209 protein-coding genes, 1 tRNA gene, 1 other RNA gene, 3 pseudogenes and 1 riboswitch are annotated in these 223,354 nt (G+C 70.9%); of the genes and pseudogenes, 113 read left to right on the plus strand and 101 right to left on the minus strand.

Annotated elements, in window-relative coordinates:
* Nucleotides 1-193 precede the first annotated feature (193 nt).
* Nucleotides 194-688 carry a hypothetical protein gene (locus tag ACGFNV_RS27235; protein WP_393625693.1) on the plus strand — a complete coding sequence of 165 codons (495 nt, stop codon included), beginning with the start codon at nucleotides 194-196 and terminating at the stop codon, nucleotides 686-688.
* A 15-nt stretch (nucleotides 689-703) separates the two neighbouring features.
* Here ACGFNV_RS27235 and ACGFNV_RS27240 read toward each other — a convergent pair whose 3' ends face one another.
* Nucleotides 704-1,144, minus strand: coding sequence for a VOC family protein (locus tag ACGFNV_RS27240; RefSeq protein ID WP_393625695.1), 441 nt, complete (start codon nucleotides 1,142-1,144; stop codon nucleotides 704-706).
* A 139-nt stretch (nucleotides 1,145-1,283) separates the two neighbouring features.
* Here ACGFNV_RS27240 and ACGFNV_RS27245 point away from each other — a divergent pair, with 139 nt between their 5' ends.
* Entirely contained in the window at nucleotides 1,284-4,280 is a 2,997-nt protein-coding gene (locus ACGFNV_RS27245; protein WP_393625697.1) for a bifunctional [glutamine synthetase] adenylyltransferase/[glutamine synthetase]-adenylyl-L-tyrosine phosphorylase, read from the plus strand.
* A 14-nt stretch (nucleotides 4,281-4,294) separates the two neighbouring features.
* Here the strand turns inward: ACGFNV_RS27245 and ACGFNV_RS27250 are convergent, their stop codons facing one another.
* The 9 genes and pseudogenes from ACGFNV_RS27250 to ACGFNV_RS27290 all read right to left on the minus strand — a co-directional run bounded on the left by ACGFNV_RS27250 (nucleotide 4,295) and on the right by ACGFNV_RS27290 (nucleotide 20,187).
* Nucleotides 4,295-4,543 (minus strand): hypothetical protein, encoded by a 249-nt coding sequence (locus ACGFNV_RS27250; protein WP_393625699.1) that lies wholly within the window; start codon nucleotides 4,541-4,543, stop codon nucleotides 4,295-4,297.
* Nucleotides 4,544-4,749: 206 nt separating this feature from the next.
* Complete coding sequence (locus ACGFNV_RS27255) at nucleotides 4,750-5,106, minus strand: hypothetical protein (protein WP_393625701.1); 357 nt, start codon at nucleotides 5,104-5,106, stop codon at nucleotides 4,750-4,752.
* A gap of 2 nt (nucleotides 5,107-5,108) precedes the next feature.
* The gene (locus ACGFNV_RS27260) at nucleotides 5,109-11,636 is read right to left on the minus strand and encodes an RHS repeat domain-containing protein (RefSeq protein ID WP_393625703.1); all 6,528 of its coding nucleotides are present in this window, start codon (nucleotides 11,634-11,636) and stop codon (nucleotides 5,109-5,111) included.
* A gap of 102 nt (nucleotides 11,637-11,738) precedes the next feature.
* Nucleotides 11,739-15,290 (minus strand): LamG-like jellyroll fold domain-containing protein, encoded by a 3,552-nt coding sequence (locus ACGFNV_RS27265; RefSeq protein WP_393626397.1) that lies wholly within the window; start codon nucleotides 15,288-15,290, stop codon nucleotides 11,739-11,741.
* A 659-nt stretch (nucleotides 15,291-15,949) separates the two neighbouring features.
* Nucleotides 15,950-16,036 (minus strand): annotated as a pseudogene (locus ACGFNV_RS27270) (glutamine synthetase); the annotation flags it as partial.
* A 229-nt stretch (nucleotides 16,037-16,265) separates the two neighbouring features.
* Nucleotides 16,266-16,997, minus strand: coding sequence for an ArsR/SmtB family transcription factor (locus ACGFNV_RS27275; protein WP_393625705.1), 732 nt, complete (start codon nucleotides 16,995-16,997; stop codon nucleotides 16,266-16,268).
* Nucleotides 16,998-17,069: 72 nt separating this feature from the next.
* Nucleotides 17,070-17,387 (minus strand): hypothetical protein, encoded by a 318-nt coding sequence (locus tag ACGFNV_RS27280; protein ID WP_393625707.1) that lies wholly within the window; start codon nucleotides 17,385-17,387, stop codon nucleotides 17,070-17,072.
* Nucleotides 17,388-18,532: 1,145 nt separating this feature from the next.
* Entirely contained in the window at nucleotides 18,533-19,285 is a 753-nt protein-coding gene (locus ACGFNV_RS27285; protein WP_393625709.1) for a hypothetical protein, read from the minus strand.
* A 56-nt stretch (nucleotides 19,286-19,341) separates the two neighbouring features.
* Nucleotides 19,342-20,187: a sigma factor-like helix-turn-helix DNA-binding protein gene (locus ACGFNV_RS27290; protein WP_393625711.1), complete on the minus strand. Its 846-nt coding sequence runs from the start codon at nucleotides 20,185-20,187 to the stop codon at nucleotides 19,342-19,344.
* Between the two features lie 687 nt (nucleotides 20,188-20,874).
* Between ACGFNV_RS27290 and ACGFNV_RS27295 the strand changes: the two genes are divergently transcribed.
* The 13 genes from ACGFNV_RS27295 (at nucleotide 20,875) to ACGFNV_RS27355 (ending at nucleotide 33,263) form a co-directional block, all read left to right on the plus strand.
* Nucleotides 20,875-21,132: a DUF6284 family protein gene (locus tag ACGFNV_RS27295; protein WP_393625713.1), complete on the plus strand. Its 258-nt coding sequence runs from the start codon at nucleotides 20,875-20,877 to the stop codon at nucleotides 21,130-21,132.
* The gene (locus ACGFNV_RS27300; protein WP_393625715.1) at nucleotides 21,129-21,659 is read left to right on the plus strand and encodes a hypothetical protein; all 531 of its coding nucleotides are present in this window, start codon (nucleotides 21,129-21,131) and stop codon (nucleotides 21,657-21,659) included. Before ACGFNV_RS27295 ends, ACGFNV_RS27300 begins: the two co-directional genes overlap by 4 nt.
* On the plus strand, nucleotides 21,656-22,663 hold the full coding sequence (locus tag ACGFNV_RS27305) for a DUF2637 domain-containing protein (protein ID WP_393625717.1): 1,008 nt from the start codon (nucleotides 21,656-21,658) through the stop codon (nucleotides 22,661-22,663). The genes ACGFNV_RS27300 and ACGFNV_RS27305 overlap by 4 nt, the downstream gene beginning before the upstream one ends.
* Entirely contained in the window at nucleotides 22,663-23,001 is a 339-nt protein-coding gene (locus tag ACGFNV_RS27310; protein ID WP_393625719.1) for an RRQRL motif-containing zinc-binding protein, read from the plus strand. The genes ACGFNV_RS27305 and ACGFNV_RS27310 overlap by 1 nt, the downstream gene beginning before the upstream one ends.
* Nucleotides 23,002-23,077: 76 nt before the next feature.
* Nucleotides 23,078-24,679, plus strand: a complete 1,602-nt coding sequence (locus ACGFNV_RS27315) for a hypothetical protein (protein WP_393625721.1) — start codon at nucleotides 23,078-23,080, stop codon at nucleotides 24,677-24,679.
* A gap of 1 nt (nucleotide 24,680) precedes the next feature.
* Entirely contained in the window at nucleotides 24,681-26,807 is a 2,127-nt protein-coding gene (locus ACGFNV_RS27320) for a hypothetical protein (RefSeq protein ID WP_393625723.1), read from the plus strand.
* A gap of 230 nt (nucleotides 26,808-27,037) precedes the next feature.
* Nucleotides 27,038-27,349, plus strand: a complete 312-nt coding sequence (locus ACGFNV_RS27325) for a hypothetical protein (protein WP_393625725.1) — start codon at nucleotides 27,038-27,040, stop codon at nucleotides 27,347-27,349.
* A gap of 73 nt (nucleotides 27,350-27,422) precedes the next feature.
* Nucleotides 27,423-28,544 carry a DNA cytosine methyltransferase gene (locus ACGFNV_RS27330; protein WP_393625727.1) on the plus strand — a complete coding sequence of 374 codons (1,122 nt, stop codon included), beginning with the start codon at nucleotides 27,423-27,425 and terminating at the stop codon, nucleotides 28,542-28,544.
* Nucleotides 28,541-29,464: a bifunctional DNA primase/polymerase gene (locus tag ACGFNV_RS27335; protein ID WP_393625729.1), complete on the plus strand. Its 924-nt coding sequence runs from the start codon at nucleotides 28,541-28,543 to the stop codon at nucleotides 29,462-29,464. Before ACGFNV_RS27330 ends, ACGFNV_RS27335 begins: the two co-directional genes overlap by 4 nt.
* Nucleotides 29,465-29,643: 179 nt before the next feature.
* Complete coding sequence (locus ACGFNV_RS27340) at nucleotides 29,644-29,817, plus strand: hypothetical protein (protein ID WP_393625731.1); 174 nt, start codon at nucleotides 29,644-29,646, stop codon at nucleotides 29,815-29,817.
* Nucleotides 29,814-31,358: a YfjI family protein gene (locus ACGFNV_RS27345; RefSeq protein WP_393625732.1), complete on the plus strand. Its 1,545-nt coding sequence runs from the start codon at nucleotides 29,814-29,816 to the stop codon at nucleotides 31,356-31,358. Before ACGFNV_RS27340 ends, ACGFNV_RS27345 begins: the two co-directional genes overlap by 4 nt.
* Nucleotides 31,359-31,671: 313 nt before the next feature.
* Nucleotides 31,672-31,917, plus strand: a complete 246-nt coding sequence (locus ACGFNV_RS27350; protein WP_393625734.1) for a helix-turn-helix domain-containing protein — start codon at nucleotides 31,672-31,674, stop codon at nucleotides 31,915-31,917.
* A gap of 77 nt (nucleotides 31,918-31,994) precedes the next feature.
* Complete coding sequence (locus tag ACGFNV_RS27355; RefSeq protein ID WP_393625736.1) at nucleotides 31,995-33,263, plus strand: tyrosine-type recombinase/integrase; 1,269 nt, start codon at nucleotides 31,995-31,997, stop codon at nucleotides 33,261-33,263.
* Between the two features lie 75 nt (nucleotides 33,264-33,338).
* On the opposite strand, the gene glnA is transcribed toward ACGFNV_RS27355, so the two are convergent.
* Complete coding sequence (glnA, locus tag ACGFNV_RS27360) at nucleotides 33,339-34,700, minus strand: type I glutamate--ammonia ligase (protein WP_393625738.1); 1,362 nt, start codon at nucleotides 34,698-34,700, stop codon at nucleotides 33,339-33,341.
* A 300-nt stretch (nucleotides 34,701-35,000) separates the two neighbouring features.
* Here glnA and ACGFNV_RS27365 point away from each other — a divergent pair, with 300 nt between their 5' ends.
* Nucleotides 35,001-36,182, plus strand: a complete 1,182-nt coding sequence (locus ACGFNV_RS27365) for a globin domain-containing protein (RefSeq protein WP_393625740.1) — start codon at nucleotides 35,001-35,003, stop codon at nucleotides 36,180-36,182.
* Nucleotides 36,183-36,198: 16 nt separating this feature from the next.
* Here ACGFNV_RS27365 and ACGFNV_RS27370 read toward each other — a convergent pair whose 3' ends face one another.
* Nucleotides 36,199-36,636, minus strand: coding sequence for an RrF2 family transcriptional regulator (locus ACGFNV_RS27370; protein WP_393625741.1), 438 nt, complete (start codon nucleotides 36,634-36,636; stop codon nucleotides 36,199-36,201).
* Nucleotides 36,637-36,780: 144 nt separating this feature from the next.
* Between ACGFNV_RS27370 and ACGFNV_RS27375 the strand changes: the two genes are divergently transcribed.
* From ACGFNV_RS27375 to ACGFNV_RS27385, 3 genes are all read left to right on the plus strand, one after another.
* The gene (locus ACGFNV_RS27375; protein WP_393625743.1) at nucleotides 36,781-37,449 is read left to right on the plus strand and encodes a DUF3105 domain-containing protein; all 669 of its coding nucleotides are present in this window, start codon (nucleotides 36,781-36,783) and stop codon (nucleotides 37,447-37,449) included.
* Nucleotides 37,446-38,063 (plus strand): DUF305 domain-containing protein, encoded by a 618-nt coding sequence (locus tag ACGFNV_RS27380; protein WP_393625745.1) that lies wholly within the window; start codon nucleotides 37,446-37,448, stop codon nucleotides 38,061-38,063. The genes ACGFNV_RS27375 and ACGFNV_RS27380 overlap by 4 nt, the downstream gene beginning before the upstream one ends.
* A gap of 146 nt (nucleotides 38,064-38,209) precedes the next feature.
* Complete coding sequence (locus tag ACGFNV_RS27385; protein WP_393625747.1) at nucleotides 38,210-40,156, plus strand: protease pro-enzyme activation domain-containing protein; 1,947 nt, start codon at nucleotides 38,210-38,212, stop codon at nucleotides 40,154-40,156.
* Nucleotides 40,157-40,247: 91 nt separating this feature from the next.
* Here ACGFNV_RS27385 and ACGFNV_RS27390 read toward each other — a convergent pair whose 3' ends face one another.
* Nucleotides 40,248-40,400, minus strand: a complete 153-nt coding sequence (locus ACGFNV_RS27390) for a hypothetical protein (protein WP_393625748.1) — start codon at nucleotides 40,398-40,400, stop codon at nucleotides 40,248-40,250.
* 183 nt (nucleotides 40,401-40,583) lie between these two features.
* Between ACGFNV_RS27390 and ACGFNV_RS27395 the strand changes: the two genes are divergently transcribed.
* On the plus strand, nucleotides 40,584-42,338 hold the full coding sequence (locus tag ACGFNV_RS27395; RefSeq protein WP_393625750.1) for an NAD+ synthase: 1,755 nt from the start codon (nucleotides 40,584-40,586) through the stop codon (nucleotides 42,336-42,338).
* A gap of 109 nt (nucleotides 42,339-42,447) precedes the next feature.
* On the opposite strand, the gene ACGFNV_RS27400 is transcribed toward ACGFNV_RS27395, so the two are convergent.
* The 4 genes from ACGFNV_RS27400 to ACGFNV_RS27415 form a co-directional block, all read right to left on the minus strand.
* Entirely contained in the window at nucleotides 42,448-43,668 is a 1,221-nt protein-coding gene (locus tag ACGFNV_RS27400) for an MFS transporter (protein WP_393625752.1), read from the minus strand.
* Between the two features lie 97 nt (nucleotides 43,669-43,765).
* Nucleotides 43,766-44,815, minus strand: a complete 1,050-nt coding sequence (locus ACGFNV_RS27405) for an endonuclease/exonuclease/phosphatase family protein (RefSeq protein ID WP_393625754.1) — start codon at nucleotides 44,813-44,815, stop codon at nucleotides 43,766-43,768.
* A 212-nt stretch (nucleotides 44,816-45,027) separates the two neighbouring features.
* Nucleotides 45,028-45,651 carry a TetR/AcrR family transcriptional regulator gene (locus ACGFNV_RS27410; protein ID WP_393625755.1) on the minus strand — a complete coding sequence of 208 codons (624 nt, stop codon included), beginning with the start codon at nucleotides 45,649-45,651 and terminating at the stop codon, nucleotides 45,028-45,030.
* Between the two features lie 53 nt (nucleotides 45,652-45,704).
* Nucleotides 45,705-47,294 (minus strand): MFS transporter, encoded by a 1,590-nt coding sequence (locus ACGFNV_RS27415; RefSeq protein WP_393625757.1) that lies wholly within the window; start codon nucleotides 47,292-47,294, stop codon nucleotides 45,705-45,707.
* Nucleotides 47,295-47,505: 211 nt separating this feature from the next.
* Between ACGFNV_RS27415 and panB the strand changes: the two genes are divergently transcribed.
* From panB to ACGFNV_RS27430, 3 genes are all read left to right on the plus strand, one after another.
* Nucleotides 47,506-48,372, plus strand: a complete 867-nt coding sequence (panB, locus tag ACGFNV_RS27420; protein ID WP_393625759.1) for a 3-methyl-2-oxobutanoate hydroxymethyltransferase — start codon at nucleotides 47,506-47,508, stop codon at nucleotides 48,370-48,372.
* Nucleotides 48,373-48,536: 164 nt separating this feature from the next.
* The gene (locus tag ACGFNV_RS27425; protein ID WP_393625761.1) at nucleotides 48,537-49,556 is read left to right on the plus strand and encodes an ATP-binding cassette domain-containing protein; all 1,020 of its coding nucleotides are present in this window, start codon (nucleotides 48,537-48,539) and stop codon (nucleotides 49,554-49,556) included.
* Entirely contained in the window at nucleotides 49,553-50,371 is an 819-nt protein-coding gene (locus ACGFNV_RS27430) for an ABC transporter permease (protein ID WP_393625763.1), read from the plus strand. The genes ACGFNV_RS27425 and ACGFNV_RS27430 overlap by 4 nt, the downstream gene beginning before the upstream one ends.
* A gap of 31 nt (nucleotides 50,372-50,402) precedes the next feature.
* Here the strand turns inward: ACGFNV_RS27430 and ACGFNV_RS27435 are convergent, their stop codons facing one another.
* Entirely contained in the window at nucleotides 50,403-53,750 is a 3,348-nt protein-coding gene (locus ACGFNV_RS27435) for a BTAD domain-containing putative transcriptional regulator (protein ID WP_393625765.1), read from the minus strand.
* A gap of 196 nt (nucleotides 53,751-53,946) precedes the next feature.
* On the opposite strand from ACGFNV_RS27435, the gene ACGFNV_RS27440 reads away from it, so the two are divergent.
* Nucleotides 53,947-54,747, plus strand: coding sequence for a site-2 protease family protein (locus ACGFNV_RS27440; protein WP_393625767.1), 801 nt, complete (start codon nucleotides 53,947-53,949; stop codon nucleotides 54,745-54,747).
* Here ACGFNV_RS27440 and ACGFNV_RS27445 read toward each other — a convergent pair.
* From ACGFNV_RS27445 to ACGFNV_RS27455, 3 genes are all read right to left on the minus strand, one after another.
* Entirely contained in the window at nucleotides 54,737-54,952 is a 216-nt protein-coding gene (locus ACGFNV_RS27445) for a hypothetical protein (RefSeq protein WP_393625769.1), read from the minus strand. The genes ACGFNV_RS27440 and ACGFNV_RS27445 overlap by 11 nt on opposite strands.
* Before the next feature lie 91 nt (nucleotides 54,953-55,043).
* Entirely contained in the window at nucleotides 55,044-55,769 is a 726-nt protein-coding gene (gene npdG / locus ACGFNV_RS27450) for an NADPH-dependent F420 reductase (RefSeq protein WP_393625770.1), read from the minus strand.
* A gap of 37 nt (nucleotides 55,770-55,806) precedes the next feature.
* A complete protein-coding gene (locus tag ACGFNV_RS27455) occupies nucleotides 55,807-56,919 on the minus strand; it encodes an exo-alpha-sialidase (RefSeq protein WP_393625772.1) in 1,113 nt (370 codons plus the stop codon).
* A 79-nt stretch (nucleotides 56,920-56,998) separates the two neighbouring features.
* Here ACGFNV_RS27455 and ACGFNV_RS27460 point away from each other — a divergent pair, with 79 nt between their 5' ends.
* Nucleotides 56,999-57,592, plus strand: coding sequence for a hypothetical protein (locus ACGFNV_RS27460; protein ID WP_393625774.1), 594 nt, complete (start codon nucleotides 56,999-57,001; stop codon nucleotides 57,590-57,592).
* A 252-nt stretch (nucleotides 57,593-57,844) separates the two neighbouring features.
* Here ACGFNV_RS27460 and ACGFNV_RS27465 read toward each other — a convergent pair whose 3' ends face one another.
* Entirely contained in the window at nucleotides 57,845-58,075 is a 231-nt protein-coding gene (locus ACGFNV_RS27465; RefSeq protein ID WP_393625776.1) for a hypothetical protein, read from the minus strand.
* A gap of 58 nt (nucleotides 58,076-58,133) precedes the next feature.
* Between ACGFNV_RS27465 and map the strand changes: the two genes are divergently transcribed.
* Complete coding sequence (gene map, locus ACGFNV_RS27470; RefSeq protein WP_133926758.1) at nucleotides 58,134-58,991, plus strand: type I methionyl aminopeptidase; 858 nt, start codon at nucleotides 58,134-58,136, stop codon at nucleotides 58,989-58,991.
* Nucleotides 58,992-59,003: 12 nt separating this feature from the next.
* Here map and ACGFNV_RS27475 read toward each other — a convergent pair whose 3' ends face one another.
* Nucleotides 59,004-59,648, minus strand: a complete 645-nt coding sequence (locus tag ACGFNV_RS27475) for a PhzF family phenazine biosynthesis protein (RefSeq protein ID WP_393625778.1) — start codon at nucleotides 59,646-59,648, stop codon at nucleotides 59,004-59,006.
* 222 nt (nucleotides 59,649-59,870) lie between these two features.
* Here ACGFNV_RS27475 and efeO point away from each other — a divergent pair, with 222 nt between their 5' ends.
* The 4 genes from efeO to ACGFNV_RS27495 are packed head-to-tail and all read left to right on the plus strand — an operon-like array spanning nucleotide 59,871 to nucleotide 64,128.
* Nucleotides 59,871-61,022, plus strand: a complete 1,152-nt coding sequence (efeO, locus tag ACGFNV_RS27480) for an iron uptake system protein EfeO (protein WP_393625780.1) — start codon at nucleotides 59,871-59,873, stop codon at nucleotides 61,020-61,022.
* A gap of 15 nt (nucleotides 61,023-61,037) precedes the next feature.
* Complete coding sequence (gene efeB / locus ACGFNV_RS27485) at nucleotides 61,038-62,291, plus strand: iron uptake transporter deferrochelatase/peroxidase subunit (protein ID WP_393625782.1); 1,254 nt, start codon at nucleotides 61,038-61,040, stop codon at nucleotides 62,289-62,291.
* A 3-nt stretch (nucleotides 62,292-62,294) separates the two neighbouring features.
* Entirely contained in the window at nucleotides 62,295-63,167 is an 873-nt protein-coding gene (gene efeU, locus ACGFNV_RS27490; protein WP_393625783.1) for an iron uptake transporter permease EfeU, read from the plus strand.
* Nucleotides 63,127-64,128, plus strand: coding sequence for a hypothetical protein (locus tag ACGFNV_RS27495; RefSeq protein ID WP_393625785.1), 1,002 nt, complete (start codon nucleotides 63,127-63,129; stop codon nucleotides 64,126-64,128). Before efeU ends, ACGFNV_RS27495 begins: the two co-directional genes overlap by 41 nt.
* A gap of 9 nt (nucleotides 64,129-64,137) precedes the next feature.
* On the opposite strand, the gene ACGFNV_RS27500 is transcribed toward ACGFNV_RS27495, so the two are convergent.
* Nucleotides 64,138-64,875, minus strand: a complete 738-nt coding sequence (locus ACGFNV_RS27500; RefSeq protein ID WP_393625787.1) for a bifunctional DNA primase/polymerase — start codon at nucleotides 64,873-64,875, stop codon at nucleotides 64,138-64,140.
* A 178-nt stretch (nucleotides 64,876-65,053) separates the two neighbouring features.
* Complete coding sequence (locus tag ACGFNV_RS27505) at nucleotides 65,054-65,680, minus strand: TetR/AcrR family transcriptional regulator (RefSeq protein WP_393625788.1); 627 nt, start codon at nucleotides 65,678-65,680, stop codon at nucleotides 65,054-65,056.
* 106 nt (nucleotides 65,681-65,786) lie between these two features.
* Between ACGFNV_RS27505 and ACGFNV_RS27510 the strand changes: the two genes are divergently transcribed.
* Complete coding sequence (locus ACGFNV_RS27510; RefSeq protein ID WP_393625790.1) at nucleotides 65,787-65,963, plus strand: DUF6243 family protein; 177 nt, start codon at nucleotides 65,787-65,789, stop codon at nucleotides 65,961-65,963.
* A gap of 9 nt (nucleotides 65,964-65,972) precedes the next feature.
* On the opposite strand, the gene ACGFNV_RS27515 is transcribed toward ACGFNV_RS27510, so the two are convergent.
* From ACGFNV_RS27515 to ACGFNV_RS27525, 3 genes are all read right to left on the minus strand, one after another.
* Complete coding sequence (locus tag ACGFNV_RS27515) at nucleotides 65,973-66,962, minus strand: small ribosomal subunit Rsm22 family protein (protein ID WP_393625792.1); 990 nt, start codon at nucleotides 66,960-66,962, stop codon at nucleotides 65,973-65,975.
* A gap of 108 nt (nucleotides 66,963-67,070) precedes the next feature.
* The gene (locus ACGFNV_RS27520) at nucleotides 67,071-68,249 is read right to left on the minus strand and encodes a serine hydrolase domain-containing protein (RefSeq protein ID WP_393625794.1); all 1,179 of its coding nucleotides are present in this window, start codon (nucleotides 68,247-68,249) and stop codon (nucleotides 67,071-67,073) included.
* Complete coding sequence (locus ACGFNV_RS27525) at nucleotides 68,201-69,595, minus strand: multidrug effflux MFS transporter (RefSeq protein ID WP_393625796.1); 1,395 nt, start codon at nucleotides 69,593-69,595, stop codon at nucleotides 68,201-68,203. Before ACGFNV_RS27525 ends, ACGFNV_RS27520 begins: the two co-directional genes overlap by 49 nt.
* Nucleotides 69,596-69,691: 96 nt before the next feature.
* Here ACGFNV_RS27525 and ACGFNV_RS27530 point away from each other — a divergent pair, with 96 nt between their 5' ends.
* Both ACGFNV_RS27530 and ACGFNV_RS27535 read left to right on the plus strand, forming a co-directional pair.
* Entirely contained in the window at nucleotides 69,692-70,714 is a 1,023-nt protein-coding gene (locus ACGFNV_RS27530) for a Gfo/Idh/MocA family protein (RefSeq protein WP_393625798.1), read from the plus strand.
* A gap of 36 nt (nucleotides 70,715-70,750) precedes the next feature.
* Nucleotides 70,751-71,524, plus strand: a complete 774-nt coding sequence (locus ACGFNV_RS27535) for an SDR family oxidoreductase (protein WP_393625799.1) — start codon at nucleotides 70,751-70,753, stop codon at nucleotides 71,522-71,524.
* A gap of 250 nt (nucleotides 71,525-71,774) precedes the next feature.
* Here ACGFNV_RS27535 and ACGFNV_RS27540 read toward each other — a convergent pair whose 3' ends face one another.
* Together ACGFNV_RS27540 and ACGFNV_RS27545 are read right to left on the minus strand one after the other, a co-directional pair.
* Entirely contained in the window at nucleotides 71,775-72,785 is a 1,011-nt protein-coding gene (locus ACGFNV_RS27540; protein WP_393625801.1) for an aldo/keto reductase, read from the minus strand.
* A 71-nt stretch (nucleotides 72,786-72,856) separates the two neighbouring features.
* Nucleotides 72,857-73,183, minus strand: a complete 327-nt coding sequence (locus tag ACGFNV_RS27545; protein ID WP_393625803.1) for a nuclear transport factor 2 family protein — start codon at nucleotides 73,181-73,183, stop codon at nucleotides 72,857-72,859.
* A 170-nt stretch (nucleotides 73,184-73,353) separates the two neighbouring features.
* On the opposite strand from ACGFNV_RS27545, the gene ACGFNV_RS27550 reads away from it, so the two are divergent.
* The gene (locus ACGFNV_RS27550) at nucleotides 73,354-73,908 is read left to right on the plus strand and encodes a DoxX family protein (protein ID WP_393625805.1); all 555 of its coding nucleotides are present in this window, start codon (nucleotides 73,354-73,356) and stop codon (nucleotides 73,906-73,908) included.
* A gap of 22 nt (nucleotides 73,909-73,930) precedes the next feature.
* Nucleotides 73,931-74,269, plus strand: coding sequence for a MazG-like family protein (locus ACGFNV_RS27555; RefSeq protein ID WP_393625807.1), 339 nt, complete (start codon nucleotides 73,931-73,933; stop codon nucleotides 74,267-74,269).
* A 14-nt stretch (nucleotides 74,270-74,283) separates the two neighbouring features.
* Here the strand turns inward: ACGFNV_RS27555 and ACGFNV_RS27560 are convergent, their stop codons facing one another.
* The 3 genes from ACGFNV_RS27560 to ACGFNV_RS27570 are packed head-to-tail and all read right to left on the minus strand — an operon-like array spanning nucleotide 74,284 to nucleotide 75,649.
* Nucleotides 74,284-74,619 (minus strand): antibiotic biosynthesis monooxygenase family protein, encoded by a 336-nt coding sequence (locus ACGFNV_RS27560; protein ID WP_393625809.1) that lies wholly within the window; start codon nucleotides 74,617-74,619, stop codon nucleotides 74,284-74,286.
* Nucleotides 74,616-74,825 carry a DUF397 domain-containing protein gene (locus ACGFNV_RS27565; RefSeq protein WP_393625811.1) on the minus strand — a complete coding sequence of 70 codons (210 nt, stop codon included), beginning with the start codon at nucleotides 74,823-74,825 and terminating at the stop codon, nucleotides 74,616-74,618. Before ACGFNV_RS27565 ends, ACGFNV_RS27560 begins: the two co-directional genes overlap by 4 nt.
* Nucleotides 74,807-75,649 (minus strand): helix-turn-helix domain-containing protein, encoded by an 843-nt coding sequence (locus tag ACGFNV_RS27570; protein WP_393625812.1) that lies wholly within the window; start codon nucleotides 75,647-75,649, stop codon nucleotides 74,807-74,809. The genes ACGFNV_RS27565 and ACGFNV_RS27570 overlap by 19 nt, the downstream gene beginning before the upstream one ends.
* A gap of 209 nt (nucleotides 75,650-75,858) precedes the next feature.
* On the opposite strand from ACGFNV_RS27570, the pseudogene ACGFNV_RS27575 reads away from it, so the two are divergent.
* The 5 genes and pseudogenes from ACGFNV_RS27575 to ACGFNV_RS27595 all read left to right on the plus strand — a co-directional run.
* A pseudogene (locus ACGFNV_RS27575) lies at nucleotides 75,859-76,083 on the plus strand (hypothetical protein); the annotation flags it as partial.
* Nucleotides 76,084-76,323: 240 nt separating this feature from the next.
* On the plus strand, nucleotides 76,324-78,216 hold the full coding sequence (locus ACGFNV_RS27580) for a DNA/RNA helicase domain-containing protein (RefSeq protein WP_393625814.1): 1,893 nt from the start codon (nucleotides 76,324-76,326) through the stop codon (nucleotides 78,214-78,216).
* Nucleotides 78,217-79,111: 895 nt separating this feature from the next.
* Nucleotides 79,112-79,561, plus strand: a complete 450-nt coding sequence (locus ACGFNV_RS27585) for a hypothetical protein (protein ID WP_393625816.1) — start codon at nucleotides 79,112-79,114, stop codon at nucleotides 79,559-79,561.
* The gene (locus ACGFNV_RS27590) at nucleotides 79,558-80,946 is read left to right on the plus strand and encodes a hypothetical protein (RefSeq protein ID WP_393625818.1); all 1,389 of its coding nucleotides are present in this window, start codon (nucleotides 79,558-79,560) and stop codon (nucleotides 80,944-80,946) included. Before ACGFNV_RS27585 ends, ACGFNV_RS27590 begins: the two co-directional genes overlap by 4 nt.
* Nucleotides 80,946-81,257 carry a hypothetical protein gene (locus ACGFNV_RS27595; RefSeq protein WP_393625820.1) on the plus strand — a complete coding sequence of 104 codons (312 nt, stop codon included), beginning with the start codon at nucleotides 80,946-80,948 and terminating at the stop codon, nucleotides 81,255-81,257. The genes ACGFNV_RS27590 and ACGFNV_RS27595 overlap by 1 nt, the downstream gene beginning before the upstream one ends.
* 189 nt (nucleotides 81,258-81,446) lie before the next feature.
* Here the strand turns inward: ACGFNV_RS27595 and ACGFNV_RS27600 are convergent, their stop codons facing one another.
* The 5 genes and pseudogenes from ACGFNV_RS27600 to ACGFNV_RS27620 all read right to left on the minus strand — a co-directional run bounded on the left by ACGFNV_RS27600 (nucleotide 81,447) and on the right by ACGFNV_RS27620 (nucleotide 84,793).
* A complete protein-coding gene (locus ACGFNV_RS27600; RefSeq protein WP_393625822.1) occupies nucleotides 81,447-81,722 on the minus strand; it encodes a hypothetical protein in 276 nt (91 codons plus the stop codon).
* A gap of 296 nt (nucleotides 81,723-82,018) precedes the next feature.
* Nucleotides 82,019-82,421, minus strand: an RNA gene (rnpB, locus tag ACGFNV_RS27605) — RNase P RNA component class A.
* Between the two features lie 115 nt (nucleotides 82,422-82,536).
* Nucleotides 82,537-83,319: pseudogene (locus ACGFNV_RS27610) on the minus strand (DMT family transporter); the annotation flags it as partial.
* 19 nt (nucleotides 83,320-83,338) lie between these two features.
* A complete protein-coding gene (locus ACGFNV_RS27615; protein ID WP_393625824.1) occupies nucleotides 83,339-84,184 on the minus strand; it encodes a helix-turn-helix domain-containing protein in 846 nt (281 codons plus the stop codon).
* A 27-nt stretch (nucleotides 84,185-84,211) separates the two neighbouring features.
* Nucleotides 84,212-84,793 (minus strand): Uma2 family endonuclease, encoded by a 582-nt coding sequence (locus ACGFNV_RS27620; protein WP_393625826.1) that lies wholly within the window; start codon nucleotides 84,791-84,793, stop codon nucleotides 84,212-84,214.
* 142 nt (nucleotides 84,794-84,935) lie between these two features.
* On the opposite strand from ACGFNV_RS27620, the gene ACGFNV_RS27625 reads away from it, so the two are divergent.
* A complete protein-coding gene (locus ACGFNV_RS27625; protein WP_393625828.1) occupies nucleotides 84,936-85,685 on the plus strand; it encodes a MerR family transcriptional regulator in 750 nt (249 codons plus the stop codon).
* On the plus strand, nucleotides 85,682-86,320 hold the full coding sequence (locus ACGFNV_RS27630; protein WP_393625830.1) for a hypothetical protein: 639 nt from the start codon (nucleotides 85,682-85,684) through the stop codon (nucleotides 86,318-86,320). Before ACGFNV_RS27625 ends, ACGFNV_RS27630 begins: the two co-directional genes overlap by 4 nt.
* Here the strand turns inward: ACGFNV_RS27630 and ACGFNV_RS27635 are convergent.
* Nucleotides 86,271-87,770, minus strand: coding sequence for an RNB domain-containing ribonuclease (locus ACGFNV_RS27635; protein ID WP_393625832.1), 1,500 nt, complete (start codon nucleotides 87,768-87,770; stop codon nucleotides 86,271-86,273). The two genes, ACGFNV_RS27630 and ACGFNV_RS27635, sit on opposite strands and share 50 nt — an antisense overlap.
* A gap of 75 nt (nucleotides 87,771-87,845) precedes the next feature.
* Here ACGFNV_RS27635 and yaaA point away from each other — a divergent pair, with 75 nt between their 5' ends.
* A complete protein-coding gene (gene yaaA, locus ACGFNV_RS27640) occupies nucleotides 87,846-88,628 on the plus strand; it encodes a peroxide stress protein YaaA (protein ID WP_393625834.1) in 783 nt (260 codons plus the stop codon).
* A gap of 75 nt (nucleotides 88,629-88,703) precedes the next feature.
* Nucleotides 88,704-89,369 (plus strand): bifunctional 4-hydroxy-2-oxoglutarate aldolase/2-dehydro-3-deoxy-phosphogluconate aldolase, encoded by a 666-nt coding sequence (eda, locus tag ACGFNV_RS27645; protein WP_393625836.1) that lies wholly within the window; start codon nucleotides 88,704-88,706, stop codon nucleotides 89,367-89,369.
* Nucleotide 89,370: 1 nt separating this feature from the next.
* Here eda and ACGFNV_RS27650 read toward each other — a convergent pair whose 3' ends face one another.
* From ACGFNV_RS27650 to ACGFNV_RS27660, 3 genes are read right to left on the minus strand one after another with little or no spacing between them, the layout of a single operon-like run.
* On the minus strand, nucleotides 89,371-90,615 hold the full coding sequence (locus tag ACGFNV_RS27650) for a bifunctional RNase H/acid phosphatase (RefSeq protein WP_393625837.1): 1,245 nt from the start codon (nucleotides 90,613-90,615) through the stop codon (nucleotides 89,371-89,373).
* 30 nt (nucleotides 90,616-90,645) lie between these two features.
* Nucleotides 90,646-91,389 carry a zinc ribbon domain-containing protein gene (locus tag ACGFNV_RS27655; RefSeq protein ID WP_393626399.1) on the minus strand — a complete coding sequence of 248 codons (744 nt, stop codon included), beginning with the start codon at nucleotides 91,387-91,389 and terminating at the stop codon, nucleotides 90,646-90,648.
* Nucleotides 91,386-92,252 carry a Nif3-like dinuclear metal center hexameric protein gene (locus ACGFNV_RS27660; RefSeq protein WP_393625839.1) on the minus strand — a complete coding sequence of 289 codons (867 nt, stop codon included), beginning with the start codon at nucleotides 92,250-92,252 and terminating at the stop codon, nucleotides 91,386-91,388. Before ACGFNV_RS27660 ends, ACGFNV_RS27655 begins: the two co-directional genes overlap by 4 nt.
* 199 nt (nucleotides 92,253-92,451) lie before the next feature.
* Between ACGFNV_RS27660 and ACGFNV_RS27665 the strand changes: the two genes are divergently transcribed.
* Both ACGFNV_RS27665 and ACGFNV_RS27670 read left to right on the plus strand, forming a co-directional pair.
* On the plus strand, nucleotides 92,452-93,714 hold the full coding sequence (locus ACGFNV_RS27665) for a hypothetical protein (RefSeq protein ID WP_393625841.1): 1,263 nt from the start codon (nucleotides 92,452-92,454) through the stop codon (nucleotides 93,712-93,714).
* Between the two features lie 96 nt (nucleotides 93,715-93,810).
* Complete coding sequence (locus ACGFNV_RS27670) at nucleotides 93,811-93,978, plus strand: hypothetical protein (RefSeq protein ID WP_393625843.1); 168 nt, start codon at nucleotides 93,811-93,813, stop codon at nucleotides 93,976-93,978.
* A 177-nt stretch (nucleotides 93,979-94,155) separates the two neighbouring features.
* On the opposite strand, the gene ACGFNV_RS27675 is transcribed toward ACGFNV_RS27670, so the two are convergent.
* The 3 genes from ACGFNV_RS27675 to ACGFNV_RS27685 form a co-directional block, all read right to left on the minus strand.
* Nucleotides 94,156-95,094: a 3-oxoacyl-ACP reductase gene (locus ACGFNV_RS27675; RefSeq protein WP_393625845.1), complete on the minus strand. Its 939-nt coding sequence runs from the start codon at nucleotides 95,092-95,094 to the stop codon at nucleotides 94,156-94,158.
* Between the two features lie 14 nt (nucleotides 95,095-95,108).
* A complete protein-coding gene (locus ACGFNV_RS27680) occupies nucleotides 95,109-96,185 on the minus strand; it encodes a Zn-dependent alcohol dehydrogenase (protein ID WP_393625847.1) in 1,077 nt (358 codons plus the stop codon).
* An 89-nt stretch (nucleotides 96,186-96,274) separates the two neighbouring features.
* On the minus strand, nucleotides 96,275-97,132 hold the full coding sequence (locus tag ACGFNV_RS27685) for a MaoC/PaaZ C-terminal domain-containing protein (protein WP_393625848.1): 858 nt from the start codon (nucleotides 97,130-97,132) through the stop codon (nucleotides 96,275-96,277).
* Nucleotides 97,133-97,427: 295 nt separating this feature from the next.
* Between ACGFNV_RS27685 and ACGFNV_RS27690 the strand changes: the two genes are divergently transcribed.
* Genes ACGFNV_RS27690 through ACGFNV_RS27705 form a run of 4 tightly spaced genes read left to right on the plus strand, consistent with a single transcriptional unit; the run spans nucleotide 97,428 to nucleotide 101,010 of the window.
* Nucleotides 97,428-98,345, plus strand: a complete 918-nt coding sequence (locus tag ACGFNV_RS27690) for an ATP-binding cassette domain-containing protein (protein WP_393625850.1) — start codon at nucleotides 97,428-97,430, stop codon at nucleotides 98,343-98,345.
* The gene (locus ACGFNV_RS27695; RefSeq protein WP_393625852.1) at nucleotides 98,342-99,058 is read left to right on the plus strand and encodes an ABC transporter permease; all 717 of its coding nucleotides are present in this window, start codon (nucleotides 98,342-98,344) and stop codon (nucleotides 99,056-99,058) included. Before ACGFNV_RS27690 ends, ACGFNV_RS27695 begins: the two co-directional genes overlap by 4 nt.
* Nucleotides 99,059-99,080: 22 nt before the next feature.
* Nucleotides 99,081-100,364 (plus strand): sensor histidine kinase, encoded by a 1,284-nt coding sequence (locus ACGFNV_RS27700; protein WP_393626401.1) that lies wholly within the window; start codon nucleotides 99,081-99,083, stop codon nucleotides 100,362-100,364.
* Nucleotides 100,365-100,377: 13 nt separating this feature from the next.
* A complete protein-coding gene (locus ACGFNV_RS27705) occupies nucleotides 100,378-101,010 on the plus strand; it encodes a response regulator (protein WP_393626403.1) in 633 nt (210 codons plus the stop codon).
* Nucleotides 101,011-101,111: 101 nt separating this feature from the next.
* Here the strand turns inward: ACGFNV_RS27705 and ACGFNV_RS27710 are convergent, their stop codons facing one another.
* Both ACGFNV_RS27710 and ACGFNV_RS27715 read right to left on the minus strand, forming a co-directional pair.
* Nucleotides 101,112-101,933: a hypothetical protein gene (locus ACGFNV_RS27710; RefSeq protein ID WP_393625854.1), complete on the minus strand. Its 822-nt coding sequence runs from the start codon at nucleotides 101,931-101,933 to the stop codon at nucleotides 101,112-101,114.
* On the minus strand, nucleotides 101,933-102,472 hold the full coding sequence (locus tag ACGFNV_RS27715) for a SigE family RNA polymerase sigma factor (RefSeq protein WP_393625856.1): 540 nt from the start codon (nucleotides 102,470-102,472) through the stop codon (nucleotides 101,933-101,935). The genes ACGFNV_RS27710 and ACGFNV_RS27715 overlap by 1 nt, the downstream gene beginning before the upstream one ends.
* Before the next feature lie 230 nt (nucleotides 102,473-102,702).
* On the opposite strand from ACGFNV_RS27715, the gene ACGFNV_RS27720 reads away from it, so the two are divergent.
* Both ACGFNV_RS27720 and ACGFNV_RS27725 read left to right on the plus strand, forming a co-directional pair.
* Nucleotides 102,703-104,445: an MFS transporter gene (locus ACGFNV_RS27720; RefSeq protein WP_393625857.1), complete on the plus strand. Its 1,743-nt coding sequence runs from the start codon at nucleotides 102,703-102,705 to the stop codon at nucleotides 104,443-104,445.
* A 107-nt stretch (nucleotides 104,446-104,552) separates the two neighbouring features.
* On the plus strand, nucleotides 104,553-105,203 hold the full coding sequence (locus tag ACGFNV_RS27725) for a class I SAM-dependent methyltransferase (protein ID WP_393625859.1): 651 nt from the start codon (nucleotides 104,553-104,555) through the stop codon (nucleotides 105,201-105,203).
* A gap of 23 nt (nucleotides 105,204-105,226) precedes the next feature.
* Here ACGFNV_RS27725 and ACGFNV_RS27730 read toward each other — a convergent pair whose 3' ends face one another.
* Complete coding sequence (locus ACGFNV_RS27730) at nucleotides 105,227-105,568, minus strand: hypothetical protein (RefSeq protein ID WP_393625861.1); 342 nt, start codon at nucleotides 105,566-105,568, stop codon at nucleotides 105,227-105,229.
* Nucleotides 105,569-105,692: 124 nt separating this feature from the next.
* Between ACGFNV_RS27730 and ACGFNV_RS27735 the strand changes: the two genes are divergently transcribed.
* The 3 genes from ACGFNV_RS27735 to ACGFNV_RS27745 all read left to right on the plus strand — a co-directional run bounded on the left by ACGFNV_RS27735 (nucleotide 105,693) and on the right by ACGFNV_RS27745 (nucleotide 108,700).
* A complete protein-coding gene (locus tag ACGFNV_RS27735) occupies nucleotides 105,693-106,595 on the plus strand; it encodes an N-acetylmuramoyl-L-alanine amidase (protein ID WP_393625863.1) in 903 nt (300 codons plus the stop codon).
* A gap of 158 nt (nucleotides 106,596-106,753) precedes the next feature.
* The gene (locus tag ACGFNV_RS27740) at nucleotides 106,754-107,584 is read left to right on the plus strand and encodes a hypothetical protein (protein ID WP_393625864.1); all 831 of its coding nucleotides are present in this window, start codon (nucleotides 106,754-106,756) and stop codon (nucleotides 107,582-107,584) included.
* Between the two features lie 105 nt (nucleotides 107,585-107,689).
* The gene (locus ACGFNV_RS27745; RefSeq protein WP_393625865.1) at nucleotides 107,690-108,700 is read left to right on the plus strand and encodes an LLM class F420-dependent oxidoreductase; all 1,011 of its coding nucleotides are present in this window, start codon (nucleotides 107,690-107,692) and stop codon (nucleotides 108,698-108,700) included.
* 5 nt (nucleotides 108,701-108,705) lie between these two features.
* Here ACGFNV_RS27745 and ACGFNV_RS27750 read toward each other — a convergent pair whose 3' ends face one another.
* From ACGFNV_RS27750 to ACGFNV_RS27760, 3 genes are read right to left on the minus strand one after another with little or no spacing between them, the layout of a single operon-like run.
* Nucleotides 108,706-109,485, minus strand: a complete 780-nt coding sequence (locus tag ACGFNV_RS27750) for a hypothetical protein (protein ID WP_393625867.1) — start codon at nucleotides 109,483-109,485, stop codon at nucleotides 108,706-108,708.
* Entirely contained in the window at nucleotides 109,472-111,058 is a 1,587-nt protein-coding gene (locus ACGFNV_RS27755; RefSeq protein ID WP_393625869.1) for a substrate-binding domain-containing protein, read from the minus strand. Before ACGFNV_RS27755 ends, ACGFNV_RS27750 begins: the two co-directional genes overlap by 14 nt.
* Entirely contained in the window at nucleotides 111,055-112,344 is a 1,290-nt protein-coding gene (locus tag ACGFNV_RS27760; RefSeq protein ID WP_393625871.1) for a hypothetical protein, read from the minus strand. Before ACGFNV_RS27760 ends, ACGFNV_RS27755 begins: the two co-directional genes overlap by 4 nt.
* A 137-nt stretch (nucleotides 112,345-112,481) precedes the next feature.
* Here ACGFNV_RS27760 and ACGFNV_RS27765 point away from each other — a divergent pair, with 137 nt between their 5' ends.
* Complete coding sequence (locus ACGFNV_RS27765; protein WP_079662668.1) at nucleotides 112,482-112,775, plus strand: hypothetical protein; 294 nt, start codon at nucleotides 112,482-112,484, stop codon at nucleotides 112,773-112,775.
* A gap of 3 nt (nucleotides 112,776-112,778) precedes the next feature.
* Here the strand turns inward: ACGFNV_RS27765 and ACGFNV_RS27770 are convergent, their stop codons facing one another.
* The 3 genes from ACGFNV_RS27770 to ACGFNV_RS27780 are packed head-to-tail and all read right to left on the minus strand — an operon-like array spanning nucleotide 112,779 to nucleotide 116,004.
* Nucleotides 112,779-113,849 carry a prenyltransferase gene (locus ACGFNV_RS27770; RefSeq protein WP_393625873.1) on the minus strand — a complete coding sequence of 357 codons (1,071 nt, stop codon included), beginning with the start codon at nucleotides 113,847-113,849 and terminating at the stop codon, nucleotides 112,779-112,781.
* Nucleotides 113,846-114,616: a class I SAM-dependent methyltransferase gene (locus ACGFNV_RS27775; RefSeq protein WP_393625875.1), complete on the minus strand. Its 771-nt coding sequence runs from the start codon at nucleotides 114,614-114,616 to the stop codon at nucleotides 113,846-113,848. Before ACGFNV_RS27775 ends, ACGFNV_RS27770 begins: the two co-directional genes overlap by 4 nt.
* Nucleotides 114,610-116,004, minus strand: a complete 1,395-nt coding sequence (locus ACGFNV_RS27780) for a glycosyltransferase family 4 protein (RefSeq protein WP_393625877.1) — start codon at nucleotides 116,002-116,004, stop codon at nucleotides 114,610-114,612. The genes ACGFNV_RS27775 and ACGFNV_RS27780 overlap by 7 nt, the downstream gene beginning before the upstream one ends.
* Before the next feature lie 209 nt (nucleotides 116,005-116,213).
* Here ACGFNV_RS27780 and ACGFNV_RS27785 point away from each other — a divergent pair, with 209 nt between their 5' ends.
* Nucleotides 116,214-116,876, plus strand: coding sequence for a TetR family transcriptional regulator (locus tag ACGFNV_RS27785; RefSeq protein ID WP_393625879.1), 663 nt, complete (start codon nucleotides 116,214-116,216; stop codon nucleotides 116,874-116,876).
* Here ACGFNV_RS27785 and ACGFNV_RS27790 read toward each other — a convergent pair.
* Nucleotides 116,873-117,043: a hypothetical protein gene (locus ACGFNV_RS27790; RefSeq protein ID WP_393625881.1), complete on the minus strand. Its 171-nt coding sequence runs from the start codon at nucleotides 117,041-117,043 to the stop codon at nucleotides 116,873-116,875. The two genes, ACGFNV_RS27785 and ACGFNV_RS27790, sit on opposite strands and share 4 nt — an antisense overlap.
* A 165-nt stretch (nucleotides 117,044-117,208) precedes the next feature.
* Here ACGFNV_RS27790 and ACGFNV_RS27795 point away from each other — a divergent pair, with 165 nt between their 5' ends.
* Nucleotides 117,209-120,841, plus strand: coding sequence for an NACHT domain-containing protein (locus ACGFNV_RS27795; RefSeq protein WP_393625882.1), 3,633 nt, complete (start codon nucleotides 117,209-117,211; stop codon nucleotides 120,839-120,841).
* A gap of 288 nt (nucleotides 120,842-121,129) precedes the next feature.
* Here ACGFNV_RS27795 and ACGFNV_RS27800 read toward each other — a convergent pair whose 3' ends face one another.
* The 4 genes from ACGFNV_RS27800 to ACGFNV_RS27815 form a co-directional block, all read right to left on the minus strand.
* A complete protein-coding gene (locus ACGFNV_RS27800; protein ID WP_393625884.1) occupies nucleotides 121,130-121,366 on the minus strand; it encodes a ferredoxin in 237 nt (78 codons plus the stop codon).
* 3 nt (nucleotides 121,367-121,369) lie between these two features.
* Nucleotides 121,370-122,863, minus strand: a complete 1,494-nt coding sequence (locus tag ACGFNV_RS27805) for an aldehyde dehydrogenase (RefSeq protein ID WP_393625886.1) — start codon at nucleotides 122,861-122,863, stop codon at nucleotides 121,370-121,372.
* Between the two features lie 68 nt (nucleotides 122,864-122,931).
* Nucleotides 122,932-123,324, minus strand: a complete 393-nt coding sequence (locus tag ACGFNV_RS27810) for a GntR family transcriptional regulator (protein ID WP_393625888.1) — start codon at nucleotides 123,322-123,324, stop codon at nucleotides 122,932-122,934.
* Entirely contained in the window at nucleotides 123,317-124,075 is a 759-nt protein-coding gene (locus ACGFNV_RS27815) for a hypothetical protein (protein WP_393625889.1), read from the minus strand. Before ACGFNV_RS27815 ends, ACGFNV_RS27810 begins: the two co-directional genes overlap by 8 nt.
* Nucleotides 124,076-124,270: 195 nt before the next feature.
* Here ACGFNV_RS27815 and ACGFNV_RS27820 point away from each other — a divergent pair, with 195 nt between their 5' ends.
* Entirely contained in the window at nucleotides 124,271-127,639 is a 3,369-nt protein-coding gene (locus tag ACGFNV_RS27820; protein WP_393625891.1) for a S8 family serine peptidase, read from the plus strand.
* 168 nt (nucleotides 127,640-127,807) lie between these two features.
* Nucleotides 127,808-128,860, plus strand: a complete 1,053-nt coding sequence (locus tag ACGFNV_RS27825; protein WP_393625893.1) for an MBL fold metallo-hydrolase — start codon at nucleotides 127,808-127,810, stop codon at nucleotides 128,858-128,860.
* A 91-nt stretch (nucleotides 128,861-128,951) separates the two neighbouring features.
* Here ACGFNV_RS27825 and ACGFNV_RS27830 read toward each other — a convergent pair whose 3' ends face one another.
* Nucleotides 128,952-129,599 carry a phosphotransferase gene (locus tag ACGFNV_RS27830; protein ID WP_393625895.1) on the minus strand — a complete coding sequence of 216 codons (648 nt, stop codon included), beginning with the start codon at nucleotides 129,597-129,599 and terminating at the stop codon, nucleotides 128,952-128,954.
* A gap of 70 nt (nucleotides 129,600-129,669) precedes the next feature.
* Nucleotides 129,670-129,743, plus strand: a riboswitch (cobalamin riboswitch).
* Between the two features lie 133 nt (nucleotides 129,744-129,876).
* On the opposite strand from ACGFNV_RS27830, the gene ACGFNV_RS27835 reads away from it, so the two are divergent.
* From ACGFNV_RS27835 to ACGFNV_RS27860, 6 genes are all read left to right on the plus strand, one after another.
* The gene (locus ACGFNV_RS27835; protein ID WP_393625897.1) at nucleotides 129,877-131,097 is read left to right on the plus strand and encodes a prenyltransferase/squalene oxidase repeat-containing protein; all 1,221 of its coding nucleotides are present in this window, start codon (nucleotides 129,877-129,879) and stop codon (nucleotides 131,095-131,097) included.
* Nucleotides 131,094-131,732 (plus strand): SCO2322 family protein, encoded by a 639-nt coding sequence (locus ACGFNV_RS27840; protein ID WP_393625899.1) that lies wholly within the window; start codon nucleotides 131,094-131,096, stop codon nucleotides 131,730-131,732. The genes ACGFNV_RS27835 and ACGFNV_RS27840 overlap by 4 nt, the downstream gene beginning before the upstream one ends.
* Before the next feature lie 52 nt (nucleotides 131,733-131,784).
* Nucleotides 131,785-132,933 (plus strand): CbiQ family ECF transporter T component, encoded by a 1,149-nt coding sequence (locus ACGFNV_RS27845; protein ID WP_393625900.1) that lies wholly within the window; start codon nucleotides 131,785-131,787, stop codon nucleotides 132,931-132,933.
* Entirely contained in the window at nucleotides 132,930-134,609 is a 1,680-nt protein-coding gene (locus ACGFNV_RS27850; protein WP_393625902.1) for an ABC transporter ATP-binding protein, read from the plus strand. The genes ACGFNV_RS27845 and ACGFNV_RS27850 overlap by 4 nt, the downstream gene beginning before the upstream one ends.
* Nucleotides 134,606-135,457 carry an ECF transporter S component gene (locus ACGFNV_RS27855; protein ID WP_393625904.1) on the plus strand — a complete coding sequence of 284 codons (852 nt, stop codon included), beginning with the start codon at nucleotides 134,606-134,608 and terminating at the stop codon, nucleotides 135,455-135,457. Before ACGFNV_RS27850 ends, ACGFNV_RS27855 begins: the two co-directional genes overlap by 4 nt.
* 274 nt (nucleotides 135,458-135,731) lie before the next feature.
* Complete coding sequence (locus tag ACGFNV_RS27860) at nucleotides 135,732-136,148, plus strand: transglycosylase SLT domain-containing protein (RefSeq protein WP_393625906.1); 417 nt, start codon at nucleotides 135,732-135,734, stop codon at nucleotides 136,146-136,148.
* A gap of 91 nt (nucleotides 136,149-136,239) precedes the next feature.
* Here the strand turns inward: ACGFNV_RS27860 and ACGFNV_RS27865 are convergent, their stop codons facing one another.
* The gene (locus ACGFNV_RS27865; protein ID WP_393625908.1) at nucleotides 136,240-137,472 is read right to left on the minus strand and encodes a cytochrome P450; all 1,233 of its coding nucleotides are present in this window, start codon (nucleotides 137,470-137,472) and stop codon (nucleotides 136,240-136,242) included.
* A gap of 221 nt (nucleotides 137,473-137,693) precedes the next feature.
* Between ACGFNV_RS27865 and ACGFNV_RS27870 the strand changes: the two genes are divergently transcribed.
* On the plus strand, nucleotides 137,694-138,863 hold the full coding sequence (locus ACGFNV_RS27870) for a steroid 3-ketoacyl-CoA thiolase (protein WP_393625910.1): 1,170 nt from the start codon (nucleotides 137,694-137,696) through the stop codon (nucleotides 138,861-138,863).
* On the opposite strand, the gene ACGFNV_RS27875 is transcribed toward ACGFNV_RS27870, so the two are convergent.
* Both ACGFNV_RS27875 and ACGFNV_RS27880 read right to left on the minus strand, forming a co-directional pair.
* Nucleotides 138,847-139,125, minus strand: a complete 279-nt coding sequence (locus ACGFNV_RS27875) for a DUF397 domain-containing protein (RefSeq protein ID WP_393625912.1) — start codon at nucleotides 139,123-139,125, stop codon at nucleotides 138,847-138,849. The two genes, ACGFNV_RS27870 and ACGFNV_RS27875, sit on opposite strands and share 17 nt — an antisense overlap.
* Nucleotides 139,085-139,933 carry a helix-turn-helix domain-containing protein gene (locus ACGFNV_RS27880; RefSeq protein ID WP_393625913.1) on the minus strand — a complete coding sequence of 283 codons (849 nt, stop codon included), beginning with the start codon at nucleotides 139,931-139,933 and terminating at the stop codon, nucleotides 139,085-139,087. The genes ACGFNV_RS27875 and ACGFNV_RS27880 overlap by 41 nt, the downstream gene beginning before the upstream one ends.
* A 150-nt stretch (nucleotides 139,934-140,083) precedes the next feature.
* On the opposite strand from ACGFNV_RS27880, the gene ACGFNV_RS27885 reads away from it, so the two are divergent.
* Entirely contained in the window at nucleotides 140,084-140,470 is a 387-nt protein-coding gene (locus ACGFNV_RS27885; RefSeq protein WP_393625915.1) for an ATP-binding protein, read from the plus strand.
* A 38-nt stretch (nucleotides 140,471-140,508) separates the two neighbouring features.
* Here the strand turns inward: ACGFNV_RS27885 and ACGFNV_RS27890 are convergent, their stop codons facing one another.
* Together ACGFNV_RS27890 and ACGFNV_RS27895 are read right to left on the minus strand one after the other, a co-directional pair.
* Nucleotides 140,509-141,432 (minus strand): RNA polymerase sigma-70 factor, encoded by a 924-nt coding sequence (locus ACGFNV_RS27890; RefSeq protein ID WP_393625917.1) that lies wholly within the window; start codon nucleotides 141,430-141,432, stop codon nucleotides 140,509-140,511.
* 142 nt (nucleotides 141,433-141,574) lie between these two features.
* Nucleotides 141,575-142,048 carry a carboxymuconolactone decarboxylase family protein gene (locus ACGFNV_RS27895; protein WP_393625919.1) on the minus strand — a complete coding sequence of 158 codons (474 nt, stop codon included), beginning with the start codon at nucleotides 142,046-142,048 and terminating at the stop codon, nucleotides 141,575-141,577.
* Between the two features lie 208 nt (nucleotides 142,049-142,256).
* On the opposite strand from ACGFNV_RS27895, the gene ACGFNV_RS27900 reads away from it, so the two are divergent.
* The 4 genes from ACGFNV_RS27900 (at nucleotide 142,257) to ACGFNV_RS27915 (ending at nucleotide 146,556) form a co-directional block, all read left to right on the plus strand.
* A complete protein-coding gene (locus ACGFNV_RS27900) occupies nucleotides 142,257-143,117 on the plus strand; it encodes an alpha/beta fold hydrolase (RefSeq protein ID WP_393625920.1) in 861 nt (286 codons plus the stop codon).
* Nucleotides 143,118-143,127: 10 nt separating this feature from the next.
* Nucleotides 143,128-144,318 (plus strand): MFS transporter, encoded by a 1,191-nt coding sequence (locus tag ACGFNV_RS27905; protein ID WP_393625922.1) that lies wholly within the window; start codon nucleotides 143,128-143,130, stop codon nucleotides 144,316-144,318.
* Between the two features lie 150 nt (nucleotides 144,319-144,468).
* Nucleotides 144,469-144,861: a hypothetical protein gene (locus ACGFNV_RS27910; protein WP_393625923.1), complete on the plus strand. Its 393-nt coding sequence runs from the start codon at nucleotides 144,469-144,471 to the stop codon at nucleotides 144,859-144,861.
* 75 nt (nucleotides 144,862-144,936) lie between these two features.
* On the plus strand, nucleotides 144,937-146,556 hold the full coding sequence (locus ACGFNV_RS27915) for a hypothetical protein (RefSeq protein ID WP_393625925.1): 1,620 nt from the start codon (nucleotides 144,937-144,939) through the stop codon (nucleotides 146,554-146,556).
* Here ACGFNV_RS27915 and ACGFNV_RS27920 read toward each other — a convergent pair.
* Complete coding sequence (locus ACGFNV_RS27920; protein ID WP_393625927.1) at nucleotides 146,510-148,558, minus strand: bifunctional glycosyltransferase 87/phosphatase PAP2 family protein; 2,049 nt, start codon at nucleotides 148,556-148,558, stop codon at nucleotides 146,510-146,512. The genes ACGFNV_RS27915 and ACGFNV_RS27920 overlap by 47 nt on opposite strands.
* A 277-nt stretch (nucleotides 148,559-148,835) precedes the next feature.
* Here ACGFNV_RS27920 and ACGFNV_RS27925 point away from each other — a divergent pair, with 277 nt between their 5' ends.
* Nucleotides 148,836-149,750, plus strand: a complete 915-nt coding sequence (locus ACGFNV_RS27925) for a DUF2330 domain-containing protein (protein ID WP_393625928.1) — start codon at nucleotides 148,836-148,838, stop codon at nucleotides 149,748-149,750.
* Nucleotides 149,751-149,871: 121 nt separating this feature from the next.
* Nucleotides 149,872-150,543 carry an O-methyltransferase gene (locus ACGFNV_RS27930; RefSeq protein ID WP_393625930.1) on the plus strand — a complete coding sequence of 224 codons (672 nt, stop codon included), beginning with the start codon at nucleotides 149,872-149,874 and terminating at the stop codon, nucleotides 150,541-150,543.
* Nucleotides 150,544-150,563: 20 nt separating this feature from the next.
* Here the strand turns inward: ACGFNV_RS27930 and ACGFNV_RS27935 are convergent, their stop codons facing one another.
* Entirely contained in the window at nucleotides 150,564-150,956 is a 393-nt protein-coding gene (locus ACGFNV_RS27935; RefSeq protein WP_133926671.1) for an FHA domain-containing protein, read from the minus strand.
* A gap of 124 nt (nucleotides 150,957-151,080) precedes the next feature.
* On the opposite strand from ACGFNV_RS27935, the gene ACGFNV_RS27940 reads away from it, so the two are divergent.
* Complete coding sequence (locus tag ACGFNV_RS27940) at nucleotides 151,081-151,533, plus strand: DUF1992 domain-containing protein (protein ID WP_393625932.1); 453 nt, start codon at nucleotides 151,081-151,083, stop codon at nucleotides 151,531-151,533.
* On the opposite strand, the gene ACGFNV_RS27945 is transcribed toward ACGFNV_RS27940, so the two are convergent.
* Both ACGFNV_RS27945 and ACGFNV_RS27950 read right to left on the minus strand, forming a co-directional pair.
* Nucleotides 151,522-152,178 (minus strand): hypothetical protein, encoded by a 657-nt coding sequence (locus ACGFNV_RS27945; protein ID WP_393625934.1) that lies wholly within the window; start codon nucleotides 152,176-152,178, stop codon nucleotides 151,522-151,524. The genes ACGFNV_RS27940 and ACGFNV_RS27945 overlap by 12 nt on opposite strands.
* 5 nt (nucleotides 152,179-152,183) lie before the next feature.
* Complete coding sequence (locus tag ACGFNV_RS27950; RefSeq protein WP_393625936.1) at nucleotides 152,184-152,855, minus strand: hypothetical protein; 672 nt, start codon at nucleotides 152,853-152,855, stop codon at nucleotides 152,184-152,186.
* Between the two features lie 187 nt (nucleotides 152,856-153,042).
* Between ACGFNV_RS27950 and ACGFNV_RS27955 the strand changes: the two genes are divergently transcribed.
* Both ACGFNV_RS27955 and ACGFNV_RS27960 read left to right on the plus strand, forming a co-directional pair.
* Nucleotides 153,043-153,684 carry a dihydrofolate reductase family protein gene (locus ACGFNV_RS27955; protein WP_393625938.1) on the plus strand — a complete coding sequence of 214 codons (642 nt, stop codon included), beginning with the start codon at nucleotides 153,043-153,045 and terminating at the stop codon, nucleotides 153,682-153,684.
* Between the two features lie 5 nt (nucleotides 153,685-153,689).
* A complete protein-coding gene (locus ACGFNV_RS27960; RefSeq protein ID WP_393625940.1) occupies nucleotides 153,690-154,229 on the plus strand; it encodes a GNAT family N-acetyltransferase in 540 nt (179 codons plus the stop codon).
* 512 nt (nucleotides 154,230-154,741) lie between these two features.
* On the opposite strand, the gene ACGFNV_RS27965 is transcribed toward ACGFNV_RS27960, so the two are convergent.
* Nucleotides 154,742-156,778, minus strand: a complete 2,037-nt coding sequence (locus tag ACGFNV_RS27965; RefSeq protein WP_393625942.1) for a DHA2 family efflux MFS transporter permease subunit — start codon at nucleotides 156,776-156,778, stop codon at nucleotides 154,742-154,744.
* 161 nt (nucleotides 156,779-156,939) lie between these two features.
* Here ACGFNV_RS27965 and ACGFNV_RS27970 point away from each other — a divergent pair, with 161 nt between their 5' ends.
* Nucleotides 156,940-158,046, plus strand: a complete 1,107-nt coding sequence (locus tag ACGFNV_RS27970) for a peptidoglycan-binding protein (protein WP_393625943.1) — start codon at nucleotides 156,940-156,942, stop codon at nucleotides 158,044-158,046.
* Between the two features lie 110 nt (nucleotides 158,047-158,156).
* Here the strand turns inward: ACGFNV_RS27970 and ACGFNV_RS27975 are convergent, their stop codons facing one another.
* Together ACGFNV_RS27975 and ACGFNV_RS27980 are read right to left on the minus strand one after the other, a co-directional pair.
* Entirely contained in the window at nucleotides 158,157-158,834 is a 678-nt protein-coding gene (locus ACGFNV_RS27975) for an HAD-IA family hydrolase (protein WP_393625945.1), read from the minus strand.
* A 238-nt stretch (nucleotides 158,835-159,072) separates the two neighbouring features.
* Nucleotides 159,073-159,651 carry a TMEM165/GDT1 family protein gene (locus ACGFNV_RS27980; protein ID WP_393625947.1) on the minus strand — a complete coding sequence of 193 codons (579 nt, stop codon included), beginning with the start codon at nucleotides 159,649-159,651 and terminating at the stop codon, nucleotides 159,073-159,075.
* 413 nt (nucleotides 159,652-160,064) lie between these two features.
* Here ACGFNV_RS27980 and ACGFNV_RS27985 point away from each other — a divergent pair, with 413 nt between their 5' ends.
* From ACGFNV_RS27985 to ACGFNV_RS28005, 5 genes are all read left to right on the plus strand, one after another.
* Complete coding sequence (locus tag ACGFNV_RS27985; protein ID WP_393625949.1) at nucleotides 160,065-160,709, plus strand: HNH endonuclease family protein; 645 nt, start codon at nucleotides 160,065-160,067, stop codon at nucleotides 160,707-160,709.
* A gap of 206 nt (nucleotides 160,710-160,915) precedes the next feature.
* Nucleotides 160,916-162,550 (plus strand): alkaline phosphatase D family protein, encoded by a 1,635-nt coding sequence (locus ACGFNV_RS27990; protein WP_393625951.1) that lies wholly within the window; start codon nucleotides 160,916-160,918, stop codon nucleotides 162,548-162,550.
* Nucleotides 162,551-162,639: 89 nt separating this feature from the next.
* Complete coding sequence (locus ACGFNV_RS27995) at nucleotides 162,640-164,550, plus strand: FAD/NAD(P)-binding protein (RefSeq protein ID WP_393625952.1); 1,911 nt, start codon at nucleotides 162,640-162,642, stop codon at nucleotides 164,548-164,550.
* A 97-nt stretch (nucleotides 164,551-164,647) separates the two neighbouring features.
* On the plus strand, nucleotides 164,648-165,103 hold the full coding sequence (locus ACGFNV_RS28000; protein ID WP_393625954.1) for a DoxX family protein: 456 nt from the start codon (nucleotides 164,648-164,650) through the stop codon (nucleotides 165,101-165,103).
* Nucleotides 165,104-165,320: 217 nt separating this feature from the next.
* A complete protein-coding gene (locus ACGFNV_RS28005; RefSeq protein ID WP_393625956.1) occupies nucleotides 165,321-165,926 on the plus strand; it encodes a DedA family protein in 606 nt (201 codons plus the stop codon).
* 33 nt (nucleotides 165,927-165,959) lie between these two features.
* On the opposite strand, the gene ACGFNV_RS28010 is transcribed toward ACGFNV_RS28005, so the two are convergent.
* Nucleotides 165,960-166,190: a DUF2277 domain-containing protein gene (locus tag ACGFNV_RS28010; RefSeq protein ID WP_393625958.1), complete on the minus strand. Its 231-nt coding sequence runs from the start codon at nucleotides 166,188-166,190 to the stop codon at nucleotides 165,960-165,962.
* 105 nt (nucleotides 166,191-166,295) lie between these two features.
* Between ACGFNV_RS28010 and ACGFNV_RS28015 the strand changes: the two genes are divergently transcribed.
* Together ACGFNV_RS28015 and ACGFNV_RS28020 are read left to right on the plus strand one after the other, a co-directional pair.
* Complete coding sequence (locus tag ACGFNV_RS28015) at nucleotides 166,296-167,198, plus strand: ketopantoate reductase family protein (RefSeq protein ID WP_393625959.1); 903 nt, start codon at nucleotides 166,296-166,298, stop codon at nucleotides 167,196-167,198.
* Between the two features lie 107 nt (nucleotides 167,199-167,305).
* Nucleotides 167,306-167,650, plus strand: coding sequence for a hypothetical protein (locus tag ACGFNV_RS28020; protein ID WP_393625960.1), 345 nt, complete (start codon nucleotides 167,306-167,308; stop codon nucleotides 167,648-167,650).
* On the opposite strand, the gene ACGFNV_RS28025 is transcribed toward ACGFNV_RS28020, so the two are convergent.
* From ACGFNV_RS28025 to ACGFNV_RS28035, 3 genes are all read right to left on the minus strand, one after another.
* Nucleotides 167,647-168,288: a DUF305 domain-containing protein gene (locus ACGFNV_RS28025; protein WP_393625962.1), complete on the minus strand. Its 642-nt coding sequence runs from the start codon at nucleotides 168,286-168,288 to the stop codon at nucleotides 167,647-167,649. The two genes, ACGFNV_RS28020 and ACGFNV_RS28025, sit on opposite strands and share 4 nt — an antisense overlap.
* A 79-nt stretch (nucleotides 168,289-168,367) precedes the next feature.
* Nucleotides 168,368-168,769: a DUF6153 family protein gene (locus ACGFNV_RS28030; RefSeq protein ID WP_393625964.1), complete on the minus strand. Its 402-nt coding sequence runs from the start codon at nucleotides 168,767-168,769 to the stop codon at nucleotides 168,368-168,370.
* A gap of 65 nt (nucleotides 168,770-168,834) precedes the next feature.
* A tRNA-Val gene (locus tag ACGFNV_RS28035) sits at nucleotides 168,835-168,909 on the minus strand.
* Between the two features lie 194 nt (nucleotides 168,910-169,103).
* Here ACGFNV_RS28035 and ACGFNV_RS28040 point away from each other — a divergent pair.
* The 3 genes from ACGFNV_RS28040 to ACGFNV_RS28050 all read left to right on the plus strand — a co-directional run bounded on the left by ACGFNV_RS28040 (nucleotide 169,104) and on the right by ACGFNV_RS28050 (nucleotide 172,068).
* Nucleotides 169,104-169,925, plus strand: a complete 822-nt coding sequence (locus tag ACGFNV_RS28040; protein ID WP_393625966.1) for a DUF4097 family beta strand repeat-containing protein — start codon at nucleotides 169,104-169,106, stop codon at nucleotides 169,923-169,925.
* 74 nt (nucleotides 169,926-169,999) lie between these two features.
* On the plus strand, nucleotides 170,000-171,373 hold the full coding sequence (locus ACGFNV_RS28045; protein WP_393625968.1) for a hypothetical protein: 1,374 nt from the start codon (nucleotides 170,000-170,002) through the stop codon (nucleotides 171,371-171,373).
* A 122-nt stretch (nucleotides 171,374-171,495) separates the two neighbouring features.
* On the plus strand, nucleotides 171,496-172,068 hold the full coding sequence (locus tag ACGFNV_RS28050; protein WP_393625969.1) for a DUF4383 domain-containing protein: 573 nt from the start codon (nucleotides 171,496-171,498) through the stop codon (nucleotides 172,066-172,068).
* On the opposite strand, the gene ACGFNV_RS28055 is transcribed toward ACGFNV_RS28050, so the two are convergent.
* The 3 genes from ACGFNV_RS28055 to ACGFNV_RS28065 form a co-directional block, all read right to left on the minus strand.
* Complete coding sequence (locus ACGFNV_RS28055) at nucleotides 172,056-173,228, minus strand: amidase domain-containing protein (protein WP_393625971.1); 1,173 nt, start codon at nucleotides 173,226-173,228, stop codon at nucleotides 172,056-172,058. The genes ACGFNV_RS28050 and ACGFNV_RS28055 overlap by 13 nt on opposite strands.
* 116 nt (nucleotides 173,229-173,344) lie before the next feature.
* A complete protein-coding gene (locus ACGFNV_RS28060) occupies nucleotides 173,345-174,634 on the minus strand; it encodes a hypothetical protein (protein ID WP_393625972.1) in 1,290 nt (429 codons plus the stop codon).
* A 51-nt stretch (nucleotides 174,635-174,685) separates the two neighbouring features.
* Nucleotides 174,686-176,854, minus strand: coding sequence for a transglycosylase domain-containing protein (locus tag ACGFNV_RS28065; RefSeq protein ID WP_393626405.1), 2,169 nt, complete (start codon nucleotides 176,852-176,854; stop codon nucleotides 174,686-174,688).
* 316 nt (nucleotides 176,855-177,170) lie between these two features.
* Between ACGFNV_RS28065 and ACGFNV_RS28070 the strand changes: the two genes are divergently transcribed.
* Nucleotides 177,171-177,401: a zinc ribbon domain-containing protein gene (locus ACGFNV_RS28070; RefSeq protein ID WP_133926648.1), complete on the plus strand. Its 231-nt coding sequence runs from the start codon at nucleotides 177,171-177,173 to the stop codon at nucleotides 177,399-177,401.
* A gap of 26 nt (nucleotides 177,402-177,427) precedes the next feature.
* On the opposite strand, the gene ACGFNV_RS28075 is transcribed toward ACGFNV_RS28070, so the two are convergent.
* Genes ACGFNV_RS28075 through ACGFNV_RS28085 form a run of 3 tightly spaced genes read right to left on the minus strand, consistent with a single transcriptional unit; the run spans nucleotide 177,428 to nucleotide 182,068 of the window.
* Nucleotides 177,428-178,240, minus strand: coding sequence for an HAD family hydrolase (locus tag ACGFNV_RS28075; protein ID WP_393625974.1), 813 nt, complete (start codon nucleotides 178,238-178,240; stop codon nucleotides 177,428-177,430).
* Nucleotides 178,240-180,849, minus strand: coding sequence for a phosphoribosyltransferase (locus ACGFNV_RS28080; RefSeq protein ID WP_393625976.1), 2,610 nt, complete (start codon nucleotides 180,847-180,849; stop codon nucleotides 178,240-178,242). The genes ACGFNV_RS28075 and ACGFNV_RS28080 overlap by 1 nt, the downstream gene beginning before the upstream one ends.
* A gap of 52 nt (nucleotides 180,850-180,901) precedes the next feature.
* Entirely contained in the window at nucleotides 180,902-182,068 is a 1,167-nt protein-coding gene (locus ACGFNV_RS28085; protein WP_393625978.1) for an HpcH/HpaI aldolase/citrate lyase family protein, read from the minus strand.
* 199 nt (nucleotides 182,069-182,267) lie between these two features.
* Between ACGFNV_RS28085 and ACGFNV_RS28090 the strand changes: the two genes are divergently transcribed.
* Complete coding sequence (locus ACGFNV_RS28090; protein ID WP_393625980.1) at nucleotides 182,268-183,047, plus strand: TerD family protein; 780 nt, start codon at nucleotides 182,268-182,270, stop codon at nucleotides 183,045-183,047.
* Between the two features lie 48 nt (nucleotides 183,048-183,095).
* On the opposite strand, the gene ACGFNV_RS28095 is transcribed toward ACGFNV_RS28090, so the two are convergent.
* From ACGFNV_RS28095 to ACGFNV_RS28120, 6 genes are all read right to left on the minus strand, one after another.
* Nucleotides 183,096-183,833 (minus strand): Tellurium resistance, encoded by a 738-nt coding sequence (locus tag ACGFNV_RS28095; protein ID WP_393626406.1) that lies wholly within the window; start codon nucleotides 183,831-183,833, stop codon nucleotides 183,096-183,098.
* Between the two features lie 106 nt (nucleotides 183,834-183,939).
* A complete protein-coding gene (locus ACGFNV_RS28100; RefSeq protein WP_393625982.1) occupies nucleotides 183,940-185,085 on the minus strand; it encodes a DUF475 domain-containing protein in 1,146 nt (381 codons plus the stop codon).
* 126 nt (nucleotides 185,086-185,211) lie between these two features.
* Nucleotides 185,212-185,787: a TerD family protein gene (locus tag ACGFNV_RS28105; RefSeq protein ID WP_133926642.1), complete on the minus strand. Its 576-nt coding sequence runs from the start codon at nucleotides 185,785-185,787 to the stop codon at nucleotides 185,212-185,214.
* A 99-nt stretch (nucleotides 185,788-185,886) separates the two neighbouring features.
* Nucleotides 185,887-186,462 (minus strand): calcium homeostasis/redox stress adaptation protein, encoded by a 576-nt coding sequence (locus ACGFNV_RS28110; protein ID WP_037669435.1) that lies wholly within the window; start codon nucleotides 186,460-186,462, stop codon nucleotides 185,887-185,889.
* 179 nt (nucleotides 186,463-186,641) lie between these two features.
* Nucleotides 186,642-187,100: a peroxiredoxin gene (locus ACGFNV_RS28115; RefSeq protein ID WP_133926641.1), complete on the minus strand. Its 459-nt coding sequence runs from the start codon at nucleotides 187,098-187,100 to the stop codon at nucleotides 186,642-186,644.
* Between the two features lie 128 nt (nucleotides 187,101-187,228).
* Nucleotides 187,229-187,666, minus strand: a complete 438-nt coding sequence (locus ACGFNV_RS28120; RefSeq protein WP_389429729.1) for a DUF3052 domain-containing protein — start codon at nucleotides 187,664-187,666, stop codon at nucleotides 187,229-187,231.
* 355 nt (nucleotides 187,667-188,021) lie between these two features.
* Between ACGFNV_RS28120 and aceE the strand changes: the two genes are divergently transcribed.
* Together aceE and ACGFNV_RS28130 are read left to right on the plus strand one after the other, a co-directional pair.
* Nucleotides 188,022-190,754 (plus strand): pyruvate dehydrogenase (acetyl-transferring), homodimeric type, encoded by a 2,733-nt coding sequence (aceE, locus tag ACGFNV_RS28125; RefSeq protein ID WP_393625985.1) that lies wholly within the window; start codon nucleotides 188,022-188,024, stop codon nucleotides 190,752-190,754.
* A 78-nt stretch (nucleotides 190,755-190,832) separates the two neighbouring features.
* Complete coding sequence (locus ACGFNV_RS28130; protein ID WP_393625986.1) at nucleotides 190,833-191,570, plus strand: potassium channel family protein; 738 nt, start codon at nucleotides 190,833-190,835, stop codon at nucleotides 191,568-191,570.
* A 452-nt stretch (nucleotides 191,571-192,022) separates the two neighbouring features.
* Here ACGFNV_RS28130 and ACGFNV_RS28135 read toward each other — a convergent pair whose 3' ends face one another.
* Nucleotides 192,023-193,639, minus strand: a complete 1,617-nt coding sequence (locus tag ACGFNV_RS28135; protein WP_393625988.1) for an MFS transporter — start codon at nucleotides 193,637-193,639, stop codon at nucleotides 192,023-192,025.
* A 66-nt stretch (nucleotides 193,640-193,705) separates the two neighbouring features.
* On the opposite strand from ACGFNV_RS28135, the gene ACGFNV_RS28140 reads away from it, so the two are divergent.
* From ACGFNV_RS28140 to ACGFNV_RS28150, 3 genes are all read left to right on the plus strand, one after another.
* Complete coding sequence (locus tag ACGFNV_RS28140) at nucleotides 193,706-194,332, plus strand: TetR/AcrR family transcriptional regulator (RefSeq protein ID WP_393625989.1); 627 nt, start codon at nucleotides 193,706-193,708, stop codon at nucleotides 194,330-194,332.
* 125 nt (nucleotides 194,333-194,457) lie between these two features.
* Nucleotides 194,458-195,675 carry an alpha/beta hydrolase gene (locus ACGFNV_RS28145; protein ID WP_393625990.1) on the plus strand — a complete coding sequence of 406 codons (1,218 nt, stop codon included), beginning with the start codon at nucleotides 194,458-194,460 and terminating at the stop codon, nucleotides 195,673-195,675.
* 57 nt (nucleotides 195,676-195,732) lie between these two features.
* On the plus strand, nucleotides 195,733-196,590 hold the full coding sequence (locus tag ACGFNV_RS28150) for a DUF4429 domain-containing protein (protein WP_393625991.1): 858 nt from the start codon (nucleotides 195,733-195,735) through the stop codon (nucleotides 196,588-196,590).
* Nucleotides 196,591-196,597: 7 nt separating this feature from the next.
* Here the strand turns inward: ACGFNV_RS28150 and ACGFNV_RS28155 are convergent, their stop codons facing one another.
* Together ACGFNV_RS28155 and ACGFNV_RS28160 are read right to left on the minus strand one after the other, a co-directional pair.
* The gene (locus tag ACGFNV_RS28155; protein ID WP_393625993.1) at nucleotides 196,598-197,614 is read right to left on the minus strand and encodes an aldo/keto reductase; all 1,017 of its coding nucleotides are present in this window, start codon (nucleotides 197,612-197,614) and stop codon (nucleotides 196,598-196,600) included.
* Nucleotides 197,611-198,096, minus strand: a complete 486-nt coding sequence (locus ACGFNV_RS28160) for a MerR family transcriptional regulator (protein WP_393625995.1) — start codon at nucleotides 198,094-198,096, stop codon at nucleotides 197,611-197,613. The genes ACGFNV_RS28155 and ACGFNV_RS28160 overlap by 4 nt, the downstream gene beginning before the upstream one ends.
* Before the next feature lie 96 nt (nucleotides 198,097-198,192).
* On the opposite strand from ACGFNV_RS28160, the gene ACGFNV_RS28165 reads away from it, so the two are divergent.
* Together ACGFNV_RS28165 and ACGFNV_RS28170 are read left to right on the plus strand one after the other, a co-directional pair.
* On the plus strand, nucleotides 198,193-198,663 hold the full coding sequence (locus ACGFNV_RS28165; RefSeq protein WP_393625997.1) for a GNAT family N-acetyltransferase: 471 nt from the start codon (nucleotides 198,193-198,195) through the stop codon (nucleotides 198,661-198,663).
* 19 nt (nucleotides 198,664-198,682) lie between these two features.
* Entirely contained in the window at nucleotides 198,683-199,504 is an 822-nt protein-coding gene (locus tag ACGFNV_RS28170; RefSeq protein WP_393625998.1) for a serine hydrolase domain-containing protein, read from the plus strand.
* Here the strand turns inward: ACGFNV_RS28170 and ACGFNV_RS28175 are convergent, their stop codons facing one another.
* The gene (locus ACGFNV_RS28175) at nucleotides 199,505-200,215 is read right to left on the minus strand and encodes a pirin family protein (RefSeq protein ID WP_393626000.1); all 711 of its coding nucleotides are present in this window, start codon (nucleotides 200,213-200,215) and stop codon (nucleotides 199,505-199,507) included.
* A 30-nt stretch (nucleotides 200,216-200,245) separates the two neighbouring features.
* Between ACGFNV_RS28175 and fasR the strand changes: the two genes are divergently transcribed.
* From fasR to ACGFNV_RS28205, 6 genes are all read left to right on the plus strand, one after another.
* Nucleotides 200,246-201,451, plus strand: a complete 1,206-nt coding sequence (gene fasR / locus ACGFNV_RS28180; protein ID WP_393626001.1) for a fatty acid biosynthesis transcriptional regulator FasR — start codon at nucleotides 200,246-200,248, stop codon at nucleotides 201,449-201,451.
* 89 nt (nucleotides 201,452-201,540) lie between these two features.
* Entirely contained in the window at nucleotides 201,541-202,452 is a 912-nt protein-coding gene (locus ACGFNV_RS28185) for an ACP S-malonyltransferase (protein ID WP_393626003.1), read from the plus strand.
* A gap of 17 nt (nucleotides 202,453-202,469) precedes the next feature.
* Nucleotides 202,470-203,537 (plus strand): ketoacyl-ACP synthase III, encoded by a 1,068-nt coding sequence (locus tag ACGFNV_RS28190; protein ID WP_393626004.1) that lies wholly within the window; start codon nucleotides 202,470-202,472, stop codon nucleotides 203,535-203,537.
* A gap of 103 nt (nucleotides 203,538-203,640) precedes the next feature.
* Nucleotides 203,641-203,889 (plus strand): acyl carrier protein, encoded by a 249-nt coding sequence (locus ACGFNV_RS28195; RefSeq protein WP_015660680.1) that lies wholly within the window; start codon nucleotides 203,641-203,643, stop codon nucleotides 203,887-203,889.
* Nucleotides 203,890-203,971: 82 nt separating this feature from the next.
* Complete coding sequence (fabF, locus tag ACGFNV_RS28200) at nucleotides 203,972-205,240, plus strand: beta-ketoacyl-ACP synthase II (RefSeq protein WP_393626007.1); 1,269 nt, start codon at nucleotides 203,972-203,974, stop codon at nucleotides 205,238-205,240.
* 85 nt (nucleotides 205,241-205,325) lie between these two features.
* Nucleotides 205,326-206,426 (plus strand): hypothetical protein, encoded by a 1,101-nt coding sequence (locus ACGFNV_RS28205; protein WP_393626009.1) that lies wholly within the window; start codon nucleotides 205,326-205,328, stop codon nucleotides 206,424-206,426.
* 214 nt (nucleotides 206,427-206,640) lie between these two features.
* Here the strand turns inward: ACGFNV_RS28205 and ACGFNV_RS28210 are convergent, their stop codons facing one another.
* Entirely contained in the window at nucleotides 206,641-207,135 is a 495-nt protein-coding gene (locus tag ACGFNV_RS28210; RefSeq protein WP_133926626.1) for a DUF3145 domain-containing protein, read from the minus strand.
* Between the two features lie 281 nt (nucleotides 207,136-207,416).
* Between ACGFNV_RS28210 and ACGFNV_RS28215 the strand changes: the two genes are divergently transcribed.
* Nucleotides 207,417-208,304: an SGNH/GDSL hydrolase family protein gene (locus ACGFNV_RS28215; RefSeq protein ID WP_393626011.1), complete on the plus strand. Its 888-nt coding sequence runs from the start codon at nucleotides 207,417-207,419 to the stop codon at nucleotides 208,302-208,304.
* Nucleotides 208,305-208,321: 17 nt separating this feature from the next.
* Nucleotides 208,322-209,293, plus strand: coding sequence for an aldose epimerase family protein (locus ACGFNV_RS28220; RefSeq protein WP_393626013.1), 972 nt, complete (start codon nucleotides 208,322-208,324; stop codon nucleotides 209,291-209,293).
* Between the two features lie 186 nt (nucleotides 209,294-209,479).
* Here ACGFNV_RS28220 and ACGFNV_RS28225 read toward each other — a convergent pair whose 3' ends face one another.
* A complete protein-coding gene (locus ACGFNV_RS28225; protein WP_393626015.1) occupies nucleotides 209,480-209,818 on the minus strand; it encodes a YrdB family protein in 339 nt (112 codons plus the stop codon).
* A gap of 11 nt (nucleotides 209,819-209,829) precedes the next feature.
* On the minus strand, nucleotides 209,830-210,219 hold the full coding sequence (locus ACGFNV_RS28230; protein WP_393626017.1) for a RidA family protein: 390 nt from the start codon (nucleotides 210,217-210,219) through the stop codon (nucleotides 209,830-209,832).
* Nucleotides 210,220-210,268: 49 nt separating this feature from the next.
* Here ACGFNV_RS28230 and ACGFNV_RS28235 point away from each other — a divergent pair, with 49 nt between their 5' ends.
* On the plus strand, nucleotides 210,269-211,231 hold the full coding sequence (locus tag ACGFNV_RS28235) for a LysR family transcriptional regulator (RefSeq protein WP_393626019.1): 963 nt from the start codon (nucleotides 210,269-210,271) through the stop codon (nucleotides 211,229-211,231).
* A 107-nt stretch (nucleotides 211,232-211,338) separates the two neighbouring features.
* Nucleotides 211,339-212,565 carry a pyroglutamyl peptidase gene (locus ACGFNV_RS28240; RefSeq protein WP_393626020.1) on the plus strand — a complete coding sequence of 409 codons (1,227 nt, stop codon included), beginning with the start codon at nucleotides 211,339-211,341 and terminating at the stop codon, nucleotides 212,563-212,565.
* Here ACGFNV_RS28240 and ACGFNV_RS28245 read toward each other — a convergent pair.
* Both ACGFNV_RS28245 and ACGFNV_RS28250 read right to left on the minus strand, forming a co-directional pair.
* A complete protein-coding gene (locus tag ACGFNV_RS28245; protein WP_393626022.1) occupies nucleotides 212,519-212,986 on the minus strand; it encodes a hypothetical protein in 468 nt (155 codons plus the stop codon). The two genes, ACGFNV_RS28240 and ACGFNV_RS28245, sit on opposite strands and share 47 nt — an antisense overlap.
* An 86-nt stretch (nucleotides 212,987-213,072) precedes the next feature.
* Complete coding sequence (locus tag ACGFNV_RS28250) at nucleotides 213,073-213,882, minus strand: EI24 domain-containing protein (RefSeq protein ID WP_393626024.1); 810 nt, start codon at nucleotides 213,880-213,882, stop codon at nucleotides 213,073-213,075.
* 171 nt (nucleotides 213,883-214,053) lie between these two features.
* On the opposite strand from ACGFNV_RS28250, the gene ACGFNV_RS28255 reads away from it, so the two are divergent.
* Nucleotides 214,054-215,208 carry a serine hydrolase domain-containing protein gene (locus ACGFNV_RS28255; RefSeq protein WP_393626025.1) on the plus strand — a complete coding sequence of 385 codons (1,155 nt, stop codon included), beginning with the start codon at nucleotides 214,054-214,056 and terminating at the stop codon, nucleotides 215,206-215,208.
* 63 nt (nucleotides 215,209-215,271) lie between these two features.
* On the opposite strand, the gene ACGFNV_RS28260 is transcribed toward ACGFNV_RS28255, so the two are convergent.
* Nucleotides 215,272-216,270, minus strand: coding sequence for an NADP-dependent oxidoreductase (locus tag ACGFNV_RS28260; RefSeq protein ID WP_393626027.1), 999 nt, complete (start codon nucleotides 216,268-216,270; stop codon nucleotides 215,272-215,274).
* A 101-nt stretch (nucleotides 216,271-216,371) separates the two neighbouring features.
* Here ACGFNV_RS28260 and ACGFNV_RS28265 point away from each other — a divergent pair, with 101 nt between their 5' ends.
* Complete coding sequence (locus ACGFNV_RS28265; RefSeq protein ID WP_393626029.1) at nucleotides 216,372-216,821, plus strand: MarR family winged helix-turn-helix transcriptional regulator; 450 nt, start codon at nucleotides 216,372-216,374, stop codon at nucleotides 216,819-216,821.
* 50 nt (nucleotides 216,822-216,871) lie between these two features.
* Here ACGFNV_RS28265 and ACGFNV_RS28270 read toward each other — a convergent pair whose 3' ends face one another.
* Together ACGFNV_RS28270 and ACGFNV_RS28275 are read right to left on the minus strand one after the other, a co-directional pair.
* Nucleotides 216,872-217,645: a GntR family transcriptional regulator gene (locus ACGFNV_RS28270; protein ID WP_393626031.1), complete on the minus strand. Its 774-nt coding sequence runs from the start codon at nucleotides 217,643-217,645 to the stop codon at nucleotides 216,872-216,874.
* A gap of 4 nt (nucleotides 217,646-217,649) precedes the next feature.
* Complete coding sequence (locus ACGFNV_RS28275; RefSeq protein WP_393626033.1) at nucleotides 217,650-218,192, minus strand: GntR family transcriptional regulator; 543 nt, start codon at nucleotides 218,190-218,192, stop codon at nucleotides 217,650-217,652.
* 166 nt (nucleotides 218,193-218,358) lie between these two features.
* Between ACGFNV_RS28275 and ACGFNV_RS28280 the strand changes: the two genes are divergently transcribed.
* Entirely contained in the window at nucleotides 218,359-218,787 is a 429-nt protein-coding gene (locus ACGFNV_RS28280; RefSeq protein WP_393626034.1) for an ATP-binding protein, read from the plus strand.
* Between the two features lie 55 nt (nucleotides 218,788-218,842).
* Here ACGFNV_RS28280 and ACGFNV_RS28285 read toward each other — a convergent pair whose 3' ends face one another.
* On the minus strand, nucleotides 218,843-219,661 hold the full coding sequence (locus ACGFNV_RS28285; RefSeq protein WP_393626036.1) for a hypothetical protein: 819 nt from the start codon (nucleotides 219,659-219,661) through the stop codon (nucleotides 218,843-218,845).
* 351 nt (nucleotides 219,662-220,012) lie between these two features.
* On the opposite strand from ACGFNV_RS28285, the gene ACGFNV_RS28290 reads away from it, so the two are divergent.
* The 3 genes from ACGFNV_RS28290 (at nucleotide 220,013) to ACGFNV_RS28300 (ending at nucleotide 223,250) form a co-directional block, all read left to right on the plus strand.
* On the plus strand, nucleotides 220,013-221,170 hold the full coding sequence (locus tag ACGFNV_RS28290; RefSeq protein WP_393626038.1) for a mandelate racemase/muconate lactonizing enzyme family protein: 1,158 nt from the start codon (nucleotides 220,013-220,015) through the stop codon (nucleotides 221,168-221,170).
* The gene (locus ACGFNV_RS28295) at nucleotides 221,167-222,171 is read left to right on the plus strand and encodes a zinc-binding dehydrogenase (RefSeq protein ID WP_393626040.1); all 1,005 of its coding nucleotides are present in this window, start codon (nucleotides 221,167-221,169) and stop codon (nucleotides 222,169-222,171) included. Before ACGFNV_RS28290 ends, ACGFNV_RS28295 begins: the two co-directional genes overlap by 4 nt.
* A 110-nt stretch (nucleotides 222,172-222,281) precedes the next feature.
* Nucleotides 222,282-223,250 (plus strand): hypothetical protein, encoded by a 969-nt coding sequence (locus ACGFNV_RS28300; protein ID WP_393626041.1) that lies wholly within the window; start codon nucleotides 222,282-222,284, stop codon nucleotides 223,248-223,250.
* The last annotated feature ends 104 nt before the right edge of the window (nucleotides 223,251-223,354 follow it).

Here is a 223,354-nt window from a genome sequence, read left to right on the forward strand (position 1 = left end):
CGTTGGGGGGGGGCGGGCCGGGGGGGGCGGCCCCCCCCCCGCCGTTTCGCGGGCCCCCCCCCCCCCCTGCCCCCCCCCCCGGGGGGGCCCCCCCCCCCCCGCGCCCCCCCCCCCCCCCACGGCCCCGCCCCACCCACCCACGCGCGACCAGTAGGGCATCATGACCCCATGACCACACCCCACCGAAAGGCCGATGCCGCGTAACCGGCCCGGCGAGCTGCGCGCGACGCAGCCGCTACTGAACCGTCCGTACGGGTGGGACACCCCCGCCCCGGACCGCATCCACGGCCTCTCGGCCCGCACAAGCCTCGCCGTCCACCGCTACGAGGCCCTTTCCCGCGACCACGACGTCTTCCCCGGCGTCACCGACCGCTCGTTGCGCCGCTACCGCGCCTTCCTGAGCCCGCCGGGAAACCGACCCCGCTACCCGTACCTGGAGGAATGCGGGTGCCGGGGCTGCTCGTTCGACGACGTCCGACACGCCCGCGACGCACTCGACACGGTCCTGCAAGAGCTGCCGCCCCGCGCCCGCGCGGAACTGGGCCGCCTGATCGCCTCCCTGGACGCCGTCTACCTCACCCGCACGCTCCCGGACCCCTTCGTCGACTCGCGCCGGGTATGGCGCCCAGAGGTCTGGTGGTACCGGCGCCTGGAGGGCTGCCGGTACGCCCAGACCGGAACGACGTAGACGCAGAGGCCGTGCTCACTCCCCCCGCCCGGCCAGCTCGGCCAGCACCTTGTACAACGGCTCCGTCGCCCGCTTCCGGTACTCCTGAATCGCCCACCCGTTCCCGTCGGGGTCCTTGAAGTACATGAACGTGGCCCCGTCCTGCGGAGCGAACTGCTGCGGCTCGCTGACCTCCAGCCCGCGCGCCGTCAGCTCCTCGTACGCCGCCTTCGCATCCGTCACGCACAGCTGCAGCCCGTGGTACGTCCCGGGCTGCGGCACGCCCGTGGGCACCTGAAGCCCATCAACCAGCGCGATCGAGCACCCCGAACCCGGCGGAGTCAGCTGCACGATCCGCACCCCCTCCATCACCTCACCGTCGAGATCGACGTGAAAGCCGACCTTGTCGCGGTAGAACTCCTTGGCCCGGTCCACATCGGACACGGGCAGCAGAACGACTTCGAGACTCATGTCCACGCCTGACTCCTCCCTCACACGTCCCTGGCACAGCGCTGCCCACAGGACTCCACAGAACCGGAAACCCGAACGGCGCGCCAGCGCAAGGACGCGGGTTACTCTCAAGCGCGTATGACCTTGATCCGACGGGAGGCCGGGCATGATGGCGCCTGGGCGCAGAAGCAGCACCTTCTCCAGGCTGCTGCGGCACGGTTTCACCGACCCGTCGGCCGCCGAGCGACTCCTGGAGAGCGGAGAACTCGCACCGGTCCGCAACGACCCGTTCCTCCTGGAGGCCCTGGGCGGCACCGCCGACCCCGACCTGGCGCTGCACGGTCTCGTACGCCTCCTGGAGGCGCAGTCGGACCCCACCGCCCACCGCGAACTGCTGGACACGCTGATAGCGGCCAAGCCGCTGCGTGACCGCCTGCTCGGCGTGCTGGGCGCCTCGGCCGCCCTCGCCGACCACCTGGCCCGCCACCCGCGCGACTGGCACGCCCTGGTCATGTACGAGCCGCGCGACCTCCACCCCGGGGTGGAGGAGTTCGAGCGGGGCCTGGCGGAGGCGTCCGACCCGGTGTCCCTGCGCGTGGCGTACCGCCGCTGCCTGCTGTCGATCGCGGCACGCGACGTGTGCGGCACGACCGATGTGGCCCAAACCGCCGCCGAACTCGCCGACCTCGCGACCGCGACGCTACGGGCGGCGCTGGGCCTCGCCCAGGCCGCCGCCCCCGAGGACGCGGCGCTGTGCCGGCTCGCGGTGATCGCGATGGGCAAGTGCGGCGGCCATGAGCTGAACTACGTCTCGGACGTCGACGTGATCTTCGTAGGGGAAGCGGTCGACGGCGCCGACGAGCAAAAGGCACTCCGCGCGGCCACCAAACTCGCCTCGCACATGATGCGGATCTGCTCGGAGACCACGATCGAGGGCTCGATCTGGCCGGTCGACGCCAATCTGCGCCCCGAGGGCCGCAACGGCCCTCTCGTCCGTACGCTCAGCAGTCACCTCGCCTACTACCAGCGCTGGGCCAAGACCTGGGAGTTCCAGGCGCTGCTGAAGGCCCGCCCGGTGGCCGGCGACCTCCACCTCGGAGCGGAGTACGTGGCCGCGGTGGAGCCACTGGTGTGGCAGGCGGCCGAGCGGGAGAACTTCGTCGCCGACGTGCAGAAGATGCGGCGCCGCGTGGTCGAGAACATCCCCGCCGCAGAGGTGGAGCGCGAGCTGAAACTCGGCCCCGGAGGCCTGCGGGACGTCGAGTTCGCCGTACAGCTCCTCCAGCTGGTGCACGGCCGCACCGACGCCTCCCTGCGCAGCGGCACGACGCTGGACGCGCTCCAGGCGCTGGCCGCGGGCGGCTACGTGGGCCGCGAGGACGCCGGCCGGCTCGACGAGGCGTACCGCTTCCTGCGCTCGATGGAGCACCGCATCCAGCTGTACCGGCTGCGCCGCACCCACCTCGTCCCCGAGGGCGAGGGCGACCTGCGCCGGATCGGCCGCTCGCTGAACCTGCGCACGGATCCGGTCAACGAGCTGACCCGCGAGTGGAAGCGGCACGCCGGTGTCGTACGACGCCTGCACGAGAAGCTCTTCTACCGGCCGCTGCTCGACGCGGTGGCCCAACTCGGCCCCGGCGAGGCGAGGCTGAGCCCCGAAGCGGCCCGGGAGCGGCTGGTCGCACTCGGGTACGCGGACCCGGCCGCCGCCCTGCGGCACCTGGAGGCGCTGGCCTCCGGGGTCTCCCGCAAGGCCGCGATCCAGCGGACCCTGCTCCCCGTTCTCCTGGGCTGGTTCGCGGACTCCGCCGACCCGGACGCGGGCCTGCTCAACTTCCGCAAGGTGTCGGACGCGCTGGGCAAGACACCGTGGTACCTGCGCCTGCTGCGCGACGAGGGCGCGGCCGCCGAGAACCTCGCCCGCGTACTGTCGGCGGGCCGTCTGGCACCCGATCTGCTGATGCGCGCGCCGGAGGCCGTGGCGCTGCTCGGGAACGGCAACGGCGGCGGGCTCGAACCCCGGGGTCTGGCCCACCTGGAGCAGGAGATCCTCGCGGCGGTGGGCCGCGCGGAGGGCGCCGCCCAGGGGGTCACGGCCGCGCGCGGTGTCCGCCGCCGCGAGCTGTTCCGTACGGCCGCCGCGGACATCGTCGGCTCCTACGGCACGGAGGCCCAGCCCGCCGAGGCCGACCAGGGCGCCCTGGTGGACCTGGTGGGCGGCGCGGTGTCGGACCTGACGGCGGCGACGCTCGCCGGAACGTTGCGCGCGGTGGTGCGGGAGGGCTGGGGCGAGGAGCTGCCCACCCGTTTCGCGATCATCGGCATGGGCCGCTTCGGGGGGCACGAGCTCGGCTACGGCTCCGACGCGGACGTCGTCTTCGTGCACGAGCCCCGCGACGGCGTCGAGGACCGGGAGGCCGCCGACGCCGCCAACAAGGTCGTCTCCGAGATGCGCCGCCTCCTCCAGATCCCGAGCGCGGATCCGCCCCTGCTGATCGACGCGGACCTGCGCCCCGAGGGCAAGTCGGGCCCGCTGGTACGCACCCTGAAGTCCTACGAGGCCTACTACCGCCGCTGGTCCCTCGTGTGGGAGTCCCAGGCGCTGCTCCGGGCCGAGTTCGTGGCCGGCGACGAGGAGCTGGGCCGGCGTTTCATGGACCTGATCGACCCCCTGCGCTACCCGACCCGGGGCCTGGAAGAAGAGTCCGTACGCGAGATCCGCCGTCTCAAGGCCCGTATGGAATCAGAACGCCTCCCCCGGGGCACGGACCCGAAGCTCCACACGAAGCTGGGCCCGGGCGGCCTCTCCGACGTGGAGTGGACCGTCCAGCTCCTCCAACTCCAGCACGCCTGGGACCTCCCGGACCTCCGCACCACCCGCACCCGCGAGGCCCTGTCCGCGGCACGGGCGGCCGGGCTCCTCGGCGCGGAGGACGCCGAGATCCTGGACGAGGCCTGGGTCCTGGCCACCCGCGTACGCAACGCGGTCATGCTGGTCCGGGGCCGGGCGGGCGACACCTTCCCCTCGGAGAGCCGGGAACTGGCAGCCGTCGGCCGCTACCTGGGCTACGGCCCGGGCCATGTCGGCGAGCTCCTGGACGCGTACCGGCGCACGGGCCGCCGGGCCCGGGGGGTCGTGGAGTCGCTGTTCTACGGGGGGTAGGTGACCAGCTCAGGTCACAGGGCCCCGGCTCGCCTCAGTTCGCCGAGGCGGTCGTCGACGTCGATGACCTCCCCGCGGGAGAGGGTCGGGGCGGTCCACTGACGGGCGGTGCCGTGGGCGATGAACTCCTCGGGAAGCCCGATCCCGTAGTGCTCCACGTAGTCGGCCGCGTCGAGCCGCCAGAAGAAGCGGCCGTCGCTCATGATGGCGGTGCCGCCGGAGCGGGAGAATTTGCTGCCCAGAACGTCCTCCGAGAATCCCATCAGGGCGATGATCGGAGTGCCGGAGCGAAGATATTCGGCGATCTTTTCCCGCTCCCCGTCGGGAATGGTTTTCCAGACGGTAGGCGCGACCTCTGTGCCCCTTGGCGCCGGTCGATCGCATGAAATTCTGTGCAGCTTCATCAGGATGATCAAGCGCCCGGTGCGGACACCCCTGGAGAAGGGGGCCGCACCGGGCGCGACAGGTACTACTGGGTGGCCTCGGCGTTCACATGAGTGATGCGCGTACCGGAAATGTCCAGGGCCTGGACAATCCGGTCGGCGGCCTCAAGGGAGAAGAGCCCCTCGGTCACGCTCAGGACGAAGCCGCCAACGGGAGCATGGTGTACCTGCCGCAACAGGATGAACGCCTCTCCCTCCACCGGAGAGAAGGCGAAGCAGAACCACTCCGCGAAGTCGTCCTCGGTGATCTCCGGCGCGCCCCAGCGCTCCTCGAGTGCCGCGGGCTCGACGCCGACTTGGACGAGCCATCTGATGTCGCCCGGGCTGACATCCTTCTCGGGGATCCGCCTCAGACTTGTCGGATTCAACTCCCGCAGATCCATACCTATCTCGCCTCCGTGATGATGATCGGAATGGATGCCCATTCGTCACCGTCCATGACGAAGGAGTTGACGCCGGCCTCCTTCCCAGCCTCCCACGCACCCTGTCCAGGAAGGCTGCGATCATAGGGCTTGGGCTTCACGGTGGTGTAGAACTCCACGCTTCCCGTCCTGGCATCCTTCGGGATCGGTCCACGCCACGCCTGAGCAGTGGCATTGCCTCCCTGCCTCGGGGCTCTGCCCCACAGCTCGCCCGACTCGACCATGGCACGAGAGACTGCAGCCGACTGAGTGTTCGGGTTGCCAAGCCGGTGGAACGGGCCGTACAGGGTCACCGGCTCGGACAGACTCTCGCCCGCAGTGAGCATCTTGACGTCGGCGCCGACGCCGGCACCGACACTCACGCCGGCGCGGGCGACTTGGGAATCTGCCGCCGAGAATCTTCCACCGAGAGCCAGCATGGGGGCCAGGGAGCCGTTGTCCCAAGCAGCCTGGTAGAGACTGGAGTCAGTATCCGCTCCCGCAGCCTCCGCCCAGTTGTCGTACGTCTCCGCCGTGTCGTCGGTGGCACTGCAGGAACCTGAGTCGAACCAGCAGAATGGATTGGCGAGGTCGCTCACCTTGTCAAGGCCGTAGGCTATGCCGGCCAAATGACCCGCGACGTTCGTCCTGAGGTTGCTGCCCTTCTTCACAGGGGCCGGATCTGGCCCCTTCTTGAACACAACGCTCGCTGAGACATGTCCTCCGTCGGTACGGACGGTGACGGTCATGCTGCCACTTCCCGTACCACCACCCGCCGTCTGGTACACGACACTGTGGCTGTAGGTCTGGGTGGAGTGGTACACCCAGGTCCCGTTCGGGCCCATCGTCATGTACGAGCGGTAGCTGCCGCCGTGACCGTCGCTGCACCCCTGCTCGCAGTCCGTGATCGGGCGTTCGCCGCTCGGGTCGGACTTGGTGACGGGCGTGTTGTTGGCGTAGGCGTAGCCGTTCAGCGACTCGTGGTCGTCGGGAGCGAGGACCGGGTCGACGGAAAGGAAGCGGCCGGCGGCGGGGTCGTACTCGCGGGCTGCGACGTGGGTCAGGCCGGTGTCGGCGTCGGCAGGCTTGCCGAGGAAGCCCTTGTCGTCGGGCCAGGCCGCCGGTGCCGTGCCGCGTGCCTCGCCGAAGGGCTTGGTGTAGCGGCGGGTGACAGCCTGGGTCGTGGCGTCCACCGTCATCGAGGCGGTGCCGTGGTGGTCGTCGACCGTCCAGGACAGGCCGGTCTCGGTACGGACCGCCGTGGCGTCACCGGCCGTGTAGTAGCGCTGGGCGGTGAACTTGTTCGCGGCCGTGTCGTAGTGCAGTTCCTGACCGGCCAAGTAGAGGACGCTCTTGGCTGGGCCGCGGCGGATCAGGAGGCCGCCGTTGGCGTCGTACAGGTAATCGGTGGTCTTGGTGCCGTCGGTGAGGCGGCTGAGTTCTCCTTCGATGTCCCAGACGAGGCTCTGCGCCGTGCCGGTGGGGCTGTAGCGCTTGGTGGTGTTGCCCTGCTCGTCGTACGTGTACGACTTGGCGGTTCCGCCGTTGACCGTGACCGAGGTCATGGTGTGGGGCTGGCCGGCGCCGGAGGCGTCGACGGCCGGGTAGCCGTAAGCAGTCGAGACGTCATCGGTCGTCGTGTGCTCGACCTGGGTGTCGCGCAGTCCGCCGGGCTTGTAGGTCCAGCTGGTCCAGTACGGGGCCGGGCCGCCGAGGGCGGTCGCCGAGCGGGCCGTGGCGCAGTCGTTGGACGACGGGGTCCAGGCCTCGGTCAGGCGGCGGTAGCCGTCGTAGGCGAAGCACTGGGTGTCCTTGGTACCCGCCTTGTCGCTGATCGACTTGACGTTGCCGGTGGCATCGTAGGCGTAGTCGACGTCGCTGGTGTAGCCGGCGTTGGTCTGGTCGACCGTGTGCGTGTTGGACAGGCGGCGGGTGCCGTCCTCGTAGCGGTTGAGGATCTGGAGCTGCTTGGCGTCCGTGGAGGTCCCGAGGCGGGTCTCCTCGATCTCGCCGTACGGCGAGTAGCCGATGTTCTGGACGTAGTCCGTCATGCCGTCGGTGCCGGTGAGCAGGCCGAGGCCGTTGTAGCTGTTGGCCACGGTCTCCGCGGGAAGACCGGCCACCGCGGGCATCGAAGTGGACTGAACCGTGCCGTCCTGGTTGTAGACGGTGGAGGTGGTGAAGGTCTGCGGTGCGCCGGCGACGACCAGGGGGTCGGTGGCGGCGATGACGGTTTTGGTGCCCTTGGGACGGTCCAGCGCGTCGTAGCCGGTGACGACCTGGGAGTAGATCTTGCCGGTGGTGCCGCCGACGTAGCGGATCGCAGCGGTCGGCTGTCCCTTGGCCAGCGAGTCGTAGGTGAACTTGGTCAGCTGGTGGGCGTTGTCCTGCACGCCGTCCCAGGTGCCGGTCTTCCGGCCGAGCTCGTCGTAGCCGGTGATCAGGGTGCGGGAGGCGTGGTCGTGGGTGGATGTGACCGTCAGTGGCTGGTCGGCGTCGTTGTAGGTGGTGTCGACCTTGCCCTTGTCCGGGTCCGTCGTGGTGATCACGCGCCCGCGCAGGTCATAGTCGTACGTCCAGACCGAGCCGTCCGGACCGGTCATCTTCTTGAGCTTGCCGGCGGGCGTGTACTCGAACAGGGTGCGGGTGTAGTCGGTGCCGGTCGGCACCGGTCCGGCGTACTCGCGGCGCTCGGTGACCAGGCCGCGGGCGTCGGTGAACTTGATCGTGCCGGTGCCCCCCTCGGCGGCGGTGACGGTGGTGCGGTCCGCCGTCGTGTCGGTCTTGGTGCGCCACTTCTCCTGGCCGTAGACGCGGAAGATCGAATCGGTGGCGCGGCCGGCGGCGTCGAAGACCGTCTCGGTGGAGGCGGGGACGGAGCCGGGGAAGGTGTTGGCCAGGGTGCCCGAGGGGGCGAGGTTGTCGTGGACTTGGCTGTTGGTGATGTACGCCAGACCGCGGTCGTCGTAGAGGGTCTCTGTGATCACCCGGCCGCCGTTGGGCGCGGGGACCTGCTTCTGGCGGGAGCGCAGCAGGCCGTCGAGGATGTCGTAGGAGCTGTTGTAGGTCTGTCCGTCGGCCTTGAGGGCGTCGGTGCGGACCCAGGTCTCCTTGTCGTTGTTGATGCTGTAGGCGTAGACGATGCTGGCCGCGTCGCCGAGTGTGCGGGAGCGGTCCGGCTTCCAGACCTGACGCAGGCGGCCGAGGGCGTCGAAGGCCGACTCGGTGACGTTGCCGTTGACGTCGGTGGTCTTGGTGGCGACGCCCCAGGCAGGGTCCACCACGGTGGTGGTGGAGTACAGCTTGGGGTTGGTGGTGGTCTTGGACGTGAGCGGGCCGTAGCCGGTGTCGTCCGGGACGTAGGTCGTGCTGGCCGTGCGGTTCAGGGCGTTGGTCGCGGTGAGCGGGCGGCCCAGCTTGTCGTAGGTGGAGCCGGAGACCTGCTGGTAGGTGGGCGCCTTGGTCACCGGGTCGTAGCTCGCGACCCGGTAGGAGGCGGTGCTGTCGCCCTTGGTGGGCGCCACGCCGACCGCCTGGCCGTCGTAGGCCGTGGTGACGTCGGAGACGACGTCGTCGGGAACCACCGGAGTGGTCGCACAAGCCACGGAGTACACCTCGACACGACTGACCTTGGCCACCAGCCAGGCCGAGCTGTTGCGGACGTACGTGGACCGCGCGCAGGTCTCGTCGCCGCTCTTCGCGGCGTCACCGCTGTCCTCGACGGTCATCGGCATGCCGTACGTGGTGTCGTACGTGGTCTTCTGCTTGACCGTGCGAGTGCCGGCAGAGGTCTTCGTGCGGGCGGCTGTCTCGCCGGCCTGGACGATCCACGCCTCTGTGGTGCCCCAGCCGTAGGTGTGGCTGCCGGTACGGTGCGACCAGGGGGTGTTGATGGTGCCGCTGTCCTCGGCCGTGCCGTTGTAGATGATCGTCTCGCGGACGAAACCGGCGTACTGGCGGGAGTCGTCGATCGCGGTGCCGGTGGAGTCGGTGACCTTCTCCACGCGGGGGGTGCCGTCGAGTTCCTTCTCGCCGTTCAGGCCGCGCATGTACAGCGTGGACTTCTTCGAGCGCGGGCCCTCGGAGTCCCCGGACGTCTCCACGACCGTGCCGTAGCCGCGCCACTGCGACCAGGTGCGGTTGGACACCTTGGTGATGCCCTCGTCGTCGGCGTAACCCCAGCCGGCGCCGCCCTGGTAGTCGTAGTACTTCTCGGCGGTGTCGCCGTGGCCGTAGGGGTCGTCCTGGAAGACCGAGGTGACGACGTACTTGTGGAACCAGTCGGTGACCGGAGTCGCCCCGGACTGGGACCACTTGACGGGGAAGCAGCGGCGGGTGTTCTTGTCGATGTTCGCCGGCATGCTCGAACCCCAGATGCAGTCGGGATCCGAGTAGTTGACGGTGACGGTCGAGCCGGTCTCCGTCTTGATGGTGCGCACGCGCCACTTGATGTAGCGCAGGGTGTCCGGGCCGCTGCCCTCGACGTGGTTGGGCATCTGGATGCCGCCGAAGACGATCGGCGGCATCTGGGCCGTGGTGCTGTTGGCCTTGCCGGTGTTCTGGATGGACTTCAGCCACAGGCTGGGCGAGGAGGCGTCACCGGTGTCGGGGAAGCTCTGGTCCAGGTGCCAGGTGTCGACGTCCCGCTGGGTGGTGCCGCTGCCCGTCCACACCGACGTCGTGATGTCGGTGAGGCGCTTGCGGGTGAAGAAGGCCGGGCCGATCTGCGTGGTGCACTTGGTGCTGGACGCGCAGATCATGTCGAACGGCACATCCGGCCAGTTGGCCTTGGTCGTCGAGGTCAGGCTCGAGCAGCCGCCGGAGACGACACACCGCTCGGCGTAGGTGAACCGCACCTGCTGGGCGGCCGGCTTGCTGTACAGCAGGTCGCTGCGCAGGCCGTAGTCGATGCGGTTGAGGTAGCCGCCACGGGTGTACGCGGTGCCGTTGACCGTGGTGTCGGCGTTCTTGGAGTAGTAGTTCGTCTCCTTGGTGTACCAGTACGTGGAGGCGTTGCCGTGGGTGTCCACGACGTAGTCCAGGTTCCAGCGCCACGCCTGGTAGCAGGAGGAGTCGGCGAAACCGGTCGACTTGTAGCAGGGCTCGCCGGAGTCGTCGCCGAAGACCGGGACCGTCCACACGGAGTTGGTGACCGGGTCGTCGTCGGAGGTGTCCGTGGTGCCCTTGTCGCTCCAGCCGGGCAGGCGGTGCTTGCCGAAGAAGTACTGGTTGCCGGAGGCGTCCGTGACCTTCCAGTACTCGGTGTTGTCGTCCCCGTTGCCGGTGGCCCCCGTCAGGTGCTCGACGCGGGTGCCGTCCTCGTTCTTCAGCTTCCAGCTGCCGCCGGACGCCTGCGAGAGCGCGGCCGTGTCGCACGCCGCCTTGTCCGCGCAGGTGTTGACCAGCTCGACGGCCTTGCCGTTGAGGACCAGCGTGGCGTTGGCGTACTTCCAGCACTGGTCGCCCTTGCCGGTCTGCCCGTCGTCCTTGCACGAGCCGTACTTGCGCTCGACGTAGGACTCGGTCATCGAGAAGCCTTCGCCGATCACCGAGGTCTGGTTGTTCTCCCCGGCCGTACGGCCGTCCACCGAGGCGGAGTTGTAGGAGATCGACAGGTTCGGTGACGAGCCGGCGGTCGCCGGTGGCACGCGCAGCGGGTAGTTCCAGGTGAAGTCACCCGTGCTGCCGCCCGCCTCCCAGGTCGAGGAAGGCGACAGCGAGGTGGCGCTGTAGTCGCTGCCGCCGCCGCTGCCCGACCCGTCCGCCGACGCCGCCAGCATCATCGGCGTACGGGTGGACACGGTGCCCGTCACGCTCTGCGTGGCGGCATCGTTGTCCGCGCCCGGCACCGGGGTCTGGGTACGGCACGCCTTCTTCTGCGGGGTGGTCAGCGCACACGCGGGAAGGGTGACCAGGCGCAGCCGGGGGCCGAAGTTGCCGCCGTAGACGTCCTTGAAGGACGCGTAGCTCAGCGAGACCCGGAGCTTGTCGGTGCCGCCGCCGGCCGGGGAGAGGCCGAGCAGGACACCGTTGACGCCGGCTTTCCGGGCGGCCGAGCGGGGCTGGACCGCGAGCGCGACCTTCCCGGCCGAGCGGGTGGCCTTCGCCGACTTCAGCTGCTGCTTGGCGGGCGCCTGGGCCAGCGTCACGCCCAGCCCGCCCACGGTGACGGACGCCTTGCCGGCCCCCGGTACCTCGGCGGTGGTCCGGCCGGCCGTCGGCCAGGCGGCCTTCTTCAGCCGCTCACGCGTCTGTGTGACAGCCGGGGCGGCTTTGTCTTTGGGGGCCTTGGACGTGCCCGGTTTGAGCACGCCCACCTTGTCGATCCTGGCGTCTGGCCGGTCCTCCAGCGGCTTGCGGGAGGCCGAGGCCTGGGCCTGAGCGGTGAAGTCGAAGCCCGAGGGCACGACGAGCTGCGGCAGCAGGGCGAGGGAGAGAACGAGTCCGCCTCGACCGAGCCAGCGGCGGACGACCGCCCCTGGCACGCGTCTGCGGAAGGGTGATGAAGACACGGTGATGTCCCGGTTGTCGGAAAGGGAAGAAACAGCAGGAAGAGAAGGCGACGGGGCGGGGGCGGGACGGGCAGTCGGCCCGTCCCGCGCCCGCCCCGCTTGTTACCGCTGCTCGGCGTTGCGCCGGTTGGCGATCGTGTCGGTGGAGGTGGCTCCGGCCCAGACGCGGATGCTGTCGATCGTGCCGGGGAAGTAGCGCGCGGCGGCGCCGTTGATCTTCGCCCGTCCGATCTCGAACGCCCCGCCGCCCTGCCAGGGAGCCGGGTACGACACGCCGTCCTCGTCGCCCATCAGCGCGCTGTCGACGTACAGCTTGAGCGCGCCGAGCTGGGAGGTGTCCACGGGGTCGGCGGCCGCCTGGGCGTCGTAGACGACGCTGAGCATGACCGGGACGCCCAGCTGGGCCGTGGTGAACGCGGTGGAGGCATTGGTGGTCCACACCGCGCCGGTGCCGTCCTTGTCGGGGCGGCCGAAGGTCCACCGGCCCTGGGTGCTGCCGGCCGGCTGCTCGTACCAGACGCCCCAGGAGGACTGGCTGGTGCCCGACTGGCCGAACACCTGCACCGCGTACGACTTGGTGGTGTCGGTGAACTTGGCCGGATCCAGGGTGACCCAGGCGGTCGCGGTGAAGGAGCCGGTGTCGTCGACGAACGGGCCGGCGGCCGTGGCGTAGGCGCTGGTGCCATTCAGGGTCATCGTCTGGCTGGTGGTGACCTCTTCGCCGATGTCCGGGTCGCCGGTGGTGACCGTGGTGAGCGCGGCCCCGTTCAGGGTGAGGTTGCGGGCGAAGCCGCTGGTGTCCTTCACGGTGGTGCCGGTGGCGTTGGCCGTGTCGGTGGCGTCCCACCGGGCGACGAGGGCCGGGACGGGATCACCGGCGGTGCCGTCGCTGAGGTCCTCGTCCTCCAGCCAGGCGTCGTGGGTGACCTCGGTGTCGGCGAGGGCACGCGACCAGACCTTCACCTCGTCGATGGTGCCGGCGAAGTTCTCCTTGCCGGAGCCGTCGTACCAGAGCCGCCCGATCTGGAGGTTGCCGGATGCCTTCCACGGGGTGGTGAACGCGACCGGGTCGCCCTGCGGGACGCCGTTGACGTAGAGCTGGACGGTCTGATTGGCCGCGTCGTAGACGCCCGCGAGGTGGGTCCAGGCGTTCAAGACCGGCGGCCGGGTGCCGATCGAGCGGGTGATGGCCGGGCTGACGACGTCCGTCTGGTGACGGTTGAAGATCCACGCCTTGTAGGTGCTGGAGTAGTACAGCTGGAACCCGGAGGCGTTGGTACCGGCCTGCGACAGCACGGTGTAGTTGACGTCGTTCTTCGTCAGCCGCGCCCAGGCGGAGACGGTGAAGGACTTCGTGGTGTCCAGGACCGCGCCGGTGGTGGACAGGTAGGCCGTGGTGCCGTTGAGCTTGGCCGCTCCGGTGCCGCTGCGGGACAGGGTGTCCCAGGTGGCGCCCGTGTTGGTCAGCGGGTGCTGGGTCGCGGTCGTCGCGTCGGCGAGGCTGCTGTCCAGGTGCCAGATGCCCGAGGGCAGTTCGGCGCCCTTGACCAGGAAGCTGTAGTAGCCGGTCAGCGAGCTGTGGCCGGCCGCGTCGTAGCCCCACACCTGGATGGTGTTCTCACCGGCCTGGTTCGGGGTGATCGACACGGTGGTGGCGGTGCCCGTGGGCACGTTGATCGGCGGCGAGAGCGCGCCGCTGTTCAGCTTCCACTTGTAGCTGACGACGTCGGACTGGATGCCGGCCGTGGTGGCGTTGGTGTCGGCCGGCGTGAAGGTGAACCTGCCCACGGTGCCCACACCGCCACCGGCGGGGTAGGTGTCGGCGGGCTTGTAGAGGCCGTCGTAGCTGGTGACGATCGGGGGCGGCGGGGAGTCGGTGTCCACGCGGAAGTAGCACCAGGACGACCAAGAGGAGTCCAGCACACCGGAGTCGCCGCGGTCGGTGACGTAGTACGCCTGTGTCTTCACGCGCATGCGGTAGTTGGTCTGCGCGGGCAGGGTACTGGTGCTGGCGTCACGGACGGCGTTGTCGGCGACCCAGGCGCTGCTCGGCGAGTTCGCCGTCCACACCCGGCTGGAGCCGTCGGCCTTCCACACCTCGAAGTCGGCGCGCAGCTGGGCCTGGCTGCCGTCCGCCGACTGCACGGTGCCGAGCATCTTCGGCGAGGTGTCGCTGGTGGCGAAGGGCAGCGTGGAGGCGTTGCAGGCGCGCCCGGTGGTGCCCTGCTGGACGCCGTACGAGGTCGGCTTGTCCGGGTAGGAGACGTACGTCACGGACAGCTTCGCGTCGTTGCGGAACCGCGCCCAGGCGCCCGCGTCCGACTCGTCGTGCGCGGTCAGCGAGAAGGTGATCTGCGGCGACTTGTTCGCGGCGTGCGTCGCGAGGGTCGGCGTCAGGTTCTCGTTGGTCTCACCGCCGGAGACGTTGTCGCTGAAACGCACCCAGTTCGCCGGCTGCGAGGGGTCGCACAGGGAGCCGCGCCCGTAGGACACGGACCGGTCGCCCATCAGGTCGTCGGCGGTGGGGCGGCTGGACCAGGTGGTGCTGTCGGAGATGCCCTTGTTGACGTGGCTCAGGTCGTACCAGTGCGCGTCACAGGAGAACGACCACACCATGTACACCTCGAACGTCGCGTCGAGGATCTTCTTGCCGTGGATCGACGACAGCGGGTACTCGAAGTACATGCGCTGGGTGTACGGGCTGTTGGAGCACAGATAGCCCGCGTAGTTGGAACAGCGGCCGACACCTTTGTCGCCGCTGAACTTCCAGTACTTCGTGCCGTTGGAGGCGAGCGCCGTCCAGTCGCCGAGGGCGATGCCCTTGGTCGGCGGGTCGATGTACAGCGGGAAGACGGTGTCCTCACCGTGCAGCAGCGCCGGGTCGGGGGTGATCTCCAGCGTCGTGCCGGTCACTTTCAGCGGCAGGTCGGCTTCCGCGTCGCCGCTGCCCGGCCCCTCGGTCGGGGTCGGCTCACCGGCGGCCGCGGGCAGCGGGACCGGCGTCGCGGGGGTGGTGGGCTCGGGGTCTGCCTGGGCGGGGCCGGCCGGGGCGGTACGGGCGAGTTGTGTGGTGACGCCCGCCGCGTCGGCGTCCGGGGTGTCACCTGCCGAGTCCCACATCCGGCCTGCCGGGCTCTCGAAGACCGGGGTGCCGTCGCCGTCGCGCGCGACGAAACCGCCGTCACTCGTCGGGGCGATGTCCAGACCGGTGCCGGAGACGGTCATCCTGATCGTCGCGAGCGCCGGGTTCTTCGCCGCCTGAGCGGTCTTGACCACGAGCACGGAGGTGTAGCCGGTGCTCAGGGCGGTCAGTCGCAGGTCGACGTCCGGGAGGACATCGGCGTAGGTGGCGGTGGCGCGGTCGAGGCGGGGCGCGGGGAGCGCGCTGGGCCAGCCGAGCTTCAGCTGATGCCCGTCGTCCTTCAGGGTGACCAGGCCGCTGCCGCTGCCGCCGCCCGAGAAGGTGACGTCCGTCGTGGTGTTCCTGGCCCGCAGGGAGCCGTCGGCGTCGCGTACGAGGGTGGTGTCGATGGGGGCCCAGCGGCCGTCGTCCTCCCGGGCGCGGACCGGGGCCGCGTTCATCTCCTGGGTGAAGGTGCCGTCCGGGTTGGCGAACAGCTGCTCGGACTCGGTGGTCTTCGCGGTCACCTCCACGCGCTCACCGGTCTTCGCGGCGAGGGTGGCGGCCTCCGACTCCGGAGTGTGATCGGCCGCCGCCGAGGTCCCTCCCTCGTCGGCGAACGCCGGGGTCGCCGCGACGGCGGTGGCCGGAACCGCACCCCCCAGGAGAGCGACGGCTATCGCGCCGCTCCCGATCGCCCGGCGCCAAACGCGCCGACGTCTGTGCGTCAACACACCCCACCCGTTTCTTTAGATTTTCCTTACAAGCTGTGGTGATCATGTGTTGGTCGAACGCGCCGGTCAATAGTGATGCGCATCACAAGCGGGACGTCAGTGTGAACAACACCCTTGCCCAGCACCGAAATCGGACGCGCGCCCTGCCGTGAACGAGGCCAACACGCGGGCGTTTCGCGCCAGTTCGCGCAGCCTCACCTGAGAGCCGGGTCAAAGGCAGCCCAGCGCCGCCTCGCAGAGGCTCGCGCGCCAAGGCGCCTGCTCGCACTCGACCTCGCCCGAGCCGCTGTGCCAGTCCTGGGGTCCAGAGCCATGTGCGTGTGCGGGTTCGACGCGTCCGTGCGCGTCCGCGCGCGTACGGGAGTGCCGCCCCGGAGAGCTCAAACGGCTCCGGGGCCGGCGGTCAACTACCACCAGCCCCGGAGTGCGTACGCGAAGGTAACCGCTCTGACCAGCGCCTACAGCACCGGCAGGCTCTTCCGCAGCTCGAACGCGGTGACCTCGCTGCGGTACTCCTCCCACTCCTGCTTCTTGTTGCGCAGGAAGTGGTGGGGGGCGGGAGCGACCCCGGGCGAGCGGCGTCACGGCAGCACTGGCTGTTGTCCCGGCGGGCGTTGATGGTCGTTCTTGGTCGCCCTGGGCCGAGCTTCGACGGCCCACAGACGGCCCGACGAGCTGCTCTGGGCTAGGGAACTGGGACCTCCCGTCGGCGGGCGACAGAGGGGCCGTCATAACTGAGCCCTCGGACAGTGTCCGGGGGCTCAGGGGCGCCTGTTACGGCTCCATACCCATGGAGATCAACCTGATCAGGTCCGTGTCAGCGATCTCGTAGTAGCGGTTGCGGCGGCGATCTGGGGCCGCCAGGGCTCCGGACTTTCGGAGTTCGGCGAGGGCCTTCTCGACGGTGGCCCTGCCGAGCCCGAGGGCTTCGGCCAGGTCGGATTGGGTGGGCCCGTCGATCACGTGCTTCGTCTTTTGCCCAACCACCGCACCGGTTTCCACGTCCCATACCGGCATAGAGCGCTCTTCGGCCAGATACTCCAGCAGGGTGGCCACCCTCGCCACCGGAGGGTCAGCGCGCACACCGTAGATGTCGTCCGCGATCTGCTGCTGCTTGAGGCTGAGCTGTAGCAGCACCGCGCCGATGCTGGCGTCCCGCTGGACGATTTCTCGCAGGAACGACTCCGGGACTGAGAACGCGCGAAAGCTCCCACGGCTGTAGATCTCGGGCATGTAGCTCCGCCCCGCGCCACGGAAGAAGAAGATCTTGCCCTTCCACAGCCGAGCGGATCCATGCGCGTTGGTTTGCACGCATCCCCATTGCACGAAGACGGCCCTAGCCCTCTTCATGCCGCCGGGGGCCAGCAGGGTCCGGTCGTGAGAGCCGGTGCGGGTGTGGATGCGGCACATGCTTGCGAGAGACTCCAACCCGAAGTCGGAGACTTCGTAGGGGCTGAAGAACCGCCCCACGGCCCGCCGGCCGGCGATGCTCCTCCTGTCGGCCACGGTAGACCCGTGGTGAACCGAGGCCGATGGGTCACTGGTCACCTCGGTGGGAAACTCCCCTGCCCCCATGGCCTACCGCCCTTCCACGGAGGAGGGGGCGGAGGCCCCGGGCCGGACAGAGCTGACAGCCGCCGCTCTGGGGTCGCCTGCGGTACTGTCCGGTGCCGTCGGCACCGGAGTCGCTGGCGCCTCGACCTTGGTGGTGTTGCCCGACTGCGGGTGCTCGACCAGTAGCCGCACGACGGGGGTGAGCGCTCCCACCAGCGCGGCCAGAGCACCGATCACGGCAACGACGCGCGCCGGCTTGCTCTTGAAGTGGTAGATGGCGTAGCACGCAGCAGCCAGGACGATCACGAAGATCAGAATGACCGCGACGTTCCCTTCGAACATCGACTTCCCCTATCGGGGTGAAGGCGGCAGGGCTCCGATCGTCGACCGAAGCCCTGCCGCAACCATTGGAAACGGGTATTTCTGCTGAGCACTGCCGGTAGAACACGGGTCTTGGCAAGAGACCCCTATCGGCTTAAACACGAATCGTACGGTACTCCCCAAGGGCTGCTCAAACTTCCGCACGTCCGGAGCCATAAGACTGCACGCCAGAAGTGAGTCCTTATCAAATTCGATCACACAAAGGCAGAATTCGATCGAAGATCATCATGCGATAACCTTGAACCCCGTCGCAGTGACGGTGTCTCCTGCCAGGGATGCAAGAAGCCCCGCCCCTGGAGGGGCGGGGCTCTTACGCGCCCGGTCCACCAAGGGAGCCACCCCTTGGGGAGACCAGGAGTGCTGATCTAGACCCGTTTCCAAAAGTCGAACCAGCGCGGTGAATAGGTAACCGCGACGACCCTCCGATTAATCCCTCCCTGTAGGGGTTAGGCCCTGAGCGACGGGGGAAATCCCTCGCTGTAGGGGTTACAGGGCCTTTTAGAGCCCCTTTTTGTCGGCGGGTTAGGAGATTTCCCCTCCACGTAGGGGATACGTCTCCGCGGGACACAGGCAAGGAAGCCCTGGCGCTCCCTCTGCCAGCACCGCGCGCGAACGAGCGGCCCGGCGCTGCCTCCCGCTCTCGCGCATCACGGTCACGTCGACGTCGAGCTTGTCGCGCTTCCTCGCTATGGAGACGGCATGCTTGTCCTGTCGGCTGGCATCGGCGCCGGCCTTCTCGTCGACGAGCGCGGCTCGACAGGAGAAGTGGTACACCACACCTGCTCGGGGATGCCGACTACTTCCCAGGCACCGGTGCGTTCGTTGTACATGCGCCGTATACCCAAGTACTGGTATGTGAGCGCGCGAACGCGGGCCTTAAGGCAGGCGTCCAAGGCCGACGCGTCACGCAGTCCTGCCCACTGGCGATCGACCGCCAAGCCCGTCCTCGCACAGCGCCATGTGGGCGACGGTGACATGCAGGTGCGGGTCGCCGAGTTCCCTGCCCGTATCGGGCGGGCGCTCGGGTGCTCGACACGACCGTTCGCACTGTGGGGCAATGTGCGCGCGACCTGGCGCAACGCACGGCCCGTACCATGGCCCCACGTTCACCATCGGCAGTAGGCCACTGCCGCATCATCTCCGGACTTGTAGCGCGGCCACCGAATTCCCGTTGGGTCCGTGGCCTCGACCTTCCGCACGGCCTCAATCAGCTCACGCGGCCCTCCGACCTGAAGCGTGGCAAACACCTCAGACCAGGTCGCCATGCCGTACTCCGTCACCAGCCTCGATACGCCGTCCGACATGACGGCTGCGGAGTGGACGCCTTCCATTGCTGTCGTGCCGGTCACGGCATGCTGTGCGGCTTCCGGGCTGGACGAGGCCACCCAGTAACCCTCTGTCGTGTTGCGCACCTGCCGCTGCGCAAGCACGAGGCGTTGCAGAGCCTCCCTGTGCCCTTGGGTGTGCGTCTCGTGACGCTCGACCTCTGCGCGCAGGTCCGGCAGGATTTCGTCCACGCGATTGTCCGTGATCACGGTGTGGCCTTCGGGCCCGTCGAGAACGATGGGCGAGTCAGCCAGGACGAGGTAGTCAAGAACCCCGTGTCGATGCCGGAGGATCGCAACCGTCGCCGATGGAGTCCCGGGGTCACCGAGGTCGCATTCGGGGTGCGTTGCCGCCACGCGTTCGAGAGCACCAGCCAGACCCTCCGAGAGGGGCCGATCAAGATCCGCCAAAGCGGCGACGAGGTGCCCGCCTAGGTGGGCGACGTACCACGGGACGCCATGGCGGCATCCCGTGGTCAGCCCTGCTGTACTGAGCCCATCCAGCACCACAGCGAGCGTGGGAGTGCCGGCCACCCAATCTTCGTTTGGGTGGACTCCGCCGGCTTGTGTTTCAACACAGACGCGCATGATCAGCTCTCGTGTCGGTACAGCGGGGTGACGCGACGACTCTCCAGCACTTCCAGCGTCTCAGGGTCGTAGCGGCACGAGATCAGCGTCGAGAAGCGCCGCGTACGAACCTCTCGGTACAGCTCTGCCAAGTTGTGCTCCAGGTAATGCACGACTCCGTTGGCGCCGATGGCGTGGATACCAGCGATGTACAGGAACGTCCCGCGACCGTCCAGACGCGGGAGCCGTCCGAGGTAACCGAAGTCGCCGGCTGATCCGTCCTCGTCCATCGGAGACCGGTACTTCTCGCCGGTCCTCTGGTCCAGCAGGTGCCAGGCACGGTCTTTCTCAAACCGCAGGTTGTCGTCCCCCTCCAGCACCTGGGCGACGATGGGCGACAAGCGGGGGCCGCAGATGACCACGTGATTGTCTCGGTTGAGGTTGACGATGCCGGTAGGCGGGATCACCTCGTACTGCGCCTCAAGCTTCATGCCCCCGAGAAGCTTGCGCAGGTGCTCGAAGTTGTCGAGGTCTTCCCGGACCACGACCGCACTCGGGTTCTGGTCGGGTCCCTTGCCTGCCTCGGGCTTGCCACCCAGCGAGACAGTGACCAGGTCCGCACCGAAGAACGCCCGCTCCGGTGGCGGCCCAGCAGACGCCAGTTGCCCGACTCGCCCGCGACTCACCCCCAGTTTCGAGGCGATCTCGGCTTGCGTCATGCCTGACGCCTGCGCCTCTTCGATGGCCTCGCGGCGAATGCGGGACAGCTCCAGCACCCACCCCTGATAGGTCGCCATCAGGTCAATCGCGGCTTTGGCTCGCTCGACCGGGACCGCAATCTCAGCGACCCGCTTCATGTCGTCGTGCACAGTTCTCCAATCTCCGCCTAGGGGGGCTAACGAACTGTATCGCGAGAGGGGGTTGCGCGCAGTCTTCCGTTTGCCTACGGTACCTAACAAGCGAGTCGGCAAGCCCCCCTAAGCAACAAGAGGGAGTCGAATCGCGCCTGCTTGACCTGCGCAAACAGCGCCCGGAGGAAAGCCCGCAGGGTGAGTACGAAGAGAGCGCGCTTGATTGAAAACTCAACAGTGACTGAGATCTGACGGGGCCTGAGCCCTGTCCCCGCAACGGCCCGGGTGAGGGCCGCCGGCGGCCACTTCGCGGCAGGCGAACCAGCCCTGTCCCGCGTGCCAGCTCTGGGAAACAAACCTGTGGATCATCCCTCCATTTCTGGAGGTCAACCCCGGGGGTGCCACCTGGTACGCGCCGCCCTGCTGGCGTCAGAGCAGTAACGATGACGCGCCCGACTACAGGCTCGGGATCGGTGTGCTGTGGCAACGGTGCACTGGTAAAGCCCGGTTCCACTTCTTCCTGGCCTCGCAGCGTCCAGCGCTGCGGCCGGCTGCCTCCTCCGCATGTCCAGCTCCGCACGTGGTGCGTGGGCTGTACGTGCGGGGTGCGGGGAGTTGGATTTGCCGACTTCAACGGCGCGGCTCCCGGGGTGCCTCCCGGGAGCCGCTTTTCGGGCCGTTCGCCCTTCGAGAGGAACACGACCCATGGAGCACATCGTGACTGTTCAGGAAGCTGTTACCGCGTTCGCGGACTGGATGGAGCCCACCGAGGCGGAGCTGGACGCGATCGAGCGGGAGATGCCGCTGATCCTCGCTGACATCGAGACGCTGGACGTTCAGATTGCCCTGCTGGAGCGGACGCCGAGTGAGCTGGAGTCGCGGCGCGCTCGCCGGGCCCGTCACCGGGCGCTGGCGGAGCGGGCGGCGCTCGCCAACCGTGCTGGTGCGGGGGAGGCGGCGTGATCCGCATCGTCACGGCCGGCCGTCTGCGCCGGCTGACCGAGGCCGCCGATCAGGCCCGCGCCCGGACCCGAGAGGTGCAGGGACAGGCGGATGCCGCTTGGGTCCGCCACGTCCGTGAGGTGTGGGAGCTGATCTCCCGCGCCGAGTCGGAGCAGACCGATGCCACGCTCCTTCGGGAGGACTGCTTCCGGCTGCTCGACGCGCTCAACGACCTGGAGATCGTCCTGGGCGAGCGCGAGGAGCGGATTCGCCTGCTGGGTGAGGAGCTGGAGGCGGCCCAGTTGGAGGGGCGGTCGCTGGTGCTGCTGCTCCACTGGGGCGAGCCGCACAGCATCCACCGCAGCCACGAGGACGCCTACACCTACGCCGCCGCGAAGGGCGTGCCCGTTCACGCGTGGCAGGCGGGCGATGAACGCCCCGCTTCACAGGTGCTCTGGCGGCTGGTGACGTTCACGCGGGATGAGGCCGTGAAAGGCTTCCGTGACGCGTCGGTGCCGTCGCCCGGCGGTTGGGAGGGCGCGGCGTGAACGGTGTTCAGATCCGTTCAGCGGAACGGGCATTGTCGGTGGGCACGTGGCTGATCGTGTCCGGCGCCATGCTCTACTCGATCCTCACCGTCACTCCCCTGATGGCCGCCCACACCCCGCGCGAGTGGGAGTGGACGGCGCCCATCCTGCCGCTGGTCGTGGATGCCGCGGTGGTCATCGTGGTCCGCCTGGATTCGGTGCTGGCCCGGCTGGGCGGGCACGGGGGACGGTGGCCGATCACGCTGCGGTGGATGACCGGCACCATGACCCTGGCACTCAACACAGCCGACTCCGCACTGGCGAAAGACCTGGTCGGGGTGGCCGTGCACTCGGTGGCGCCGCTGCTGCTGATCGTCACCGCAGAGACCGGCCTGGCCTACCGCCGCGCCATCACCGCCGCCCTGGCGGCGCTGGAGGCACGGCAGCGGGCCGAGCGCGCGAGCCGCGAGCAGGCCGCCCGGGAACGTGAGGAAGCTGCCCGTCGGCAGGCGCGTGAGGAGCGTGAGCACACCGCCACACTGGCTCGTGAACAGCGTGAACACGAAGCCCGTTTGGCGCGGGAGGCGGCCGAGCGTGAGGAGCGCCGGCGCCGGGAGGAGCACGAGGAGCGGGCCGCCCGGGAGGCTGCGGAGCGGGCCGAGCGTGAACGCCGTGAACGCGAGCGTGAACAGCGTGAGCAGGAGCGTGAACGCCTGGCACGGGAGGCCGCCGAGCGAGCCGAGCGTGAACGCCGCGAGCGTGAGGAAGCCCTCGTGCGTGAACAGCGCGAGCGCGAGGATCGTGCGGCCCGTGAACGCGCCGCGCTGCTTCAGCGCGGTCCGGCCGCGGGCAAGCTGAGCGAGGACGAGGCCCGCGCCATCGTGGCGGCCGCGTTCGATGCGGAGCTGCCAGTGCGGGCCGCGGCGGAGTTGTGCGGCTGGTCGGTGGGGTGGGTGTCCGCCCGCTACGCCGAGCACCGCGACCCCGGCACGGGCGGTGCTGAGCTGGCCATCGCGAGCCACTGATGGCCGCCTTACCCGTCTACCCCTGGCGCCTGGCGCCGGACGGTTTGGCTACCCGCCGCCAGCTGCGCGCGATCGGGCTGCGGCCGGGCGGTCAAGAGGTGGCCGCCCAGGTCGAACGCCCGCGCCGCCGGCGGTCTCCGTTGGTGGCCTACCTCTACCGCATCGACGCCGCCAAGCCCGTACGACCCATGACCCCCGCAAGGCGTACGGCGCTGGCCAAGGCGAACGCAGCGCGCCGCACCTGCCCGCAGTGCCGCACGGATGCGGGCTATGTCATCCCCACCGCACTCGGCATGTGCGTGCCCTGCGCCTACCCCGACGACCAGCGCGCCGCCTGACCCCCAACTGGCAGGCCCGGCCAGCAACTTCTCACGGCCCTGGCCGGGCCCTACTCCACAGAGGAGTACGTGCAGCATGACCGAAGTCAGCATCGAACCGGTAGCCGTCGAGGCTCCCCCGAGCACGAGCACACCGCCCCCGCCCCCGACCGCTCCCCCCACCCCGGTACCGACGGTGCCGGACGTGGGCCACACGCCCGGCGGCTGGCCCGTCGTGCCCCTGGCTCTGTCGGGGACGAACACGACCGTGGGCATGGTCGCCGCCGCCTCCCTGGCCGGCGGTCCCATCGCCGCGGCGGTCGCTGCCACCGGCATGGCCGTCCTCGGGGTGGCCGCCGCATCCCGCAACCGCAAGCCCAACCCGCGCCGCGAGGCACGCCGTACCGCCGCCCGCGCCGCGGGCCGCAATGCCGCCGCCCGTACCGCGGCCGGTGCCGGGGGCCGGGCGGCTGGCAGTCGCCCGGGCCGCGCGGGTAGCGGGTCGGGGCGGGTGCCCGGACAGTCCCGCCGCGGCGTCGGACACACACCCGCCCGCAGCACCGCAGGCAGCAAGACCGCACGAACGGTGGCCGGTTCGCCGAAGAAGCCGAAGACCACGACCAGCCCCCGCGCTGCCGCCTCCCGGGCCGGTGCCAAGGCTGCGGGTCGTGTGGGGCAGGTTCGAGCGTTGCGGTCGGCGCACAAGGCCGCGGGCGCATCGCGGGCCGAGCAGCGGGCGCAGACCACCGCCGCACGCCGCGCGGTCGCCGACACCCGCCGCACCCCCCACCCCAACTCCCGTCCCCGTTCCCGTCCCGGCAAGTCCGGTTCCGCCACCGGTCGCGCTGCGGCCGGGCGGCTGCTGAGCGGCGCCGCCGGCAAGGCCCGGACCGTACAGAGGGCTGCGGTCGCCAAGCAGCGTGCCCGGCGGGACGCCAAGACCGCCGACCACATCGCCGCCAAGCGCGCCGCGGTTCGCAAGGCACCCGCCCGGCGGGCGGCACGTCGGGCCCTGCGCCGCTCTGCAGCGCGGTTCCACAGCCGCCGACTGCTGGCCGCGCTGCTCGCCCTGCCCCTCGGGCTGCTCGGGTTGCTCACCACCCCGATCGGACGCAAGTTCGACATTCCGTGGCTGATGTACCCCGGACGCCGCCTGTTCTGGGCCATGGTCCGCGCCGCCGCACAGGAGCGTGCCGACCGGGACCAGGACATCCGCGCGGAGCTGAGCGAGGCAGAGGCCGCCGCGGATGCGCAGGCCGCCAAGGACGGCACCGAAGGGATCGCCGACCACGTCAAGCGGCCCGAGGGCCGTGTCCCCACCAGCACGAACACCGATGTCAGTGAAGGAGCGCACGTGTCTGGTTTCCGGTTCGAAGAGGCCGCCGCGGAGATGGAGCAGGCCGCCAACGCCTACGAGCCCGACAACGCCATGGAGATCCTCGCCATGGTCGAGGGCCTGCCCGCCGCGCTCACGTCGGTGGCGAACGTGATGAAGATCCTCGCCGAGCGCTCCGACAGTGAGTTCCCGCTGGAGAAGGAGATCGCGGACGGCTTCAACGACATCTTCGGCGCGGTCATGAGCGCCGTGGCGGTCGCCGAGGACATGGGCCCGCTCTTCCGCGAGGTCCACGAGCAGGACATCGCCCGCCACGAAGACCCCCGCAACGGCACCCAGGCTGAGAAGGGTTGGAACGTCTGAGATGAGCAGCACCGCCACCGCCAACAACAACGCGAGCAGTGGCCCGGTGCTGGACTGGGCGGCCGGTCACGGACCCGTGACCGGCGCCCTGTCCGCCACCACCGGAGCCTTCGCCGTCGCCACCACCGGCGCCGCCACCCACATGCCCCCCGGCTGGGCCCTCGCCGTCGGTGCCGCCGGCGCCCTCGGTCACACCGTCGCCGGTCTGCGCGTACGCAACGCCGGCCGCACCCTCGCCACCCGCGCCGCCTCGTGGCTGGTGGGTGCGGGCTGGACCACCTGGGCCATGACCCACGGCCCGCTCACCTGGGCCGCGCTCGGCTCCCTCGCCGCCATCGGGGTCGGGATCGGCGCCGCCGCCCGCTCCACCGCCCTGTTCGAGGAAGCCCGCGAGGAAGAGGCGATCGCCGCGGCCGAGCGGCAGATCGCCGCTGAGCTGTCCGCCGAGCGGCGGGCGATCGCTGCGGAATGGGTGGACCGTATCCAGCGGGTGTGCTCGATCACCGTGCGGGTGGTCGGGGTCGAGATGTGGGAGACCGGCGCCGGGTTCTCCCTCGACGCCGAACTCCCCGCCGGAGGCGCCACCTACAGCAAGATCGCCGCCGAATCAGGCCGCCTGTCCGCCGACGCCCGGCTGCCGCACGGCTGCACCGTCGCCGCCTCACCCGGCATCGACCAGGGGCGGGTCATCATCGACGTGACCACGGTCAACGTCCTGATGGAAGAGCGCACCTACCCCACCGACTACACGCCGCTGTCCCTGCTCACCGGCATCCCGTGGGGCTACCGCACCAACGCCGAAGACATCCTGGTCTACCTGCGCGAGCAGTGCGCGCTGGTGGTCGGGCCGACCGGATCGGGCAAGACGAACATGGTCCACACGATCCTGGCCGGGTTCGCCCGCACCGTCGACGTGCTCACATGGGTGATCGACCTCAACGCCGGTTCCGCTGGCCTGCCGTGGGTGCGGCCCGCGCTCACCGGGCAGCTCAGCCGGGAGGACGGCAAGCCGGTGCGGCCGGGTGTGGACTGGCTCGCCGGGACCTACGACGAAGCCCTCACCATGCTCGACACCGCCGTGCGGGTCGCCAAGCACCGCAAGACCGCCTATCAGGACCTGCTCGCCAAGGCCAACACCGACCTGTTGCCCGTGAGCGCGCAGATCCCTCAGATCATGCTGGTCGTCGACGAGGGTGCGGAGATCCTGGTCAGCACCGACCGGCAGATGCGCAAGCTCGGGGACAAGATCCTCGAAGTCATCAGGATCGCCCGCGCCATGGGCGTGCGCACCGTCCTCACCGCCCTCGGGGCCACCGGGTCGGTGCTCGGCAACCTGATGATCCGCCGCGAGGGCAAGGTCCGCGTCGCCCTCACCGGGGGCGAGACCGAGGGCATGGACCTGTCCAAGATGTTCCCCGGCACCCGCGGACTGCGCGTCGACCAGGCCCCCTACAAGGGCGCCGGGTTCATGGCCACCCCCGAATCACCCGCCGGACTGTTCAAGGCCTGGCGGATCCTGCCAAACCAGATCCGCGAGATCACCGCCGCCACCTCCGAACTCCACCCCACCCTCGACGCCGTATCCGCCAAGGCAGCCGGACCGGCGTACGCCCGCCGCTGGGACACCGACCGCACGGCATGGATGGGAGACCAGCCCACCATCGCCACCGACACCGACGACGGCTCCGCAGTCGGCGCGGCGGGGGGCGGGCTGAACCTGTCCGCCCTGCGGGCAGAGCCGGACCGTCCGGTGTCGCCGGAGGACGAACTCGCCCGCCGCTTCCGCGAGCAGATCGACGCCCAGTTCGACACCGCCCCCGACCCCCGCACCCCCGACAGCTCGCCCACCGCGGCCGGGAGCGGGCTGAACCTGTCCGCGCTGCGCGGCGAGACCGACAACCCCGCACAGCGCGCAGCGCTCGCCCTGCTGCTCGCCGCCGGCGCGGAGGGCACCGGCGCCTCGGCGATCGCCCGCGAGCTCGCCCACGAGCACGGCACGACCCGTCAGACGGTCGTCGGCTGGCTCAAGGATTGGGTCAACGATGGCACCGCCGTGCGCGTCGGGGAGGGCACCAAAGCTCGCTACGTCCACCGCACCCACGCCCCCGAACAGCCCCCGCAGGACTGACCGCTTGTCGCTTGTCGCCTCGTGCGGGCTCATGTCGCCTCCCGCCCGTCTGAGGGCCGGAAACGGGCTTTGACCTGGGAGGCGACAAGCGACAAGACAAGCGACAAGACGAGCAAGGCGACAAGCCACACGACAAGCGAGACGACAAGCAACGCGACAAGCACGGCCACCCGTACGGGCCCCCGCCACCTCGAGGTGCGGGCCCGCGGCACACCCCGAGGGGAGCACCGATGAACCAGCCCAACCCGCCCGGCAACATCGCCCCGCACATCCCCGCCGACCTCTACCACCGCGCACAGGCCACCGGACAGCCCGTCGTCTACGTCATCCAGGACACCACCCCGCCCGGCATCCCGTGGCGGCGCTTACTCGTCCCCTTCGCCATCGCCGGCGCCGTGGTCGTCGGCGGCTGGGGACTGGTCGCTGCCCTCTGCTTCCTGCTCGACGCCGCCGCCCACACCGCCACCGTCATCGCCGGCGCCGCCGGACCCATCGGAGTCGGCGGCATCACCCTCAGGCTCGCCCGCAACAAGGGCGCCTAGCTACGCCAAGGGCGGCCCCCTCGTCTCGCCAAAGTCGCGGGGCCGCCCTTGTCCACCTGCCATCAACAGACCTGTGGAGGTCTCCAGCATGACGCAACCCACCGACATCCGGCGAGTTCCGGGCTCGCCGCCGACGATCGTCGCCCTGTGTGCTGGCTACGGCGGCTTAGAGGCAGCCGTCCGCGCCCGAATCGGCGGCCAGGTCGCCGCCTACGCAGAGAGCGACCCGCACGCCGCGTCCGTGTTCGCTGCCCGCCACCCGGGTGTGCCCAACCTCGGGGACATCCGGGCCGTGGACTGGGACCAGGTCCGGGACGTGTTCCGGCCGGACGTGATCGGCGCAGGCTTCCCCTGCCGCAACACCTCCAACGCGGGACGAAGGGACGGGATCAATGGGCAGTGGTCGCGGGTCTGGAAAAACGTCGCTGAGGCTGTGGGCGTCCTTCGACCACGTCTCGTCTTCCTGGAAAACGTGGCGGCGCTCCGCTCGCGGGGGCTGGACGTCGTCGCCGCGGACCTGGCCGCGATCGGGTATGACGCGCGGTGGACATGCGTACGCGCTGGTGACCCCGAAACCGGCGCGCCGCACGAACGCGACCGCTGGTTCGCAGTTGCCTATCCCGCTGATGCCGACCCCGACCAGCTCGGACGGCACTGGCGGCCCGGGAACGTCACCGAAGCGCAAGGGCGGGATGAACCTGCGCACGGCGGTGACGAAGCTGCCAGCGCCCCCGGAGTCGTGAGCCTGCTGCCCACGCCGGCGGCCCGGGATTGGAAGTCCGGGGCGTCGAACCTGCTGGAGCGCAACGCCCGGCCGCTGAACGAGGTGGCCGTGAACCTGCTCGCCGGCGTGGACACCACTCCCACTGGGCCGGTGCCGCTGGACGAACGGTGGGTGGCCAGTGACGGCACCGACTTCGGGCCCGCGATCCGCCGTTGGGAGCGCATCACCGGACGGGCGGCGCCGTGCCCGACCGAACCGGGCACCCGGGGAAACCGGCGGCTGTCCCCGCTGTTCACCGAGTGGATGATGGGCCTGCCCGAGGGGTGGGTCACCGCCGTGTCTGACATCCCTCGCAAGGAACAGCTCAAGATCCTCGGCAACGGCGTTGTCCCCCGACAGGCCCACCACGCCTATGGCCTGCTACTTGGCGCCTCCATGGCCAGGCTGCACGAGGGGGTGGCCGCGGCATGAACGGCATCCCGACGACGGACCTGGCCCGACTGGGCCTGTTGCCATGGGCATTGGAGGCCGCCCGCCGGGGCTGGCACGTCATCCCCCTGCGCCAGCGGGACAAGCGCCCGGCGGGGCACGCGGAGAAGTACTGCCCTGGTACCGGCCGGTGCACCGACGGGCACAAGACTCCGGAAGAGCGCGCCACCACCGACCAGGACCTGTTGGTCGCCGCGTGGACGCACCAGCCCTACAACGTAGGCATCGCGACCGGCCCGTCCGGACTGCTCGTGATCGACCTCGACACGCTCAAGCCTCAAGAGCCGAAAGGAACGCCTGACGGCGTCACCAACTTCGCTTCGCTCTGCGAGCGCGCCGAACAGGCCGTCCCCAGCACCTACCGGGTGCGGACCGCGCGCGGCGGTGAGCATCTGTACTTCACTCAGCCTCCCGGCGCCCGGCTGCACAACACCGCTGGACGGCTCGCCAAGAAGATCGACACACGAGGGTGGGGCGGGTACGTCGTCGCCGCTGGCAGCGCCACCCCCGACGGGACCTACACCGTCCTCGACGACCGCCCGCCCATCGTGCTGCCCAACTGGCTGCACGACGCCCTGAAACCCCCGCAGCGCTCCGCACAGGCCACCGCAGTGCCCGTCACCACCCGCGCGAGCGGATACGCGGCCGCGGCGCTGCGGGGTGAGGTGGACAACGTCGCGCGTGCCGCGGACGGCACCCGCAACGCCACGCTGCTGCGGGCCGCGCGGGCCCTTGGTCGGCTGGTGGCGTCCGGCGACCTCGACCGTGGGGAGGTCGAGGAGGCTCTTAGTAGGGCGGCGGCGGGCAACGCCACCCAGTCCCAGCGCTACTACGACGACGTCATCGCCCGGGGGCTGGACTGGTCGATCGCCCACAACCCGGCCGGCAGGCGGGCGGCATGAGCAATCCCCCGCCTACTAAGAGCCTCCCCACCGACCACCCGCCGCAGGCCGCTGCACAGCCTGTGGCCACGACGGCCGAGGGCGGGCCGAAGGTCGCCGCCCGCCAGGGCGTCCCTACTGCACGTCGCTCTGAGCCGCGCCCGGACGACGGACGTCGCCCACTGGCGTGGCTGCACATCATGGCGCCGCCGGACTGGAGTGTGACGCCGTCCGCGCGTTCGTGGTGCCTGTGCGGCTACGACCGGCACGCCGTGGGCCGCGCCGCCGTCGCCCGGCTCGTGGCCGACCACGCCGAGCACCGCACCGCCTGCCCCCGTATCGCCCGCACCGTGGAAGGAGGTAGGGCCGCATGACCGCGAACGACGTGAGCTCGGACCTGTGGGAAGGGTTCGACCTGACCGCCGAGGACATCGCCGGACCTGTCTGGGATGAACCAGTGCCCCTCAAGTCCCGGCCCCCGCTCCCTGCGTTCCCCGTGGACGCCCTGCCTGACTGGCTCGCCGGCATGGTGCGCGGGGTGGCGGAGGAGACGCAGACCCCGGCGGACCTTGCCGGATGCCTTGCCCTCGCCGTCCTGGCCACCGCCGCGGGCGGCCGGGTGAAGGTGTGCGTGCGGGGGCACTGGCGCGAGCCGGTCAACATCTACACCGCTGTCGCTCTGGACCCGGGCAACCGCAAGAGTGCCGTGTTCGACCTCATGGTCCGCCCCCTGCTCGCCGCAGAGAAGGCCCTGATCGAGCTGTCAGGGCCGGTGCGGGCGGAGGCGGAGACGACGGTTCGGTTGGCCAAGGCCGCCGCTGACAAGGCCGCGGGCAAGGCTGCGGGCGCTGAGCCGGACCAGCGTGCCGCGCTGACTGCCGAGGCCGTCGAACTGGCCCAAGCCGTGGATGAGATGAGCGTTCCGGCCGTGCCGCAGCTCGTCGCGGACGACGTGACCCCGGAGAACATCGGGACCCTGCTGGACCAGCAGGGCGGGCGGATCTCCTGCCTGAGCGCCGAGGGCGAGCTGTTCGACATCATCGCCGGCCGCTACAGCGGCAAGCCCAACATGGGCATGTTCCTCAAAGGCCACGCCGGCGACATGATCCGCGTCAACCGCCAGGGCCGCGAAGCCCAGCACATCGACGCCCCCGCCGTCACCATCGGCCTCGCCGTCCAGCCGGAAGTCCTCGACGCTCTCTCCCGCATCGACGGAGCCGACGGGCGCGGCCTGCTCGCCCGCTTCCTCTACTCCAAGCCCCTCTCCCTGGTCGGACGCCGCAACCTCACCCCCGACCTGCTGGATGAGCAGGTGGCCGCCACCTACGGCCGGCGCCTGAGCGGCCTCACCCTCGCCCTGGCCGACTGGAGTGATCCCGCCCTGCTCCAGCTCACCCCCAAGGCGGACGCCGTCCTGCTCGCCTTCCAGAAAGTCACCGAGTCCCGTCTCGGCCCGGACGGAAGCTACGCACCGATCGTGAAATGGGCCTCCAAGCGGGACGGAGCCGTCGCCCGGATCGCCGGACTGCTCCACCTGGCCACCCACCCCGAGGACGGATGGCACAAGCCGATCGAGGCCGCCACCATGGCCGCCGCCACCGAACTGGGCGACTACTTCACCGCACACGCCCTGGACGTGTTCGACACCATGAGCGCCGACCCCGCCCACGACGCCGCCCTGACCGTCCTCGCCCAACTCAACACCAACTGCGCGGCGCAGTTCACCAAGCGGGAGCTCTTCCGGGCCCTGCGGCGGGCGGACTTCCCCGCCATCGGCGACCTCGACCCCGCCCTGACCCTGCTCGAAGACCACGGGTGGATCCGGCAGGTACCCCCGCCGCCGCGCACCGGCCGCGGCGGCCGGCCACCCTCGCCCCGCTACGAAACCCACCCCCGCATCACCCGCAGCCCCTGACACAACCCCCAACCTGCCGACACAACTGACAGAACCCCCAACACAAGCCGCTGACCTGCACAAACAAACATTATCAAGGCTGTGACAGAACCTGGTTAAAACTCGACAGAACTCCCGTCCCCCATGTCGGGAGCCTCCGTGACAGAACCCCGCCTGCCGAGGTTCTGTCAGGTTTTAATTCAGTTCTGTCAAAGATCACGAACCCCTTGAAACCGCAGGTCAGCGGCCCGTAGGCGAGGTTCTGTCAGTTCTGTCAGCGGATCGCGCTGAACGACGACTCAGAGCAACCTCACTCCCACACTCGGAGGACGCAGTGACGCCGCACCGCCTGCCCGAAGAGGTCGATCCCCGCATTGTTCTGTGGCACGGGATCCCTGACCGATACCTCAAGCCCGACGACATCGCCGTGATCTTCGAAGTGCCCAAGGAGACCGTTTACCAGTGGCGTAAGAAGCGGATCGGCCCGCCCGGTTTCCGCATAGGCAAGCACCTGCGCTACGACCCCGCCGACGTACGCGCCTACGTCGACCAGCGTAAGCACGCGGAAAGCGCCGCCTAACCGAACACCCACCGCACACAGCAGGGAGAGCCGCCCGCGCGGCTCTCCCTGCCGCATGTCGAGAGGACTACTGCCTGATGGCAGGCCACATCCAAGACCGGTGGTACAAGAGCGAACCCGACGCCGCCGGCAAGCCCCGCCGGGTACGCACGGACCGCTACGGCACGGGCATGCGCTACCGCGCCCGCTACATCGGCCCGGATGGGACCGAGAAGAGCAAGTCGTTCCCCGACGGACAGAAACGACTGGCCGACCAGTGGTTGGCGCACATTGAGGCCGACATGTCGCGTGGTCAGTACGTCGACCCCGCTGCCAGCCGTGTGACGTTCCGGCAGTACGCGGAGAAGTGGCTGAGCACGCAGACCACCGCCATGACCACGCGGGAGTCCGTCGAGTCGTCGCTCAAGGGCCATGCGATCCCCTACCTCGGACCGCGCCCGCTCGGCTCCTTCAAGCCGGAACACATCCGGGACTGGCTGAGCAAGTTGGAGTTAGCCGTACCCGCATCGTCGTACCGGCGCGTGATCTACAACAACGTCTCGACAGTCCTCAATGCCGCGGTCGACGACGGTCACCTGGCAAAGAACCCCTGTCACGCGCAGTCCGTGCGGCCTCCCGCCCCCGGGACGGGCCGCATCGTGCCGTGGAGCGCTGAGCGCACCTTCGCCATACGTGCAGCACTGCCTGCGCGCTTCCGCGCGACAGTCGACCTCGGAGGCGGATGCGGACTCCGCCAGGGCGAAATCTTCGGTCTCCCCGTCGAGGAGATCGGGTTCGACTCAGGGTGGCTGCACATCGCCAACCAAGTGAAGGTGGCCAAGGGACATCTTGTGTTCGCCCCGCCCAAGCGGAACAAGGAGCGCGACGTTCCTCTACCGGACCGTGTGGCGCAGGTCCTCAAGCAGCACATGGAGACCTTCCCGCCGGTCGACGTCACCCTGCCCTGGCTGCGGCCGGACGGTCCGCCCGTCACAAAGCGGCTCGTGTTCAGCCGTCTCGACGGGGCGGGCGCGGTCCGCCGAACCGACTTCAACACCCGCGCGTGGAAGCCCGCACTCGTCGCGGCCGGCGTCATCCCGGCGCCCAAGCCGGGCGAGCGTCACCAGGCGGCCCGCGAGCACGGCATGCACGCCCTTCGGCACTTCTACGCCTCCGTTCTGCTGGACGCCGGCGAGAACGTCAAAGCGTTGAGTGCCTACCTGGGACACAGCGATCCGGGATTCACGCTCCGTGTCTACACGCACCTCATGCCGAGCAGCGACGCGCGGGCTCGCAAGGCCGTGGACAGCCTGTACGAGGGCACCGTTCAGGGGCCGGACGGCCCAGAGACGGCCCAGAGACAGTGAGACACCGCGGGGCCGACGGTCCACGACCGTCGGCCCCGCACGTCGTTGCGGCCAGAAAACCGCTCTGACCTGCCCCTACAGCACCGGCAGGCTCTTCCGCAGCTCGAACGCCGTGACCTCGCTGCGGTACTCCTCCCATTCCTGCTTCTTGTTGCGCAGGAAGAAATCGAAGACGTGTTCGCCCAGGGTCTCGGCGACGAGGTCGCTGCGCTGCATCAGGGCCAGGGCCTCGCCGAGGTTCTGGGGCAGCGGCTCGATGCCCATCGCGCGGCGTTCGGCGTCGGAGAGGGCCCAGACGTCGTCCTCGGCGCCGGGGGGGAGTTCGTAGCCCTCCTCGATGCCCTTGAGGCCGGCGGCCAGCAGCACCGCGTACGCCAGGTACGGGTTCGCGCCCGAGTCCAGGGAGCGGACCTCGACGCGCGCCGAGCCGGTCTTGCCGGGCTTGTACATGGGGACGCGGACCAGGGCGGAGCGGTTGTTGTGGCCCCAGCAGATGTAGGAGGGGGCCTCGCCGCCGGCGCCGGCGGTGCGTTCGGCGCCGCCCCAGATGCGCTTGTAGGAGTTGACCCACTGGTTGGTGACCGCGGCGATCTCCGCGGCGTGCTTGAGCAGGCCCGCGATGAAGGAGCGGCCGACCTTGGAGAGCTGGTACTCCGAGCCCGACTCGTAGAACGCGTTGCGGTCGCCCTCGAAGAGCGAGAGGTGGGTGTGCATACCGCTGCCCGGGTGCTCCGAGAACGGCTTCGGCATGAAGGTCGCCTGGACGCCCTGCTCCAGCGCGACCTGCTTCATGACCAGGCGGAAGGTCATGATGTTGTCGGCCGTGGACAGCGCGTCCGCGTACCGCAGGTCGATCTCCTGCTGGCCCGGCGCGCCCTCGTGGTGGGAGAACTCGACCGAGATGCCCATGGACTCCAGCATGGTGATCGCCTGGCGGCGGAAGTCCATGCCGATGTTCTGCGGGGTGTGATCGAAGTAACCCGAGTTGTCGGCCGGGGTCGGGCGCGAGCCGTCCAGCGGCCGGTCCTTCAGCAGGAAGAACTCGATCTCGGGGTGGGTGTAGAAGGTGAAGCCCAGGTCGGACGTGCGGGCCAGGGCGCGCTTGAGGACGTAGCGCGGGTCCGCGAAGGACGGGGAGCCGTCCGGCATGAGGATGTCGCAGAACATGCGGGCGGTGCCGGGGGCCTCCGCGCGCCAGGGCAGGACCTGGAACGTCGACGGGTCGGGCTTGGCGATCATGTCGGACTCGTAGACCCGGGCGAAGCCCTCGATCGCCGAGCCGTCGAAGCCGATGCCCTCGTCGAAGGCCTGCTCCAGCTCGGCCGGGGCCACGGCGACGGACTTGAGGAAGCCCAGCACGTCCGTGAACCACAGGCGTACGAACCGGATGTCACGCTCCTCCAACGTCCGGAGCACGAACTCCTGCTGCTTGTCCATCTTCCGCTTCCCCATCCTTGCTGGTCAGGCCGCCTGTCTCCGGAACCGCGGGAGGCGGTCGGGCACCCGAGCATCACACCACGACAGCATTTCATGCGCGTTGCGGACCTTGATCGTCGCGGCGACCCCGGGCCGAACGCCTCCTGCACGCCAGGTGTACAGCTCTGAGGCCCATAGTGCCTGTTGAGACCGACATCCGGTATGGCCGCCCACCCCCCTGCATTTAATTTGCATCTCAGATGCAAGAATTAGCGCAGCAGCCAGAGCGGCACCCCGCAGCTCTCGACCCCAGGAGGACCCATGCTGTCCGAGCAGTCCGCCGCGACCGTGCGCGCCACGCTCCCCGCCGTCTCCGCGGCCATCGGTGAGATCACCGAACGCTTCTACGCCGGACTGTTCGCCGCCCACCCCGCACTGCTCCGCGACCTGTTCAACCGCGGCAACCAGGCCGCCGGCACCCAGCGCCGGGCGCTGGCCGGCTCCATCGCCGCGTTCGCCACCCACCTGGTCGAACACCCCGACCAGCGGCCCGACGCGATGCTGGGCCGTATCGCCCACAAGCACGCCTCCCTGGGCGTCACGCCCGAGCAGTACGCCGTCGTCCACGAGCACCTCTTCGCCGCCATCGTCGACGTCCTCGGCGAGGCCGTCACCCCCGAGGTCGCGGCCGCCTGGGACGAGGTCTACTGGCTGATGGCCAACGCGCTGATCGCCATCGAGAAGCGCCTGTACGAGGAGGCCGGCGAGCCGGGCCGACGGGACTGGGAGGTCGTGGAGCGGATCACGGAGACCGCCGATGTCGTCACTTTCCGGCTGCGCCCCGTCGACGGCGGCCCGGTGACCGGCTTCCGCGCGGGACAGTACGTCTCCGTCGGCGTCCAGCTCCCCGACGGCGCCCGCCAGATCCGGCAGTACAGCCTCTCCGGGGCGCCGGACGACACGGTGCGGCAGATCAGCGTCAAGCGGGTGCACGGCGCTGCGACGCCGGAGGGCGAGGTCTCCAACCACCTCCACGCGCGCGTGCACGAGGGCAACGTGCTCCAGCTGTCGGCCCCGTACGGCGACCTCGTCCTCGACGACGCCCCCGACACCCCGCTGCTGCTGGCCTCCGCCGGCATCGGCGTGACCCCGATGGTCGCGATGCTCGCGCACCTCGCGGAGAGCGGCCACCGCGCTCCGGTCACCGTCGTGCACGGCGACCGCTCCCCCGCCGACCACGCCCTGCGCGCCGACCACGAGGCGTACGCGGCGAAGCTGCCGGACACGTCGGTGCACTTCTGGTACGAGCAGGACGCGCCGCAGGGCACCCGCACCGGCCTGGTCGACCTCACGGACGTGCCCGTCGCGCCGGGCACGCGCGCGTACCTGTGCGGCCCGCTGCCGTTCATGCGCGCGGTGCGGGCCCAGCTGGTGGAGCGGGGGGTCGCCCCGGCCGACATCCACTACGAGGTGTTCGGGCCGGACCTCTGGATCGCGCGGTAGTCGGACGCGAGGGCGCTTACGTCATCCTCGCGATCTCCAGCAGCAGCGGCCCCGTCGGCTCAGCCGAGACGTCCGCCACGGTCAACGGGTCCAGCGAGGCGAAGAACGCCTCCTGGGCCCGGCGCAGGGCGCCTCGCAGGCGGCAGGCCGAGTTCAGGGGGCAGGGAGTGGGGCCGCCCTCGCAGTCGACGACGTCGCCGGTGCCCTCGAAGGCGCGCGCCACGGCGCCCACCGACGCCGTACGGCCCTGCTCCGTGAGGGAGAGGCCGCCACCCCTGCCCCGGCGGGCGTCCAGCAGGCCCATGTGCTGGAGCTCGGCGACGACCTTGGCGAGGTGGGTGTAGGGGACCTGCATGTCGGCCGCCACGTCCCGGGTGGTGGGCGTGGAACCGCCCGCCACGGCGAGCCGCATCAGCACGCGCAGCGCCAGGTCGGTGGATCGCAACAGCCGCATACCGGCAGCCTAGGTAATACGCATCTGAGCTTCAAATATGCGCCTTTCCTTCGCCCGCCCTACGGTGCGGCGCTCTCCCCTATTACGATCAGCGGACCGCTCGTCCCTCCCGTCCGTCCCGTCACCCCCCGAAGGACACACCCCATGGGTTCCGCGAACAAGACCAACAGCGCCGCGCGCAAGGCACGGATAGAGGAGATGCGGCGCGCCGAGCAGGCCCGTGAGCGCCGCAACCGGATCCTCACGATCGGTGCCAGCACGGTGGTGGTCGCCGCTCTCGTCGTCGGCACGGTCGTGCTCGTGCGGTCGCAGTCCTCCGACGACAGCAGCACGGCGAGCGACGGGAAGACGACCTCGGGCAAGTTCACCACCGGCGCGGACGGTGTGAAGACCTGGAAGGGCACGCTGTCGCGCAACCACGTCACCAGGACCGTGAAGTACCCGGTGGAGCCGCCGGTCGGCGGTGACCACAACCAGGTCTGGATGAACTGCAACGGCGACGTCTACAGCAAGGCCGTGAACGACATGAACGCGGTGCACTCGCTGGAGCACGGCGCGGTCTGGGTGACGTACAACAGCAAGGCGTCGAAGGCGGACGTCGACGCGCTCGCGGCGAAGGTGAAGAAGACGCCGTACTCGCTGATGAGCCCGGACGACAAGCAGCCGGACCCGATCATGCTGACGGCGTGGGGGCACCAGCGCACGGTGACGAGCGCGAAGGACCCGAACGTGGACAAGTTCTTCGAGAAGTTCGTGCAGGGCAAGCAGACCCCGGAGCCGGGTGCCGCCTGCACGAACGGGCTGTCGCAGTGAGGTTCGCGGGGGTCGCCGTGGCCGTGGCGGGTGTGCTCGTCGCGGCCGGGGCGATCACCTACTCCGTAGCCGAGGACGGCGGTTCGGACGCGAAGACGCCCGCCGCCGACTCGGCGGACGCCGGGTTCGCGCGGGACATGGCGGTGCATCACCAGCAGGCCGTCGAGATGTCGTACATCGTGCGTGACCGCACCTCCGACGAGGAGGTGCGGCGGCTCGCCTACGACATCGCGCAGACGCAGGCCAACCAGCGCGGCATGCTGCTGGGCTGGCTGGACCTGTGGGGGCTGCCGAAGGTGTCGTCGGACGCGCCGATGACCTGGATGGGCATGGGTGGCATGGCCTCCGGCAAGGACGGCGCGCTGATGCCGGGCATGGCGACCAACTCGGAGCTGAAGAAGCTGGGCACGCTCAAGGGCAAGCAGGCGGAGGTGTTCTACCTCCAGCTCATGACGGACCATCACAAGGGTGGTGTCCACATGGCCGAGGGCTGTGTCTCCAAGTGCACGGTCGGGGTGGAGAAGCGGCTCGCGCAGGGCATGGTCGAGGCGCAGCAGTCGGAGATCGGGCTGATGGCGGGGATGTTGAAGGAGCGGGGCGCGAAGCCGCGATGATAGAGGGTTAACCCTCGAACCAGCCTTTTTCATTAGGTTAATTGGGTTCTTCTTGGCATGCGCATTCCCCTCGCATGAACGGTTCGTCGCAAGAGTGGCCACACCGTCGAGTGATCACTCGCGACGAACCGCATCCAGGGGGTTCCATGAGATCCAACCGCGCCAAGGTGCGCGCCGGAGTGAGCCTGGCAGCGACACTGCCGATGCTCGCGGGCGCGCTGGCGCTAGGCATACCCGCGGCGCACGCCGCGGACGCCCCGGCCCGTGACACGCTGGCCGGGACCAAGCCCGCGTGGGCCACGGCCAAGGCGGACAAGGGCTCGACCTCGGACGCCAGCCAGGTCTCCCTCCGGGTCTACCTCGCCGGCCGGGACAAGGCCGGCCTCGCCGCCTACGCCCAGGCGGTCGCCGACCCGACGTCGGCCGCGTACGGCAAGTACCTGAGTGCCAAGCAGGCGCAGGCCCGCTTCGGCGCGACCAAGGCTCAGGTGGCCGCCGTGAAGTCCTGGCTGACGTCGGCCGGCCTGAAGGTCACCGGTGTCACACAGCACTACGTCTCCGTCACCGGTGACGTGGCCGCCGCGGAGAAGGCGTTCGGCACGCAGCTGCACAACTTCGCCAAGGGCTCGCACACCTACCGCGCCCCGTCGCGGACGGCGTCCGTCCCGGAGAGCCTGCAGGACGCGGTCCTGACCGTCACCGGCCTGGACAACGCGCCGCACAAGGCGAGCCACGACGACCAACTGCCCGGTCCCGCCGCGGCGTTCCGGAACTCGGGGCCGTTCTCCTCGTACTACGGCTCGAACATCGCGACCACGCTGCCGGACGCGTACGGCAAGAAGATCCCGTACGCCGTCAAGGGCTACACGGGCAAGCAGCTGCGGGCCGCGTACGGCGCGGGCACGTACACGGGCAAGGGGGTGCGGGTCGCCATCACCGACGCGTACGCCTCGCCGACCATCGCCTTCGACGCGGGCACCTACGCGAAGAAGAACGGCGACGCGGCCTACACCAGCGGCCAGTTGCGCCAGGTTCTGCCCAAGAACTACACGCACACGAAGGCCGACGAGTGCGACGCCTCCGGCTGGTACGGCGAGGAGACCCTCGACGTCGAGGCCGTGCACGCGGTCGCGCCCGCCGCGCAGATCACCTACGTCGGCGCCGCGTCCTGCTACGACGACGACCTGCTCGACTCGCTCGGCAAGATCGTCGACGGCCACCTGGCGGACATCGTCTCCAACTCGTGGGGCGACATCGAGGCCAACCAGACGCCCGACCTCGCGGCCGCCTACGACCAGGTCTTCCAGTTCGGCGCGGTCGAGGGCATCGGCTTCTACTTCTCCTCCGGCGACAACGGCGACGAGGTCGCCCACACCGGTACGAAGCAGGTCGACACCCCGGCCAACTCGGCGTGGGTGACGGCGGTCGGCGGCACCTCGCTGGCGGTCGGCAAGGGTGACAAGTACCTCTGGGAGACCGGCTGGGGCACCGAGAAGGCCACGCTGTCGGCCGACGGCAAGAGCTGGACGGGCTTCCCCGGCGCGTTCACCTCGGGCGCGGGCGGCGGCACCAGCAAGACGGTCGCCGAGCCCGTGTACCAGAAGGGTGTCGTTCCGGACGCGCTCGCCAAGGCCAACAGCGCCGACGGCAACCGTGTGGTGCCGGACATCGCGGCGATCGCCGACCCGAACACCGGCTTCCTGGTGGGCCAGACGCAGGCGTTCCCGGACGGCTCCGAGAAGTACAGCGAGTACCGCATCGGCGGCACCTCGCTGGCCTCCCCGGTCATCGCGGCCGTGCAGGCCCTCGCCCAGCAGGCGCGGGGCGGCAAGCCGATCGGGTTCGCCAACCCGTCGATCTACGCCAAGTACGGCACGAAGGTCTACCACGACGTCACGGACAACCCGACCGGCTCCGGCCTCGCGGTGGCCCGTGTCGACTTCGCCAACAGCGTCGACGCCTCCGGCGGCCTGCTCACCTCGGTGCGCAGCCTCGGCAAGGACAGCTCGCTGAAGGCGGTCAAGGGCTACGACGACGTCACCGGCGTGGGCACGCCCACGAACGGCTACGTGGAGTCCTACCGGAACCGCTGACACCCGCTCGGCGGCCCGGCAACCGGCGCCCGCTCCTGTCACCAGGGGCGGGCGCCCTCCTGTGCCGCCGCGCGCCGTGGCGGCGGGATGATCAGGACGAGGACGAGTGGTCCGGCTCCCCGTCCTCCACGCGGTACGTCCTGGTCCAGGCGAAGCCGCAGCGGCAGCGGGACCGCTCGACCAGTTCCCCGTCCTCCGACACACCCAGGAACTGGCTGAATCGGACGTGCACGTGCTCACCCATGAGGCGTCGCTTTCCTTGTCCGGATATGCGCGCCCATAATCACCGCCGACCGCCCCTCCTGGCAGTGCCGCAGGTCACATCCTCCCCGGCGGCGGCCTCCCCGGCGGCCGGGGCGCGGTCACGTGGGCTGGGCCACACCCCCATCGCGTCGCTTTGACGATTACTGGTGTCTAGACTGGGCCCGTGCCTCAACTTCGCCTCGCTCTGAACCAGATCGATTCGCGTGTCGGCGACCTCGCCGGGAACACCGAGTCGATCCTCCGCTGGACCCGGCACTCCGCCGAGCAGGGAGCGCATCTCGTGGCGTTCCCGGAGATGGTGCTGACCGGGTATCCCGTCGAGGACCTGGCCCTGCGCTCCTCGTTCGTCGAGGCCTCCCGCACGGCCCTGCGCGCCCTCGCCGTCCGGCTCGCCGAGGAGGGCTTCGGCGAGCTCCCGGTGGTCGTCGGCTACCTCGACCGTTCCGACACGGCACAGCCGAAATTCGGCCAGCCGGCCGGCGCCCCGCGCAACGCGGGCGCGGTGCTGCACCGCGGCGAGGTCGTCCTCGCCTACGCCAAGCACCACCTGCCGAACTACGGCGTCTTCGACGAGTTCCGCTACTTCGTGCCCGGCGACACCATGCCGGTGCTGCGCGTGCACGGCGTCGACGTGGCCCTCGCCATCTGCGAGGACCTCTGGCAGGACGGCGGCCGGGTCCCGGCCGCTCGCTCCGCCGGGGCCGGTCTGCTGCTGTCGATCAACGCCTCCCCCTACGAGCGCGACAAGGACGACACCCGCCTGGAGCTGGTGCGCAAGCGCGCCCAGGAAGCGGGCTGCACCACCGCCTACCTCGCCATGATGGGCGGCCAGGACGAGCTGGTCTTCGACGGCGACTCCATCGTGGTCGACCGGCACGGCGAAGTCGTCGCGCGGGCGCCGCAGTTCGACGAGGGCTGCGTGGTCCTCGACCTGGACCTGCCCGCTGCCTCGGCGAACCCGCCCGAGGGCGTGGTGGACGACGGCCTGCGCATCGACCGGGTGATCCTCTCCGAGGACCCGCTGCCCGCGTACGAGCCGGAGCACACCGGCGGCTACGCGGACCGGCTGGACGACGACGAGGAGGTGTACTCGGCGCTGGTCGTGGGCCTGCGGGCGTACGTCGCCAAGAACGGCTTCAAGTCGGTCCTGATCGGTCTGTCGGGCGGTATCGACTCGGCCCTCGTCGCGGCGATCGCGTGCGACGCGGTGGGCGCCCAGAACGTGTACGGCGTGTCGATGCCGTCGAAGTACTCCTCGGAACACTCCAAGGGCGACGCGGCGGAGCTGGCGCGCAGGACCGGCCTGAACTTCCGTACCGTCGCGATCGAGCCGATGTTCGACGCGTACATGGGCTCGCTGGGCCTGACGGGGCTGGCCGAGGAGAACCTGCAGTCCCGCCTGCGCGGCACGATGCTGATGGCGATCTCCAACCAGGAGGGCCACATCGTGCTGGCCCCCGGCAACAAGTCGGAGCTCGCGGTGGGCTACTCGACGCTGTACGGCGACTCGGTGGGCGCGTACGGCCCCATCAAGGACGTGTACAAGTCGTCGATCTTCCGGCTGGCCCAGTGGCGCAACCGCGCGGCGGCGGAGCGGGGGCAGACCCCGCCGATCCCGGAGAACTCGATCACCAAGCCCCCGAGCGCCGAGCTGCGCCCCGGCCAGGTCGACACGGACTCGCTGCCGGACTATCCCGTCCTCGACGCGATCCTCGACCTGTACGTCGACCGCGACCAGGGCGCCGACGCGATCATCGCGGCCGGCTTCGACCCGGCCCTCGTCGCCAAGACCCTCCGCATGGTCGACACGGCGGAGTACAAGCGCCGCCAGTACCCGCCGGGCACCAAGATCTCGGCGAAGGGCTTCGGCAAGGACCGCAGGCTGCCGATCACGAACGGCTGGCGGGAGTCGGTGTAACGCCGGCGGGAGCAGGACCGAGACAGGGGCTCCGCCCGCGCGAGCGGGCGGAGCCCCTGTGCTGTGAGCCTCAGTGGTGTGGCTCACAGTGGTCTCCTTGCAGTGCGCCTCAGCGGTGCAGCGCCTCGGACTCCTGGGGCACGTGCGTCGCGATGATCCGCTCGCGGCCGGGAGCGGGCGCCCGCCGCCGGTCCACCGCGTACGCCGCCCCGGCCACCGCCAGGCCCAGGACCGCGAGGCCCGCTCCGGCGAGCGCCGGGGACGTCACGCCGAAGCCCGCCGACAGGGCCAGGCCGCCGATCCAGGCACCGCCGGCGTTGGCCAGGTTGAAGGCGGCCTGGTTGGCGGAGGACGCCAGGGACGGGGCCGCCGACGCCTTCTCCATGACCATCAGCTGGAGCGGGGAGCCGGTGGCGAAGGCGGCCGTGCCGAGCAGGACCACCGCCAGGGCCGCGCTCCACGTCGTGGACATGAGCAGCGGGAACAGTGCCAGGACCGCCACCAGTGACGCCAGGCCCGCGAACAGCGTGCCGCGCAGGGAGTGGTCCGCGAGCCGCCCGCCGAGCAGGTTGCCGGCCGTGGCGCCGACGCCGAACAGGGCGAGCAGCACGGTCACGCTGGAGCCGGCGTATCCGGCGGACTCCGTCAGCATCGGCGTGATGTAGCTGTAGGCGGAGAACAGCGCGCCGAAGCCCGCGACCGTGGTGCCGAGCGCCAGCCACACCGGCACGGACCGCAGCGCGGCCAGTTCGCCGCGCAGTCCGGCGGCGGGGGCGGTGTGGGTGTGGTCGTGCGGGATCAGCAGCGCGAGCGCGGCGATCGCCGCCAGGCCGATCGTGCTGACGCCGAGGAACGTCGCCCTCCAGCCGAGGTGTTGGCCCATGAGCGTGGCGACGGGGACACCCGCGACGTTGGCGACGGTCAGGCCCAGGAACATCAGCGAGACGGACCGGGCCTTGCGCTCGGGCGCGACCATCGTCGTCGCGACGACCGCGCCGACGCCGAAGAAGGCACCGTGCGGCAGACCGCTCACGAAGCGGGCCGCCAGCAGCCAGCCGTTGTCGGGGGCCAACGCGGACAGCGCGTTGCCGGCCACGAACAGGCCCATCAGGCCGATCAGGACCGAGCGTCGGGACATCCGCGCGGTCACCGCGGCGAGCAGCGGGGCGCCGATGACGACACCGAGCGCGTACGCCGAGACCAGGTGACCGGCGGTGGGGATCGAGATGTTCAGGTCGTCCGCGACTTCGGGCAGCAGGCCCATCATCACGAACTCGGTGGTGCCTATGCCGAAAGCACCCACGGCCAGGGCTAGCAGGGCCAAGGGCATGGAGAAGCCTGTGCCTTTCAGAAGAGAGCGGGTTCCGTACAGCGTATGTTCAACTACGGAACAAACTCACCCCGGCCCGGCATTCCAGCAGGCGGCGTCAGGACGATGTGTCGACCTTCACACGTGCCGCGACCGGCAGATGGTCGCTCCCGGTCTCCGGCAGCGTCCACGAGGTCTCGGGCTCCATGTCCCGGACCAGGATCTGGTCGATGCGCGCCATCGGGAACGACGCCGGCCAGCTGAAGCCGAAGCCGTTGCCCGCCGCGCCCTGGGTGGAACGCATCTGGGAGGTGACGGCGTTCAGGGCGCGGTCGTTCATGGTGCCGTTGAGGTCGCCGAGCAGGACGACCTTCTGCACGGGCTCGTCGGCGATGGCCTCACCCAGCGCGTCGGCGCTCTTGTCGCGCTGGCGGGCGGTGAACCCCGCCTCCATCTTCACGCGGACGGACGGCAGATGGGCGACGTACACCGCGACCTGCCCGGCCGGCGCCGTCACCGTGGCCCGCATCGCGCGGGTCCAGCCCAGCTTGATGTCGACCGGCTCGACGCCGGTCAGCGGGTACTTGCTCCACAGGCCGACGGTGCCCTGCACCGAGTGGTACTTGTACGTCGACGCCAGCGCCTTCTCGTACACCGGGACCGCCGAGGCCGTCAGCTCCTCCAGGGCCAGCACGTCGGCGCCGGAGGCGGCGACGTCACGGGCGGTGCCGGACGGGTCGGCGTTGTCGGCGTTGACGTTGTGCGTGGCCACCGTGAGGTCGCCGCCGGTGGCCGTCTTGTCGGTGAGCAGCCCGCCGAAGAGGTTCAGCCACACGATCGCCGGCAGCACCACGGCGATCACCGCGGTCGCGGACCTGCGGACCAGCGCGAGCAGGAGCAGCACCGGGACGAACAGCCCGAGCCAGGGCAGGAACGTCTCCGTGAGGCTGCCGAGGTTGCCGAAGCGGTTCGGGATGCGCGAGTGCATCAGCATGACCAGGGCGAGCAGCACCGCGAGCGCGGCGACCACCAGTCCCCGGCGCCAGATGCGCCGGTCACCCCGCCAGTCGGCGAGCAGGCGGTGCGTCAGGCGCCGAAGCCGGGGTCCGTTGCGCTCGTCACCCGAGCCGCTGCCGTCCGTCTCCGTCACGTACGCCTGTTGCGCCATACCTCGCCTCACTGCTTGCCCGCACACCGTCTCCCCCGTGCCCCTACGACCCTAGGGGATGATCGGCTCCGTTCCCGCCGTCCCATGACGGCCGTACGCAACACGAGGACGAACGAGTCGGCGTTCGGGGTTCCGAACATGCGCGACGAGGCGCTGTCTGTGACGAAACACGCACACTGCGGCGGCCGGTCGAGGCGCGCCGCGGGCCGAGGTCAGCGGGAACTGACGGGTCGTAGCCCTTCGAGGAGGGTGTCGACGATCTGCTCCGAAAGTCCGTCCGGCAGCTCGGACTCGGGATGCAGAACGGTCCGCAGGAGCATGGGCCCGACCAGGATGTCGTTCAGCAGTTCGAGGTCTACGTCCGCGCGCAGTTCGCCGTTGCGCTGTCCGCGGCGCAGGACCTCCAACTGGACCCTGCGCCGCCCCTCGACGACCGTCGCGTGATAGGCGGCCCAGATCTTCGGGCTGCTCTTCATCTGGGCGTACACGCTGTGCAGGAGGGCCGAGGATCGGGTCACCAGCCCGCGTCGGCGCACCTGTTCCAGGAGGGCCACGAGGTCGTCGCGCAGGGAGGTGCCCGGCAGTTCGGGGGCCGGGGGCTCGGCGCTGCGCACGACGTCCGCGAAGAGTTCCTCCTTGCCGCTCCAGCGGCGGTAGATGGTGGCCTTGCCGACCCCGGCGGTGCGGGCGATGCGCTCGATGGAGAGTTCGGCGAGCGGAGTGCCGTCCTCCAGCAGCTTCATGACGCCCTCGAGTATGGACCGTTCGACGGCCTCACTGCGGGGTCGGCCGCGCCCCGAGGTGCCAGGAGAGGCTTGGCTGCCGGCAAGGCTCACTTCGGTCCGTCCCTTCGGTCGACAAGGCACATTGTCCTACGTGGCCGGCCCCCTTACTCGGACGCGGCCACCAACTGGGCCTCCTCCTCGCCCTGCTGGGGCTCCTTGGGCCTGCCCGGCAGGAACAGCGCGACGACGACCGCTCCGACGAGCGCCACGGCCACACCGCCCAGCGCGGTGACGTGCATGGCGTGCAGGAACGCGTCGTTGGCGGGGTCGACCAGGGCCTGGCCGCGCGGGCCGAGCTTCGCGGCGACGCCGAGGGTGGCCTCGATGGACTCGCCGGCGGTGTCCCGCAGACCCGCGGGCAGCGCGCCGAGCTTGTCCTCGATGCCGGTGCGGTACGCCGTGGACAGCACCGAGCCGAGGACGGCGATGCCGAGGGCGCCGCCCACCTGACGGAAGGTGTTGCTGAGCGCGGAGGCGGAGCCGGCCTTCTCGCGGGGCAGTGCCTGCATGATGACGACGCTGGTCGGCGTCATGATGTGGGCCATGCCCGCGCCCATGAGGAAGAAGACGACCTCCAGGATCCAGATCGGGGTGTCCGCCTCGAACGTGGCGAACGCGCCGAGTGTCGCGGCGATCAGGAGCAGGCCGCCGGTCGTGGTGGCCTTGTTGCCGAAGCGGTCCACGACGAGCCGGGCGCGCGGCGCGAAGATCAGCTGGGCGGCGGCCAGCGGCAGCATGAGCAGACCGGACTGGAGCGCGGAGTAGCCGCGCACGCTCTGGGTGTAGAAGACCGAGAAGAAGGTCACGCCCATCAGCGCGAAGAAGACCAGCGCGATGGCGGCCATCGCAGCCGAGAAGACCTTGTTCTTGAAGTAGGTGACGTCGAGCGACGGGTGGTCGCTGCGCTTCTCGAACACGATGAAGGCGGCCAGGATCACCACTCCGGCGGCGATGCTCGACATCACGGTCACGTCCGTGAAGTCCGCGAGCTCGCCGCCCTTGATGATGCCGTAGACCAGCAGGACCAGGCCGACGACGGACAGGACGACACCCACGGGGTCGACACGGCCGGGACTCGGGTCGCGGGAGTCGGGCACCAGCCACATCATCAGCGCGATGGCGAGGATCACGATCGGCACGTTGATGAGGAAGACCGAGCCCCACCAGAAGTGGTCCAGGAGCAGGCCGCCGGTGATCGGCCCTATCGCGATGGCGAGGCCGACACCGCCCGCCCAGATGCCGATGGCCTTGGGCTGCTCCTCGCGCTCGAAGACGTTCATCAGCACGGCGAGGGTCGCGGGCATGACGAAGGCGGCACCGAGCGCCATGAGGGCGCGGAAGGCGATGAGCTGCGCGGGTGAGCCGGACTCGGCCGCCAGCGCGGAGCCGACGCCGAACACGGCGAGACCGCCCAGCAGGACCTTCTTGCGGCCCACCCGGTCGCCCAGGAGACCGGCGGTGAACAGCAGGCCGGCGAAGACGAGCGTGTAGGCGTTGATCGCCCACTCCAGCTCGCTCTGGGTGGCGCCCAGGCCGGTCGGGGCGGGGGTGGAGATCGTCTTGATGGCGACGTTCAGGATCGAGTTGTCCAGCACCACGATCAACAGGCTCAGCATCAGCACGCCGAGAATCGCCCAGCGGCGCCGGTGCACGGCTTCCGGTATCCGGGGGGCATGGGCGGCAGGAGTAGTCATGCGGTCCAGACTAGGCGACTTTCGATACGAGACCGTCTCGTATTGGAATGACTTTACCGAGCCCTTACGTAGACCCCCCGTGCGCCGGGGGACCCGCAGGGGGCGGAACTCACAGGGGGTGCCCTAGCCGTCCCTGGCACGAGGTGCCACCATGGAGACGGTCCGGGGACGCCGTCAGGGCGCCTCGAGATGACGTTAAGGAGCCGTTGCCATGACGCAGCTCTCGGCTGCCCAGCACAAGCCCTCCGACGGCAGCAAGGCGCTGTACGGGGGCAAGAGCACTCGCCGCATCACGGTCCGCGACATCACCGCCGCCAAGGAGCGCGGCGAGAAGTGGCCCATGCTCACCGCGTACGACGCGATGACCGCGTCCGTCTTCGACGAGGCCGGTATCCCGGTCATGCTGGTCGGCGACTCGGCGGGCAACTGCCACCTGGGCTACGAGTCCACCGTGCCCGTCACGCTCGACGAGATGACCATGCTGTCCGCCGCGGTCGTACGGGGCACCAGCCGCGCCCTGATCGTCGGCGACCTGCCCTTCGGCTCCTACCAGGAGGGCCCGGTGCAGGCGCTGCGCTCGGCGACGCGCCTGGTGAAGGAGGCGGGCGTCGGCGCGGTCAAGCTGGAGGGCGGCGAGCGCTCGCACCGGCAGATCGAGCTCCTGGTGGAGTCCGGCATCCCGGTCATGGCGCACATCGGACTCACCCCGCAGTCCGTCAACGCGATGGGCTACCGCGTCCAGGGGCGCGGCGAGGAGGCGGCCCAGCAGCTGCTGCGCGACGCCAAGGCCGTGCAGGACGCCGGCGCCTTCGCGGTCGTCCTCGAGCTGGTTCCGGCCGAGCTGGCCGCCGAGGTGACCCGCGTGCTGCACATCCCGACCGTCGGCATCGGCGCGGGCCCCGACACCGACGCGCAGGTCCTGGTGTGGACCGACATGCTCGGTCTGACCGGCGGGCGCGTGCCGAAGTTCGTCAAGAAGTACGCCGACCTGCGCGAGGTCATGGGCAACGCGGCCAAGGCCTTCGCGGAGGACGTCGTCGGCGGAACGTTCCCCCAGGAGGAGCACTCCGTCCACTGATCCACCACCGCACCGAGGCAGCCCCGCCGACCGTCCCCCGTCGGCGGGGCTTGCCGTTTCTCGGGAGCGACGGGGCTGGGCGTGTCGGTGGCCTGTAGGCGCCTACAGGCCCCTGTCGGTGACCTGTAGGTCGTTTGTCGGTGGCGGCTGACACCGTCCTTCCCATGAAGCGAATCGACAACGAACTCCGCGGAGTGGCCGTCACCGTCCGGGGGATGGTCAAGCACTACGGCGAGACCAAGGCACTGGACGGCGTGGATCTGGATGTGCGGGAGGGCACCGTGATGGGGGTGCTCGGCCCCAACGGGGCCGGAAAGACCACCCTCGTCCGCATCCTCTCCACCCTCCTCGCCCCCGACGCCGGGCAGGCGACCGTCGCCGGATACGACGTCGTACGGCAGCCCCGGCAGCTGCGCAGGGTGATCGGGCTGACCGGGCAGTACGCCTCCGTGGACGAGAAGCTCCCCGGCTGGGAGAACCTCTACATGATCGGCCGGCTGCTCGACCTGTCCCGCAGGGACGCCCGGGCCCGCGCCGACGAGCTGCTGGAGCGGTTCTCGCTCACCGACGCGGCCAAGCGACCGGCGAGCACGTACTCCGGTGGCATGCGGCGGCGGCTCGACCTCGCCGCCTCGATGATCGGGCACCCGTCCGTCCTGTTCCTGGACGAGCCCACCACCGGCCTCGACCCCCGCACCCGCAACGAGGTGTGGGACGAGGTCAAGCGGATGGTCGGCGAAGGCGTCACCGTCCTGCTCACCACCCAGTACATGGAGGAGGCCGAGCAGCTCGCCTCCGAACTGACCGTCGTGGACCGCGGCAAGGTCATCGCGAACGGCGCGATCGAGGAGCTGAAGGCGAAGGTCGGCGGACGCACCCTGCGGGTCCGCCCGACCGATCCTGTGCACCTGCGGCCCCTCGCCACCACGCTGGACGAGCTGGGCATCACCGGGCTCGCCGCCACGACCGTGGACGTCGAACGCGGTGCCGTCCTGGTACCGATCCTCAGCGACGAGCAACTGACCGCCGTGGTCGGCGCGGTCACCGCGCGCGGCATCACGCTCGCCTCCATCACCACCGAACTGCCCAGCCTGGACGAGGTCTTCCTGTCCCTCACCGGCCACCGCGCCAGTGCCCCGCAGGACGCCACCCCCGCCGAGACCCGCGAGGAGGTCGCCGTATGAGCGCCGCCACCATCACCCCCGACCTGAAGGCCGACGCCCGTATCCCGCTCCGCTCCCACCTGCGGCACACCGGTGCGCTGGTCCGCCGCAACCTGCTGTGGATCCGGCAGGACCCGGAGTCGATGTTCGACGCGGTGTTCATGCCGATCATCTTCACGCTGCTGTTCGTGTACGTCTTCGGCGGCTCCATCGGCCAGGCCCTGGGCGGCGGACAGGAGGCGTACGTGCAGTACGTGGTGCCCGGCATGCTGGCCATGATGGGCATGAACATCTCCCAGGGCGTCGGCACCGGCTTCAACGAGGACTTCCAGAAGGGGGTCATGGACCGCTTCCGCTCGCTGCCGATCGGGCGTGGCTCCGTGCTGGTCGCCAAGATCGTGGTGGAGCTGATGCGGATGCTCGTCGCGACAACGATCGTGATGATCGTCGGCGTCCTGGTCGGTTTCGACATCACGAACTGGGGCGGTCTGCTGGCCGCGGTCGGGCTGTCCGTGGTGTTCGGCTCGGCCCTGATGTGGGTGTTCCTCGCGCTCGGCGTGACGATGAAGAACGCGCAGTCGGTGCAGGCCATGGGCTTCCTGGTGCTGATGCCGCTCCAGTTCGGCTCCTCCATCTTCGCGCCGACCGGCTCGATGCCCGGCTGGCTGCAGAACTTCACCGACTACAACCCGCTGTCCTCGCTGGCCGACGCGGCCCGCGGTCTGATGGTGGGCGGCCCGGTGGCGCACGACCTGTGGGTGACGCTGGGCTGGTCGGTGCTGCTCACGGCGGTGATGGCGCCGATCTCGATCCACAAGTTCCGGACGAAGAGCTGACCGGCGGGTGCGGGTGCTCCCCGTCCGCCGGTCACACCAGGGCGGCGGCCTCCTCGAAGGAGAGGCCGCCGCCCTCGGCGTACGCGGTCTCGTACGCGGCGTCGCCGAGCACGGTCCGGACGCGCAGTACGGCACGGCCGCGCACCTCGCGTTCCAGGCGCGAGGGGTTGTGCTGGGGCGGCAGCAGGCCGGCGGCGGCGCCGAGGCAGCGGGCGGCGTCGGCGGCGCGGCTGCCTCCGTCGACGTCGGCCAGGGCGATCGCGGCGAGGGTCAGGTACGAGGAGGGCATGTGCGGGGCGAGGGTCTTGGCGAGCATGTCGTCGGCCCGCTCCAGCGCGCGCCGGGCGAGGCCCAGGCACTGCTCGTACCGCCCGTCGGCCGCCTCCAGCCAGGCCTCCGCGCCCAGGATCAGGGCGTCGAAGACGAAGAAGTGGGAGATGCCGAACTCCTCGCGCAGCAGCGCCAGTTGCTCGCGCGCTTCGGCCGTGCGGTCGGTCATGCCGAGCCAGCCGATCAGGAAGAGTCGGGCGGTGGGCATCGCCTCGTTGGCCGCGTGCCGCTGCTCGGCGATCACCTCGCGCAGGATCCGTTCGCCCTCCTCTGCCTCCCCGGCCTCCAGCAGCGCGCTGCCGAGGCGGGACCTGAGCACCCCCATCTGGGCCCGGGCACCGAGCCGTTCGGCCTCGGCGACGGCAGCCTCGTAGTCGGCGGCGGCCGCCAGATGGTCGCCCTGGCGCTCACGGGCCTCGCCACGCGCGGAGAGGGACTCGGCGAGGCCCCAGGCGTCCCCGAGGCGGCGGAAGATCTCCAGCGCCTCGTCGGCGTCACGGGCCGCGTCGCCCGCCCAGTCGCTGCGGTTGGCCAGCAGGTTGGCGCGCATCTGCAGACAGCCGGCGAGCTCCCACTCGAAGCCGGGCGTCTCACGGCAGGTGCGGACGTTGGCGTCGATGATCGTGCGCACGCGGTCCATGTCGCCGGTCAGCATCACGGCGAAGAACCAGAGCAGGCCCGGCCCGCGGCAGGTCTGCGGCAGACCGGGCTCGTAGACCTGGGTGATGGCACGCAGCTTGGCCTGCGCCGCCGGGTTCTGCCAGGCGTCCAGCTCGGTGTCCATCCCGGCGAGATGGGCGAGGTGCACGCCCCGCCGGGCCTCCTGGAGCAGTTCGCCGGTCAGCGGGGGCGGGACGTCCGTGCAGCGCTGGAGGACGGGGGCGGCGCGGCGGAGCGGGGCCGCGAACGGGTCGGGGCCGAGCTCCATGACCGCACCGCACCAGCTGCGGGCCTCGATGCGCAGGTCGCGCATCTGCCAGTACAGGGCGAGGGACAGGACGAGGCAGATCCCCTCCTGTTCGTCGCGGGCGGCGACGGCATGGCGCAGGGCGGTGCGCAGGTTCTCGTACTCGAGCTCGAACCGTGCGATGGCGCCACGCTGGCGGGGGCCGCGCAGCAACGGGTCGGTGGTGCGGGCGAGTTCGCGGTAGTACGTCAGGTGCGCGCGCTCGGCGGAGGCCCGCTGCGCGGCTTCGTCGAGCCGCTCGCCGGCGTACTCGGCGACGGTTTCCAGGAGCCGGTAGCGCATGGTGCCGTCGGCCGCGGGGGCGGCCACGACGAGGGACTTGTCGACGAGTGAGCCCAGCGCGTCGAGCGCGCCCGGCCCGCAGACCGCCTCCGCGGCGGCGAGGTCGCAGCCGCCCGCGAACACCGACAGGCAGCGCAGTACCTCCCGCTCCTCCTCGTCGAGCAGGTCCCAGGACCAGTCGACGACCGCGCGCAGGGTCTGCTGACGGGGCAGGACCGTGCGGCTTCCGGAGGTGAGCAACCGGAAACGGTCGTCGAGCCGATCGGCTATCTGACGCGTCGTCAACATGCGGAGCCGGGCGGCCGCGAGCTCGATGGCGAGCGGCAGGCCGTCGAGGCGTCGGCAGATCTCGGCACACGCGTCGGGGTCGTCCTCGACCCGGAACCCGGGCTGGGCGGCGGCCCCGCGCTCGGCGAGCAGCCGCAGGGCGACCGGCTCCGGCAGCGGTTCCACCGGCCGCAACAACTCCCCCGGTACGCCGAGGGGTTCACGGCTGGTGGCGAGCACCGTCAGCTGGGGGCAGCGGGCGAGCAGCTCCTCCACCAGGCGGGCGGCCGCGTCGACGACGTGCTCGCAGTTGTCGAGGACGATCAACATACGGCGTCTGGCGCAGTGTTCGACGAGACGTTCCACCGGGTTGTCGTAGCGGTCGGGCACTGCGGCACGAATGCCCTCGGCGCCGGCGCCGTGCAGCACCGTCTCGCGGGCGCCGATCGCGGTGAGCACGGCCTCCGGCACGGCCGCCGGGTCCTCCACCGGCGCCAGCTCGGCCAGCCACACCCCGTCCAGCGCCGCGTCCCCCACCTCCTCGGCCGCCTCCTGCGACAACCGCGTCTTCCCGGCCCCACCCGGCCCGAGCAGCGTCACGAGTCGCGCGTCCGCGAGATCCCCCCGGATGGCCTCGATGTCGGCCTCCCGCCCGACGAAGGAGGTGAGCCGCGCCCGGAGGTTGCTGGGGCGCGGGGGCCGCAGGCCCCGCCCTGCGTGTGCGTCCTCCGTCGTCCGCCCGGCTTCCCGCGGGTCGGCGCCCGCAGCGGACTGCCCGGTCCGCGTCGGCTCCGGCCGGGACTCCGCGGGGCTCAGCAACTCGGCGTGCAGTTCCCGGAGTTCCGGGCCCGGGTCCGAGCCGAGGCGGTCGGCCAGGAGATGCCGTACGTCCTCGTAGGCGGCCAGCGCCTCCGCCGTGCGGCCCGCCGCGCGCAGGGTGCGCAGGCGGAGGGCCTGGAGGGGCTCGTCCAGGGGATGGGCGTCGCAGAGGGCGGTGAGCTCGGGGAGGGACTGCTCGGCCTGGCCGAGGCCGAGCGCGGCGGTGTGGCGGGCGCGGAGCGCTTCGAGGCGCCGGGACTCCCAGCGTGCCGCCTCCGTCGTACGGTCGGGCAGGTCGGCGAGTGCGGGGCCGTGCCACAGGGCGAGCGCGTCGTCGAGGACGACGGCCGCCTTCGCGGGGTCGCCGTCGGCCAGCGCGCGGGTGCCGTCGGCGGCCAGCCGCTCGAAACGGTGCAGGTCGACGTCGTCCGGGGCGGCGGCCAGCCGGTAGCCGCCGTCCACCGAGGCCACCGCCTCCGCGCCGAGCGCCCGCCGCAGCCGTCCGACCAGGGCCTGCAGCGCACCCGGCGCGTCGGCGGGCGGGGCCCCTTCCCACACCTCCTCGACCAGTAAGCCCGCCGGGACGGTCCGGCCGGCCCGCAGTGCCAGCACGGTCAGCAGGGCACGCAGCCGCGCCCCGCCGACCGTGACGGGCGTGCCGTCGGTGCGGAGTGCCTGGGTGGTGCCGAGGATGCGATAGCGCACGGGGTTCATTCTCTCCGGTGGGCTCGGGGCGGGTCACGGGGTTTCGGCGGTGCGGCGCGGTGCGGGGTGGGATGAGGCGGGTGGGGCGGGGGCCGAATGCCGGGCCCGTCCTGACAGGAACCCGCACCCCACCCCGAGACGTTTCCCCCGTGCGCCCGGTACGGTCGGGCAGTCCCACCGTGTGCCCGAGAGCTCAGGGAGCCCCATGACCACCGCCCTCACCCGCCGCAGCGACCGGCGGATCAGTCCCGTCTTCGTCGGGATCCTGGCCGTCACCGCGGTCACGGGCTGGGCCACCTGGTCCGGGTTCGCCGAGCAGCCCGGCGTCGCGGTGTTCCTGTTCGTGACGTCGGCGTGGATCGTCTCGCTCTGCCTCCACGAGTACGCCCACGCCCGCACCGCCCTGCACAGCGGCGACATCTCGGTCGGCGCGAAGGGCTACCTCACGCTGAACCCGCTGAAGTACACCCACGCCCTGCTCAGCATCGTGCTCCCCGTGATCTTCGTGATCATGGGCGGTATCGGTCTGCCCGGCGGTGCCGTCTTCATCGAGCGCGGCCGCATCCGGGGCCGCTGGCGCCACAGCCTCATCTCGGCGGCCGGCCCGCTGACGAACGTGCTGTTCGCCGTGGTGTGCACCGCCCCCTTCTGGCTTGACGCGCTGGACGGCGTACCGACGGACTTCCGCTACGCCCTCGGCTTCCTCGCCATGCTCCAGGTCACCGCGGCGATCCTGAACTTCCTGCCGGTGCCCGGCCTGGACGGCTACGGCGTGATCGAGCCCTGGCTGTCGTACAACATCAGGCGCCAGGTGGAGCCGTTCGCACCGTTCGGCCTGCTGTTCGTGTTCGCGCTGCTGTGGGTGCCCTCGATCAACTCCGCGTTCTTCGACGTGATCGACTCGATCCTGAAGGGCCTCGGGATCACCCAGCTGGACACGTACTGCGGTCAGGAACTCTTCCGGTTCTGGCAGGGCACGAACGAGTTCTGCTCGGTCAGCCCGTGACGGAGCGGCCCTGCCGGGATGCCCTGCCGCGCTTGACGTAGTACCAGCACATGTTGGACGACAGCCCCGCCAGCAGCACCCATACGACGCCCAGCCAGCTGCCCTGGACGAAGGACACGACCGCCGCGGCCACGGCGAGGGCGCAGACGACGAAGGCGTAGACGGCGAGTCGCCGGGCCGGGCCGGGTGGGGGCAACGGGGGCATGGGGTGGGCTCCTGTCGGGGGACACTGCGGGCACTGCTCGACACGGTCGGCGGCACTCGGCGCCGCCGATGCCACCAGTGTCCCCCATCCCTCAGACGTCCGTGACCCGCAGCCCCGCGTGTGCCTTGTAGCGCCGGTTCACCGAGATCAGGTTCGCGACCAGCGACTCCACCTGGTGGGCGTTGCGCAGCCGCCCCGAGAAGATGCCGCGCATTCCGGGGATGCGGCCGGCCAGCGCCTGCACGATCTCCACGTCGGCGCGCTCCTCGCCCAGCACCATCACGTCGGTGTCGATCTCCTCGATCTCCGGGTCCTGGAGGAGGACCGCCGACAGGTGGTGGAAGGCCGCGGTCACTCGCGAGTCCGGCAGCAGGGCGGCGGCCTGCTCGGCGGCGCTGCCCTCCTCCGGCTTCAGCGCGTAGGCGCCCTTCTTGTCGAAGCCGAGCGGGTTGACGCAGTCGACGACGAGCTTGCCGGCCAGTTCCTCGCGCAGGGACTCCAGGGTCTTGCCGTGGCCCTCCCAGGGCACGGCGACGATCACGATGTCGCTGCGGCGCGCGGTCTCGGCGTTGTCGGCGCCCTCGACGCCGTGCCCGAGCTCGTCGGCGGCGGCCTGGGCGCGGTCGGCGGCCCGCGAGCCGATGATCACCTTCTGCCCGGCCCGGGCGAGCCGGTAGGCGAGGCCCTTGCCCTGCGGCCCGGTCCCGCCGAGCACGCCGACGACGAGCCCGGAGACGTCGGGGAGGTCCCAGGGGTCCTTGGCGGGGGCCTTGGCCGGGGTGCCGGTGGACTGCTGTGCACTGTCGGTAGAGGTCATGGCCCGACTGTACGTGCGCACGCGCGCCGCCTTCCGCTCAGGTGAGGCGGCTCACGGGCACCCGCCGGAAGGTGATCGTCTCGTACGCGCCGAAGTCGCCGGTCTCGTAGAGGAGCCCCACGGTGTCGGCGTCGACGCGTACCAGGTCGGAGTAGGCGGCGGGCAGGCCGTCCACCGTGAACGCCGGGCGCCAGGTGGTGCCGCCGTCGGTGGAGACACGGATGGTCATCAGCGCGCGGGAGCCGGGGTCGGCGGGGCCCGAGTAGAGGAGCAGGTCGGGGTCGCGGAGCTGCAGGACGCTCGCCTGGCAGACGGGGGCGGTCAGGCCGGCCTGGGGGCGGAAGGGTTTGGCGAGCGTGCGGCCGCCGTCGGCGGAGTGGGCGTCGGCGCGGGTGCCCGGCGACGGGGAGTCGTTGCGGGTGTTGAAGTAGACGCGGCCGTCGGGGAGTTCGGCGGCGGTGGTCTCGTTGGCGTTGATGTAGTTGTCGGGGTTGTCGTCGACGTAGCCGATGCTCCAGGTCTCGCCCCGGTCGTCGCTGAGCAGGCAGTGGCCGCCGTTGTAACGGCCCTCGGTGCCGTTGTCCCCGTCGGCCGGGGGGAGGGAGTGGTTGGCGGGGACGACGATCCGGCCGGTGCTCAACTGGACGGCGTGACCGGGGGTGGTCGCGTACCAGCGCCATTCCTCGCGCTTCACCTGTGGGGTGATCTCTCGCGGGGCCGACCAGGTGAGCCCGTCGTCGTCGCTGTGCCGCACCCACACACGGCGGCCGTCGGCCGGGCCGACCGCGCCGCGCCGGATGGCCTCCTCGGTGGCGAGGGCCGCGTTGCGGACGTGCACGAGCAGGATCCGGCCGGTGTCGAGGACGACGGGGGCGGGGTTGCCCGCGAGGGCGTCGCCGTTCTCGGCGACGACCTGGAGGGGGCCCCAGGTGCGGCCGCCGTCGGCGGACCGTTTCAGGACGATGTCGATGTGGCCGAAGTCGTTCCGTGAGTCGACCCTGCCCTCGCAGAAGGCGAGCAGGGTCCCGGAGCGCAGGGCGACGACGGCCGGGATCCGGAAGCTCGCGTAGCCCTCAAGGCCTGCGCGGAAGGGGACGGACGCGTCGGGCGTGGACGCCTCGGACGTGGATGCCTCAGATGCCTCGGTCATGGGCGGGCCCTCCCCACGTCGGGCGAATTCGGCGTGAACGCGGGGTCAACGGTGGCCGGTTACGGCAGTATGCGGGCGCATGGACGCCGTACGAGTCGCGTTGCTGCGTGAGGTGCTCGCCGGGACGGAGTGGCTGGGGGCCACGCGGCGGTTCGCGGGGGCGTTACGCGGGTCCGTGGTGTCCCACGGGGGTGGCCTGCTGCTCGTGGGAACACCGGAGTACGAGCCGTGGCACCTGGCGGCGCATCTGACGGACGAGGCCGCGTGGTCGGGGACGCCGGAGCTCGCGCCCACGCTCGTACGACATCACGCGCGCCCCTCGGATCCCGCGCACCTCGCGGTCGGGCCCGGGCGGATCGAGGCGGCCCGACGGGGCGAGACCCTGCTGGTGGTGGCCCCGCGGGGGCCCGCCGCTCCCCTGCTGGAACGGGTGCACGACGCCCGCCGCGCCGGGGTGACCGTGCTGGCGCTCGGCCCCGGCGAGGGTGAGCTGGCCGGCATGGCCCACGAGGCGCTCGCGGTGCCGGAGGGGGCGGAGCTGGACCTCGACACCGTGCAGCACCTGGTGAGCGCGGCGGCCGGCGAGAACGCCAGGCCCGCCGCCCGCGGCTTCCGGGACCGGTTGTCCCGCCTGGCCGAACTCCTGACAGCTCCGCCACCGTCCCGCTGGTGAGGTCATAGTGCGGGCGGTCGTGCCGCCGGGGCGTGGGGGTCCCCCCGCTCGAGCGAAGCCGAGAGCGAGAGTGGGGGAGATGGGCGCGGGCGGCACCCCGTCAGCGCCAGGCCGCGCGCACCCCGCCCGACCCCGGCCACGCACACCCCGCCAGCGCCAGACCACGCGCTGACGTACGACGTCCGCACGAACGAGCACGCGGTGCGGCTGCGGGAACGGCGCGAGGCGGCCGCCCCCGCCTCACCCGCGTGATCAGTCCCCGCGCTGGTCACCCGTCGGCGCGTCGTGCCACTTGGGGTCGTTCTCCCACTGGACGTTGCGCTCGCGGGCGCTCTCCATCGCGTGCTCGGCCTCCTGACGGGAGGCGTACGGGCCGAAGCGGTCCTTGGCGGGGCACTCCGGCCCCTCCTCGACCTTCTTGTGCTCCAGGCAGTAGTACCACTCGCCCGGCTTACCGACCGTCCGCTTCTTGAACAGGGACATGACCAGCTCCTCTCGCCACCGACATGTTCCCCCATACCCGCTCGATAGACTCGCTGGCATGTCTGCCCAGTCGCTGCTCGTACCGGGGGAGCTGTCCCCCACCCGTTCCGTGCCCGGAAACATCCGCCGCCCCGAGTACGTCGGCAAGCCCGCGCCGACGCCGTACACCGGGCCGGAGGTGCAGACCCCCGAGACGATCGAGGCGATGCGGGTCGCCGGCCGGATCGCCGCGCAGGCGATGGCCGAGGCCGCAAAGCTGATCGCGCCGGGCGTCACCACCGACGAGCTGGACAAGGTGGCGCACGAGTTCATGTGCGACCACGGCGCCTACCCGTCGACGCTGGGCTACCGCGGCTTCCCGAAGTCGCTGTGCACCTCGGTCAACGAGGTCATCTGCCACGGCATCCCGGACTCCACGGTGCTGCGCGACGGCGACATCATCAACCTGGACGTGACGGCGTACATCGGCGGGGTGCACGGCGACAACAACGCGACGTATCTCGTGGGTGACGTCGACGAGGAGTCGCGGCTGCTGGTGGAGCGGACCCGGGAGTCGCTCGACCGGGCGATCAAGGCGGTCAAGCCGGGCCGGCAGATCAACATCATCGGCCGGGTCATCGAGTCGTACGCCAAGCGCTTCGGCTACGGCGTGGTGCGGGACTTCACCGGGCACGGCATCAACTCGTCCTTCCACTCCGGGCTGATCATCCCGCACTACGACAGCCCGCACGCGACGACGGTCATCCAGCCGGGGATGACGTTCACGATCGAGCCGATGCTGACGCTCGGCACGCACGAGTACGACATGTGGGACGACGGGTGGACGGTCGTCACCAAGGACCGCAAGCGGACGGCCCAGTTCGAGCACACGCTGGTGGTGACGGCGACGGGCGCGGAGATCCTCACGCTGCCGTAGCCACCGCCGCGTCTACCGTTCGAGAAAGACGCGTCCGCCGATCTCCACCCAGCCGTAGGGCTGCGGCGCGGTGAGGATCTGGGACCCGGCCCCCTGGGTGATGTTCAGGGCTCGCCCCAGCTGGTCCGTCAGGAGCATGGCCGCCGCCCCCGTCGCCTCGTCCTCCTCGATGCCGTCGTCACGGCCGGGGAAGGCGCGGGCGCGGACGCGGCCGGCGGGTTCGTCCTCCCAGGCCCAGGCGTAGATCCACTCGCCGGGCGGCGGGACGGACAGGTCGTCGACCTCGGCGGCGGTGGCGTACTGCCGCAGGGTGCGCGGCGGGGCCCACTCCGCGCGCGCCTCGATCCAGCTGAACTCCCCGTCCTGACGGGCACCCAGCACACCGGCCGGGGTGACGAGTTCGGGGACGTCGAGCAGCCAGGCCGCACCCACGCAGGGGTGCCCGGCGAAGGGCAGGCGCAGGCCGGGGGTGTAGATGTCGACGATCCCGCGCTCGGGGTCGTCCACGAACACCGTCTCGCTGAAGCCGAGTTTGGCCGCCAGGGCCTGCCGGTCACTCCGCTCCGGCACCGTCGACCCCTCACGGACAACGCCCAGTTCGTTGCCGTAGCCGCCGTTCGGCGCGCAGAAGACGCGGAGCACGTCGTAGTCAGTCACCCGCGCATTGAAACACTCCCCGCGATCTTTGAACTCTATTTGACCTTTCCATGGTGTCCGATTTACGTCACCGTGATCATCTCGCGCTCTTACAGCGTCCATGAGAGGTGAATCACGGCATGCAGGGGTATCGCACAGGTAAGCCTCGGATAAGTTAGGCGAGCCTCACCAACCTTCGTGAGCTCTGTCACGACCTTTTTGAGCCAGCCGCTGGGAGCCCGCATGCGTGCCGTCAGACTGTCCGTCGTCACCGCCGCCGCCACCGCGGCGGCCCTGACCGCCGTCACGGGCTGCACCGAGAAGAGCAGCGCGAAGGACGGCGACCACGTGATCAGCGTGACCGCCACCGACGACAAGTGCGAGACGTCGAAGAAGGAAGTGCCCGCCGGGCACATAGAGCTCGACATCGAGAACAAGGGCTCCAAGGTCACCGAGGTCTACGTCCTCTTCCCGGACGACCGCGTCGTCACCGAGCGCGAGAACATCGGCGCCGGCACCAAGCAGCGCGTCACCGCCGAGGTCAAGGCCGGCGCGTACGAGATCGCCTGCAAGCCCGGCATGAAGGGCGACGGCATCCGCCAGACCCTCACGGTCACCGGCGGCAAGGCCGCCCAGCGCGACCCGCGCCTGGACAAGGCCGTCGCCGCGTACCGCACCTATGTGCAGGCCCAGGCCGACGAGACGCTGCCGCTGGCCGAGACCTTCGCCAAGGCGGTCAAGGGCGGCGACCTGGAGGCCGCCAAGAAGGCCTACGCGCCCTCCCGGATCGGCTGGGAGCGCACCGAGCCCGTCGCGGAGTCCTTCGGCGACATCGACCCCAAGGTCGACGTCCGCGAGGACGGCCTGGAGGACGGCCAGGACCCGGCGAAGGACTGGACCGGCTGGCACCGCCTGGAGAAGGCCCTCTGGCAGGACAAGAAGATCGGCGACCGCGAGAAGCAGCTCGCCGACCAGCTGATCACCGACCTGAAGGACTGGCAGAAGCGGGTCGGCAAGGCCGACATCACCCCGACCTCCATGGCCAACGGCGCCAAGGAGCTGCTGGACGAGGTCGCCACCGGCAAGGTCACCGGCGAGGAGGAGCGCTACTCGCACACCGACCTGGTCGACTTCAAGGCCAACGTCGAGGGCGCGCAGAAGGCGTACGAGCTGCTCAAGCCGGTCGCGCAGGAGAACGACAAGGCGCTGACCACCGAGCTGGACAAGCAGTTCGGCACGCTGAACACGCTGCTCGACAAGTACCGCGCGGACAAGTCGTCCTACGACTTCACCTCGTACGACAAGGTCGGCAAGGCGGATCAGAAGGAGCTGTCGGACGCGGTCAACGCGCTCGCGGAGCCGCTGTCCAAGCTCGCCGCCGCCGTCGCGAAGTAGACAGGGGACTCGACCATGACGGACACCGACAGCACGTCCCCCACGCCCTCCCGCCGCGCGCTGATCGGCTGGGGCGGGGCCGGGCTCGCGCTCGGCGCCGCCGCGGCCGGCGGGGCGGTCGCGATGACCCGTACCGGCAACGACGTCGACCCGGCCGGTGCCGACGCGGGCGCCGCCGTAGCCTTCCACGGCGCGCACCAGGCGGGCATCTCCACGCCCGTGCAGGACCGGCTGCACTTCGCCGCGTTCGACGTGACCACCGACGACCGCGCCGAGTTCGTCCAGCTGCTGAAGGACTGGACCGAGGCGGCCCGCCGGATGACGGCCGGGCACGCGGTCGGCGAGGGCGCGTACGGCGGCCTCGCGGAGGCACCGCCGGACGACACCGGTGAAGCGCTGGGCCTGAAGCCGTCGCGGCTGACCCTCACGATCGGCTTCGGCCCGTCGCTGTTCGGCAAGTTCGACCTGGCGAAGCAGCGTCCCGAGGCCCTCGTCGACCTGCCCAAGTTCGCCGGCGACAACCTCGACAAGAACCGCAGCGACGGCGACCTGTGCGTGCAGGCGTGCGCGGACGACCCCCAGGTCGCGGTGCACGCCATCCGCAACCTCGCCCGCATCGGCTTCGGCAAGGTCGTCATCCGCTGGTCGCAGCTCGGCTTCGGCAAGACGTCGTCCACGACCCCCGACGCGCAGACCCCGCGCAACCTGATGGGCTTCAAGGACGGCACCCGCAACATCGCGGGCACGGAGACGGACCGCCTGAAGAAGCATGTCTGGGTGGACGAGAAGGACGGCCCGCAGTGGATGACCGGGGGCTCCTACCTCGTCGCCCGCCGCATCCGCATGCACATCGAGACCTGGGACCGCACCTCCCTGCAGGAGCAGGAGGACATCTTCGGCCGTGACAAGGGCGAGGGCGCACCCGTGGGCAAGGCCAAGGAACGTGACGAACCGTTCCTGAAGGCGATGAAGCCCGACGCGCACGTGCGGCTCGCGCACCCCGACTCCAACCACGGGGCGACCCTCCTGCGCCGCGGCTACTCCTTCACCGACGGCACGGACGGCCTGGGCCGCCTGGAGGCGGGCCTGTTCTTCCTGGCGTACCAGAGGGATGTGCGCAAGGGGTTCATCCAGGTGCAGCGCAACCTGGCCACCGACGCGCTCAACGAGTACATCCAGCACGTGGGTTCGGCGGTCTTCGCGGTCCCGCCCGGCGTCCGTGACAAGGACGACTGGTGGGGAAGCACGCTGTTCTCCAAGGAGGCGTAGCCCGTGTTCTCCAACTACCTGATCGGTCTGCGCGAGGGGCTCGAGGCCAGCCTCGTCGTCTGCATCCTCATCGCCTACCTGGTCAAGACGGACCGCCGGGACGCCATCAGGCCCATCTGGATCGGCATCGGCGTCGCGGTCGCCCTGGCCCTCGGCTTCGGCTGCGTCCTCGAATTCGGCTCCCAGGAGCTGACGTTCAAGGCGCAGGAGGCGCTCGGCGGTTCGCTGTCGATCCTCGCGGTGGGCCTGGTGACGTGGATGGTGTTCTGGATGCGGCGCACCGCCCGGCACCTGAAGTCCGAGCTGCACGGCAAGCTGGACGCGGCCCTGAGCATGGGCACGGGCGCCCTGGTGGCGACGGCGTTCCTGGCGGTGGGCCGCGAGGGCCTGGAGACGTCCCTGTTCGTGTGGGTGTCGGTGCACGCGGCGAGCGACGGCACCCCCCGCCCGCTGGTCGGCGTCGCCCTGGGCCTGGCCACGGCCGCCCTCCTGGGCTGGCTGTTCTACCGGGGCGCCCTGCGCATCAACCTGGCGAAGTTCTTCACGTGGACCGGCGGCATGCTGGTCGTGATCGCGGCCGGTGTGCTGGCGTACGGCTTCCACGACCTCCAGGAGGCCGACTGGCTCCCGGGCCTGACCGACAAGGCCTTCGACATCACCGGCACGATCCCGCCGGACAGTTGGTACGGCACCCTGCTGAAGGGCGTCTTCAACTTCCAGGCGGATCCGACCGTGCTCCAGGTCACGGTGTGGCTGCTGTACCTGATCCCGACGCTCGCGATCTTCCTCGCCCCGGTAGGGTTCGCCTCCGGGAAGGGGAAGGTGAAGTCACCTGATGACCAGGGATCGCAGCCCTCGAAGGCTCCGCAGGCGTGACCGGAACGCACTCATAGCGGTCTCACTGACCGCTTTGTCGCTGACGTCGAGCGGCTGCGTGGTGGTGCACGGGGAACGCGAGGCAATCCCGGCCACCACGCGGGCCGAGGCCGCCAAGGCACTGAAGCAGTTCACGAACGCGTACAACGCGGCCGACAAGGCCTATGACGGTTCGCTGGACGCCGACTACACCACCGGGGCGCTCGGGGACATCGACGCGGCCCGCCTGAAGGCGGGCAACGCCACCAGCCCGAGCGGCAACGCGGCGCACGCCCCACTGGTGTTGTCGGACGCGAAGTACACGATCCCCAAGAAGGCGGGCTGGCCGCGCTGGTTCGTCGCCGACACCAAGGCCAACAAGGGCGGCGACGCCCGCTGGTTGCTGGTGTTCATGCGCGACGACCTGTCCGAGCCCTGGCAGGTGTCGTACCTGACCCTGGTGGCCCCCGACGCGGTACCGGAGTTCAAGACGGACGCGGACGGCTGGGCCGAGGCCGTGCCGGCGGACTCCACGGAACTCGCCGTGGCACCGAAGAACCTGAGCGACGACTACGCGACCTACCTCAAGAACGGCGGCAGCACCTTCGCGAGCGGTACGCACACCAGCGCGTGGCGGGCGGAGCGGCAGAAGAACGCCACCAGGCCGGGCCTGGCGACGCAGTACGTCGACGAGCCGCTGACGAGCGGCGACTACGCGCCCCTGGCACTGCGCACGAAGGACGGCGGCGCGCTGGTGTTCTTCACCACGCACCACTACGTCAAGCAGACGGCCGCGTCGGGCACGTCGGTCCCCACGCCGAACAAGAACGTGCGGGCGCTGACCAAGGGCGAGATCAAGCAGTCCCTCACGATGGAGTTCGTCTCCAACGAGGTGGCCCTGGACCCGGGCAGGGAGTACGACGGCGGAAAGGTGTCGGTGCTGGGCCGCATCGAGGGCCTGACAGGCGCTCAGGGCGAATGACGGCCGCGCTCAGTGCCCCAGGGGCCAGCCCGCGCTCACCTGGTCGGACTCCTGACCGGCGTGCCGGGCACCGACGTCCGTGAGGACTTCGAGCAGGCTCAGCGGGTCGGGCAGCGGGTGTTCGAGCCCGCGCACCCAGTGCACGGACGCCCCGTCGTCACCGGGCAACCGAGCGGGCGGCACGAGCACGTACGAGCCCCGGCAGTGCCACCGAAGCCCGGGATGCTCGTCCATCGTCTCGGGGTGACAGTCCAGTTCGCACGGCCACCACTCGTCCTCGTCCTCGGGCGTACCACGGGTCAAGGTGAAGAACAGCATCCGCCCGTCGTCGCTCTCGGCGACCGGCCCGACCTCGACCCCCGCGCCGAGCAGCCGCTCCAGCGCCTCCCGACCGGCCTCCAGGGGCACGTCGAGCACGTCGTGCACCATGCCGGTGGCGGTGATGAAGTTGGCCTGGGGCTGGTTGCGGGCCCACCGCTCGATCTGGGCGCGGTCGGTGGTGGACTGCGTCTGCCAGGCGAACGACACCGGGTGCCGGGCGGGCGTGGGACAGCCGACGCGGTCACACGAGCACCGATGGCCGGGCGCCGGATACGCGGCGGGCGCGAGCGGAAGCCCCGCCTCGGCGGCGGCGACCAGCAGGGCCTCACGACCACCGTCGCCGGTGACCTCCTTGGGGCGGCGTCCCCGCAGCCACTGGGAGAGTTTGCCCTGCCGGCCGGTTCGGCCGCCGAACTCCGCGCTCATCTATCCCCTCGCCTCGCTGTGGTGCGGACAGCATGCCCCATGGTCCCACCATCCTGCGTTCCTGGGGGCCGGAGCCGACATCCGGGGTGGGTGAGACAAGACATACCGGGGACTCCCATCGGCCGCTTTGCCGTGAGGTGGGGGCCGACGCGGGGCGAGACCGTGCCTTGGGGACCGTTCAGCGCGGGGCGAGACCGTGCAGCGCGTAGTCGACGAGGGTGTCGGTGTACTCGTAGGAGATCGGGCCCGTGTACTGGAGCCAGCGCTGGGCCAGCGGGGAGATGAAGAACTCGAGGGCGATGCGCGGGTCGATCTCGGGGCGGACCTGACCGGCCTCCTGGGCGGAGCGCAGGCGGTCGACGTACAGCTGGATGGACGGCTCCATGAGCTTGGCCATGTACTCGCGGCCGACCTGTTCGTTGACCACGCCCTCGGCCGCCAGGGCCCGGGCGGGCGCCTCGAACCGGGGATCCTTCAACTGGTCGACGGTGGCCCGCAACACGGCCTTGATGTCGGCGGCGAGGTCGCCGGTGTCCGGGATGACGTACGGCTCCCGCTCCGACTTCCCCGCGTCCCGCGCCGCCTGTTCGCCGAGGTCCAGGAACGCCTCCAGCAGAACGTCGGCCTTCGCCCCCCACCAACGGTAGATCGTCTGCTTGCCCACGCCGGCGCGGGCGGCGATTCCCTCGATCGTGGTCCTCGGATAGCCGACCTCTGCGACGAGCTCGAGGGCGGCGGCGTAGATGGCGCGGCGGGACTTCTCGCTGCGGCGGGTGGTGTCGGGGGCGGACTTCTGAGCGGCCATGGTGCGAACTTATCAGGTTGACAAGACGGAACGTCTCGCCGAATAGTGGTGACCGTAGATACGAGACGATACGTCTCGTCACTCACTTCGGCGAAGGGAGACCGTGATGACGCGAGGCGGAAACGGAAACATGCTGGGTGTCGGCGGCACTCGGAAGAACCTCGGCCGCAAGGCGCTCAGGGGTGGTGGCAGGAACGGCCGTGTGGGCGGCGCCACCGACCCCGGGACCCAGAAACGGGAACTGCTGCGCAAACTCCAGGAAGGGCGCGAGAACCAGCGGTGAACGTCGGAGTCAGCGCTCGGCCGGCGGCCAGGGATCGCCCCAGTCGGCGTCCCTGGCCGCCTTGTAAAGATCACCGTGGCGCTTGGTGACGGTCGCCTTCGTCAGTCGCTCGTCCGCCTCGCACAGATCGAGCAGGACCTGCCCCTTACGGATCTGGGGCCGCCGGACGACACGGGAGGCGGCCGGAAGCACGGGGGCCCGACTGGCGGCGACGTAGCTGAACTTCTCGTCCTCGTAGGCGAGAGAGCCCCCCTTGACCTGCCGGTGCAGGGAGGAACGGCTGACCCGGGCCGAGAAGTGGCACCAGTCGGCCCCGGGGACGATGGGACAGGCGGCGCTGTGCGGGCAGGGGGCCGCGACATGGAAACCGGCGCCGATCAGCCGGTCCCGGGCCTCGATGACACGGGCGTACCCGTCAGGCGTACCGGCCTCGACGATCACAACGGCCTGCCCGGCAGCGGCGACGGCATCGACCAGGGCACCCCGGTCGGCCGGGGTGAGCTCATTGAGAACGTACGAAACGGTGACGAGGTCGGCACGGTCGAGGCTGAGCCCCGCCCCGATACGGGCACGCTGCCACCGGGCGCCGCTCAGCGCCGGATTGGCGCCGGCGATCTCCCGCCCGAGGGCGAGCGCGGGCTCGGCCCAGTCGAGCACGGTCACGGGCCGCTCCCCGTCCCATACGGCACTGACCGCCCAGGTCGCGGCCCCCGTCCCACCCCCGACGTCCACATGACTGCCCGGCACCCACCCGGGCACGGCCTCGGCGAACGCCTCCAACGCGGCCCGCACCGCCTCGAAGGTCGCCGGCATCCGGTAGGCGGCGTAGGCGGCCACATCGGCCCGGTCCCGCAGAATCGGCGCGTCCGTGGGCGTGGCCCCGCGATAGTTGGCGATGAGCCGCTCCACGGCCCCGGCGGCCTGCCTGGGCGGAACCCCGTCAAGCAGCCCGGCAAGGGCCCCACGCAGACTCTCGGCAACAGACACGGAAACGTTCACGCCCCGATTCTCGCAGCCCCGGGGACCCGCGGGTGCGCACCGGCGGGGCGACGCCCACCACGCGAGTCGGCGCAAGCCCCCCCGACCGCCCGCACCACGCAAGCCGGCTCAAGCCCCCCGAACCGCCCGCCCCACCCGAGTCGCCGCTCCCGCCCGGGGGCGGCTGTCCGGCACCCCCCGATGCGGATGGACCCTGTTGGTCAGCAGGACCAGGAACGTGTCCGTCGCCGGGTCGAGAACCAGGGACGTCCCCGTGAACCCCGTATGACCGGCGGCCCCCCGCCCCGCCAGCTCCCCCATGAACCACGGTTGGTCGACGGCGAAGCCCAGCCCCGGCGGGGTCAGCATCAGCTCCACGAAGTCGGGGCCGAGGACGCGGGCGGGCCCGTAGGAGCCGCCCGCCAGCAACGTACGGCAGAAGACCGCGAGGTCACGCCCCGTCGAGAAGAGGCCGGCGTGCCCGGCCACCCCGCCCAGCGCCCAGGCGTTCTCGTCGTGGACGACACCGCGCAGCATCCCCCGGTCCACCTTGGCCCACGGCCGCCGCTGGTCCTCGGTCGCCGCCGCGCCGGGGCAGGGATCGAACCGCGTCGACGTCATGCCCAGCGGCCGGGTGATCCCGTCGTGCACGAGGACGTCGAGGGTGCGCCCGGTGAGGCGTTCCAGCAGGTGCTGGAGGATCAGCATGTTCAGGTCGGAGTACAGGTACGAGGAACCCGGCTCCCGCACCGGCGCCTCCCCCCGCAGCATCTCCAGCCGCGCCGTGTCGTCCGGGCAGTCGTACAGCGGCAGCTCGGGCGGCAGCCCGGAGGTGTGAGTCAGCAGCTGCCGTACGGTGATCCCGTACTCGCGGACCGCGCGGAAGTCCGGCAGATAGGCCCCCACCCGCGCGTCGATCCCCAGCGTGCCGCGCTCGATCTGCTGCACCGCGGCGACCGAGGTGAACAGCTTGGTGAGGGACGCCAGGTCGAACGGCGTGTCGACGGTCATCGGCACCCGGGCCAGGCGCGGCAGTTCCACGCCCCGGCCCGTCTCGGGGTTGTGGCGCGCGTACCGCACCGCCCAGCCCGCCGCCTCCTCCACCGCGATCACCGGTCCACGCCCGGCGACCACGACGGCGCCCGGCGCCCAGGGCGGCTCCCCCGTGGTGAGGTCGTGCACGTCACGGACCAGCAGCCGCAACTCCTCCGGGTCGAGCCCGGCCCGCTCCGGTGTGTCGTTGCGCAGTCTCGGTGCGCTCAGCTGCCCGCTCCCTCCGCGCCCGCGCCGGTCTTCCAGGGACGGCACATTCCCACGAAGCAGCCGAGTGCCACCACCCCTGCCGCCAGTTGGACGACGGCCATCGGGACGGCGGTGTGCTCCCCGGCGACCCCGACCAGCGGGGAGGCGATCGCCCCGATGAGGAAGGAGGACGTACCCAGAAGAGCGGACGCGGACCCGGCGGAGTTCCGGGTGCGCAGGAGAGCGAGGGTCTGGGCGTTGGGCAGGGCGAGGCCCATCGCGGACATCAGCACGAACAGCGCGGCGGCGACAGGGGCCAGGCCGACCTCTCCGAAGGCACCGGTGGCCATCAGCAGCAGTGCGCTCGCGGCCAGGACGACGATCCCGAGCCCCACTGCCATCACCTTGTCCAGGCGTACCCGGCCGACCAGCACCTTGCCGTTGAGCTGGCCGACGACGACCAGTCCGACCGAGTTCAGGCCGAACAGCAGGCTGAAGGTCTGCGGGGAGGCGCCGTAGATCTCCTGGATGACGAACGGGGAGGCGGATATGTAGGCGAAGAGCGCGGCGAAGGCGAAGCCGCCGGCGAGCATGTAGCCGGTGAAGGGCAGGTCGGCGAGGAGGCGCCGCATTGAGCGCAGGGCCTCGCCCACGCCGCCGGAGTGCCGCTCCCCCACCGGAAGGGTCTCCGGGAGCCGCGCCCACACCAGCCCGGCCAGCAGCACACCCACGACCGTCAGGACCACGAACACGCCCCGCCAGTCCGTCACCCGCAGGATCTGCCCGCCGATGAGCGGCGCCACGATCGGGGCGACGCCGGAGATCAGCATGAGGTTGGAGAAGAAGCGGGCCATCGCCACACCGTCGTACAGGTCGCGTACGACGGCCCGGGCGATGACGATCCCGGCGGCGCCCCCGAGCCCCTGCGCCAGCCGGAAGGCGACCAGGGACTCCACACTCGGCGCGAACACGCACAGGACGGTCGCGAGGACGTACACGGCGAGGCCGGTCAACAACGGGCGCCGACGTCCCCACTTGTCGCTCATCGGCCCGACCACCAACTGCCCCAGGGCCATTCCGGCCAGGCAGGCGGTGAGCGTGAGCTGGACGGTCGCGGCGGGCGCGTGCAGGGCGCGGGTGACCTCGGGCAGGGCCGGGAGGTACATGTCCATCGCCAGCGGGGGCGTGGCGGTGAGGCCGCCGAGGACGAAGGTGACGAGCAGACCGGTGCCGCGTGCGGTGCGCGCGGACGACTCGATCGGCTCGTTCGGCTTGTTCGGCTTGTTCGGCTCGTTCGGCTTGTTCGGCTCGGTCTTCGCGTCGGCCGTCTGCGACGCGTTCGATGTGGACGCTGTGGACGCCGTGGACGCCACGGGCGCCGTGGACTCCGTGGACTCCTCAGCCTCCGGCATGAATGGTGCCCCTCCCTCTCCCAGTGATCCGCCCCTATGCTCTCAGCTCGTACAGAATGCCTATGGTCACATGAGCGACGGCGGGAGAGGCCGGGGATGACGGCGGAGAACGTGCGGTGGGGAATCCTGGCGACCGGCGGTATCGCGGCCGCGTTCACGGCGGACCTGGTCGACCTGCCCGACGCGGACGTCGTGGCGGTGGCATCGAGGCGGGAGGACACTGCTAAGGCCTTCGCCGACCGGTTCGGCATCCCCCGCGCGTACGGCGACTGGGAGGCGCTCGCGCGGGACGAGGACGTCGACGTCGTGTACGTCGCCACCCCGCACTCCACGCACCGTGCCGCCGCCGGACTCTGCCTGGCGAACGGGCGGAACGTGCTGTGCGAGAAGCCGTTCACGCTCAACGTGCGCGAGGCCGAGGAACTGGTCGCGCTGTCGCGGGAGCACGGGCGCTTCCTGATGGAAGCCATGTGGATGTACTGCAATCCCCTCGTCCGGCGCCTGAAGGCACTGGTCGAGGACGGCGCCGTGGGCGAGGTGCGTACCGTCCAGGCCGACTTCGGCCTCGCCGGTCCCTTCCCGCCCTCGCACCGGCTGCGCGACCCGGCCCAGGGCGGTGGCGCCCTGCTCGACCTGGGCGTCTACCCGGTCTCCTTCGCCCAGCTCCTGCTCGGCGAGCCCGCCGACGTCACCGCGCGGGCGGTCCTGTCCGACGAGGGTGTCGACCTCCAGACGGGCGCCCTGCTCTCGTGGGAGGGCGGCGCGATCGCCTCGGTGCACTGCTCCATCGTCGGCGGCACGTCGAACACGGCGTACGTGACCGGCTCGCAGGGCCGCATCGACATCCCGAACGGCTTCTTCTACCCGGACCGCTTCGTACTGCACCGCGACGGCAAGGACCCGGAGGAGTTCGTGGCGGACCCGGCCGACGGCCCCCGCAACAGCTTCCGCCACGAGGCCCGCGAGGTCATGCGCGCCCTGCGGGCCGGCGAGACCGAGTCCCCCGTCGTCCCGTTGGACGGCACCCTCGCCGTGATGCGGACGCTCGACGCGATACGCGACCACATCGGCGTCCGCTACCCCGGCGAGGACACCACGGAGGAACTCACACCGGCCTGAGCCTCGGCTCCCCGGCGCCCCGTACGCTGCGGCCCCATGAATGCCAACGGAACGATCGAACAGTCGGGGAAGATCGCGGTGGTGACCGGTGCGGGCTCCGGCATCGGCCGTGCGGTGGCCGTGGAGCTGCTGCGCGCGGGCTGGTCGGTGGCGCTCGCGGGCAGGCGCCCAGGCACACTGGAGGAGACGGCGGCACTCGCACCCGAGGCCGCCTCACTCGCCGTACGCGCCGACGTGTCACAACCGGACGACGTGGCCGCCCTGTTCACCGCCGTGCGCGAACGCTTCGGGCGGCTGGACCTGCTGTTCAACAACGCGGGGACGAACGGACCGGGCGGGGTGCCGGTCGAGGAGCTGCCCTACGACGCCTGGCGGCACGTGGTGGACACCAACCTCAACGGGGCGTTCCTGTGCGCGCAGGCGGCGTACCGCCAGATGAAGGAGCAGGACCCACAGGGCGGCCGGATCATCAACAACGGCTCGATCTCCGCGCACACGCCCCGCCCGCACTCGGTCGCCTACACGGCCACCAAGCACGCCCTGACCGGCCTGACCAAGTCCCTTTCCCTGGACGGGCGGCCGTACCGGATCGCCGTGAGCCAGATCGACATCGGCAACGCGGCCACGGACATGACCGCGCGGATGGGAACCGGCGCGTTGCAGGCCAACGGCGAGGTCGTGCCGGAGCCCGTGATGGATGTGGCGGATGTGGCGCGCACGGTTCGGCACATGGCGGAGCTGCCGTTGGAGGCGAACGTGCAGTTCGCGACGGTGTTGGCGACGGCGATGCCGTATGTGGGGCGCGGCTGAGACCGTCAAATCTTCAATCTACACAATTGGAACCGTTCCTTCCGTACCCTTACGGCGGGTCGTGGGCATATGATCAGCACTCCTCCACCAGAACTTCACACTTGGAACACGGGGATCCGCGAACCAAACCGAGGGGGAGGAGGCAGTCGTTCCACGGCCCCGGATGGGGGTGGACCTCGCGTAGGACCGCGAGATGCGCACCGGACCGTGGAACGGCTGCAACCCAAGTGGGCGAGGGTGCCAAGAGGTGCTACTGGCCCCGGGGTCCGAGCAGGTCCTCGACCTCGGCCATCTGATCCGCGGTGAGCGGCCCCTTCTCGATCGCCCCCGCGTTCTCCTCCGCCTGCGCAACCGACCGGAAGCCCGGAATCGGCACGGTGCGCGGGCTGCGCGCCCACAGCCAGGCGAGGGCACCCTGCGCGAGCGTACGACCGCCGCTGGTGAGGACGTCCCGGAGCGCGTCGACCCGGGCGAGCCAGGCCGGATCGGCCCCGGACCCGTCACCGAACCCCTGCAACCAGGCCGGCGGCCGACTGCGGATGTCCCCCTCCTGAAGGGTGTCGCGCCCGCCGTGGTGCTTTCCGTGGTGTTTTCCGGTGAGCAGCCCCATGGCCAGCGGGCTCCGATTGATGCTGGCGAGCCCGAGCTCCTCGCACAGCGCAACCATGCCGGGCGCGTCCTGAAGGACGTTGAGTGCGTGCTGCACGGCCGCACAGTGCTCCCCCTCCGCGAACACGGCGGCACGCTCCGGATCGTCGGTGCTCCACGCGTAAGCCCGTACGAGCCCTTCCCGTACGAACTCCTCGCAGGCCTCGCGGAGGCGGGCCGCCTGCTCGGGGTGGGCGTCGGAGAGGTGCAGCTGGTAGAGGTCGACGTAGTCGGTGCCGAGGCGGGCCAGGGACGCGGTGAGGGCGCTGCGCGCGTGCTCCGGGGAAGCGTCCTGGCCGGTGCGGGTGCGGGCGCGCTCGTCGAAGAGGTTGCCCCACTTGGTGGCGACGACGGCATCGTCCCGCCGCTTGCCCAGGGCACGGCCGAGCACCCGCTCGCTGTGCCCGGTGCCGTAGACGTCGGCGGTGTCGAAGAAAGTGACACCGAGGTCGAGGGCGCGGTGTATCGCCCGTACGGACTCGTCGTCGTCGACCTTGCCCCAGCCGAGGGGCTGCCCGTCGAGGTCCTGCCACTCACCGCCGATGGCCCAGCAGCCGAAGCCGAGGGGGCTGACGGCGATACCGCTGCGTCCGAGTGTCCTGTTGGTCTCCATGGGCGGGGACGCTAGGAGTTGAAGCGCACTTCAAGGCAAGGGGGGTGCGCGGTATTGGGAGGCACTACTTGTTACGCCTGGCCGGTCTCGAAGCGGGAGATACGGCCGTCGTCCGCGACGGTGAAGCTCCAGCGGGTGCGCATCTCGCCCCAGCTGTCGTTGCTGTAGCGGGCGAGGAGGACGCGGCCGCCGTTGGACTCGTTGTCGACGTCGAGGTGACCGTGGGAGGAGAAGATCTCGCGGTCGATCCACTCGGTGAGATCACGGTCGGAGCCGTCGTCCGACATCGTCGCGTCGGGCGTGAGCAGTTCCAGGAAGGCGTCCCGGTCGTGGGCGTTGACGGCGGCGACGAAGGCACGGACGGCCGGGTCGCTGAGTCGGGCGGTCTGAATCGTCATACCGGCCACGCTCACACCGCTCCCCTGGCCCCGCCACTCGGCCCGCCACCCGGCTCCGCCACTCGGCCCGCCACTCGATCGGCGGCTTCGGGCACGGCCGGCGGGTGTGGGCGGTGCGACGGTGGAAACGCGGGAGGGGACCTGTTCCTGCTGACACCTCAGGAGTGACCGTGACCGCATACGACCGACGAGACCTGGGCCTGCTGCTGCTCCGACTGGGTACGGGAGGTGTGCTGGCCGCGCACGGCGCCCAGAAGCTGTTCGGCTGGTTCGGCGGCCACGGCATCGAGGGCACTGGCCACTTCATGGAGTCCGTCGGCTACAAGCCCGGCAAGGCGAGCGCGATGGCGGCGGGCCTGGCCGAGGCCGGCGGCGGCACCCTCCTGGCGCTGGGCCTGGCCACCCCGGCGGCGGGTGCGGCAGCGGCCGGCGCGATGACGGGCGCGGCGACGGTGCACGTACCGAACGGCTTCTTCGCCCAGGAGGGCGGCTACGAATACGCCGCGTCCCTCGCCCTGGCCACCACCGGCCTGGCCATCACCGGCCCCGGCCGCCTCTCCCTCGACCACGCGTTCAGGCACGTCTTCGACCGGGGCTGGATGGTCCCTACGGCACTGGGGGTGACGGCGGCGGCCACCGCGGTGGTGGTGGGGCTGCGGACGAAGAGGCTGCGGGAGGCGGAGCAGGAGAAGGAGGGGCAGCAGGAGGCGTTGTTCGAGGAGTAGCCCCGCTGGGCAGGGTGGCTCCATGACTGCTGAGGAGCCCCCCGCGGACACGGACATCTGGTCTGCCATCGACGGCCAGTGGCGCTGGCTGGAGGCGAACCAGCCCCTGGGCGACCGCGAAGGCCTGCTCCTGCGCATGCTGAAGCTGTCGGAGGAGGTCGGTGAGGTCGCCCAGGCGGTGATCGGCGCGACGGGCCAGAACCCCCGTAAGGGCGTCACCCACACCTGGGAGGACGTCCAGTCCGAACTATGCGACGTCGCGATCACCGCACTGGTCGCCCTGCGCACGCTGACGCCGGAGGCGAGGGAGGTGTTCCTCCGCCACCTGGCCGGCGTCTCACGCCGCTCGCTGCGAGGTTGAACAGGTGGAGGACGTCAGTCCTGCTTGGGCGCGGCCTGCTGCACGACCTCGAAGGACCACAGGGTGGCGTCGGTAGCGGCAGGCTTGGGCCGCTCGCCCTCTCCGGCCTGGGCACCCCCGCCCCCGTGCGCAGCCTGGGCCCGCCCGGACATCCAGTTCTGGAAGTCCTCCTCACTCCGCCACCGCGTGTACACGAGGTACTGATCGGTCCCCTCCACCGGCCGCAGCAGCTCGAACCACTCGAACCCGTCCGACCCCTCCACGGCCCCGGCCCGCGCGGCGAACCGCTTCTCCAGGGTCTCGCGCTGCTCTTCGGGGACGGTGAGGACGTTGATCTTTACGATGCTCATGAGTCCATTGTTCCGCCCTTGAGCGCGGAAACGAAGGCGGACCAGCGGCACGCCGGGAACACGAGGACGGGACTGTCCATGACCTTGCTGTCCCGGACGGGGACGAGGGCGGCGAAGCCGTCGGAGACTTCGAGGCAGGCGCCGCCGTCCTGGTTGCTGTAGCTGCTCTTCCTCCAAGAGGCGGCGCTCAGGTCGATGGCTCGCACGTTGCTTCCTCCAACATCCGCAGGATGAACTTGCGCGACTCCGCCGGGGTGAGCGCCAGGTCGCGCACCGCATCGTACGTCTTCTGCAAACGCACAACCGGGCCGGATTCTTCGATGAGTTCGCCCCGGTACCCATTCTCGGTATACGCGACTGTCCTGCCCTCCGGAAGGAGCAGGTACCACATGTCGGCGCTCATGAGGCCATGCAATCCCGCACTCTGCAGAAGCACATGGACCGTCACATGGGGCCTCTCAGCGGCCTCTCCCAGGTACTCAAGCTGCCGACGCCATTCCTCCGCGTCCCGCAAGGGCGTCCGCAGCACCGCCTCCGACAGGATGGTCCGAAACGGCGGCGCATCCTCCCCCTCCAGCAACTCCCGCCGCCCCATCCGAGCCTCGACCTGCTGCTCAAGCTCCTTCCCCCGCAGCCCACCGGCCACCAACACCTCACGCGCATACCCCGGCGTCTGCAGAAGACCCGGCAGAACACTCACCGCGAAGTGCCACAGGCTCACCGCCTCCGACTCCAAGGCCATGTACCGGCGATACCGCTCACGGAACTGCGTATGGTCACCGGCGGCCAACTCCCAAAGGGCGAGCAGCAGTCCGGGTGTCCCGTAGTGCTGATCCAGGGCTTGCACGACCTCAGGACTGCCAAGGGTCTCCCCCTTCTCCATCTTCCCGAAGAGGGACCAGTCCCAGCCGAGCCGTTCACCGAGTTGCCGCAGGCTGCTCCCGCTCCCCGTACGCAGGATTCGGAGCTCCTCCGCGAACCGCTGACGAGGTTCCTGACTGCGACCGGTGATGACGCGACGTTGCGGCATACGGCGGACTCCCCTCCGAGACGTTCAGGTGCTGGGTGTGGAAGGTGTGGAACGAGTTCCGTACGACGGGGAAGCACAAGCCCACCCACAGGACGATCGACCACGTCCGGGCACATGATGCGTAACGCCCGGACTACGCAGAGTAATTCAGCAAGCGCAGCCGGGTGGACGGATTCGGCAGGACGACACCGACAGGACGGACGGACACCGTGCCCCCCACCCCACCCCGCAACCACAAGATCGAGGAAGCCCTCGCCGCGCGCGACGCCCTGGCATCCGCACTCAGCAGGGCAGGCATCCAGCTCCCCGCGATGGACATCCGCACCCCGTGGACGGACGAGCGGGAGGAGGAGCCGACGTACGCGCTCGTCCACCTCGGAGTGTGCGCGGCCCCCGTGGCGCACGAGCTCGCGGAGGTGATCACGAAGGGAGCCGACGCGAGCCGGGTTCCACCCAAGACCCGAGCCGAGCTGCTGAGTTCGCTGGTGGCCGAGGCGAACGCTTGGAGCAGAAAACGCATCTGACGCCGACACCTGACGGTGACCTAAACTGGCGCCGAACCATCTCAGCGGCCCGACGGGCTTCCTGATCCGCCTCGCGAGAGCGCGCGGTGGACACCGGAGGACATGCCCCCACCCGCACGAGTCTTCTTCGTGCTGCCTGGGGGCATTTTCTTGCTGTTCCGTGAGTCCGCGGTGTCCGTGGCCGCCCGCATCCTCGAAGGGTCGCTGGCGCTGCATCTGACCGAGAACTTCCGTCACCGGCACGGCAGGAGGCCCGCCGCGGCAGAGATACGGTCCTGGGAACGCAGCCTCCCGGCACTCGTCAACGCGCTCATGGAGGCCGGGCTCGACGATGTCGAGATCCTGGTCGAGTACAGCCTGCCGCTCACCAGCAAGCGCGCGGACGCCGTACTCGCCGGCGTACACCCGACCACGGGCGAACCGTCGTACGTCGTCGTGGAGCTGAAGCAGTGGAGCGCGGCCTACCCGGAGGAGGACGAGCCGCTGCTGTGCCGGATCGACGCGTACACGCAGCCCGTACTGAACCCGATCGAGCAGGTCCGGGGCTACTGCGAGTACCTGCTTTCGTTCAACGGGGCGCTGGAGCGGATGCCCAGGTCGCTGACCGGGGTGGCGTTCCTGCACAACGCGACGGAGTTCGGCGTGGCGGGGCTGCGGGAGGTCACGGAGGACCAGCACGGCCGCCTGTACACGGGTGAGCAGCGCGGCGCGTTCGTCAACTTCCTGCGTTCCCGGCTCGCCGCGAAGCCCGGCGCGGAGGCGGCCGACGTACTGCTCGACGGCAAGATCCGGCCGTCGAAGCAGCTGATGGCCGTAGCGGCGGACGAGATCCAGGCCCGCGAGCAGTTCGTACTCATCGCCGAGCAGCGGGTCGCCTACGAACAGGTCATGTCCGCGGTCCGCAAGGCAAGGCGGTCCAACCACAAGCAGGTCGTCGTGGTGACGGGCGGTCCCGGCTCCGGCAAGAGTGTCGTGGCGATGTCGCTGCTGGGCGAGTTGTACCGGCGCGGGGTGCCCGCGCTGCACGCGACCGGGTCGGCGTCGTTCACCAAGACGATGCGGAAGGTCGCCGGGGCACGGAAGCCCGCCGTGCAACAGCTGTTCAAGTACTTCAACAGCTTCATGGAGGCGGAGCCGAACGACCTCGACGTACTGATCTGCGACGAGGCCCACCGGCTGCGCAAGACCTCCGCCAACCGCTACACCAAGGCGTCGCTGCGCACCGGCCGCCCCCAGGTGGCGGAGCTGATCGACGCGGCCCGGGTGCCGGTGTTCCTGCTCGACCAGCACCAGGTGGTGCGTCCCGGCGAGATGGGCACCAAGGAGGAGATCCAGCGGGCCGCCGCCGCGGAGGGCCTGGAGTGCACGGTGGTGGAGCTGGACGGCCAGTTCCGCTGCGGTGGCAGTGAGGCGTACGAGAAATGGGTCGTGGACCTGCTCGGCCTGGACGGCGGCACGCCCCACCAGTGGGAGCCGGACGGCAGGTTCACACTCCTCACCGCCGAAAGCCCCCAGGAACTGGAGGACTTCCTGCTCGCCCGCCGAGCGGAGGACTACGACGCCCGGATGTCGGCCGGCTACTGCTGGAAGTGGACCACGAAGATCACCCCGGACATGACGACCCTCCCCACCGACGTCGTCATCGGCCAATGGGCCCGCCCCTGGAACGTCTACGGCGACCGCTCCGTCCTCGGCGCCCCACCCGCCCCCCTCTGGGCCACCGACCCCGCCGGCTTCGGCCAGGTCGGCTGCGTCTACACCGCCCAGGGCTTCGAATACGACTGGTCCGGCGTCATCATCGGCCCCGACCTCGTCTGGCGCACAGACCGCTGGGTCACCGACCGCACCGCCTCGAAGGACCCCGTCTTCACAAAGTCCACGCCCGACTCGGACATCGACCGACTCATCCGCAACACCTACAAGGTGCTGCTGACGCGGGGCATGGTCGGCACGATCATCTACTCAACGGATCCGGAGACCCGCGAGAAGCTCCGCACACTGATCCAGCCTGCGGCTGGGGTCGAGGTGCCCACGCTGGTGTAGTGCCGGCGACCGAAACACCAGGACTGCACCCCGCCTCCGCCACCGGAGTCGGCTACGGCACCTACACCGCGTACGCAACACCTGACGGAGCTCCAACTAAGGGGTGCCGCGGGGCCGCTCGCTCCGGCCCATCTGGGCGAGTCAACACTGAACATCCCGTTCGAGATGGCCGACGGGGTGCTGGCCGAGACCGGCAGGACACAGCAGCGGATACGGGAGACATCAGCGCGACCAAGGGGATGCTTGTGGGCGGCGGAAGCCTCAGCCGCACGTGCTTGAAGTGCCGCAGCTTCATCAAGGTCGACCGGGACGGCCGTGTGGTCAAAATGAGCAGATGAAACGCAAGCTCTTTTGAAGAGGTGCTTCGTCGACTCTGATGACATAGGTCACGGAGTACTTGATGTGATCGTTCTCGACCGGGCCTTCCACGTGCAGGGGATCAAATCCACTCGATCCCCATAGATCTTCGCCCTTCGGCCACTCCTTGCGTATAGAAGGCCCGGCGGGCACGTCAGCCCAGGTCACGCCTTTGCGAAGTACGTACACGATGCCCGTGAGAGCGACACGGTCATCGACCGGCCTTCCGGCCCGGGAACCGGACCCCCAACTCATCGACGACGGAACAGGTTCGGTGGGGTCGGTAGTTTCCCCAAGAGCTTTTGCGAGCATCGCGCACGACCGCGTCGCTGGCTCCCGCGCCCCGGTGCCGAGCTGGGCGAATAACCGATCACCCGGTCGTCCACGCTCAATTTCCCTGCAGGAGTCCCGGGTTGTGCGCAACAGGCCAAGACGGTGTGTGAACCAGCCCCTAGGCGGAACGGCGAGGTTTCGGTACGCATCCTCCAGTGGCATGATCGATTGACTGTTCGAGGCGACGGACTGGAGGGGGAACAGGTTGTCTTTCGAGGAGGAGTGGGCCCAGTTGAAGGCCGATGCCTTGGCGCGTCAGCAGACCGGCATGCAGATCGACCAACTGCCGGCAGACGGAGGCGGCGGGGCCGTCGCCCCGGCTACCGGCTCACTGGTCGCCAAGGCCGAGTCGATCGATGGCAACGCGAATCTGCTGATCGAGATCGCGGGCTTTCTCCATGAGGGTCGGCCCGATGCCGAACTGACCACCATGGCCCGGGAACCCCGAACGCCCGAGGACGTGGCCAAGCAGGTGGCGCGCTTTGCCGGATTCGCCGATGACCAGTACCTGGATGCCGTCGCCTTGTTCGCGGCGCTGTCCTCTCGCCTGAGGACGACCGGCAGCGACTTCGTGAAGATCGAGGACGACACGGCTCGACACTTCCTGGACAACGTTCTGAAGTACGGTCAGTACGTCGCCCCGGAGGCGCGGTGAGCAGCGGCATCAGTCACCGCAAGGACGTCGAGTTCTTGGAAGACTGCAACCCGCCCCTCGTCGAGCGGAACGCGGACGAGTTCAAGCGCCTGCACGACATGCTCGTGGCGGTCGATCCTTCCGCCGAGCGCGCCGAGAAGCACACGCAGTGGAAGAGCGAGGGCAGTCAGCACTACGAAGCCCGGCTGTCCGAGGGGCGCAAGCTGATCGCGCAGCTCGCAGAAGGTTATGACAAGGCGTCCAGCGCTCTGCGCAGCTACGCGTTCGCGCTGGAGGTCGCCAAGGCCCACTACTCCAACGGCAAGGCGAACGAACAGTTGCTCGCGGAGCTGATCCACACCAAGGGCACAGCGATCACCCGCGACGCCCAGGAGGCGGAGCCGATGCGCCAGTGGGAGGACATGCGTGCCACTACCGGTGTCATGGACTTCTTCGCCGAGCTGACCATGGACGTGGACGACATCCGCGAGGACGCGAACCGACTGCACGACGCTGCCGGTGGGGACTTCGACCTCGCGAAGACCACGGAGCACGAGGCGCGGGAGATCTGCGTCCACGAGCTCAAGCAGGCCTACGACCTGCTGCCTGATTTCCGCATGGGCTTCATCCAACGTGTCGACATCGTCTCGGCGATCTCGGAACTGCGGCGAGAGGCGGCAGAGGCGAGCACGAACCCGTTGACGCGACTGCCCGGCAGCGGTCCCAAGCAGGACTACTCCCCCATCGCCGGCGACGACATCGTCTCCCCGACCCTGCGGGACATCCGCCTGCAGGTCGCCAACCTTCCTGGTGCGACGGACAATTACTGGAGTCCGCCGTCCAACGCGCAGGAGCGGGCAGACTGGATCGCGGCGAACAAGGAGATCATCAAGGCTGCGGCACGGAATTCGGGATTGCCTCCGGACATGGTCGCCGGTATCGCGTGGCAGGAGATCGGCGGACAGCCCGGCATCCTGGACGACATGACCGACACCATCCGCGAACAGGCGGACTCTCCCTTGAGCCCGATCGCTCCCGAGAGCCTGCCGTGGCGGCTCGGTGGTGACCCGGACAACACATCGATGGGCCCTATCGCCATTCAGGTGCGACGTGGCGCCGAGGTTCTCGGTTACGACCCCGAGCATCTCACCGACCAGCAGCGCGGCATGGTGGAAACAGCCCTGCAGGACCCAGCGCAGAACATGTTCATCGCCTCGGAGTACCTGGCCCAACTCAAGGCGGAGAGCGAGTTCGCCGATGTGCCGGCCGAGGAGATGACACCGGCCCAGTACCAGGAACTCGCCGCGCGTTACAACGGCGGGCCGTACTGGGAGACCGACGACGCCCAGGCATACGGGCGTGGTTTCGCGAACAATCTGGACGAGGCAAGGAACGCACTGCGCTGATGACCAGCCCTTCCCACGTGGACGACGACCGCGGTTGCCTCCGTCTGGTCCTAGCTGTACCCCTCACCCTGCTCACCCTCATCGCCACGTACTTCTGCTGGACCGCGTTGACCATCACTCCGTCCGGCACCTGGGACGACGACGCGTACGCCGGGATCGTTCTGTCGTGCGTCCTCACCATCGCGTCCGCCGGTGCCGCGGCGGTGCTGTGGCTGGTGCCTTCGGTGCGGAGGACCATGCCGTGGTGGTGGATACTTCCTGCTCTGCTATTGGGCGTGGTCGCGGGAGCACGATGGGCCGTGAGCGGTTAGGCCCACGGCCAAAGGCGCACGCCGGCTGCTCCGGCGACTCCAGGCCGCCGCTCCACGGCAATCTCAACCGGTGTGCCGGGCGCATCTGCTTCCGGCTCGTCCCCGAGGAGAAGGCCATCCGCATCGCGCACATCGGCCGGCATCTCGGAGGCCGGTTTCCCGGACCTTCGGAGCTGAGCGGTGGACCGTTCACGGCGGCTTCGGGACGGACGGCTGAGGCGGAAGCATCACGTCTCCGGTGCGCTTGAGCCGCTGCCAGGGCAGACGGTATCCGTTGATCGCGGTGAGGCACGCCTGGATGAGGACCAGATACATCAACTGGCGGTAGACCAACTGCTGCAGGGGAAGCGCCCACAGGGGCCGGAGCCTCTCACCGTCGAGATGGAACGCGTAGAGGGCACAGAGCGCCTGCACCACGAGCACGGCGGTCCAGGCCAGCATCGTGCCGAGCCGGTTCTGGAACACCAGACCGTAGAGGGTCAGGATGTCGATCAGTGGGGCGAGGACAGGGGTGAGAAGCCCGGGCGCGTACCCGTTGACTTCGAGGTTCGCCTCACCGCCGACGACGTGCCGCTCCGGGTCGCGGTGTCCGGCAGCCGCGCGGAACGCGTACCGCTGCCTTTCTTCCGGGAACCGCCCGGGGATGCCGAGTCCGGCCGGGGGCTGATGCTCGTCGCCGCGCTGGCCGACCGGTGGGGCACCGTCCCACGGGCGGCCGGGCCACGGGGCTGGCGCTGGGAAGGCAAAGTCGCAGGTGGCGGCAGACGAGTCGGGCTGTACGCCGGGTTCTGTCGCCCGATCGCCTCGCGGCGGTCGGGGAGACGGCCATCCATCTAGGGCCGGTGTTGCCACCGGCCTCGTGCGGTCTACCCGCGGACTCGGGCGGGCAGCCCTCGGTCGTCCGCGCAGAAACACCGGGGTGTTTCCTTTTGACCTTGCTCCGGGTGGGGTTTACCTAGCTGCCCAGGTCACCCTGGGCACTGGTGGTCTCTTACACCACCGTTTCACCCTTACCGAGGACCGAGGTCCCCGGCGGTTTGCTTTCTGTGGCACTGTCCCGCGGGTCACCCCGGGTGGCCGTTAGCCACCACCCTGCCCTGTGGAGCCCGGACGTTCCTCGGGAAGCCCCCTAGGGGGACTCCACGCGGCCGTCCGCCCGGCTCGTCTGCCGTGTCGACCATGTTACCGGGCCGCCGTCCCTGCTCGGTCCCGCCGCCGTCGCCAGGACCGAGCCCGCCAGGATCAGGGTGAAGGCGACCGCTATGCCTGCCGTCAGCGGTTCGTCGAGGAACACCGCTCCCGCCGCTACCGCCACCGCCGGGTTGACGTATGTGAAGACCGTCGCGCGGGTCGGGCCGACCTCCTTGATCAGTTCCAGGAAGGCGACGAAGGCCAGTGCGGTGCAGATCGCGCCGAGGGTGATGAGGGCGGTCAGGACCGACGGGGAGGGGAGGGTGGACGGCCAGGCCGCTGCCGCCGCCGGTGTGTAGACCAGCGCCGCCAGGGCCAGGCACGGTGCCGTCAGCTGGAGTGTGGGGACGTCCTTCAGGTAGCGGGCCGCGATCAACGGCGCCGTGGCGTAGCCCAGTACCGTCAGCAGCACCTCGCCCAGGGAGCGGGCGTCCCCGCCGGTCAGGTGGGGGACGGTCAGGACTCCTACGCCCGCCAGTCCCAGCGCCAGACCCGTCGCCCGCCGTACGCCCAGCCGTTCCGTGTCGCCGAAGAAGCGGGCCAGGACTATGCCGACGATCGGGACGCCCGCGATCAGCAGGCCGGCCGTGGAGCTGGAGAGGTGGCGTTCGGCGTCGGTGAGGGTGAACCAGGGGCCGACGATCTCGATGCAGGCGAAGGCCAGCATGGGCAGCCAGTGCGCGCGGACGGTTCGGATCAGGCCGCCCTGGCGTATCGCGAAGGGGAGGAGGAGCGCGGCGCCGAGCGTACAGCGCGTGAACACCACCATGGACGGGGAGAGCTGGGCGTCCACCGCCACCTTGATCAGCAGGTAGGGGATGCCCCAGATCACGCCCATGAGGGAGAAGAGGAACCAGCCGCGTGCAGTCATGCGGCGAGTCTCGGCCGGGTCAGGGCCTGACGTCTTGAACGCTGTTGCGGTACGCCGCCGGCGTCACCCCGAGCACGCGGCGGAACCAGCGGGTCAGGTGTGCCTGGTCCGCGAAGCCGACCATCGTGGCCACCTCCGCCGGGCGCAGGCCGGACTCCAGCAAGCTCCGGGCCCGGTTCACCCGGTGCTGGGCCAGCCAGGCGTACGGGGGTATTCCCACTGTCGTACGGAAGGCTCGGAGGAGTTGGTAGCGGGAGAGGCCCAGGTCGGACGCGAGGGTGGCCAGGGAGGGGGGTTCGAGGAGTTCGTCTGCCAGGCGGTCTCGTACGGCCTTTGCGATGTGGTTCGCTCCGGGGATCTCGTCCGTCGTCGGGCGGGCCGTGGAGTGGCGGCGGGCCAGCGCTGTGAGCAGCCAGGGGAGGCGGGACTCGGCCTCCAGGGGGTCGGGGCAGGTGTTGAGGTCGGTGTGGGTGCGGAGGATCTCGGCGGCGAGTTCGGGGTCGTCTATCAGGGGCTCGCGGAAGTGCGGGACACGGTCGCCGAGGGTGCCGTCGGTGAGGAGGGCGGGGGCTGCGTACAGGGCGCGGTAGGCGTAGCCGTCCGTCGCGTTGGCGGGGCCGCCCGTGTGTACCTCGCCGGGGGCCAGTACGACGATGGAGCCCGGCCCGGGGCGGATGTGGCCGCCTCGGTAGGCGATCACCTCGGAGCCGGCCACGCAGACGCCGATGGTGAACTCGTCGTGGGCGTGTGGGGCGTAGACGTGCTTGTCGAAGCGGGCGGTGAGCAGGTCGAGCGGAGGGCCGCAACGGCCGAGCCTCGCCCTGGTCCACAAGGCCTGCTCTCGTGTCCGATCGCGTTCGCTCACCTGGTGCTCACCCCCGCCTCCAGGGGATCAGAGGAATTCCGACGTGTCCAGGCCGAAGGCGAAGGGCTCAGGGAGGGTGATCGGCTTGCCGAAGGGGCGGGTGTGGTGCTCGCGGTAGTCGTCCTTCACCGGGTCCATGAACAGCGTGGTCGCCGAAGCTTCGCGGTCGACCAGCAGGTAGAGGGGGATGCCTGCTCGGGCGTAGCAGCGGCGCTTGGCTTCCCGGTCCACGTGCGGGTACAGGAAGGTCACCTCGACGACCAGGGTGACCCCGTCCGGGGGCATCCAGGGAGCCGCTCCGCGGAAGAGTTGTGCGGCATCGGGGCAGAGGACGTTGTCCGGGATCACGTGATCGTCGGGGTGGGCGCTCCGGCTCGGCAGCTTCAGCCCCTTGTTCCCGGAGAAATCCATCCTGGTCCCGGACTTCTTGACGACCTGCCGGATGATCTCGCTGAGGCAGTGCTCGTGGAAACCGTCGGGCGGCGGCGTCACAAGGATCTGCCCGTCCAGCAGTTGTGCGCGGAAGCCCTCGGGGGGCTCCAGCTGCAGAAACCCCTCCAGCACCACCTCTCCCGCCTGCCTCAGCTTCTCGTCGGTCAGGTCCGGCACAGCGCGCCCCCTTCGTCGGTCGGAGGCCAGATTGCGGCATCCAGAGGCGGCGATGCCCGTGGCGCCGATGCCCTTCCCTCCATCGTGCGAGCGGCATCCGTCCGCTTGACCCTGCCGCGACGTCAACCTCTCTACTGGTCCCATGAGGATCGGAGAACTAGCCGCGGCCGTCGGGGTGACCACGCGGGCTGTGCGGCACTACCACCATCTGGGGCTGTTGCCGGAGCCGGAGCGGCGGGCGAACGGGTATCGGGAGTACGCGCTCCGGCACGCCGTCGTCCTTGCCCGGATCCGGCGGCTGACGGAGCTCGGTCTGGGCCTCGCCGAGGTGCGGGACGTGCTCGTGGATGATGCCGGGAAGGAGCTCGTCGAGGTGCTGAGTGAGCTCGACGCGGATCTGGCGCGGCAGGAGGCGGCGATACGGGAGCGGCGGGAGCGGCTGCGGGTGCTGCTGGAGGCGGAGGAGTTGCCCGCCGAGGGGCCCGTGTCGGCGGAGCTCGCCGCGCTGTTCGCGGAGACGGCTCATCTGTCCGACTCGCCCATGGCCGTCAAGGACCGGGAGATCCTCGCGCTCCTAGACACCGCCGCGGGCCCGGAGGACCGGGAGCGGATGACCAGCATGCTCAGCGGCGCGTTCGGGACGCCGGAGGCGGCGGCTCGGGCGCAGGAGGCGTACGGGCTGCTGGATGCGCTCGCGGATGCGGAGCCTGATGATCCGCGGGTGACGGAGGCGGCCTCGGTCCTGGCCTCGCTCATCCCCCGCGACATGCTCCCGGAACACGACATCGACCACGAGCACGCCTTCCTGCGTGCCCTGTACGCGGACTTCGCCCCGGCGCAGGCGGAGGCTTTTCACCGGGCGCTGCGGATGCTCGTGGAGGGAGCGTCGTGAGGGTGGGGTACGTGCTGCTCCGGCACGAGTTACGGCTGTTCGCCGGCCTCGCGTTGTGGGTGGCCCGGCGGCGGCACGGGGTCGGTGGTGGGCGGGCGTTCGGGTATGCGCGGGGGCAGGGGGCGGTGATGTTCGGGCTCGCGTTCGTGTGCGTGGTCGAGACGTTCACGATGTCCGTGTTGCTGCGGGACTGGCCGACCGTGCACGCGGTCGTGTTGTTCCTGGACGTGTACACCGTGCTGTTCGTGGTCGGTCTGCACGCGGGCTCCGTCGTTCGCCCGCACGTTCTCGACGACGGCGCGCTGAGGGTTCGCTGTGGTGGCCATGTCGACGTGCGCGTACCGCTCGCGAACGTGGCGTCCGTACGGCGTGAGCTTCGCATTTCTCACTCGCGGACCGACGGTGAGCTCGACGTCGCCGTCGGCTCGCAGACCTCCCTCACCCTTGAGCTCGCCGAGCCTGTCCCCCACCTCACCTTCCTCGGGCGGCGACGGGACGTGAGGCTCATACGGCTCCACGCCGACGACGCCGACGAACTCGTACGGGCCCTGAGGGACGCCCTCCCGCACGCCCTCCCGCATGCCCTCACGCAGGCGCGAAGCGAACCGTCGCCGCTGTCGGGTCGGCCCGGGTGAGGCGTACCTGGAGGCGCTCGCCCAGGGGGAGGCGGTCGCCGTCGATGCGGCCGATGACCGCGGGGGACGCGAGCTGGACCGTGCCGACGGTCGGGCGGCGTTCCTCGACGTCCACCACGCAGCCGTCGAAGACCTCGCCCACACGGTCCCTGAGGAGCGCGGCCTCGACGATGTCGACGCAGGCCCGCTCGACGGTCGCCGCGCGGCGACCGCCCTCGGCCATCTCACCGGGGAGGGCGTCGAGGGCGGTGAGCACCCATTCGGGTGGGGCCGATCGGCTGCCGGCGGCCGCCAGGCAGATCTCGGTGGCGTAGCGGTCGGCGAGGCGGCGCAGGGGGGCCGTGCAGTGGGTGTAGGGGGCGGCCACTGCGGCGTGGGTCGTGAGGGCGGGGAGCCTGCCGTCGCGGAAGACGGTGTAGCCGGCGCCGCGCAGGAGGGTCGTGCACTCCTGGAGGAAGGCCGCGTGGTGCGGGTGGTGCGGGTCGAGGGAGCGGACCAGCTGGGCGTACGAGACGTGGTGCGGCCAGTCGATGTGCAGGGCGCGGGCGGTACGGCGGAGGCGGCCGACTGCACCGCCCGGGGCGGCGGGGAGGGTGCGCAGGACTCCGGTGCCGTAGGCGAGCATCAGGTTGGCGGCCGCCATGCCGGTGAGCAGGGAGATCTGGGCGTTCCAGGCCTCGGTGAGGAGGGGTGCGCGGTAGCCGAGGTCGTAGGTGTGGTCCCGCTCGGTGATCTCCTGCTCGGGCACGTTCAGTGAGATGCCTCCCCGCTCCATCTCCAGCCGCTCCCGTGCCTGCCCGATCTCCTTGAGCAGCGCCATTGGCTCCTCGGCCGTGCCGTCGTCGAGCTGTTTCTGTACGGCCTCGTAGTCGAGCCTGGCCCGGCTGCGGACGAGGGCCCGGCGGACGTCGACGGCGAGCGTACGGCCGTCCTCGTCCAGGTCGATCGTCCACAGCGCGGCCGGGTGGGGCAGGCCGGGGAGCAGGCTCGCGGCGTCCTCGCCGAGCACGGGCGGGTGCAGCGGGATCTTCTCGTCCGGGAAGTAGAGGGTGGTGACCCGGCGGTGGGCCTCCGCGTCGAGCGCTCCGCCGGGTACGACGAAGGCGGCGACGTCGGCGATGGCGTACCGGACGCGGTAGCCGGTGCCCTGCCGGGCCAGGTACAGGGCCTGGTCGAGGTCGGTGGCGGTGGGTGGGTCGACGGTGAAGAAGGGGATGTCGGTGGCGTCGTACGGCGGCGGGTCGGCGGATCCTGGGGACTGCGCCGCGCGGGCCGCCTCCGCCAGGGCCTCGGCCGGGAAGGCCTCCGGTACGCCCAGTCGGGCACGCAGTGCGGTGAGGGCGGCCCGGAGGGGGGTTTCTGGGGCGCCGGCCCGGAGGGGGGTTTCTGGGGCGCCGGCCCGGAGGGGGGTTTCTGGGGCGCCGGTCACGCGGATGTGGCGGCGGGGCATGCAACGAGCGTAGGGCCGGGGTGGCGGGGCGGCACGCCGTACGCTGTCGCAGAGCTCAACCGAAGGAGTCCCATCGTGCTCGTCCTGCTGCCGCCCTCCGAAGGCAAGGCCTCGTCCGGCCGTGGCGCCCCGCTCAAGTTGGAGTCGCTGTCGTTGCCGGAGCTGTCCGGGGCCCGCGAGGCCGTGCTGAGCGAGCTGGTCGAGCTGTGTGCGGGTGACGAGGACAAGGCGCGCGAGGTGCTCGGGCTGAGCGAGGGGCTGCGCGGCGAGGTCGGGAAGAACGCGGAGTTGCGCACGGCCGGGGCGCGGCCCGCCGGGGAGATCTACACCGGGGTGCTCTACGACGCCCTCGACCTGGCCTCCCTCGACGCGGCCGCCAAGAGGCGCGCGAGCCGGTCCCTGCTGGTGTTCTCGGGGTTGTGGGGTGCGGTCCGGGTGACGGACCGGATTCCGTCGTACCGCTGCTCGATGGGCGTGAAGCTGCCGGGGCTGGGGGCGCTGGGTGCGTACTGGCGTACGCCGATGGCGGCGGCGCTGCCCGAGGTGGCCGGGGGCGGGCTGGTGCTGGACCTGCGGTCGTCGGCGTATGCGGCGGCCTGGAAGCCGAAGGGCGAGGTCGCGGGGCGCACCGCGACCGTGCGGGTGCTGCACGCGCCGACCCGGAAGGTCGTCAGCCACTTCAACAAGGCGACGAAGGGGAGGATCGTCCGCAGTCTGCTGTCGGCCGGGATTGCGCCCAAGGGGCCGGCGGAGCTGGTGGAGGTCCTGCGCGGTCTGGGGTACGTCGTGGAGGTGGAGCCGCCTGCGAAGGCCGGGACGGCGTGGACGTTGGATGTGCTGGTGGACGAGATCCACTGATCTCACCACCCCGTTGCTGTTGCAGCATGCGCAATGCGCTTTGCGCATGCTGCTGCCCCCGGGCACGATGAGGCCATGCCCGCCTCACCACTGCCCACCTCACCGCTGCCCGCCTCCGTGCTGGACCTCGCCCCTGTCGTCCCCGTCGTGGTCGTGCAGGACGCCGCCGACGCCGTGCCCCTGGCCAGGGCCCTCGTCGCGGGCGGGCTGCCGGCGATCGAGGTGACCTTGCGTACGCCTGCCGCGCTCGACGCGATCCGGGCGATCGCCGTGGACGTGCCGGAGGCGGTGGTCGGGGCCGGGACCGTGATCACGCCGGAGCAGGTGGACGCGTCGGTTGCGGCCGGGGCGCGGTTCCTGGTCAGCCCGGGCTGGACGGACGTACTGCTGGAGGCGATGCGGGCGTCGGGGGTGCCGTTCCTGCCGGGGGTGTCCACGGCCTCTGAGGTGGTGGCGTTGCTGGAGCGCGGGGTGCGGGAGATGAAGTTCTTCCCGGCGCAAGCCGCGGGTGGCACCGCCTACCTGAAGTCGCTGGCGGGGCCGCTGCCGCAGGCCCGCTTCTGCCCGACCGGCGGGATCGACGCGGCGTCGGCGCCGGAGTATCTGGCGCTGCCCAACGTCGGCTGTGTGGGCGGGAGTTGGATGCTGCCCGCGGACGCCGTGGCGGCGCGGGACTGGGGCCGGGTCGAGGCGCTGAGCCGGGAAGCGGCGGCGCTCGGCGTGGGTGCTGTGGTTCGGTGACTCAGCGCAGGTGCGACGTGTCGTTGAACAGGCGGACGCTCGCGTTGCCGTCCGCGTAGTACGCCACCGCCGAGAGCGCGGCCGCCGACAGCTCCATGCGGAACAGGGATTCGGGCGGGGCGCCCAGGGCGAGCCGGACGAAGGTCTTGATCGGGGTGACGTGGCTGACGAGCAGGACCGTGCGGCCCGCGTACGCCGCGACCAGCTTGTCGCGGGTGGCCGCGATCCGGGTGGCGGTCGCCGCGAAGCTCTCACCGCCGCCGGTCGGTTCGGCCTCCGGGTCGGCGAGCCAGGCGTTCAGGTCGTCCGGGTAGCGCTCGCGGACCTCGCCGAAGGTGAGGCCCTCCCAGGCACCGAAGTCGGTCTCCCGCAGCCCGTCGTCGACGGTCACCTCCAGGCCGAGGCGCGCGGCGACAATGCCGGCGGTCTCGCGGGTGCGGGCGAGGGGGGAGGCGAGGATGTGCTGGATCGTGCCGCGCCGGGCGAGCGCCGCGCCGGCCCGCTCCGCCTGCTCCCGTCCGACTTCGGAGAGGGACGGGTCGGTCCCGCCGCTGCCGGAGAACCGCTTCTGCGGGGTCAGGGGCGTCTCACCGTGCCGCAGCAGTACGAAGGTGGCGGGGGCTCCCATGTCGGCGGGGGCCCAGCCGGGGCTGACCACGGCACGAGCGGCGCGGACGTCGGCGTCTTCCTTGGCGGCGGTCGTGGCACCCGAGGGTGCAGCCGCCGGAACGGAGGTGGCACCCGAGGGCGCAGCCGCCGGAACGGACGAGGCGGAAGGAGGTGACGCGGCCGCTGCGTCCAGTTCGGCCGTCGACGTCGACGGCTCCCACCGTTCGCCCCGCTTGCCCGCGTCCATCGCCTCGTTGGCCAGGCGGTCCGCGTGCTTGTTCTGCTCGCGCGGGATCCACTCGTAGGTGACCTGCTCGGGCGGGAGGACGCGGGCGGCCTCCGTCGCCAGGGGCTTCATGTCCGGGTGCTTAATCTTCCAGCGGCCCGACATCTGCTCGATGACGAGCTTGGAGTCCATGCGGACGTGGACCCTGGCGGAGGGGTCCAGTTCGCGGGCCGCGTACAGACCGGCCAGGAGGCCGCGGTACTCGGCCACGTTGTTCGTGGCGATGCCGATGTACTCGGCACGCTCGACGAGCGTCTGCCCGGTCGCCGCGTCGATCACGACGGATCCGTAGCCCGCGGGCCCCGGGTTGCCCCGTGACCCGCCGTCGGCCTCGACGATGAACTCCCGCACGACCAAAGCCCCTTACTCGACGACCGTGCCCTACAGCCCGGACTCGCCCGTACGCACCAGGATGCGGCGGCAGTTCTCGCAGCGGACCACCGTGTCGGGGGTGGCCTTGCGGATGTCGTTGATGTCGGTGATCGACAGTTCCTGGCGGCAGCCCTGGCAGGTGCGCTGGTACAGCCGGGCCGCGCCGATGCCGCCCTGCTGCTCGCGCAGCTTGTCGTAGAGCTTGAGGAGGTCCGCCGGGACGGAGGCGGCGATGACCTCGCGCTCCTTCGTCACCGAGGCCACCTCGCCGTCGATCTCCTCGAAGGACGCTTCCCGGCGCCCGGTCGCGTCGTCGATCTTCCCCTGGAAGGCGCCGACCCGCTCGGTCAGCTCCGCGACCCGCTCCTGGGCGGACTCCCGGCGCTCCATGACCTCCAGGACGACGTCCTCGAGGTCGCCCTGCCGCTTGGCGAGGGAGGTGATCTCGCGCTGGAGGTTCTCCAGGTCCTTGGGCGAGGTGACGGCGCCGGAGTCGAGGCGCTGCTGGTCGCGGGCGGCGCGCTGGCGGACCTGGTCGACGTCCTGCTCGGCCTTGGTCTGCTCGCGGGCGGTGTCGCTCTCCTCGGTCTGCGCGGCCACGAGCAGGTCGCGCAGCTGCGTCAGGTCCTTGGTCAGCGACTCGATCTCGGCGTGCTCGGGCAGCGACCTCCGCCTGTGGGCGAGCTGCTGGAGGCGGACGTCGAGGGCCTGGACGTCGAGGAGGCGGATCTGGTCGGCGGGCGCGGCGTTCAGTTGGGGGCTCCCAGTGGGTCAGAAGAGGTGCTGGAGGCCGCGTGGGCGGTCCAGGGGTCGGTGACCGTACCCGAGACGTGGACACGAAGGCCCCATCCGTGACGGTCGGAGATCTCGTCGAGCTGGGCAGCGGCCAGCTCGCACCAGGGCCACTCGGTGGCCCAGTGCGCCGCGTCGAGCAGCGCGAGGGGACTGTGGGCGCGATCCGCCAAGAACTCGGAGGCCGGGTGGTGGCGCAGGTCCGCGGTGAGGAAGGCGTCGACGCCGGCCGCGCGGACGTGGTCGAAGAGGCTGTCGCCGGAGCCGCCGCTGACGGCGACCGTGCGGACGACCGCGTCGGGGTCGCCGGCGACCCGGATGCCCTGCGCGGTGGCGGGCAGCCGCTCGGCGGCCCGGGCGGCGAACTCACGGACGGTGACGGGGTGGTCCAGCGCGCAGACCCGGCCCAGGCCGCGGCGGCCGTCGGGGTCGGTCGGGTCCGGCACGAGCGGGCGTACGACACGGAGGTCCAGGGCGCCTGCCAAGGCATCGCTCACCCCGGGGTCGGCCGTGTCCGCGTTGGTGTGGGCCACGTGCAGCGCGATGTCGTTCTTGATGAGGGTGTGCACCACGCGGCCCTTGAAGGTGTCGGCCGCGACCGTCGTCGTCCCGCGCAGATAGAGCGGGTGGTGGGTGACGAGCAGGTCGGCGCCGAGTTTCACCGCCTCGTCGACGATCTCCTGGACGGGGTCGACGGCGAACAGGACCCGGGTGACCTCCTGGTCGGGGTCGCCCGCGACGGTTCCGACCGCGTCCCAGGACTCGGCCCGCTCGGCGGGCCACAGGTTGTCCAGCGCGGCGATGACTTCAGACAGACGGGGCACGGGGAAAAGGCTACCTGGCCGTTCTGTGCGAACACACCGCTCCCGGGCGCGAACGTCCCGGTCAGCACATCCGCCCCGGTCGGCTCAGGCGAATCGCTTCTCCACCACCCTTATGTGTGAAGCGTCCTGTTCCCGATCCCCCGCCTGTGCGTGCGAAAACTAGCCTTCGTCGCCGAGAGTGACCGGAGGTGACCGAACGATGACAGCCTGTGCCATCGAACCCGCCACTGAGGACGAGGACGACCGGACGCCGCAGGCGGGATGCGTGATCACGGTGGACGGCGGCTACGCCGCGCGCCTCGCGCGGGGCGCCGGTGCCGACACCTGGTTCCCCGAGCGCTGGACGCTCGACGGCCCCGAGCCGTACGCCGTCCCCCTGCCCGGCAACCAGCCCGAGGAGCCCGGCACCGAGGTGCAGCCGATGGGGGACGGGCGCGTCCTCATCCGCCGGTTCGTCGACGGACGGCACGCGTTCTCGCTCCTCTACCCCACCGGCCCCGGCACCGGCGTGCTCCCGCTGGGCACGGTCGAGTGCCCGGACGACGTCACCCGGCTGCGGCTGCTGCCTCCGGCGCCGGGTGGCGACCGGGCCTACGCGATCGCCGCGGGCCGGCACTCCACGGCGGTGTGGCTGGTGGCGGGCGGCGCGTTCGGGCCCGAACACCTGGCGGAGATCCCCGGGCACTGTTCGGGCGGGGCGTGGCTGGACCGCACGGGACGGATGCTGGCGCTGGACCGGAAGGTCGGCGGCCGCACCAAGGCGGTCGTGGTGGACCTGGAGCGGGGCGGCGAGGTGTCGCCGCTGCTCCAGATCGCCGCCGACAGCGACGACCGGGTGCTGCTCGCCGACCCCGACAGCGGGCTGCTCCTCATCACCTCGGACGCGCCCTCGCCCGGGCAGCGGCGGCTGGGCTGGGGCGTGCTGGGCAGCTCGCTGCCGGTGCGTTTCCCGGAGTGCCTGCGGGTGCCCGACTGCACGGTCACGCCGTTCGCGATCCAGCCGGGGCAGGTTCTGACGCCGGAGGGCTGCGCGGTGGCGCTGCGGGTCGACGGGGCGTTCGGCACCTCGCTCGCGGTGTGGCGCCCGGCCGAGCGGCAGCTGCATCATCTCCGGGCGCCGGCGGGGTGGTTGACGGGGGCGGGGCTGTGGACGGCGGAGGGGGTGCTGCGGTTGCCGTACTCGACGCGGGAAGTGCGGTGCGGGGTGGCGGAGTTGGTGGTTCCGGTGGCGGTGGTCCCGCCTTCCGCGTCTACGGCGGTTGAGGCTTCCACGCCGGCGTCGGATCCCGCGCCGGCCGGGTCCGTCGAGGGCGTTCCGGCATCGGCATTGGCATCAGCATTGGCATCGACACCGACATCGGTACCGGCGTCGGCATCGGCTGAACCGGAGGATCCGGAACCGGTTGTTGCCCGGCCCGTGCCGTTGCAGGAGGCTCCGTTGGGACGCCTTGTAACGAACTAGTGCCGGTCGGCGTGTGCGACTGGATTCGGCCCGAGGTGTGCCGGTTAGACTCGCCCGGCTGTAAGAAAGATCATGTTGACGGGGTGAATTCTTCCGATGAACGACGCCAGCACGACCCAGCCGCTGCCGACCGAGGTCAAGGGGGGCCAGGAGCCCACCGGGCACGGCAAGCACCGGGGGCCGGTCTCGGCCCAGGACAGCGAGGCGGCCCCCCGCGGCCGTCACCGCAAGCCGGCGGGGCAACCCGCCGAAACGGCTGCCTGACAGTACGTCAGCCGAGGCCCGGGCGCTTCCGGGTACGCGCCACACGGCCCCGCTCGTCTCCGGACGGGCGGGGCCGTTGCCGTGCCCGTCCGGATGGGCGGGCGGGCGAGGGCCGTTGCCGTGCCGGTCCGGACGGGCGGGTGGGGGCCGTTGCCGTGCCTCACGACCGCGTGGCGCTCACCCCCTCTTCAACGCCAGCACCTCCGCCGCCGCGAACGTCTCCCCCGGCGGCCGGTCCGCGTAGTGCGGGGTGAGCAGGGTGTCCAACTCGTCGTACGTGAAGGTGTCCTGCTTGCTGTCGAACTTCGCCTGGACACGCGGCCGGTCCACGACGGCGACCATGCCACCGTGGACGACGAGCAGTTGGCCGTTGATCCGTTCGGCGGCGGGTGAGGCGAGGTAGCCGACGAGGGGGGCGACGTGCTCGGGGGCGAGCGGGTCCGGGCCCTCGGTGGGCTGCTCGATCCGGGCGAAGACGTCCTCGGTCATCCGGGTGCGGGCGCGCGGGCAGATGACGTTGGTGGTGACGCCGTACTTGGCGAGGGCGAGGGCCGTGGAGGTGGTCAGCCCGACGATTCCGCCTTTGGCGGCCGCGTAGTTGGGCTGTCCCGCCGAGCCGGCCAGGAACGCCTCCGACGAGGTGTTCACGATCCGCCCGTACACCGGCGCGCCCGCCGCCTTGGACCGCTCACGCCAGTGCGCGGCCGCGAACCGGGTCGTGTTGAAGTGGCCCTTGAGGTGGACCCGGATCACCGCGTCCCACTCCTCCTCGGAGAGGGAGAAGACCATACGGTCGCGCAGGATGCCCGCGTTGTTGACCAGGATGTCCAGCTTGCCGTACTCGGCGATCGCCAACTCGACCAGTTCGCGGGCCTGTTGGAAGTCGCCCACGTCCCCGGTGTGGGCGAGCGCGGTGCCGCCCGTCGCGCGGATCTCGGCGGCGACCTCCTCGGCGGGGCCGGCGGAGGCCGCGCCGGAGCCGTCCCGGCCGCCCTGCCCGTAGTCGTTGACGACGACGGCCGCACCGAGCCTGGCGAGTTCCAGCGCCTCCGCCCGGCCGAGTCCGCGTCCGGCGCCGGTGACGATCGCGGTGAGTCCCTGGAGTGGCAGTGACATGAAGGCCCCCGTGGCTAGATCTCGACGCAGGTACGCAGCGCGGTTCCGGTGCGCATCTGGTCGAGGGCCTCGTTGATCTCGGCGAGCGGCACCCGGTGCGTGATGAGGCCGTCGAGGTCGACGCGGCCCGCCCGCCACAGGGCGATGGTGCGCTCGTAGGAGCGCAGGACGTCGCCGCCGCCGTACATCGAGGGCAGGATCCGCTTCTCGTCGAAGAACAGCTCGAACATGTTGAGCTGGAGGTGGTCGTCCATGGCACCCGCGCCGACGACGACGAGGGTGCCGCCGCGCCGGGTCGTCTCGTACGCCGTCCGCGCGGTGGCCGACTTGCCGACGACCTCGAAGACGTAGTCGAAGCCCTCGCCGCCGGTGACGCGTTGCTTGGCGTCGGCCAGCTCGTCCGGCGAAACGGCCTGCGTGGCACCGAACTTGAGGGCCGCCTCGCGGCGGGCGGGGACCGGGTCGACGGCGACGATCTCGGCGGCGCCCCGCAGCCGCGCGCCCTGGATGGCGGAGACGCCGACGCCTCCGCAGCCGATGACGGCGACCGACGAACCGGCCTCCACATCGGCGGTGTTGAGGGCGGCGCCCAGTCCGGTGGTGACCCCGCAGCCGATGAGGGCAGCGATGTCGAAGGGCACGTCGCCGGGGATCGGCACCGCGCAGCCCGCGTCCACGACGACCTCCTCGGCGAAGGTGCCGGTGCCCGCGAAGCCGAAGAGGTCCCCGCCGGGGCGGCGGAAGTTGGGCGTGCCCGCGTTCATGAACCCGGCCAGGCACAGCTCGCTCTGCCCGCGCTTGCAGGCGGGACACGCGCCGCAGGCCGGGAGCCAGCACACCACCACCCGGTCGCCCGCCTTGAGGTGGGTGACTCCCTCGCCGACCTCGAGGATCTCGCCCGCGCCCTCGTGGCCGGGTACGAACGGCGCCGGCTGTGGCAGCACCCCGGTCATCGCCGACAGGTCCGAGTGGCACAGCCCCGTGGCCCGTACCCGGATCCGCACCCTGCCGGGGCCGAAGCCCACCGTCTCGACGTCGTCGAGGACCTCCAGCTTCTCCTGGCCTATCTCCTGCAGTACGGCTGCGCGCATGATGCGGCTCCCCTCGACGTGGGCTGACTCAGGGCTGTTCGGATCGACGGCGGGCTGGGGCAAGAGGGTGCGACCGGGCAGTGGCCGGCTCAGGTGTGTTCGACGACGGTGTCCGCGAGGACGGGTGCGTCGTCCCGCTCCACGGCCGTCACGGCGACACGGACCGTCCCGGTCTGCCGCCACATGCGGACGCGCAGCGTCTCGCCCGGGTACACGACCCCGGCGAAGCGCGTCGCGTAGGAGCGGACGCGGGTGACGTCGCCGTCGAGCAGCGTGTCGACGACCGCCTTGAGGGTCATGCCGTATGTGCACAGGCCGTGCAGGATGGGCCGGTCGAAGCCCGCGCGCTTGGCGAACTCGGGGTCGGCGTGCAGCGGGTTCCAGTCGCCGGAGAGGCGGTAGAGCAGGGCCTGGTCGTCGCGGACCGGGCGTTCGACGACGCGGTCCGGCTCACCGGCCGGTGGCTCCAGGCGTGCCGACGGTCCCCGGTCGCCGCCCCAGCCGCCTTCTCCCCGTACGAAGATCTGCGCGTCGCTGGTCCACAACGGGCCGTCGGCGTCGGCGACTTCGGTGCGCATGACGAGGACGGCCGCCTTGCCCTTGTCGTACACGGCGGCGATCCCGCCGGTCGCGGTGGCGGCGCCCCGGACCGGGAGGGGGCGGTGGACGGTCAGGGACTGGCCGCCGTGCAGGACGTGGGCGAGGTCGACGTCGACGCCGGGCACGGACAGTCCGCTGATCACGCCGGGTGAGCCGGAGCCCGCGACGGTGGCGAAGCTGGGCAGGACGTGCAGCCGGGACTCCAGGGTGTAGCGCAGTTCGTCGGGGTCGGTGGCGGGGCTGCCCGCGCCGATACCGAGGTGGTAGAGCTGGACGTCCTTGTGGTCCCAGGAGAGCGCGCCGGAGCGGGGCTCGGCTGCGAGCGCCTTGGCTGCGTCGATGGGCATGGGGCTCCTGAGGTCGGCGGTCGCTGTCGGTCACTGGTGGAGGAGACCCCGGCGCGGTCGTCCGCACCGTCGGCCGCACCGAGGTCGTTCGCGGGGCCGCGGAAAGCGCCGGATCTAGAACGCGTTTCAGTACGGCGACCCTCTGTATAGCCCAGGCACCTGCACATGTGAAGTCTCCTGACGGTATGTCAGAAGTGCGCATGTCAGAAGTACCGGCACCCCTGACATTTGTCACACGAATCTCCGGACGGACGCATCTGACGGGCGGCCCCACCGGATCCGTAGCGTCGACGCCATGACAAAGACCGAACGGGCCGTCTCCTTCAGGGGCACGGTCAAGGCCTACGGCGACGTCCGCGCCGTCGACGGCGTCGATCTGGAGATCGGGCACGGCGAGACGGTCGCGCTGCTGGGCCGCAACGGTGCGGGCAAGTCGACGACGATCTCGCTGCTGCTCGGGCTCACCGAGCCGGAGGCGGGCACGGTGGAACTGTTCGGCGCGCCCCCGGAGGTGTCCGTGCGCGCGGGCCGGGTCGGCGCCATGCTCCAGGAGGCACGGGCGGTGCCCCGCGTCACCGTCGGCGAGCTGGTCGCCTTCGTCGCCGGCCGTTACCCGGCCCCGCTGCCCGTCGCACGCGCCCTGGATCTGGCCGGGATCGCGGAGTTGGCGGGGCGGCGCGTGGACCGGCTGTCCGGCGGCCAGACCCAGCGGGTCCGCTTCGCGGTCGCCCTCGCCGGCGACCCCGCGCTGCTCGTCCTGGACGAGCCCACGGCCGCCCTGGACGTCGAGGCACGGCACGCCTTCTGGGAGGCGATGCGGGCCTACGCCCGGCGTGGCCACACCGTCCTGTTCTCCACCCACTACCTGGAGGAGGCCGACGCCTACGCCGACCGGGTCCTCGTCCTGGACCGCGGCCGGATCGTCGCCGACGGCACGGGCGAGGAGCTGCGCCGCTCGGCGGGCGGCAACCTGGTCTCCTTCGACCTGGCGGGCCGTGACCCGGCGGACCTGGCCCTCCTGCCCGGCGTACGGTCCGTGGAGGTGTCCGGGGACCGGGCACGGCTGCGCACGGACGACTCGGACGCCACGGTGGTCGCCCTGGCCCGCCTGAACGCGATCCGCGCCCTCGAGGTCGCCCCGGCGTCCCTCGACTACGCCTTCCTGAACCTCACCTCCCGGCAGCGGGAGACCACGCGGGAGTCGGTGCGATGAAGGACTACGTGCGCCTGGAGGTGCGCCGGACGCTGCGCGACCCCGGGTTCGTGATCGGCGGGATCGCGATGCCGGTGCTGATGTACCTGCTGTTCACCAACCTGGGCGACGACCAGGGCGACTGGCGGACCGGCGCGATGGTCGGCATGGCCGCGTACGGCGCCGTCGGCTCGGCCCTCAACACCGGTGGCGGGGTCGCCGAGGACCGGGCGGTCGGGTGGCTGCGGCAGCTGAGGGTCACGCCGATGAGCCCGCGCGAGGTCGTCGTCGGGCGGGCGCTGACCGGTTCGGTGACCGTGCTCCCGGCGATCGTCGCGGTGCTCGCGGCGGGCGGCCTGCTCAACGGTGTACGGCTGGCGGCCTGGCAGTGGGCGGCGGTCGCGCTGCTGCTGTGGCTGGGCTCCTTCCCCTTCACCCTGCTCGGCCTCGGCAACGGCTACCGGCTGACCGGCCCCGCCACGGGCGTGGCGAACATGATGTGCGGCCTGGGCCTGTCCGTCCTCGGCGGTCTGTGGTTCCCCGTCGCCCTCTTCCCGGGCTGGCTGCGCGCGGTGTCGTCGTACACACCCACCAACCGGTTCGCGCAGCTGGGCGGTTCGGTGGCGCAGGGCCACGCCCCGACGGCGGGCGCCGTGCTGGTCCTCACCGCCTGGCTGCTGGTGTTCGGTTCGTACGCTGTGCTGTCGTACCGCCGCGTCGGTACGACCGTCTGATCGAGGGGGGCAGAGCATGAGCATGTCCTGGAGCGGCAGGACGAGACGGCGGCTGCGCCACTGGCGGGAGGTGGCCGCGCGGCAGCGGGCCGCACGGCAGCGGTTCCGGGCCGGGCAACGGGAGTGGCGCAGGACCGGACGCCCGCCGGAGGACCTCGGCCCCGCGCCCTCGGGGTTCACCCTGCTGCCGTGGCTGCTCATGGGCATGGGCTCCTTCTCGAACCTCTTCCAGGGCGAGGCGTCGAACCCGGTGATCGCCGGCCTGGGCCTGTTCACCTTCAACTCCCTCTACATCAACGTGGTGTTCCGCGCCTTCGTGAAGGAGAAGCGCGAGGCGGTCTCCACCCGGGTGACGCTGCTCGTGATGGGCCTGGTCACCTGCGGTCTGGCCGGCGGATACGGTGGCAGCTGGCTGTACTTCTTCCCGCTGCTGGGCCTTGCCGTCGGCGCGGTCATGCGGGGGCCGCAGCTCGGCCGCGTCGGGGTCGGACTGACCGTGGTCGCGGCCGCCGTCTCCGCGCACCGTTCCGGCTGGGACGCGATCAACGTCGCCTACAGCACGCTGCTCTCCACCATGGTGACCGCGGCGATCCTCTCCCTCACCGATGCCGTACGGGAGCTGCGCGCGGCCCGCGAGGAACTGGCCCGGCGTGCCGTCGAGAAGGAACGCCTGCGCTTCTCCCGCGACCTGCACGACCTGCTGGGCCACACCCTGTCGGTGATCGTGGTGAAGTCGGAGGCGGCCCGGCGTCTGGCGGGACGGGACCTCGACGCGGCGCTCGGTCAGATCAGCGACATCGAGTCGGTGGGCCGCCAGGCGCTGACCGAGATCCGCGAGGCGGTCACCGGCTACCGCGAGGGCAGCCTCATCACCGAACTCGACCGGGCCCGCTCCGTGTTGGGCGCGGCGGGCGTCGAACCCGTGCTGCACCGGTCGGGCCCGCCGCTCGGGCCGCAGACGGAGACCCTGCTGGCCTGGGTGGTGCGCGAGGCGGTCACCAACGTGGTCCGCCACAGCGGCGCCACCCGCTGTGAGATCACGCTCTCGGGCGCCCCGGAACGCGTCCGCCTGACGGTCGCGGACAACGGAACCGGCGCCGCCGGTCCGGAAAGCCGCGAGGGCATCGGCGGCACCGGTCTCACAGGCCTCGGGGAACGCCTCACCGCCGCCGGCGGCTCCCTCACCGCGGGCCCGGGCCCACGCCTCGGCTTCACGGTGACGGCGGAACTCCCGGTGGACCACCCGGAGCCGTCCGAAGCCACCCGAAACCCAGCCCCCGAACCACCACCCCGGGCCCTACTCTGACCCCGTGAGCGAGATGCCCCGGGATCACCGGCCCGCCAAGTCCATCCGAGTGCTGCTCGCCGAGGACCAGGGGATGATGCGCGGCGCGCTGGCGTTACTGCTCGGGATGGAGGCGGACATCGAGGTGGTGGCGCAGGTGGGGGCCGGGGACGCGATCGTGGACGCGGCGCTGGTCCACCGCCCGGATGTCGCGCTGCTCGACATAGAGCTGCCCGGCATGAGCGGCCTGGACGCCGCCGCCGAACTGCGCGAGCAGGCGCCGGACTGCCGGGTGCTGATCCTGACCACCTTCGGCCGGCCCGGGTATCTGCGGCGGGCCTTGGAGGCCGGAGCGGCGGGTTTCCTCGTCAAGGACGGTCCCGTGGAGGAACTGGCCGTGGCGATCCGCCGGGTGCTGACCGGCGAGACGGTCGTCGATCCCGCGCTCGCCACCGCCGCGCTCAGCGCCGGTCCCAACCCGCTCACCGCCCGCGAGTGCGACGTCCTCAAGGCCTCCGTCGACGGCGCCACCGTCGCCGACATCGCCGAAAGACTCCACCTCTCCGAGTCCACCGTCCGCAACTACCTCTCCGCCGCCATCGGCAAGACAGGCACCCGCAACCGCATGGAAGCGGTCCGCGAGGCCCGCCGGCAGGGCTGGCTGTAGGGCGCGAGGCGAAGCCGTCGTCTCCTCCGGGCACCCGCCCGCACCCGCCCGCGCCGGGTCGCGCGGGAGAGGCGCCGTCGGCGGCCGGTGACCCGCGCCCGCTAGCCGGTCACCTTCACGTCCTTGTACGCCGTCCCCTTCGGCGCGAGGCACACGAACCAGTCGAACGGCAGGCCGTCGACCTTCCGGATCGCGAACTCGTCGCTGTTGACGACGTGCGCCTCGGCCGCCCTGCGGACCACGGTGCTCGTGCCGTCCTTCCACCCGCAGGTCACTTCCTTCGCCGCTTGGCCCACGGCTCCGATCACCAGACGATCCGGGCTGTCGGGACGGAGTTCGAGCGGGAGCACGCCGGCCCGGAGGTCGCGGCCCGCCAGACCGCTCTCCTTGGTGACCAGGTCCTCCAGCGCCCCCATGGGGGTGGCGTCCTCGCCGTAGGTGCGGTGGACGAAGTACGCGCCCTTGCCGACCAGGTCGGCGGCCTTGCGGATGTCCGCCGGCATGTCGTCGTACTGCACCATCGCGTCGAGTTCGGCCTGCGCCTCCACCTCGTCGCGCGGGGCGGCCCACACGTCGATGGAGACGCTCCACTCCTTGCCCCCGTCGGTTCCGGTCGCCAGCAGGGTGGACTGCGGCTCGTACAGGTTCGGCGACCCGCTCGCCGACGGCGCGGACGCGGCCGGTGTCGCACCGCTCGCGTGCCCGCCCGGCAGCCCGCTCAGCGCCAGCGCCCCCGTGGAGCCGGCGACCACCACGGCGGTGGCCGTGGCCACCGCCCAGCGCCTGGCCCTGCGGCGACGGCCGCCGCGGAGCACCGCCTGGGTTGGGGCTATACCGATCTCGACCTCGTCCGCGGCGTCGGCCAGCAGGAGTGCGATGTCATGGTGCGTCATGTCGTGGTTCGTCTCCCGGTCCGCGCTCATCACTTACGCCCTCCGTACGTCACCGTGTCCGCCAGTTCCGGTATGGCGCGGAGTTTCGCGATCCCCTTGGCCGCGTTGCTCTTCACCGCGCCGACCGAACACCCCATGGCCTCCGCCGTCTGGGTCTCGGTCAGGTCCTCCCAGTACCGCAGGACCACCGCCTCCCGCTGCCGGGGCGGCAGTTGCGCGAGCGCCCTCAGCAGGGCGTTGCGGTCGTCGGCCTGGGAGATGCGGTCACCGGTGTCGGGCAGCTCGTGCGAGATCCCCGAGTCGTCCTTCGGTGCCAGGAACTCCTTCAGCCTTCTGCGGTGTTTGCGCGCGTGAGCGTTGATCATCACGCGCCTGACGTACGCCTCCGGGTCGTCGGCCGAGCCCACCTTGCGCCAGGCCACGTAGACCTGTTCGAGCGTCGACTGGACCAGATCCTCCGCGGCGTGCTGCTCCCCCGTGAGGAGAAATGCCGTCCGCATCAGCCGCGGCCAGCGGCCGATGACGAAGGCCTGGAACTCCTCGTCCCGGGCCTGCTTGCGATCCCCCATGGGCACCTCCTAGATGTTCATAGGAGTCCACGAGCCCCACGGATCGTTGCCTCACCTCGCGGGAGACTTCCGAGGCAGCCACACACTCACCGTGATCACCAAGAGAAGGTCAAGATTTCGTTAGCATGCCGAAGCAACGGAATAGTTGCCCCGGCGCACGGGGTTCACCCTGCACGCACCCCCCGACTTTCCCTTTCTCCTCTTACTCCCCGGCCTGGAGGCCCCCCTCAATGACGCAGTCGACGACCGACCAGCCCACCCGGAGAGCGAGCAGCGCCCTGGTCCCGGTGCTCGCCTTCGCGGGCATCGTTGTCGCGGTGATGCAGACCCTGCTCGTCCCGGTCATCAAGGACCTGCCGCAACTGCTGGACACCGCGCCCAGCAACGCCACCTGGGTCCTGACCTCGACGCTGCTCTCCGGAGCGGTCGCCACGCCGATCATGGGCCGCCTCGGCGACCTCTACGGCAAGCGGCGCATGCTGATCACCAGCCTCGCGGTGATGGTCGTCGGCGCGCTGGTCAGCGCCCTCACCAGTGACCTGCTCACCATGATCGTGGGCCGTACGCTCCAGGGCTTCGCGATGGGCGCGATCCCGCTGGGCATCGGCCTGATGCGCGACATGCTGCCCCGCGAGAAGCTCGGCTCGGCGATGGCCCTGATGAGCTCCTCCATAGGCGTCGGCGGTGGCCTGGCGCTGCCCGCCGCCGCCCTGGTCGCCCAGCACGCCGACTGGCACGCCCTGTTCTACGGCGCCGCCGGCCTCGGCGCCCTCGCCATCGCCCTCACCCTGCTCGTCGTACCGGAGTCCCCGATGCGGGCGGAGGGGTCCTTCGACGTCCTGGGCGCGCTCGGCCTCTCCACCGGCCTGGTCCTCTTCCTGCTGCCGATCACCAAGGGCAGCGACTGGGGCTGGACCTCGGGCACCACGCTCGGTCTCTTCGCCGGCTCCGCCGTCGTCCTCGCCCTGTGGGGCGTGATGGAGCTGCGCCTCAAGGCCCCGCTGGTGGACCTGCGCACCACGGCCCGCCCCGCGGTGCTCTTCACCAACCTCGCGTCGATCATGGTCGGCGTCTCCTTCTACGTCGTCTCCCTGGTCCTCCCCCAGCTGCTCCAGCTCCCGAAGTCCACCGGGTACGGCCTCGGCCAGTCGATGGTCGTCGCGGGCGTGCTGGTGGCGCCTCTGGGCCTGACGATGATGTTCACGGCCCCCGTCTACGCCCGCCTGTCGGCGAAGTACGGCCCCAAGGTCACCCTGATCCTCGGCCTGCTGATCATCGCGATCGGCTACGGCGCCGGCCTCGGCCTGATGAGCGCGGCCTGGCAGAGCCTCGTCATCGCCGTGATGCTGGGCGCCGGCATCGGCCTCGCGTACTCCTCCCTGCCCGCGCTGATCGTGGGCGCGGTCCCGGCGTCGGAGACGGGTGCGGCGAACGGCCTCAACACGCTGATGCGGTCCATCGGTACGTCCGTGTCGAGCGCCGTGATCGGCATGGTGCTGGCCAACACCGCGAACAACGTCGGCGGCGTCGCGATCCCGACGATGCACGGCTTCCGCGTCTCCTTCCTGATCGCCACGGCCGCGGTCGCCGTGGGTCTCCTCCTGGCCCTCTTCCTCCCCGGCCGCCGCCCCGCCGACCAGCCCCAGTTGCGGGCGAGCAGCGAGGAGGACGCCAACCTGGAGCGCGCCGAGGAGGCCCTGCGAGGCTTCCGCGGCCGGGTCCTGGACGCGGACGGCGCGCCGGTCGCCCGCGCCAAGGTCACCCTGATCGACCCGCGCGGCCGCCAGGCGGGCGCGACGCTCTCCGCCGAGGACGGCACCTACGCGCTCACCGTGCCGGCCCAGGGCGCGTACGTCCTGGCCGCGAAGGCCACCGGCCACGCGCCGCTCGCCTCCTCCGCGACCCACGCGGGCGACGACCGCCCGGTGGACGTGGACCTGCCGCTGCCGGGCGAGCCGGTGACCACGGCGTAAGAGCTCCGCCAAGGCGTCGCCCCCGCTTCCCGCACCCCCTGTCGCCGAGCCGACGGGGGGTGCGGCAGCATGGGCGCCCATACAGGCGTACGACTGGAAGGACCCCGATGACCGCGGCACCCAAGCCCGAGATCCTGGCCGCGTTCGAGGCGGCGAAGGGGTTCATGCCCGTCGACGAGGGGCTCGCGCTGTACGCGGCCGCCGTCGAGGCGGGCGGGCTCGGGCTGCCCCTGCTGGAGGTCGGCACCTACTGCGGCCGCTCCACCGTCCTCCTCGCCGACGCGGCCCGCGAGGCCGGGGTCACCGCGCTCACCGTCGACCATCACCGGGGCAGCGAGGAGCAGCAGCCCGGCTGGGACCACCACGACCCCGAGACGGTCGACCCCGAACTCGGCGTGATGGACACGCTCCCCACGTTCCGCCGCACCCTGCACCGCGCGGGCCTCGAGGACCACGTCGTGGCCCTGGTCGGCCGCTCGCCCCAGATCGCGAAGATCTGGAGCTCCCCCCTCGCCCTCGTCTTCATCGACGGCGGCCACACCGACGAACACGCCACCGCCGACTACGAGGGCTGGGCCCCGCATGTCGCCGAGGGCGGGCTGCTGGTGATCCACGACGTGTTCCCGGACCCGCTGGACGAGTTCACGGGCCAGGCGCCTTACCGCGTCTACCTGCGGGCGCTGGAATCCGGTGCCTTCACGGAGGTGGGCGACACCGGCTCCCTGCGCGTCCTGCGGCGAACCGGGGCCGGGGTCTGAGGGCGGGGGCCGCGGGCCGCCATTCACTTCCCGATGCTGATCCTCTCGTTGTCCAGCAGCGCCGTGTGCGTCGCCGACGTGATGATCAGCACCATCAGCACGAAGCCGGTCAGCGGGTTGCCGCTGTCCGGGTCCGGGTCCAGCGCGGTCGCGGCGACGAAGACCGCGATCTCGCCGACGACGTAGCCGACCGCCAGCCACGGCTTGACCACGCCTTTCACCGCCGCGACCACGAACGGGACCGCCGCGCACAGCCCGAGGGTGACGACGGGCACGAGGGTCCACACGACCTTCGCGACGGTGCTGTGGAACATGCGCGGCCGGACGGGCGCGAGCGGCTGGTCGAAGTAGGGGCTGCCGGACATGGGTGTCTCCCCGTTTGATGGTGGGCGGTGCATGGGGCAGTGTGCTGGGGGCGTGGTGGGCTGTCAGCCGTTTGCCCGGGAACGGTGCGCGCAGGCGCCGATGACGCCCGCTAGGGTGGCTGCCGTGTCGTACGCAGGTCCGGAATTCGAACCCTCTTCGCGCCGTCGGTCCCCCATGCGGCGGGCCCTGATCGTGGCGCTCGGCGTGCTCGTGCCGGGGGCGGTGCTCGGGTGGGTGGTGTATCAGGGGGCACCCGGCGGATCGGACGGGGCGGACAGGGCTCCGGCCGGGACGGCCACCAGTGCCGGCGACGGCAAGGAGCCGAGTGCCTCGGCCAAGCCGTACAGTGCCGCTCCGCTCAAGGGCAAGGTCGTCGTCATCGACCCCGGGCACAACCCCGAGAACTTCCGGCACACCGCGGAGATCAACCGCAAGGTGGACATCGGGACCAACCGCAAGGAGTGCGACACGACGGGGACGTCCACCAACTCGGGGTACACCGAGGCCCGGTTCACGCTCGACGTGGCTCACCGGTTGCGGGCGCTGCTCCAGCGGCAGGGCGCCACCGTGAAGTTGACGCAGGACGGGGACCGGCCGTACGGGCCCTGCGTGGACGAGCGGGCGCGGATCGGGAACGCGGCGCACGCCGATGCGGTCGTCTCCGTGCACGCGGACGGGTCGGGGGCCGGGAACCGGGGGTTCCACGTCATCCTCCCCGCGGCGGTGCGCGAAGGCGACGCCGACACCCGGGCCATCGCCAAGCCCTCCCGCGACCTCGGCGAGCTCATCGCGACCGACTTCGCGCACTCCACCGGCACCGAACCGTCCAACTACGTGGGCGACGGAAGCGGTCTCGTCACGCGAAGGGACCTGGGCGGTCTCAATCTGTCAACGGTTCCCAAGGTGTTCATCGAGTGCGGCAACATGCGCGATACCAAGGACGCGGCACTGCTGACGAGTGGCGCCTGGCGGCAGAAGGCGGCGCAAGGGATCTCTGAGGGAATCGTGAGTTTCCTGCGCGGGTAGTGATCGGCGCGCTGATCCCGGCGGACAGCCCGATCGTGCGGACGATAGGGTCGTTCTTACGATAAGGGGCCACCCCCGCGCTTCCCACCGGGGCCGGAAGGCGACATGGTGACAGCGACGCCTCTACCGACGATGAGACGACCTACGAAGGACCAGAAGTGAACATCCGCTCCCTCACTAGAGGCGACGGCGTGGTGATCGGAGCAGCGGTGTTGCTGTTCATCGCGTCGTTCCTGGACTCCTACTCGGCCGACGCGGCCCCGGACAGCTTCGACTTCCCCAGCGCCTGGGCGAGCGGTCCGATCCTCATGGGCGTGGTACTGGCGGGCCTCATCGGTGCCGCGCTCGTCGTCGTCTCGCGCGGCCTTCCGCAGGTACCGAAGGTGGCCGGACTCGAGCTCGGTCAGTTCGGCGTCGCGTTCACGGTCTTCGCGGCGTGGAGCGCGCTCGGCAACGTCATCGACCCGGCCAGCGGTACGAACAACTTCGAGGGCTCCAGCGACACCCTGGACGCCGGTGTCGGCCTGATCCTCGCCCTCGTCGCCACCCTGGTCATGGCCGGCACCGCCGTGGCCACCCCCCTGGTCCCCGCCCTCCAGGCCCCCCTCATCCCCGCCCCCAAGCCCCCGGCCCCCCAGCCCTACGGCGCCCAGCCGCCCGGTGGTTACGGCTACCCGGGCCAGCAGGGCCAGCCGCAGGCGCAGTTCGGCGGGCAGCCGCCGCAGGGCCAGCAGCCGTTCGCGGGGCACCAGCCGCCGCAGGCCCAGCCGCAGCCGCAGCCGCCGGCCGCGGACTTCTCGCCGTTCTGGTTCGCCGTGCCGGTGGCGCGGCCGCTGTTCCCGGAGGACGGCTCCCCGACGCCGATCGCGGAACTCGCGCCGGGCACCTGGTACCTGGCCGTCGAGCAGAGCGGCCCGGGCCTGATCGCCCAGACCCAGGACGGCCGCCGCGGCGTCCTGCGCGACACCTCGGGCATCCAGCGCGGCTGAGCCCCCAGGGCCCCCAAGTCTCACCGACGGCCCCTCGCCCTTCCGGGCGGGGGGCCGTTGTCGTACAGTCGCCCTTCTTGACTGACGAACCGTCAGGAGGCAGGCATGCGGCTCGGTCTCGCACTCGGCTACTGGGGGCGCGGCCCCTCCGCGGAGCACGTCCCGCTGGCGCGGGAGGCGGAGCGGCTCGGGTACGACTCGGTGTGGACGGCCGAGTCATGGGGCTCGGACGCCTTCACCCCGCTCACCTGGATCGCCGCGCAGACGTCGAGGATCCGGCTGGGTACCGCCGTCGCGCAGATGGCGGCCCGCTCCCCCACCACGACCGCGATGCACGCGCTCACCCTGGACCACCTCTCCGGCGGGCGGATGATGCTTGGGCTCGGTCTGTCGGGACCGCAGGTCGTGGAGGGCTGGTACGGCCGTCCGTTCCCGAAGTCGCCGCTGACGGCGACCCGGGAGTACGTCGACGTCGTACGGCAGGTCCTCAGGCGGGAGGGACCCGTCGAGCTGGCCGGGCGGTTCCACTCCCACCCCTATCGCGGCGCCGACGGCACCGGGCTGGGCAAACCCCTCAAGCCGATCACCCATCCCCTCCGCGCCGACCTGCCCGTCCTGCTCGGCGCCGAGGGGCCGAAGAACGTGGCGCAGACGGTCGAGATCGCCGACGGCTGGCTGCCGTTGTACTGGTCTCCGACTCGGCCCGAGGTCTACGGGGAGGCCGTGAGCCGCCTGCCCGAAGGATTTCTCGTGGCGCCCATGGCCCGGGTGAAGGTCTGTGACGACATCGATGAGGGGCTGCTGCCGGTCAAGGCGATGCTCGGCTTCTACATCGGCGGCATGGGCCACGCGGCCCGCAACTTCCACGCCGACCTGATGGCACGCATGGGGTACGAGGAGGAGGCCCGGCGGATCCAGGAGCTGTTCCTGTCCGGGCGCCGCGAGGAGGCCGTGCTCGCCGTGCCGGACGCCTTCGCGGACGAGATCTCCCTGGTCGGGCCGCGCGAACGCGTCGCCGAGCGGCTGGAGTCGTGGCGCAAGGGGCCGGTGACCGACCTGCTGGCCCTCTCGCCCGACCCGCACACGCTGCGGGTGCTGGCCGAGCTCAACTCCTGACACCCTCAGCGGAAGATGGCGACCGGGTCCAAGGTCAGCTCACCCCTGCGCGGGTCCCACGTCCGTACCTTCCCGAGGCAGCGGGCCGGGAACTCCCCCGTGTAGTAGTCCTCGTCGCGGAACTCGCCCCGGCCCTCCGCCTCCGCGCAGGTGATCTTCACGTGGGCGGCGGGTTCGCCGGTGCCGTAGCGGGCGCGCAGGACCACGTCCCCGCTCTCCGTGCGGCGGGCGGTGAAGCGGGCGGTGACGGAGACCCAGTCGGACATGACGGCGCTCAACGGCACCCGACCGTCCACGGCCCCGTCCCGCAGGAGGTCGGCGAGCGCCCGGTTGGGGGTCATGCGGCCGGTGACGAGGTCGGCGTCCACGACACCGTCGTCCCGGCGCATGGTGTCCATGAGCACGCCGATCACGTTCATGGGCGTGCTCTCCCGGAGGTAGGTCGTGACGCGTTCCTTGGTGACGCCCCGGTCCGCCTTGCCGCCGACCCAGGAGAAGAGCTTGCCCCACAGGCCGTAGTTGCTGGTGACGTTGATCCGGTCGGCGACCTCCTGTGCGAGGGACTCGCTGAAGCGGCCGGTCTCGTAGATGTCCATGACGCGCTGCTTGTGCAGGTAGAAGCACATGCCGAGGACGGTCGGCCCGCCGCGTCGGCCTCGCCTGCGCCGCCTGCCGGGGCGCACCAGCGCGTAGCGCAGCAGGACGACGCAGCAGGCCGCCGTCAGGGCCCAGACCGTCAGCCACGGCCACCACAGACCCCACCACTGACTGTCAATGACACCCACGGATCTCCTTGAACGCGTCGGCGAGGGAGGAGAGTTCGGCGTCGACCACCCGGCCGCCGGTCACTTCGGCGGCGCGTTTCAGGGCGGCCGCGTCGGCCTCTCCGAAAGGGACGGGGAAGGTGGGCACGGCGTCGGCCTCGGCGCCGAGTTCGCGGTGCCGGCGCAGGAACTCGGCGTAGGAGATGCCCGCGTTGTTCTCGCCGTCCGTCATCAGCACGACGGCGACGGGTCGTTCGGGTTCCTCCCGTACGGCGGTGCCGGCGATGCGGTAGCCCCGGTCGAGGGCGGACCAGACGGCGGTGGCGTCGTCGAAGCCGCCCCCGGCGACGACCCGGTCCAGGGCACGGAGGTCGTCGTCGCTCCGTACGGTCACGGTGCGTTCCTGCAGCACGCGCCCGCCGAACCGTACGACGGTGAGGCGTTCCCCGCGGTAGAAGCGGGCGAACTTGCCGGTGGAGGTCCGGTCGGCGCCGCTGAGCCCGGCGAAGGCGGCCCGCAGGTCGGCCATCCGCTCGCCGCGCATGGAGGTGGAGAAGTCCAGCAGGAACACCACCTGGTCGGCGGTCTCGCGGAGGGGTTCGCCGTAGTCGGCGACGAGTTGTTCGACGATGGACAGCCGGTCGGGGAAGGACAGGGCGTTGCCGACGGCCGCGCGCAGCTGCGGGGAGGGCTCGACGTCCTGGTTGACCGGGCGCCGGTAGGTCCGCCGCATCAGCTTCTTCTGCGTGTCGGCGCTCAGCAGCCAGTCGACGACTTTGCCGTACGCCGACCGCTGTCGTTGGTCGAGCAGGAGCAGTGGGAAGTCGGACAGGACCATGCCGTCGTCCGGGTGGACGATCTCCAGGGGGTCGCGCAGCTTGCCGGTGGCGTTGAGGGAGAGCAGTTCGGCCTCGTGGGCGATCAGCGCGTCGGCGTCGTCCTGGTGCCGGAGGTAGTCGGCGATCAGGTCGCGGGAGCTGGCGCCGGTGAGGGTCTGGCCGGAGCGGAAGCCGCGCAACCGGTCGCAGGAGACGTCCTGTTCGCGCAGTGCGCCGCCGGTCGCGGCGGCGGCGGTGGCGACCCCGACGAGCGCGGCGCGCCCGGTGTCGCTGCGCCGCGGATCGGCCATCCCGAACCGTACGGTCCCGTCGGCGGCCGCGTCGGCGACGTCCGCCCAGGAGATCCGCCCGCCGGGAGCCCGCTCACGCAACTCCTTCGCCACGGCGGGTTCGAGGCCGACGACCACCGGGGAGCGCATGATCGCGGTGGACTCGGGCCGGGTCAGGCGTCCGCCGGAGTCCTGGACGCGCAGCAGGAACGAGCGGTCGGAGGCGAGCCAGGCCAGGTCGTACGGGGAGCGGCCGGAGGCGGGCAGTTGACCCGCCAGATCGGCGTTGGCCTTGTACTCCATCTCCAGCTCGACGCCCGTGTCCTCCTCCAGCTCCGCCAACAGCGGGCCGAGGTCGGCGAGTTCGGGACTGGCGAGGACGCGCAGGGTGACGGGGTCGTCGTCGCGGGTGCAGGAGGTGGTGGTGAGGGTGCCGAGGAGGGCGAGGGCCAGGGCGGCCGTCAGCGCCCGTACGGGCCGTTTCACGGGGTGTCCCGCACGGCCGGCGGGCAGTTGCCCACGTAGTCGATGATCTCCTCCAGCACGCTCAGGTCGGGCTCGTACACCTTGGTCTGGTCGGGGTTCGGTGCCGGCGCCTGGATGCCGTGGTCGCGGAGGTAGGCGTTGAGCTGTTCGCTGGTGCCGTCCTCGCCGGAGAAGCGGACGCGGAAGCCGAGTTCGATGGCCCGCTCGCGCAGCTCCGCGTCCTCCTCGATGACCTGGACCAGGCGGTCGCCTCCGTCGGTGAGGGAGATGAGCTGGGGCTCGGTGAGCGCGTACGGGGTGGGGTAGAGCAGGACGCGGTCGGTGTCCTGTCGGCCGTGCTTGTCGTGGTAGGCGATCTGGTGCGCGAGGTACTGGTGCTCGTAGATGACGGAGATCGGCGCGATGCTCTCGCCCAGGTCGGAGAAGTAGCTCTCGGCCTGTTCGTCGGCCCACATGCCCTGGAGGTTGATGAGGGGCTTGATGCGGGCGGCGACGCTCTGGACGGCGCTGGCGGCGAGCTTTTCCTCGTTGGTGTCCTGGGTGCCCGGGGTGCGGTTCTTGTTCGCGACGAAGGCGAGCAGGCTCAGATAGGTGCCGGCGGAGTTGGACTCGCAGACGTTGGAGGTGCGCACGAGGACGCGGCCGCTGTTGCTGCGTTGCTCGCCGCCGAGCTCGTCGAAACCGATGCCGTTCCAGGTGTCGGCGTCCGGACCGCTGCCGTCCTTGGGGTTCTTGGGGTCGTCGACGCCGTCGAGCAGCCGGGTGAACTCCTCCATCCGCAGGTCGTAGTAGAGCGTCCTGCCGCCGCCCGGCGCCTGTTGGGCCGTGGCCACACCGGCCTTCACCAGCGTCTCCGCGTAGTCGCGGAACGTGGACAGGACCAAGGGCGAGACGAAGGGGCGGGCCGATCTCACCGAGCGGCCCTGCCGGTCGAGGATCAGTTTCGCGGCGGGCTGGCCGGACGGGAAGACGACGTCCATGCCCTTCAGGGACTGGGTGGCGATACCGCGGGAGCCGAGGCGGTGGATGTCGACGCGGATGCCGTGCCGCAGTAACAGCCGCCGCACCTCGGGGTCTCTGAAGAAGTCCGACTTGGAGGCCATCTTGGCCTCCAGCGTGGTGATGTGTTCGAACGGGCGGAGGACGTTGCCCGAGACGGACAGCGAGATCAGCCCGGCCAGGGCCAGCGGCAGCGCCACGACGACGTGACGGGGGATACGGCGGCGACGTATCCGGCGCGTGGTGAGCCGGGGTTCCTCGATCGTGGGTGCTCCGGCGTCGGACAACGGCCCTCCTGCCACTCAAGGGGGCAGGATCATCGGCAACCCCCTCGGACACGATCCCCCGGAGTCACCAGTTCCACTCGAATGCGAGGAAAAAGCCAGAGAGGTTTCATGACATCCATCGCGGCAATCCGTTGGACATGTCCCCTCGATATCGGAACGGTGCGAACCAGGCCGGCACGGTCATCGCCGTCGTGGCCGACATCATGGCCCTGATCCTGGGCCTCTGGATCCTGATGTACCTGCTGGACGCCAACCGGGCGAACTCCTTCGTGCAGTTCATCCACGACACCGCCCGTTGGCTCGCCGGCTGGTCACACGACCTGTTCACGTTCGACGAAGCCTGGGCGAGGGTGGTGGCGGGCTACGGCCTGGCAGCGGTGGTCTACCTGTTCGTGGGCCACGCCATAGCCAACCGCGTCCACCGTCACTGACGCTCAGTCACAGCACTCCGCCTCGAGCCCCCAGGGCAGCTGCTCACCGCTGAACACCGCACAGGTCGCCTCATGGCCCCCCAGCGCGGCGACGGCCAGCAGCAACGACCCCGCCGTCCACGTGGTCAGCTCCCTGGGCCAGATCGCCGCGTCCTCGAACACGTACCCGGTCCAGTACAGCCCCGACTCGGCGTCCCGCAGATGCTGGATGGACTGCAGGATCTCCAACGCCCGGTCGGACTCCCCCACGGCCCAGAGGGCCAGGGCGAGTTCGGCCGACTCCCCGCCCGTGACCCACGGGTTGGGGACGACACACCGCACGCCGAGCCCGGGCACGACGAAGCGCTCCCAGTCCTCCTCGATACGGGACTTGGCCTCGACACCGGTCAACGCCCCGCCCAGCACCGGGTAGTACCAGTCCATCGAGTAGCGGTCCTTGTCCAGGAACCGCTCCGGATGCCGACGGATCGCATGCCGCAGCGCGCCCGCCGCCAACTCCCAGTCGGGCTGGGCCTCTTCCCGCTGCTCGGCGATCGCCAGCGCGCACCGCAGCGCCTGGTGGATCGAGGAGGAGCCGGTGAGGAGCGCGTCCGTGGTCGGCGTGCCGTCCTCGTCGCGCCGCCAGCCGATCTGCCCGCCCGGCTGCTGCAACCGCAGCACCCACTCGACCGCCGCGTAGACGGTCGGCCACATGCGGTCCAGGAACATGTCGTCGCCGGTGGACAGGTAGTGGTGCCAGACGCCCACGGCTATGTAGGCCACGAAGTTCGACTCGCGCCCCCGGTCGGTGACGTCGTCGAAGTCCCCGTCCTGGTAGGCCGCGTACCAGGACCCGTCCTCGTTCTGATGCCGCGCCAGCCAGGTGTACGCCCGCTCGGCGGCCTCGTGCTCGCCCGCCGCGTCCAGGGCCATGGCGGCCTCGGTGTGGTCCCACGGGTCGAGGTGGTGGCCCCGGAACCACGGGATCGCACCGTCCTCCCGCTGCACGGCGAGGATCCCCCGCACGGTCGCGGCGGCCTGCTCGGCGGTGAGGACCCCGGGCAGGACGAGGTGTTCTGTCCGGGGGGTGGTCACTTGGCGGCCACCTCGGACACCTCGGAGGACTGGGAGGTCTCGGACAGGCTCGGCAGGTGCGGCTTGGTCGCGTACGCCACGAAGCTCTTGCCGATCAGCGGGTTCAGCGCCTGCTCGGCGACCCGCGTGGCCAGCGGCTTCTTCATGATGTCCCAGACCAGCAGCTTGTGGTACGCCCGCACGGGCAGCGCCTTGTCGTTGTCGACCCCGAACGCGCACTTCAGCCACCAGTACGGCGAGTGCAGCGCGTGCGCGTGGTGGGTGCCGTACGGCTTCAGTCCGGCCTCGCGGATCTTGGCCAGCAGCTCGTCCGCCTTGTAGATGCGGATGTGGCCGCCCTCGACCTCGTGGTAGGCGTCGGACAGCGTCCAGCAGACCTTCTCGGGGCCGTAGCGCGGAACGGTGATGGCGATGCGGCCGCCGGGCTTCAACACCCGGACCATCTCGGCGAGTACGCCCTTGTCGTCGGGGATGTGCTCCATCACCTCGGAGATGATGACGACGTCGAAGGACTCGTCGGGGAAGGGCAGCGCGAGGGCGTCGCCCTCCATGGCGGTGGCGGTGGCCCCGGCCGGTGCCTCGCCGGCCTCCTTCATCGCCGCGAACCACTTCGCGACCTCGCGGATCTCCTCGGCGTTCTGGTCGAGCGCCACGACCTGCGCGCCGCGCCGGTAGCACTCGAACGCGTGCCGTCCGGCACCGCAGCCGAGGTCCAGGACGCGGTCGCCCGGCGCGAGCGGGAACCGGGAGAAGTCGACGGTCAGCACGTGGCCCTGCTTTCGGGATAGACGCCGGTGTCAGTTGTCGTGGCTGCAAAGCTGGTGGGGGCCGCCGCGCGGCCGGGAGTCGTACCGGCGGAGGAGGCGATCGCCTCGCGGTAGCGGGCCACCGTGCCCTCGGCGGCGCGGGCCCAGGTGAAGTGGCGCAGCACCCGCTCACGCCCGGCCTGCCCGAGTCGTACGCGCAGTTCGGGGTCGCCCAGCAGTCGGCTCAGGCCCGCCGCGAGCGCCCCGGAGTCGCCGGGCGGCACCGCGAGGCAGGTCTCGCCGTCGCGGCCGGCGACCTCGGGGATCGCCCCGCCGGTCGTGGCGAGCAGGGGCGTTCCCGTCGCCATGGCCTCGGCGGCGGGCAGGGAGAAGCCCTCGTACAGCGAGGGCACGCAGGCGACTTCCGCCGAGCGGACCAGGTCGACGAGTTCCGCGTCGGAGATGCCCTTGACGAACTCGACGGCGCCTTCGAGGCCGTAGCGTTCGATGGCCTGGGCGACCGGCCCGTCCTCGGCGCGCTTGCCGACGACGACCAGGTGGGCGTCGGTGTGTTCGGTGCGTACCTTCGCGAGCGCCTCGATGAGGAAGACCAGGCCCTTGAGGGGGACGTCCGCGCTGGACGTCGTCACGATCCGGCCCGGCACCTGCGGCACCGACGGGTTCGGCGAGAACAGTTCGGTGTCCGCGCCGATGTGGACGACGTGGATGCGGTCCTGCTGTACGCCGAGGTGGTCGACGATCTCCTGGCGGGAGGTGCCGGAGACGGTGAGCACCGAGGGCAGGCGGCGCGCGACGCGCTTCTGCATGCGGGTGAAGGCGTACCAGCGGCGCACGGAGTACCGGCGCTTCCAGCCGTCGGCGGCGTCCAGCTCCAACTGGCGGTCGACGGTGATGGGGTGATGGATCGTGGTGACCAGGGGGGCGCCGACGTCACCCAGCAGGCCGTAGCCGAGGGTCTGGTTGTCGTGCACGACGTCGAACTGCCCGCGCCGGGCGCGCAGGTGGCGGCGGGCGCGCAGGGAGAAGGTCAGGGGTTCCGGGAAGCCGCCGGTCCACATCGTGGCGACCTCGAGCGCGTCGATCCAGTCGCGGTACTCGCCGCGGCCCGGGGTGCGGAAGGGGTCGGGCTGGCGGTAGAGGTCGAGGCTCGGGAGTTCCGTCAGGCTCAGTCCGTCGTAGCCCTCGTCGAGGACGGGATAGGGCTGGGAGCCGATGACCTCGACGCGGTGCCCGAGGCGGGCCAGCTCGCGTGAGAGATGGCGGACGTAAACACCCTGGCCGCCGCAGAACGGGTTTCCCTTGTAGGTGAGGAGCGCGATGTCGAGCGGTCGCTCGCCGTCTGCTGCGAGGTCGTTCCCGGACCCCGCCTGACTGGCCTCAGCGGTCACTCTGGGCCCCCTTCTGCCTGCGCTGTCCCGCGAGATTACGTCGGGACGCTAATCTAGAACAAGTTTCAGACTTGATCGTTCGGGAGGCTCCGAATTTACCGGTCGGTAAGGGCGCTGTGAGAAGTGGATCAGGTGATTCGCGCCACGGCTGGCAGCCCTGCCATGCTGTGTGATCACCTGTCCTCACCGACTGTCACGGAACGGGACCCATGCCTGCGGAAGCCAAGGTGACCAAGGTGGAAGCCAGTACCTCGCGACCATCCCCGCCCCTCACCGAGCGGCAGGAGGCGCGTCGGCGCCGGATCCTGCACGCGAGCGCGCAGCTGGCCAGCCGGGGCGGTTTCGACGCCGTGCAGATGCGGGAGGTCGCCGAGTCCTCACAGGTGGCACTCGGCACGCTCTACCGCTACTTCCCGTCCAAGGTGCATCTGCTGGTCGCCACCATGCAGGACCAGTTGGAGCACATGCACGGCACGCTGCGGAAGAAGCCCCCGTCGGGCGAGCGCGCGGCCGAGCGGGTCGCGGAGACCCTGATGCGCGCCTTCCGTGCCCTCCAGCGCGAGCCGCACCTCGCCGACGCCATGGTCCGCGCCCTGACCTTCGCGGACCGCAGCGTGAGTCCCGAGGTCGACCAGGTCTCCCGCCAGACCACCGCGATCATCCTCGACGCGATGGGCCAGGAGCACCCCACCCCCGAACAGCTCTCCGCGGTCCGCGTCATCGAGCACACCTGGCACTCGGCCCTGGTCACCTGGCTCTCCGGCCGGGCCTCCATCGCCCAGGTCAAGATCGACATCGAGACGGTCTGCCGCTTGATCGACCTGACGGCACCGGACACCGACGCCCCTGGCCAGGGCCAGGGGGAGGTCTAGCCCCGGCGGCGGCGCAAGGTGCCGAGGATCTGGGTGAGCACCTTGAGGGCCGCGATCCGGCGAGCCGGCCTGCGGGACCAGACGGCGGGGAGAACGACGCCCGCGTAGAGGGCGGCGAAGACCACCGCGACGAGCAGGACGGGCCCATGGAGCGGCTGGAGCGGCATGGCGTTTCCTCCGGGAGAGACGATCGGCTGGATGCCGAACGAGACTCGCCGTTGCTCGCTTCACGGTGGCGCGCCTCCGACTCCCGCCGAACTCCCGGCGCAACACGCAGGTCAGCCCGTACGCTTCGGATTCGTTCGCCGAGCCGCACCGAAAGGGTTTGGGAGTTGGCCGCACCACCGGCGGGTCCCGTCGCGGACTTCTGCGCCGAGCTCAACCGCCTCGTCCGCAAGTGCCGTGTCGCGCAGGGGGACATCGCCCGAGCACTTGGCCTGAAGAGCACCAGCTCGGTCTCGGAGCTCTTGAACGGGCGGCGGCGCACACCACCGGACTGGGACACGGTGCGACGGATCGTCGAGCTGTGCGCGGAACGGAACGGAACCTCGCCCCCGCCTCCCGGCACGAACCTGGACGCCAGATGGTGGAGGTTCCGGCACGCGGAGCTGGAGCGCACGGCCGAGGCGGTGGACGGGCAGGGCAGGCCGCGGACGGCGCCGACGGCCCCCGCTCCGGTCCCGGCGCTCGAGACGGCCGACTGCGTCGACATGAGCGTCGAGGACGCGGTGGGCCTGCTGGCCGCGGACCGCCGTGAGTGGTCGGTCGCCCTGGACACGCTGATGAGCCCACCGGGTGGCGAGCGGAGCCAGCATCGCGTCCTGGACTACCTGCTGAAAGGCTTTCCGGAGCGGGTGCGGGCCGCGCACGGTGTCGCCAGGGCCGCCCTGATCCAGGCCGCGCGGGTGGTCCTGGTCGCGGCGACGGTGGTGCGGCAGTACCAGAGTCGCGAGGAGGCCACGAGACTCATCCAGGACCTGGCGGACGGTGCGCACGCGGCGCACGATGCACCGCTGGCGGACTTCCGGGAGAGTGTCACGGCTGACGCGGCGTCGCGGCTGAACCGGACGTACGTACAGCTGGCCACCCCGCTGGCGGCGGCCTGCCCCGAGTTCGCTCTGGTGGCGGGCCTGCACGAGTCCGTTGAGGACCACGGTCCGGCCGGAACCGGGCTGGTCGACCTCGCGGACCTGCTGTCCGGGTTCACCGGCCAGGGCGAACGTCCCGCGCCCGGGAGCGCGTTGCTGCGCGGCCCGATCGCCTCCCTGGACTCCCCCGGTCCGCGGCTTCCCAGCCTCGCGGAAGGGTACGTCACTCCCCGCTTCCGGCTGGCCGGCCGGTCCCGGGCCGCACGTGCCGGGATCGCTTCCGACAAGTGGTGGGAGGAGCAGCGGGCGCGCGACGGCATCGAGCGGTTCCTCGCCGCCCACCTCCTCGGTCTCCCCGCCCTCCTGGCACCGCTGGTCGTGCTCGGCCACCCCGGGGCCGGCAAGTCGCTGCTCACCAAACTGCTCACGGTCCGGCTCCCGGCCGTCGAGTTCCGCCCCCTGCGCGTGGAGTTGCGGCACGCGCCGGCGGAAGCGGATGTGCAGACGCAGCTGGAACACGCGCTGAGTCGGGCCACAGGGCGGTCGGTGAGCTGGCCGGACTGGTCCGAGGAGGAGTCCGGCCCCGTACCCGTGGTCCTGCTGGACGGATTCGACGAGCTGCTCCAGGCAGGCGCCCAGAGGATCGGTTCCGCACGGCAGTGGAACTATCTGCACGAGGTCAAGGCCTTTCAGGAGCGGGAGGCGCGACTCGGCCGCCCGCTGATCGTGATCGTGACGAGCCGCACGGTGGTCGCCGATCGCGCGGACATCCCCTCGAACAGCACGGTGGTCCGGCTGGAGCCGTTCGACGAGCCGGAGATCGCGCGCTGGCTCACTGTCTGGAACGCCACGAACTCGGCTTACTTCGACCGGCAGGGCCTGCGGCCGCTCACCCCGGAGGTGGTCCTCCCGCACCGGGAGCTCGCGTCCCAGCCTCTGCTGTTGCTCATGCTGGCGCTGTACGACGCGGTCGACAACACGCTGCACGGTTCACGGGACGAGAGCATCAGCCGGACACAGCTCTACGACCGCCTGCTCAACGAGTTCGTCCGCCGTCAGGTCGAGAAGGACGGCCCGCTGCCCCCGGCCGAGGCGGGCACCGCGGTCGAACGTGAGCTGCACCGCCTGTCGGTGATCGCCCTGTCGATGTTCCACCGCGGTGCGCAGGCCATCAACGGCGAGGACGCCGCCCGGGACCTGCGGGCGCTCGGCGCCTCGGCACCGGGTGAGGCGGACGACGGCTCGGGACTGCTCTTCGGCCGGTTCTTCTTCGTGCACGAGGCTCAGGCCGTCGTCACGGAGGAGAGACTGCGCAGCTACGAGTTCATGCACGCGACCTTCGGCGAGCATCTGGCCGCCCGGCTCATCGAAGGAGCACTGCGGAACCTCGCCGAAAGCCACGCCCCCTGGGACGACGGCGAGCTGTACGCGCTGTTGTCCTTCGCCCCGCTCACCGACCGGGCGCAGCTCTGGCAGAACCTGCGGGACATGCTCGCGACCTGGCCGCGGGACCTCTTGCGGACCCACCTGGTGGCCGCGCTCATCGACCTCTTCCGCGCGGTCGCGTGGGACCCCGAGCACCGTACCCCGGTGGCGTACGTCCCGGTGCGGCAGCGCAGGGCGTACCGGGACGCGGCGTACGAGCTGAACCTGGTGCTGATCGTGGTGCTGGCGGCGGACGAGGTGTACGCCTCGGACCTGCTGGGGGACGACGGCGACAGGGCAGCCGGGTGGCGGCGGTACGCCCTGGGGTGGCAGGCCCAGTTGTCGGAGCAGTCATGGGACGCGTTGGCCTCGACCCTCACTCCCGAACGCTGCTGGCGTCCCGATCCGCGGTACAGGGACACGCTGAGGACGGATCTGCTCATCACCACGCGTCGCACACCACTGGTCCACCATGAGCTCAGCTGGTCGCGGGGTATGCCCCCGCCCCAGTCCGTGAAGCCTCTGCCGGACCGGACGGCGGACCGGCTCTCCGACCACCACACCGCGAATCTGATCAGGCGGGTCTCGTTCGTCGCCGATGAGGACACCGAGCTCCTGTTGCACGCCGCCTACCCGTTGCTGCTCCAATTGCCGAGCGGCTCTTCGAGGTCCCACATCGCTCAGGGCGGCCGCTTGCAGTCGGCCGCTCAGTCCATCGTCTCCCTCCTGACCCACGACCTGCACGCCCCCACCGCGCTGCCCGGCCTATACGTGGAGTGCCTGAACCACGCCGAACTGATGGAGCGAGAAGAGCGGGGACCCTACGTGGAAGCCGTGCTGCGCCACCTGGTGCATGACGCCCACGCGCTCCCGGACGACGCACTCGCGTTCGTGCTGTCCGACCTGCACAACACGCTGGTCAGCGGCGGGGCGCCCCTCACCCCGGGGATGGAGCGACCTCTCCTGGATTGCGTGCGCCACGCCCTGGACCGGGGAAGTCCCGCGCTGACCGAGCCGCTCGACTCCCTGCGCTCGGCTCTCACCCGGGACGACGACCCCGCGAGCACGGGCAGCACCGCCTTGCGGGACCTGCTTCGGATGACGCGCCTCAGCCACTCCACCCGCGCCTGGGAATGGTCGGGAGCCCTGCACGGTGAAGCCGCGGCCCGTTACTTCGACGACCTGCTCGCAGGGCTCGACCTCGGCGAAGTCGCCACCCGCCACCCCTTGGCCGTCATCGGCCTTCTGCGCCTCGCCGCGGAACTGGGCCTCGAGGACTGGCTCGCCGCCCACACCGCGGATCTCCTTGCCGCCCTCCCCGCCGAGGCCTTCGGCCTCCTCCGCCCTTCCGACCTGCCCCGCCTGCGTGCGGCCCTGCCGAAGGGCGCGTACGACGACGAGTTCGAGAACGTCCAGTGGACGTGGCGCGGCCGGGAACAGCAGTCACCGTGACGACCGCCCCGAGGGCGAAAAGGACCTACGAGACGGGTTCCCTTCGCCGGTATTGCCCGGATCAGGTGGCTGGGGGTCGCCTTCCGGTCGAGGGGCGCTTTCCTGCCCCTCGGCTTTCGGGCCTCTCAGCCCGACCGTCGACGTCGGCACCGGCGGAAGCCGAAGCCTCACGCCCATGTCGGCTACTCCGGTCGAACTCCCTCACTCGTCTCGTAGGCCACTTCCAGAATAGAACTTTTCGTCAGGGACAAAAGCCCCCAAATCATGATTTTTTGGATAGGATTCCGCCTACTGTTCCTCGGGCGGAAACACCGGCTCCCCGCTGCTCAGCAACGTGATCACGATCGCCTCCACCGGACAGCTCTCCGCCGCCTCCAGCACCCGCTCGTTCGCGTCCGGGTCGGGGTCCACCGGATGGGACTGGCGAGCCGTGTCGAGCCGGAAGCCGCCCGGGGCGTGGTGGAGGCACTGGGCGGAGCCGATGCACAGGGAACGGTCCACCTCGACGTGCCAGCGGTCACCCATCCGCTAGCCCTCCCACCCGGCCGGCAGGTGGATCATCTTGTGCTCCAGGTACTCGCCGTACCCCTCGGGGCCGAACTCCCGCCCGAGCCCCGAGTTCTTGTAGCCGCCGAACGGGCCGAGCATGTCGAGGCTGAAGGTGTTGACCGAGTACGTGCCCGTACGGACCTGCCGCGCGACCTCGACGCCGTGCGCGACGTCGGCCGTCCACACGCTGCCGCTGAGCCCGTAGTCGGAGTCGTTGGCGATCTTCACGGCCTCGGACTCGTCGCCGTACGGCAGCAGGCAGATCACCGGGCCGAAGATCTCCTCCCGCGCGATGCGCATGGAGTTGTCGACGTCCCCGAAGAGCGTGGGCTCCACGTACCAGCCGCGGTCCAGGCCCGCCGGGCGCCCGCCGCCGGTGAGGATCTTCGCGCCCTCCTCCTGCCCGATGCGGATGTAGTCGAGGTTGCGCCGCTGCTGCCGCTCGGCGACGAGCGGGCCGACCTGGGTCGCCGGGTCCAGCGGATCACCGACCACGAGGGCACCGGCCGCCGCCGCGAAGGCCTCGGCGAACTCGTCGTAGCGCGAGCGCGGCAGCAGGATGCGGGTCTGGGCCACGCAGGCCTGCCCGTTGTTCATCCAGGCCGCCGGGACGATGCCCGCGACCGCCGTCTCCACGTCCGCGTCCGGCAGCACGACCGCCGCCGACTTCCCGCCCAGTTCCAGGGTCACGCGGGTCAGGTTGCGTGCGGCCACCTCCATGACCCGCTTCCCTGCCGCGACCGAGCCGGTGAAGGAGACCTTGTCGACGCCCGGGTGCCCGACCAGGTACTCACTGACCTCCCGGTCCGCCGGCAGGATCGACAGCACGCCCTCCGGGAGCCCCGCCTCCGTGGCGATCTCGGCCAGCAGGTACGCGTCCAGCGGCGACTCCGGCGACGGTTTCAGCACCACCGTGCAGCCGGTGAGCAGCGCGGGCGCGAGCTTGGCGGCGGCCACGAACTGCGGCACGTTCCAGGGGACGACGGCCGCGACCACCCCGACCGGCTCCCGCCGCACGAGGATCCTCCCGAGCACGCCGTCGCGCGTCTCCTCGTACGTGCTGTGCTTGCCCGGGGGGCGACCCCCGGAACCCCCGAAGGTCCGCGCGACCGTGATCGCCGCGTCCCACACCATCATCGCGCCGAGCGCCTGCGCGAGGACGCTCCAGGAGTACGGCGACCCGTTCTCGGAGGAGATCACGCGGGCGATCTCCTCGTGCCGTACGGCGATCGCGTCCTTGATCCGGGAGACCACCGCGATCCGCTCGTCGAGGCTCGTCCGAGGCCAGGGCCCCTCGTCGAACGCCCGCCGGGCCGCGGCCACCGCCCGGTCCACGTCGGCCGTCGACGCGTGCGGCACCCGCCCGATGACCTCCTCGGTGTGCGGGGAGATCACCTCGATCACGTCCTTGCCCAGGGGGTCGGTCAACTCCCCGCCGATGAACAGCTGTCCGTGTTCCACGAGCTCGGCCATGGCGACTGCCTTCGTTTCTGACGGTATTTCAGAAACTGATACCAGTTCCGGTCGAACTAAGCCAGGCTTCAGGAGCCCGCCCCCTGCCGCCCCAACGCCTCCCGTACCGCCGTCAGGATCGCCTCCGTCCCCGCACCCAGCGCGCGCGCCGCCGCGGTGAAGTCGCGGGCCAGGGTGGCCAGTTGGTCGGGGTCGAAGCGGACAGGACCGGTAGGGAGGGTCGCGACCCGGGTGCCGGCGCCGCGGCGGGTGCGGATCAGTTCGGCGGCCTCCAGCTCGCGGTAGGCACGGGCCACGGTGCCGGGCGCGAGGCCCAGGTCGGCGGCGAGCTGGCGCACGGTCGGCAGGCGTTCGCCCTCGGTCAGCCGGCCGGTGAGGATCAGGGCGGCGAGCTGGGCGCGGATCTGCTCGTACGGCGGAACCTGGCTGGTGGTGTCGACGCGGACGGCGGGTTCACTCATCGTCGACAGCCCGGGGGACCACGATGGTGGACACGGACCAGCCGAGGGTGAACAGGCTCAGGAAACCCAAGGGGTAGATCACCAGGGCGGTGATGTCGCCGAGTGTCCCGGCGCAGCGGGAGTAGAACAGCACACGGCCGATCATCCCCAGGACGAGCAGCAACTGGCTGGAGACCAGCAGGCCCCAGGCCGCGGTGATCGCCCAACTGCGGTCGTGGCGCTGCTGGTTGTCGCCGGGGCGGTGGGCGATGCGGCGCAGGGCCCAGGCGCAGGCGGCGGTGCCGAGGGTGAGGGAGACGAGGATCGGAGGGGCGTAGTAGAGGCCCGGCCAGGGGGCGAGGCGGCGGGTCAGGCCGACGGCGCAGGTCACGGCGAGGGCCCGGCCGGTACGGCCCTGGGTGTCGACGTCGGCCGCGGCGACGCCGATCAGCAGCAGGACGGCGAGGCCGGCCGTCTGGAAGACCAGCAGCGGAGCCATCCGGGGCGGTACGTGGTCCCGGACCCGGCGCGGGGCGAGGGCGGCGGTGCGGACCCTGTCCTGCGGGGCGGGGGTGAGGGAGTCGCCGAGCAGCACCCCGCCCACCGCGCACAGTCCGAAGGCGGTGACGGCGGACACGAACGGCATGGCCATGTCGTCGCTGTCCATGGTGGCCAGCCCGTGGGCGACGGCCGCTCCGAGTGCCAGCCCGGCCCAGCGGGCACACAGGTCGGCGCGGGCCAGGAGTCTGTCGGGCGTGACGGTGTCGATCATGTCGGCCCCCGTTGAAATACTTGTATCAAGTGGCAAGTACAAGATGCTGGGCCACCACATCTTGTGTCAAGACGTTGATACAAGATGCCTCCCCCTTCCCCTCCGCGGATGCGCGAGCGCCCCCGAGAACCGCACGCGCCCGATACGCGTGTTATCGGAGAACGCGTTGGCATGCACACGAGACGGGGGACGCGAGTGGGATCCACAGCACGCGCGAGAACGGCGGCCCTGGCCGCCATGGTGGCCGGGGCGCTGGTCACGGAGGCGTTATCGGCAGGCGGCCAGCAGGCGCGAGCCGCCGCCGGCTCCGCCGCGCAGGACGGGACGAAGGCCTCGGCGAAGGCGAACGCGAAGCCACCGGTCACCGTCACGCTGATCACCGGCGACCGCGTGGCCGTCGGCGCCGACGGCCGGGTGGTTCGGCTCGTGCGCGGCAAGGGCCGGGAGGGGATCGGCTTCTCGGTGCGGCGCGAGGCCGGCCACACGTACGTCGTCCCGCAGGACGCCCTGCGTCCGGTCGCCGACGGCGTCCTCGACCGACGGCTCTTCGACGTCACGCAGCTGGTCGGGGACGGGTACGACGACACGCACCGCACCACGCTGCCGCTGATCGTCGGCTACCGGCAGGCCGGCACCGGAGGAGGGGCCCTCACCGGCGCCCGCGACCCGTTCGCGGGCGTGGCCGTCCGGGAGCGCCGTGCGCTGCCCGCAGTCGGCGGCGAGGCCTTCGAGGCGCCCAAGTCCGGTGCCCCGGCGCTGTGGGCGGCCGTCACAGGCCGCTCTTCGGCCCGGACGGCAAGCGGTACGGCCGCCCTCGCGCGGCCCCTCGCCCATGTCTGGCTGGACGCGAAGGTCCGGGCCGCGCTGGCCGAGAGCGTGCCGCAGATCGGTGCGCCCGTCATGTGGAGGTCGGGCTACACCGGCAAGGGCGTCAAGGTGGCGGTCCTGGACACGGGCGTGGACCAGACCCACCCGGACCTCAAGGGCGTGGAGACGGCGCAGAAGAACTTCAGCGGGTCCCCCGACGTCAAGGACCACTTCGGGCACGGGACGCACGTGGCCTCCATCCTCGCCGGGAGCGGCGCGAAGTCCGGCGGCCGCTACAAGGGCGTGGCGCCCGACGTGAAGCTGCTGGACGGCAAGGTGCTGGCCGACGACGGCTTCGGGCCCACCTCGGGCATCGTCGCCGGCATGCAGTGGGCCGTCGACCAGGGTGCGCAGGTGGTCAACATGAGCCTGGGTTCCCCGGACACCCCGGGTGTCGACCCGATGGAGGCGGCCGTCGCCCGGCTCTCCGGCAAGGCCCTGTTCGTGGTGGCCGCGGGCAACGACGGCGACAAACCCCGCACGCTCGGGTCGCCCGGCAGCGCTCCCGCGGCACTCACCGTCGGCGCCGTGGACAAGCAGGACCGGATCGCCGACTTCTCCAGCCGCGGCCCGAACCTGGACGGCACGCCCAAGCCGGACATCACCGGCCCCGGCGTCGACATCACCGCCGCCCTGACGACGCAGAGCGAAGAGCCCTCGAGTGAGGGCTACATGTCGCAGTCCGGCACGTCCATGGCCTCCCCGCACGTCGCGGGCGCCGCCGCCCTGGTGCTCCAGCAGCACCCGGGCTGGAGCGGGGCCCGGCTGAAGGCGCTCCTGACCGGTTCGGCCAAGCCCAACCCGCTGCTGAACGCCGACCAGCAGGGCGCGGGCCGGGTGGACCTGGCGCGCGCCGCCACGGCCGTGGTCGTCTCCGAGCCCGGCTCCCTCGGCTTCGGCACGCAGGCCTGGCCGCACGCCGACGACAAGCCGATCGCCAAGACCCTCACCTACCGCAACTACGGCACGAAATCCGTCACCCTGAAGCTGAGCGCCTCCGGGGTCGACGCATCGGGCCGCCCCGCGCCCGCCGGCATGTTCACCGTGAAGGACGCCCGGCTCACCGTTCCGGCCGGCGGCACCGCGAAGACCAGCGTCACCGCCGACACGCGCAAGGGCACCGTCGACGGCGCCTTCGGCGGCACCGTACTGGCGTCAGGAGACGGCCAGCAGGTGCGCACCGGTCTCGTGGTCGAGCGGGAGGTGGAGTCGTACGACGTCACGGTGAAGCACATCGACGCCGACGGGGCGAACCCGCCCACCTACGCGACGACGATCAACCCGATCGGCGGGCAAGGTGAGTTCATGGAGCTCCCCTACAGCGCGAACGGCACGGTGGTCCAGCGACTGCGTAAGGGCTCCTACCAGTTGGACAGCCTGGTCTTCGCCAGGGACAACGAGGTGGGCTTCTTCGTCCAGCCGGTTCTGCGGGTGGCCGGGAAGGTCACGGTCACCCTCGACTCCCGCAAGGCGAAGCCGTTCGTCGTGAAGGCCCCGGATCCGGCCGCGAAGCTCGTCACGTCCATCGTCGGTTACGACGACGAGGCCGTGGGCATTTCCAACACCTGGTCCACCAGCGGCGTACCGCCGATCCGCACCGCCGCCCTCGGTCCGGCGTCCGCCACGATGCGGGCCCAGTTCAACGGCGTGTGGAAGACACCCGGCGCGGCCGGCCGGAACGTCGACTACCGGCTCGCCTTCAACCGCAAGGGGAGCTTCTTCACCGGCCTGAACCGCACCGTCACCCGGGCCGACGTCGCCGAGGTGAAGGTCGGCTTCGGCGCCTCCGTCGCCGGTGCCAAGGGCCAGGTCCACATCACGCCGCTGGACGACCGCGGGATGAGCGTCGGCATACAGGAACCACAGGAGCAGAGCCTCCCGCTGACCACCACGCACTACCTCAGCACGGACGGCGTGCGCTGGTCCTGGAAGGCCGCGCAGCTCGACGCCGGCAGCGAGGTGCGCATCTTCCACACACAGGAGTCGGTGACCTACAAGCCGGGCTCCCGTCACACGCTGAGGTTCAACACCGGTGTGGTCGGCCCCGACCTCGCGGCAGGCAGACCGAAGGCGGAGGGCGCCGAGCGGACCGGCGACTACATCAGCGCCAACGTCCCGCTGTTCAACGACGGCAGCGGCAACCCGGGGTTCTCGGTCGTCACCGGCGGCTTCGCCCGGCTGGAATCCGGCGGGCGGATCATCGGCGAGGGCCCGGCCACGGAGTGGCTCACCGCCGAAGTCCCCGCCGCCTCCCGCGCGTACCGCCTGACGGTCGAGGCGAGCCGCTCCGCCCAGGACACCACCACCAGCACGAAGGTGTCCGGGGTGTGGACGTTCACCTCGGCCCGGCCGGCGTCGGACCGCACGGCGAGCCTGCCGCTGTCGACGGTGCGGTTCGCGCCGAACCTGAGCCTGAACGGGACGGCTCCGGCGGGCAGCACGCTCGCGGTGCCGCTGAAGCTGGGCGGCGCGGCCGCCGCGGCCGGGCAGGTCGCCGCGCTGACCGTGAACGTCTCCTACGACGGCGGCCGGACCTGGAAGCCGCTCACCGTGACGACCGACGCGAGGGGGGCGCGCTCGGTGAGCGTGAAACACCCGGCGACCGCCAAGGCCGTCTCCTTCCGGGTGGACCTGAAGGACAGGGGCGGCAACACCGTACGCGAGACGATCATGAACGCCTACCGGCTCGCCCCGTGAGATGACCCCACGACGGTGACCGCCACCCGGCGCCGGTGAAACCTCCGGCCTGGCCCCCGCACCTGCGGGGACCGGGCCGGATCCGCGTCCGGCACGGACTTTCCCCTGACCATCTGACTGACCATCAGTTCCGGTTATAGTGGGCAACGGCCGTGGGACGGAGGGCAGATGCAGACCAGCCAGGACCGCGAACCCGGGGCGACGGTGCACGACCACGGCGGCGGCGTCCGCTCCGTCGAGGTCCCCATCCCGGACAACCCGCTCGGCCACACCCTCGTGTACGTCGTCGACACCGACCGCGGGCCGGTCCTGATCGACACGGGCTGGGACGACCCGGCCTCCTGGGACACGCTCACGGAGGGGCTGAGGGCCTGCGGCACGGCGATCACCGAGATCCACGGGGTGGTCATCACCCACCACCACCCCGACCACCACGGCCTGTCGGGACAGGTGCGCGAGGCGTCCGGCGCGTGGATCGCGATGCACGCGGCGGACCTGGCGATCGTCCGCAGGACGCGCGAGACGCGCCCCGAGCGCTGGTTCACCTACATGACGGCGAAGCTCACCGCCGCCGGCGCCCCCGAGGACCACGTGGCCCCTTTGCGCGCGGGCCCCCGCCGTACCCTCCCCGGCCTCTCCCCCGCCCTCCCCGACCGCGAGATCGTCCCCGGCGAACTCCTCGACCTCCCCGGCCGCCGGCTCCGCGCGATCTGGACCCCGGGCCACACGCCGGGCCACGTCTGCCTCCACCTGGAGGAGGAACACCCGGGCCGACTCCCCGGCCACGGACGCCTGTTCTCCGGTGACCACGTCCTCCCCGAGATCACCCCCCACATAGGCCTCTACGAGGACCCGGACGACGCCACTGTCACCGACCCCCTCGGCGACTACCTCGACTCCCTCGAACGCGTCGGCCGCCTCGCCCCCGCGGAGATCCTCCCGGCCCACCAGCACACGTTCACGCACGCGGGCGCCCGGGTGCGGGAGCTGCTCGCCCACCACGAGACCCGCCTCACCGACCTCCTCTCCCTCCTGTCCACGCCCCTCACCCCCTGGCAACTCGCCGTACGCATGGAGTGGAACCGCCCCTGGGAGCAGATCCCCTACGCGTCGAGGAACATCGCCGTCTCCGAGGCGGAGGCGCATCTGCGGCGGCTGGTGAAACTGGGGCGGGCGGAGGCGGTGGCGGGAACCGAGCCGGTGACGTACGTGGCGGTGTGACGCGCTCGTAGCCAGGTCACCCGCGCCCGTCAGGACGACATCGCGGCGCGGTCGGACGCGCTGCGCAGCACGCACGCCCCTGCGCCTACGCCTACGCCTGCTCCATGAACGACCGCACCAATTCCTCCGCCTCACCCAGGACTTCCACCTCACCCCGGCTCATCGTCGGATTGGCCGCCCGCCGCCTCCGTGCCTCCACCAGCCCCTCCTCGGTCAGGTCCGACGGATCGGCGAGCAGGGCGGTCAGCATCGCGCGGGCGGGGTCGGCGTACGGCTCGTCGGACAGGGCGACCTGCGCGAGGATGATCGCGGACATGCCCCAGTCGAGCCCCGGCTCGCCCCGCTCCGCCGTCTCCCAGTCGATCACGCGGGGCCCGGCGTCGGTGAGGACGACGTTCTCCGGGTGCAGGTCCAGGTGGATGACGCGGCCGGGGACGGCGTGCAGCCGGCGCAGCAGCCCGGCGAGGACTGCCCCACCGTCCTCCGACGTCATGGAGCCCGCCACCCACGCCTGCACCATCGTCGGCCCCGTCAGCCGCTCCATCACCAGCTCCGTGCGCGAGTCGGACGGCCGGACCCGGGGCACGGGGTAACCATGCCCGCGCACGTACTCCATCAGCGCCCCCACGGCCGCCGCGTCCCCCCACTCCTCGCGGTCGCGGCGCAGCACCCACGCCTCGTCGATCTCGTACACGTCGGCCGTACGGCCCGAGCCGAGCAGTCTCCCCGTGGTCGTCATGGCGCGAACCTACCCGGCTCGCCTTTTCTACCTGCCGGTAGAGTGGCCCGGTCGTCATCAACCCGTACGGGGGGAAGCCGGTGCAAATCCGGCGCTGACCCGCAACCGTGAGCCGTCCGCCCAGGCCGGCGAGCCGGACTGCCCCGCACGGCCCACATGACCGGCTCACACGCGCGTCGGCACCCGCCGCCGCACGGCACCGTCGAGGTCTACGGAGCCGAGCCGCCGGGGCGTCCCGTGCTGCCCGGCTCCCCACAGGGAGAGGCACCCGCCGATCATGAACGTCCGCCGCAGCGCCGCGGTCCTGGCCGCCACCGCAGTGATCGGTGCCGCCACGCCCGCCGTCGCCGCCACACCCTCCCCGTCCCCCTCGGTGGCGATACCGTCCGGCCTCTACGGCAGTACGGACCCGACGTACGACGGCGTCTGGCGCCAGTCCCTCGCCCTGCTCGCGCAGCACACCGCGGACGTGAAGCCCGCCGCCAAGGCGGTGGACTGGCTGGCCGGACAGCAGTGCGCGAGCGGCGCGTTCGCGGCGTTCCGCGCCGACACCGCGCGGCCCTGCGACGCCAAGCTCGTGGTCGACACCAACAGCACGGCCGCCGCAGCCCAGGCCCTCGCCGCGCTCGGCGGGCACGCCACCGCCGTCGACAAGGCCGTGACCTGGCTGAAGTCCGTCCAGAACACGGACGGCGGCTGGGGCTTCAACCCGGGCGGCGCCAGCGACACGAACTCGACGTCGGTGGTCGTCGGCGCGCTGGTGGCCGCGGGTGAGAAGCCCGCGGAGGTCACGCGGGGCGGCAAGTCGCCGTACGACCTGCTGGCCAAGTGGTCCCTCCCCTGCGGCGAGGACGACGGCGGCGCGCTCGCCTACCAGCCCGACAAGAAGGGCAAGTTGGCGGCCAACGCGGACGCCACAGCGGCCGGTGTCCTCGCCGCCCTCGGCAAGGGCTTCGTGACGACGGCCGGACAGGCACCGAAGGACAGCCACGCCTGCGCCGACTCCGACCAGCAGCCGACTCCGCAGCAGGTCGCGGGCAACGGCGCCGCCTACCTCGCGGAGGCCACCCAGGACGGATTCCTGAAGTCCGTGCTCCCCGGCGCCAAGAACCAGCCCGACTTCGGCAACACGGCCGACGCGGTCGTCGCCCTCGCCGCGCAGGGGTCGGCCTCGGCAGCGCGAAAGCCGTACGCCTGGCTGGAGAAGAACGCCACCCCCTGGGCGACGCAGAGCGGCCCCGCCGCCTACGCCCAGCTCATCCTCGCGGCGCACGCGCTGGGCTCCGACCCGCACGACTTCGGCGGCACGGACCTCGTGAAGCAGCTCGACGCGAGCGGTCCGGCGCCGGAGGAATCGGCGAAGACCACGGCGAAGGACTCCGACAAGAAGGGTTCCGACGACGGCTTCGGCACCTGGTGGGCCGTCGGTGTCTTCTTCGTCGCGAGCATCGGCATCGGCTTCCTCCTGAGCAGCCGGAACCGGAAGCAGCAGCCGTGATCCGCCGCGGCTCCCTGCTCCTCGCCACAGTGCTGTTGACCCTGGCGGTCGGCACCACCCCGTCCCACGCCGCCGGCTACCGCTACTGGTCCTTCTGGGACCGCGACGGCAACCGCTGGACCTACGCCACCCAGGGCCCCTCCACCGCCCGCCCCTCCGACGGCGACGTCCAGGGCTTCCGCTTCGCCGTGAGCGAGGACTCCAGCGACGCGACCCGGCCCCGCGGCGACACCACCTTCACGATGATCTGCGCGAAGACCCCGGCGCGGGACGACCGCAAACGCATCGCCCTGGTCATCGACTTCGGCACGGCGAAGGACGCCCCCTCGGGCGAAACCCCACCCGCCCCACGAACGGCCTGCGCGGTCGTCCCCCAGGACGCGACCACAGCAGAAGCCCTGGCGTCAGTGGTCAAGCCCCTCCGCTACGACTCGAGCGCCCTGTTGTGTGCGATCGGGGGGTACCCGCAGAAGGGCTGCGGCGAGCAGGTGACGGGGAAGAAGAACCCGGCACCGGCCGACAAGAAGGACACAACGAACGAGGGCCCGTCCGTGGGCGTTTGGGCAGGAGCAGCGGTGGTGGCGGCACTGGGAGCGGCGGCGATCTGGCAGACCCGCCGACACAGGCATGGCTGACCACCGCAGACTTGCTCAGCCTGCGGGCAGTCGTGCCGCTGGGGCGGCACGGGTGGGCGCAGGCGGCACCCCGCCCGCGCGGGCCAGCGCACCCACCCCCCGACAACAACACCCCGCACAACTCCACCCCGGCGCCTGGTGGCTCTGGTCCCTCTCCCTCGGCACCGCTGCCACCCGCACCACCAACCCCCTCCTTCTCACCCTCCTCATCACCACCTCCGCCTACGTCGTGGCCACCCGCCGCCCCCACACCCCCACCGCCCGCTCCTACTCCGCCTTCCTCAAACTCGCCCTCGCCGTCCTCCTCGTCCGCCTCCTCTTCGCCCTGGCCCTCGGCTCCCCCATCCCCGGCACCCATGTGATCGTCACCCTCCCCGAAGTCCCGCTCCCCCACTGGGCGCAGGGCATCCGCCTCGGCGGCAGGGTCACGGCGGAGGGCCTCCTCTTCGCGCTCTACGACGGCCTGAAACTGGCCACTCTCCTCATCTGCGTGGGCGCCGCGAACGCCCTGGCCAGCCCGGCCCGCCTCCTGAAGGCCCTCCCCGGCGCCCTGTACGAGATGGGCGTGGCCGTGGTCGTCGCCCTCACCTTCGCCCCGAACCTCATCGCCGACGTCCAGCGCCTACGCGCCGCCCGCCGCCTGCGCGGCCGCCCGGACAGCGGCATCCGCGGCCTCGTCCAGGTCGGCCTCCCCGTCCTGGAAGGCGCCCTCGAACGCTCCGTCGCCCTCGCCGCCGCGATGGACGCGCGCGGCTACGGCCGTACCGCCGCCGTCCCGGCCCACGTCCGCCGTACGACCACCGCCCTCACCCTGGGCGGTCTGCTCGGCGTCTGCGCGGGAACGTACGGCCTGCTCACCGCCGCGGGCGGGACCTACGGCCTCCCCCTCCTCCTCGCCGGCCTCGCCGCCGCCCTCGCGGGCCTGCGCCTGGGCGGTCGCCGTTCCCTGCGCACCCGCTACCGCCCGGACACCTGGAACGTCCGCGCCTGCCTGGTCGCCGGGTCCGGTATCGCGGTCGCCGTACTCCTCACGGTCGCCGCGACCACGGACCCGACGGCCCTGCACCCCACCACCGTGCCCCTGGTCGCGCCCACACTCCCCCTGTGGCCCGCCGCGGCGGTCCTCCTGGGCCTGCTCCCCGCCTTCATCGCCCCAACGCCCGTATCAGCGCCCGCACCAGCCCCCGAGGAGCCGTCGTGATCCGCTTCGAGAACGTCTCCGTGACGTACGACGGAGCCTCCGAACCCACCGTCCAGGGCGTGGACTTCGAGGTGCCGGAAGGTGAACTCGTCCTCCTCGCGGGCCCGTCGGGCGTCGGCAAGTCCACGGTCCTCGGAGCGGTCAGCGGCCTCGTCCCGCACTTCACCGGCGGCACCCTGCGCGGCCGTGTCACGGTCGCCGGCCGGGACACCCGTACCCACAAGCCGCGTGAACTCGCCGACGTGGTGGGGACGGTGGGCCAGGACCCGCTGTCGCACTTCGTCACCGACACCGTCGAGGACGAACTCGCCTACGGGATGGAGTCGTTGGGGCTGCCGCCCGAGGTGATGCGGCGCCGCGTCGAGGAGACCCTCGACCTGCTCGGCCTGGCCGACCTCCGCGACCGCCCCATCGCCACCCTCTCCGGCGGCCAGCAGCAGCGCGTCGCGATCGGCTCCGTGCTCACCCCGCACCCCGAGGTCCTCGTCCTCGACGAGCCGACGTCGGCGCTCGACCCGGCCGCCGCGGAGGAGGTCCTCGCGGTGGTCCAGCGCCTGGTGCACGACCTCGGCACGACGGTCCTCATGGCCGAACACCGCCTGGAACGCGTCATCCAGTACGCCGACCAGGTCGCCCTCCTCCCGGCCCCGGGCGCGGCACCGGTGCTCGGCCCCCCGGCCGAGATGATGGCCGTGTCGCCGGTGTACCCGCCGGTGGTGGACCTGGGCCGGCTGGCGGGCTGGTCCCCGCTCCCCCTGACCGTGCGGGACGCCCGCCGAAGGGCGGGAGAGCTACGGGAACGCCTCGCCGACCACCGCGAGCCCCCTGAGCCACGACGGGCCCCCGGAACACCCGCCCCCACTCCCCCTCCCGCCCCCGCCTTCCGCCGCCGTTGGCGCAGGCCGGCCCCCACCCCGGCTCCTCCAGCCGTCGCCGAAGTCCGCGCCCTCGCCGTCCGCCGGGCCCGTGTCCAGGCCCTGCGGCACGTCGACCTCACCGTCACCCCCGGCGAGACGGTCGCCCTCATGGGCCGCAACGGCGCCGGGAAGTCCACGCTCCTCAACACCCTCGTCGGGCTCGTCGAGCCGTCGTCCGGCTCCGTGCGCGTGGGCGACGCGATCCCTCACCGCACCCCGCCCCGCGAGCTCGTACGCCGTGTCGGCCTGGTCCCGCAGGAGCCGCGGGACCTGCTGTACGCCGACACGGTCGCCGCCGAGTGCGCGGCGGCCGACCGGGACGCGGGCGCGGACCCCGGCACGTGCCGCGCGCTCGTGTCGGACCTGCTCCCGGGCATCACGGACGACACCCATCCCCGCGACCTCTCCGAGGGCCAGCGCCTGGCACTCGCGCTGGCCGTCGTCCTCACCGCCCGCCCGCCGCTGCTCCTCCTCGACGAGCCGACCCGCGGCCTGGACTACGCGGCGAAGACCCGTCTGGTGGCCGTCCTGCGGGAGCTCGCCGCCGCCGGTCACGCCATCGTCCTGGCCACCCACGACGTGGAACTCGCCGCCGAGCTCGCCCACCGGGTCGTCCTGCTCGCCGAGGGCGAGGTGATCGCCGACGGCCCGACGGCGGAGATCGTCGTGTCCTCCCCGTCCTTCGCGCCCCAGGTGACGAAGATCCTGGCCCCACAGCAGTGGCTCACGGTCACCGAGGTGCGGAGGGCCCTCGCATGAGCACCGCCCCTGTACGACGGACCCGTGCCGCCGACCGACAGGCCCGTGCCGTCCGTCTCGGCCCCCGTTCCCTCGCCGCGCTCGCGCTGGTCAGCGCGGTCGGGGTCGTCGCGTTCGGGTGGCCCTTCCTCGCTCCGCCCGCCTCACGGCTCACCGCGCACGCGCAGGACGCGCCGTGGCTCTTCGCGGGGCTGCTGGTGCTCCTGGTGGCGGTCGTCGGCGCGACGATCTCCGAGTCGGGGCTGGGCGCGAAGGCGGTGGCCATGCTCGGTGTGCTGGCCGCGACGGGGGCGGCCCTGCGGCCGATCGGCGCGGGCACGGCCGGCATCGAGCCGATGTTCTTCCTGATGGTGCTCAGCGGCCGGGTCCTCGGCCCGGGCTTCGGCTTCGTGCTCGGCTCGGTCACGATGTTCGCGTCGGCGCTGCTCACGGGCGGGGTGGGGCCATGGATGCCGTTCCAGATGCTGGCGATGGGCTGGTTCACGATGGGCGCGGGTCTGCTGCCGGGCGCCGACCGCCTGCGCGGCCGCGCCGAGCTGCTGCTCCTCGCCGCCTACGGCTTCCTGGCCGCCTTCGCCTACGGCACGGCGATGAACATGCAGGGCTGGCCCTTCATGGACCGCGACGCGTCCGGCATCGCCTTCGACCCGGACGCCGGGGTGCCCACCAACCTGGCCCGCTTCGTCGCGTACTGCCTGGCCACCTCCCTCGGCTGGGATCTGGGCCGCGCGATCGTCACCGTCGTCCTGACGCTCACCCTCGGCCCGGCGGTGCTCCGGGCGCTGCGCCGGGCCACCCGCCGTGCGGCCTTCGAGAGCCAGGTCACTTTCGACGCGTCCGGGCCGTGAACCGGCCCACATGACCCAGGTCACCTACGAGGCGGAGCCGTACCGACATCGCACTGTCATGTACGCGGTCCTGCCCCCTCCCACCTGCACATTGAGAGCCAGGTCACAAAGCCACCCCTCCCCCCGGATGCGGCCATAACTAGTAAAAGGGGTCATTGCGGACGCCTTCCGAGCCTGCTTCTGTGGATGACGTCGCACGGCGCCGACAAGCCCACGGGCCTCGGCGCCGACGCATGTTCGCGACACTCCCCGTCCCCGAGGAAACAGGTTCTCCGTGTCCGTCGCTTTCATCCGCCGCATCGCCTCCCCGAAGAAGGCCCTCACCACCGCCGCCGTGGCCGCCGCCACCGCCGGCGTGGCTCTGACCGCGGCGCCCGCTCACGCGGCCACCCCGGCCTCCGCCTCCGAGGCCCAGGCGATCGCGCACAAGATGATCCCCGACGCCGCGCAGTACAACGCCTTCTCCAGGATCGTCCAGCACGAGAGCGGCTGGCACATCAACGCCACCAACGCCTCCTCCGGCGCCTACGGCCTGGTCCAGGCCCTGCCGGGCTCCAAGATGGCCTCGGCCGGCTCCGACTGGAAGACCAACGCCAAGACCCAGATCAAGTGGGGTCTGGACTACATGAAGTCCCGCTACGGCAGCCCGGTCGGCGCCTGGAACTTCTGGCAGGCCAACGGCTGGTACTGAGCCGGTCGAGCCATCCCCCGCACGTGAAGGCGGCGGCCCTCCGATCCCCCGGGGCCGCCGCCTTCACTCACGTCTCCACTCACGCCTTCGCTCAGGTCGTGACCCGCAACTCCTTCACCCCGTTGATCCAGGCGGACCGCAGCCGCCGTGGATCATCCACGAGCCGCAGCCCGGGCATCGCGTCCGCGATCGCGTTGAAGATGAGGTCGATCTCCAGCACGGCGAGGGACTTGCCGAGGCAGAAGTGGGGCCCACCGCCACCGAATCCCAGGTGGGGATTGGGGTCCCGGGTGATGTCGAAGGCCTCCGGATTCTCGAACACGTCGGGGTCGTGGTTGGCGGAGGCGTAGAAGATCCCGACCCGGTCGCCCTTCTTGATCCGCTTGCCCCCGAGTTCGGTGTCCTGGGTCGCCGTCCGCTGGAAGGAGACCACGGGCGTCGCCCACCGCACGATCTCCTCGGCGGCCGTGGCGGGCCGCTCCCGCTTGTACAGCTCCCACTGCTCGGGATGGGTGAGGAAGGCGTGCATCCCGTGCGTGATGGCGTTACGGGTGGTCTCGTTGCCGGCGACGGCCAGCATCAGCACGAAGAACCCGAACTCGTCGGACCGCAGGCTCCCCTCGTCCTCGGCGGCCACCAGCGTGCTGACGATGTCCTTGGCCGGGCACTCCTTGCGGTCGGCGGCCATGTTCATGGCGTACGAGATGAGCTCGGTGGCCGACTCCTGGCCGACCTGCTCGGTGATGGCGTACTCCGGGTCGTCATACGCGATCATCTTGTTGGACCAGTCGAAGATCTTGGCGCGGTCGTCCTGGGGTATCCCGATCAGCTCGGCGATGGCCTGGAGCGGCAGCTCGCACGCGACGGACGTGACGAAGTCGAAGGAGCCGGAGTTCTCCCGCGCCCCCGCCACGATCGCCCCGGCGCGCTCCCGCAGCCGTTCCTCCAGCGCCCGGATGGCCCTCGGCGTGAACACGCGCTGCACGATCTGCCGGACCCGGGTGTGCTCGGGCGGATCCATGTTCAGCAGGATCAGCCGCTGGGCGTCGATCGCGTCGCGCTCGATGTGCTCGTTGAAGCGGATGATCGCGGTGTTGAGGAAGGACGAGAAGATCTCCGGGTGCGTGGAGACGTACTTGACGTCCGCGTGCCGGGTCACAGCCCAGTAGCCCTCGTCCTGGAACCCGGCCAGGTTCGCCGTTTGAGGGATCCAGCGGACCGGCTCGGCCCGGCGCAGTTCGGCGAACTCCGGGAGAGGCACACGGTGGTGCAGCAGGTCGGGGTCGGTGAAGTCGAACCCGTCGGGCAGCGCTGGACAGGGCATGGGCAGCTCCAGCCATCTGACGGTCCATCAGGAACACGGGTGCGGTGAAGGTAGTTCAGGAGCCTCGAGCCTGCAAGACCCTTGCGGTGACACACATCACGTCCGCAGACTGCTCCCAGGAGAACTAGAACACGTACTAGTTCCAGTCTCCGCCCATGTTCTGCCACGTCTCGGTACCTTCCGGCACTCTCGGGCACGTTCGGAGGAAAGGACCCGCACCCATGGCCGCCGAACCCGTCATCGTCGAAGCCGTCCGCACCCCCATCGGCAAGCGCGGCGGCGCGCTCGCCAATCTGCACCCCGCCTACCTCCTGGGCGAGACCTACCGCGAACTCCTCGGCCGCACCGGCATCCCCGCCGACTGCGTCGAGCAGATCGTCGGCGGCACGGTGACCCACGCCGGCGAACAGTCCATGAACCCCGCCCGCACGGCCTGGCTGGCCATGGGCCTCCCCTACGAGACCGCCGCGACGACGGTCGACGCCCAGTGCGGCTCCTCCCAGCAGGCGTCCCACATGACCGCGAACATGATCGCGGCGGGCGTCATCGACGTCGGCATCAGCTGTGGCGTCGAGGCGATGTCACGCGTGCCGCTGGGGTCGGGCTCGAAGCACGGCCCCGGAAAGCCGTTCCCCGACGAGTGGAACGTGGACCTGCCGAACCAGTTCGAGGCGGCGGAGCGGATCGCCCGCCACCGGGGCCTGACTCGGGAGAAAGTCGACGCCCTGGGCCTGTTGTCCCAGGAACGGGCCGCCATCGCCTGGTCCGAGGAACGCTTCAAGCGTGAGACCTTCGCGGTCCAGGTCCCGACGACCGAGGAGGAACAGGCGTCCGGCCAGGGCATGTGGCGCCTCGTCGACAAGGACGAGGGCCTGCGCGACACGTCGATGGAGGCGCTGGCGGGGCTGAAGCCGGTCATGCCGACGGCGGTGCACACGGCCGGTAACTCGTCCCAGATCTCCGACGGCGCGTCGGCCATCATGTGGGCGTCCAAGCGGATGGCCCGCGCCCTGAAGCTGAAGCCCAGGGCACGGATCGTCGCCCAGGCCCTGGTGGGCGCCGACCCGCACTTCCACCTCGACGGCCCGATCGACGCGACGCGTGCGGTGCTGGGCAAGGCGGGGATGTCGCTGAAGGACATCGACCTCGTCGAGATCAACGAGGCCTTCGCCTCAGTGGTACTTAGCTGGGCTCAGGTCTTCGAGCAGGACCTCGCGAAGGTCAACGTCAACGGCGGTGCGATCGCGCTCGGGCATCCGGTGGGGGCCACCGGAGCCCGGCTCATCACGACGGCGTTGCACGAACTGGAGCGGACGGACAAAGAGTTCGCGCTGGTGACGATGTGTGCGGGGGGTGGCTTGGCCACGGGGACGATTATTCAGCGGCTGTAGAGGCCCAGTTGACGAAGGTCGCGAAGGCGGAGGGCGCGAAGGCGAGCTTCGGGCCTGCGGGGTTCTTGGAGTCGCGGACGGCTACGGTGGCGCAGGGGGCGTCGGCGATCTCTACGCAGTTGCCCCCTTGGTCGCTGCTGTACGACGACTTGCGCCAGGCGAGGGCGCCGAGGGGCGCGCACTCGATGCACTCGCCGCCCTGGTCGCCGCTGTAGCTGGACTTACGCCACGTGGTCCCGGCCGGAATCCCGTTGTTCGCCATAGCGTTCCTCCATCACGCGCCGGATCAACTCCGCCGAGTCCTTGAGGGAGAGAGCGGCGGCCTGAAGATGATCGTAACGGAGCGAGCAGTCGCCGACCGTGTCCGGGTTCGCGGTGGGATGCCCGCTGCCGTAGCCCTCGGTATAGACGATGGCCGGGTCCTTCTCGAACCGGAAGAGGGTGAACGAGCCTTGTAGCCCCGCGTGCGCCCCGACCGAGAACGGCAGCACCTGGACGTTGATCCGGGGATTGCTCTCGAAGGACAACAGGTGGGCCAGTTGCCCGCGCATGACCTCGTCGTCGCCGATCTCCTGGTTCAGCGCGGCCTCGCTGATGATCGCCCACAGGACCGGCGGCGCCTCCCTCTCGAAGATGCGCTGGCGGGCGAGCCGTACGGCGGTGCGGTCGTCGAGGTCCGTCTCGTCGAGCGAGCCCAGCACGGCACGGACGTACGCCTCGGTCTGGAGGAGTCCGTGCACCATGTGCGTCTGGAAGGTGGAGATCTTGACGGCCCGCGCCTCCAACTCCGCGACCTGTTGGAACCAGGCCGGAAGCTGACTACGCATCACCAGCCCGACCAGCCGGGACAACAACCCACCCGTCCCCAGCGCCGCATCCACCCGCTCGCTGAACTCCGACGTCGGCAGTTTCCGTGCCGTCTCGACCTGGCCTACAAGGGAGCCGGTGTAGTTGACGATGTCGCCGAGCTGTTTCTGGGTCAGCCCGGCGGCTTCTCGGTGCCGCCGCAACTCGAAACCGTAGTAGTCGAGCGGCGAGGCTCCCGGATCAAGGACGTTGATGTGGGTCACGTACGTACGGCCCCTCTCGCAACTCGGTCCACTGCGGGACCCGTTGTATCCGTTCTGTAGCCGAGAGTAGTAACACCAGGCCAGCATCGTCCTGTGAACGAATATTTTCCCCCCACCCTGATGGCGACCCCACGCCCGACGCAGTACCGCATGAGCCTGACGGTCGGCGAACACTCGGCCCGGCACATCCGCCGCATCGCCCGCTCCTACCTGGAGGAATGGCGGCTGGCGGAACTCACGGACGCCGTGGAACTGGCGACGACGGAGCTGATCGCCAACGTCGTGCGCCATGTCCCGGACCGCCGCTGCACGTTCCTGCTGTTGCGCCAGACGGCGGGAGTGCGGGTGGAGGTGACGGACGGTGTCCCCGAACTCCCCGCCACGCCAGGTGAGGTGTCGCTGGAGGCGGAGGGCGGCCGGGGACTCGTACTCCTGGACGCGGTGGTGGACAAGTGGGGTGTGTCGCCGTGGCCGACGGGTGGCAAGACGGTGTGGTTCGAGTGCTTGATCTCGAGCGCGCTGGAGGTCTCAGAGTGATCGGCATGCAAGGACGCTGCCCAACACCGGTCCCGGGGTCACCTCATCTGCCGGCGGGTCTGTTTCAGCTCGCCGTCGATGGCCCAGGCGTCGGCGACCGGTCCGAGGTGGCCGAGCTTGTCGGGGTTGATCACCGAGCGGATGGTCTGGATCTGCCCGTCGAGCACATCGAGGGCCAGAGCATGGAGGACCTTGCCGTCCCGGTCGCGGAAGATGGCGCCGGGCTGGCCGTTGACCTCGTGCGGCTCGAACGTCACGTCGATCCGGGCCAGCAGCGGGAAAACGGAGGCCAGAAGCCGGGCCACGTTCTCGGCGCCGAGGACGGCCCTGGCCAGCTGCGGGGCCTTGCCGCCGCCGTCCCCGACCATCTGCACGTCGGCGGCCAGTAGATCCCGCAGGCCGGCGACATCGCCTTCGCGGAGGGCGTCGAAGAACCGCGTCGCCAGCTCCTGCCGCTCCTGACGGTCCGCTTCGAACCGCGGCCGCCCGGCCTCCATGTGCCGCCGTGCCCGTACCAGCAGCTGCCGGCACGCCGCCTCCGAACGCCCCACCGCCGAGGCGACGTCGTCGAACCCGAAGCCGAACACCTCCCGCAGCACGAACACCGACCGCTCCAGCGGGCTGAGCCGCTCCAGAAGCAGCAGCGCCGCCATCGACACCGAGTCGGCCAGCTCCGCCGAGCGCGCCGGATCCTGATACGGATCGCTCAGCAGCGGCTCGGGGAACCACGGACCCACGTACTCCTCCCGCCGCACCCGCGCGGAGCGCAGCACGTCGATCGAGATCCGCGTCACCGTGGCGGACAGAAACGCCTTGACCGACGTGGGAAGGGTCGTCGAGCCGTCGAAGCGCAGCCATGTCTCCTGCACCGCATCCTCGGCCTCGCTCACGCTGCCCAGAATCCGGTAGGCGATCGAGAACAGCAGAGGCCGCAACTCCTCGAATTCCTCGACCTTGTTCACGCCGCGTCCTCCTTGAGGTCGTCCCACCCGGCCGTACGTCCCGGCCAGGCACGTTCTGGTGATCTTGCGGTCCGTCGTCGGGGCTGTGCAACGCCCCCGCCCGGGGCCTGCGACGGGCCCCGGGTGGGTCGGCATGGGCCATTCAGTGGAACTGCCCGACCTCGTAGTCGCCGGCCGGCTGCCGGGCGATGATGTTCAGCCGGTTCGCCGCGTTCGTGAAGGCGACCAGGACCGCCAGGACGCTGAGCTGTTCCTCGTCGTAGTGCTTCGCGGCACGGTCCCAGACCTCGTCGCTGACCCCGTCGGCCGCGTCCGCGACCCGGGTCCCCTGCTCCGCCAGCTCCAGCGCGGCGCGCTCGGCCTCGGTGAAGACCGTGGCCTCCCGCCACGCCGCCACCAGGTTCAGCCGCACCGAAGTCTCCCCGGCCGCGGCGGCCTCCTTGGTGTGCATGTCGATGCAGAGGGCGCAGCCGTTGATCTGGCTCACGCGCAACGCCACGAGCTCCTGTGTCGCCGCCGGCAGCGGCGACTCCTTGAACGTCCTGCCCGCCGACATGAAGTGCTTGAGGGCCTTGGCGGCGCTCGGGGTGGCGAAGTAGTTCAGTCGCGCGTCCATTGCGTTCTCCTCCGTGCTCGTCGGTGACTACACCCCCTGGGACGAGACGGCCCCACGTGCTGTGACACGAACGCGTGTGATCCACGTCTCTCCCGACTCGCGACCCCCGCCCCTACCTCCGGGGTAATCGACCACGTGCCCCACCTGGACGACAGTTGTCGGCGTAGCGACAGCTCACCCCGTCATCCCGTCCAGGAAGGGCTCGACCATGCCGTACTTCGAAGGCTCAGCCGGAACACGCCTGTTCTACACCGACTGGGGACAGGGCAAGCCGGTGGTGTTCGTGGCCGGGGCCTGGCTCAGCAGTAGCGCATGGGAGTTTCAGATGCTCCCGCTGTCCGAAGCGGGCCTGCGTTGCGTCGCCTTCGACAAGCGGGGGCACGGTCGCTCCGACTGGGTGGGCCACGGCTACGACTACGACACCCTCGCCGACGATCTCGCCGCGCTGCTCGACCACCTGGACCTCCGTGAAGTGACCCTGGTGGCGCACTCGATGGGCGGCGGAGAGGTGATCCGTTACCTCACGCATCACGGCTGCGACCGGGTCAGCCGCGTCGTGTTCATCGCCGCCACCGCTCCCCTCATGGCGTGGACCCCTGACAACCCGGACGGCATCGACCAGCGCGCCTTCGACGCCCTGTCGGCCGAGCGGACCAGGGACCGCCCCCGGTGGATGGCTCAGAACGCGCAGGCGTTCTTCGCGACGCACCTCGGCAACAACATCTCCACCGAACTCATGGAGTGGACGGTGCAAAGGTGCCTCGACTGTTCCGCCAAGGCAGCCGTCGAAGTGATCAAGACCGGCTTCCGCACCGATCTGCGCAAGGAGGCAGCCGCGCTCCAGTTGCCGACCCTGATCATCCACGGCGACGCCGACGCCTCCGCCCCGGTCGCCCTCTGCGGCCGACGGCTGGCACAGCTCATCCCGAACAACACCTACAAGGAGTACCCCCGAGCAGGCCACGGCATCTTCATGACCCACGCAGCCCAAGTCAACCAGGACCTGCTCGACTTCATCGGCTCCACCAGCGGCGCGCCGAGCCGGATCGGAGTGGCTGTGCGGGGTTAACGTCGGCCGCATGGACGGTGATCGCCGCGGTTGGCTCCCGTGTCTGCTGGGCGGGGCCGTGTTCGTCGTATGCATGGCCGGCACCACCCTGCCGACACCTCTCTACCCCCTCTACCAGGAGAAGTTCGGGTTCTCGGAGCTGACGGTCACCGTCGTGTACGCCGTCTACGCCTTCGGTGTCATCGGTGTGCTGCTGCTGGCGGGCAACGCCTCGGACGCCGTGGGCAGGCGCCCGGTGCTGCTGTGGGGCCTGGGGTTCGCGGCGTTGAGTGCGGTCTGCTTCCTGTGTGCCACCGGCCTGGGCTGGCTGTTCGCGGGGCGGCTGCTGTCGGGGCTGTCCGCCGGTCTGTTCACCGGGGCGGCCACGGCGTACGTGATGGAGCTGGCGCCGTCCGGCGGCGCCTCCCGAGCCACGCTCGTGGCGACCGCCGCCAACATGGGCGGCCTCGGCTGCGGCCCGCTGCTCGCCGGACTGCTCGCGCAGTACGCCGCCTGGCCGCTGTACCTGCCGTTCGCCGTGCATCTCGCCCTGGTCGCCTGCTCGGCCGCCGTCCTGCTGCGGCTTCCGGAGACCGTACGGGAGCGGCGGCCGCTGAACACCGTACGACCCCAACGTCCCGGCCTGCCCACCGAGGTGCGGGCGGTGTTCGGAGCGGCGGCGACCGCCTCCTTCGTCGGCTTCGCACTGTTCGGCGTGTTCACGTCCGTCAGCCCGGCCTTCCTCGCCGAGTCTCTCGACGTGCACAACCACGCCGTCAGCGGGCTGATCGTCGCGCTGGCCTTCTTCGCGTCGACCGCCGGTCAACTGGCCGTCGGCCGGGTCGGCGTCGGCCGCTCACTGCCCCTGGGCTGCGCCGGCCTCCTCGTCGGGCTGGCCCTGCTCGCGGGCGCCCTGCGCTGGGATCTGCTCACGCTCGTGGTCCTGAGCGCGATCGTCGGCGGGGCCGGCCAGGGCCTGTCGTTCCGCGCGGCGCTCTCCGCGGTGGCCCAGGCGTCTCCGGCGGACCAACGCGCGGCAGTCATCTCAACGCTGTTCGTGGTGGCGTACACCGGCATCTCGGTCCCGGTGATCGGCGTGGGTGTCCTGTCCGACCCGATCGGCCTGGAAGGCGCGGGACTCGTCTTCATCGCCTGCATGGCCGTCCTGGTCTCCGGCGCGGCCGTCTACCTCCTCCGGCGCCCGGTACCGGCGAGGACGTGAACGCTGTCCCGGACAACGGCCGCACAGGGCGCTGACCAGCCCGGACACGTCCCACGTGTCCGGGACAGCACGGACTCCTTGCCCCGCCCGGTGCCCCGGACGAAAGGTTGCGCCGTACACAAACCCGACAACCGAAAGGGATCCGGCGCCATGCCCAACTCGAAGCTCTCCCACGTACTGACAGCCGTCGCGGCACTCTCCCTGACCACCCTCGGCACCCTCGCCGCACCGACCGCCGTCGCCGCCGAGCACACCGCAGACGCACCCGCGGCGGCCGCCGCCTGCCCGTGGAGCCAGGGCGCGCCCCCGAGCAACCTGAACCCGTACCGCACGACGGACTACGCCGCCGGCAACGCCCCGGTCCGCATGGGCCCGTACGGAGTCTGCGACCAGGTCACGTCCATCCCGTCCGGCTCCTCGGTGACCGTGAACTGCTACGTCACCAACAGCTACGGCAACACCTGGTCGTACGTCCGCGGCAGCGGCTGGATCTACGACGCCAACCTCCGCAACGGCGGCTCCCCGTACCCCTGCCAGTTCTAGGGGATGTCCCGCGGGGGCCGGCACGCACCGGCCCCCGCGATGAACGCGGCAGCCTGTTTTCACGTCTACGAAACCGTGGTCCCAGCCGAACAAACACTCGTCCGGCCGACGCGCGCGGCCAACCTCCAGAGACACCCCCTCTGGGAGCGCCACCGCACCTCCCTGCTCGCCACCCTCCCGCTGCTCCCCCTCTACGCGATCTGGTGGCTGTTCCTCGCGACCGGCGGAGGGGATCTCGCCGCGCAATTGGCCTGGGCCGGGTTCGCCTCCCGGCACGGCGGGTCCGCGTACAACCTGTTCTGGTACGGCGGGATGCACACCGCCAACTACAGCCTGATATCGCCGTACTTGATGGCCGCCCTCGGTGTCCGCACCGTCACGGTCATATCCGGGCTCGTCGCCTCCTGGCTCGCCGCCGTGCTGGTGCAACGCGCCGGTGTCCGCAAGCCGCTCGGGCCCGCGCTGCTCGCGTCGTTCGCGATCTGGTGCAACGTGGCCTCGGGGCGTACGACGTTCGCGCTGGGTGTCGCCCTCGGGCTGGCCGCCGCCGTCCTGTTGACCGGGGAGCGGCGGCTCGTGCTGGCGGGTGCCTACTCCGCGCTGTCGACGACGGCTTCGCCGGTCGCGGGGTTGTTCGTCGCCGTCGTCGGCGCGGGATTCCTGCTCGTGCGGGATTACGGGCGGGCCCTCGTGCTGCTTCTCCCGCCCGCCGCAGTCGTCGGCATGACCACGCTGCTCTTCCCGTTCAACGGGCAACAGCCGATGCCGCCCGGCCGTATCTGGCCGCCCGTCCTGTTCGGTCTCGCCCTGGCCGCGTTCGCGCCCCGGGAGTGGCGGGTGGCGAGGTGGAGCGGGGTCGTGTACGCGGCCGGGACCGTCCTCGTGTATCTCGTCCCCTCCCCCATCGGGACGAACGTCGAGCGGTTCGCCGAGCTGTTCGCGCCGGCCGTTCTGCTCGCCGCGTTACGGTCCGCGCCCCGGCTCAGGCGCCTGGGCCGTCATCTGCTGATCGCGGCGCTCGTGTTCTCCGTCGGATGGGTCTGCAAGAAGACCGCCGACGATCTGTGGGTGTACACGGTCGTCCCCGCCTACGCCGCCGACCCGCAGCCCGTCGTGCAGGCCCTCCAGCGCCTCGGGGCCGACCGGACGCGCGTGGAGGCGGTTCCGGCCCGCGACCACCGCGAGGCCGTCGCGTTGGCGCCGCACGTCAACCTCGCTCGCGGCTGGAACCGCCAGCTCGACATGGAGCGGGCCCCGCTGTTCTACGACGGGACGTTCTCCCCCACGACCTACCGGGCCTGGCTGGACCACTGGGCCGTCGGCTTCGTCGTCCTGCCGCTGGGGCGGGCGGACGGGTACGCGGCGAACGAGGCGCGGCTGGTGCGGAAGGATCCGCCGGACTGGCTGGAGCCGGTGTGGCAGGACGCGAACTGGCGGGTGTACCGGGTGCGGGACGCGGTGCCGCTGGTCTCGGCGCCGGGGACGGTCGTGCGGACGGCCGACGCCGATCTGAGGCTGCGCGTCTCCCGGCCGGGCTCGGTGACGATACGGGTCGCCTACTCGCCCTGGCTGCGCGCCGACGACGGCTGTCTGAGCAAGGCAGGTGACTTCACGCGGCTCACGGTCACCGAGCCCGGCGAGTACCGGATCAGCTCCGAGTACGGTCCTTCTCGAACTCCTCGCTCCGGCTGCTGACCGCCGCCGCGGTCCTGAGGCGGGCGCGGGGCCCCTGGAGGACGTACGTGAGGCCGAAGCCCCCGCCGACCACCGCCGCGCCGCCGGCCGCGTCGAGGACCCAGTGGTTGCCGGTCGCGACGATCGCGCAGGCGGTGAGGAAGGGATGCAGCAGACCGAGCGCCTTCATCCACCACCTGGGCGCGACGATCGCGATGACGAGCCCGCACCACAGGGACCAGCCGAAGTGCAGCGACGGCATCGCCGCGTACTGGTTGGTGAGCGCGGTCAGCGTGCCGTAGTCGGGCTTGGAGAAGTCCTGGGCGCCGTGGACCGTGTCGATGATGCCGAGGCCCGGCATGAGGCGCGGCGGGGCCAGCGGGTAGAGCCAGAAGCCGACCAGGGCGAGGAGGGTGGCGATGCCGAGGGCGGAGCGGGCCCAGCGGTAGTCGACCGGGCGGCGCCAGTACAGGACGCCGAGGACGGTCAGCGGGACGAAGAAGTGGAACGACTCGTAGTAGAAGTCGAAGAAGTCGCGCAGCCGGTCGACCTTGACGACGGCGTGGTTGACGGCGTGCTCGATGTCGATCCGCAGGAAGCGTTCGATGTCGAGGATCTGGTGGCCGTGCTCCTCCGCCCGGGCCCGGCCCGCCGAGTTGCTGTCCCCGGTCGCGGCGAGCCGCACCCTGGAGTAGGCGGCGTAGGTGACGCGGATGAGGAGGAGTTCCAGGAGGAGGTTGGGGCGGGTGAGGACCCTGCGCAGGAACGGCAGCAGGGGGATGCGCCGGAAGCGGGTCGGGACGGCGGGGGCGTACTGCGTGGGGATCGGCGCGCGGTAGTACGGGGACGTGCGGGACAGGAAGGGGACGAGCGTGGCGGCGGCCAGCGCGGCCAGCAGGATCACGTTGTCGCGCACCGAGTACAGCGGCGTCATGTTCGGCAGCACCATCTTGGCCGGGAGCGTCGTCACCAGGACGACGGAGACCGGCCACACGTACCGGTCGGAGGCCCGTCTGCCGACCCGGCCGACGACCGCGAGCAGCACCCACAGCAGCTGGTGCTGCCAGGTCATCGGCGACACGGCGACGGCGACGCAGCCGGTGATCGCGACGGCGAGCAGCAGCTGGCCGTCGCGGGCGTAGCGCACGGCACGGCGCAGCCCGATGACGGCGACGGCGGCGCCGAACGCGAAGAAGAAGCCGATCTCCACGGGGCCGGTCAGCCCGAGGCGCAGCAGGGCGCCGTGCAGGGACTGGTTGGCGAGGTCGTCGGCGTCGCCGCCGAGGCCGACGCCGACCATGTGGTGCACCCAGTAGGTGTACGAGTCGTGCGGCATCGCCGCCCAGGCGAGCGCCGTGGACGCGGCGAAGGTGAGGCCGGTGGAGGCGGCACCGCGGCGGCGGCCCGTGAACCACAGCAGCGGGATGAACAGCAGCATCGTGGGCTGCAGGGCGGCGGCCAGGCCGATCAGTGCGCCGCTGGCGCGTTCCCCTCGTACGACGAAACAGCCGAGGAGGACGAGGAGCACCGGGATGATGCTGGTCTGGCCGAGCCAGAAGGCGTTGCGCACCGGCAGTGACAGCATCAGCAGGCAGACCGCGACGGGCGCGGCCAGCAGCGCGGTGCGGCGGCTGACGGGCTGCGGCAGGGCACGGGCGGCGACCAGGCCGAGGGCGACGACCAGGAGGAGGGAGCCGAAGGTCCAGCCCCAGCCGAGGGCCTGTTCAGCCGAACGGGTGAGGGGCTTGAGGACCAGGCCACCGAACGGGGTGCCGGTGAAGCGGGTGGAGTCGTAGAGGGACCCCTTGACGTGCAGGACGCCGTTCGGACCGACCCAGGTCTCCAGGTCGGTCAGCCGGTCCCCCCGGGGGGTGGCGAGGACGACGGCCACTTGTCGTACGGCGAGGACGGCGGCGACCAGCCACAGTCCGAGGCGGGCCACGCGCAGGCGTGCTCTGGCCGGCCCGACAGCCGTCGCTCCGAAGGCTTTTGCCGGTCGCCCACTGTGCTCCGCATTCGCCACGCCTCGTCGGCCTCCCGCCCCGTTCGTCCCACGCGTCACACGCGTGGGATGTGGTTCACGAGCCTTGGAGGCTCGTGCCGCCCCTGGAGAGGGACGCCGGCAACCCCCATTTCACCTAATTTGTCCGCTAGACGTTAGTCGGGGAGCACCGAGGCCGCCTCCGCAGAGCGGCGAGAACGATCACATCGCGAACAGAACCGGGGGCCCCGCCGCACCGTCGTGGACGCCGACCGGCGCGGGTGACGACGGGTGGAGGGGCTTCGGGGTGCTTCGGGACATGGGCGATTCGGGCGGTTCGGAGTTCTCGGTCGGTCCGGGCGGCTCCGGGGTCCTGGGTGAGGCTCCCGGCCCGGGCGGCTCCCTCGGCCCGGGTCGCGCCCCCGGCTCACGCCGCTTCCCCGGTTCACCCGTACGGGTGAGGCGTGTACGCGTCCTCGCCGTCGTTCTCGCGCTGTTCGCGCTCCAGCTCGGCTCGCTCGTGGCACCCGCGTACGCCTGTGGGTGCGGGGCGCTGGTTCCGGGGGCCCGGCAGCAGGTGTTCGTGGGGCGGGAGGTGTCCGTGGTGCGGTGGGACGGGCTGCAGGAGCAGATCGTGATGCGGCTGTCGGTCACGGGAGACGCCGACCGCGCCGCGTGGATCATGCCGGTGCCGCGCCGGGCGACGGTGAAGCTGGGTGACCCCGCGCTCTTCGACGAGCTGGCCGCGGCGACCGCCCCCACGGAACGCACCCGCTACCACTTCTGGCCGCAGGACGGCGACTGGCCGCTCACCACGGGCGACGGCGCCGGGGCGCGGCCGCCCGGCAGGGGCGTCGGCGCCGCCCGGCCGGAGGTGGGCGTCGTCGGACGGCAGCGGCTCGGCCCCTTCGACGTGGCCCGGCTGACCGCCACCGACCCCGGCGCCCTGGACGGCTGGCTGCGCACCAACGGCTTCGCCTTCCCGCCCCGTCTGGTGGGCCAGGAGTTCCCGACCCCGACCACGATCTCCGGCGACCACGAACTGCGGCGGGCGGCGACGGACGCCCCGTACCGGCAGGTGATCTACCAGGAGCGGCTGCGGACGGTGGGTGGGACACCGGCCTGGCTGTTGACGGTCGGCGGCGGCCTCGCCGCGCTCACCGTCGGCGTGGTATGGCTGACGCTGCGGCCGCGATCCCGGCTGCGGCCCGCTTCCCCTGATCCGATCGGCTGAATTCGCCGTGCGGGGTACCCGGGGCGTGTCTCCGTCGGGGAACCTGCGCCGGAACTTCTTCGTTAGCAGGACTAGTTAGAGCTTCTAACTTCCAGCGGCTTGTAGAGGAGAGACAGAGCGCATGAGCGACTCGCAGATCTGGGATGCCGTCGACGCGTACTTCACCGCTCATCTGACCCCGGACGACGAGGTCACCCGCGCCGCGCTGCGGGACAGCGAGGCGGCGGGCCTGCCGCAGGTCAACGTCACGGCGAACCAGGGCAAGCTGCTCCAGCTGCTCGCCCAGATCCAGGGTGCCCGCACCATCCTGGAGATCGGCACCCTGGGGGGCTACAGCACCATCTGGCTGGGCCGGGCGCTCCCGGCCGACGGCCGTCTGATCTCCCTGGAGTACGACCCCAAGCACGCGGAGGTCGCCACCCGCAACATCGCCCGGGCGGGCCTCGACAAGCTCGTCGAGGTGCGCGTCGGCGCGGCCCTGGACTCGCTGCCCCATCTCGCCGACGAGAACCCGCCCCCCTTCGACCTGGTCTTCATCGACGCCGACAAGGCCAACAACGCCCGCTACGTGGAGTGGGCGCTGAGGCTCACCAGCGCGGGCAGCCTGATCGTCGTCGACAACGTCGTCCGGGGCGGCCGCGTCGCCGACGTGGACAGCAGCACCCCCGACGTCCAGGGCACCCGCGCCGCGATCGAGCTCATCGGCACCCACCCGCGCCTCAGCGGCACCGCGGTCCAGACGGTGGGCAGCAAGGGGTACGACGGTTTCGCGCTGGCACGGGTGCTGGCGTAGCCGCAGCCCCGCGCAGGCGGTCACGCCTCGTGATAGAACCCCACGTTGACGCTGCGCGGCCCGGTGCGGTCCACGATGACGATCTCACCGGCGCCGCCCTTCGGCAGCTGCACGGTCCCGCCGTACGCGATGGTCTGCGCGTACTCCCCGACCACCAGCCGCACCTCGGAGGACGGGTCGGACTGCGAGCCGCGCAGCCAGGTGACCTGCCAGCCGCCCTCGGGCCCGCACAGGAACTCCAGGTGGACCCGCGAGACGAACAGCCAGTCGTCGGGGGTGGCGAGACGGCACACGGATCTGTCCCGGCCCACCCGAAGCACGGCGCCCGGCTCACTGGGCGCATCGGCCATGAGCATGCCGGCCGTGGCGCCCGCGTCCGTCCCGGACACGGTGGCCATGGTGAGTTCGAGCACGTGCGCTCCTTCTGAAGTGTGCCTGACGCAGGGTCCTGCTGAACTGTGCGTGCGAGCGGTCCGGTTGGCGACCGCCGCCGCATGATAAATCGCCCGGTGGCACCGCGTCCGGCACAATGGAGTCATGACCGAGCGAAAGCCACCGGGCGTACCGTTCGAGTCCTGGGTCGACAAGCAGATCCGAGACGCGCAGAGCCGCGGTGAGTTCGACGAGCTTCCCGGCGCGGGCGAGCCGCTGCCGCCGGGTATGGACACGTCGTACGACGAACTGTGGTGGGTCCGGCGCAAGATGGCCCGCGAGGGTCTGGTCGTGCTGCCGCCCGCGCTGGCCCTGCGCAAGGAGGCCGAGGACACGCTCGCGGCTGCCCTGGTGGCGCCCTCGGAGCGGATCGTGCGGAAGCTGATCACCGACGTCAACGTCAAGATCCGCGAGATGATGTTCAAACCGCCGCCCGGGCCCCCGCTGGGCAAGAAGCCGTATGACGTCGAGGACGTCGTACGACAGTGGCGGGAGCTCCGGACGGCGGTGGACGCGTCGGACGCGTCGTCGGATGTTCGACGGGTGTCAGACGCGTAGGAGTCGTTCCGCCAGCTCGCGGTAGTCCCGCAGGGCCAGGCGGAGTTGTTCGGTGTCGGTGGTCGTCGTGGGCTTGCCCTCGCCGCCCTCCGTGGACTGCCACGCCCCGCGCAGGGTGCGGCGACGGCGCGTCACGGCCTCAGTGAAACGCGAGGCGATCTCCTCCAGGACGTGGTCGGCCTCCTCCACGGCGCCCTTGGGCCCGTCGACGAACCCGGACACGGCGTGGTGCAGCTGCAGCGCGAGCTTGTCGGCCTCGTCGTGCGAGAGGAGCCGGGCCTCTTCTTCGTGCGACGGGGTGGAAGCGGCTTCGTGCGACGGGGTGGAGGCGGCGCGGCCCGTCGTCTTGAAGGTGTCCTCCTTCGCTAGGCCGGCTCCGCTCAGCGACTTCCCGCCCATGGGCGTGCCGTGCTCCTCGGGGATTCCCGGGGATTCCTTGCCGACCGGGGTGCCCCGGGGTCCGGCGCCGGTCGCACCCGTGCCGGAGACGTCCTCCGCCCCGGCACCGAGCCCACCGGGCGTGTGCGTGCCCGCTCCGGGGACCCTGCGTTCGTCCGTGCTCTCGCCCGTGCGCTCACCCGGGATGCCCTTCGCGCCCGGCTCCGGGGTGCGTCGCCTGCCCTCATCGGGTGTCACGTCGGTCATCTCGTTCACCCCTGCCCCGTCTGGTGCCGCTGGAAGGACGGCAGGTGACCGCGGCCGCCCGCGCGGGCCTTGCTGTGGTGGTCGTCGGTCGCGCGATGGCGTCCCGAGTCACGGCGGACCGGGCCCATCAGGGCCTCGAACAGGTCACGGGCCTCGACCAGCGTCTCGCGCAGCTCCTCCGTGCCCGGGGTCCGGCCGTCCTGCTCACTGCCCGCACGCCCGCGCACCACGCTGTGGACGCGCCGGTAGCCGTGCACATGGTGCCCGTGGTGCACGGACAGCGCGGCGACCTGCTCCTCGTACCGCCCGCCGTCGGGGAAGCCCCGGGCTCCGGCCAGCTCGGAGAGCAGCTGCTCCGCCTCGGCCACCGCCTCCTGCGGCGAGTCGACGAAGCGCTCCTGGACGGCCGTCCAGCGGGCCTCGAACCGTTCCCGCTCCGCCGGCTCCAGCGGCCGCTCCTGCAGCCCGCCGTGCCGTTCCACGAGTGCGCCGAGTTCCCGCTCGGCAGCCTTGGTGTCTCCGTCATGCCGTGCCACGGCACGGTCGTACTCGGGCCCGAAGCGCCGCTTCAGGCTTCCTCCGCCCCGCGCTCCTCGGCCCCGGAGAGCCAGGACGGCCGCCACTGCTACGACGGCCGCCACGATCACGATCAGAGCGATGATCACGCCTGTGGACATGGTTGCCTTCCGGTGTATGGCCCAGTGGGCCGACTTACACGTCGAGTTGCCCGGAAGGCCTCTCCCAAACGGCCCCGACAGGCCATCGGTGCCGTCCGAAATTCGTGTGACGGGCGTGTCGATCCGCCGACGGCCCGATCGACGTCAGGGTGAAGGAAGACATGAGGGAAGACCTGAGGAGATTGTCATGGGTGAGGTCATCGCACGGCTGGCCATGTCGCTGGACGGATACGTCGCGGGCCCGGACTCGGGCCGCGAACACCCCCTGGGCATCGGCGGGGAGCGGCTGCACGCATGGGTGTACGGGCTGCGCACCTTTCGCCGGATGCAGGGGATGGAGGGCGGGACGGACGGCCCGGACGACGACCTGATCGCCGAGTGGGTCGAGCGGCCGGGCGCGGTGGTCATGGGCCACGGCATGTACATCACCGGTGAGATCCCCTGGGGCGACGACCCGCCCTTCCACGCCCCGGTCTACGTCGTCACCCACCACCCCCGCGAGCCACTGGTGAAGGAGGGCGGAACCACCTTCCACTTCGTCACCGAGGGCCCCGGGCGCGCCCTGGAGCTGGCCCGCGAGGCGGCCGGGGACAAGGACGTGTCGCTGGCGGGAGGCGCCGACCTGGTGCAGCAGTTCATCCGCGCCGGATGGCTGGACGAACTCCTCCTGCACGTCGTGCCGGTCCTGGCGTGCGGCGGCCGACGGCTCTTCGGCGACCGCGGCGAGCTGGGCGACCAGCACATCGAGTGGGCGAAGACGCAGGTCGTGGACTCGCCCGGGGTCACGCATATTCGGTTGCGCGCGGTACGGGCCGACTCCCGAGAATGACCGGTATGACTTCCCCGGCCGCCCGACTCTCCTGGACCGTAGCCCCCGAACCCTTCGACTCGCCCGTCGCCGCCGCGCTCTGGCGGGCGTACTACACGGAGGTCAGCGACCGCTGGTACCTGCTGCACGAGGGGCACAGGACCGACCCGGACGAGCTGGAGCGCGAGGTCGCCGCGACGACCGGTTCGGACCTCGCCCCGCCCGGCGGGCAGTTACTCGTCGCGCGGTACGGGGGTGAGCCGGCCGGCAGCGCGGGCGTACGGCTCCTCGACGCGACGACCGCCGAGCTCAAGCGCGTGTTCCTGCTGCCCGGCGCGCGCGGGAAGGGCGGCGCGGCACTGCTCGTCCGGGCCGCCGAGGACGCCGCCCGAGAGCTCGGCGCCACACGGCTGATCCTCGACACCCGCAGCGACCTCGTGGAGGCCCGCGCCCTGTACGCCCGACTCGGCTACACGGAGACCGAGCGGCACAACGACGAGCCGTACGCGGAGCACTGGTTCAGCAAGGAGCTCAGCCCGGATGCGGCCCAGGCGCTCGGCCGGTAGTCGGGGTAGCCGGCCGGGCGCCCAGCCCGGGCGCCGACCGGACGCCGGTCGAGTCGTCGGGCCGGCGTCAGCCAAGCACCCGGCCCAACCCCGACCGCACGCTGCTCCGATGGCGCCGACCCGACGCCCGGCCCAGACGTCGACCAGGCAAGGCTTCCATGCCGGGGGGCAGGCCGACGCTCAGCCGAGGCACCAGCCGGACGGCCGACCCCCGACGCCCCGCGGTCGCCAGCCCCGGCACCGACCGGGCGCCCAACCCCGGCGCAGGGCAGGGATCCGACCCAGGCGTCAGCCACGCACCCAGCCCAACCGCGACCGGACGGCCGGCCCCCGACGCCCCGCGGTCGCCCAACCCAGCCCAGCCCCGGCGCCCAACCCCGGCGCTGGCCAGGCACCCGACCCAAGCGCCGCCGAGCACCCGGCCCATGCGTCAGCCGCGCACCCAGCCCAACCCGGACCGCGCGCTCAGCCCCGGCACCGACCAAGACCTCAGCGCAGGCTCGGTCAAGTGTTCAGCCCGGATTCGGCACCGGGCGGCCGTTGTGGGGCTGTTCGCGGTCGGAGCCGCACAGTTCCTCGTTGAGGTCCCTGACGAGCAGGGTGAGGTCGGTGGGGCGGTCCGGTCCCCACCAGTCGCCGAGCAGTTCGGCCAGGGACTCCTCCCGGGCGGTCGCCAGCCGCTCGGCGACCTCGCGGCCCTGGTCGGTCAGTACGAGGTCGGGGCCCGCGCGCACGGCGAGCCGCCGCTCCTCGATCTGGCGGGCGGCCTCGACGATCACACCCAGCGGTACGGGGGTGCGGCCCGCGAGCTCGGCCGGCTCCACCCTGCCGTGCCTCTTGATCCGCAGCAGCAGCCAGCTCGCCCCCGGCAGCAGGTCGTACCCGGCCCTTGCGGTGATCTTCCGGTAGACCTCGCGGCGGCCCTCCCGGGTGCCGAGGGCGGACAACGCGCGGCACACCTCGTCGTACGAGGACCGCTCGACCGGGTTGCTGGCCAGCGTCTCGGTGACGTCGGGGGCGGTGACCGAGCCGCGCAGGGGCTCCTCCTTCAGGAACCAGGCCAGGGCGAAGGCGAGGAGGGCGACCGGGGCGGCGTACAGGAAGACGTCGGTGATGGCGGACGCGTACGCGTGCAGCGCCTCCGGGCGCAGGGCGGGCGGCAGGGCGGCGATGCCGCGCGGGTCGGCCTCCAGGGAGTCCGCCGAGGCACCGGGCGGGAGCTGGGCGCCCCGGAAGGCGTCGGTGAGCTTGTCGCCCAGGCGGCTCGCGAAGACCGTACCGAAGATGGCCACGCCGAAGGAGGCGCCGATGGAGCGGAAGAAGGTGGCGCCGGAGGTGGCGACGCCCAGATCCTCGTAGGAGACGGCGTTCTGGACGATGAGCACGAGGACCTGCATGACAAGTCCGAGACCGAGGCCGAAGACGAAGAAGTACGCGCTCATCTCGGCGGTGGAGCTGCCCTCGTCGAGCCGATGGAGCAGCAACAGGCCGACGGCGGTGACACCCGTGCCCACGACCGGGAACACCTTCCAGCGGCCGGTGCGGCTGACGACCTGTCCGGAGCCGGTGGACGACAGCAGCAGGCCGAGCACCATCGGCAGCATGTGGACGCCGGACATGGTCGGGGAGACGCCCTGGACGACCTGGAGGAAGGTCGGCAGGTAGGTCATCGCGCCGAACATCGCGAAGCCGACGATGAAGCTGATGACGGCGGAGAGGGTGAAGGTGCGGATGCGGAACAGGTTCAGCGGCAGGACGGGTTCGGCGGCCCGCCGTTCGACGGACACGAACAGGGTGGCCAGTACGACACCGAGGAGCGCGAGGCCGACGATCTGGACGGATGCCCAGGCCCATGTCGTGCCGCCGAGGGAGGCGACGAGGACCAGACAGGTGGCCACGGAGGCGATGAGGGCGGTGCCGAGGTAGTCGATGACGTGCGGGGTCGCCCGGCGCGGGATGTGCAGCGCGGTCGCGATCACGGCGAGCGCGACGACGCCGATCGGCAGGTTGACGTAGAACACCCAGCGCCAGCTCAGGTGTTGAGTGAACAGCCCGCCCAGCAGCGGTCCCAGCACACTTGTGGCGCCGAAGACAGCTCCGAACAGCCCCTGGTAGCGCCCGCGTTCGCGGGGCGGGACGATGTCCCCGACGATCGCCATCGACAGCACCAGCAACCCGCCGCCGCCGAGCCCCTGGAGGGCCCGGAAGCCGATGAGCTGGGCCATGTCCTGCGCCGCCCCGCACAGCGCGGAGCCGACGAGAAAGATCACGATCGCGATCTGGAACAGCCTTTTGCGCCCGTACTGGTCACCGAGCTTGCCCCACAGCGGAGTCGCGGCCGTCGAGGCCAGCAGGTACGCCGTGACCACCCAGGAGAGGTGCTCCATACCGCCGAGTTCGCTGACGATCGTGGGCAGCGCGGTCGACACGATGGTCTGGTCGAGGGCGGCGAGCAGCATCCCGAGCAGCAGGGCGCCGATCGACACGAGGACGTTGCCGGGCACATGCCGCTCCGCCTCTCCCGTCCGGGCGTGCGCGTCCAGGGCCATGGAGACCTCCTGAGGCTCTCGTGACACCTCCATCCTGAACGGTGTGACCAATTATGGCCCGTTGAGTCCTGTTGGAAGGGCACATTCCGGGGGTCGACCACGGGGGCGCGTGTGGAGGATCTGCATAATCTCTGGAATTCGTATGGGGAGGGACCGAACACGTGGACGAGTCGAACGGCCATCAGTGCCCGGAATGCGGGGCGCTCAGGGCACGGGACAACACCCCGTCGTGCGCCTGCACCCAACGGGCGTCCGACGCCCTGCGCGCCACGCGCACGGCGGAGGCGGCCGCGGCGGAGGATTTCGATCCGCTGCGGATACGGCCGTACGTGGAGATCGAGGGGGAGACCGGGGAAACCGGAGAGACCCGGGCGGCCGGGGAAGCCGGGGAGGCCGGCGGTACGCACCAGGGGCCGTCCGCTCCGGACGCGACGATGCCGTTGCGCGCGGTCGGCACGGAGCGGCCCGGGCCCATGGAGGCGACGGCGGCGCTGCCCACTCCCCTGGCGCCCCCGTCCGGCACGCCCAGCAGCTCGGACCTGAACCTGTTCGAGGGAGCACCGGGGAACGCGCATGCCCCGGACGGCTCTGACGGTCCGTACGTCTCGGACGCGGGGGCGGAGCGACCTCGCCGTCACCGCCGGACGGTGCTGCTCGGGGTCACGGCGGCGGTCGTGGCGGTGGTGGCCGCGGCCGGGTACGCGAGCGGTCTGTTCTCCTACGAGACTCCGTCGAGGGACGGTTCGGCATCGAAGGATGTACGAGCGGCGGTGCCGGCCCCGTCGAAGAGCGCGAGTTCCACACCTTCGGCGACCACACCCGGCCCGGCATCCCCTGCGCCGACGCCCACGGCCGCGCCCTCGTCGGCCAGTCCGAGCCCGTCCCCTTCCCGCTCGGCGTCCAGCGCACCGCCCTCCTCCTCCCCCTCGACCGAGCCGACCCCGGCCGGCCCCTCCGCCACCGGCTCCCCCACACCCGTGCCCGAGGAGAGCGCGGCCCGCAAGGGCGGCCCCGACACCGGCGCCGACAAGGCCGACACCGACACCATCGCCCTGCGCCGCGGCGACCGCGGCCCCGAGGTGAGCGAACTCCAGCAGCGGCTGCGCCAGTTGTTCCTCTACAACGACGACATCGACGGCACATACGGCGCGGAGCTGGAGAGCGCCGTCCGCAACTACCAGTGGTCCCGCGGCATCCAGGACGACGAGTTGGGCGTGTACGGCCCGGCCACGCGAGCCGCGCTGGAGTCGGAGACGAAGGAGCCGTAGAGCAACCGACCCGAACGGTCACCTCACCGGCAGGCGTCACCCCACCGGCAGGCGTCAGCCCACCGGCAGGCGTCAGCCCACCGGTGGGCGTTCACCTCACCGGTGGGCGTTCACCCAGCCGACCCACCGTGCACCACCAGACGCACCCCACTCCCGCTCGCCAGAGCCTCGACCCGCACGCCCTCCAGATCCCTCACCCACACGTCGGGGCCGTGATCCCCGGCCCGCTCTCCGACCCCCACCACCCGCATCCCCGCGGCGCGCCCCGCCGCGATGCCCGCGCCCGAGTCCTCGAAGACCACGCAGTCCGCGGGGTCCACGCCCAGTTCGGCGGCGCCCTTGAGGAAGCCCTCGGGGTCGGGCTTGCTGGCGCCCACGGATTCCGCGGTGATGCGGGTCTCGGGGAGGGGGAGGCCGGCCGCGGTCATGCGGGCCGTGGAGAGGGGGACGTCCGCCGAGGTCACGAGGGCGTGGGGGATCCCCCGGAGGGAGGAGAGGAAGGCCCGCGCGCCGGGGACCGGGACGACGCCGTCCATGTCCGCGGTCTCCTCCGCGAGCATGCGCGCGTTGTCCGCGTGGTTCTGCTCCACGGGGCGGTCGGGCAGCAACAGCGCCATCGACGCGTGGCCCTGCCTGCCGTGGACGACCTTCATCACCTCGTCGCCGTCCAGCCCGTGCCGCTGTGCCCAGCGGCGCCAGATGCGTTCCACCACGGCGTCCGAGTTGACGAGGGTGCCGTCCATGTCGAGGAGGAGGGCGCGGGCGGTGAGCACGGCGGTGGCCGTCATCGGCAGCTCCAAGCACAGGCTCAAGCGGGGGAACACGGGCGACACGGGAGAACAGAAGAAACAAAGCGCCCCGCCCGCCGGTCAGGGAAAACGGGCGGGAGCCACTTTGTTCCTCCACGGTACAAAATAGGAGCCGCATACGCCAGAGCCTGGCCCGACCTCCCGCAACCGTTCACCCGCCGTTCAGCTCGTCCCGGCCCTCCCCCGCCCCTGAGAGCTCTCATGGCTCTCAGACCCCTCAGGACACCGCCTCCGCGAGGCTCCACACCCCCAGCCCGACCATCAGCAACGCCGCCACCCGCGTGATCAGCCGCAGCGGCACACGCTTCATCAGCGCCCTTCCGCCGACGATGCCCAGCCCGGCCACCGCCCACAGCGCGAGGACCGCGCCGAGGCCGACGGAGAGGGGATCGTCGTAGCGGGCCGCGAGGTTCGCGGTCATGATCTGGGTCAGGTCACCGAACTCGGCGACGAGGATGAGCATGAATCCGGCGCCGGCGACCTTCCAGAAGGACTGGTTCTCGGGGCTGCGGACCTCCTCCTCGTCCTCGCCCTTCTTCAGCAGGAGCACCGCCGCACCCGCGAGGAAGAGCACACCCGTCAGTGCCTGCACGATCCGCTGGGGCAGCAGCGTCAGCACGCTGCCGGCCGCCACGGCGAGGGCCACATGCAGCGCGAACGCGGCGGCGACGCCGGCGAAGACGTAGGAGGCGCGGTAGCGGGTGCCGAGGACGAGGCCGGCGAGGGCCGTCTTGTCCGGGAGTTCGGCGAGAAAGACGACGCCGAACACGAGCGCTGTCACGGTGAAACTGATCAAGGTTCCTCAATCGGTCGGGGCCGCCCCGCCGAGAGTGTTTGAACCTTCGCGACCTTCGAAACTTTCGCGGCCCTGCGACACGACACCTCGGCTGGGCAGCACACTCGGCCCGTGCCGTACGGCACGGGCGTGCACTGCTTGCCGAAGGTCTCGCTGGCGACCTCTTGACCGAGGTCCGCCTCCGGGCGCCGGCTCAGGCGAGCTGAGCAGTATGTCGACGGTCCGGCGAAGAGCTACTCCCCTTCAACTCCGTCCATCGTACGTGACGCCCGCCAGAACTCCCCGGCCCGGACCCCTTGTCGTGTCATGCACACGTCATTAACTTCTAACCCGCCCCACACCCCACCGCAACACGGCGCCGCGAGCATTCCCTCGCCCGCACCCCAACGCCGCCCCACCCCAAGGGAGTTCGCATGTCGAAGTTCTACGCGCGTCGACGCCTCAGCATACTCTCGGCCCTCACCGGCCTCATAGCCTCCGTCGCACTGTTCAACTCCCCGACCGCCTCCGCCGCGCTCCCCACCCCGGTCAGCGCCGCCACCGCACGCACCTACCTGGCCTCCCTCACCGTGGCCACCGAAAACCGCACCGGCTACGACCGCGACCTCTTCCCGCTCTGGATCACGATCAGCGGCAGCTGCAACACCCGCGAGACGGTCCTCAAGCGTGACGGCTCCGGCGTCGTCACCGACTCCTCCTGCGCCTCCACCAGCGGCAGCTGGTACTCCCCGTACGACGGCGCGACCTGGACCGCCGCCTCCGACCTCGACATCGACCACCTGGTCCCGCTCGCCGAGGCCTGGGACTCCGGCGCCAGCGGCTGGACGACCGCGCGGCGCCAGGCCTTCGCCAACGACCTGACCCGCCCGCAGCTCATCGCCGTCACCGACAACGTCAACCAGGCCAAGGGCGACCAGGACCCGGCCACCTGGATGCCGTCGCGCACGGCCTACCGCTGCACCTACGTCCGCGCCTGGGTCCAGGTGAAGTACTACTACGACCTCTCCGTGGACTCCGCCGAGAAGAGCGCGCTCACCAACTACCTCGCGGGCTGCTGAGTGAACTGCTGAGCGCAGGGATCTCCCCGTTCTCCTCCGTCGTTCCGTACCGTACGGGGCGACACAGGAGGCTGAGCCGAAGGGGCGCGCCGGTGTCGAGGGGGCGAACGCGCGGAGGCCCGAAGGGCTGAGCACGATCGCCGCCTCGACACCGGCAAAGAGCGCACCGGAGGCGAAGCCGACCAATGATGAGGACGGGCGATACCGTGGCCGAACTGCGCCTGGGACCACTGCTGAGGTACGTCGACGGCTCGTCCGCGACCGTCTGGGTCGAGACGAGCCGTCCGTGCACCGCCGAGGTGCACTGCTCGGACGGCGCCCGCGGCGCGGCCCACACCTTCCAGATCGCGGGCCACCACTACGCCCTGATCCCGGTGACCGGACTCACACCGGGCACCTCGGCCCCGTACGAGGTCCTGCTCGACGGCGCCCGTGCCTGGCCGCTGCCCGACTCGCCCTTCCCGCCCTCCGTGATCAGCACCCCGGCCGACGGCGACAGCGAGGCGGTGCGGGTGACGTTCGGCTCGTGCCGCTGGGCCGCGCCGCCCGCCGACGGGCACGACCCGGTCGGCCCCGACGCCCTGGACACGCTGGCGACCCGGATCGCCGCCGACCCGGAGGGCGAGCGGCCCGACGTGCTGCTCCTGCTGGGCGACCAGGTGTACGCCGACGAGACCTCCGACGCGACCCAGCGCTGGCTGGCCGCCCGGCGCGACCTCGACGAGCCCCCGGGCACCGGGATGGCGGACTACGAGGAGTACACGCACCTCTACTACGAGTCCTGGCTCGACCCCGAGGTCCGCTGGCTGCTGTCCACGGTGCCGACCTGCATGATCTTCGACGACCACGACGTCATCGACGACTGGAACACCTCCGCCTCCTGGCTCGCCGACATGCGGGCCACGTCCTGGTGGCGCGAGCGGCTGCTGAGCGGGCTGATGTCGTACTGGGTGCACCAGCACATCGGCAACCTCGCCCCGGCCGAACTCGCCGCCGACCCGCTCTACTCCGCCGTACGGGAGAGCTTCGACGGCACCGACGTGCTGCGCGCCTTCGCCGCCGGGGCCGACGAGGACCCGACGACCGCGCGCTGGAGCTACCGGCGCGACTTCGGGCGCGTACGCCTGGTGATGGTGGACTCGCGTGCGGCGCGGGTCCTGGCCGAGGACGACCGGTCGATGCTCGATCCGGCCGAGGCGGAGTGGGTGCGCGCGCAGGCGCTGGAGGACCCGGGCAGTTACGACCACCTCCTCATCGGCACCTCCCTGCCCTGGCTGCTGCCGCAGCTGGTGCACGACGCGGAGGCGTGGAGCGCGGCGCTGGCGCGGGGCGTGCGGGGCCGGCGCTGGGCGCGGTGGGGGGAGAAGCTGCGCCGGGCGGCGGACCTGGAGCACTGGGCGGCGTTCCCGGCGTCCTTCGCCTCGCTGGCGCGGCTGATCGCGGAGGCGGGGTCGGGCCCTGAGGCGCCGGCGACGGTGCTGGTGCTGTCCGGAGACGTGCACCACGCGTATGTGGCCGAGCCGCACTGGCCCTCGCGGGGCCCCGAGGCGCGGGTGCTCCAGCTGACCTGCTCCCCCGTCCACAACTCCGTCCCGCTGTCGATGAGGCTCGGCTTCCGCTTCGGCTGGAGCGCGCCGGCTCGCGCCCTGGGGCGTCTCTTCGCCCGGCACGGACGGTGTGGACGGACGCCGGTCGACTGGCGCAGGACGGGCGGGCCCTGGTTCGGCAACCAGCTCATGACACTGACGATGCGCGGGCGTTCGGCGCGGCTGCGGCTCGAGCAGGCGCGGGCGAACGGGACGCTCGAGACCGTGGAGGAGTCCACCCTCTCCTCCACATGAGCACATGCCGGGAGGCATGATGAGGCGGACCGCCCGCTTCCCCTGGGCGGTTCCCTCCATTGCGCCCCACACGCCCGGGAGACTCCCCTTTGTCTGCAGCGAACGCGGAAACGGCGAACGCGGAAGCGGAAACGGTGGCGGTCTCCGTCGCCCTCGTCGGCGCCGGCCCGCGCGGCACCAGCGTCCTGGAGCGCCTGTGCGCCTCCGTACCGGAACTCCTGCCGCCGGGTGCGCGGTTGACGGTCCATGTGGTCGACCCGGCGCCGCCCGGTCCGGGCCGGGTGTGGCGTACCGCGCAGTCGCGGGAGCTGCTGATGAACACGGTGGCCTGCCAGGTGACCCTGTTCACCGACGACAGCGTGGACTGCTCGGGCCCGGTCCGTCCGGGGCCGAGCCTGCACGAGTGGTCGGGCGGCGAGCTGGGCCCGGACGACTACCCGACCCGCGCCGACTACGGCCGTTACCTGGAGTGGGTGTTCGCGCGGGTGGTGGGTGAGGCGCCGCCCGCGGTGCGGGTGGAGACGCACGCGGCGCGGGCGGTACGGCTGGAGGACGCCCCGGACGGCCGGCAGGTGCTGACGCTCGACGACGGACAGGTGCTGTCGGACCTGGCCGCGGTGGTGCTCACCCAGGGGCACCTCCCGGTGGTCGCGGACGCGGCCGAGCGGCGTCTCGCCGCCTACGCCGAACGGCACGGCCTGCGTCACGTTCCGCCCGCCAACCCGGCCGACCTCGACCTGTCCCCGATCGCGCCCGGCGAACCGGTGCTGTTGCGTGGCCTGGGCCTCAACTTCTTCGACCATGTGGCCCTGTTGACGACGGGGCGCGGCGGCCGTTTCGTACGCGATCACCGCGGCCCGCGCTACCTGCCGTCCGGCCGCGAGCCGCGCCTGTACGCCGGTTCGCGGCGCGGCATCCCGTACCAGGCGCGCGGCGACAACGCGAAGGGGCCGTACGGCCGGCACGTTCCGCTGGTGCTCACCCCGGAGGTGATCGCGGGTTTCCGCAAGCGCGCGGACTCCGGGGAGGCACCGGACTTCCTCGCGGAGATATGGCCGTTGGTGGCGAAGGAGGTGGAGACGGTGTACTACGCCGCCCTGACCGGGCGGCCGGAGTTCGCGGAGCGCTTTCTCGCCGTCCCGCACGGCGGCTCCGAAGAGGCACGCGTGCTGGCGGAGTTCGGGGTCCGGGACGCGGATCGCTGGTGCTGGGAGCGGGTCTCGCGGCCGTACCCGGAGGGGGAGTTCGCGGATCCGGCGCGGTGGCGGGCGTGGCTGCTCGGGCATCTTCGCGAGGACGCGGCGCAGGCGGCACTCGGCAATGTGCGCGGTCCGCTGAAGGCGGCCCTCGACGTCCTGCGTGACCTGCGCAACGAGTTGCGGCTGATCGTCGACCACGGCGGCCTCACTGGCGCGTCCCGGCGTGAGCACCTGGACCGCTGGTACACCCCGCTGAACGCGTTCCTGTCGATCGGCCCGCCCCGTCGGCGCATCGAGGAGTTGGTCGCGCTGGTGGAGGCCGGCGTGGTGGAGGTGCTCGGGCCCGGCCTGGAGGTCCGGGAGGAGGACGGGGCCTGGGTGGCGTGGTCGCCCGTGGTGCGGGGTTCCGAGGTGCGTGTGACCACTCTCATGGAGGCCCGGCTGCCGGAGCCGAGTCTGCGCCGCACCGCCGACGAGCTCCTCGCCCGGCTGCTGCGGAGCGGGCAGTGCCGCCCGCACACCGTCGACGGTTATGAGACGGGAGGGGTGGATGTCACAGAGCGCCCATATCATCTGATTGACCGTCAAGGACGGTCGCACGCAAGGAGGTTCGCCTTCGGAGTGCCCACGGAGGGGGTGCACTGGGTGACCGCGGCGGGCGCTCGGCCAGGGGTAGATTCGGTCACACTTTCGGACGCGGATGCGGTGGCCAGAGCCGCTCTACGTGCGGGCGTAACACAAACGGAACACCAAACGGAAGCCAAACCATGGCCAGAAGTTGAACTTGCAAGCACCAAATAGGCCCACCTAACCTGGGTCCCTCGTTCGGTACCGCCGCCCCCACCGATCGGTCCAGTCCCCGACCGGTCAGAAACGAAACCGAAGGAGTGTCCCCCGCATGTCCGCTCACCTCAACAGAGCGCAGCCGTACGCCTTGGGCCTGTTCCGTATCGTCGTCGGCCTGCTCTTCGCCTGCCACGGCGCCGCCTCGCTCTTCGGAGTCCTCGGCGGGGCCGCGGGCTCCAACGGCGGCACGATCGAGGCCGGCACCTGGCCCGGCTGGTACGCGGCCGTGATCCAGCTCGTCTGCGGCAGCCTCGTCCTGGTCGGGCTCGGCACCCGCGCCGCCGCGTTCCTCGCCTCGGGCTCGATGGCGTACGCGTACTTCAAGGTCCACCAGCCGGGCGCCCTGTGGCCGATGGAGAACGGCGGCGAGCCCTCCGCGATGTTCTGCTGGGCCTTCCTGCTGCTGGTCTTCACCGGCTCCGGAGCCCTCGGCCTGGACAAGCTCTTCTCCCGGCGTACGGCCGAGGAGCAGCAGCCCGCGGCCGAGCGTTCGCCGGTGACGGCCTGATCCGTCCGCACAGGCACCGGGCGCCCTCTCCGCACTGCGGGGAGGGCGCTTCCGCGTCTGTGCTGGTGAATGTGCTGTGCCGAACACACGAGCCCCCGGTGAACCTCCTGTCACACCCCACGCGTACGCTGTATGGCTGTCATTGGCCGCCCCTGCCGCTCCCCCGCGACATCGCGGCACGGTCTGGCCACACGGGGGAGACAAACGGGGAGAAGCAGTGCTGGAGAGTGTGGGGTCGCTGACCGGCAGCCCATGGATCTACGCGATGGTGGCTCTCTCGGTGCTCCTCGACGTGTTCCTGCCGGTCCTGCCGAGCGGGGTTCTCGTGATCGCTGCGGCGACGGCGGCGGCCGCGGGTTCGGCGGCGGGTCAGGTGCCCGGCACGTTCCCCGACATCCTGGTGCTCACGTTCTGCGCGGCCGGCGCGTCCGTCCTCGGCGACCTGGTGGCCTACCGGCTCGCCCGGCGTGGCGGCGCGCGCCTGGACCGGGCGATCGCCCGGTCCCGTCGGCTGACCACCGCGCAGGAACGTCTCGGCGACGCGCTCGCCCGCGGTGGCGGCGCACTGGTCGTGCTGGCCCGCTTCGCGCCCGCCGGCCGCTCGGTCGTCTCCCTCATCGCCGGCGCCGCCCAGCGCCGCGCCCGCGACTTCCTGCCCTGGTCCGCGCTGGCCGGCCTGACCTGGGCCACGTACAGCGTCGCCCTCGGCTGGTTCGGCGCGCACTGGCTCGGCACGACGTGGCTGGCGACGGCCGTGTCCCTGCTGGCGCTGTTCGGGGCGGGCGCGGGGGCGACGTACGTCGTGCGCAGGCAGCCCGCGTAGGCCCGCGCGGGGGGGCCTGAGCGGTGGTCCGCCTCAGCTCGCCTGGCGGGCGGCCTGGCCCCGGATCTCCAGACCGTCGAGCAGGTCCGCCGTGGCCGCGGCGACGGCGTCGACGGCGCGTTCGAAGACCTCCCGGTTGTGGGCGGCGGGCGCCCGGAAACCGGAGACCTTGCGGACGTACTGGAGGGCGGCGGCCCGGATCTCGTCCTGCGTGGCCTCCTCGGGGAGGACGGGCGGACGGAGCGTCTTGATGCTGCGGCACATGCTCCCAGTGTGGCCGAACTCGGCCCCGGGCTCACACAGGAGTGCGATGATCGTTCCGTGGCGGCCACCGTCAGGGGCCGACCGACGAGAGGACATCACCGCATCATGGCGAACGACGTATCGACCGTGGCCGTCCTGGGCCCCGGCGGCGTGGGCGGACTGCTCGCCGCGCTGCTGGCCCGCACCGGCCGCCGCGTGATCTGCCTGGCCGGCGAGAAGACGGCCCACACGCTGCGCACCGACGGCATCCGCGTCCGCAGCACCGTCTTCGGCGACTTCACCGCCCGCGTCGAGGCGGACACGGAGCTGTCCGAACCCGTCGACGCCTGCCTGGTCGCCGTCAAGCACACCACCCTCGACGCGGCCCTGGCCTGCGTCACGCCCGAGGCCCTCGGCGACGGTCTGCTCGTACCGTTCCTGAACGGCGTGGAGCACCCGGCGGCCCTGCGCGAGCGTTACCGCCCCGACCGAGTCGCGCCCGGCGTCATCCGGGTGGAGTCGACACGGGTCCGGCCCGGCGTGATCGAGCACGCCAGCCCCTTCGTCGAGATCGACCTGGCCGGTGACCCGGTTCCGCGCACCCGACTGGACGCCCTCGCCCAGGCCCTCACGGCCGCGGGACCGACCACCCGGGTCCTGGACGACGAGGCGGCCGCCCTGTGGGCGAAGATGTCGTTCCTCGCTCCGTTCGCCCTGCTCACCACGCGCCACGGCGTGCCGATGGGCGACGTACGCACCGCCCACCGCGAGGAGTTGACCGCGCTGGTCGAGGAGACCGCCGCCGTCAGCCGCGCCTGCGGCGGCCCCGCGGACCCGGCCCAGGCACTGGCGCGTTACGACGCCTTCCCGCCCGGCATGAAGTCGTCGATGCAGCGCGACGCGGAGGCGGGACGCCCTCTCGAACTGGACGCGATCGGCGGGGCGTTGCTGCGGGCGGCCGAGCGTCACGGCGTCGGCGTGCCCGTGACGGCCCGCCTGGTACGGGAGTTGCGGGAATCCGGCCACTGATCCGTCAGCGCAGGCCGAGCGCCACGACCCTCACGACAGAACACTCGTTCGCATGAACCTCCCGGGACGACTCGCCACCCAAAATCGAACAGGCGTAGCATTGTGCTGTGGCTAAGACCTATGAGTTTCCGAGCGACCTGCGCGCCGGCCAGGAGGAGCTGCATCAGGTCCGGGCCGAGCTGTCGGCCCTGCTGAAGCGGCTCCCCTGGTCGGTCGAGCCGCTCGACGCCTTCAGTGACGACAACGGCTGGCGCAAGGTGGAGCGCCCGGCCTCCCCCGGCTGGACGGCCGACGAGCAGGCCGAGGTCGAAAAGCTCCGGCAGCGGGAACACGAGCTCGCGGTGTTCGTGAGCTGCCACCGCTTCTGGTCAGAGATCACCGCGGCGGACCGGGTGGAGGCCCGCATGCGGCTGAAGCACGCACACGAGACCCCACCCGAGGAGAACGGCTAGCTCTTCTTGCCGAGGAGCTTGTTCATCTCCTCGATCTCCGCGTTCTGGGCGGTGACGATGTCGTCGGCCATGGACTTCGCGGGGGTGTACTCGCCCTTGGCCTTCTGGGTCGTGGCCATCTCGACGGCGCCTTCGTGGTGTTCGACCATCATCGTCAGGAACATGGTGTCGAACTCCTTGCCGGAGGCCTTCTTCAGCTTCTCCATGTCCCCCGGGTCCATCATCCCGGCCATGCCGGAGTGGGCCGAGTGGTCCATGCCGGGCATCGACTCGGGCACGTCCTCGCCCCAGCCCTTCAGCCAGCCGGTCATGGTCTTGATCTCCGGGTCCTGCGCCTTCTCGATCCGCGCCGCGAGGTCCTTGACCTGCGCGGACGAGGCCCGGTCGGCAGCCAGCCCCGCCATCTCGAGCGCCTGCTGGTGGTGCGGGATCATACCCTGCGCGAAGGAGACGTCCTGGGCGTTGTGCGCGCCCGCCTCGGCCGTGGCACCGGCGCTCGCCGAGGACGAGGACGAGGGCGAGGAGCCCTGGGCTCCCTCGTTGTCGCCGTCACCGCCGCAGGCGGCCAGGACGAGCGCGGCGGTCGCGGTCGCCGCCACGAGGGCGGCACGGCGGGTCAGGGTACGGGTGGTGGTCATGCGTGAACTCCTGTGGAGCGAAAGGATTGCGGACATGCCTCTGCGCCGCGTCGGTCGGTGACGCGGTGCGTGGGAGTGTCTAGATCCGCAGGAGTTGGAGTTCGGACAGGGAGGGTGGCGCCCGGGCGCCGTCCTGATCCGTGAGGACGTACGAGCACAGGGTCTCGGCCGCCACGGGCACGGGCGCGGGGTCGGGCACGAGCCCGGGCACCACCGGCCCACCGCTCACCGCGCCCGACGCACAGGTGGCGTCGGCGTGTTGGGCGTGCCCGCCGCCGCAGTGGCCGTCTCCGGCGCAGCCGTCGTGCGCGGTCTCGGCAGCGGCCATGACCCGGGGCGAGGAGTGTGCGTGGGGCGCGCCGCCGGGCGCCAGCCCGTGCATGGACAGCAGCCCCACCAGCAGCCCGAGCACGCACCAGGCGCGCCACCGCCGCAGGGGCGGGCGCGGGACGTACTGCTCGGGGCCGTTCACGCGGCACATCCTATGGGCAGCCGGACCATGACACGCGAAAGCCCCCGTGTCTCCACGGGGGCCCTTCGCACTCCTGGTGGGCGCGGACGGTTTCGAACCGCCGACATCCTGCTTGTAAGGCAGGCGCTCTACCCCTGAGCTACGCACCCAGGACGAGTCGACAGCCTACCTTGCCGGAGGCACTGCCCGGCAAACCCATATCCCGCGCGCTCACCCCCTGCTGAGGACAGGGGGTTATCCCCACCCCGGATGCGGGAGTGCGCCGGATCCCGCGCGGGGTCGCGCGTCCCTACGGTCGTAGGGCAGGCGCAGCCCGCGCCGTCCGTCCCAGGGGGAGATCACCATGGCCCGTACCGTCGCCGTCCGCACCGCGCTCGCCGCGGGAGCCGTCGTGGCCCTCGTGGCCACCGCCACCGCGTGCGCCTCCCCCGGGGACGACAAGGAGCCCGAGCACCGGTCCTTCGCGCTGTCGGGGCGCACCCTCACCGTCGACTCCGACGACTCCGCGCTGGAGATCGTCTCGGCGGACTCGAACAAGGCGGGCCGTGTCGAGGTCACCCGCTGGTTCAAGGGAAAGGTGGTCGTGGGCAAGGAGCCGAAGGTCACCTGGTCGTTCGAGGACGACCGGCTCACCCTGCGCATGAAGTGCTCCGGGGTGGTCGCCGACTGCGCGGCCAGGCACCGCATCGAGGTGCCGCGGGGCGTCTCGGTGCGGGTCGAGGACAAGGACGGCAGTGTGCGGGCGAGCGGCTTCAAGGACGCGCTGAACATCCGCACGGGGGACGGTTCCGTGCGCGTCAGCGACACCTCGGGACCGCTGGAGCTGCGGACCGGCGACGGCTCGGTGCGGGTCACCGACTCCTCCGGCTCCCTGAACGTGCGCACCGGCGATGGGTCCGTGCGCGCCGACGTGTCCTCGCGGCGGGTGACCACGCGCACCGGCGACGGTTCGGCGCACCTCGAACTGAGCGCCGTACCGGAGCGGGTGGAGACCCGCGGCGGCGACGGCTCCGTGACGATCACGCTGCCCTCGGCGAGGTACCGGGTGACGACGGAGACCGGGGACGGAGGGGTGGATGTGTCCGTGCCGCGGGACGAGTCCAGCTCGCACGTGGTGTCCGCGCGTACCGGCGACGGCAAAGTCACGGTGCGGACCGCGAACTAACCGGCCCGTGTGTTCGTCCTTACACGGTGGGAGAATGACACCGGGCAGGGCGAACGACAGCACGGGAGAGGGATGTGACGGCGACACCTCCGCAGTCGTACTCGCCGTCGGTGCCGCGCGCGCACGGATCCGCGCTGCGGGACACCCTCACCCTGGTGGGGCTGCCGCTGCTGGCCGCGCTGGCGCTGCCGGCCGCGTTCGCCGGGGGCGGCACGCGGCGGTGGTTCGGCGGGCGGGCCGAGAGCCAGCGGGCCGAGGCGCAGGCCGCGAAGGACGCCGCCGCGGCCGCGTTCTACGAGCTGGACACCGCCCAGCGCGACCTCAGGATCTCGATCGAGACGATCACGGCGGTCGACGACTCCCCGGCCGCGCGGCGCGCGGTCGCCGATTTCCGGGCGATCAGCGGCCGCATCGACGAGGCCAGCCACCAGTACATCAGCGCCGTGGACGCCCATGATCTCGACCGGGACGATCTGGAGGGATCGGCGGCGGCGCAGGCGCGTACCGCGCTCACGAAGGCCAAGGACGAGCTGGGCCGGGTCAAGGGGGAGCTGGACCGCTTCGCCGACGGGCTCGGGCCGCTGCTGGGCAAGGCGGAGACCCAGCTGGCGCGGCTGGCACCGGCCGTGGAGCGGGCCCGGCAGGCGCTGCTGGCCGCCTCGAACGCCCTGGACGCGGTCCGGGGCGCCGGGCTGACGGCGGACGACCTCGCGGCCCGGCTCGCCGCGCTGTCGCCGGACCTGACCATGCTGAACCAGGGCGCCGGGCAGCACGGCGTGCCGCAGACGCTGGAGCGGGCCGAGCGGGTCGCGCGGGACGCCGAGGCGATCCGCGTGGAGGCCGAGCGGCTGCCGGGGAAGGCCGCGGAGATCGACCACCGGCTGGTGTCGCTGCGTACCCGCGCCGAGGCGCTGACGACTCGCGCCGGGCAGGTGGAGCCGGTGCTGAGTGAGCTGCGGCGGCGGTTCGCGGCGGCGTGCTGGCAGGACCTGCAGCATGTGCCGGAGCAGGCCACCGAGCACGTACGGCAGGCGGAGGCGAAGCTGGCCGAGGCGCGGGCCGCGCGGGACGCCCAGCGCTGGCCGGACGCGACGGCGCTGCTGTCGACGGCGCGGGCGCTGCTGAACACCACCGACGAGGCCGTGTCGGCGGCGGGTGAGCGGCTGACGAGGCTGAACGCCGTGCAGAAGGACCCGCAGCAGGAGATCGAGCGGACCCGGTTCGCGATCCGGGACGCGCAGCGGCTGGCCATGGCGGGCCGCAACACCCCCGACCCGCGGGACGCCCGGCCGCTGGACGACTCGGTGGCCCGGCTGGAGCGGGCGATCGCCGGCCTGGAGGGCCGTCACCCGGACTACTGGCACTTCCTGACCGAGACGGAGGCGGTGCGGCACGCGGTGGCGGACGTGGTGGCGCGGATCCGGGAGGAGCGCGGGGGCGGCCACTGAGGCGCCGTGGGCCCGCCGTGTCGCCCGTCCTGTCGCCCGTCGTGTTGCTGCCCGGGGTGCGGCGGGCGGATATTTGAGGGGAACGGACGTACGGCCTCCGCTCGCGTCCAAGGGAGGCGGACATGGCCACGCACGTACAGCGCTCGGGGTCGCGCAGGCGGATCGACTTCGACGAGCACCTGCCCGTCGACCACCGCCTGAACAGGGTCTACCGGATCGGCGCGGGCCTGATGGGTCTGGCGCTGGTCGTCTTCGGCGTCTTCGGCATCGTCGACAACATCGGCTTCTTCGACACCGGCGGGGACACCATCTGGAGCCTGAACACCAACGGCGCGCTCAGCTGGCTGTCGATCGGCGTGGGACTGCTGCTCTTCGTCGGCATGATCATCGGCGGGAACTTCGCGTCGACGCTGAACATGGTGCTCGGCGTCCTGTTCATCCTCAACGGGTTCTTGTTCCTCGGCCTGCTGGACACGGACTACAACTTCCTGGCCTTCCAGATCCAGAACGTCCTGTTCACCTTCGTCGCCGGCATCCTGCTCATGGTCTTCGGGATGTACGGCAGGGTCGGTTCGGCCCTGCCGCACGACAACCCGTACTGGCGGGCCCGCAACCCCGGGCTGGCCGAGGAGCGGGACCACCAGCGTGAGCAGCGGGAGCACTGGCCCCCGCCCCAGGAGGATCAGGTGCGGTAGGCGTAGTAGTACGCGGTCGGGTACGACGCCACGAGGCTCGCCACGGACCTGCGCAGGGTGTTGTTCGAGTGGTACGTCACGTAGGGCACGCCGCCGCTCTTGTACGTGACGATCATCGTGTGGTCCTTGGACCCGTCGCGGTCGAAGTCCATCTGGAGGACGTCGCCGACCTCGAGCTGGTAGACGTTCGCGAGCGGCTTGGTCCGCTTGGAGTTCTGGGCGAACCAGGACCACTCGTTGACGCCGACGAACGAGTCCGACTGGATGTCCTTGTTGCCGAACCACTTGGTGTAGTCGTAGACGTAACCCGGCTCGTGCTTCCAGCCGCCCGCCTTCAGGGACTGGCTGACGAAGTTGGTGCAGTCGCCGCCGGCGCCGTGGCCGTTGAAGTCCGGGTAGTCCTGGTTGTAGACGTTCCAGTACTTCTCCGCGTACGCCGCCATCGCCTTGTAGTCGTAGGTGGTGGCGGTCTTCGGGACGGCGGCCGGGTTGCGGGTGGTCGCCGCGCGCGGGGCGCTGGGCATGGTGTCGTCGGGCTCGGGGGCCGGCGCCTTGACGGACTTCGGCTTGGAGAGCGTGTTCACCGCGAGGCCACCCTGGTCGGTGTCCTGGATGCCGGTGAGCTGCCAGTTGCCCTGGCTGTCGGCCTTGAAGGTCAGCTCGTGCCGGGCCTGGAAGCCGGTGGTCTTCGGAGCGTTGCCACGGACCTTGGCGTAGGTCAGCGTCGTGGTCTCGGTGACCGCGGCCTTGGCCGTGCGGCCCGTCACGCGGGTGGCGTTCAGGGTGACGGTGGTGCTGGCCTTGCTGTACTTCTCGCCGGCCTTGGCGAGCTTGTCCTTGCGCTGCTCCAGCGAGGACAGGGTGGTGTCCTCGGTGCGGGCGGTGCCGGAGGACAGCTTGACGTCGCCGGAGAAGCCGTCGGTCAGCGGCCTGGAGTCACCCTGCTTGCCGTCGACCAGGGCGTCGGTGCGGTCGGTGAACACCGCGTCCGCCAGCCGCTGGAAGGTGGCCTTGGTCTTCGCGTCGACCGTGGGGTCGTCGACAACGGCGGCGCCGGCGCTCCAGTTGGGCAGCAGCGCCACTCCGGCGACCACGGAGGTGGCTGCCGCGCCGAGTATCGCTGCGCGGCGGCGCGTACGGCTCAATTTCCTTGACTTCACTGATGTTTCCCCTCTTGCCCCGGCGGGAGGGATGGCCGGGGTAGGGCATCTTTGCATGGCGTGTGTGGGCGTTGTGAAGAGGGATGCCCTTGTGGGTTTGGGACGTTACTGGAACGTCACTTCACCAGCGTCGACCAGTCGGGTCCCTGTGCCGGATCCAGCGTGCGCAGTGCCTGAAGGGTCGCGGGCTTCTGCACGTCCATCCAGTCGGACAGTTCCTTGAAGGACACGCACTTGACGTCCTTCTTGGTGCAGACGTTCTTGATGACCTCGTCGACGGCCTTCATGTAGGTGCCGCCGTTCCACTGCTCGAAGTGGTTGCCTATGAACAGCGGGGCCCGGCTGCCGTAGTACACCCGGTTGAAGCCCGCCATGTAGGCGTCGGCGGTCTCCTGCTGCCACTCGGCGTACCGGGACGGATCGCCGTCGGGCTGGCCGTCGGACTGGTTGGCCAGGAAGTTGAAGTCCATGGACAGGCCCTGGTAATCGCCGCCGTCGTACGGGATCAGCTGGAGCGGGAAGTCCCACATGCCGTTCTTCTTCGTGGGCCAGACCTGGAAGGCCCCCGGGGAGGACGCGTCGTAGCGCCAGCCGTAGCCCTTGGCGGCCTTCAGCAGGTTGGCCTGGCCCTCCAGGCAGGGCGCGCGGCCGCCGGTGACCTCCTTGCGGAAGTCGAAGGGCAGCGGGGCCATGTCCTTGAGGCCGGTGTTGGTCTTCCAGTTCTCGACCAGCTCGTAGAACTGGTCGATCTCGCTCTTCCACTCCTCGACACTCCAGTCCCCGCCGCCCTTGGCGCCGCAGAAGTGGCCGTTGAAGTGGGTACCGATCTCGTTGCCGTCCTTCCACGCCTTGCCGAGCTCCTCCAGCGTGGTGCGGATGTGTTCGTCTGTGGGGTAGCTGATCGCCGCCGCGCCCTTGGAGTGCTGCGGCGGGGAGTAGAGGTCCCTCTTGCTCTTGGGCAGCAGGTAGATGCCCGTGAGGAAGAAGGTCATGTGGGCGTCGTACTCCTTCGCCATCTTCCGGTAGTGCTGGAAGAGCTCGTCGTCGCCCGCGAGGGCGCCGTCCCAGGAGAAGACGACGAACTGGGGAGGCTTCTCACCGGGCTTGAGCGGCACGGCCTTCAATTGGCCCGGCTGGGGGCCGGTGTACGACGTGGAGCCGTCACCGATGACCTTCGTCTTCCCGTCCCACTCGAGCTCCTCCCGGTTCACGCCGGCGGAGCCCTTCGTGGTGCCGCCTCCCGTGCCGGAGGACGCCGTCGGCGCGGTGTTGTCCGAGCGGGTCAGCGCCAGGTAGCCCGCGACCAGGGACGCGACGACGAGGAGGGCCGCCAGCCCCACGATCTTCGGAGGGGCGGTCGGGCGGGGTGCCCTGGCTTTTCGGCGGCGGCCCGACGGTGACTTCATGTGCGGCTCATTCTGCGAGGGGAGTGGGGGTTGCGGTGCCCGGCCACCGGATCAGCCGACCGGACTTGTGGCACGTGACCAGATGCCGTACGGGACGCTGTCGGCGGAGGTGCCGGCGATGCCTTCGAGCGGCAGTGGTTCGAGACTCTTGGTGAGGTCGATGCGGTAGACCACGACGGCGGTCGACACGGACTTGGCGGTGCCGACGAACCAGGAGGCGGTGTCCTTGTCGTTGGTGCCGGCCTTCCCGGCCACCGGCGCGGTGGCGGCGGCGGCCGGGTGGGCGACGCGGTAGGAGTCCATGAGCGCCGAGGTGACCTCCTCGGCCACGTCGGCGCCGACCGCACGCTTCGCGGCGGGCCTGTTCATCGGCACCGCGGAGCCGTTGTGGGTGATCCGGCGCACCGAGTACGGCTCGGTGTGCCGTCCCTCGGCGGCGAAGGTGGCGTAGCCGCCGGCCATGCGGATCGCGCTCGGCGTGGAGTTGCCCAGGGACAGCGCGGGCACCTGCGGGCCCATGCTGGAGGGGAGCAGACCGGCCGCCTCGGCGGTCTCCTTGACCTTGTCCAGGCCGGTGTCCATGCCGAGCTGCATGAACGGCGTGTTCACGGAGAGGGCGAGGGCCCGGTGCAGACTGATCTGCCCGTAGGACTGCTTGCCGTCGTTGTGCGCGGCGACCTTCTTGCCGTTGCGGTCCCAGTAGGGCCCCTCCGGGGTGGTGACCAGCACGCCGTCGTTGCCGTCGTACAGGCTCTGCCCGGAGACCTCCTGGCGGGGCTCGTCGCGCTTCTTGACGACGCCGTTCTCCAGGCCGGCCGCGTACACGAACGGCATGAAGGCGCTGCCGGCCGGGACGGTGGTCGCGTTGGACTCGTTGTAGCCCTGCGTGCGGTGGTCGGGACCGCCGTAGACGGCGAGGATGCGGCCGTCGGTGGCCACCGAGGCGGCGCCGAAGTGCGCGGCCTTCGCCTTCTTGGGGTCGTCCTTGAGGGCCTGCTTGCGGGCCTTGGTCACGGCGTCGGTGAGCGCGGTCACCCGCTTGCGGTCGAACGTCGTGTAGATCTGATAGCCGCCCAGGTCCCAGTCCTTGTCGGAGAGGTGCGCGGCCTTCCTGGCGTACTGCGAGGCGAGTTCCACCAGGTAGTCGGTCTGCTCGCCGGTGTCGTAGAGCGGGTTGCTCTTCAGCGGCTCGGGGAACTTCGTGTACTTGGCCCGCTCGGCCTTCGACAGCTTGCCGATCTCGACCATCCGGTCCAGGGTCCAGGACCAGCGTTCGACGGCCCGGGCGCGGTTCGCGCTGTTGAGAGTCGGGTCGTAGAGGCCGGCGCCCTTGAGCAGGGAGGCGAGGAAGGCGGCCTCGCTGGCGTTGAGCTGGCTGACGTCCTTGCCGTAGTAGGCCTGGGCGGCGCGCTGGATGCCGTAGGTGCCGCGGCCGAACCAGCTGGTGTTGAGGTAGCCCTCGAGGATGTCGTCCTTGCTCATCTGGTTGTCGAGCTTGAGGGAGATCATCGCCTCGGTGAACTTGCGGCTGACCGTCTGGTTCTGGTTCAGGTAGACGTTCTTGACGTACTGCTGGGTGATCGTGGAGCCGCCCTGGGTGTCGCCCTGGCCGATGGTGCGGAAGAGGGCGCGGGAGAGGCCCTTGAAGGAGATGCCGGGGTCGCTGTAGAAGCTCGCGTTCTCCGCCGCGAGCACCGCCCAGCGGACGTCCTCGGGGATGTCCTTCAGCGGCATCGCCTGCCGCTGCACCCAGCCGGTGCGGGCCATGGGGGTGCCGTCGGCCCAGAAGTACACGTTGTCCTGCTGGGTGGCGTACGAGTTGAGGTTGTCCGGTATGTCGGTGGCCGCGTAGGCGACGACGAGGAAGAGGGTGCTCAGGCTCATCGAGGCGAAGAAGCCGCCCAGCCACTGCCTCCAGGAGGGCACCCAGCGGCGCCAGCCGACGCGGCCCGGCCGCGGGTACTGGGGCCGCAGACGGCGCGCGTAGGGCAGGGCGCGGGCCAGCAGGGGGGCGAGAACGGCCGCGAGGGGGGCCAGCCGGAGACGGAAGGCGGTGGCGAGCCGGGCGAGGACGGAGGGGCGGGGCGCCTTGCGGGATTTGCGCTGTTTGCTCGATATGGGGGGCTTCTCCGAGCCCCCGGGTATGCCGAAGCCTTCCGGGGGTACCCGCAGCTGCATGGTCTCGTCCGCCGGAGGGACGGCAGGAACCTTCAACTGCATGGTGAGTTCGGGCTCCTGGGGCTCCCCCCTCTGCCCGTCCTGGGTCACGACGCGTCTCCCTCCGCAATTCGGTGTTGCTCGCGCAGGTAAGACGTACTGGTGCGTACGTGGGTTGTAGACGCAGCGGTCGCGCACTGGTCTGTACGGACTCGGCTGCGGACCCCCACTTCCCCCCGACCTTCCGGTTGCGGTTCCTCGCGGCACTAACAAATTACCAGCGATCTTCGCAATTTCTCCTCACAAGTATCGGACAGAAGCGAACACTGCTGAACCGCGGGTTCCGGTCGTTCCCGGGAGCGCCGGTTAACCTGTGCTCATGCCTCGCTACGAGTACCGCTGCCGTACGTGCGGCGACACCTTCGAACTGAGCCGTCCGATGGCGGAGTCCGCCTCCCCCGCCGCCTGCCCCGCGGGCCATGACGACACCGTGAAGCTCCTGTCGACCGTCGCGGTCGGCGGCACCGCGTCGTCACAGGCGTCCGCCCCCGCGCCCCGCGCGGGCGGCGGAGGCGGGGGCGGGTGCTGCGGCGGGGGCTGCTGCGGCTGAGACAACACCGCCGCTGCGGCCGACGCCTACCGCGGCGCCCTGGAGGCCTTCAGGAACTCGTTCAGGATACGCTCCCCGGCCAGTACGCCCCGCTCCGGCAGCGCGCTGATCGCGGGGGCCGTCCAGCCGCTGTCGGCCAGCTCGCCGTGCCCGGGGCGCCAGCCCCGGTCCCCGGCGAGCAACAGGTCGGCGTCGAGCAGGGAGTCACCCGCGGCCAGGGTGAGGTCCGCGCCGGTGCGGCGGGCGACCTCCCGCACGGCCGCGCTCTTGGTCAGCGGCTTCGGCACGGCGTAGAGCTTGCGGCCCTGGAGCGACACCGTCCAGCCGCGGTTCTCCGCCCACACCGCGAACTCCTTCACCCAGTCCTCCGGGAGCAGCTCGCGCTCCACCACGAGGTAGGCGAAGAGGTCCTCGGCGATGCGGTGCTTGCGCACCCAGAGCGGGTCGGCCGAGACCGCCAGGTGCGCCTGCACCTCGGCCAGCGGCGCGCACTCGCCCGCCAGCCGCTCGGTCACCCGCGCGTGCCACTCGGTGTCGGTGACCCCGTCCACCAGCAGGTGTCCGCCGTTGGCACAGATCGCGTACTTCGGCGGCGGCCCGGGCAGGTTGATGCGCTGGTACTGCTTGCGCGTCCGGGTCGTCGTCGGCACGAAAACGGCCGCGTCCCCGAGCTCCGTCAGCAGCTGCGCCGCGGTCTCCGTCATGTACGACAGGGGTCTGCTCTCGTGCACCTCCACGCACAGCAGCCGGGGTGCCCGCGCGTCCGGCATGGTCAGCGCGAGGGCCGCCGCGGAGTAGATCAGCGTACGGTCGAGGTCGCTCGCCACCAGCACCGGCATCAGAGCGTCACCGCCTTGCCGTCGGCACCGGTCGCACCGCGCGTGTACTTGGGGTGGATCAGCCCCACGCAGGTGTAGGGCAGTTCGGCGACCTCCTCGACGGGCACCCCTCGCTGTGCGGCGAGCAGGCGTACGTGGTCGAGGTCGGCGCCCGCGCCGGCCCGCGCCAGGATCTTCCACGGCACCCGGCGCAGCAGCACCCGGGTGGTCTCGCCGACACCGGGCTTGACGAGGTTCACGTCGTGGATGCCGTACTCCTCGCTGATGCGCTCCACCGCCGCCCAGCCCTCCCAGGTCGGGCTGCGGTCGCTCGCCAGCAGCTCCTTCACGGCCGCGTCGACCGTCTCCGCGACCTCCCCGAACCGCGCCGAGACCGCGTCCAGGAAGTCCACCGAGACGTCCGCGCCGGCGAGTTCCCGGTAGAACTTCGCGCCGTGGAAGTCCTGCGGGCCCACCAGGTCGGCCCGCAGCACCGTGCGCGAGATCAGCCCGGACACGGTCGAGTTGAGGCAGGCGGAGGGGATGAGAAAGTCCTCCCGGGTGCCGTACGTCCGCACGCAGGAGCCCGGGTCGGCGAGGACCGCGATCTCCGGGTCGAAGCCGGTGATGTTGTCGCTCTTCTCGAACTCCTCGATCGCGTCGGCCAGTTCGCGGGTGATGGCGCCCTTGCCGGTCCAGCCGTCGACGAAGACGAGGTCGGACGGCTCGTGGTGGGCCGCCAGCCAGCGCAGCGCGTTGGCGTCGATGCCCCGGCCGCGCACGATCGACACCGCGTAGTGCGGCAGCTCCAGCCCGTGCCGGAACTGGGCCCAGCGGCGCATCAGGACGCCGATCGGGGTGCCCGCGCGGGCGAGGGAGACCAGCACCGGGCGCGGGGACCGCTCGGCGAGGACGGTCTCCGTGACCACACCCACGGCCCGGGCGATCCGGGCGGCCGAGTCGTCCAGCGCCGCGTGGAACAGCTCCTGGTACCGCTCGCTCGGCTGGTACTCCACCGGCAGCGACTCCGCGTAGTGCGCCCCGCCGCTCTGGATGGCCTCCTCGCGCTCCTCGGTCGGCGCCTCCAGCGTCACGTCCGAGAGGTCCTGGAGCAGCCAGCCGACCTCCTCCGGCGCGTACGAGGAGAAGGCGGGGCCGCGGAGGGGCTCGGGCAGCATGGGGGGCCTTTCGGGAACGTACAGGGGCTCGGGGACGTACGACGGCACGACCGCGAGCAGCACGTGCGGGGTGTGCGCGGCGAGCTGGGCGAGGAGGCCGTCCGGCGCGTGCAGGGCGGGCGTGTCGGCGACCGAGTCGACGACGGCCACGACGGCGTCGGAACCGGCACCGGCGACGTTGTACGCGTAGCGCTCGCCGGGGCCGTCGGCCGGGTCGTCGTGGGCGGGGAAGACCAGGCGGCTGCGGATCGCGTAGCCGGGGTCGTCCACCGCGAGGACGGGTGAGCGGGTGGTGGTGGAGTAGCGCACCTCGGCGTCCACGGCCCGCTCCAGCTCCTGGGCCAGCCTCAGCGGGGCGTACATCAGCTCCTCGAAGCCGAGGACGTGGACGCGGCGCGCGCCGCCGGGCAGCGCCTCGGCGAGGCGGGCCGCCATCGCGGGGAGGGCGTTCTCCAGGCGTATTCGGTGCGCGGGGGTGAAGCCGTGCCGGCCGCCGTCGGGGAGGCCGGGGGGCCAGTACAGGTCTACGCGGGTCACGTGAGGAGGGGTTCGCTTGTCGTCCGGCTGCGGGCCGGTGGGGGCTGGTCGCGCAGTTCCCCGCGCCCCTAGGGGGTTGGTTCGGCCGTCTGCTTCAAGGCTGGGGGCACCACCTTCGCCCTCCAGGGGCGCGGGGAACTGCACGACCGGCCACGACGCGCCCGCAGACGACGAACGACTCTCGGCCGCACTCTCGACCTCGTACCGCGCCACCAGCTCCTGCCCCCTCTCCAGCACCCCCTCCGGCAGCCGTACCGTCCCCGAGGCCGCGGCCACGAGATCCACCCGCGCGCCGATCTCCCGCGCGAACTCCTCCAGCCGCCCGGCGTCGTCCGCCGACCGCATGTCGACCAGCGCCACCACGACATACCGGCGACGCGGATACCGCGCATGGAGATCGCGCACGGTGTTCAGCACCGTGTTCCCCGTGGAGAACTCGTCGTCGACCAGGACCAGCGGGCCGTCCCCGGCCAGCAGGGCCTGGTCCTCCGGCAGCAGCAGGTGCGAGGTGGCGTGCGAGTGGGACTCCTCGAAGCCGCCGGCCTGCGCGACCCCGGGCACCGGCCGGCGCGTCGAGTGCAGGTAGGGCGCGTCGCCCAGCCCGTCGGCGACCGAGTGGCCGAGCCCGGTCGCCGTCTCGGCGTACCCGACGACGACCGCGGACCGCGCCCCGGCGTCGCCCAGGAGCTCCCGCACCCTGCGGCCGAGGGCGAACCCGGAGCCGTAGACGACGGACGGCGACTGCGGTACGTGCTTGCCGAGCACGTTGGACACCAGGAGGTGGGCCCGCTTGGGGTTGCGCCGCAGCGCGAGACCCAGCATCCCCCTGAGGGTGTCGTCACCCACGAGTTCGACGCCGAGCCGTTCGGCGACCCAGGTGCCGTCCCATTCCCCGTTGTTCACTGCCTTGTTCATGCGTCCCTTGTGTCGGGGCCCGGGGTGTCCGGGCCCTTCCGGTCCCGGATCCTCAGGTGGGGATCCCGGCGGCGAGCAGCTCCACGAAGCCGATGTCCTCGTTGGCCACGCCGAACACCTCGGCGCGCAGCAGGGTCCGCTCGGCCCAGGCGCGGTGCGGCTTCACTTCATTCATTTTGTTCGTGTACGACGACCTGAGCACACCCCCACCGCAGCGTTCCGGCCGCAGGATGTCCTGGGCGTCACTGAACTCCTCGTGACTGACCACGGACAGTGCGTGCACGGGCAGCACGTGGGAGGGGTGGATGCAGGTCTTGCCGAGCAGGCCGTTGGCCTGGTCGAGGGCGATCTCGCGCAGCAGCCCGTCCATGGCGTGCTCGATGAGCGCCTCGCGCAGTTCCTCGGCCTGCCCCTCCAGGAAGGGGCTGCGGCGCAGTTGCGGCTTGAACATGCGCTCCTGGACACGGAAGTACTCCCAGACCGGCCCGGTCACCGTGAACCCGGTGCCGTCGGCCCGGCCGAGCATGTTCACCACGTCGGCGATCACGGAGGCGACGACCTGGACGTCGTACGCCGTCATGTCGGGGGCCCGGCGCAGGCCGTAGGAGGAGCAGAAGTCGGTGACGCCGAGACGCAGCGCCAGGACCCGGTCGCGGTACTTGTCGACCGCGCGGAAGATGCCCTCCAGGGTGTCCACGCGTGACTCGCGGTAGAGCAGCTCGGGCGATTCGAGGACCGGCATGGCGAACAGGCGGCGGCCGCTCGCGGCCTCGGCCACGGCGAGGGCCTCCAGGAACGGGATGCCGCGTTCCTCGGTGAACTTCGGCAGCACGAAACCGGACAGCAGTCGGACGGCGGGGCCCAGGCGCGCCACGAGGTCGGGGATCTGCTGGGGGGTGCGGACCCGGACGAACAGCAGCGGCAGCGAGGGCGCCGGGCGTGCCGCCAGTTCGGTGAACTGGCGGACGAGGTTCTCCTCGCCGGCCGGGACGTCCTCGTCGCCGATGGAGTCCTCCAGGCACAGCACCATCGAGACCACGCCGCGGTCGGCCTGCTTGACGATGTCGTCCGCGAGCCGCGGCCGAGTGGCCGGGCTGTAGAGCGTGGCGCCCAGGGCGGCGGCGAGCAGCCGGGCCGGGGAGTTCGAGTCGAACTCGCACGGCTCCCGGAAGAAGAGACGCTTCCGTACCTCAGGGGCGACGTGCCCGAAATGATGCATAGAACTCCCCCGTGGAGACGGTACGGCGTGTGGAACGGACCGCGACATGGCTGATGACATGTCTACTGAGTGGCCGGTAATAGTACGTAGCAATCCATGTCAGGGGTTCCCGCAGGGCATGAATTTCTGGTAACTCGGCTGTGTCGGCTGTCGTACCCCCGCGTTGTCGTGACCAGGACCGAGAAGGCAGGATGACCGCATGACGCACGCGATGTTGAAGGGGTCGAACGTCCCGCTCGAAGCCACCACGGTACGTGCCGTGCTGCGCTGGACACCCGGACAGGGGGTTCCGGACGTCGACGCCTCCGCGCTGCTCCTCGGTCCCGACGGGCGTGTGCGCTCCGACGAGGACTTCGTCTTCTACAACCAGCCCCGGCACCCTTCCGGGAAGGTCTGGCGGCTCGGCAAGAAGCGGATCGCCGAGGGCCTCACCGACACCATCCAGACAGAGCTTCCCGGTGTCGAGCCCGATGTCAGCCGGATTCTGCTGGTCGCTTCGGCGGACGGCGTCACCTTCGACCGCGTACGCGACCTGCGCATCCTGCTGTACGACGCCACGACCACCGGTGCGGAACCCCTGGCCTACTTCGACATCAAGCCGGAGACCGGCGAGGAGACCGCCCTGATCTGCGGCGAGCTCTACCGCCGCGGCGACGTCTGGAAGTTCCGCGCTCTCGGCGAGGGCTACTCGAACGGCCTCAAGGGCCTGGCCACGGACTTCGGCATCTCGGTCGACGAGTCGGAAGCGGCGGCGGCAACGACAGCCGCCCAGCCCCTGCCTCCGGAACAGCCGCCAGGGGTCCCGACCCAGCCCGCGTACGGCTATCCCCAGCCCGCCCAGCCGTCCTACGGCTACCCCCAGCAGACCCCGGTGACGACGGCGGCGCCGTCGGGCTACGGCTATCCGCCGCCGGTGACGACAGCCCCGAACCCGGACTTCCGCCTGCCCCCGCAGGGGCCACAGTTCATCGGGCGTTAGGGCAGGGGCGCGGGGTTTGGCGCAAGCCCCCGGCTCACCGGGCGCCCGTCACCGCTCCACCTGCGTCTTGTAGCCCCGCCCCCACTGCAACCCCCACCCGTACAAGCGATCGATCTCCGCCTGGAACCCGTAGACGAACTTCACCTCACGGCGCACCAGCATCTCCCCCTTCACGTTCTCGATCATCACCACCGCACATGACCGAGCCTGCGGATGCCGCTCGTCGAGGCCTATCTCGATCCGCGGCCCGTTGCTCGGGTACAGCGTGACGCTCGCGTGGGTACGGTCGAAGGCCGGCGTCTGGTCGTAGATGTAGACGAACACCAGCAGCCGCTTGATCTCGTCGCGATGATCGAGGTTGACGTACATCGTCTCCCCGGACGCCGACCCGAACCGGTCGTCCCCGCTGAGCTTGACGTACGGCGCCGCATTCACGTCCCCGAGGTAGCCCCCGAGCGGCTGCACGACCCCCTTCGTGCCGTCCTGCAACTCGTACAGGCACCCCAGGTCGAGGTCGACGTTGACCATGCTCTGGCTGTGCCCGACGACCTCCGGCGGCTTCAGTGCCTTGAAGGGGTGCCGCAGGATGCTCTCGCGGTGGAAGCCGCCGATGTCGGACGTCCGCATCCGCCAGTTCAGGTTGACGCGCAGGTGGCCGGTGGCCGCGCCCTGCTTGGTGAGGGAGACCTGGCTGTGCCGTTTGGTCAGCTCGATGGCGTTGCTCGCCGCGCTGCCGGAGTCGAAGTGGGCCGCTCGGCTGCCCAGGAGCCCGTCGAAGAAGCCCATTCCCGCCCCCACGTTCCCTCATGTCACTCGAAAAGACCGGCGGGGCGGCCGGAGGACACGTCCTCGTCGGCCGCCCCGCACAGAGCGTTCCTCACCCGGGTGGGTGTTATACCCCGGACGAGACCTCAGTCTTGTCCGGGCTCTCCGCTTTTCCCTCGGCCGCCGCCAGCGCGCGGTTGCGGCGGACGGAGGACCAGAAGGACGCGGCGATCAGGACGACGCCGACGAGACCGGTGATGACCTCGTTGATCTGGTACTGGATGGTGACCATGAGGATCACGGCCAGCGCGCCGATCGCGTAGTGCGCGCCGTGCTCCAGGTAGACGTAGTCGTCGAGGGTGCCCTGGCGGACGAGGTAGACCGTGAGCGACCGGACGTACATCGCGCCGATGCCCAGGCCCAGCGCCATCAGGACGATGTCGTTGGTGATGGCGAACGCGCCGATGACACCGTCGAAGGAGAAGGAGGCGTCCAGCACTTCCAGGTAGAGGAACATGAAGAACGCGGCCTGGCCGGCCAGCTGGACCGCCGAGCGCGGCTTGCCGCTGCGTTCGGCCTCTTCCTCGGCCTCGTTCTCGCGCTCCTCCTCTTCCTCCAGCTTGTCCTCGAAGTAGCCGGAGAGCCCGCCGACCACCATGTAGGTGATCAGACCCGCGATGCCGGAGATCAGGACGGTCTGCGCCTTGTCGACGTGTGCGCCGCCGTGCTGGTGGGCGTGGGTGGCGAACGTCATCGCGGTGACCAGCAGGACGGCCAGGGCGATGCAGACCGACAGCATGTCGACCTTGCCGAGCTTGGCCAGCGGCCGCTCCAGCCAGCGCAGCCACTGGATGTCCCGGTCCTCGAAGATGAAGTCGAGGAAGATCATCAGCAGGAACATGCCGCCGAAGGCGGCGATCGCCGGGTGGGCGTCGGTGACGAGTTCCTGGTAGTGGTCCTTGTTGTTGAGCGCGAGGTCGACGGCCTCGATGGGGCCGATCTTGGCGCTGATCGCCACGATGACGACGGGGAAGACCAGCCGCATGCCGAAGACGGCGATGAGCACACCGACGGTGAGGAAGATCTTCTGCCAGAAGGCATTCATCTTCTTCAGGATTCCGGCGTTGACCACCGCGTTGTCGAAGGACAGCGAGATCTCGAGGACGGAGAGGATCGCGACGATGCCGAAGGCCTCCCACCCCCCGTAGATGACCGCCGCGACCAAGCCGATCGCGGTGACCGCGAACGACCAGCCGAAGGTTTTCAGAAGCACTGGCTACCCAATCCCTGTGTGTACGGGTCTCCCCCGCGCCGTACTCGGCTTTACGAAACTTTGAAGCTGAAGTCTAGTCCCGCCCTCTTCGCAGCCCACAGGGGACCGCCTTTTGCTCATAAAGCGCTACGAGACATCAACGCCGAAGTCGAGGGCGATCCCCCGCAGACCCGACGCGTACCCCTGGCCGACGGCACGGAACTTCCACTCGCCCTGGTACCGGTAGAGCTCGCCGAAGATCATGGCCGTCTCCGTGGAGGCGTCCTCGCTGAGGTCGTAGCGGGCGAGTTCCTGGCCGTCGGCCTGGTTGACGACACGGATGAAGGCGTTGCTGACCTGGCCGAAGGTCTGGCCGCGTTCGTCGGCCATGTGGATGGAGACCGGGAAGACGATCTTGTCGCAGTGGGCGGGCACCTTGGAGAGGTCGACCAGGAGCGACTCGTCGTCGCCGTCGCCCTCACCGGTGAGGTTGTCGCCGGTGTGTTCCACCGAGCCGTCCGGGCTCTTGAGCTGGTTGTAGAAGACGAACCACGCGTCCCCCAGCACCCGCCCGCCGTTGCACAGCAGTGCGCTGGCGTCGAGGTCGAAGGCGGCTCCGGTGGTGGAGCGAGCGTCCCAGCCGAGCCCGACCATCACCTGTGTGAGGTTCGGCGCGGCCTTGGACAGGGAGACGTTGCCCCCCTTGGCGAGCGTGACGCCCATGATGCTGGTCCTCCCCTTGGTGGTGCTTCTTCGGTTGTCCTGCGCATCCGGCGCCGCACCCAAACAGTGCGGCGCCGGATGATGAGACCGTCGGGCGTCTCAGACGTTCACGCCGAAGTCCTGCGCGATGCCGCGCAGGCCCGAGGCGTAGCCCTGACCGATGGCGCGGAACTTCCACTCCGCGCCGTGGCGGTACAGCTCGCCGAAGACCATGGCGGTCTCCGTCGAGGCGTCCTCGGACAGGTCGTAGCGGGCGATCTCGGCTTCGCCGGCCTGGTTCACGACGCGGATGAACGCGTTGCGGACCTGGCCGAAGGACTGCTGGCGGTTCTCGGCGTCGTAGATCGACACCGGGAAGACGATCTTCTCGATGTCGGCCGGGACGCCGGCCAGGTTGATCTTGATCTGCTCGTCGTCGCCTTCGCCCTCACCGGTGAGGTTGTCACCGGTGTGCTCGACCGAGCCGTCGGGGCTCTTGAGGTTGTTGAAGAAGATGAAGTGCTGGTCGCTGGCGACCTTGCCGGAGTTGTTCAGCAGCAGCGCGCTGGCGTCCAGGTCGAAGTCGGTGCCGGTCGTGGTGCGGATGTCCCACCCCAGACCGACGATGACCGCGGTCAGGCCCGGGGCCTCCTTGGTCAGCGATACGTTGCCGCCCTTGCTGAGGCTGACTCCCACGAGTCCTCCATTGGTGTCCTGGGGCGGGGGCCCCGTCGTGCGTTGGATATCGGATCAACGTGTCGATCCTAGTAACGGGTTCCCCCACCACGCAGGCCCTGGCGCCGAAGAATCACAGGTGTCGGCCGACCGCGGCGGCTCAGGTGGCCCGGAAGGAACGCACGGGTGACCTGAGGGGATCAGAGGGCGTCGAGTGCCTTGACGTACTCGCCGAGGTCGCGGGCGTCCGGGAGCGCGTTGACGACGGTCCAGCGCACCACGCCCTCCTTGTCGATGACGAAGGTGCCGCGCACCGCGCAGCCCTTGTCCTCGGCGAAGACGCCGTAGGCGCGGCTGACCTCGCCGTGCGGCCAGAAGTCGCTGAGCAGCGGGTACTCCAGGCCCTCCTGCTCGGCGAAGACGCGCAGGGTGTGGATGGAGTCGTTGGAGACGGCGAGCACCTGGGTGTCGCGGTCGGAGAACTTCGGCAGGTTGTCCCGCAGCTCGCACAGCTCACCGGTGCACACGCCGGTGAAGGCGAACGGGTAGAAGAGCAGGACGACGTTCTTCTCGCCACGGAAGTCGGAGAGCTTCACGCTCGCGCCGTGGTTGTCCTTGAGCTCGAAGTCGGGGGCCTTGTCGCCGACCTGGATCGACATCGTCGTGGTTCCCTTTCGGTGGGCTGCTCGGGTTCAGAACACTCGGGAACACCCTACGCAGCCGGCACGACGGCCCTGCGGACGGGCTGAGCTGGTCAGCCCGTCCGGGGATGAGATGAGGCCGGGAACTACCTCTTGGACTTGGCGGCCTTCGGCGTCAGCAGCCGGCTGCCGATCCAGTCCTTGCCCACGCTGACGCTCTTGGAGGCGGACAGCCCCGCCGTCGTAGCGGCTTCCGAGATGTCGCTCGGCTCCACGTACCCATCACGGCCTGTCTTCGGCGTGAGGAGGAGAATCGCGCCGCCCTCTTCGATGTACGTGGTGGCGTCCACCAGTACATCCGTCAGGTCGCCGTCCTCGTCGCGGAACCACAGCACCACGGCGTCGGCTACGTCGTCGTACTCCTCGTCCACCAGGTCGCTGCCGATGACTTCCTCAATGGACTCGCGGAGCTCCTGGTCGACGTCGTCGTCGTAGCCGATCTCCTGGACCACCTGCTCGGGCTGGAACCCCAGCCTGACGGCAGGGCTCGTCCGCTCCTCCGCGTGGTCCGCGGTCGCGCTCACGGGTTGCCTCCTGATCATGTCTTGGTGATTATCTCAGCCACGCGCGTGCGCGAAGCATTGGCCGTAGTCCACACGGGCGGGACGGATCGCGCAAGTACCCGGCGTTTCAGACCGCCGAAACGGTGACGATCCCGGCCGTGTCGCCGCAACCTACGGCATGCCGTCCCTATCCGAGGTGATGCACACCACACCTTTCTGCCCTGTTTGTGTGTTTGAGAACCGCACGCGGGTACGAGGTCGTGGTTACCCCGCAGTAGAGATGACGTTTTCCGCCCCGAGGTCCACGATGGGGAACGGTGCAGGCATACCGGAAAGTGGCCCTCAGGCAGGTGCCCTCTGACAGGTAAGGAACAGCGTGGCTTCCGGATCCGATCGCAATCCGATCATCATTGGCGGCCTTCCGAGTCAGGTCCCTGACTTTGATCCCGAGGAAACCCAGGAGTGGCTCGACTCGCTCGACGCCGCCATCGACGAGCGCGGCCGGGAACGGGCACGCTATCTGATGCTCCGACTGATCGAGCGGGCCCGCGAGAAGCGCGTGGCCGTGCCCGAGATGCGCAGCTCGGACTACGTCAACACGATCCCCACCAAGAGCGAGCCGTTCTTCCCGGGCAACGAGGAGATCGAGCGCAAGATCCTGAACGCCACCCGCTGGAACGCGGCCGTGATGGTCTCGCGGGCTCAGCGGCCCGGTATCGGCGTCGGCGGCCACATCGCCACGTTCGCCTCCTCCGCCTCCCTCTACGACGTGGGCTTCAACCACTTCTTCCGCGGCAAGGACGACGGCCTCGGCGGTGACCAGGTCTTCTTCCAGGGGCACGCCTCCCCGGGCATCTACGCCCGCGCGTTCCTCCTCGACCGCCTCGACGAGCGGAACCTGGACGCCTTCCGCCAGGAGAAGTCGAAGGCGCCGTACGGGCTGTCCAGCTACCCGCACCCGCGGCTGATGCCGGACTTCTGGGAGTTCCCGACCGTGTCGATGGGCCTCGGCCCGATCGGCGCGATCTACCAGGCGCGGATGAACCGCTACATGCACGCGCGCGGGATCGCGGACACGTCCAAGTCGCACGTGTGGGCGTTCCTCGGCGACGGCGAGATGGACGAGCCGGAGTCGCTCGGCCAGCTGACCATCGCCGCGCGCGAGGGCCTGGACAACCTGACCTTCGTCGTCAACTGCAACCTCCAGCGCCTCGACGGCCCGGTGCGCGGCAACGGCAAGGTCATCCAGGAGCTGGAGTCGGTCTTCCGGGGCGCCGGCTGGAACGTGATCAAGCTGATCTGGGACCGCTCCTGGGACCCGCTGCTGGCGCAGGACCGGGACGGCATCCTGGTCAACAAGATGAACACCACGCCGGACGGCCAGTTCCAGACGTACGCCACCGAGTCCGGCGCGTACATCCGCGACCACTTCTTCGGCGACGACCAGCGGCTGCGCGCGATGGTCGAGGGCATGACCGACGACCAGATCCTGCACCTGGGCCGCGGTGGTCACGACCACCGCAAGATCTACGCGGCGTTCAAGGCGGCCGTGGAGCACACGGGGCAGCCGACGGTCATCCTCGCGAAGACCATCAAGGGCTGGACGCTGGGCCCGAACTTCGAGGGCCGCAACGCCACGCACCAGATGAAGAAGCTGACGGTCGCCGACCTCAAGGGCTTCCGCGACCGCCTGCACCTGCCGATCTCCGACAAGGAGCTGGAGTCCGGCGCGCCGCCGTACTACCACCCGGGCCGGGACTCCGAGGAGATCCAGTACATGCACGACCGGCGCAAGGGGCTCGGCGGGTACGTCCCGACGCGTGTCGTGCGCGCGAAGCCGCTGCCGCTGCCGGACGACAAGACGTACGCGACCGTGAAGAAGGGGTCCGGTCAGCAGTCCATCGCCACCACCATGGCGTTTGTGCGACTGCTGAAGGACCTCATGCGGGACAAGGAGATCGGCAAGCGGTTCGTGCTGATCGCGCCGGACGAGTACCGCACGTTCGGCATGGACTCGTTCTTCCCGAGCGCGAAGATCTACAACCCGCTCGGCCAGCAGTACGAGTCCGTGGACCGCGACCTGCTGCTCGCGTACAAGGAGTCGCCGACCGGGCAGATGCTCCACGACGGCATCTCCGAGGCGGGCTGCACGGCCTCGCTGATCGCGGCGGGTTCGGCGTACGCCACGCACGGCGAGCCGCTGATCCCGGTGTACGTCTTCTACTCGATGTTCGGTTTCCAGCGCACCGGTGACCAGTTCTGGCAGATGTCGGACCAGTTGGCGCGCGGTTTCGTACTCGGCGCGACCGCCGGCCGTACGACGCTGACCGGTGAGGGCCTTCAGCACGCGGACGGCCACTCCCAGCTGCTGGCGTCGACGAACCCGGGCTGTGTGGCGTACGACCCGGCGTTCGGCTTCGAGATCGCGCACATCGTCAAGGACGGTCTGCGCCGGATGTACGGTCCCGACAGCGAGGACGTCTTCTACTACCTCACCGTCTACAACGAGCCGATCCAGCACCCGGCCGAGCCGGAGAACGTGGACGTCGAGGGCATCCTCAAGGGCATCCACCGCTTCAGCGAGGGCACGGCGGGCTCGATCCCGGCGCAGATCATCGCCTCCGGCGTGGCCGTCCCGTGGGCCGTCGAGGCGCAGAAGATCCTCGCCGAGGAGTGGAACGTGAAGGCCGACGTGTGGTCGGCGACCTCCTGGAACGAGCTGCGGCGCGACGCCGTCGCGGTCGAGGAGCACAACCTGCTGCGGCCCGAGGAGGAGCAGCGCGTCCCGTACGTGACACGCAAGCTGACCGGAGCCGAGGGCCCGTTCGTGGCCGTCTCCGACTGGATGCGAGCGGTTCCGGACCAGATCGCGCGCTGGGTGCCGGGGACGTTCCAGTCGCTGGGCGCCGACGGGTTCGGGTTCGCCGACACGCGGGGTGCCGCGCGGCGGCACTTCCACATCGACGCGCAGTCGGTGGTGGTCGCGGTGCTGACCGAGCTGGCCAAGGAGGGGAAGGTGGACCGCTCGGTGCTGAAGCAGGCGATCGACCGGTACCAGCTGCTCGACGTGTCCGCGGCGGACCCGGGGGCGGCCGGGGGCGACGCGTAGCGCGGAGCGCATAGCGCATCAAGGGGTGGTGTGGGCCGACGGCCCCACCACCCCTTACTCATTCTTTACGATGCGTCCATGCAACGAAGAACGGCGCAGGACCGGTGGGAACAGTTGACCCAGCGGCCGATGCTGGCCCTCGCCGTGGTGTTCGCCATCGCCTACGCCGTGCCGATCGTGGACTCGTCGGCCGGCCACTCGCTGACGGTGGCGTGCACCATGGTCGAGTGGCTGGTGTGGGGGGCGTTCGCCGCGGACTACCTGGTGCGGCTGGTGCTGACGCCCGACCGGCGGACTTTCGTCCGTACCCACTGGATGGACCTGTGCGCGGTCGTGCTGCCGCTGATCCAGCCGTTGCGGCTGCTGCGCATGGTGTCGACGCTGCTGCTGGTGGGGCGGCGGGCGCGGATGGCCTCGCAGATCCAGCTGACGACGTATGTCGGCGGGGCGGTGGTGGGGCTGCTGATGTTCGGGTCGCTGGCCGTGCTGTCGGTGGAGCGGGACTCGCCGGACGGGAACATCCGCACGCTGGGTGACGCGGTGTGGTGGTCCTTCACGACGATGACGACCGTGGGATACGGGGATCACGCGCCGACCACGGGGGTGGGGCGGTTGATCGCCGTGGGGCTGATGTTGAGCGGGATCGCGTTGTTGGGTGTGGTGACCGCGAACATCGCCGCGTGGTTCATCGAGCGGTTCGAGAAGGACGACGTGGAGGAGCGGGAGCAGACGGAGGCCATTCGGGCGCTCACGGAGGAAGTCCGGGCGCTGCGGGCCGAGGTCGCGGCGTTGCAGGAGCGGTCCGTCAGACAGTGAGCTGGGGTGGGGCCGGCCGGGTGGGTCAGCCCGCCCGCGCTTGCGGGGCGCCGCTGTGCCCACCCGCGCCGCCCCAGGCGGCACGCATGCCCGCAGCTATGGAGTGCGGGGCAGCGTCGCGCGGTCCGGCCCGGTCCCTGACCTCGTCCGGCCACGTGGCCGGGGGCACCCGCGCGTTCCGTGTCCGAAACTCGCCATCATCAACTCCCAGAACCCCGGGGTCAGTTGAAGGCTCAACCGGGGTTCACTGTGGCGGGTACCCGCGATCCGGGGCTCAATCACCCGAATTCCACGGACCTGGGCGCGCTGTCCCCCTCCGGCAGCGCGTCCAGGCCCGTGGGAGCTGTCCCACTGTCACCCGTGGAGCGTGCCGGAGGGGAGGGATCTTTAGCGAAGTCACCCTGATAGGGGAACTCTGTTGAAATCCCGTCAGGTATGTGCGCCGGTGCGTGTCAGATGTGACCGACCCCCGCGCCCGCGTCCGCGTTCTCACCGCGCTTGGTGAGCAGGGCGACGAAGACGGCGACGACGGCCACGCCCGCGGCGACCAGGGAGGCCAGGCTCATCCCGGAGATGAAGGTGTCGTGGGCGACGTCCGCGATCTTCGCGGCGATCGCCTCCGGGGTCCCCTTGGCCACCGGAGCCACGCCGACCTGGACCGCCTCGGAGGCCTGGTCCAGCTGGGCGGGGGTGAGGTCGGGCAGACCCGCGCCCTTCCAGTTGGCGGGCAGGTCGCTGTCGACCTTGGAGGCCATCACGGCACCCAGGACGGCCGTACCGAGGCTGCCGCCGATCTGCATCGCCGCCTGCTGGAGGCCGCCGGCGACACCGGAGAGCTCCATCGGGGCGTTGCCGACGATGACCTCCGTGGCGCCGACCATGACCGGCGCGAGGCCGAGGCCGAGCAGGGCGAACCACAGCGACATCACGGCGCTGCCGGTGTCCGTCTCCAGCGTGGACATGCCGTACATGGCGATGGCGGTGGCCGCCATGCCGCCGGCGAGCGGGATCCGCGGGCCCACCTTGGTGATCATCGCGCCCGCGAGCGGGGAGCCGACGATCATCATGCCGGTGAGCGGAAGCAGGTGCAGACCGGCGTCGATCGGCTTCATGCCGTGCACGTTCTGCAGGTAGAACGTGACGAAGAACAGGCCGCCCATGAACGCGATGGCCATGAGGACCATCAGGACCACGCCCGCGGAGAGCGGGACGGAGCGGAAGAGGGCGAGCGGGATCAGCGGCTCCTTGACCTTCGTCTCCCAGAAGGCGAAGAGCGCGAAGAGCAGCACCGAACCGGCGATGAAGGCCCAGGTCTTGCCGTCGCCCCAGCCCCACGTCGGGGCCTTGATCAGGGCCCAGACCAGGCAGAACATCGCGCCCGAGAGCAGGCCGATGCCGAGGAGGTCGAAGGAGCGCGGGGCGTTCTCGGCGCGGTGGTCCAGGAGGATCAGCACACCGAGGACGACGGCGATGACGCCGACCGGCACGTTGATGAAGAAGACCGACTGCCAGTTGACGTGCTCGACCAGGACACCGCCGAGGATCGGGCCGCCCGCGGTGGAGGCGCCGATGACCATGCCCCAGATGCCGATCGCCATGTTGAGCTTCTCGGCCGGGAAGGTGGCCCGCAGCAGGCCGAGCGCGGCCGGCATGAGCAGCGCGCCGAACAGGCCCTGGAAGACACGGAAGGTGACGACCAGCGCGATGCTGTCGGAGAGGCCGATCGCGCCCGAGGCGGCGGCGAAGCCGACGACGCCGATGAGGAAGGTCTGCCGGTGACCGAAGCGGTCACCGAGCTTGCCCGCGGTGATCAGGGAGACCGCGAGGGCGAGGAAGTAACCGTTGGTGATCCACTGGACCTCGGCGAAGGTGGCGCCGAGGTCCTTCTGGATGGCCGGGTTGGCGATGGCCACGATGGTGCCGTCGAGGGCCACCATCATGACGCCGACGGCGACGGTGATGAGGGTGAACCAGGGATGGCCGCGCAGGCCGCGAGCCGGTGCCGGCTCCGACGAGGCGGATGCCTTGTCCCCCGGCCCCGTCGTGTCGATGGTGGTCTGACTAGTCATACCGGCGAGGCTAGTGACAGCCTCTGACAATTGACAAACGAGTTCACAAGTCAGTAACTGACACCTATGGAAACACTGCGCGAACGCAAGAAACAGCGCACCCGGGACGCGCTGGTGCGGGCCGCCGTGGAACTGTTCGTCTCCCAGGGGTACGACCGCACCACCGTCGACGGCATCGCCGCCGCCGTCGACGTCTCGCAGCGCACCTTCTTCCGTTACTTCGCCGGCAAGGAGGAGGCCGCGCTCGCCCTCCAGGACATGGCGGTCGCGCGGTTCGTGGAGTCGGTGCGCGAGCGCCCACCGCACGAGGCGCCCCTGGAGGCGATGCGGCAGGCCGTCGTCGAGGGCTGGGACACCCTCAACGAAATCATCGAGTCCGTCGTCCCGATCGAGCAGTACCTGCGCATGTACCACGTGATCGAGTCGAGCCCGGTCCTGCTCGCCGCCCATCTGCGGCGGTCCGTCGAGGTCGAGGAGACCATCGCGCACGTGCTCGCCGAGCGCGAGGGCGTCGACGTGGACGCCGACCCGCGCCCGCGGCTGACGGTGGCCGTCTTCGGCGGGGTGATGCGGCTGACGGAACGTCAGTGGGCCGCGGGCGTGGACTTCAGCCTGGACGCGATGCGGACGCTGACGATCTCGAACCTCGAACGGGTGGGACCGGCGCTCACGGAGAACTGGCGTGCACGCTGAGGTCACTCACGCACACGCTCGGGTCACTTCACGCGCACACTGAGGCCACCGTCACGTAGCACGAAACGTGATCCCCGTCACTTGGTTAACGCGAGACCCTCTCGTTCTCTTAGTGTGTCCTCCCAGTGACTTCCTTCGACACCTCCCCGCAACTCAACGTCTGGCGCGCACTGCTCGCCCTGGCCGTGGTGTTCGTGATGCTGGCGACCACCGGCTGGACCGCGCTGCGCAACCAGCGAGAGGACACCGCTCTCCAGGCCTCCCTCACCGCCTGGGAACACGGCAAGGTCGCCGGGCACCACCTGCCCGACCCGCACGCGGCCCCCGCCCGGCTCTCCGACTTCTTCGCCTCGCTCACGGCGGCCCAGCGCGCGTCCCTCGCACGCCGCTACCCGCTCGCGGTCGGCAACATGAACGGCGCCCCCGCCGAACTGCGCTACCGCGCCAACCGCATCGCGCTGACCCAGGCGCGCGCCGCCGAGCGAAAGCGCATGCACGACCCGAGACTCACACAGTCCGGGCAGCAGGAGGCGGGCCGCCGTATGCACCGCTTCGAGTCGATGATGAGCGCCGACCGCCAGATCCTCGCCTTCGACCCCGAGGGCTCCGGCCGGGCCGCCGAGGTGTTCGGCGACCTCGACAAGGCGCGCCGGATCTCCGTCGTCGTCCCCGGCGTCGACACCGACCTGCTCACCTTCCAGCGCACCAACCGCAGGTTCTCGGCACCGGTCGGCATGGGCCAGGCCCTGTACGCGGCCGAGCGCGCGGCGAACCGCGGCACGCGCACGGCGGTGATCGCCTGGGCCGACTACACCACCCCCGCCGGACTCGGCATCGACTCCGCCACCGCGATGCGCGCGGAGAGCGGCGCCGTCCGGCTGAACGCCCTGCTGCGCGCGCTGCCCGGCCGTTCGCCGGTGTCGCTGTTCTGCCACAGCTACGGCTCCGTGGTGTGCGGGGTCGCCGCACACGAACTGCCGTCCCGGGTCGCCGACATAGCGGTGGCCGGCAGCCCCGGCATGCGGGTCCCCGACGCCGAGCACCTGGACACCACCGCGCGCGTGTGGGCGATGCGGGACGCCGACGACTGGGTGCAGGACGTGCCCTACCTGGAGGTCGGCGGCCTCGGACACGGCGAGGACCCGGTGTCGGCCGCGTTCGGCGCGCGCGTGCTGTCGGCACGGGAAGCGCGGGGACACGCCGGCTACTTCGAACCGGGCACGGACAGCCTGCGCAACTTCGCCGAGATCGGGGTTGGCGCATACGGGGCCGTGCAGTGCGCGAACAATAGTGACGCATGCCGAGTGGGTTTGTCCGACACGTCGGCGGTCGGACGCGCGTAGAGGCGCAGAAACTGCGGTGTGCGCGGGGAGGCGACGGAGGAGCTTGTGCCGCATACGATGAGCCGCATGGGTGACGTACTGGCCGGATTTCATGCCGCCTGGGAGTTCGAGTCCGACTCCGTGCTCATCCGCTACGAACGGGGGATACGAACACCGAAGCTGTTCCAGGCGCTCGGTGAGCGCCGCATCCCCCTGCGGGCGATCGCGGGAGTGACACTCACCCCGGGCAGACGGGGGACCGTGGTCCTGCGCGCCGAGCCCCGGCCCGGCGCGGATCCGCTGATGGATGCGGCCGCGGGACAGCTGAAGGAAGGGTGCGACCCGTACCGGCTGGTGCTGCCGGCCGAGCGGGAGACGCTCGCTGAGTACTACGCCGACGAGCTGCGGGCACAGTTGACGGACACCGAACCGGGGCCCGCCGAGCGGTATCTGGTGGCGCCGCCCGAGGCGCCGATGCAGTTCAAGGCGTACGACGGGAAGGCGTCCTTCGACGGACGAACCGTGCATTTCCGGTGGTTCTGGACGGGCGCGTCCTCCGCGAAGTGGAAGGCCGGCGACCAGAGTTTCCAGGTCGCCGACCTCAGCGGGGTCGAGTGGCGCTCACCGGAGGCCCTCGAAGGGCATCTGCGGCTGCTGGGCAGGGACGGCGCGCCGGCGCAGGCCGACCAGGATCCGGCAGCGGTGGTGTTCGGGCTGGGGTACGGGCCCGTGCATGAGTCGCTGCCGTTCGCCGCGGCGGTGTTGGCGGCGGTGCGCTCCGCGGGGCCGGCGGTTGTCCCGGCTGCGGCTGTGCCGCGCCGGGATCCTGCGGACATCGCCGAGCGCATTCGGCATCTCGGGGAGCTGCATCAGGCCGGGTTGGTGACGGACGAGGAGTTCTCCTCCAAGAAGGCCGAGTTGTTGGCTGAGCTCTAGCTTTCGGCTACTCCCTGCCCGCCGACGCGAACTTCATGTCCGCGTACCTGGTGCCTGCCACCTTCGCCGCTATCGGCTCCAGCAACGACAGGTCCTCCTCGCTCAGCACGATGCGAGTGGCCCCTGCGTTCTCCTCCACCCTCGTCGGCCTGCGGGTGCCCGGGATCGGGATCACCGGGAGGTTGTGGGCCGTCGTGCGGTGGTGGACCCAGGCGAGGGCGATCTGGCCGAGGGAGGCGTCGTGGGACGCGGCCACCGCGCGGATCGGCTCGAGGAGTGCCGCGTTGGTCGTCGCGTTCTCGCCGGTGAAGCGGGGCTGTTGGCGGCGGAAGTCGTCGGGGGTGAGGTCCTGGTCGGCGTTGGTGAAGGAGCCGGTGAGGAAGCCTCGGCCGAGGGGGGAGTACGGGACCAGGGTCACGCCCAGCTCGCGGGCCGTCGGGACGACCTGGGGCTCGATGTCGCGGCTGAAGAGGGACCACTCCGACTGGACGGCGGCGATGGGGTGGACGGACTGGGCGGCGCGCAGTTCGTCGCCGGTGACCTCGCTCAGGCCCAGGTGCTTGACCTTGCCCTCGCGGACGAGGTCGGCCATGACGCCGACGGTCTCCTCGATCGGGACGTTCACGTCGCGGCGGTGCATGTAGTAGAGGTCGATCACGTCGACGTCCAGCCGCTTCAGGCTCGCCTCGACGGCCTCGCGGATGTACGGCGCGTCGTTGCGGATGATCCGCCGGGTCGGGTCGTCCGGGGGTATCGCCAGGGCGAACTTGGTCGCGATGACGACCTCGTCGCGGTGCGCCTTGAAGAACGGGGAGAGGAAGCGCTCGTTCTCGCCGGCGCCGTACGCGTCCGCCGTGTCGTAGAGGGTGACGCCCAGCTCCAGGGCCCTCTCCAGGGTGGCCCGGGACTCGTTCGCGTCCGAGGGGCCGTAGCCGAAGTTCATGCCCATGCAGCCGAGGCCCTGGACGCCCACCTCGGGGCCGTCGGTGCCGAGTCGTGCCGTCGGGATCGTGCTGTCGGTCATCGTGTCCTCTCCGCTTCCTTCGGGCGCCCGGCGTCCGTGTAGAAGCTGATCTTGCGGTCGAGCACCGCGAGGGTGTCGTTGAGTTCGGCGATTCTGGTGAGCACGTCCCTGCGGGTCGCCTCCAGCAGCTCGCGCCGCGCGCCGTAGGTGTCCTCGCCCTCGCGCACCAACTCGGCGTACCGGACCATGTCGGCGACGGGCATGCCGGTCAGCCGCAGCTTTCCGACGAAGTCGAGCCAGTCCAGGTCACGGTTGCAGTAGCGGCGCTGGCCGGTGTGCGAGCGGTCGATGTGGGGCATCAGCCCGATCCGCTCGTACCAGCGCAGGGTGTGCGCCGTCAGGCCGGTGAAGGCGACGACCTCGCTGATCGTGTACTTGTCCCGTCCCTCGGGGCGCGGGTGGCGCCGGGGCGGGGCGGAACAGACGTCGGCGGGGGCGGGGGGTTCCTCGGTGGTCACGGGCGTGGTCTGCATCACCGTCATGACCCCCACGCTAGAACCTTGGAGTGCACTCCAAGCAAGCGGGACAGGTGAGAAAACCGTGGGACGTGGCGTGATCACTGCGATTAGCGTGCGCGTATGAGTCTCGTACGCCGTGCCGTGCCCGAGGACGTCGCCGAAGTACTGCGGCTGCGTCAGGTGATGATCGACTCGATGGCGGGGGCGGACTCCTCCACCGGCTGGCAGGCGGAGTCCCGGCCGGAACTGGCGGTCCGACTCGCCGAGCCGGACGGGGAGTTCGCGGCCTTCGTGGTGGACCACCCCGAGCGGCCCGGGGCGCTGGCCGCGCTGGCGGTCGGGACGATCGAGTACCGGATCGGGCGGGCCGGCAACCCGCGCGGCACGATCGGCTACGTCTTCAGCGTCGCCACCGACCCGGACGCGCGGCGCCGGGGGTACGCGCGCGCGTGCATGGAGACGCTGCTGGAGTGGTTCCGCGAGCGTGGCGCCCGGCAGGTCCACCTCACCGCCTCGGCCGACGCCGAGCCGCTGTACGCCTCCCTTGGCTTCGCGCCCAAGCCCGACCCGCTGATGGAGCTGCGGCTCTGAGCCACATAGGCTCGGAGGCATGTCGTTGAAGAGCCTCGCGTTGATCGAGAACTGGCCGGTTCCCACCGCCTCGGCGGGTGTCGTGCGCGCGGACGGCACGGTGGCGGGTGTGCACGGGCCGGTCGGACAGCGGTTCCCGCTGGCCTCGGTCACGAAGCCGCTCGCCGCGTACGCCGCGCTCGTCGCGTACGAGGAGGGGGCCATCGAGCTCGACGAGCCGGCCGGGCCGCCCGGGTCGACGGTCCGTCACCTCCTCGCGCACACCTCGGGGCTGGCCTTCGACGAGCACCGCGTGACGGCGCCGCCCGGTGAGCGGCGGCTGTACTCCAACGCCGGGTTCGAGCAGCTCGGCGACCACATCGCGAAGGCGGCGGACATCCCGTTCGCGGAGTATCTGCGGCAGGCGGTGCTGGAGCCGCTCGGCATGACCGGCACCTCGCTGGAGGGCTCCCCCGCGAAGGACGGCGTGTCGACGGTCGAGGACCTGCTGCGGTTCGCGGCGGAGGTGCAGGCGCCGAGGCTGCTGGATCCGCGCACGGTGGCGGAGGCGATGACCGTGCAGTACCCGGGCACGAAGGGCGTCCTGCCGGGCTACGGCCACCAGAACCCCAACGACTGGGGCCTCGGCTTCGAGATCCGCGACGCCAAGTCCCCCCACTGGACGGGAGCCTCGTCCTCACCGCGTACGTTCGGGCACTTCGGCCAGTCCGGTACGTTCCTGTGGATCGACCCGGCCGCGGGACTGGCGTGCGTCGCGCTGACCGACAGGGCGTTCGGGCCCTGGGCGGTCGAGGCGTGGCCGCCGTTCACGGACGCGGTGCTGGCGGAGTCCGCCCGCTGACTACCCCTGAGCCATTTCCCACAGCAGCAGTTCCCCCTCCGTCACACCCACCGCCTCCAGTCCCTCCGCGTCCGTGATCCGCGCCGCGTCACCCGGGCCCAGCCGCTCGCCGGCCAGGGTCACTTCGCCGCGCGCGACGTGGGCGTACACGTGTGCCGCGTCCGGGACCGCCGTCCGCTCCCCCGGTCCCAGCCGCCGGACGTGGAGCATCGCGCCGGCCTCGGGGACCGCGTACGGGGTGGAGTCGGCGATGCCGTGGACGATCTCGTAGGAGGGGTCGCCGCCGGGGCTCAGCGGCGCCAGCCACATCTGCACGAAGGTCAGGGGGACGTCCGCGTCGTTGCGCTCCACGTGTCGGACGCCACCCGCGGAGCTCAGGCGCTGCACGTCGCCGGGGCGGACGCGGGTCTCGTGTCCCGTGGAGTCGTGGTGCGTCAGCTCGCCCTCCACGACCCAGGTCACGATCTCGGTGTGGCTGTGCGGATGCTCGTCGAACCCGGCGCCCGGCGCCAACCGCTCCTCGTTGCAGGCGATCACCGCCCCGAAGCGGAGGTTGTCCGGGTCGTAGTGGGGGCCGAAGGAAAAGGCATGGAACGACTCGATTCCCGCCTCGGCTTCCCCACCTCGGTAGCGCTCACCGGCGCGCCGTACGTCGATCACCCGACCACCGTAGACCCGGTGGCCGGTCGCCCACCCCACCCGGCGACGCATGTGGCCGTCCCGATAAGGCAGTCTTGTCCCGTGCCCGAACCCGAAGCCACCGCCAGTAAAGCCGCAGCACACGACGTCCACGCGCATGCCGCGACGCTGAAGCGACTGGAGAAGTCGTCCGGCAGTCTCGCCGCCCAGGCCATCGCGCGGATGGACGAGACGCTGCCGTGGTACCGGGCCATGCCCCCCGAGAACCGGTCCTGGATCGGGCTCGTCGCCCAGGCCGGTATCGCCGCCTTCACCGAGTGGTTCCGGCACCCGGACGCCCCGCAGGCCATCTCCACCGATGTCTTCGGGACCGCGCCGCGCGAGCTGACCAGGGCCATCACCCTGCGCCAGACCGTGGAGATGGTGCGGACCACCATCGAGGTCATGGAGAGCGCGATCGACGAGGTCGCGGCGCCGGGCGACGAGAACGTGCTGCGTGAGGCGCTGCTGGTCTACGCGCGGGAGATCGCCTTCGCGACCGCGCAGGTGTACGCGCAGGCCGCCGAGGCCCGCGGCGCGTGGGACGCGCGGCTGGAGTCGCTCGTCGTCAACGCCGTGCTGAGCGGTGAGGCCGACGAGGGGGCGGTGAGCCGGGCCGCCGCCCTCGGCTGGAACTCGCCCGAGCACGTATGTGTGGTGCTGGGCACCGCGCCCGACGGGGACAGCGAACTGACGGTCGAGGCCATCCGGCGCGCCGCCCGGCACGCCAAGCTCCAGGTGCTCACCGGGGTGCTCGGTGCCCGGCTCGTGGTGATCGCGGGCGGCAGCGACAATCCGCTCGCCGTGGCCAAGTCGCTGATCGGCCCGTATGCCGCCGGACCCGTCGTCGCGGGGCCCGTCGTGCCCGACCTGCTCGCCGCGACCCGGTCCGCACAGGCCGCCGCGGCCGGGCTGAAGGCGTGTTCGGCCTGGCAGGACGCCCCGCGGCCGGTGCTGGCGGACGATCTCCTGCCGGAGCGCGCGATCGCCGGTGACCCGAGCGCCCGTGAGCAGTTGGTGGAGGAGATCTACAGACCGCTGGAGGAGGCCGGCTCCGCGCTCCTGGAAACGCTCTCGGTCTATCTCGAACAGGCGAGCAGTCTGGAAGGCGCGGCCCGGATGTTGTTCGTCCATCCCAACACCGTGCGCTACCGGCTTCGACGTGTGACTGACGTCACCGGATGGTCGCCATCCGATGTACGCTCGGCCTTCACGTTGCGGATCGCGCTGATCCTGGGGCGTCTGGCCGACGGAGATTCACAGCCCTAGCCTTTTGTCGGGACCGCACAAAACCCCCTGCTGTTCTTCGTCCCTGTCCCCACGGGCGGCCGTGGCCGCCCTCAAGAGAGAGTGTGAGAGTGCTCGTACTCGTCGCTCCCGGCCAGGGCGCCCAGACGCCCGGCTTCCTGACCCCCTGGCTCGACCTCCCCGGTGCCGCCGACCGCGTCGCCGCGTGGTCGGACGCCATCGGTCTCGACCTCGCCCACTACGGCACCCAGGCCGACGCCGACGCGATCCGCGACACGGCGGTGGCCCAGCCCCTCCTCGTCGCGGCCGGCCTGCTGTCGGCTTCGGCGCTCGGCGAGGTGGTTCCCGGTGCCGTCGCCGGTCACAGCGTCGGCGAGATCACCGCCGCCGCCTTCGCGGGCGTGCTGGACGACACCGCCGCGCTGACCCTCGTACGCAAGCGTGGCCTGGCGATGGCCGAGGCCGCCGCGATCACCGAGACCGGCATGTCGGCGCTGCTCGGCGGCGACCCCGAGGTGACGGTCCCGCACCTGGAGAAGCTCGGCCTGACCGCGGCGAACGTCAACGGCGCGGGCCAGATCGTGGCCGCCGGGACGCTGGAGCAGCTCGCCGCGCTGGAGGCGGACAAGCCCGAGGGCGTCCGTCGTGTCGTCGCCCTGAAGGTCGCCGGCGCCTTCCACACCCGGCACATGGCCCCCGCGGTCGAGACGCTGGCCGCGGCCGCCAAGGAACTCGCGCCCGCCGACCCGAAGGTCACCTACGTCTCCAACAGGGACGGACAGGCCGTCGCCGCCGGCGCCGAGGTCCTCGACCGTCTCGTCGGCCAGGTCGCCAACCCGGTCCGCTGGGACCTGTGCATGGAGACCTTCAAGGAGCTCGGCGTCACCGCCCTGCTGGAGGTCTGCCCCGGCGGCACCCTCACCGGCCTCGCCAAGCGGGCGCTTCCCGGCGTCGCGACGCTCGCCCTGAAGACCCCCGACGACCTCGACGCCGCTCGCGAGCTCATCGCAGAGCACGCCTGAAAGGGAGCCCGAGAGCAATGTCGAAGATCAAGGCAAGCAAGGGCGCCCCGTACGCGCGGATCCTCGGCGTGGGCGGCTACCGCCCGACCCGGATCGTGCCGAACGAGGTGATCCTGGAGAAGATCGACTCGTCCGACGAATGGATCCGCTCGCGGTCCGGCATCGAGACCCGGCACTGGGCCTCCGACGAGGAGACGGTCGCCGCGATGTCGATCGAGGCGTCCGGTAAGGCCATCGCCGACGCCGGGATCTCCGCCGAGCAGATCGGCGGGGTGATCGTCTCGACGGTCTCGCACTTCAAGCAGACCCCTGCCGTCGCCACCGAGATCGCCGACAAGCTGGGCACCGCCAAGGCCGCCGCCTTCGACATCTCGGCCGGGTGCGCGGGGTTCGGGTACGGGCTCACGCTCGCCAAGGGCATGATCGTCGAGGGGTCCGCAGAGTACGTCCTCGTCATCGGCGTCGAGCGGCTGTCCGACCTGACCGACCTGGAGGACCGGGCGACGGCCTTCCTGTTCGGCGACGGCGCGGGCGCGGTCGTCGTGGGCCCGTCCCAGGAGCCGCACATCGGCCCGACCGTATGGGGCTCCGAGGGCGACAAGTCCGAGACGATCAAGCAGACGGTGCCGTGGAACGAGTACCTCCCCCACTCTCGACTTCGCTCGAGCGGGGGGACCCCCACCGGCGACGTCGGCAAGCTACCGCTCGACAGCGAGGGCAACGTCAAGTTCCCCGCGATCACCCAGGAGGGCCAGGCGGTCTTCCGCTGGGCCGTGTTCGAGATGGCGAAGGTCGCCCAGCAGGCGCTGGACGCGGCCGGAATCGACCCGAGCGACCTGGACGTCTTCATCCCGCACCAGGCGAACGAGCGAATCATCGACTCGATGGTGAAGACCCTGAAGCTGCCGGAGCACGTCACCGTCGCCCGTGATGTGCGCACCACCGGCAACACCTCGGCCGCCTCGATCCCGCTCGCGATGGAGCGGCTCCTGGCGACCGGTGAGGCGAAGAGCGGCGACACCGCGCTCGTCATCGGATTCGGGGCGGGTCTCGTGTACGCCGCCACTGTCGTTACCCTCCCCTAGGCACTCCGTGCCGGATCATTCGGTCCGGTACGGGACATGCACCAACCTGCCGCTCACGCGGCGGGCGCCACACCCTCTGGAAACACAAAGAAGGAGCGCCAACATGGCCGCCACTCAGGAAGAGATCGTCGCCGGTCTCGCCGACATCGTGAACGAGATCGCCGGCATCCCGGTTGAGGACGTCCAGCTGGACAAGTCCTTCACCGACGACCTGGACGTCGACTCGCTGTCCATGGTCGAGGTCGTCGTCGCCGCCGAGGAGCGCTTCGACGTCAAGATCCCGGACGAGGACGTCAAGAACCTCAAGACCGTCGGCGACGCGACCGACTACATCCTCAAGCACCAGGCCTGAGCAACGCTTGGGCCGGCCGCTGACCGGCCCCGCCACCCGGCGGTGGCGCCGCTGAATCCTCGTAACGTTGGAGAAAGAATCCGTGAGCCCGACCAATCGCACCGTGGTCGTCACCGGTATCGGCGCAACCACACCGCTGGGTGGCGACGCAGCCTCTACCTGGGAGGGTCTGGTCGCCGGCAAGTCCGGCGTGCAGCCCCTGACAGAGGACTGGGCGGCCGACCAGGCCGTCCGTATCGCGGCGCGCGTCGCCGTGGAACCCACCGAGGTCATCCCCCGGCCGCAGGCCCGCCGTCTGGACCGCTCGGCGCAGTTCGCGCTGATCGCGGCCAAGGAGGCCTGGGCGGACGCCGGTTTCACCGGCCCCGCCGGCGCTGAGGACACGACCGTCGACCCGGACCGGCTCGGCGCCGTCATCGCCTCCGGCATCGGCGGTGTGACGACCCTGCTCGACCAGTACGACGTGCTGAAGGAGAAGGGCGTCCGCCGCGTCTCCCCGCACACCGTCCCCATGCTGATGCCGAACGGCCCCTCCGCGAACGTGGGCCTGGCCGTGGGCGCCCGCGCGGGCGTGCACACGCCGGTCTCCGCCTGCGCGTCGGGCGCCGAGGCCATCGGCTACGCCATCGAGATGATCCGCACCGGCCGCGCCGACATCGTCGTCGCGGGTGGCACGGAGGCGGCGATCCACCCGCTGCCGATCGCCGCGTTCGGCAACATGATGGCGATGTCCAAGAACAACGACGACCCGCAGGGCGCCTCCCGCCCCTACGACGTGGCCCGCGACGGCTTCGTCCTCGGCGAGGGCGCCGGCGTGATCGTCCTGGAGTCCGCCGAGCACGCCGCCAAGCGCGGGGCCCGTGTCTACGCGGAGGCGGTCGGCCAGGGCATCTCCGCCGACGGCCACGACATCGTGCAGCCCGAGCCGGAGGGGCGCGGCATCTCGCAGGCCCTGAAGAACCTGCTCGACAACACCGACCTGGACCCGGCGGAGATCGTGCACGTCAACGCGCACGCCACCTCCACCCCGGCCGGTGACATCGCCGAGCTGAAGGCGCTGCGCAAGGTGTTCGGCGACGACGCCGACCACATGGCGGTCTCGGCGACCAAGTCGATGACCGGTCACCTGCTCGGTGGCGCGGGCGGTGTGGAGTCCGTCGCGACCGTCCTCGCGCTGTACCACCGGGTGGCCCCGCCGACCATCAACGTCGAGAACCTCGACCCCGAGGCCAACGCCGACATCGTCCGCGGCGAGGCGCGCAAGCTGCCCGTCGAGGGCCGTATCGCCGCCCTGAACGACTCGTTCGGGTTCGGCGGTCACAACGTGGTGCTGGCGTTCCGTTCGGTCTGAACTCCAGGTCCCCGCTGAGGATTTCGCGGCCCGTCTCCCCCGCTTCGGCGTTCCGGGAGGCGGGCCGCGGCCTATCCTGGGGCGCATGGTGAAGGGGGGACGGCTCTCGCTGGTCATCGGATCGCAGTGCGAGAGCCTGGGGCCGGGACGGCATCTCGAGCCCCTGTCGCGGGCGGCCCGGCAACTGGACACGGCGCTGACGGATCCGGAGACCGGCGGCTGCTCGGCCGCGCTCCCCGACGGCCGCAGCCTCCTGCTCGACCCGGGGACCGCCCGCCTGGACACCGCCCTGGTCGACGCCTTCGCCCGGGCCGACGAGCAACGCGCCTCGCTGGTCCTCGCCTACATCGGCCACGGCTTACGGACCGACAAGGAGTACTACGTCCTCCCGCGCAACGCCGAGGAGAACCGTGCGGCGCGCAGGCCCCCGTACCCCCTCACCCGCCGGATCGCCGACCTGCTGTCCGGACGCCCCGGCCTGCGGAGCCTGACACTGATCCTGGACACCTGCGAGTCCGGGCAGGGCGCCGCGAACGCGGCGGAATGGGCCGTCCTCAACGACGAGGACATGAAACGGCGCTTCCAGGTGCTGACCGCGTCGAGCCTGCAGCCCGCCTACCACTGCGCGTTCTCCCTGGAGACGGCCCACATCCTGCGCGACGGACACGTCCGCCACGGCCGGTTCCTGCGGTGTGCGGACATCAAGGAGGCCCTGGTCCAGCGGGACTGCCTGGAGCATCTTCCCGTCTGCCTGGGCTTCGACGGCGGCGACGGCAGCCACGACCTGTGGCTGGCCCAGAACCGGGCGACCGCCGACCTCCGCGCCGAACTCGGACACTTCGAGGCGACCGGCGAGCTGGGCAGGGTGGTCGCCACGGTGGAGAAGCACCCGCTCACGGTGGTGCGGGCCGCGGCGGGGTCCGGGAAGACGACCCTGCTCACCGCGCTGACCCGACCGGAACTCGACCGGGGCATCCCCGAGAAGTTCGTGCAGGCCCTGCACCGGCTGGACCCGGCCGACGACGCCCGCCGGGTCGCGACCTCGCTGGCCGAGCAACTGCGGAACACGGTGCCGGGATTCTCGCAGGCGTACGACGGGACGACCGGGAACGACGTCGGCTTGTCCCTGGTGAAGGCGCTGGCCGGCATCCCGCGCGAGACGCCGGTACGGATCGCCCTCGGGTAGAAGGCCATGCGGGTCTCGCGCGCGCCTGGCCGGGCGTGTCGCCACAGTTCGTCGGCGAGGGCGGCGTGTCCCGCGATCCGTACGCCGCCGGCCAGGTCGGGGAGCCACTCCATCTCCAGTGAGTCCGCCGACTTCTGTTCCTGGGCCATTCCGTGCACCAGGACGATCTCTGCCACCCGTCCCCTCCCCCCCTTTTTTGTTGTGCTGCGGTTCCTCAGACCACCTGGTGCAGCCAGCGCACCGGCGCTCCCTCGCCCGCGTATCTGAACGGTTCGAGTTCGTCGTCCCACGGTTTGCCGAGCAGCTTGGACAGTTCGGCCTCGAGGTCCGTCTCCCCGCGCTGGCTGCGGAGCAGGGCCGCGCGGAGGCGGTCCTCGGGGATGAGGATGTCGCCGTGGATGCCGGTGACGGCGTGGAAGATGCCGAGGTCGGGGGTGCAGCTGTAGCGCTCGCCCTCGGCGGTGGGGCAGGGCTCGGCGGTGACCTCGAAGCGCAGGAGGTGCCAGCCGCGCAGGGCGGAGGCGAGCTTGGAGGCGGTGCCCGGCTGGCCCTGCCAGGAGAACTCGGAGCGCCAGGTGCCGGGGGCCGCGGGCTGCCGGATCCAGTCGAGGTTGACGCGCGTGCCTAGCACCCCGGCGACGGCCCACTCGACGTGCGGGCACAGCGCGCGCGGCGCGGAGTGCACGTACAGAACTCCACGTGTCGTCACCGGAACCTCCGGGCAGAGCGGGACATCTTGCTTCTGGTCTGGACGGCAGTGGCGTGGGGGCCACGTTGATGGCGAGGCTACCGTGCGGCGGCGCAAGGAGTGTGACGTACCGTCGGTCCCGGTGCCGCCAAACGCCTGCCATTCACCCGGCAGGACGCCTGTACGGGTGTGAAGCGTTCCATCTTGTGCGGGGCATCTTGTGCGGGCGGGAACCCTCGCGCGTTGTTATGGAGGGGAGCACGGCGCGACCCGAGCACGACGACCGAGGGGATCACCAGGGAATGCGGAAGCGAAGCCACCGGGCGCGTGCCGTTCTCGCCATGACGGCGGCGGCCGTCCTGGGCGTCGCAGGGTGCGATGTCGTCGGTGGCTCCTCGGGGCCGTCCGGCACGAAGGCGAAGCCGTCGCCGAGCCGGACCTCGCTGTGGGACAGCAGCCCGGCGTCCGTGGCGGCCGTGGGCGACTCGATCACGCGTGGTTTCGACGCGTGTGCGGTCCTGACGGACTGCCCGGAGGTGTCGTGGGCGACGGGCAGCAGCGCAAAGGTGGACAGTCTGGCCGTGCGGCTGCTGGGGAAGTCGAAGGCGGCCACGCACAGCTGGAACTACGCGGTGACCGGGGCGCGCATGGCGGACCTGCCGGGGCAGATGGCGCGGGCGGTGGCGCGAAAGCCGCAGTTGGTGGCGGTGATGGCGGGGGCGAACGACGCCTGCCGGGCGACGACCTCGGCGATGACGTCGGTCGCCGACTTCCGCGCGCAGTTCGAGGAGTCGATGAGCGCCCTGCGCGGTTCTCTGCCCAAGGCTCAGGTGTATGTGGCGAGTGTGCCGAACCTGAAGCGACTCTGGTCGCAGGGGCGTACGAACGCGTTGGGCAAGCAGGTGTGGAAGCTGGGCATCTGTCCGTCGATGCTGGGCGACGCGGACGCCCTGGACGCGTCGGCGACCCAGCGCCGGGACACGGTGGAGAAGCGGGTGCAGGACTACAACAAGGTGCTGCGGGAGGTGTGCGCGAAGGACCGGCGGTGCCGTTTCGACGGTGACGCGGTCCATGACTACCGCTTCGGCACCGACCAGCTGAGCCACTGGGACTGGTTCCATCCGAGTGTGAACGGGCAGGCCAGGTTGGCCGAGATCGCCTACCGCGCGGTCACGGCGAAGGGGGCATGACAGCTAGAGTTCCGAACATGAACGAACTCTTCGGCACACTTTCCGACGGCACCCCGGTGCATCGCTGGACGTTGGAGCGAGCGGGTGTTCGAGTACGCATCCTGTCGTACGGCGGGATCGTGCAGTCGGCGGAGGTTCCTGACCGGGACGGGCGGGTCGGGAACGTGGTGCTGGGGTTCGAGGAGCTCGACGGCTATCTCACGCACCCGGGGCCGTACCTGGGCGCGCTGGTCGGCCGGTACGCCAACCGGATCGGCGGCGCCCGTTTCGCTCTGGACGGGCGGACGTACGCGCTGGCCGCGAACAACGGGCCCAACTCGCTGCACGGCGGGGAGCACGGCTTCGACCAGCGGGTGTGGGACGCGGCGCCAGTGGAGCACGGGGTGCGGCTGAGCCGGGTCAGCCCCGACGGCGAGGAGGGCTTCCCGGGTCGGCTCGAGGTCTCCGTGACGTACACGCTGGACGCGTCCGGTGCGCTGCGGATCGCGTACGAGGCGGTCACGGACGCGCCGACCGTGGTGAACCTGACCAACCACAGCTACTTCCGTCTCGGCGGCCACGAGAGCGCTGTCATGCACGAGCTGCGCCTGGCCGCCTCCCGGTACACACCGGTCGACGCGGACCTGATCCCGACCGGCGAGGTGGCGGACGTGACAGGGACCCCGTACGACTTCCGCAGGCCGCGCAGGACCGGCTACGGATACGACAACAACTACGTGCTGGACAAGGGCCTCACGGAGACTCCGGTGGAGGTGGCCGAGCTGTACCACCCGGAGTCCGGGCGGGTGCTGGGCGTGGCGACGACCGAGCCGGGCCTCCAGCTGTACACCGGCGACCATCTGGGCGACCCGTTCGGGCCGTGCGCGGGCACCGCGCTGGAGACGCAGCACTACCCCGACTCGCCGAACAAGCCGGAGTTCCCGAGCACGGTTCTGCGACCGGGGGACGTGTACCGGTCGGAGACGGTGTACGCGTTCTCCGTCCGGTAGGACCACACAGTGAGGACCACACCGTACGAGCCCCGGCCCGGCGTCAGGTTCCGGACCGGGGCAGGTACGTGTGTCAGACGTTAACCGTCGCGACTCATCCTGCGGTCCGCGATCGAGCATCACAACTGAATTTCGTACGAACCCTTCACAAAAGCCCATGAAATGCTCTTGCTGTCGGCCGGTGCCCTACTGGCCCCAGACCACGGCCAGCGTCTTGCTCACCACGCACAGCGCGGCGAACGCGACCGCCCACTGCCACGCCCCGGCGGCGAACAGCGCGGCGACACCCGCCCCGAACCACAGCACTTCGAAGGCCGCCCGGCCCGCCCCCCGCGTCTTGAACCGCGCCCTCGGCGACCCGAACAGCGCCCACAGCACGATCAGTACGAGGGGTGCGCCGAGGCCCGCCAGCCAGGTCACCGGGGTCGGCGCGTCGAGGGTGAACCCCCAGTAGGCGGCGGCCGCGAAGGCGCCCAGTTCGATCAGGAAGAGAACGCCCAGGTTGGCTGCCTTCATGGCCTTCATGTGCGGAAGTATCACCCGGCGGCGGGCACCGCGGCCACCACTTCGACCTCGATCAGCGCCTCCGGCCGGAACAGCCGGGGCACCTCGAAGGTCATGCTGGTCGGCGGGGTCCCGGTGAGGAACTCCCGGCGGACGGCGCCGTATTCGTCGAGCCGTCCGATGTCCGTCAGATACGTCCGGATGTTGATGACGTCGGCGAGAGTCGCCCCATGGGCCTTCAACAGCGCGTCGAGCGTCTCGAAGACGCCCCTGCTCTGCTCGGCGAGCGTGGCGCCCTCGGCTATCTGTCCGGAGACGAACAACAGGGCGCTGCCGTCGGCGTGTTCGACCCTGGCGACCTGGGAGTAGTAGGGGCTGAGCGGCTGGGGCGCGGAGGCGGGGTTGTCCAGGGTGATCTGCATGCGGTCGACGTTAGGCCGGGACCCGGAATGCGACAAGCGAATGTCTAGCATGGCAGCCATGCCGAACTCGCATGACCCCACTGGGGAGTTGCCGGACCTCTCCACTGTCTGGCTCCGGGTGTTCCTGGAGGTCGCCCGGGAGGAGTCCTTCACGGTGGCCGCGCGCACCCTCGGGTGGACGCAGTCCGCGGTGTCCCGGCAGATCTCCTCACTGGAGACGGCCCTGGGCGGCACCCCGCTCTTCGACCGGCTCCCCCGGGGCGTCCGGCTGACCGAGGCCGGGCGGATCCTGGTGCCGTACGCGCGGGCCGTGGCCGGGGCGCTGCGCGGGGCCGTGGACGAACTGGCGGCCCTGCGCGCGGGGACCGGCGGGCGGCTGCGGTTCGGTGCCTTCGCGACCGCCGACGCGGCCCTCGTCCCGCAGGCCCTCGCCGCCTTCCGTGCCCGCCGGCCCGGCGTCCGGGTCACCCGTGAGGAGGGCTTCACCGTGCGCCTCCTCGACCGGCTGACCGCCGGACACCTCGACCTGGCGGTGGTCTCCACGACCGGCCGCACCCCCCTCGACCCCTACGACCTGCACCATCTCCTCGACGAGCCCCTGTACGTGGCCGTCCCCGCCGACCACCCCCTCGCGGCCCACCGGGGCCCCGTACGGCTCGGCCGGCTCGCCGACGCCGACTGGATCTCCGGCGGCCCCCGGCCCGAGGGCACCCTCCTCGACGCGGCCCTGCGCCAGGGGTTCCGGCCGCGCGTCGCCCACGTCGTGGCCGAGTGGACCGCCAAGCAGGGGTACGTCGCCGCCGGCCTCGGCGTGACCCTCGTCCCGGCGCTCGCCGCGGCGTCCGTGCGGCCGGACGTCGCACTGGTACCCGTACACGACGAGGGTGGCCCGGCACGGGCGGTGTACGTGGCGACGGTCCGGGGGCGGTCGCTGACGACGGCGGCCGAGGCGTTCGTCGGAGCGCTGCGGGAGGCGGCGGCGAGGATTCCCACGACCGTGACCCCCACCTGAGTTCCCACCGGAGTGATCACCACCTGAGTCACGCACCATGGCGTGGGCCACTTCCGTCACGCGATACTGCGCGGGTCCCCCCACCGCGACGGAAGGACTCAACCGCCGTGCATTCCATACGAGTTCGGATCGGCGTCCTCGGCCTTGCCCTGGTGGCCGGTCTCTCGGCCCCGACGACCGCGAGCGCCGCGGGCGCGGCACCCGCGCCGACCGTCGAGGAGCAGCGCCTGGACCGGGCGGTGCCCCAGGAGATCCTCCGGCGGTCCGGATTCGACGCCGTGGCACCGCGGTTCGCCCGCGCCCTGGGCACCGCGCGGTCGTACGCGCAGGCCCGCCAGGTCGTCGTACGGGAGGGGTCGGCGCTGTGGCGGCGGGCGGTGGACCGGGCGCAGGGGCGGGGTCCGGCGGGCGGCGACCTCAGCCGGGACGACGACCGGCCGCTGTACTGGGCGCGGTTGGGGATGACGCGTGAAGTGCGGGGATGGGAGCCGAAGTTCGGGCTGAGCGATGCCCAACGGGCCGTGCTGCTGGACGCGTTGGAGCAGAACTCACGTGGGCAGACGTCCATCCACCATCCGGCAGCCGGTGTCCGGCGCGTCCTGGTCACCGGTTTCGATCCGTTCACGCTGGACCGGGACGTGCGGATCTCCAACCCGTCCGGGGCCAGTGCGCTCGCCCTGGACGGGACGGTGATCGAGACGGCGCGGGGTCCGGCGCGGGTGGAGACCGCCGTGTTCCCGGTGCGGTGGGCGGACTTCACGGCGGGGACGGTGGAGCGGACGCTACGGCCGTACCTGCCGAAGGTGGACCTCTTCGCGACCGTGAGCCAGGGGCGGGTCGGGCGCTTCGACGTGGAGCGGACCAACGGGGCCTGGCGGGGCGGCTTCGGGGACAACGACAACATCGGGCGGACCGAGACGATCCCGGTGACCGACCCGGCCTCGCAGCCGCAGTGGACGACCACGACCCTGCCGTACGCACGGATCGTGGCCGCGAACACCGGACGCTTCCCCGTGTACGACAACACGAGCGTCACCGAGATCCCGGCGGGCGCGACGCAGTCCGTCGTACGGCCGGACGGGCCGACGCCCGGGTCGACCGCGCGGGCGGGCGGCGGCGGGGACTACCTCTCCAACGAGATCGCCTACCGGGCGACGCTGCTGCGGGACCGGCTGGGCCTGCACGACGTGCTGCCGGGCGGGCATGTGCACACGCCGGTGCTGCAGTTCGGGACGGGGAACACCACCGAGGTGACCGATCCCGAGTTCGTACGGAACCGGGTGGACATCATCGCGCAGGTGCGGGCGATCCTGGTGGCGGCGATCGGTGAGTAGCCGCTGCTTCGGCGCGGAACCAGGCCGTGAGGTCCCCGTAGAGCTCCCTCTCCGCCTCCGCGGTGCAGCCCTCGTCACTGCGGCCCACCTCGGCCCCTGAGGGCAGTTGCACGGTCAGCGCGTTGCGCTTGCGGCCGTGCAGAGTGTCCAGCGCGGCGGCACGGCGTTCGGCGCCGAGCGACTGGGCGTAGCGCCATACCGGGTGCTCGGGCACCTTCCAGAGGGTGTACCCGTGCCGCTTCATGCAGCGCTGGACGAGGGTCTGCTCCGCGTCGTACAGCAGTGACCGTTCGGTGGCGGAGGCGGGCGCCGGGACGCCGGGGGAGGCCTCCGTCCCGTCCCCGGCCGAGCAGCCGACGAGACCGGCGGCCAGGGCGGCGGCGAGGGCGAGCAGGAGCGAGGCCGCTTTGCGTAGGTTCACGGGTCCCCCTGTTTCCGCGGTGGTCCACGGCCCGCGTCAGCGGATGTCGACCGGGGGACGGCCGGGGCGGGGTCCTCGTATGACCGTCAGGGGGCCTGGCCGGGAAACTCGGCGCGTTGCGGCTCCTCGGCGTCGTCGCCGTCCTCCTCCGTCTCCTCCCCCAGCAGGTCCCGCGCCAGCAGCGTCGCGCCCGCCACCGCGCCCGGCATCAGGAAGACCGCGACGAAGGGGACGAGGAAGGCGAGGCCGAGCGGGGTGCCGAAGCCCCAGACGAGGGTCTTGCGGGAGCGGAGGAGGGTGAGGCGTTCGCGCAGTTCGACGCCTCGGCGCTGGAGGGCGACCGCGGTGAGTTCCTCGGTGAGGAAGAAGCCGGTGACGAAGAAGCCGAGCACCGGGACGACGGTCTGGCCGACGAACGGGAGGAAGCCGAGGGCGAAGAGCAGGACCGCCCACAGCAGCGCCCGCACCACGATCCGCAGGCTGTCGCGGGCGGAGATCCACAGCTCGCGCCAGAGCGGGAGGCCGGACTCGGGCGCCGTGCCGTCGGGGGACACGTCACGGTCGACCTTCTCGGAGAGGCTCTCGTAGAAGGGCTGGCCGACGAGGAGGGTGACCGCGGTGAAGGTCAGGACGGAGAGGAGGAGGGCGAGGGCGAACAGGACGACGGTGAGGAAGGCGCGGAAGAGGCCGAGCCAGGGGCTCGACCAGTCGTCGGCGAAGGGGGTCGCCCAGGCGACGAAATCCTCACCCCACAGGGCGAGGGCGACGAGCGCGGCCGCGTAGAGGACCAGCGTCATCAGCCCGGGGACGAGCCCGAAGCCGTACTGCTTGCCGTGCCGGGCCACCCATCGCTGGCCCTTCAGGAGATAACCGAAACCCGCCCCGAGATCACGCATGGCCGAACTCTATCGAGGGGCGGCCTGATCGCTCGCGGTCGGTCCGTGGGGGCGTTGAGTCGAAAGGGCCCGCTCACCGTACCGATCCACAGCAGCTGAGAATTCACCCAGGTCGGACGGGCAGTGTTCACCATGGCACACGCACACAGCGGCTGAAGTTGAGGAGAGCGGATGACGCAGGAGATCCAGGGCACCGTCGCCGACGGCTACGAGGCCGTGCGGGAGGAGTTCGCCGCTTTCGTGGCCAGTGAACGGCCCGATTACGAGGGACAGTTGAGCGCCTACGTGGGTGGACGCCGGGTCGTCGACCTGTGGGCCGGGGACGGCGTGGACGCCGGGTCCCTGTACGGCGTGTACTCGTCCACCAAGGGCGCCGCGCACCTCGTGGTCGCGCTCCTCGTCCAGGACGGCACGCTGGAACTCGACCGCAAGGTGACGTACTACTGGCCGGAGTTCGGCGCCGAGGGCAAGGGCGCCCTGACCCTGCGGGAACTGCTCGCCCACCGGGCGGGGCTCGTCGGCACCGACACCGGCTTCACGGCGGCGGAGCTGGCCGACGACCGGCTGCTCGCCGAACGCCTCGCCGACCAGCGCCCGTTCTGGCGCCCGGGCACGGCCTTCGGCTACCACGCGCTGGTCATCGGCGCGCTCACCGGCGAGGTCGTACGGCGGGCCACGGGCCGTACGCTCCAGGAGGTGTACGAGGAACGGGTCCGCGCTCCTTACGGGCTGGACTTCTTCCTGGGGCTGCCGGCCGTGCACGAGCCCCGCTTCCGGCCGGTGCAGCCGATGGAGCCGACCGCCAAGCAGCAGGCGCTCCTCGACTCGCTGCCCTCGGGGCCGCACACCCTCACGTCCATCGCCTTCAACCGGCACACCGACGATCCCACCGACCTGGTGGCCCTGCCCAACGACCGTACGGTCCGCGCGAAGGGGCCGGCGTCGGTCGGTGGGGTCGCTTCCGCGCGCGGGCTCGCCGGGATGTACGCGGCGGCGATCAGTGAGGTGGACGGGAAGGCACCGCTGCTGAAGGAGGACACGGCGGCGGAGTTCGGGCAGTTCCACTCCGTGGGGTACGACCTGGTGGCCCGCACGCACAAGTCGTACGGGCTCGGTTTCCAGGCGACCGCTGACACGTGGCACGCGTTCCTGGGCGCGGGTGCCTTCGGGCACAGCGGTGCGGGTGGCAGTCAGGCGTTCGCGGATCCGCGCAGTGGGCTGGCGTACGGCTACACACGGCGGCGGAACGCGTTCCCGGGTGGGGCGGCGCCGGAGAACGAGCGGTTGGTGGGGGCGGTGCACAGGGCTGCGCTGGCTGCGGGGTAGTCCTGGTCCGGGGACGGGTGAAGGCCGCACCCCACCTCCGGGGTGCGGCCTTCCGCCGGGTGCCTACAGCTTGACGATCATCTTGCCCGTGTTGTCGCCTCGCAGGACCCCGAGGAACGCCTCCAGGTTGTTCTCGATGCCCTCGACGACCGTCTCGCGGTACTTGAGTTCACCCGAGGCGACCCAGGGGCCGACCTCCTGGACGAACTGGGGCTGGAGGTCGTAGTGGTCGCCGACGAGGAAGCCCTCGATGCGGCCGCGGGTCTGGATGAGGCGGGCGAGGTTCTTCGGGCCGGGGGCGGGCTCGGTGTTGTTGTAGACCGAGATCATGCCGCAGACGGCGATGCGGCCCTTCTCGTTGAGGGAGCCGATGGCCGCCTCGAGGTGGTCGCCGCCGACGTTGTCGAAGTAGACGTCCACACCGTCGGGCGCGGCCTCGCGCAGCTGCTCGCTCACGGGGCCGCTCTTGTAGTTGAAGGCCGCGTCGAAGCCGTACTCCTCGACGAGGAGCTTGACCTTCTCGTCGGAGCCGGCGGAGCCGATCACCCGGGAGGCGCCCTTGAGCTTGGCGATCTGGCCGACCTGGCTGCCGACGGCGCCGGCCGCGCCGGAGACGAAGACGGAGTCGCCCTCCTTGAAGGCGGCGGTGCGCAGCAGGCCGGCGTAGGCGGTGAGGCCGGTCATGCCGAGCACGCCGAGGTACGTCGACAGCGGCGCGGCCTCGGGGTCGACCTTGACGGCGTTCTTCGCGTTCAGCGCCGCGTACTCGCGCCAGCCGAGGAAGTGCAGCACATGGTCGCCGACGGCGAAGCCCTCGGCGTTGGAGGCGACGACCTCACCGACGGCGCCGCCCTGCATGGCCTTGCCGAGCTCGAAGGGGGCGACGTAGGACTTGGCGGCGCTCATGCGGCCCCGCATGTAGGGGTCGACGGAGAGGTACTTGTTCCGCACCAGCACCTGACCCTCGCCCGGCGTGGGGACCTCCGCCTCGACCAGGGCGAAGTCCTCGGGCTTCGGCCAGCCGACCGGGCGGCTGAGCAGGTGCCATTCGCGGTTGATCATGACTACGGCCTTTCACTTGCTTGAGTCATTTACTTCAGTACCTGAAACAACCATGCTCCTGAATATTTCAGGTTGTCAAGTAACCGGGTACCCTGGATCGCATGGCCACACCACAGCAGACCCGCCGACCCGACGCCCTGACGCTGGAAGTCGTCGAGCTGATCGGGGAGGTCGTGGCCCGCTACTACGAGGACTACGAGGAAGCCGCCGCCGGTCACGCGCTCACCGGCGCGCAGGCCCGGCTGCTCAGCCTGCTCACCCTGGAGCCGCTGCCGATGCGCAAGCTGGCGGTGAAGCTGAAGTGCGAGCCGTCGAACGTGACGGGGATCGTGGACCGGCTGGAGTCACGCGGTCTGGTCGAGCGGCGCCCGGACCCGGCCGACCGCCGGGTGAAGGTCGCGGCGGCGACGGACGAGGGGCGCCGGGTGGCCCGGGGACTGCGCGAGTCGCTGCGCTTCGCCCGGGAGCCGCTGGCCGGGCTGTCGAAGGAGGAGCGACTGGTGCTGCGCGGACTGCTGGCACGGATGCTGCACACGGACACCGCCGAGTAAGGGGTCCTCGCACTGCGCCCGCCCGGGTCGCGCGGCCTCGCTCCGCCGGCTCACTCGGGCACGAACTCGTACTGCACCTCGTAGAGGTGCCCCGCCTTCACCATCACCGTCGCCTCGACGGGCCGTTCGCCCTCGCTGTGGACGATGCGGAGCGTGCGCAGGACCGGGGTGCCGCTGGTCAGCCGGAGCGCCCGGCACTGCTCCTGGGTGGGGACACGGGCGGAGACCCGGTCCACGCTCCGGCGGGGCGGGTGGCCGAGTTGCGCGAGGAGTGCGGGTGCTCCGCCCCTGATCCGGCGGCGGTCCATCAGCGCCGTGTCCCGGGCGATCTCCCAGGGGTAGTAGCAGGTGACCAGTTCGGCGGGTTCGTCGTCGACCAGCAGGAGCTGGCAGCGCCGTAACACCGTGCCGTCCTCCGGGAGGCCCAAGGCCGCGCGGACGTCGGCGGGCGGGCGGCACTCGGCGACGTCGAGGATCACGCTGCGGGCCTGGGTGCCGCACCCGGCCGCCTCGGTGAGCCAGCGGTAGGTCTGCCCGGGGCCGCCCGTGGTCATGGAGGCGGCGGGCCGCACCGTGCGCCGGCGGTGCTCGCGGACCGTGACCGCCGCGCCCGCCCGGCCGATCACCAGGCCCTCCTCCTTCAGCAGGTACAGGGCCTTCTGCACGGTGGCGTTGGAGGCGTCGAAACGGGTCTTCAGCCGTGCGGTGGACGGCAGGTTGGCGCCCGGCGGCAGTTCTCCGCCCATGATCTCGTCCCGCAGGTCGGCCGCGATCCGCTCGTGCAGCGAACGGCGGTCGGGGGCGTCCGGTTCGGCCTTGGGCACGACGTCATCCGATCCTGATCTCGTAGCGCAGTCGCTGCCGGAAGGCGGGCATCACCATACGGTCGACCTGGATCGGCCGGCCGTCGCGGTCGAGCGTCTGCCTCGTCAGCCGGAGTACGGGCTCGCCGGGCGCGGTACGCAGGGTCGTACGCTCCTCCTCGTCGGGCATCCCGGCGGTCACGTCCTCCCGGACCAGGGCGCCGACGTGCCCCAGTTCGGCGAGGAGGGTGACGGCGCCGCCGGGGATCTTGGCGGGGCGGGCGAGGGCGGTGTCGCGGGCGATGCCGATCGGGTAGTAGGTGTCGGTCAGTTCGTTCGGCTCCTCGTCGAGGAGGATCAGCCGTCGCCGTACGACGACGGGCTCGCCCTCGGCGATGTCGAACAGCTCGGCGACCGCGGCCGGCGCGGGTACCTCGCCGGCGTGCGCGATCCGCTGGCCGCCCCGTCGCCCTCGGGCCGCCGCCTCGGCGCCCCAGGCGTCACCGTGTCCCGACCGGCGGGGCGTCAGGTACGGCAACGACGTGCTGACCCAGCTGCTCGCGCTCAAGACGTCCTCCCGTCGGGGCTCTCCGGCCTTTGGTGCCCTACACGTTAGGCGACGCGTCCGAACCGCTCCCATTCCCCGCACCTTTGGCCCGACCTTGCCGCTTTTCGTGAACAGAAGTAACGTGACGGCCCGCTGGACGCCCCAGGAACCACGGAGGACGCCCGCCATGCCCGCGCCACGGCAACGCCGCTTCCCCCGCTCACGCACCTCCGTGCGCGAAGCCCGGGACTTCGCCCTCCAGGTCCTCGGGGACTGGGGCTGCACGGACCGGCTGGACGACATACGCCTCTGCGTGTCGGAACTCGCCACCAACGCCCTGCTGCACGGCGCGCCCCCCGGCCGGGAGTACTGCGTGAACCTTTCTCTCGACGGCACGGTGATCCGCCTGGAGGTCCGCGACACCGGCGACCGCCGACTGACCGTCCAACACCCGCGCCCCGACCCGCACCCTGACGAATGCTCAGGCCGCGGCCTGCTGCTGGCGCGCGAGCTGGCCGACGACTTCGGCGTGACCGAACACGTGGTCGGCAAGACGGTCTGGGCGACGTTCAAGACGGGTCCCACGCCCCGGCAGTTGGCCGAAAACGAATGGTGAGACCCAATGCGCGGGCGACGCCTGTGCACTTAGGGCCTGATCCGAACGACAGGCCCTAAGTGCACCACCACAAGAAGCGGTTGCACGTCTCCGAAGGTGACGGGGCCGGCTCCGGCTTCGATGTGGTCGGGGCGGAGGTGGGGGCGGTCGTCGGGGTGGGGTTCGCGGGCGGGGCCGTCGTCGGGCTGGTGGGCCGCGGGGCCTTCGTGGCCGACTGGGCGTCCTTGTCCTTGTCGTCCTCGGGCTTGCCCGACTCGCTCTCCGACGGGGACGCGGAGGGCGACGCGGACGCCGAGGCGTCCGGGGAGGCCGACGCCGAACTCCCGCCGCTGTCCTTACCGTTGGGGGCCTCCGCCGGGCGAGCCGTCTCCTCCGCCTCCTCCGAGGTGCCGCCCTCCGCCGAGGCGTCCCCGGCGCTCGCCTCCTTGGGGTGCGAGCCCGGCGCGTCCTTGCCCAGCTCCGCGAGGCTCAGACCGCCCGCCGCCAGCACGAAGCCGGCCGCGACCAGCAGAACACGTCGACGGCGCCGCCGGTGCGCGGCCGCCTTGCGGTCCCGGCGGCTCGCGCCCGCACCGGCGGGCCCGGTCGCCTCCTCGACGGCCTCCCGCCCGCGCCCCCGCCGACGGCCCTGGTCCCCACGCCGGGCCGCCCGCCCACGCGGCGCACCCTCGTCCTCGCCGCCCCGGTCGTCCGCGCCGGCCTCGGCCTCGGCCTCGTGGCCGTGGGTGCTCTCGTCGCCCTGGGCGTCGTAGGCGTCCGCCTGCTGCGCGTCCGTCTGCTGCGCGTACGCGCGTAGAGATTCCGCTGGGGCGCCGCAGCCCGGGCAGGCGAGGGCGCCGTTGAGGTGCCGTCGGCACGGGTGGCAGTAGTCCATGACGCGGGAAGACTAAGTTCCGGCCAGGTGACGTTCCTAGGGTCCTCTGTGAAAGTTGTGTGGGAAACTCGCCGTTCCGGCGCACCCCTGAAGGAAACCGCCCACCATTCCGCTCCAACTTGCGGCTTCCCCCGGGAATCGCAACATCACCACCCGTTCTCCCCGAGATCACCTCGAAACCGACCATCGAAACTGTCGAAACCGTTATGTGTGCGACCCATTGACACTCGAGGCGCCCCGTCCTTACTGTCTGCCCAGCATTTCGAACGTGTGACGAAATCTCGAACACGACGAGACGCACCCATACCAGCCGACGTACGCTTACCGACGAAGCAGCAAGGGGCAACTGCCGTGCGCATCACCGGAATCAGCACACACGTGGTCGGGACGCCGTGGCGCAACCTGACCTACGTCCAGGTGCACACCGACGAGGGCATCACCGGAGTCGGCGAGACCCGGATGCTGGGCCACACCGACGCGCTGCTCGGCTACCTGCGGGAGGCCGAGGCCAATCACATTCTCGGCTCGGACCCGTTCGCTGTCGAGGACCTCGTCAAGAGGATGAAGTACGGCGACTACGGCCGCGCGGGCGAGATCGTGATGTCCGGCATCGCGGTCATCGAGATGGCCTGCTGGGACATCAAGGGCAAGGCCCTCGGCGTGCCGGTCTGGCAGCTGCTGGGCGGCAAGGTGACCGACAAGGTCAAGGCCTACGCCAACGGCTGGTACACCACCGAGCGCACCCCCGAGGCCTACCACAAGGCCGCCCGCGGGGTCATGGAGCGCGGCTACAAGGCGCTCAAGATCGACCCGTTCGGCACCGGTCACTTCGAGCTCGACCACGAGCAGAGCCTGTACGCCGTCTCCCTCATCGAGGCCGTCCGGGACGCCATCGGCCCGGACGCCGAGCTGATGCTGGAGATGCACGGCCGCTTCTCCCCCGCCACCGCGGTGCGCCTGGCCAAGGAGCTCGCGCCCTTCAAGCCTGCCTGGCTGGAGGAGCCGGTCCCGCCGGAGAACCTGAAGGCGCTGGAGAAGGTCGCCGCCAAGGTCGACATGCCGGTCGCCACCGGTGAGCGCATCCACGACCGGATCGAGTTCCGGGAGCTCTTCGAGAGCCAGGCCGTGGACATCATCCAGCCCGACGTCGGCCACATCGGCGGCATCTGGGAGACCCGCAAGCTCGCCGCCACCGCCGAGACCCACTACATGCTGGTGGCCCCGCACAACGTGGGCGGGCCGGTCCTGACCGCCGCCTCCCTCCAGGTCGGCTTCACCGCGCCGAACTTCAAGATCCTCGAGCACTTCAACGACTTCGCGGACGCCGACATCAAGAAGGTCGTCAAGGGCGCGCCGCAGGTCGTGGACGGCTACTTCCACCTCTCCGACGCGCCGGGTCTCGGTGTGGAGCTGGACGTCGACGCGGCCGCCGAGTTCCCGCAGCAGCAGGCCCGCTTCGACCTGTGGGCCGAGGGCTGGGAGCAGCGCAAGCCGAAGGGCTCCAAGTGAGCACCGAGGTCGTCGTCGAGGCGCCGGGCGAGCACCGGCTCACCTCGCACGAGCCCCGGCAGCCGGAGGCCGGTGAGGCCCTCGTCCGGGTGCACGCCGTGGGCATCTGCGGCAGCGACCGCGAGGTCTACCAGGGCAACCGGCCCGAGGGTTACGTCCGCTATCCGCTGACCCCGGGCCACGAGTGGTCCGGGACGGTGGAGGCGGTCGGCTCCGGCGTCCCGGACTCCCTGGTCGGCCGCAAGGTCGTCGGCGAGGGCTTCCGCAACTGCCAGGTCTGCGACCGCTGCCACGCGGGCGAGACGACCCTGTGCACGGCCGGCTACGAGGAGACGGGCTTCACGCAGCCGGGGGCGATGGCGACCACGCTCACCCTCCCCGCGCGGCTGCTGCACGCCCTGCCGGACGACGCCGACCTGTCCGCCGCCGCCCTGCTCGAGCCGGCCGCCTGCATCGCGGCCGCCGCGATCAAGGCGAACGCCCGGCCCGGTGAGCGGGTCGCGGTGGTCGGCACCGGGACGCTCGGCATGTTCGCCGTGCAGTTCCTCAAGGCGGGCTCCCCGGCCGAGCTGCTCGTCGTCGGTACCAAGGGCGACCGGGAGGCGCTGTCGCGGCAGTACGGGGCGACCGACTTCCGGCTGCGCGACGAGGAGCTCCCCGACGACTTCGACGTGGTGATCGAGACCGCCGGGTCCGCGTCCGCCGCGCGGACCTCCGCCGCGCTGCTCAGGCGCGGCGGCCGACTGGTCCTGACCGGTATCCCGGCGCCGGGCGCGGAGGGGCTCGACCCCACCGACCTGGTCGTACGGCAGCTGGAGGTGCACACCGTCTTCGGGGCTGCGCCGGACGCCTGGGCGCACACCGTGCGGGTCTTCGGGGCCGGGCTGCTCGATCCGACGCCGCTGATCACGCACGAACTGCCGCTCGCCGAGTTCTCGCAGGCCATCGAGCTGGTGGGGTCCGGCGATCCGAAGGTGGGCAAGGTCCTGCTCCGCCCATAGACGTACGCCGGTACGGGGGCAACCTGACGGTCCCCGTACCGGCGTACACCCAGATACGTACGCCTTGAGTCGCGAACCTCGCCCGAAATCTCGAACACGAAGGACACTCAGTGACCGACGCCTCCGCCACGGCGCCCCGTCGACCCGGTGAGCAGGCGCTCGCCGCGCTCGGCTTGGGCGCGCCCGAACTCTCCCCCGCCGACGCCTCGCCCCACACCTTCCCGGGTGGCGGCCGCTGGCGCACCGAGATCCCCTCGTGCGAGGGTCCCGAAGCCCTGGCCGTCGTCCTCAAGGAGGCCTCGCGCCTCGACGTGCCGATCCACCGGATCAGCCAGGGCAGCGGTATCTGGATGCTGACCGACGCCGAGATCACCGAGATGGTCGAGGCCACCGGCGAGCGCGACATCGAGCTGTGCCTCTTCACCGGCCCGCGCGGCACCTGGGACATCGGCGGCTCCACCCGTACCGACTCGCGTGGCGGGGGCCTCAGAGCCCGCGGCCACGACGCCGTGGCCGGCTGTGTCGAAGACGCCGTGCGGGCCACGGAGTTGGGCGTCAAGTGCCTGCTCGTGGCCGACGAGGGCGTGCTGTGGACGCTGCACCGGGCGCGCGTGGCCGGCATCATCCCGGCCGACACCACGCTGAAGGTGTCCGCGCTCATCGGTCCGGTCAACCCGACGGCGTACGCGGTGTACGAGCGTCTGGGCGGCGACTCGATCAACGTGCCCAGCGACCTGACGCTCGATCATCTCACGGAGATCCGGCGGGTGTCGGGCGCTCCCATGGACATGTACATTGAAGCGCCCGACGACTTGGGCGGCTACATCCGGATGTACGAGGTCGCGGAGCTGATCCGCCGCGGCGCGCCGCTGTACCTGAAGTTCGGCCTGTCCAAGGCGCCCGGGATCTACCCGTACGGGCACCACATGCGGGAGCTGACGCTGTCCACGGCCAAGGAGCGGGTGCGGCGCGGCCGGCTCGCCCTGGACCTGCTGGAGCGCCATGGCGCGGCCGGTGACATGGCTCCGCTTGGGTCCCGGCTGCCCGGCGAACTGAACAGGTTCGACATCGGGTCATAACGTTCCGGAAACCTCGCTTCACAGAAGCCGACACAGGCACGCAGAATCCCACACATCTGTTCGGTGTTCCCGGCACCCGACCGCGCCGGGAGTGTTCCTCGCAT

It is taken from the genome of Streptomyces sp. NPDC048751, from assembly GCF_043198595.1.
Classification (GTDB): Bacteria; Actinomycetota; Actinomycetes; order Streptomycetales; family Streptomycetaceae; genus Streptomyces.

Excerpts from the sequence above, each read along its gene's own strand:
- panB (WP_393625759.1), top strand. The coding sequence starts at position 47,506 with ATGACGCAGCTCTCGGCTGCCCAGCACAAGCCCTCCGACGGCAGCAAG.
- ACGFNV_RS28260 (WP_393626027.1), bottom strand. The coding sequence starts at position 216,270 with ATGATCAACCGCGAATGGCACCTGCTCAGCCGCCCGGTCGGCTGGCCG.
- ACGFNV_RS28095 (WP_393626406.1), bottom strand. The coding sequence starts at position 183,833 with ATGGGCTTCTTCGACGGGCTCCTGGGCAGCCGAGCGGCCCACTTCGAC.
- ACGFNV_RS28205 (WP_393626009.1), top strand. The coding sequence starts at position 205,326 with ATGGTGAAGGGGGGACGGCTCTCGCTGGTCATCGGATCGCAGTGCGAG.
- ACGFNV_RS28010 (WP_393625958.1), bottom strand. The coding sequence starts at position 166,190 with ATGTGCCGCAGCATCAAGACGCTCCGTCCGCCCGTCCTCCCCGAGGAG.
- ACGFNV_RS27950 (WP_393625936.1), bottom strand. The coding sequence starts at position 152,855 with ATGTCCACAGGCGTGATCATCGCTCTGATCGTGATCGTGGCGGCCGTC.
- ACGFNV_RS27595 (WP_393625820.1), top strand. The coding sequence starts at position 80,946 with ATGACCAGCCCTTCCCACGTGGACGACGACCGCGGTTGCCTCCGTCTG.
- ACGFNV_RS27570 (WP_393625812.1), bottom strand. The coding sequence starts at position 75,649 with ATGCCGCAACGTCGCGTCATCACCGGTCGCAGTCAGGAACCTCGTCAG.
- ACGFNV_RS27340 (WP_393625731.1), top strand. The coding sequence starts at position 29,644 with ATGGCGCCGCCGGACTGGAGTGTGACGCCGTCCGCGCGTTCGTGGTGC.
- ACGFNV_RS27455 (WP_393625772.1), bottom strand. The coding sequence starts at position 56,919 with ATGACCGAGGCATCTGAGGCATCCACGTCCGAGGCGTCCACGCCCGAC.
- ACGFNV_RS27725 (WP_393625859.1), top strand. The coding sequence starts at position 104,553 with ATGACCGCGGCACCCAAGCCCGAGATCCTGGCCGCGTTCGAGGCGGCG.
- ACGFNV_RS28060 (WP_393625972.1), bottom strand. The coding sequence starts at position 174,634 with ATGAAGTCACCGTCGGGCCGCCGCCGAAAAGCCAGGGCACCCCGCCCG.
- ACGFNV_RS28015 (WP_393625959.1), top strand. The coding sequence starts at position 166,296 with ATGGCGAACGACGTATCGACCGTGGCCGTCCTGGGCCCCGGCGGCGTG.
- ACGFNV_RS28030 (WP_393625964.1), bottom strand. The coding sequence starts at position 168,769 with ATGTGCCGCGTGAACGGCCCCGAGCAGTACGTCCCGCGCCCGCCCCTG.
- ACGFNV_RS27625 (WP_393625828.1), top strand. The coding sequence starts at position 84,936 with ATGAGGATCGGAGAACTAGCCGCGGCCGTCGGGGTGACCACGCGGGCT.
- ACGFNV_RS27315 (WP_393625721.1), top strand. The coding sequence starts at position 23,078 with ATGACCGAAGTCAGCATCGAACCGGTAGCCGTCGAGGCTCCCCCGAGC.
- ACGFNV_RS27805 (WP_393625886.1), bottom strand. The coding sequence starts at position 122,863 with ATGGCCGAGCTCGTGGAACACGGACAGCTGTTCATCGGCGGGGAGTTG.
- ACGFNV_RS28085 (WP_393625978.1), bottom strand. The coding sequence starts at position 182,068 with ATGCATCATTTCGGGCACGTCGCCCCTGAGGTACGGAAGCGTCTCTTC.
- ACGFNV_RS27385 (WP_393625747.1), top strand. The coding sequence starts at position 38,210 with ATGAGATCCAACCGCGCCAAGGTGCGCGCCGGAGTGAGCCTGGCAGCG.
- ACGFNV_RS27875 (WP_393625912.1), bottom strand. The coding sequence starts at position 139,125 with ATGGCGAACAACGGGATTCCGGCCGGGACCACGTGGCGTAAGTCCAGC.
- ACGFNV_RS28000 (WP_393625954.1), top strand. The coding sequence starts at position 164,648 with ATGTCCGCTCACCTCAACAGAGCGCAGCCGTACGCCTTGGGCCTGTTC.
- ACGFNV_RS27955 (WP_393625938.1), top strand. The coding sequence starts at position 153,043 with ATGGGTGAGGTCATCGCACGGCTGGCCATGTCGCTGGACGGATACGTC.
- ACGFNV_RS27390 (WP_393625748.1), bottom strand. The coding sequence starts at position 40,400 with ATGGGTGAGCACGTGCACGTCCGATTCAGCCAGTTCCTGGGTGTGTCG.
- ACGFNV_RS27540 (WP_393625801.1), bottom strand. The coding sequence starts at position 72,785 with ATGGAGACCAACAGGACACTCGGACGCAGCGGTATCGCCGTCAGCCCC.
- ACGFNV_RS27675 (WP_393625845.1), bottom strand. The coding sequence starts at position 95,094 with ATGTCACTGCCACTCCAGGGACTCACCGCGATCGTCACCGGCGCCGGA.
- ACGFNV_RS28105 (WP_133926642.1), bottom strand. The coding sequence starts at position 185,787 with ATGGGCGTCACGCTCGCCAAGGGGGGCAACGTCTCCCTGTCCAAGGCC.
- ACGFNV_RS27695 (WP_393625852.1), top strand. The coding sequence starts at position 98,342 with ATGAAGGACTACGTGCGCCTGGAGGTGCGCCGGACGCTGCGCGACCCC.
- ACGFNV_RS27830 (WP_393625895.1), bottom strand. The coding sequence starts at position 129,599 with ATGACGACCACGGGGAGACTGCTCGGCTCGGGCCGTACGGCCGACGTG.
- ACGFNV_RS27235 (WP_393625693.1), top strand. The coding sequence starts at position 194 with ATGCCGCGTAACCGGCCCGGCGAGCTGCGCGCGACGCAGCCGCTACTG.
- ACGFNV_RS27320 (WP_393625723.1), top strand. The coding sequence starts at position 24,681 with ATGAGCAGCACCGCCACCGCCAACAACAACGCGAGCAGTGGCCCGGTG.
- ACGFNV_RS27665 (WP_393625841.1), top strand. The coding sequence starts at position 92,452 with ATGACAGCCTGTGCCATCGAACCCGCCACTGAGGACGAGGACGACCGG.
- ACGFNV_RS28265 (WP_393626029.1), top strand. The coding sequence starts at position 216,372 with ATGGCCACACCACAGCAGACCCGCCGACCCGACGCCCTGACGCTGGAA.
- ACGFNV_RS27250 (WP_393625699.1), bottom strand. The coding sequence starts at position 4,543 with ATGGGATTCTCGGAGGACGTTCTGGGCAGCAAATTCTCCCGCTCCGGC.
- ACGFNV_RS27555 (WP_393625807.1), top strand. The coding sequence starts at position 73,931 with ATGACTGCTGAGGAGCCCCCCGCGGACACGGACATCTGGTCTGCCATC.
- ACGFNV_RS28230 (WP_393626017.1), bottom strand. The coding sequence starts at position 210,219 with ATGCAGATCACCCTGGACAACCCCGCCTCCGCGCCCCAGCCGCTCAGC.
- ACGFNV_RS28215 (WP_393626011.1), top strand. The coding sequence starts at position 207,417 with ATGCGGAAGCGAAGCCACCGGGCGCGTGCCGTTCTCGCCATGACGGCG.
- ACGFNV_RS28170 (WP_393625998.1), top strand. The coding sequence starts at position 198,683 with ATGTCGTTGAAGAGCCTCGCGTTGATCGAGAACTGGCCGGTTCCCACC.
- ACGFNV_RS27800 (WP_393625884.1), bottom strand. The coding sequence starts at position 121,366 with ATGGGTGACCGCTGGCACGTCGAGGTGGACCGTTCCCTGTGCATCGGC.
- ACGFNV_RS27635 (WP_393625832.1), bottom strand. The coding sequence starts at position 87,770 with ATGCCCCGCCGCCACATCCGCGTGACCGGCGCCCCAGAAACCCCCCTC.
- ACGFNV_RS27680 (WP_393625847.1), bottom strand. The coding sequence starts at position 96,185 with ATGCGCGCAGCCGTACTGCAGGAGATAGGCCAGGAGAAGCTGGAGGTC.
- ACGFNV_RS28070 (WP_133926648.1), top strand. The coding sequence starts at position 177,171 with ATGCCTCGCTACGAGTACCGCTGCCGTACGTGCGGCGACACCTTCGAA.
- ACGFNV_RS27400 (WP_393625752.1), bottom strand. The coding sequence starts at position 43,668 with ATGCCCTTGGCCCTGCTAGCCCTGGCCGTGGGTGCTTTCGGCATAGGC.
- ACGFNV_RS27925 (WP_393625928.1), top strand. The coding sequence starts at position 148,836 with ATGGGCGATTCGGGCGGTTCGGAGTTCTCGGTCGGTCCGGGCGGCTCC.
- ACGFNV_RS28155 (WP_393625993.1), bottom strand. The coding sequence starts at position 197,614 with ATGACCGACAGCACGATCCCGACGGCACGACTCGGCACCGACGGCCCC.
- ACGFNV_RS27255 (WP_393625701.1), bottom strand. The coding sequence starts at position 5,106 with ATGGATCTGCGGGAGTTGAATCCGACAAGTCTGAGGCGGATCCCCGAG.
- ACGFNV_RS27900 (WP_393625920.1), top strand. The coding sequence starts at position 142,257 with ATGCCGTACTTCGAAGGCTCAGCCGGAACACGCCTGTTCTACACCGAC.
- ACGFNV_RS27965 (WP_393625942.1), bottom strand. The coding sequence starts at position 156,778 with ATGGCCCTGGACGCGCACGCCCGGACGGGAGAGGCGGAGCGGCATGTG.
- ACGFNV_RS27440 (WP_393625767.1), top strand. The coding sequence starts at position 53,947 with ATGACCACCGCCCTCACCCGCCGCAGCGACCGGCGGATCAGTCCCGTC.
- ACGFNV_RS28025 (WP_393625962.1), bottom strand. The coding sequence starts at position 168,288 with ATGACCACCACCCGTACCCTGACCCGCCGTGCCGCCCTCGTGGCGGCG.
- ACGFNV_RS27560 (WP_393625809.1), bottom strand. The coding sequence starts at position 74,619 with ATGAGCATCGTAAAGATCAACGTCCTCACCGTCCCCGAAGAGCAGCGC.
- ACGFNV_RS28190 (WP_393626004.1), top strand. The coding sequence starts at position 202,470 with ATGTCGAAGATCAAGGCAAGCAAGGGCGCCCCGTACGCGCGGATCCTC.
- ACGFNV_RS27500 (WP_393625787.1), bottom strand. The coding sequence starts at position 64,875 with ATGAGCGCGGAGTTCGGCGGCCGAACCGGCCGGCAGGGCAAACTCTCC.
- ACGFNV_RS28225 (WP_393626015.1), bottom strand. The coding sequence starts at position 209,818 with ATGAAGGCCATGAAGGCAGCCAACCTGGGCGTTCTCTTCCTGATCGAA.
- ACGFNV_RS28075 (WP_393625974.1), bottom strand. The coding sequence starts at position 178,240 with ATGCCGGTGCTGGTGGCGAGCGACCTCGACCGTACGCTGATCTACTCC.
- ACGFNV_RS28280 (WP_393626034.1), top strand. The coding sequence starts at position 218,359 with ATGCCCGCGCCACGGCAACGCCGCTTCCCCCGCTCACGCACCTCCGTG.
- map (WP_133926758.1), top strand. The coding sequence starts at position 58,134 with ATGTCTGCCCAGTCGCTGCTCGTACCGGGGGAGCTGTCCCCCACCCGT.
- ACGFNV_RS28195 (WP_015660680.1), top strand. The coding sequence starts at position 203,641 with ATGGCCGCCACTCAGGAAGAGATCGTCGCCGGTCTCGCCGACATCGTG.
- ACGFNV_RS28285 (WP_393626036.1), bottom strand. The coding sequence starts at position 219,661 with ATGGACTACTGCCACCCGTGCCGACGGCACCTCAACGGCGCCCTCGCC.
- ACGFNV_RS28250 (WP_393626024.1), bottom strand. The coding sequence starts at position 213,882 with ATGCGTGATCTCGGGGCGGGTTTCGGTTATCTCCTGAAGGGCCAGCGA.
- ACGFNV_RS27535 (WP_393625799.1), top strand. The coding sequence starts at position 70,751 with ATGAATGCCAACGGAACGATCGAACAGTCGGGGAAGATCGCGGTGGTG.
- ACGFNV_RS27245 (WP_393625697.1), top strand. The coding sequence starts at position 1,284 with ATGATGGCGCCTGGGCGCAGAAGCAGCACCTTCTCCAGGCTGCTGCGG.
- ACGFNV_RS28065 (WP_393626405.1), bottom strand. The coding sequence starts at position 176,854 with ATGCAGTTGAAGGTTCCTGCCGTCCCTCCGGCGGACGAGACCATGCAG.
- npdG (WP_393625770.1), bottom strand. The coding sequence starts at position 55,769 with ATGACCTCTACCGACAGTGCACAGCAGTCCACCGGCACCCCGGCCAAG.
- ACGFNV_RS28090 (WP_393625980.1), top strand. The coding sequence starts at position 182,268 with ATGACGCACGCGATGTTGAAGGGGTCGAACGTCCCGCTCGAAGCCACC.
- ACGFNV_RS27505 (WP_393625788.1), bottom strand. The coding sequence starts at position 65,680 with ATGGCCGCTCAGAAGTCCGCCCCCGACACCACCCGCCGCAGCGAGAAG.
- ACGFNV_RS27765 (WP_079662668.1), top strand. The coding sequence starts at position 112,482 with ATGTCCCCTCGATATCGGAACGGTGCGAACCAGGCCGGCACGGTCATC.
- ACGFNV_RS27790 (WP_393625881.1), bottom strand. The coding sequence starts at position 117,043 with ATGCCGCTCCAGCCGCTCCATGGGCCCGTCCTGCTCGTCGCGGTGGTC.
- ACGFNV_RS28115 (WP_133926641.1), bottom strand. The coding sequence starts at position 187,100 with ATGTCGATCCAGGTCGGCGACAAGGCCCCCGACTTCGAGCTCAAGGAC.
- ACGFNV_RS27930 (WP_393625930.1), top strand. The coding sequence starts at position 149,872 with ATGAGCGACTCGCAGATCTGGGATGCCGTCGACGCGTACTTCACCGCT.
- ACGFNV_RS27720 (WP_393625857.1), top strand. The coding sequence starts at position 102,703 with ATGACGCAGTCGACGACCGACCAGCCCACCCGGAGAGCGAGCAGCGCC.
- ACGFNV_RS27370 (WP_393625741.1), bottom strand. The coding sequence starts at position 36,636 with ATGCGGCTGTTGCGATCCACCGACCTGGCGCTGCGCGTGCTGATGCGG.
- ACGFNV_RS27945 (WP_393625934.1), bottom strand. The coding sequence starts at position 152,178 with ATGACCGACGTGACACCCGATGAGGGCAGGCGACGCACCCCGGAGCCG.
- efeB (WP_393625782.1), top strand. The coding sequence starts at position 61,038 with ATGACGGACACCGACAGCACGTCCCCCACGCCCTCCCGCCGCGCGCTG.
- ACGFNV_RS27530 (WP_393625798.1), top strand. The coding sequence starts at position 69,692 with ATGACGGCGGAGAACGTGCGGTGGGGAATCCTGGCGACCGGCGGTATC.
- ACGFNV_RS27855 (WP_393625904.1), top strand. The coding sequence starts at position 134,606 with ATGAGCACCGCCCCTGTACGACGGACCCGTGCCGCCGACCGACAGGCC.
- ACGFNV_RS28220 (WP_393626013.1), top strand. The coding sequence starts at position 208,322 with ATGAACGAACTCTTCGGCACACTTTCCGACGGCACCCCGGTGCATCGC.
- ACGFNV_RS28235 (WP_393626019.1), top strand. The coding sequence starts at position 210,269 with ATGGCAGCCATGCCGAACTCGCATGACCCCACTGGGGAGTTGCCGGAC.
- ACGFNV_RS28160 (WP_393625995.1), bottom strand. The coding sequence starts at position 198,096 with ATGACGGTGATGCAGACCACGCCCGTGACCACCGAGGAACCCCCCGCC.
- ACGFNV_RS28130 (WP_393625986.1), top strand. The coding sequence starts at position 190,833 with ATGCAACGAAGAACGGCGCAGGACCGGTGGGAACAGTTGACCCAGCGG.
- ACGFNV_RS27885 (WP_393625915.1), top strand. The coding sequence starts at position 140,084 with ATGAGCCTGACGGTCGGCGAACACTCGGCCCGGCACATCCGCCGCATC.
- ACGFNV_RS27415 (WP_393625757.1), bottom strand. The coding sequence starts at position 47,294 with ATGACTACTCCTGCCGCCCATGCCCCCCGGATACCGGAAGCCGTGCAC.
- ACGFNV_RS27865 (WP_393625908.1), bottom strand. The coding sequence starts at position 137,472 with ATGCCCTGTCCAGCGCTGCCCGACGGGTTCGACTTCACCGACCCCGAC.
- ACGFNV_RS27690 (WP_393625850.1), top strand. The coding sequence starts at position 97,428 with ATGACAAAGACCGAACGGGCCGTCTCCTTCAGGGGCACGGTCAAGGCC.
- ACGFNV_RS27335 (WP_393625729.1), top strand. The coding sequence starts at position 28,541 with ATGAACGGCATCCCGACGACGGACCTGGCCCGACTGGGCCTGTTGCCA.
- ACGFNV_RS28165 (WP_393625997.1), top strand. The coding sequence starts at position 198,193 with ATGAGTCTCGTACGCCGTGCCGTGCCCGAGGACGTCGCCGAAGTACTG.
- ACGFNV_RS27465 (WP_393625776.1), bottom strand. The coding sequence starts at position 58,075 with ATGTCCCTGTTCAAGAAGCGGACGGTCGGTAAGCCGGGCGAGTGGTAC.
- ACGFNV_RS27785 (WP_393625879.1), top strand. The coding sequence starts at position 116,214 with ATGCCTGCGGAAGCCAAGGTGACCAAGGTGGAAGCCAGTACCTCGCGA.
- ACGFNV_RS28135 (WP_393625988.1), bottom strand. The coding sequence starts at position 193,639 with ATGACTAGTCAGACCACCATCGACACGACGGGGCCGGGGGACAAGGCA.
- ACGFNV_RS27705 (WP_393626403.1), top strand. The coding sequence starts at position 100,378 with ATGCCCCGGGATCACCGGCCCGCCAAGTCCATCCGAGTGCTGCTCGCC.
- ACGFNV_RS27715 (WP_393625856.1), bottom strand. The coding sequence starts at position 102,472 with ATGGGGGATCGCAAGCAGGCCCGGGACGAGGAGTTCCAGGCCTTCGTC.
- ACGFNV_RS27445 (WP_393625769.1), bottom strand. The coding sequence starts at position 54,952 with ATGCCCCCGTTGCCCCCACCCGGCCCGGCCCGGCGACTCGCCGTCTAC.
- ACGFNV_RS27810 (WP_393625888.1), bottom strand. The coding sequence starts at position 123,324 with ATGAGTGAACCCGCCGTCCGCGTCGACACCACCAGCCAGGTTCCGCCG.
- ACGFNV_RS27910 (WP_393625923.1), top strand. The coding sequence starts at position 144,469 with ATGCCCAACTCGAAGCTCTCCCACGTACTGACAGCCGTCGCGGCACTC.
- ACGFNV_RS27975 (WP_393625945.1), bottom strand. The coding sequence starts at position 158,834 with ATGACGGCCACCGCCGTGCTCACCGCCCGCGCCCTCCTCCTCGACATG.
- ACGFNV_RS28255 (WP_393626025.1), top strand. The coding sequence starts at position 214,054 with ATGACGCAGGAGATCCAGGGCACCGTCGCCGACGGCTACGAGGCCGTG.
- ACGFNV_RS27685 (WP_393625848.1), bottom strand. The coding sequence starts at position 97,132 with ATGCCCATCGACGCAGCCAAGGCGCTCGCAGCCGAGCCCCGCTCCGGC.
- ACGFNV_RS27700 (WP_393626401.1), top strand. The coding sequence starts at position 99,081 with ATGTCCTGGAGCGGCAGGACGAGACGGCGGCTGCGCCACTGGCGGGAG.
- ACGFNV_RS27430 (WP_393625763.1), top strand. The coding sequence starts at position 49,553 with ATGAGCGCCGCCACCATCACCCCCGACCTGAAGGCCGACGCCCGTATC.
- ACGFNV_RS27730 (WP_393625861.1), bottom strand. The coding sequence starts at position 105,568 with ATGTCCGGCAGCCCCTACTTCGACCAGCCGCTCGCGCCCGTCCGGCCG.
- ACGFNV_RS27405 (WP_393625754.1), bottom strand. The coding sequence starts at position 44,815 with ATGGCGCAACAGGCGTACGTGACGGAGACGGACGGCAGCGGCTCGGGT.
- ACGFNV_RS27960 (WP_393625940.1), top strand. The coding sequence starts at position 153,690 with ATGACTTCCCCGGCCGCCCGACTCTCCTGGACCGTAGCCCCCGAACCC.
- ACGFNV_RS27435 (WP_393625765.1), bottom strand. The coding sequence starts at position 53,750 with ATGAACCCCGTGCGCTATCGCATCCTCGGCACCACCCAGGCACTCCGC.
- ACGFNV_RS27905 (WP_393625922.1), top strand. The coding sequence starts at position 143,128 with ATGGACGGTGATCGCCGCGGTTGGCTCCCGTGTCTGCTGGGCGGGGCC.
- ACGFNV_RS27425 (WP_393625761.1), top strand. The coding sequence starts at position 48,537 with ATGAAGCGAATCGACAACGAACTCCGCGGAGTGGCCGTCACCGTCCGG.
- ACGFNV_RS27460 (WP_393625774.1), top strand. The coding sequence starts at position 56,999 with ATGGACGCCGTACGAGTCGCGTTGCTGCGTGAGGTGCTCGCCGGGACG.
- ACGFNV_RS28040 (WP_393625966.1), top strand. The coding sequence starts at position 169,104 with ATGGCCCGTACCGTCGCCGTCCGCACCGCGCTCGCCGCGGGAGCCGTC.
- ACGFNV_RS27325 (WP_393625725.1), top strand. The coding sequence starts at position 27,038 with ATGAACCAGCCCAACCCGCCCGGCAACATCGCCCCGCACATCCCCGCC.
- ACGFNV_RS28175 (WP_393626000.1), bottom strand. The coding sequence starts at position 200,215 with ATGCGTCGCCGGGTGGGGTGGGCGACCGGCCACCGGGTCTACGGTGGT.
- ACGFNV_RS28080 (WP_393625976.1), bottom strand. The coding sequence starts at position 180,849 with ATGAACAAGGCAGTGAACAACGGGGAATGGGACGGCACCTGGGTCGCC.
- ACGFNV_RS27345 (WP_393625732.1), top strand. The coding sequence starts at position 29,814 with ATGACCGCGAACGACGTGAGCTCGGACCTGTGGGAAGGGTTCGACCTG.
- ACGFNV_RS27525 (WP_393625796.1), bottom strand. The coding sequence starts at position 69,595 with ATGCCGGAGGCTGAGGAGTCCACGGAGTCCACGGCGCCCGTGGCGTCC.
- ACGFNV_RS27835 (WP_393625897.1), top strand. The coding sequence starts at position 129,877 with ATGAACGTCCGCCGCAGCGCCGCGGTCCTGGCCGCCACCGCAGTGATC.
- ACGFNV_RS27745 (WP_393625865.1), top strand. The coding sequence starts at position 107,690 with ATGCGGCTCGGTCTCGCACTCGGCTACTGGGGGCGCGGCCCCTCCGCG.
- ACGFNV_RS27670 (WP_393625843.1), top strand. The coding sequence starts at position 93,811 with ATGAACGACGCCAGCACGACCCAGCCGCTGCCGACCGAGGTCAAGGGG.
- ACGFNV_RS27510 (WP_393625790.1), top strand. The coding sequence starts at position 65,787 with ATGACGCGAGGCGGAAACGGAAACATGCTGGGTGTCGGCGGCACTCGG.
- ACGFNV_RS27365 (WP_393625740.1), top strand. The coding sequence starts at position 35,001 with ATGCTGTCCGAGCAGTCCGCCGCGACCGTGCGCGCCACGCTCCCCGCC.
- ACGFNV_RS27310 (WP_393625719.1), top strand. The coding sequence starts at position 22,663 with ATGGCCGCCTTACCCGTCTACCCCTGGCGCCTGGCGCCGGACGGTTTG.
- ACGFNV_RS27280 (WP_393625707.1), bottom strand. The coding sequence starts at position 17,387 with ATGTTCGAAGGGAACGTCGCGGTCATTCTGATCTTCGTGATCGTCCTG.
- glnA (WP_393625738.1), bottom strand. The coding sequence starts at position 34,700 with ATGGACAAGCAGCAGGAGTTCGTGCTCCGGACGTTGGAGGAGCGTGAC.
- ACGFNV_RS27710 (WP_393625854.1), bottom strand. The coding sequence starts at position 101,933 with ATGAGCGCGGACCGGGAGACGAACCACGACATGACGCACCATGACATC.
- ACGFNV_RS28150 (WP_393625991.1), top strand. The coding sequence starts at position 195,733 with ATGAGCCGCATGGGTGACGTACTGGCCGGATTTCATGCCGCCTGGGAG.
- efeO (WP_393625780.1), top strand. The coding sequence starts at position 59,871 with ATGCGTGCCGTCAGACTGTCCGTCGTCACCGCCGCCGCCACCGCGGCG.
- ACGFNV_RS27355 (WP_393625736.1), top strand. The coding sequence starts at position 31,995 with ATGGCAGGCCACATCCAAGACCGGTGGTACAAGAGCGAACCCGACGCC.
- ACGFNV_RS27985 (WP_393625949.1), top strand. The coding sequence starts at position 160,065 with ATGTCGAAGTTCTACGCGCGTCGACGCCTCAGCATACTCTCGGCCCTC.
- ACGFNV_RS27940 (WP_393625932.1), top strand. The coding sequence starts at position 151,081 with ATGACCGAGCGAAAGCCACCGGGCGTACCGTTCGAGTCCTGGGTCGAC.
- ACGFNV_RS27895 (WP_393625919.1), bottom strand. The coding sequence starts at position 142,048 with ATGGACGCGCGACTGAACTACTTCGCCACCCCGAGCGCCGCCAAGGCC.
- ACGFNV_RS28140 (WP_393625989.1), top strand. The coding sequence starts at position 193,706 with ATGGAAACACTGCGCGAACGCAAGAAACAGCGCACCCGGGACGCGCTG.
- ACGFNV_RS28050 (WP_393625969.1), top strand. The coding sequence starts at position 171,496 with ATGGCCACGCACGTACAGCGCTCGGGGTCGCGCAGGCGGATCGACTTC.
- ACGFNV_RS27495 (WP_393625785.1), top strand. The coding sequence starts at position 63,127 with ATGACCAGGGATCGCAGCCCTCGAAGGCTCCGCAGGCGTGACCGGAAC.
- ACGFNV_RS27870 (WP_393625910.1), top strand. The coding sequence starts at position 137,694 with ATGGCCGCCGAACCCGTCATCGTCGAAGCCGTCCGCACCCCCATCGGC.
- ACGFNV_RS27375 (WP_393625743.1), top strand. The coding sequence starts at position 36,781 with ATGGGTTCCGCGAACAAGACCAACAGCGCCGCGCGCAAGGCACGGATA.
- ACGFNV_RS27825 (WP_393625893.1), top strand. The coding sequence starts at position 127,808 with ATGCAGACCAGCCAGGACCGCGAACCCGGGGCGACGGTGCACGACCAC.
- ACGFNV_RS27295 (WP_393625713.1), top strand. The coding sequence starts at position 20,875 with ATGGAGCACATCGTGACTGTTCAGGAAGCTGTTACCGCGTTCGCGGAC.
- ACGFNV_RS27815 (WP_393625889.1), bottom strand. The coding sequence starts at position 124,075 with ATGATCGACACCGTCACGCCCGACAGACTCCTGGCCCGCGCCGACCTG.
- ACGFNV_RS27545 (WP_393625803.1), bottom strand. The coding sequence starts at position 73,183 with ATGACGATTCAGACCGCCCGACTCAGCGACCCGGCCGTCCGTGCCTTC.
- eda (WP_393625836.1), top strand. The coding sequence starts at position 88,704 with ATGCCCGCCTCACCACTGCCCACCTCACCGCTGCCCGCCTCCGTGCTG.